The organism is Streptomyces rapamycinicus NRRL 5491 (genome assembly GCF_024298965.1).
Lineage (GTDB): Bacteria > Actinomycetota > Actinomycetes > Streptomycetales > Streptomycetaceae > Streptomyces > Streptomyces rapamycinicus.
The window spans coordinates 2,575,544-2,801,450 of the sequence record NZ_CP085193.1; the positions used below are offsets into that span (position 1 = coordinate 2,575,544).

The 225,907-nt window shown below is 71.8% G+C and carries 205 protein-coding genes, 7 tRNA genes, 5 pseudogenes and 1 riboswitch (2 of these 218 cut by a window edge); of the genes and pseudogenes, 77 read left to right on the forward strand and 140 right to left on the reverse strand.

The features are described from left to right. Both LIV37_RS10050 and LIV37_RS10055 read right to left on the reverse strand, forming a co-directional pair. On the reverse strand, window positions 1–1,716 hold the 5' end (the start) of the coding sequence (locus LIV37_RS10050) for a non-ribosomal peptide synthetase (protein WP_020867005.1). It extends 3,840 nt beyond the left edge of the window; only the first 1,716 of its 5,556 coding nucleotides appear in the window; it begins with the start codon at window positions 1,714–1,716; its stop codon lies off the left edge, out of view. 183 nt (window positions 1,717–1,899) lie between these two features. Then, window positions 1,900–3,336, reverse strand: coding sequence for a peptidase C39 family protein (locus LIV37_RS10055; protein ID WP_121825635.1), 1,437 nt, complete (start codon window positions 3,334–3,336; stop codon window positions 1,900–1,902). 172 nt (window positions 3,337–3,508) lie between these two features. On the opposite strand from LIV37_RS10055, the gene LIV37_RS10060 reads away from it, so the two are divergent. After that, complete coding sequence (locus LIV37_RS10060) at window positions 3,509–4,138, forward strand: uridine kinase family protein (RefSeq protein ID WP_020867007.1); 630 nt, start codon at window positions 3,509–3,511, stop codon at window positions 4,136–4,138. Window positions 4,139–4,537: 399 nt separating this feature from the next. Then, window positions 4,538–6,427, forward strand: a complete 1,890-nt coding sequence (locus LIV37_RS10065; RefSeq protein ID WP_020867008.1) for an AAA family ATPase — start codon at window positions 4,538–4,540, stop codon at window positions 6,425–6,427. Between the two features lie 226 nt (window positions 6,428–6,653). Here the strand turns inward: LIV37_RS10065 and LIV37_RS10070 are convergent, their stop codons facing one another. From LIV37_RS10070 to LIV37_RS10120, 11 genes are all read right to left on the reverse strand, one after another. Beyond that, complete coding sequence (locus LIV37_RS10070) at window positions 6,654–7,766, reverse strand: hemolysin family protein (protein ID WP_020867009.1); 1,113 nt, start codon at window positions 7,764–7,766, stop codon at window positions 6,654–6,656. Continuing rightward, complete coding sequence (locus tag LIV37_RS10075) at window positions 7,763–9,139, reverse strand: hemolysin family protein (protein WP_121826132.1); 1,377 nt, start codon at window positions 9,137–9,139, stop codon at window positions 7,763–7,765. The genes LIV37_RS10070 and LIV37_RS10075 overlap by 4 nt, the downstream gene beginning before the upstream one ends. A 320-nt stretch (window positions 9,140–9,459) precedes the next feature. Continuing rightward, window positions 9,460–9,915 carry a PH domain-containing protein gene (locus LIV37_RS10080; protein WP_020867011.1) on the reverse strand — a complete coding sequence of 152 codons (456 nt, stop codon included), beginning with the start codon at window positions 9,913–9,915 and terminating at the stop codon, window positions 9,460–9,462. Window positions 9,916–9,987: 72 nt separating this feature from the next. Further along, window positions 9,988–10,836, reverse strand: a complete 849-nt coding sequence (gene hisG, locus LIV37_RS10085) for an ATP phosphoribosyltransferase (RefSeq protein WP_020867012.1) — start codon at window positions 10,834–10,836, stop codon at window positions 9,988–9,990. A gap of 82 nt (window positions 10,837–10,918) precedes the next feature. Continuing rightward, the gene (locus LIV37_RS10090) at window positions 10,919–11,191 is read right to left on the reverse strand and encodes a phosphoribosyl-ATP diphosphatase (RefSeq protein WP_044568481.1); all 273 of its coding nucleotides are present in this window, start codon (window positions 11,189–11,191) and stop codon (window positions 10,919–10,921) included. 36 nt (window positions 11,192–11,227) lie between these two features. Then, complete coding sequence (gene ribH, locus LIV37_RS10095; protein WP_020867014.1) at window positions 11,228–11,713, reverse strand: 6,7-dimethyl-8-ribityllumazine synthase; 486 nt, start codon at window positions 11,711–11,713, stop codon at window positions 11,228–11,230. A 56-nt stretch (window positions 11,714–11,769) separates the two neighbouring features. Next, entirely contained in the window at window positions 11,770–13,104 is a 1,335-nt protein-coding gene (locus tag LIV37_RS10100; protein ID WP_020867015.1) for a bifunctional 3,4-dihydroxy-2-butanone-4-phosphate synthase/GTP cyclohydrolase II, read from the reverse strand. Further along, entirely contained in the window at window positions 13,101–13,733 is a 633-nt protein-coding gene (locus LIV37_RS10105; RefSeq protein WP_020867016.1) for a riboflavin synthase, read from the reverse strand. Before LIV37_RS10105 ends, LIV37_RS10100 begins: the two co-directional genes overlap by 4 nt. A 1-nt stretch (window position 13,734) precedes the next feature. Next, the gene (ribD, locus tag LIV37_RS10110; protein WP_121825634.1) at window positions 13,735–14,868 is read right to left on the reverse strand and encodes a bifunctional diaminohydroxyphosphoribosylaminopyrimidine deaminase/5-amino-6-(5-phosphoribosylamino)uracil reductase RibD; all 1,134 of its coding nucleotides are present in this window, start codon (window positions 14,866–14,868) and stop codon (window positions 13,735–13,737) included. Between the two features lie 155 nt (window positions 14,869–15,023). Beyond that, window positions 15,024–15,154, reverse strand: a riboswitch (FMN riboswitch). A gap of 369 nt (window positions 15,155–15,523) precedes the next feature. Beyond that, window positions 15,524–16,828 carry an alginate lyase family protein gene (locus LIV37_RS10115; protein WP_020867018.1) on the reverse strand — a complete coding sequence of 435 codons (1,305 nt, stop codon included), beginning with the start codon at window positions 16,826–16,828 and terminating at the stop codon, window positions 15,524–15,526. Window positions 16,829–16,957: 129 nt separating this feature from the next. Then, complete coding sequence (locus LIV37_RS10120) at window positions 16,958–18,184, reverse strand: ROK family transcriptional regulator (protein WP_020867019.1); 1,227 nt, start codon at window positions 18,182–18,184, stop codon at window positions 16,958–16,960. Window positions 18,185–18,408: 224 nt separating this feature from the next. On the opposite strand from LIV37_RS10120, the gene LIV37_RS10125 reads away from it, so the two are divergent. The 3 genes from LIV37_RS10125 (at window position 18,409) to LIV37_RS10135 (ending at window position 22,135) form a co-directional block, all read left to right on the forward strand. After that, window positions 18,409–19,641: an MFS transporter gene (locus LIV37_RS10125; RefSeq protein ID WP_020867020.1), complete on the forward strand. Its 1,233-nt coding sequence runs from the start codon at window positions 18,409–18,411 to the stop codon at window positions 19,639–19,641. 178 nt (window positions 19,642–19,819) lie between these two features. After that, window positions 19,820–20,683, forward strand: a complete 864-nt coding sequence (locus LIV37_RS10130; RefSeq protein ID WP_020867021.1) for an isocitrate lyase/PEP mutase family protein — start codon at window positions 19,820–19,822, stop codon at window positions 20,681–20,683. A gap of 69 nt (window positions 20,684–20,752) precedes the next feature. Beyond that, a complete protein-coding gene (locus LIV37_RS10135) occupies window positions 20,753–22,135 on the forward strand; it encodes a uracil-xanthine permease family protein (protein ID WP_020867022.1) in 1,383 nt (460 codons plus the stop codon). Window positions 22,136–22,289: 154 nt separating this feature from the next. Here LIV37_RS10135 and LIV37_RS10140 read toward each other — a convergent pair whose 3' ends face one another. After that, the gene (locus LIV37_RS10140) at window positions 22,290–23,144 is read right to left on the reverse strand and encodes a helix-turn-helix transcriptional regulator (protein ID WP_020867023.1); all 855 of its coding nucleotides are present in this window, start codon (window positions 23,142–23,144) and stop codon (window positions 22,290–22,292) included. Window positions 23,145–23,272: 128 nt separating this feature from the next. Here LIV37_RS10140 and LIV37_RS10145 point away from each other — a divergent pair, with 128 nt between their 5' ends. Next, entirely contained in the window at window positions 23,273–24,157 is an 885-nt protein-coding gene (locus LIV37_RS10145) for an NAD-dependent epimerase/dehydratase family protein (RefSeq protein ID WP_121826130.1), read from the forward strand. A gap of 94 nt (window positions 24,158–24,251) precedes the next feature. Beyond that, the gene (locus LIV37_RS10150) at window positions 24,252–24,953 is read left to right on the forward strand and encodes a DUF5995 family protein (RefSeq protein ID WP_121826129.1); all 702 of its coding nucleotides are present in this window, start codon (window positions 24,252–24,254) and stop codon (window positions 24,951–24,953) included. A 64-nt stretch (window positions 24,954–25,017) separates the two neighbouring features. Here the strand turns inward: LIV37_RS10150 and LIV37_RS10155 are convergent, their stop codons facing one another. The 4 genes from LIV37_RS10155 to LIV37_RS10170 form a co-directional block, all read right to left on the reverse strand. After that, on the reverse strand, window positions 25,018–26,727 hold the full coding sequence (locus tag LIV37_RS10155) for a flavin monoamine oxidase family protein (protein WP_020867026.1): 1,710 nt from the start codon (window positions 26,725–26,727) through the stop codon (window positions 25,018–25,020). Between the two features lie 66 nt (window positions 26,728–26,793). Beyond that, window positions 26,794–27,591 carry a carbon-nitrogen hydrolase family protein gene (locus LIV37_RS10160; protein WP_020867027.1) on the reverse strand — a complete coding sequence of 266 codons (798 nt, stop codon included), beginning with the start codon at window positions 27,589–27,591 and terminating at the stop codon, window positions 26,794–26,796. Window positions 27,592–27,858: 267 nt separating this feature from the next. Then, window positions 27,859–28,314 (reverse strand): Lrp/AsnC family transcriptional regulator, encoded by a 456-nt coding sequence (locus LIV37_RS10165; protein ID WP_020867028.1) that lies wholly within the window; start codon window positions 28,312–28,314, stop codon window positions 27,859–27,861. A gap of 10 nt (window positions 28,315–28,324) precedes the next feature. Then, window positions 28,325–29,797: an amino acid permease gene (locus tag LIV37_RS10170; protein WP_020867029.1), complete on the reverse strand. Its 1,473-nt coding sequence runs from the start codon at window positions 29,795–29,797 to the stop codon at window positions 28,325–28,327. A gap of 300 nt (window positions 29,798–30,097) precedes the next feature. Between LIV37_RS10170 and LIV37_RS10175 the strand changes: the two genes are divergently transcribed. Both LIV37_RS10175 and LIV37_RS10180 read left to right on the forward strand, forming a co-directional pair. After that, window positions 30,098–30,304 carry a hypothetical protein gene (locus LIV37_RS10175; protein WP_121825633.1) on the forward strand — a complete coding sequence of 69 codons (207 nt, stop codon included), beginning with the start codon at window positions 30,098–30,100 and terminating at the stop codon, window positions 30,302–30,304. Between the two features lie 107 nt (window positions 30,305–30,411). Beyond that, window positions 30,412–31,068 carry a DUF2637 domain-containing protein gene (locus LIV37_RS10180; protein ID WP_020867031.1) on the forward strand — a complete coding sequence of 219 codons (657 nt, stop codon included), beginning with the start codon at window positions 30,412–30,414 and terminating at the stop codon, window positions 31,066–31,068. A 340-nt stretch (window positions 31,069–31,408) separates the two neighbouring features. Here LIV37_RS10180 and LIV37_RS10185 read toward each other — a convergent pair whose 3' ends face one another. Further along, window positions 31,409–32,872 carry a GuaB1 family IMP dehydrogenase-related protein gene (locus tag LIV37_RS10185; protein ID WP_020867032.1) on the reverse strand — a complete coding sequence of 488 codons (1,464 nt, stop codon included), beginning with the start codon at window positions 32,870–32,872 and terminating at the stop codon, window positions 31,409–31,411. 454 nt (window positions 32,873–33,326) lie between these two features. On the opposite strand from LIV37_RS10185, the gene LIV37_RS10190 reads away from it, so the two are divergent. The 4 genes and pseudogenes from LIV37_RS10190 to LIV37_RS10205 all read left to right on the forward strand — a co-directional run bounded on the left by LIV37_RS10190 (window position 33,327) and on the right by LIV37_RS10205 (window position 38,029). After that, window positions 33,327–33,482 (forward strand): FDLD family class I lanthipeptide, encoded by a 156-nt coding sequence (locus tag LIV37_RS10190; protein WP_020867033.1) that lies wholly within the window; start codon window positions 33,327–33,329, stop codon window positions 33,480–33,482. A gap of 145 nt (window positions 33,483–33,627) precedes the next feature. Then, a pseudogene (locus LIV37_RS10195) lies at window positions 33,628–35,660 on the forward strand (lantibiotic dehydratase family protein); the annotation flags it as partial. 51 nt (window positions 35,661–35,711) lie between these two features. Then, window positions 35,712–36,725 (forward strand): thiopeptide-type bacteriocin biosynthesis protein, encoded by a 1,014-nt coding sequence (locus LIV37_RS10200; RefSeq protein WP_251983369.1) that lies wholly within the window; start codon window positions 35,712–35,714, stop codon window positions 36,723–36,725. Beyond that, complete coding sequence (locus tag LIV37_RS10205; RefSeq protein WP_254807101.1) at window positions 36,722–38,029, forward strand: lanthionine synthetase C family protein; 1,308 nt, start codon at window positions 36,722–36,724, stop codon at window positions 38,027–38,029. Before LIV37_RS10200 ends, LIV37_RS10205 begins: the two co-directional genes overlap by 4 nt. Before the next feature lie 169 nt (window positions 38,030–38,198). Here LIV37_RS10205 and LIV37_RS52500 read toward each other — a convergent pair. From LIV37_RS52500 to rpe, 3 genes and pseudogenes are all read right to left on the reverse strand, one after another. Then, a pseudogene (locus LIV37_RS52500) lies at window positions 38,199–38,990 on the reverse strand (L-lactate permease); the annotation flags it as partial. 119 nt (window positions 38,991–39,109) lie between these two features. Further along, a complete protein-coding gene (locus LIV37_RS10210; RefSeq protein ID WP_020867038.1) occupies window positions 39,110–40,099 on the reverse strand; it encodes a sugar-binding transcriptional regulator in 990 nt (329 codons plus the stop codon). A 135-nt stretch (window positions 40,100–40,234) separates the two neighbouring features. Further along, complete coding sequence (gene rpe / locus LIV37_RS10215; protein ID WP_020867039.1) at window positions 40,235–40,909, reverse strand: ribulose-phosphate 3-epimerase; 675 nt, start codon at window positions 40,907–40,909, stop codon at window positions 40,235–40,237. A 191-nt stretch (window positions 40,910–41,100) separates the two neighbouring features. Between rpe and LIV37_RS10220 the strand changes: the two genes are divergently transcribed. After that, the gene (locus LIV37_RS10220) at window positions 41,101–42,033 is read left to right on the forward strand and encodes a serine hydrolase (protein WP_121825630.1); all 933 of its coding nucleotides are present in this window, start codon (window positions 41,101–41,103) and stop codon (window positions 42,031–42,033) included. A gap of 24 nt (window positions 42,034–42,057) precedes the next feature. On the opposite strand, the gene LIV37_RS10225 is transcribed toward LIV37_RS10220, so the two are convergent. The 3 genes from LIV37_RS10225 to fmt form a co-directional block, all read right to left on the reverse strand. After that, a complete protein-coding gene (locus LIV37_RS10225) occupies window positions 42,058–43,530 on the reverse strand; it encodes an RsmB/NOP family class I SAM-dependent RNA methyltransferase (RefSeq protein WP_121825629.1) in 1,473 nt (490 codons plus the stop codon). Window positions 43,531–43,573: 43 nt separating this feature from the next. Continuing rightward, window positions 43,574–45,589, reverse strand: coding sequence for an ABC transporter ATP-binding protein (locus LIV37_RS10230; protein WP_020867042.1), 2,016 nt, complete (start codon window positions 45,587–45,589; stop codon window positions 43,574–43,576). Window positions 45,590–45,700: 111 nt separating this feature from the next. After that, on the reverse strand, window positions 45,701–46,633 hold the full coding sequence (fmt, locus tag LIV37_RS10235; protein WP_020867043.1) for a methionyl-tRNA formyltransferase: 933 nt from the start codon (window positions 46,631–46,633) through the stop codon (window positions 45,701–45,703). A gap of 301 nt (window positions 46,634–46,934) precedes the next feature. Here fmt and LIV37_RS10240 point away from each other — a divergent pair, with 301 nt between their 5' ends. After that, entirely contained in the window at window positions 46,935–47,450 is a 516-nt protein-coding gene (locus tag LIV37_RS10240; RefSeq protein WP_020867044.1) for a hypothetical protein, read from the forward strand. Between the two features lie 47 nt (window positions 47,451–47,497). Here the strand turns inward: LIV37_RS10240 and LIV37_RS10245 are convergent, their stop codons facing one another. From LIV37_RS10245 to pyrR, 14 genes are all read right to left on the reverse strand, one after another. Then, window positions 47,498–49,663: a primosomal protein N' gene (locus LIV37_RS10245; RefSeq protein WP_121825628.1), complete on the reverse strand. Its 2,166-nt coding sequence runs from the start codon at window positions 49,661–49,663 to the stop codon at window positions 47,498–47,500. A 103-nt stretch (window positions 49,664–49,766) separates the two neighbouring features. Continuing rightward, window positions 49,767–50,975, reverse strand: coding sequence for a methionine adenosyltransferase (metK, locus tag LIV37_RS10250; protein ID WP_020867046.1), 1,209 nt, complete (start codon window positions 50,973–50,975; stop codon window positions 49,767–49,769). Window positions 50,976–51,251: 276 nt separating this feature from the next. Continuing rightward, on the reverse strand, window positions 51,252–52,460 hold the full coding sequence (gene coaBC, locus LIV37_RS10255; protein WP_020867047.1) for a bifunctional phosphopantothenoylcysteine decarboxylase/phosphopantothenate--cysteine ligase CoaBC: 1,209 nt from the start codon (window positions 52,458–52,460) through the stop codon (window positions 51,252–51,254). A gap of 141 nt (window positions 52,461–52,601) precedes the next feature. Further along, the gene (gene rpoZ, locus LIV37_RS10260) at window positions 52,602–52,862 is read right to left on the reverse strand and encodes a DNA-directed RNA polymerase subunit omega (protein WP_020867048.1); all 261 of its coding nucleotides are present in this window, start codon (window positions 52,860–52,862) and stop codon (window positions 52,602–52,604) included. A gap of 58 nt (window positions 52,863–52,920) precedes the next feature. Continuing rightward, window positions 52,921–53,487 (reverse strand): guanylate kinase, encoded by a 567-nt coding sequence (gmk, locus tag LIV37_RS10265; RefSeq protein ID WP_078639846.1) that lies wholly within the window; start codon window positions 53,485–53,487, stop codon window positions 52,921–52,923. Between the two features lie 48 nt (window positions 53,488–53,535). Next, a complete protein-coding gene (locus LIV37_RS10270) occupies window positions 53,536–53,859 on the reverse strand; it encodes an integration host factor (protein WP_009713618.1) in 324 nt (107 codons plus the stop codon). A gap of 203 nt (window positions 53,860–54,062) precedes the next feature. Beyond that, a complete protein-coding gene (gene pyrF, locus LIV37_RS10275; protein ID WP_020867050.1) occupies window positions 54,063–54,923 on the reverse strand; it encodes an orotidine-5'-phosphate decarboxylase in 861 nt (286 codons plus the stop codon). 183 nt (window positions 54,924–55,106) lie between these two features. Next, entirely contained in the window at window positions 55,107–56,216 is a 1,110-nt protein-coding gene (locus tag LIV37_RS10280; protein ID WP_020867051.1) for a quinone-dependent dihydroorotate dehydrogenase, read from the reverse strand. An 80-nt stretch (window positions 56,217–56,296) separates the two neighbouring features. Continuing rightward, window positions 56,297–59,608 (reverse strand): carbamoyl-phosphate synthase large subunit, encoded by a 3,312-nt coding sequence (gene carB, locus LIV37_RS10285; RefSeq protein WP_020867052.1) that lies wholly within the window; start codon window positions 59,606–59,608, stop codon window positions 56,297–56,299. After that, window positions 59,601–60,740, reverse strand: coding sequence for a glutamine-hydrolyzing carbamoyl-phosphate synthase small subunit (carA, locus tag LIV37_RS10290; protein WP_020867053.1), 1,140 nt, complete (start codon window positions 60,738–60,740; stop codon window positions 59,601–59,603). The genes carB and carA overlap by 8 nt, the downstream gene beginning before the upstream one ends. Further along, window positions 60,737–61,357, reverse strand: coding sequence for a PH-like domain-containing protein (locus tag LIV37_RS10295; RefSeq protein WP_185057957.1), 621 nt, complete (start codon window positions 61,355–61,357; stop codon window positions 60,737–60,739). The genes carA and LIV37_RS10295 overlap by 4 nt, the downstream gene beginning before the upstream one ends. Continuing rightward, a complete protein-coding gene (locus tag LIV37_RS10300) occupies window positions 61,354–62,649 on the reverse strand; it encodes a dihydroorotase (RefSeq protein ID WP_121825627.1) in 1,296 nt (431 codons plus the stop codon). Before LIV37_RS10300 ends, LIV37_RS10295 begins: the two co-directional genes overlap by 4 nt. A gap of 2 nt (window positions 62,650–62,651) precedes the next feature. Further along, on the reverse strand, window positions 62,652–63,632 hold the full coding sequence (locus tag LIV37_RS10305) for an aspartate carbamoyltransferase catalytic subunit (RefSeq protein WP_020867056.1): 981 nt from the start codon (window positions 63,630–63,632) through the stop codon (window positions 62,652–62,654). 139 nt (window positions 63,633–63,771) lie between these two features. Then, window positions 63,772–64,353, reverse strand: a complete 582-nt coding sequence (pyrR, locus tag LIV37_RS10310; RefSeq protein WP_020867057.1) for a bifunctional pyr operon transcriptional regulator/uracil phosphoribosyltransferase PyrR — start codon at window positions 64,351–64,353, stop codon at window positions 63,772–63,774. 222 nt (window positions 64,354–64,575) lie between these two features. On the opposite strand from pyrR, the gene bldD reads away from it, so the two are divergent. Then, window positions 64,576–65,076 carry a transcriptional regulator BldD gene (gene bldD / locus LIV37_RS10315; RefSeq protein ID WP_014174965.1) on the forward strand — a complete coding sequence of 167 codons (501 nt, stop codon included), beginning with the start codon at window positions 64,576–64,578 and terminating at the stop codon, window positions 65,074–65,076. 103 nt (window positions 65,077–65,179) lie between these two features. Here the strand turns inward: bldD and nusB are convergent, their stop codons facing one another. From nusB to rpsD, 14 genes are all read right to left on the reverse strand, one after another. After that, on the reverse strand, window positions 65,180–65,632 hold the full coding sequence (gene nusB / locus LIV37_RS10320; protein ID WP_020867058.1) for a transcription antitermination factor NusB: 453 nt from the start codon (window positions 65,630–65,632) through the stop codon (window positions 65,180–65,182). Between the two features lie 2 nt (window positions 65,633–65,634). Next, entirely contained in the window at window positions 65,635–66,201 is a 567-nt protein-coding gene (efp, locus tag LIV37_RS10325; protein ID WP_020867059.1) for an elongation factor P, read from the reverse strand. 64 nt (window positions 66,202–66,265) lie between these two features. Continuing rightward, window positions 66,266–67,378: an aminopeptidase P family protein gene (locus tag LIV37_RS10330; protein WP_020867060.1), complete on the reverse strand. Its 1,113-nt coding sequence runs from the start codon at window positions 67,376–67,378 to the stop codon at window positions 66,266–66,268. Between the two features lie 116 nt (window positions 67,379–67,494). Then, entirely contained in the window at window positions 67,495–68,373 is an 879-nt protein-coding gene (locus tag LIV37_RS10335) for a Pro-rich N-terminal domain-containing protein (RefSeq protein ID WP_121826127.1), read from the reverse strand. Between the two features lie 331 nt (window positions 68,374–68,704). Next, window positions 68,705–69,808: a 3-dehydroquinate synthase gene (aroB, locus tag LIV37_RS10340; RefSeq protein WP_214662989.1), complete on the reverse strand. Its 1,104-nt coding sequence runs from the start codon at window positions 69,806–69,808 to the stop codon at window positions 68,705–68,707. Next, window positions 69,805–70,287 carry a shikimate kinase gene (locus LIV37_RS10345; RefSeq protein ID WP_121826126.1) on the reverse strand — a complete coding sequence of 161 codons (483 nt, stop codon included), beginning with the start codon at window positions 70,285–70,287 and terminating at the stop codon, window positions 69,805–69,807. The genes aroB and LIV37_RS10345 overlap by 4 nt, the downstream gene beginning before the upstream one ends. Before the next feature lie 44 nt (window positions 70,288–70,331). After that, complete coding sequence (gene aroC, locus LIV37_RS10350) at window positions 70,332–71,516, reverse strand: chorismate synthase (RefSeq protein WP_121825626.1); 1,185 nt, start codon at window positions 71,514–71,516, stop codon at window positions 70,332–70,334. A 225-nt stretch (window positions 71,517–71,741) separates the two neighbouring features. After that, the gene (locus tag LIV37_RS10355; RefSeq protein WP_020867065.1) at window positions 71,742–72,569 is read right to left on the reverse strand and encodes a shikimate dehydrogenase; all 828 of its coding nucleotides are present in this window, start codon (window positions 72,567–72,569) and stop codon (window positions 71,742–71,744) included. Window positions 72,570–72,575: 6 nt separating this feature from the next. Next, window positions 72,576–74,366 carry an endolytic transglycosylase MltG gene (gene mltG / locus LIV37_RS10360; protein WP_020867066.1) on the reverse strand — a complete coding sequence of 597 codons (1,791 nt, stop codon included), beginning with the start codon at window positions 74,364–74,366 and terminating at the stop codon, window positions 72,576–72,578. Between the two features lie 91 nt (window positions 74,367–74,457). Next, a complete protein-coding gene (gene ruvX / locus LIV37_RS10365; protein ID WP_020867067.1) occupies window positions 74,458–74,922 on the reverse strand; it encodes a Holliday junction resolvase RuvX in 465 nt (154 codons plus the stop codon). Between the two features lie 2 nt (window positions 74,923–74,924). Continuing rightward, complete coding sequence (gene alaS, locus LIV37_RS10370; RefSeq protein WP_020867068.1) at window positions 74,925–77,597, reverse strand: alanine--tRNA ligase; 2,673 nt, start codon at window positions 77,595–77,597, stop codon at window positions 74,925–74,927. Next, on the reverse strand, window positions 77,597–77,926 hold the full coding sequence (locus LIV37_RS10375; RefSeq protein WP_020867069.1) for a DUF6167 family protein: 330 nt from the start codon (window positions 77,924–77,926) through the stop codon (window positions 77,597–77,599). The genes alaS and LIV37_RS10375 overlap by 1 nt, the downstream gene beginning before the upstream one ends. Window positions 77,927–77,934: 8 nt before the next feature. Further along, window positions 77,935–78,381 (reverse strand): DUF948 domain-containing protein, encoded by a 447-nt coding sequence (locus tag LIV37_RS10380; protein WP_020867070.1) that lies wholly within the window; start codon window positions 78,379–78,381, stop codon window positions 77,935–77,937. Window positions 78,382–78,677: 296 nt separating this feature from the next. Further along, the gene (rpsD, locus tag LIV37_RS10385; protein WP_020867071.1) at window positions 78,678–79,289 is read right to left on the reverse strand and encodes a 30S ribosomal protein S4; all 612 of its coding nucleotides are present in this window, start codon (window positions 79,287–79,289) and stop codon (window positions 78,678–78,680) included. A gap of 193 nt (window positions 79,290–79,482) precedes the next feature. Between rpsD and LIV37_RS10390 the strand changes: the two genes are divergently transcribed. Further along, window positions 79,483–80,247 carry a DUF2470 domain-containing protein gene (locus LIV37_RS10390; protein WP_020867072.1) on the forward strand — a complete coding sequence of 255 codons (765 nt, stop codon included), beginning with the start codon at window positions 79,483–79,485 and terminating at the stop codon, window positions 80,245–80,247. 59 nt (window positions 80,248–80,306) lie between these two features. On the opposite strand, the gene LIV37_RS10395 is transcribed toward LIV37_RS10390, so the two are convergent. Beyond that, window positions 80,307–81,689, reverse strand: coding sequence for a replication-associated recombination protein A (locus tag LIV37_RS10395; protein WP_020867073.1), 1,383 nt, complete (start codon window positions 81,687–81,689; stop codon window positions 80,307–80,309). Between the two features lie 62 nt (window positions 81,690–81,751). Next, window positions 81,752–82,393: a vitamin K epoxide reductase family protein gene (locus tag LIV37_RS10400; RefSeq protein WP_020867074.1), complete on the reverse strand. Its 642-nt coding sequence runs from the start codon at window positions 82,391–82,393 to the stop codon at window positions 81,752–81,754. A 192-nt stretch (window positions 82,394–82,585) separates the two neighbouring features. Between LIV37_RS10400 and LIV37_RS10405 the strand changes: the two genes are divergently transcribed. The 4 genes from LIV37_RS10405 to LIV37_RS10420 are packed head-to-tail and all read left to right on the forward strand — an operon-like array spanning window position 82,586 to window position 86,191. Next, window positions 82,586–83,464 carry an ABC transporter ATP-binding protein gene (locus tag LIV37_RS10405; protein WP_373920604.1) on the forward strand — a complete coding sequence of 293 codons (879 nt, stop codon included), beginning with the start codon at window positions 82,586–82,588 and terminating at the stop codon, window positions 83,462–83,464. Further along, the gene (locus LIV37_RS10410) at window positions 83,461–84,321 is read left to right on the forward strand and encodes an ABC transporter permease (protein ID WP_020867076.1); all 861 of its coding nucleotides are present in this window, start codon (window positions 83,461–83,463) and stop codon (window positions 84,319–84,321) included. The genes LIV37_RS10405 and LIV37_RS10410 overlap by 4 nt, the downstream gene beginning before the upstream one ends. Continuing rightward, window positions 84,279–85,574, forward strand: coding sequence for a sensor histidine kinase (locus tag LIV37_RS10415; protein ID WP_121825622.1), 1,296 nt, complete (start codon window positions 84,279–84,281; stop codon window positions 85,572–85,574). The genes LIV37_RS10410 and LIV37_RS10415 overlap by 43 nt, the downstream gene beginning before the upstream one ends. Then, entirely contained in the window at window positions 85,571–86,191 is a 621-nt protein-coding gene (locus LIV37_RS10420; protein WP_121825621.1) for a response regulator, read from the forward strand. The genes LIV37_RS10415 and LIV37_RS10420 overlap by 4 nt, the downstream gene beginning before the upstream one ends. Window positions 86,192–86,246: 55 nt before the next feature. Here LIV37_RS10420 and hisS read toward each other — a convergent pair whose 3' ends face one another. Beyond that, window positions 86,247–87,509, reverse strand: coding sequence for a histidine--tRNA ligase (gene hisS, locus LIV37_RS10425; RefSeq protein WP_020867077.1), 1,263 nt, complete (start codon window positions 87,507–87,509; stop codon window positions 86,247–86,249). A gap of 13 nt (window positions 87,510–87,522) precedes the next feature. Then, on the reverse strand, window positions 87,523–88,239 hold the full coding sequence (locus tag LIV37_RS10430; protein WP_020867078.1) for an MBL fold metallo-hydrolase: 717 nt from the start codon (window positions 88,237–88,239) through the stop codon (window positions 87,523–87,525). A gap of 151 nt (window positions 88,240–88,390) precedes the next feature. Here LIV37_RS10430 and LIV37_RS10435 point away from each other — a divergent pair, with 151 nt between their 5' ends. After that, window positions 88,391–89,257, forward strand: a complete 867-nt coding sequence (locus LIV37_RS10435) for a peptidylprolyl isomerase (protein WP_020867079.1) — start codon at window positions 88,391–88,393, stop codon at window positions 89,255–89,257. A 209-nt stretch (window positions 89,258–89,466) separates the two neighbouring features. Next, window positions 89,467–90,696 (forward strand): DUF349 domain-containing protein, encoded by a 1,230-nt coding sequence (locus LIV37_RS10440; protein ID WP_020867080.1) that lies wholly within the window; start codon window positions 89,467–89,469, stop codon window positions 90,694–90,696. Window positions 90,697–90,807: 111 nt separating this feature from the next. On the opposite strand, the gene LIV37_RS10445 is transcribed toward LIV37_RS10440, so the two are convergent. The 15 genes from LIV37_RS10445 to pgsA form a co-directional block, all read right to left on the reverse strand. Continuing rightward, on the reverse strand, window positions 90,808–93,339 hold the full coding sequence (locus tag LIV37_RS10445; protein WP_020867081.1) for a RelA/SpoT family protein: 2,532 nt from the start codon (window positions 93,337–93,339) through the stop codon (window positions 90,808–90,810). A 207-nt stretch (window positions 93,340–93,546) separates the two neighbouring features. After that, the gene (locus LIV37_RS10450) at window positions 93,547–94,143 is read right to left on the reverse strand and encodes an adenine phosphoribosyltransferase (RefSeq protein ID WP_020867082.1); all 597 of its coding nucleotides are present in this window, start codon (window positions 94,141–94,143) and stop codon (window positions 93,547–93,549) included. Window positions 94,144–94,159: 16 nt separating this feature from the next. Further along, a complete protein-coding gene (secF, locus tag LIV37_RS10455; RefSeq protein ID WP_020867083.1) occupies window positions 94,160–95,281 on the reverse strand; it encodes a protein translocase subunit SecF in 1,122 nt (373 codons plus the stop codon). 1 nt (window position 95,282) lies between these two features. Next, on the reverse strand, window positions 95,283–97,079 hold the full coding sequence (gene secD, locus LIV37_RS10460; RefSeq protein ID WP_121825620.1) for a protein translocase subunit SecD: 1,797 nt from the start codon (window positions 97,077–97,079) through the stop codon (window positions 95,283–95,285). A 151-nt stretch (window positions 97,080–97,230) separates the two neighbouring features. After that, window positions 97,231–97,791 (reverse strand): preprotein translocase subunit YajC, encoded by a 561-nt coding sequence (yajC, locus tag LIV37_RS10465; RefSeq protein WP_020867085.1) that lies wholly within the window; start codon window positions 97,789–97,791, stop codon window positions 97,231–97,233. A 288-nt stretch (window positions 97,792–98,079) separates the two neighbouring features. Next, entirely contained in the window at window positions 98,080–99,168 is a 1,089-nt protein-coding gene (gene ruvB / locus LIV37_RS10470; protein ID WP_020867086.1) for a Holliday junction branch migration DNA helicase RuvB, read from the reverse strand. Window positions 99,169–99,235: 67 nt separating this feature from the next. Beyond that, window positions 99,236–99,856, reverse strand: a complete 621-nt coding sequence (gene ruvA, locus LIV37_RS10475) for a Holliday junction branch migration protein RuvA (protein WP_020867087.1) — start codon at window positions 99,854–99,856, stop codon at window positions 99,236–99,238. Next, window positions 99,853–100,512, reverse strand: a complete 660-nt coding sequence (gene ruvC / locus LIV37_RS10480) for a crossover junction endodeoxyribonuclease RuvC (protein ID WP_020867088.1) — start codon at window positions 100,510–100,512, stop codon at window positions 99,853–99,855. The genes ruvA and ruvC overlap by 4 nt, the downstream gene beginning before the upstream one ends. A 151-nt stretch (window positions 100,513–100,663) precedes the next feature. After that, window positions 100,664–101,416, reverse strand: coding sequence for a YebC/PmpR family DNA-binding transcriptional regulator (locus tag LIV37_RS10485; RefSeq protein ID WP_020867089.1), 753 nt, complete (start codon window positions 101,414–101,416; stop codon window positions 100,664–100,666). Between the two features lie 105 nt (window positions 101,417–101,521). Beyond that, window positions 101,522–102,142, reverse strand: a complete 621-nt coding sequence (gene pdxT, locus LIV37_RS10490) for a pyridoxal 5'-phosphate synthase glutaminase subunit PdxT (protein WP_121825619.1) — start codon at window positions 102,140–102,142, stop codon at window positions 101,522–101,524. A 91-nt stretch (window positions 102,143–102,233) separates the two neighbouring features. Continuing rightward, window positions 102,234–103,154 (reverse strand): pyridoxal 5'-phosphate synthase lyase subunit PdxS, encoded by a 921-nt coding sequence (gene pdxS, locus LIV37_RS10495; protein ID WP_020867091.1) that lies wholly within the window; start codon window positions 103,152–103,154, stop codon window positions 102,234–102,236. Window positions 103,155–103,381: 227 nt separating this feature from the next. Then, window positions 103,382–103,939 carry a hypothetical protein gene (locus LIV37_RS10500; protein WP_020867092.1) on the reverse strand — a complete coding sequence of 186 codons (558 nt, stop codon included), beginning with the start codon at window positions 103,937–103,939 and terminating at the stop codon, window positions 103,382–103,384. Window positions 103,940–104,170: 231 nt separating this feature from the next. After that, window positions 104,171–105,331, reverse strand: a complete 1,161-nt coding sequence (locus LIV37_RS10505) for a glycosyltransferase family 4 protein (RefSeq protein ID WP_020867093.1) — start codon at window positions 105,329–105,331, stop codon at window positions 104,171–104,173. Further along, a complete protein-coding gene (locus tag LIV37_RS10510; RefSeq protein ID WP_020867094.1) occupies window positions 105,328–106,281 on the reverse strand; it encodes a phosphatidylinositol mannoside acyltransferase in 954 nt (317 codons plus the stop codon). Before LIV37_RS10510 ends, LIV37_RS10505 begins: the two co-directional genes overlap by 4 nt. Next, a complete protein-coding gene (gene pgsA, locus LIV37_RS10515) occupies window positions 106,278–106,946 on the reverse strand; it encodes a phosphatidylinositol phosphate synthase (protein ID WP_020867095.1) in 669 nt (222 codons plus the stop codon). The genes LIV37_RS10510 and pgsA overlap by 4 nt, the downstream gene beginning before the upstream one ends. Window positions 106,947–107,152: 206 nt before the next feature. On the opposite strand from pgsA, the gene LIV37_RS10520 reads away from it, so the two are divergent. Further along, a complete protein-coding gene (locus tag LIV37_RS10520; RefSeq protein ID WP_121825618.1) occupies window positions 107,153–109,360 on the forward strand; it encodes an elongation factor G-like protein EF-G2 in 2,208 nt (735 codons plus the stop codon). Window positions 109,361–109,617: 257 nt separating this feature from the next. Continuing rightward, a complete protein-coding gene (locus tag LIV37_RS10525; protein ID WP_185057958.1) occupies window positions 109,618–111,270 on the forward strand; it encodes a hypothetical protein in 1,653 nt (550 codons plus the stop codon). Between the two features lie 90 nt (window positions 111,271–111,360). Here LIV37_RS10525 and LIV37_RS10530 read toward each other — a convergent pair whose 3' ends face one another. The 4 genes from LIV37_RS10530 to LIV37_RS10545 form a co-directional block, all read right to left on the reverse strand. Beyond that, window positions 111,361–111,927 carry an HIT family protein gene (locus LIV37_RS10530; RefSeq protein WP_121825617.1) on the reverse strand — a complete coding sequence of 189 codons (567 nt, stop codon included), beginning with the start codon at window positions 111,925–111,927 and terminating at the stop codon, window positions 111,361–111,363. A gap of 91 nt (window positions 111,928–112,018) precedes the next feature. Continuing rightward, window positions 112,019–113,998, reverse strand: a complete 1,980-nt coding sequence (gene thrS / locus LIV37_RS10535) for a threonine--tRNA ligase (RefSeq protein ID WP_020867099.1) — start codon at window positions 113,996–113,998, stop codon at window positions 112,019–112,021. A 151-nt stretch (window positions 113,999–114,149) separates the two neighbouring features. Beyond that, a complete protein-coding gene (locus LIV37_RS10540; RefSeq protein WP_020867100.1) occupies window positions 114,150–115,352 on the reverse strand; it encodes a hypothetical protein in 1,203 nt (400 codons plus the stop codon). Continuing rightward, window positions 115,352–115,930, reverse strand: a complete 579-nt coding sequence (locus tag LIV37_RS10545) for a DUF4365 domain-containing protein (protein ID WP_373920605.1) — start codon at window positions 115,928–115,930, stop codon at window positions 115,352–115,354. Before LIV37_RS10545 ends, LIV37_RS10540 begins: the two co-directional genes overlap by 1 nt. A 160-nt stretch (window positions 115,931–116,090) precedes the next feature. On the opposite strand from LIV37_RS10545, the gene LIV37_RS10550 reads away from it, so the two are divergent. After that, on the forward strand, window positions 116,091–116,816 hold the full coding sequence (locus LIV37_RS10550) for a 3'-5' exonuclease (protein ID WP_020867102.1): 726 nt from the start codon (window positions 116,091–116,093) through the stop codon (window positions 116,814–116,816). A gap of 92 nt (window positions 116,817–116,908) precedes the next feature. Here LIV37_RS10550 and LIV37_RS10555 read toward each other — a convergent pair whose 3' ends face one another. The 10 genes from LIV37_RS10555 to LIV37_RS10600 all read right to left on the reverse strand — a co-directional run bounded on the left by LIV37_RS10555 (window position 116,909) and on the right by LIV37_RS10600 (window position 125,522). Beyond that, the gene (locus LIV37_RS10555; RefSeq protein WP_020867103.1) at window positions 116,909–117,280 is read right to left on the reverse strand and encodes a VOC family protein; all 372 of its coding nucleotides are present in this window, start codon (window positions 117,278–117,280) and stop codon (window positions 116,909–116,911) included. Between the two features lie 114 nt (window positions 117,281–117,394). Next, a tRNA-Val gene (locus LIV37_RS10560) sits at window positions 117,395–117,469 on the reverse strand. Between the two features lie 66 nt (window positions 117,470–117,535). Next, on the reverse strand, window positions 117,536–118,045 hold the full coding sequence (locus LIV37_RS10565; protein ID WP_020867104.1) for an SRPBCC family protein: 510 nt from the start codon (window positions 118,043–118,045) through the stop codon (window positions 117,536–117,538). Window positions 118,046–118,077: 32 nt separating this feature from the next. Further along, window positions 118,078–120,825 carry an exo-rhamnogalacturonan lyase family protein gene (locus LIV37_RS10570; RefSeq protein ID WP_020867105.1) on the reverse strand — a complete coding sequence of 916 codons (2,748 nt, stop codon included), beginning with the start codon at window positions 120,823–120,825 and terminating at the stop codon, window positions 118,078–118,080. Between the two features lie 78 nt (window positions 120,826–120,903). Then, window positions 120,904–121,515: a YesL family protein gene (locus LIV37_RS10575; RefSeq protein WP_020867106.1), complete on the reverse strand. Its 612-nt coding sequence runs from the start codon at window positions 121,513–121,515 to the stop codon at window positions 120,904–120,906. Window positions 121,516–121,522: 7 nt separating this feature from the next. Then, window positions 121,523–122,383 carry a carbohydrate ABC transporter permease gene (locus LIV37_RS10580; RefSeq protein WP_121825616.1) on the reverse strand — a complete coding sequence of 287 codons (861 nt, stop codon included), beginning with the start codon at window positions 122,381–122,383 and terminating at the stop codon, window positions 121,523–121,525. Beyond that, the gene (locus tag LIV37_RS10585) at window positions 122,380–123,381 is read right to left on the reverse strand and encodes a carbohydrate ABC transporter permease (protein WP_020867108.1); all 1,002 of its coding nucleotides are present in this window, start codon (window positions 123,379–123,381) and stop codon (window positions 122,380–122,382) included. The genes LIV37_RS10580 and LIV37_RS10585 overlap by 4 nt, the downstream gene beginning before the upstream one ends. A gap of 11 nt (window positions 123,382–123,392) precedes the next feature. Further along, window positions 123,393–124,673 carry an ABC transporter substrate-binding protein gene (locus LIV37_RS10590; RefSeq protein WP_121825615.1) on the reverse strand — a complete coding sequence of 427 codons (1,281 nt, stop codon included), beginning with the start codon at window positions 124,671–124,673 and terminating at the stop codon, window positions 123,393–123,395. A gap of 255 nt (window positions 124,674–124,928) precedes the next feature. Then, window positions 124,929–125,000: transfer RNA gene (locus LIV37_RS10595), tRNA-Val, on the reverse strand. A gap of 66 nt (window positions 125,001–125,066) precedes the next feature. Beyond that, window positions 125,067–125,522 (reverse strand): TIGR02611 family protein, encoded by a 456-nt coding sequence (locus tag LIV37_RS10600; protein WP_020867110.1) that lies wholly within the window; start codon window positions 125,520–125,522, stop codon window positions 125,067–125,069. Window positions 125,523–125,712: 190 nt separating this feature from the next. Here LIV37_RS10600 and LIV37_RS10605 point away from each other — a divergent pair, with 190 nt between their 5' ends. Together LIV37_RS10605 and LIV37_RS10610 are read left to right on the forward strand one after the other, a co-directional pair. Next, complete coding sequence (locus tag LIV37_RS10605; protein WP_003959770.1) at window positions 125,713–126,126, forward strand: SsgA family sporulation/cell division regulator; 414 nt, start codon at window positions 125,713–125,715, stop codon at window positions 126,124–126,126. Window positions 126,127–126,424: 298 nt separating this feature from the next. Then, window positions 126,425–126,994, forward strand: coding sequence for a CGNR zinc finger domain-containing protein (locus tag LIV37_RS10610; RefSeq protein ID WP_020867111.1), 570 nt, complete (start codon window positions 126,425–126,427; stop codon window positions 126,992–126,994). 145 nt (window positions 126,995–127,139) lie between these two features. Here the strand turns inward: LIV37_RS10610 and LIV37_RS10615 are convergent, their stop codons facing one another. Both LIV37_RS10615 and LIV37_RS10620 read right to left on the reverse strand, forming a co-directional pair. Then, a complete protein-coding gene (locus LIV37_RS10615) occupies window positions 127,140–127,313 on the reverse strand; it encodes a hypothetical protein (RefSeq protein WP_167525891.1) in 174 nt (57 codons plus the stop codon). A gap of 68 nt (window positions 127,314–127,381) precedes the next feature. Beyond that, complete coding sequence (locus LIV37_RS10620; protein ID WP_020867113.1) at window positions 127,382–127,843, reverse strand: hypothetical protein; 462 nt, start codon at window positions 127,841–127,843, stop codon at window positions 127,382–127,384. Between the two features lie 133 nt (window positions 127,844–127,976). On the opposite strand from LIV37_RS10620, the gene LIV37_RS10625 reads away from it, so the two are divergent. Then, window positions 127,977–128,492: a DsbA family protein gene (locus LIV37_RS10625; RefSeq protein ID WP_020867114.1), complete on the forward strand. Its 516-nt coding sequence runs from the start codon at window positions 127,977–127,979 to the stop codon at window positions 128,490–128,492. Between the two features lie 75 nt (window positions 128,493–128,567). Here LIV37_RS10625 and LIV37_RS10630 read toward each other — a convergent pair whose 3' ends face one another. The 3 genes from LIV37_RS10630 to LIV37_RS10640 form a co-directional block, all read right to left on the reverse strand. Then, complete coding sequence (locus LIV37_RS10630) at window positions 128,568–129,413, reverse strand: GNAT family N-acetyltransferase (protein ID WP_020867115.1); 846 nt, start codon at window positions 129,411–129,413, stop codon at window positions 128,568–128,570. 176 nt (window positions 129,414–129,589) lie between these two features. Further along, on the reverse strand, window positions 129,590–130,417 hold the full coding sequence (locus LIV37_RS10635) for an aminotransferase class IV (protein ID WP_020867116.1): 828 nt from the start codon (window positions 130,415–130,417) through the stop codon (window positions 129,590–129,592). Beyond that, window positions 130,414–131,487 (reverse strand): chorismate-binding protein, encoded by a 1,074-nt coding sequence (locus tag LIV37_RS10640; protein ID WP_020867117.1) that lies wholly within the window; start codon window positions 131,485–131,487, stop codon window positions 130,414–130,416. Before LIV37_RS10640 ends, LIV37_RS10635 begins: the two co-directional genes overlap by 4 nt. A 160-nt stretch (window positions 131,488–131,647) precedes the next feature. On the opposite strand from LIV37_RS10640, the gene LIV37_RS10645 reads away from it, so the two are divergent. From LIV37_RS10645 to LIV37_RS10665, 5 genes are all read left to right on the forward strand, one after another. Continuing rightward, a tRNA-Gly gene (locus tag LIV37_RS10645) sits at window positions 131,648–131,720 on the forward strand. 28 nt (window positions 131,721–131,748) lie between these two features. Next, window positions 131,749–131,819, forward strand: a tRNA-Cys gene (locus LIV37_RS10650). A 1-nt stretch (window position 131,820) separates the two neighbouring features. Then, a tRNA-Val gene (locus LIV37_RS10655) sits at window positions 131,821–131,892 on the forward strand. A gap of 24 nt (window positions 131,893–131,916) precedes the next feature. Beyond that, a tRNA-Val gene (locus tag LIV37_RS10660) sits at window positions 131,917–131,988 on the forward strand. Window positions 131,989–131,999: 11 nt separating this feature from the next. Next, window positions 132,000–132,071: transfer RNA gene (locus LIV37_RS10665), tRNA-Val, on the forward strand. 66 nt (window positions 132,072–132,137) lie between these two features. Here LIV37_RS10665 and LIV37_RS10670 read toward each other — a convergent pair. Together LIV37_RS10670 and LIV37_RS10675 are read right to left on the reverse strand one after the other, a co-directional pair. Continuing rightward, entirely contained in the window at window positions 132,138–132,419 is a 282-nt protein-coding gene (locus LIV37_RS10670) for a TFIIB-type zinc ribbon-containing protein (protein WP_020867118.1), read from the reverse strand. 77 nt (window positions 132,420–132,496) lie between these two features. Beyond that, window positions 132,497–133,456 carry a phosphotransferase gene (locus LIV37_RS10675; RefSeq protein ID WP_243146368.1) on the reverse strand — a complete coding sequence of 320 codons (960 nt, stop codon included), beginning with the start codon at window positions 133,454–133,456 and terminating at the stop codon, window positions 132,497–132,499. Between the two features lie 174 nt (window positions 133,457–133,630). Here LIV37_RS10675 and LIV37_RS10680 point away from each other — a divergent pair, with 174 nt between their 5' ends. The 3 genes and pseudogenes from LIV37_RS10680 to LIV37_RS10690 all read left to right on the forward strand — a co-directional run. Next, window positions 133,631–134,530, forward strand: a complete 900-nt coding sequence (locus tag LIV37_RS10680) for a cyclase family protein (protein WP_121826121.1) — start codon at window positions 133,631–133,633, stop codon at window positions 134,528–134,530. Between the two features lie 97 nt (window positions 134,531–134,627). Next, window positions 134,628–135,215, forward strand: coding sequence for a TetR/AcrR family transcriptional regulator (locus LIV37_RS10685; RefSeq protein WP_020867120.1), 588 nt, complete (start codon window positions 134,628–134,630; stop codon window positions 135,213–135,215). 160 nt (window positions 135,216–135,375) lie between these two features. Continuing rightward, a pseudogene (locus LIV37_RS10690) lies at window positions 135,376–136,586 on the forward strand (MFS transporter); the annotation flags it as partial. Between the two features lie 173 nt (window positions 136,587–136,759). Here LIV37_RS10690 and LIV37_RS10695 read toward each other — a convergent pair. Both LIV37_RS10695 and LIV37_RS10700 read right to left on the reverse strand, forming a co-directional pair. Beyond that, a complete protein-coding gene (locus tag LIV37_RS10695) occupies window positions 136,760–136,978 on the reverse strand; it encodes a hypothetical protein (protein WP_121825613.1) in 219 nt (72 codons plus the stop codon). A 286-nt stretch (window positions 136,979–137,264) separates the two neighbouring features. Further along, window positions 137,265–137,501: a hypothetical protein gene (locus LIV37_RS10700; RefSeq protein WP_121826120.1), complete on the reverse strand. Its 237-nt coding sequence runs from the start codon at window positions 137,499–137,501 to the stop codon at window positions 137,265–137,267. A gap of 469 nt (window positions 137,502–137,970) precedes the next feature. Here LIV37_RS10700 and LIV37_RS10705 point away from each other — a divergent pair, with 469 nt between their 5' ends. Next, window positions 137,971–139,335 carry a serine/threonine-protein kinase gene (locus tag LIV37_RS10705; RefSeq protein ID WP_020867123.1) on the forward strand — a complete coding sequence of 455 codons (1,365 nt, stop codon included), beginning with the start codon at window positions 137,971–137,973 and terminating at the stop codon, window positions 139,333–139,335. 273 nt (window positions 139,336–139,608) lie between these two features. On the opposite strand, the gene LIV37_RS10710 is transcribed toward LIV37_RS10705, so the two are convergent. From LIV37_RS10710 to LIV37_RS10750, 9 genes are all read right to left on the reverse strand, one after another. Then, window positions 139,609–140,427, reverse strand: coding sequence for a TrmH family RNA methyltransferase (locus tag LIV37_RS10710; protein ID WP_020867124.1), 819 nt, complete (start codon window positions 140,425–140,427; stop codon window positions 139,609–139,611). 81 nt (window positions 140,428–140,508) lie between these two features. After that, a complete protein-coding gene (cobA, locus tag LIV37_RS10715) occupies window positions 140,509–141,729 on the reverse strand; it encodes a uroporphyrinogen-III C-methyltransferase (protein ID WP_020867125.1) in 1,221 nt (406 codons plus the stop codon). Between the two features lie 106 nt (window positions 141,730–141,835). After that, the gene (gene cobT, locus LIV37_RS10720; protein ID WP_121825611.1) at window positions 141,836–146,113 is read right to left on the reverse strand and encodes a nicotinate-nucleotide--dimethylbenzimidazole phosphoribosyltransferase; all 4,278 of its coding nucleotides are present in this window, start codon (window positions 146,111–146,113) and stop codon (window positions 141,836–141,838) included. 280 nt (window positions 146,114–146,393) lie between these two features. Continuing rightward, window positions 146,394–147,647 (reverse strand): precorrin-6y C5,15-methyltransferase (decarboxylating) subunit CbiE, encoded by a 1,254-nt coding sequence (gene cbiE / locus LIV37_RS10725; protein WP_020867126.1) that lies wholly within the window; start codon window positions 147,645–147,647, stop codon window positions 146,394–146,396. A gap of 295 nt (window positions 147,648–147,942) precedes the next feature. After that, complete coding sequence (locus LIV37_RS10730) at window positions 147,943–148,590, reverse strand: GNAT family N-acetyltransferase (protein WP_020867127.1); 648 nt, start codon at window positions 148,588–148,590, stop codon at window positions 147,943–147,945. Between the two features lie 197 nt (window positions 148,591–148,787). After that, a complete protein-coding gene (locus LIV37_RS10735) occupies window positions 148,788–149,612 on the reverse strand; it encodes a MetQ/NlpA family ABC transporter substrate-binding protein (protein ID WP_020867128.1) in 825 nt (274 codons plus the stop codon). Window positions 149,613–149,702: 90 nt separating this feature from the next. Beyond that, on the reverse strand, window positions 149,703–150,485 hold the full coding sequence (locus LIV37_RS10740) for a methionine ABC transporter permease (RefSeq protein ID WP_020867129.1): 783 nt from the start codon (window positions 150,483–150,485) through the stop codon (window positions 149,703–149,705). Beyond that, on the reverse strand, window positions 150,482–151,537 hold the full coding sequence (locus tag LIV37_RS10745) for a methionine ABC transporter ATP-binding protein (protein ID WP_121826119.1): 1,056 nt from the start codon (window positions 151,535–151,537) through the stop codon (window positions 150,482–150,484). The genes LIV37_RS10740 and LIV37_RS10745 overlap by 4 nt, the downstream gene beginning before the upstream one ends. A 401-nt stretch (window positions 151,538–151,938) precedes the next feature. Then, the gene (locus LIV37_RS10750; RefSeq protein WP_020867131.1) at window positions 151,939–152,586 is read right to left on the reverse strand and encodes an HAD-IA family hydrolase; all 648 of its coding nucleotides are present in this window, start codon (window positions 152,584–152,586) and stop codon (window positions 151,939–151,941) included. 148 nt (window positions 152,587–152,734) lie between these two features. Between LIV37_RS10750 and LIV37_RS10755 the strand changes: the two genes are divergently transcribed. Together LIV37_RS10755 and LIV37_RS10760 are read left to right on the forward strand one after the other, a co-directional pair. Further along, window positions 152,735–153,103, forward strand: a complete 369-nt coding sequence (locus LIV37_RS10755; protein WP_020867132.1) for a hypothetical protein — start codon at window positions 152,735–152,737, stop codon at window positions 153,101–153,103. A 16-nt stretch (window positions 153,104–153,119) separates the two neighbouring features. Beyond that, window positions 153,120–153,596, forward strand: coding sequence for a hypothetical protein (locus LIV37_RS10760; RefSeq protein ID WP_020867133.1), 477 nt, complete (start codon window positions 153,120–153,122; stop codon window positions 153,594–153,596). 349 nt (window positions 153,597–153,945) lie between these two features. Here the strand turns inward: LIV37_RS10760 and LIV37_RS10765 are convergent, their stop codons facing one another. From LIV37_RS10765 to LIV37_RS10775, 3 genes are all read right to left on the reverse strand, one after another. Continuing rightward, entirely contained in the window at window positions 153,946–154,449 is a 504-nt protein-coding gene (locus LIV37_RS10765) for a GNAT family N-acetyltransferase (protein ID WP_020867135.1), read from the reverse strand. A 124-nt stretch (window positions 154,450–154,573) separates the two neighbouring features. Continuing rightward, entirely contained in the window at window positions 154,574–155,095 is a 522-nt protein-coding gene (locus LIV37_RS10770) for a sigma-70 RNA polymerase sigma factor region 4 domain-containing protein (protein WP_121825610.1), read from the reverse strand. A gap of 133 nt (window positions 155,096–155,228) precedes the next feature. Next, on the reverse strand, window positions 155,229–156,392 hold the full coding sequence (locus LIV37_RS10775) for a glycerophosphodiester phosphodiesterase (RefSeq protein ID WP_020867137.1): 1,164 nt from the start codon (window positions 156,390–156,392) through the stop codon (window positions 155,229–155,231). Window positions 156,393–156,655: 263 nt separating this feature from the next. On the opposite strand from LIV37_RS10775, the gene LIV37_RS10780 reads away from it, so the two are divergent. Both LIV37_RS10780 and LIV37_RS10785 read left to right on the forward strand, forming a co-directional pair. After that, window positions 156,656–157,330, forward strand: a complete 675-nt coding sequence (locus tag LIV37_RS10780; protein WP_020867138.1) for a lysophospholipid acyltransferase family protein — start codon at window positions 156,656–156,658, stop codon at window positions 157,328–157,330. Between the two features lie 343 nt (window positions 157,331–157,673). After that, window positions 157,674–158,480: an alpha/beta fold hydrolase gene (locus tag LIV37_RS10785; RefSeq protein WP_167525914.1), complete on the forward strand. Its 807-nt coding sequence runs from the start codon at window positions 157,674–157,676 to the stop codon at window positions 158,478–158,480. A 279-nt stretch (window positions 158,481–158,759) separates the two neighbouring features. Here the strand turns inward: LIV37_RS10785 and LIV37_RS10790 are convergent, their stop codons facing one another. From LIV37_RS10790 to LIV37_RS10800, 3 genes are all read right to left on the reverse strand, one after another. Beyond that, entirely contained in the window at window positions 158,760–159,749 is a 990-nt protein-coding gene (locus LIV37_RS10790; protein ID WP_020867140.1) for an aldo/keto reductase, read from the reverse strand. 38 nt (window positions 159,750–159,787) lie between these two features. Continuing rightward, a complete protein-coding gene (gene argH, locus LIV37_RS10795) occupies window positions 159,788–161,218 on the reverse strand; it encodes an argininosuccinate lyase (RefSeq protein ID WP_020867141.1) in 1,431 nt (476 codons plus the stop codon). A 116-nt stretch (window positions 161,219–161,334) separates the two neighbouring features. Beyond that, window positions 161,335–162,531: an argininosuccinate synthase gene (locus tag LIV37_RS10800; RefSeq protein ID WP_020867142.1), complete on the reverse strand. Its 1,197-nt coding sequence runs from the start codon at window positions 162,529–162,531 to the stop codon at window positions 161,335–161,337. 33 nt (window positions 162,532–162,564) lie between these two features. Between LIV37_RS10800 and LIV37_RS51725 the strand changes: the two genes are divergently transcribed. Then, window positions 162,565–162,696: a hypothetical protein gene (locus LIV37_RS51725; RefSeq protein ID WP_274596686.1), complete on the forward strand. Its 132-nt coding sequence runs from the start codon at window positions 162,565–162,567 to the stop codon at window positions 162,694–162,696. Between the two features lie 55 nt (window positions 162,697–162,751). Here the strand turns inward: LIV37_RS51725 and LIV37_RS10805 are convergent, their stop codons facing one another. Both LIV37_RS10805 and LIV37_RS10810 read right to left on the reverse strand, forming a co-directional pair. Further along, window positions 162,752–163,363, reverse strand: a complete 612-nt coding sequence (locus LIV37_RS10805) for a HutD/Ves family protein (protein WP_020867144.1) — start codon at window positions 163,361–163,363, stop codon at window positions 162,752–162,754. A gap of 121 nt (window positions 163,364–163,484) precedes the next feature. Then, the gene (locus LIV37_RS10810; protein WP_020867145.1) at window positions 163,485–164,048 is read right to left on the reverse strand and encodes a MarR family winged helix-turn-helix transcriptional regulator; all 564 of its coding nucleotides are present in this window, start codon (window positions 164,046–164,048) and stop codon (window positions 163,485–163,487) included. 65 nt (window positions 164,049–164,113) lie between these two features. On the opposite strand from LIV37_RS10810, the gene LIV37_RS10815 reads away from it, so the two are divergent. The 6 genes from LIV37_RS10815 to LIV37_RS10840 all read left to right on the forward strand — a co-directional run bounded on the left by LIV37_RS10815 (window position 164,114) and on the right by LIV37_RS10840 (window position 168,893). Further along, window positions 164,114–164,830, forward strand: coding sequence for an SDR family NAD(P)-dependent oxidoreductase (locus LIV37_RS10815; protein ID WP_020867146.1), 717 nt, complete (start codon window positions 164,114–164,116; stop codon window positions 164,828–164,830). A gap of 79 nt (window positions 164,831–164,909) precedes the next feature. Further along, complete coding sequence (locus LIV37_RS10820; RefSeq protein WP_020867147.1) at window positions 164,910–165,143, forward strand: hypothetical protein; 234 nt, start codon at window positions 164,910–164,912, stop codon at window positions 165,141–165,143. A gap of 113 nt (window positions 165,144–165,256) precedes the next feature. Beyond that, window positions 165,257–166,111 carry an endonuclease/exonuclease/phosphatase family protein gene (locus tag LIV37_RS10825; RefSeq protein ID WP_020867148.1) on the forward strand — a complete coding sequence of 285 codons (855 nt, stop codon included), beginning with the start codon at window positions 165,257–165,259 and terminating at the stop codon, window positions 166,109–166,111. A gap of 175 nt (window positions 166,112–166,286) precedes the next feature. Continuing rightward, window positions 166,287–167,615, forward strand: coding sequence for a ferredoxin reductase family protein (locus LIV37_RS10830; protein ID WP_167525913.1), 1,329 nt, complete (start codon window positions 166,287–166,289; stop codon window positions 167,613–167,615). Window positions 167,616–167,628: 13 nt separating this feature from the next. Further along, window positions 167,629–168,105, forward strand: a complete 477-nt coding sequence (locus tag LIV37_RS10835) for an FMN-binding protein (RefSeq protein ID WP_254807102.1) — start codon at window positions 167,629–167,631, stop codon at window positions 168,103–168,105. A 47-nt stretch (window positions 168,106–168,152) separates the two neighbouring features. Beyond that, on the forward strand, window positions 168,153–168,893 hold the full coding sequence (locus tag LIV37_RS10840) for an FAD:protein FMN transferase (protein WP_121826117.1): 741 nt from the start codon (window positions 168,153–168,155) through the stop codon (window positions 168,891–168,893). A gap of 14 nt (window positions 168,894–168,907) precedes the next feature. On the opposite strand, the pseudogene LIV37_RS10845 reads toward LIV37_RS10840, so the two are convergent. Beyond that, window positions 168,908–169,057: pseudogene (locus tag LIV37_RS10845) on the reverse strand (DUF488 family protein, N3 subclade); the annotation flags it as partial. 51 nt (window positions 169,058–169,108) lie between these two features. On the opposite strand from LIV37_RS10845, the gene LIV37_RS10850 reads away from it, so the two are divergent. After that, window positions 169,109–169,699, forward strand: a complete 591-nt coding sequence (locus tag LIV37_RS10850; protein WP_020867153.1) for a pyridoxamine 5'-phosphate oxidase family protein — start codon at window positions 169,109–169,111, stop codon at window positions 169,697–169,699. A gap of 66 nt (window positions 169,700–169,765) precedes the next feature. Next, window positions 169,766–170,782: a bile acid:sodium symporter family protein gene (locus tag LIV37_RS10855; protein ID WP_167525890.1), complete on the forward strand. Its 1,017-nt coding sequence runs from the start codon at window positions 169,766–169,768 to the stop codon at window positions 170,780–170,782. A 168-nt stretch (window positions 170,783–170,950) separates the two neighbouring features. Here LIV37_RS10855 and LIV37_RS10860 read toward each other — a convergent pair whose 3' ends face one another. From LIV37_RS10860 to LIV37_RS10885, 6 genes are all read right to left on the reverse strand, one after another. Further along, entirely contained in the window at window positions 170,951–171,502 is a 552-nt protein-coding gene (locus LIV37_RS10860) for an arginine repressor (protein WP_020867155.1), read from the reverse strand. Between the two features lie 8 nt (window positions 171,503–171,510). Further along, window positions 171,511–172,713, reverse strand: coding sequence for an acetylornithine transaminase (locus LIV37_RS10865; RefSeq protein ID WP_020867156.1), 1,203 nt, complete (start codon window positions 172,711–172,713; stop codon window positions 171,511–171,513). Then, the gene (argB, locus tag LIV37_RS10870; protein ID WP_020867157.1) at window positions 172,710–173,660 is read right to left on the reverse strand and encodes an acetylglutamate kinase; all 951 of its coding nucleotides are present in this window, start codon (window positions 173,658–173,660) and stop codon (window positions 172,710–172,712) included. The genes LIV37_RS10865 and argB overlap by 4 nt, the downstream gene beginning before the upstream one ends. Further along, the gene (gene argJ, locus LIV37_RS10875; RefSeq protein ID WP_020867158.1) at window positions 173,657–174,811 is read right to left on the reverse strand and encodes a bifunctional glutamate N-acetyltransferase/amino-acid acetyltransferase ArgJ; all 1,155 of its coding nucleotides are present in this window, start codon (window positions 174,809–174,811) and stop codon (window positions 173,657–173,659) included. Before argJ ends, argB begins: the two co-directional genes overlap by 4 nt. Next, window positions 174,808–175,836 carry an N-acetyl-gamma-glutamyl-phosphate reductase gene (gene argC / locus LIV37_RS10880; protein WP_020867159.1) on the reverse strand — a complete coding sequence of 343 codons (1,029 nt, stop codon included), beginning with the start codon at window positions 175,834–175,836 and terminating at the stop codon, window positions 174,808–174,810. The genes argJ and argC overlap by 4 nt, the downstream gene beginning before the upstream one ends. 70 nt (window positions 175,837–175,906) lie before the next feature. Continuing rightward, window positions 175,907–176,674: an SDR family NAD(P)-dependent oxidoreductase gene (locus LIV37_RS10885; RefSeq protein ID WP_020867160.1), complete on the reverse strand. Its 768-nt coding sequence runs from the start codon at window positions 176,672–176,674 to the stop codon at window positions 175,907–175,909. A 107-nt stretch (window positions 176,675–176,781) separates the two neighbouring features. Here LIV37_RS10885 and LIV37_RS10890 point away from each other — a divergent pair, with 107 nt between their 5' ends. Beyond that, window positions 176,782–177,369 (forward strand): TetR/AcrR family transcriptional regulator, encoded by a 588-nt coding sequence (locus LIV37_RS10890; RefSeq protein ID WP_020867161.1) that lies wholly within the window; start codon window positions 176,782–176,784, stop codon window positions 177,367–177,369. Between the two features lie 17 nt (window positions 177,370–177,386). Here LIV37_RS10890 and LIV37_RS10895 read toward each other — a convergent pair whose 3' ends face one another. Beyond that, window positions 177,387–178,280, reverse strand: coding sequence for an NADP-dependent oxidoreductase (locus LIV37_RS10895; protein ID WP_121825607.1), 894 nt, complete (start codon window positions 178,278–178,280; stop codon window positions 177,387–177,389). Window positions 178,281–178,350: 70 nt separating this feature from the next. On the opposite strand from LIV37_RS10895, the gene LIV37_RS10900 reads away from it, so the two are divergent. Both LIV37_RS10900 and LIV37_RS10905 read left to right on the forward strand, forming a co-directional pair. Beyond that, window positions 178,351–178,938: a TetR/AcrR family transcriptional regulator gene (locus LIV37_RS10900; RefSeq protein WP_020867163.1), complete on the forward strand. Its 588-nt coding sequence runs from the start codon at window positions 178,351–178,353 to the stop codon at window positions 178,936–178,938. 142 nt (window positions 178,939–179,080) lie between these two features. Then, window positions 179,081–180,271, forward strand: a complete 1,191-nt coding sequence (locus LIV37_RS10905) for a PP2C family protein-serine/threonine phosphatase (protein WP_121826116.1) — start codon at window positions 179,081–179,083, stop codon at window positions 180,269–180,271. A gap of 110 nt (window positions 180,272–180,381) precedes the next feature. On the opposite strand, the gene LIV37_RS10910 is transcribed toward LIV37_RS10905, so the two are convergent. After that, window positions 180,382–182,601 carry an NADP-dependent isocitrate dehydrogenase gene (locus LIV37_RS10910; protein ID WP_020867165.1) on the reverse strand — a complete coding sequence of 740 codons (2,220 nt, stop codon included), beginning with the start codon at window positions 182,599–182,601 and terminating at the stop codon, window positions 180,382–180,384. Between the two features lie 139 nt (window positions 182,602–182,740). On the opposite strand from LIV37_RS10910, the gene LIV37_RS10915 reads away from it, so the two are divergent. Beyond that, window positions 182,741–183,250, forward strand: coding sequence for a GNAT family N-acetyltransferase (locus LIV37_RS10915; RefSeq protein ID WP_121826115.1), 510 nt, complete (start codon window positions 182,741–182,743; stop codon window positions 183,248–183,250). 41 nt (window positions 183,251–183,291) lie between these two features. Here LIV37_RS10915 and LIV37_RS10920 read toward each other — a convergent pair whose 3' ends face one another. Then, entirely contained in the window at window positions 183,292–183,864 is a 573-nt protein-coding gene (locus LIV37_RS10920; protein WP_020867167.1) for a histidine phosphatase family protein, read from the reverse strand. A gap of 430 nt (window positions 183,865–184,294) precedes the next feature. Then, window positions 184,295–185,749 carry an aminotransferase-like domain-containing protein gene (locus LIV37_RS10925; RefSeq protein WP_121825606.1) on the reverse strand — a complete coding sequence of 485 codons (1,455 nt, stop codon included), beginning with the start codon at window positions 185,747–185,749 and terminating at the stop codon, window positions 184,295–184,297. Between LIV37_RS10925 and LIV37_RS10930 the strand changes: the two genes are divergently transcribed. Beyond that, window positions 185,748–186,941 (forward strand): DMT family transporter, encoded by a 1,194-nt coding sequence (locus tag LIV37_RS10930; RefSeq protein WP_121825605.1) that lies wholly within the window; start codon window positions 185,748–185,750, stop codon window positions 186,939–186,941. The genes LIV37_RS10925 and LIV37_RS10930 overlap by 2 nt on opposite strands. Window positions 186,942–187,008: 67 nt before the next feature. Continuing rightward, entirely contained in the window at window positions 187,009–187,215 is a 207-nt protein-coding gene (locus tag LIV37_RS10935; protein WP_020867170.1) for a DUF1918 domain-containing protein, read from the forward strand. Window positions 187,216–187,260: 45 nt separating this feature from the next. Here LIV37_RS10935 and LIV37_RS10940 read toward each other — a convergent pair whose 3' ends face one another. Continuing rightward, window positions 187,261–188,493, reverse strand: a complete 1,233-nt coding sequence (locus tag LIV37_RS10940; protein ID WP_020867171.1) for a glycoside hydrolase family 10-like protein — start codon at window positions 188,491–188,493, stop codon at window positions 187,261–187,263. Between the two features lie 434 nt (window positions 188,494–188,927). Here LIV37_RS10940 and LIV37_RS10945 point away from each other — a divergent pair, with 434 nt between their 5' ends. Then, a complete protein-coding gene (locus LIV37_RS10945; RefSeq protein WP_020867172.1) occupies window positions 188,928–191,246 on the forward strand; it encodes a xyloglucanase in 2,319 nt (772 codons plus the stop codon). Between the two features lie 122 nt (window positions 191,247–191,368). Continuing rightward, a complete protein-coding gene (locus tag LIV37_RS10950; RefSeq protein WP_020867173.1) occupies window positions 191,369–192,226 on the forward strand; it encodes a 3-hydroxybutyryl-CoA dehydrogenase in 858 nt (285 codons plus the stop codon). Window positions 192,227–192,500: 274 nt separating this feature from the next. Here the strand turns inward: LIV37_RS10950 and LIV37_RS10955 are convergent, their stop codons facing one another. Continuing rightward, window positions 192,501–192,806: a hypothetical protein gene (locus LIV37_RS10955; RefSeq protein ID WP_148717859.1), complete on the reverse strand. Its 306-nt coding sequence runs from the start codon at window positions 192,804–192,806 to the stop codon at window positions 192,501–192,503. Window positions 192,807–193,571: 765 nt separating this feature from the next. On the opposite strand from LIV37_RS10955, the gene LIV37_RS10960 reads away from it, so the two are divergent. The 9 genes from LIV37_RS10960 (at window position 193,572) to LIV37_RS11005 (ending at window position 202,213) form a co-directional block, all read left to right on the forward strand. After that, window positions 193,572–194,180: a hypothetical protein gene (locus tag LIV37_RS10960; RefSeq protein WP_020867175.1), complete on the forward strand. Its 609-nt coding sequence runs from the start codon at window positions 193,572–193,574 to the stop codon at window positions 194,178–194,180. Between the two features lie 356 nt (window positions 194,181–194,536). Beyond that, entirely contained in the window at window positions 194,537–194,911 is a 375-nt protein-coding gene (locus LIV37_RS10965; RefSeq protein WP_020867177.1) for a hypothetical protein, read from the forward strand. 404 nt (window positions 194,912–195,315) lie between these two features. Beyond that, complete coding sequence (locus tag LIV37_RS10975) at window positions 195,316–196,095, forward strand: helix-turn-helix domain-containing protein (RefSeq protein WP_243146366.1); 780 nt, start codon at window positions 195,316–195,318, stop codon at window positions 196,093–196,095. Window positions 196,096–196,114: 19 nt separating this feature from the next. Next, on the forward strand, window positions 196,115–197,305 hold the full coding sequence (locus tag LIV37_RS10980) for a M20 family metallopeptidase (protein WP_020867179.1): 1,191 nt from the start codon (window positions 196,115–196,117) through the stop codon (window positions 197,303–197,305). A gap of 137 nt (window positions 197,306–197,442) precedes the next feature. Beyond that, window positions 197,443–197,616, forward strand: a complete 174-nt coding sequence (locus tag LIV37_RS10985; RefSeq protein ID WP_020867180.1) for a hypothetical protein — start codon at window positions 197,443–197,445, stop codon at window positions 197,614–197,616. An 83-nt stretch (window positions 197,617–197,699) separates the two neighbouring features. Further along, window positions 197,700–199,445, forward strand: coding sequence for an asparagine synthase-related protein (locus tag LIV37_RS10990; protein WP_020867181.1), 1,746 nt, complete (start codon window positions 197,700–197,702; stop codon window positions 199,443–199,445). Continuing rightward, window positions 199,439–199,729 (forward strand): PqqD family protein, encoded by a 291-nt coding sequence (locus LIV37_RS10995; protein WP_020867182.1) that lies wholly within the window; start codon window positions 199,439–199,441, stop codon window positions 199,727–199,729. The genes LIV37_RS10990 and LIV37_RS10995 overlap by 7 nt, the downstream gene beginning before the upstream one ends. Continuing rightward, window positions 199,726–200,142: a lasso peptide biosynthesis B2 protein gene (locus tag LIV37_RS11000; RefSeq protein WP_020867183.1), complete on the forward strand. Its 417-nt coding sequence runs from the start codon at window positions 199,726–199,728 to the stop codon at window positions 200,140–200,142. Before LIV37_RS10995 ends, LIV37_RS11000 begins: the two co-directional genes overlap by 4 nt. 235 nt (window positions 200,143–200,377) lie before the next feature. Next, on the forward strand, window positions 200,378–202,213 hold the full coding sequence (locus tag LIV37_RS11005) for an ATP-binding cassette domain-containing protein (protein ID WP_020867184.1): 1,836 nt from the start codon (window positions 200,378–200,380) through the stop codon (window positions 202,211–202,213). Window positions 202,214–202,438: 225 nt separating this feature from the next. On the opposite strand, the gene LIV37_RS11010 is transcribed toward LIV37_RS11005, so the two are convergent. Beyond that, the gene (locus LIV37_RS11010) at window positions 202,439–203,110 is read right to left on the reverse strand and encodes an HAD family hydrolase (RefSeq protein WP_020867185.1); all 672 of its coding nucleotides are present in this window, start codon (window positions 203,108–203,110) and stop codon (window positions 202,439–202,441) included. An 83-nt stretch (window positions 203,111–203,193) separates the two neighbouring features. Between LIV37_RS11010 and LIV37_RS11015 the strand changes: the two genes are divergently transcribed. From LIV37_RS11015 to LIV37_RS11030, 4 genes are all read left to right on the forward strand, one after another. Beyond that, window positions 203,194–204,393, forward strand: a complete 1,200-nt coding sequence (locus LIV37_RS11015) for a helix-turn-helix domain-containing protein (protein ID WP_020867186.1) — start codon at window positions 203,194–203,196, stop codon at window positions 204,391–204,393. A 103-nt stretch (window positions 204,394–204,496) separates the two neighbouring features. Further along, a complete protein-coding gene (locus LIV37_RS11020; protein ID WP_121825603.1) occupies window positions 204,497–205,108 on the forward strand; it encodes a hypothetical protein in 612 nt (203 codons plus the stop codon). Next, window positions 205,105–205,347: a hypothetical protein gene (locus LIV37_RS11025; RefSeq protein WP_020867188.1), complete on the forward strand. Its 243-nt coding sequence runs from the start codon at window positions 205,105–205,107 to the stop codon at window positions 205,345–205,347. Before LIV37_RS11020 ends, LIV37_RS11025 begins: the two co-directional genes overlap by 4 nt. After that, on the forward strand, window positions 205,344–205,487 hold the full coding sequence (locus LIV37_RS11030) for a hypothetical protein (RefSeq protein ID WP_167525889.1): 144 nt from the start codon (window positions 205,344–205,346) through the stop codon (window positions 205,485–205,487). The genes LIV37_RS11025 and LIV37_RS11030 overlap by 4 nt, the downstream gene beginning before the upstream one ends. Window positions 205,488–205,775: 288 nt before the next feature. Here LIV37_RS11030 and LIV37_RS11035 read toward each other — a convergent pair whose 3' ends face one another. Then, the gene (locus LIV37_RS11035; RefSeq protein ID WP_243146365.1) at window positions 205,776–206,036 is read right to left on the reverse strand and encodes a helix-turn-helix domain-containing protein; all 261 of its coding nucleotides are present in this window, start codon (window positions 206,034–206,036) and stop codon (window positions 205,776–205,778) included. A 402-nt stretch (window positions 206,037–206,438) separates the two neighbouring features. On the opposite strand from LIV37_RS11035, the pseudogene LIV37_RS11040 reads away from it, so the two are divergent. Next, window positions 206,439–206,552, forward strand: a pseudogene (locus tag LIV37_RS11040) (3-hydroxyacyl-CoA dehydrogenase family protein); the annotation flags it as partial. Between the two features lie 189 nt (window positions 206,553–206,741). On the opposite strand, the gene LIV37_RS11045 reads toward LIV37_RS11040, so the two are convergent. Then, window positions 206,742–207,530 (reverse strand): MgtC/SapB family protein, encoded by a 789-nt coding sequence (locus LIV37_RS11045; protein ID WP_020867192.1) that lies wholly within the window; start codon window positions 207,528–207,530, stop codon window positions 206,742–206,744. Window positions 207,531–207,767: 237 nt separating this feature from the next. Here LIV37_RS11045 and LIV37_RS11050 point away from each other — a divergent pair, with 237 nt between their 5' ends. Then, window positions 207,768–208,025, forward strand: a complete 258-nt coding sequence (locus tag LIV37_RS11050) for a hypothetical protein (RefSeq protein WP_020867193.1) — start codon at window positions 207,768–207,770, stop codon at window positions 208,023–208,025. 16 nt (window positions 208,026–208,041) lie between these two features. Here LIV37_RS11050 and LIV37_RS11055 read toward each other — a convergent pair whose 3' ends face one another. The 3 genes from LIV37_RS11055 to LIV37_RS11065 all read right to left on the reverse strand — a co-directional run bounded on the left by LIV37_RS11055 (window position 208,042) and on the right by LIV37_RS11065 (window position 211,549). After that, complete coding sequence (locus LIV37_RS11055; protein WP_020867194.1) at window positions 208,042–208,572, reverse strand: NUDIX hydrolase; 531 nt, start codon at window positions 208,570–208,572, stop codon at window positions 208,042–208,044. Window positions 208,573–208,652: 80 nt separating this feature from the next. Then, entirely contained in the window at window positions 208,653–209,990 is a 1,338-nt protein-coding gene (locus LIV37_RS11060; RefSeq protein WP_020867195.1) for an NsdA family TPR-like regulatory protein, read from the reverse strand. A gap of 341 nt (window positions 209,991–210,331) precedes the next feature. Beyond that, entirely contained in the window at window positions 210,332–211,549 is a 1,218-nt protein-coding gene (locus LIV37_RS11065) for a PP2C family protein-serine/threonine phosphatase (protein ID WP_020867196.1), read from the reverse strand. Window positions 211,550–211,865: 316 nt separating this feature from the next. Between LIV37_RS11065 and LIV37_RS11070 the strand changes: the two genes are divergently transcribed. Then, window positions 211,866–215,501 (forward strand): nSTAND1 domain-containing NTPase, encoded by a 3,636-nt coding sequence (locus LIV37_RS11070; RefSeq protein ID WP_158634924.1) that lies wholly within the window; start codon window positions 211,866–211,868, stop codon window positions 215,499–215,501. A 6-nt stretch (window positions 215,502–215,507) separates the two neighbouring features. After that, window positions 215,508–215,870, forward strand: a complete 363-nt coding sequence (locus tag LIV37_RS11075) for a CU044_2847 family protein (RefSeq protein WP_020867197.1) — start codon at window positions 215,508–215,510, stop codon at window positions 215,868–215,870. Window positions 215,871–215,991: 121 nt separating this feature from the next. On the opposite strand, the gene pheT is transcribed toward LIV37_RS11075, so the two are convergent. From pheT to infC, 7 genes are all read right to left on the reverse strand, one after another. Next, on the reverse strand, window positions 215,992–218,517 hold the full coding sequence (gene pheT / locus LIV37_RS11080; RefSeq protein WP_020867198.1) for a phenylalanine--tRNA ligase subunit beta: 2,526 nt from the start codon (window positions 218,515–218,517) through the stop codon (window positions 215,992–215,994). After that, on the reverse strand, window positions 218,517–219,647 hold the full coding sequence (pheS, locus tag LIV37_RS11085) for a phenylalanine--tRNA ligase subunit alpha (protein ID WP_020867199.1): 1,131 nt from the start codon (window positions 219,645–219,647) through the stop codon (window positions 218,517–218,519). The genes pheT and pheS overlap by 1 nt, the downstream gene beginning before the upstream one ends. A 222-nt stretch (window positions 219,648–219,869) precedes the next feature. Beyond that, entirely contained in the window at window positions 219,870–221,036 is a 1,167-nt protein-coding gene (locus LIV37_RS11090; protein ID WP_020867200.1) for a sensor histidine kinase, read from the reverse strand. A 44-nt stretch (window positions 221,037–221,080) separates the two neighbouring features. Beyond that, the gene (locus tag LIV37_RS11095) at window positions 221,081–221,914 is read right to left on the reverse strand and encodes a TrmH family RNA methyltransferase (protein WP_020867201.1); all 834 of its coding nucleotides are present in this window, start codon (window positions 221,912–221,914) and stop codon (window positions 221,081–221,083) included. A 587-nt stretch (window positions 221,915–222,501) separates the two neighbouring features. Next, window positions 222,502–222,885 (reverse strand): 50S ribosomal protein L20, encoded by a 384-nt coding sequence (gene rplT / locus LIV37_RS11100; RefSeq protein ID WP_020867202.1) that lies wholly within the window; start codon window positions 222,883–222,885, stop codon window positions 222,502–222,504. Between the two features lie 113 nt (window positions 222,886–222,998). Next, window positions 222,999–223,193 (reverse strand): 50S ribosomal protein L35, encoded by a 195-nt coding sequence (gene rpmI, locus LIV37_RS11105; RefSeq protein ID WP_020867203.1) that lies wholly within the window; start codon window positions 223,191–223,193, stop codon window positions 222,999–223,001. Window positions 223,194–223,336: 143 nt separating this feature from the next. Then, window positions 223,337–223,978 carry a translation initiation factor IF-3 gene (infC, locus tag LIV37_RS11110; protein WP_121826109.1) on the reverse strand — a complete coding sequence of 214 codons (642 nt, stop codon included), beginning with the start codon at window positions 223,976–223,978 and terminating at the stop codon, window positions 223,337–223,339. A gap of 492 nt (window positions 223,979–224,470) precedes the next feature. Between infC and LIV37_RS11115 the strand changes: the two genes are divergently transcribed. After that, window positions 224,471–224,836, forward strand: a complete 366-nt coding sequence (locus LIV37_RS11115; protein ID WP_014056105.1) for a DUF1844 domain-containing protein — start codon at window positions 224,471–224,473, stop codon at window positions 224,834–224,836. A gap of 40 nt (window positions 224,837–224,876) precedes the next feature. Here the strand turns inward: LIV37_RS11115 and LIV37_RS11120 are convergent, their stop codons facing one another. Next, window positions 224,877–225,677 (reverse strand): aquaporin, encoded by an 801-nt coding sequence (locus LIV37_RS11120; protein WP_020867205.1) that lies wholly within the window; start codon window positions 225,675–225,677, stop codon window positions 224,877–224,879. Between the two features lie 104 nt (window positions 225,678–225,781). Beyond that, window positions 225,782–225,907 carry the end of an SseB family protein gene (locus tag LIV37_RS11125; protein WP_020867206.1) on the reverse strand. Its footprint extends 708 nt past the window's final position, so the window shows 126 of its 834 coding nt (coding positions 709–834); its start codon lies beyond the right edge, outside the window; its stop codon occupies window positions 225,782–225,784.

Here is a 225,907-nt window from a genome sequence, read left to right on the forward strand (position 1 = left end):
CCCGGTCAGTTCGGCGTAGTCCAGGGTGCGGCCGGGCGTGATGACGGCCGTGCGGCCGGGGGTACGCCGTGCCTGGGCCATGACCTCGGCATGCAGCGGGTCGGCGGAGCGCGGTGCCTCGGTGGCGTTGACCCGGGCCAGTCGCTCGTGCTGGTGAGCGGGCAGCTCCACCGGATCGGTCCGCTGCCAGGCGCCGTCCCCGTCGGTCAGATCCGCGACCAGGGCGGCGAACGCACCGAACATGTCCTCGATCACCCGGTCGGGGAAGAGTCCGTCCCGGACGTCCCAGTGCACCAGAAGCCCGCCGGCGTCCTCCATGATCTGGCAGTCGATCCACACCTGGGGCGTCTGGGTGATGCCGTGCACCAGTTCGGCTCCGGGCAGCAAGGCCGCCGGTTCGGGAGCGTGGGAACCGGCCGCGGTACGGGATCCGCTGATCGTGCTGGTGAAGGTGACCGGCATCAGGGCCTCGTCCCGACCCCGGCGCCGCGCGACTTCGCGCAGCACCTCGACCCCGGAGCACAACCGGTGATCCAGGTCGTCCCAGAGCCGGTCCTGGGCCGTGCGCACGCGATCCAGCAGCGTGTCCCCTCCGGTGAGGTCCACGGCGAGCAGGCTGGTCGAGCTAAAGTCACCGATCACCTGATCGATCCGCGGGTGCAAGGGCAACCGGTTCTGCAGGGTGAGGCTGAGCGTGAACCGTGGTCTGCGGCTCCAGCGCCCCACGGCTTCCGCGAACGCCTGCACCAACACTCCCGAGGCGGTCACGCCTGCGTGGGCCGCCCGCCGGTTCAGCGCCCGCCATTGGTCCGTCGTCAGCCGGGTGCCGTGTCGGCGGAATCTCGGCGGAGCGCTCAGGGAGTCGGTGCGCAGGGGCAGTTCGGGCGCCGGGGGCAGGTCGTCGACGCGGTCCCACCAGTAGTCACGGTCCCGCTGGTAGCGGGTGCCCTCTTGAGCGGCGCGGGCCGCCAGTACGTAGTCCCGGAAGGTCGGCGCCGGTTCTCCGGCCTCGTCGGCGTCCGCCTTCTCAGAGCCCCTGTCGGGGCTGGTACACAGCTCGTGCAGTTCTGCGAGCAGCATCCGGATGCTGCCGTAGTCGCAGATGAGCAGGTCGACCGCGAGGTGCAGCAGCAGTCCGCGAGCGGTGCGGGTGGTGCGCAGTTCGAAGAGCGGCCACTGGTCCGTCGGCCGGACCTGATGGGACATCTGCCCCCTGATCTCCTCGACACACCGCCGCGCCCGCTCCTCGCCGGCTCCCCGCAGATCCGCGCGACGCGTCTCGTAGCGCGGCACCTCGGGCAGCACCCGCTGGTATCCGTCGGCCGAGACCACCGCCCGCAGCATGTCATGGCGCCGGACGAGGGTGTTCCAGGCGTCCTCCACGTCCTGCTCGGCCCCGTCGGCCATCGCCAGTTCCAGATAACCGTGACAGGCCACGCCTCCGTAGTCGAACGCCTCGCTGCGCCCCAGCAGGTACGCCGACTGGACGTCGGTGAGCGGGAACGGTTCGTGGCGGGCCCGCGGATCGGCCACCAGACCCGGCCCGAACTCCCGGGTGCGAAGATATTCCAGTACGGCGTGCTTCCGGTCCCGCAGCTCCCGCAGCCGTTCCTCGGTGAGGATCCCCTTCGGCGCCCGGTACCGGAGCCGGCCGTCCTCCTCGTAGAGCGTCGCTCCCAGTGCGGTGAGTTCCTCCACGTACTCGCCGACGTTCATGCCGCTGCCCCCTCGTGCACACTCGTGCCGGTATCCCGGAACCGATGTACGGCGACCGCCAGCCTCGCACCTGTCGACTGCCGATATTCTGGATGCCATCAGCCGGGGTGAGGGAGGTCGCGCCGCCGTGTGACGGGGCCCGGTGGTCGGCCGTGAGGGATGAGGGATACCCGGGGGCTCGGCTCAGCGGATGCCCAGTTCCTTCAGCACCCGCCGCTGGGCGGCGGTGGGCTTGGCCGGGAAGTAGAGGTAGCAGACGCCGCCGGTGCCCGAGACCACCTTGCCGTCGGCGTTGTACCGCTTCGTCCGCAGCCAGATGTTCTCCCACTGCCGCCGCTTGTAGATGTGGCGGACCGCCTCGTTGGTTGCCGAGGCCGGGTCGTTGGCGATGACGTCGCCTTCCGCCGTGAAGCCGATGACGGTCATCAGATGGCCCGAGGTGCCGTACCCCGCGCCGTCCAGTTCGGTCTTGAGGAAGGACTGCGAGGTGATCAGCGGAATGCCGGCCTCGATCAGCTTCTCGGCGTCGGTGAGCGAGCCGAGCCGGGTGACCACGCCCTGGAGATCGCGGTAGGTGGCGGCGTAGGCGGCGTTGAACGGCCAGTTGCCGCAGCCCTCGTACTGGTAGTCGAAGGTGGACCGGGCGGCGTGGCAGACCTGCGGATCGGCGTAGTCCGGGTTGACCCAGGCGAGGTCCTTCGCGGAGGGCTTGCGGCCCCAGTACTCGATGATCATCTGCGAGGAGGTGGGGCTGCACCATGCCTCGCCGCCGTTGTCGTACTCCGGGTACTGGCCCTTGTGGATCTCCTGTGAATAGCGCGGTACGACGAGTTCGCGCCCCTTGGCCAGGCTCGGCGTGGAGGCGGGCACCTCGAACCGGTCGGGGACGTCCGAGCCCATCGCGCCGACCCGCCACACCGTGGGCGTGAGCGTGGTGCCGGGCTTGCGGTGGAGGGTGAGCCGCACCTGGTACTTCGCGAGCCGCAGCCCGCTCGCCGGGTCGTCGATGGAGAAGGTGTCGGTCCACACCGAGCTCTTGTCGTCGCTCTGGTCGTCCACCGAGGTGCGCCGGATGGAGGAGGCGCCGTCGTCGGAGGCCCAGCGGCCCATCACGTACCAGGGGGTCGCGGAGCCGTCGGTGTAGGTGCCCTTGAGCTCGATCTGGACCCAGGTGCCCGCCGGGGTGCGGGCGTTCCAGGAGACGATGGCCTCGGTCGCGGGCACGGAGAGGGTGCGCACCGGGGAGGTCCAGGTGGCGTACTCCCAGGCGGCCTTGGTGCCGGTGTGCGGATCGGTGTAGTCCACGCTGCCCAGTGGGCGGGAGATGACGATGCCGGGGCGGGCGCCGGACTCGGCGCGGACGCCCTTGGCTGCACCGGCCAGCCAGTCGGCGTGGCTGGTCCAGCCGTGGTACTCGGCGATCCGCTCGGCCTTCGGGCCCGCCGGGGCGGCGGCGTCCCCAGAGGCTTGTTTCGCGGCGTGGGCCGGGTGGGCCGTCCCGGGGGCCGGGCGGGCCGTTCCGGCGGCCGCGGCGGCTGTCGTGGTGACGGCGGCGGCGCCCGCGACGCCGAGGGCGGCGGCGAGCACGGAGCGGCGGGGCGTGGATCCAGATCTGGTCATGCGGGGTTCCCCCAGTCGTCGTGCGGTCCAGTGGGCGGCGGGTGCGCGACAGTCGCACAACTATGGCCGCTGCGAGTGGTCTCAGGCCAGTGATTCCCCCGGCGCCCGCTCCATCAATATTGGTGTGAACCAATGGAGTGAACGAGCCCGAAGGGCCGTATGGTGGTTCCCGATGCGAACTTACCGACCGGTTGGCAGCCTGGACGCGCTGGCGCGGCGCCTGTGTGCGCTGCCGCCGTCCTGCGGGCCGGTCCGGCTGGTCGCGGTGGACGGCCACGCGGGCTCCGGGAAGACCACCTTCGCCGGGCGGCTGGCCGAGGCGCTCGGCGGCGCCCCCGTGCTGCACACGGATGACTTCGCCACCCATGAGGAGCTCTTCGGCTGGGCCGGGCGGCTGCACACCCACGTCCTCGCCCCGCTGGCCCGGGGCACGGCCGTGCGGTACGCCCCGTACGACTGGGTGGAGCGCCGCTTCGCCACCGCCCGGCGGCGGCTGGACCCCGCGCCGGTGGTGCTGCTGGAGGGGGTGGGCAGCGGCCGCCGCGCGATGCGCCCGCGGCTGGCGCAGCTGTTGTGGATGGATCTGCCCGAGCGGGACTCCTGGCGGCGCGGTCAGCTGCGGGACGGCCCGGGGATGTCCGCATTCTGGGACGGGTGGCTGCCCGCCGAGCGTGCGCATTTCGCCGCCGATCCGTCCCGTCCGTACGCAGGAGCCTTGGTACAGCAGGGGAAGGAGGGGTATGAGGTGCTACCGGGACCCGCGGCTACCGACGGAAACACCCCCTGGCCTCACACAGCGTGAGCCCATGCCCCCGACCGGGCCTGACGCCGCCGCCCGAGGCATGACGCGTACTCCAACTCGGCTTGACCTGGGGCCCATACAGGTCTTACGTTCTCAATGTGCGACTCGTACGAGTCGTCCCACAACGCGAAGCCCCCGGTTGTTCCCCCGTGATCGGGGGCTTCGTCCTGTCTGGCGCCGGTTTTCCGCTGCTTTGCGCGGCCACTTGCTCACTCTGGGTGACGACCCGCCCCAGGCCTTGTGCGCCCCCTACACGCCCCCGCGCACACCCGTCCGGCCTTGTGTGATTGCGACGAACAACAGTGCGGCACCCTCGGCCCATACGAGTTGCGCAGGTACGATGCGAAAGGGGCAGTCGCCCCTGCGGCATCCACGGGGGCAGCGGTTGTGGGGGACGTGATGAATTTCGGCACGCAGGGTTCGCACGCCCCGGCCGACCTCGCCTGGCTGCGAGCCGTCGATGCCTACACGATGGGCGCGTACGCACAGGCCGAGGAGGAGTTCCGGGCCGCCACCCGGCTCGATCCGGGAATGGCCGACGCCTGGCTCGGACTGCACGCGCTGCGGGCCGACACGGCGGCGGCGCTGCTGCGGATGTACCGGCACCGCGACCGCTTCGGCGAGCAGCGCGCCCGGCACCGCCGCACCCTCAACTCCTGGTACTGGCTGGGCTGGTGGGTCCAGCCCGTGCTGGAGACCAGCCGGGACCTGCTGCTCGCCCACGCCTCCCACTGGCTCGACGGCCGCCATGTGCCCGAGCTGGACCGGGCGCTGGCCGGCTGCCCTCCGGTGGAGGCCGATCCGCAGGCCCGCTTCCTGCACGCCTGCCGCGCCTATCTGGTCAAGGACTGGGAGCAGCTGGTCCGCCACACCGAGCCGCTGCTGGACGATCCGTTCCTGGGCATCGAGGCCGGTCTGTTCGCCGGGATGGCGCGGGTCCGGCTGGAGATGTACAGCCAGGCCGAACCGCTGCTCGCCGCCGCCTTAATGCGCTGTCGCAGCGAACAGCCCCAGCGCAAGGAGCTGCGCTACTGGCTCGCCCGCGCCCATGAGGGCACCGGGCGCAGCGCCGCCGCGCTCCCCCTCTACCGCGCGGTGCACCGCATCGACTCCACCTTCATGGACACCTCGGCACGGCTGGCGGCGATAGCCGAGTCCGACGGTCTTGACGAGCCCGCGGACCTCGCCGCCGTAACGCTGGCCGGGGCCGGTGGCCAGGACTCCACGGACGGCCGGGACGCCACCGCCGCCGACCCCGCCGACACGCTGTCCGACGGCCGCGATCCGCGCGCCGCGGCCGAGGGCCCCGAGGGCCCGCCGCTGATGGGCCCCGCCGTGATGGGCGCGGGCGGCACCCGCGACCGGGCCGGGCTGCCGGCCCAGCCCGGCCCCTCCGATCCGGTGCTGCTGGAGAGCGCGCTGCAGGAGCTGGAGCGCATGGTCGGCCTGGAGCCGGTCAAGCGGCAGGTCCGGGCGCTGTCGGCGCAGCTCCATATGGCGCGGCTGCGCGCCGGGCAGGGCCTGCCGGTCCAGCCGCCCAAGCGGCACTTCGTCTTCTCCGGGCCCTCCGGCACCGGCAAGACCACCGTGGCCCGCATCCTCGGCCGGGTCTTCTACGCCCTCGGGCTGCTCGGCGGCGACCATCTGGTGGAGGCCGGGCGGGCCGACCTGGTCGGCGAGTATCTGGGCCAGACGGCGGTGAAGGCCAATGAGCTGATCGACTCGGCGCTCGGCGGGGTGCTCTTCGTCGACGAGGCGTACAGCCTGTCCAACTCGGGCTACAGCAAGGGCGACGCGTACGGCGACGAGGCGCTTCAGGTGCTGCTCAAGCGGGCCGAGGACAACCGCGACCGGCTGGTGGTGATCCTCGCCGGCTACCCCGAGGGCATGGACCGGCTGCTGGCCGCCAACCCCGGCCTCGGCTCGCGCTTCACCACCCGCGTCGACTTCCCCAGCTACCGGCCGCTGGAGCTCACCCGGATCGGTGAGGTGCTGGCGGCGGAGAACGGGGACGTGTGGGACGAGGAGTCCGTGGAGGAGCTGCGCAGCATCAGCGGCCATGTGGTGGACCAGGGCTGGATCGACGAGCTGGGGAACGGGCGGTTCCTGCGCACGCTGTACGAGAAGAGCTGCGCGTACCGGGATTTGCGGCTGTCCGGGTGGAGTGGCACTCCGACCCGGGATGACCTCGCCACGTTGCGGCTGCCGGATCTGATGCAGGCGTACGGGGAGGTTCTGTCGGGCCGCGGTCCCATGTACCGCGACCCGCAGGACCCGCCCCTGGGATAGCGGCGCGCGCCTGCGGCGGGCTTTCCCCGACCCGCCCCTTCCCGAACCATGGGGCTCCGCCCCCTGGACCCCCGGACGCCCTTCGGGCGTGTCCTCAATCGCCGGACGGGCTGAAATTCAGCCCGTCCGGCGATTGAGGACCGGGGTCCGGGGCGGAGCCCCGGCTGTGGGAAGGGGCAGGTAGGGAAGGGCCCTCCGCAGGCGCTACCGCAGCGCGACCGCGGGGTCAGCCCACCATCGCCCGCTCCTCCCCGGAGGGCACGGCGGGCGCCGCCTCGCCCCGCGGCTCGGCCACCCGGTCCCGGGTCCCGCCCCGGTGCGCGGGGTCGTGGACCTCGCCGACCAGCTTCTCCAGGACGTCCTCCAGGGCCACCAGCCCCAGCACCGTGCCCGACGCGTCGGCGACGGCCGCCAGATGGGAGGCGGCCCGGCGCATCGCGGTGAGGGCGTCGTCCAGCGGAAGCTCCGCCCGGAGCGTCTCGATCGGATGCCAGACCCGCTGCGGCACGGCCCGCTCCGGGAACTCCAGCTCCAGGACGTCCTTCACATGCAGATAGCCCATGAAGGCGCCACCGGGGCCGCACACCGGGAAGCGCGAGTAGCCGGTGCGCACGGTCAGCTCCTCGATCTGCCGAGGAGTGACCGAGGGGTCCACGGTGACCAGGCCCGCCGGGTCCAGGAGGACGTCGGTGACCGGGCGGCTGCCCAGCTCCAGGGCGTCCGCGAGCCGCTCCTGCTCCCCGGGGTCGAGCAGCCCGGCCTGCCGGGAGTCCTCGACCAAATGGGTCAGCTGCTCGCTGGTGAAGACGGCCTCGACCTCGTCCTTGGGCTCCACCCGGAACAGCCGCAGCACCAGCCGGGCGCACGCCCCCAGCAGTGCGGTGACCGGCCGGCACAGCCGCGCGAAGGTGACCAGGCCCGGGCCGAGCCACAGCGCGGTCTTGTCCGGCGCCGCCATGGCCAGGTTCTTCGGCACCATCTCGCCGATGACCAGATGGAGGAAGACCACCAGGGCGAGCGCGATGGCGTAGCCGAGCGGATGGATCAGCTGCTCGGGGAGGTGGACGGCGTGGAAGACCGGTTCCAGCAGTTCGGCGACGGTCGGCTCGGCGACCGCGCCGAGGGTCAGCGAGCAGATGGTGATGCCGAACTGGGCGGCCGCCATCATCTGCGGCAGGTTCTCCAGGCCCGTGAGCACCGTACGGGCGCGGGCGGAGCCCTCGGCCGCGCGGGGCTCGATCTGGCTGCGGCGCACCGAGACCAGGGCGAACTCGGCGCCGACGAAGAAGCCGTTGGCCAGGACCAGCAGAACGGCGAAGAGAAGCTGTACCAGACTCATCGTCCGTCCGCCTTCCCGGCCGCGGCGGGGGCACTCATCTGCGCGGGTGGCGTACTCGTACTCGTACTCGTACGGACGATGCGCACCAGTTCCGCCCGGTGGTGGCCGACCTGCCGGACGGCCAGCTTCCAGCCGGGCAGCTCGGCGATGTCGCCGGGGGCGGGGATCCGCCCCAGCAGATCGGCCACCAGCCCGGCCACGGTCTCGTACGGCCCGTCGGGCGCGCCCAGGCCGATCCGGCGCAGGGTGTCGACGCGGCAGCCGCCGTCGGCGTCCCATACGGTGCGGCCGTCCTCGGTGAGGGTCTGCACCAGGTCGGGGGTCTCCGCGGCCTCGTCGTCGTGCTCGTCGCGCACCTCGCCGACCAGTTCCTCGACGATGTCCTCCAGCGTGACCACACCGGCCGTGCCGCCGTACTCGTCGACGACCACGGCTATCGGCTGCTCGCTGCGCAGCCGCTCCAGCAGCGGCTGGACCGGCAGCGTCTCGGGGACCAGCACCGGGGACTGGGCGATCCGGCTGACGGGTGTGCGCAGCCGGTCGTCGGACGGCACCGCGAGGGCGTCCTTGAGGTGCACCATCCCGATGACCTCGTCCAGCCGGTCGCGGTAGACGGGGAAGCGGGACAGCCCGGTGGCCCGGGTGAGATTGAGCACGTCCACGGCGGTCGCCGTGGAGTGCAGCGCGCTGACCCGCACTCGCGGGGTCATCACATGCTGGGCGGTCAGCTCGCCGAGCGAGAGGGTACGGACGAACAGATCGGCCGTGTCCTGCTCGAGCGCGCCGGCCCGCGCCGAGTGGCGGGCGAGCGAGACCAGCTCACCGGGGGTGCGGGCGGAGGCCAGCTCCTCGGTGGGCTCCACGCCCAGCGCCCGTACCAGCCGGTTGGCCACGGTGTTGAGCAGGGCGATCACGGGCCGGAAGAAGCGGGCGAAGGCGTACTGCGGGCCCGCGACGAAGCGGGCGACCTGCAGCGGCCGGGAGACCGCCCAGTTCTTGGGCACCAGTTCGCCGATGACCATCTGGACGGCGGACGCCAGCAGCATGCCGAGCACGATGGCGACACCGGACACGGCGCCGTGGGGCAGCCCGACCACCTCCAGCGGCGTGGTCAGCAGATGGCCGAGCGCGGGCTCGGCCAGCATGCCGACGATCAGCGAGGTGATGGTGATGCCGAGCTGGGTGCCGGAGAGCTGGAAGGACAGCTCGCGCAGCGCCTCGACGACGGTACGGGCGCGCTTGTCGCCCTCGTCGGCGGCTCGCTCGGCGTCCGGTCGCTCGACGGTGACCAGGCCGAATTCGGCGGCCACGAAGAAGCCGTTGGCGAGGATCAGGACGAGTGCCGCGGACAGCAGCAGGAGGGAAAGGGTGATGCTCATGCCGCCGCCTCGTGGTCGGCGGCGGCGCAGGTACTACAGGACGATCCGTCCATCTGCTGAGGGAGTCACTCCTCGGGTCGCAGGGGAGCCCGCCAGGGGCGCACGCGGGCGTGCGCGCTGGAGAGGCGGGGCGGGGCGTCGTTCGGCCCCGGCAACAGAGTAAACAAGGATGGGGCATGACGGGCAGGCCCCTCACGCCGTTGGAGTGCCGATCCGCTCGTCGGCCGGTTCGTGGGGCCCGCCCGGCAGGGGACGGAAGCGGACGTAAAGGGGCTGCTCAACCCCGCTGGGGCCGGGCGGTCCTGCCGGGTGGCTCAGTCCGCGGCACGGCCCGTCCCGTGCCGCTCGGCGAGGGCGCGCAGGGCCCGCGCGTCGCTGATGGCGTGCGCCTTGGCGATGCCGGGCTGGATGCCCATCGCGGGCAGGCTGGTGCCGTCGGCGAGGTCCAGATAGACCCAGGGGTCACCGGGGCGCAGATTGACCCGGAGCACCTCCGCCCACTCCAGCCGGCGCTTGGTGGTGAGGTTGACCACCGTCACACCGCCCTCCTCGGCCACCACCTTGGGGCGGCTGAGCAGCGTCAGCACCCCGAAGAACAGCAGTCCGGTGAGGATGAAGCTGGCCCGCTCCCCCGGCCCCAGCCGCTCCAGCAGCAGGGCGACGGCCGTGAGGACGACCAGGGCGGCGATACCGACGGTCATCAGGACGGCCCGGGTCCTGGTCGGCCGGAAGGTGACGGGCAGGGCGGGGGTGGGCGCGGCGGCGGACACCTGGTCGGCCTCTCGGATGGGAGGGATGGGAGGGATGGGGGAACTGGATGGGGCTGCGGACGGGGCGGGCCGTCAGAGGCGGCAGGCGTGGATGCCGGTGGTGAGGATGGCCCGTGCCCCCAGGTCGTAGAGCTCGTCCATGATCCGCTGAGCGTCCTTGGCGGGGACCATCGAGCGGACCGCGACCCAGCCCTCGTGGTGCAGCGGGGAGACGGTGGGCGACTCCAGGCCCGGGGTGAGCGCCACGGCGCGCTCCACCTGCTCCACCCGGATGTCGTAGTCCATCATCACGTAGCGCCGGGCCACCAGGACGCCCTGCATCCGGCGGAGGAACTGCTGGACCTTGGGGTCGTCGCTGGGGTCGCCGGTGCGGCGGATGACGACCGCCTCGGACTCCAGGATGGGCTCGCCGATGATCTCCAGCCCGGCGTTGCGCAGGGTGGTGCCGGTCTCGACCACATCCGCGATGACCTCGGCGACACCGAGCTGGATGGCGGTCTCGACGGCGCCGTCGAGGTGGACCACGGCGGCGTCCACACCGTTGTCGGCGAGGTGCTTGGTGACCAGTCCGGCGAAGGAGGTGGCCACGGTCATCCCGCCGAACTCGCTGACGTCATTCGCCGTGCCGGGACGGGTGGCGTAGCGGAAGGTGGACCCGGCGAAGCCGAGCTGCATGATCTCCTCGGCCTGGGAGCCGGAGTCCAGCAGCAGATCGCGTCCGGTGATGCCGATGTCGAGCCGGCCGGAGCCCACGTAGACGGCGATGTCGCGGGGGCGGAGGAAGAAGAACTCCACCTCGTTCTCCGCGTCGACCAGGACCAGCTCCTTGCGGTCCTTGCGCTGCCGGTAGCCCGCCTCATGGAGCATCGCCGACGCAGGCTCGGACAGTGAACCCTTGTTGGGGACGGCGATGCGCAGCATGAGTGCTCTTTCCTTCGGTTGCTCGGTGGCTCGGTGGCTCAGCTGGCTCGGTAGCCAGGGTGCGGGTGTTTGACGGGGGTGCTCAGAGGTGGGCGTAGACGTCGTCGAGGGTCAGCCCCTTGGCGACCATCATCACCTGAAGGTGGTACAGGAGCTGGGAGATCTCCTCGGCGGTCGCCTCGTCGCTCTCGTACTCGGCGGCCATCCACACCTCGGCGGCCTCCTCCACGACCTTCTTGCCGATGGCGTGCACACCGGAGTGGACCAGCTCGGCGGTGCGGGAAGTGGCGGGGTCGGCCGTGGCGGCCTTCTGCTGGAGCTCGGCGAAGAGCTCCTCGAACGTCTTCTTGGGCATCGTGTCCGTCATCCTACTTGGGTCGTGCGACGCCCCTCAGCGCCAGGGTTCGGCGACCGAGCGCAGGGTGGTGGCGGTGGCGACGGCCGCGGTGACCGCCTCGTGGCCCTTGTCCTCGCTGGAGCCCGCGAGCCCGGCCCGGTCCAGGGCCTGCTCGTCGGTGTCGCAGGTCAGCACGCCGAAGCCGATGGGCACGCCGGTGTCCACGCTGACCTGGGTCAGCCCCTGGGTGACGCCCTGGCACACATAGTCGAAATGCGGGGTGCCGCCGCGGATGACGACGCCCAGGGCGACGATCGCGTCATAGCCGCGGCCCGCGAGCACCTTGGCGACGACCGGCAGTTCGAAGCTGCCCGGCACCCGCAGCACGGTGGGCTCGTCGATGCCGAGCTCGCCCAGCGCGCGCAGGGCGCCGTCGAGCAGCCCGTCCATCACCTTCTCGTGCCACTGTGCGGCGATGACGGCGACGCGCAGGTCCCCGCAGTTCTTCACGGACAGTTCGGGGGCGCCCTTACCGCTCACGTCTCTCCTCGGTGTTTCTCGTGTTCCGGTGCTTCTGTGGTGGTGCGTCGGTGTGGCTACTGGTTGCCGCAGGCCGACATGGGCTCGGCGCGGTCGCCGTCCAGCCAGGGCAGGTCATGCCCCATCCGGTCCCGCTTGGTGCGGAGGTAGCGGAGGTTGTGCTCCCCGGCCTGGACGGGCATCGGCTCCCGGCCGGTGACCCGCAGCCCGTGCCGGACCAGCGCCGTGGTCTTCTCGGGGTTGTTGGTCATCAGCCGCAGCGAGTGCACGCCGAGGTCGGCGAGGATCTCCGCGCCCGCGGCGTAGTCCCGCGCGTCGGCGGGCAGGCCGAGTTCCAGATTGGCGTCCAGGGTGTCCCGGCCCAGCTCCTGGAGCTCGTACGCGCGCAGCTTGGACAGCAGTCCGATCCCGCGCCCCTCATGGCCGCGCAGATACAGGACGATGCCCCGGCCCTCGGCGGTGACCCGCTCCAGCGCGGCGTGCAGCTGGGGGCCGCAGTCGCAGCGCAGCGAGTGGAAGACATCGCCGGTGAGGCATTCGGAGTGGACGCGGACCAGCACGTCCTCGCCGTCCCGGATGTCGCCCTGGACCAGCGCGATGTGCTCGACGCCGTCGGCCGCGCGGTAGCCGTACGCCCGGAAGTCGCCGAAGGCGGTGGGCAGCCGGGTCTCGGCCTCGCGCCGCACAAGCGGCTCGGCGGGCTTGCGGTACGCGATCAGATCGGCGATGGAGACGATCGCCAGGTCGTGCTTGTGGGCGAAGGCCACCAGGTCGGGCAGGCGCAGCATGGCGCCGTCCTCCCCCGCGATCTCGCAGATCACGGCCGCCGGGCGCAGTCCGGCCAGCCGGGCGAGGTCGACCCCGGCCTCGGTGTGGCCGTCGCGCTCGAGCACCCCGCCGGGGCGGGCGCGCAGCGGGAAGATGTGGCCGGGGCGGACGAGGTCGCCGGGGGTGGTGTCCGGGTCGGCCAGCAGCCGCAGGGTGGTGGCCCGGTCGGCGGCGGAGATACCGGTGCTGACGCCGTGTTCGGCGGTGGCGTCGACCGAGACGGTGAAGGCGGTCCGCATGGACTCGGTGTTCTCCTCGACCATCTGCGGAAGCCGCAGCCGGTCGAGGTCGGCGGTCTCCATGGGCGCGCAGATGAGCCCACGGCACTCGTTCATCATGAAGGCGACGATCTCGGGGCTGATCGTCTCGGCGGCGGCGACGAGGTCGCCCTCGTTCTCCCGGTCCTCGTCGTCCACGACGACCACGGGGCGGCCCGCGGCGATGTCGGCGATGGCGCGCTCGATGGGGTCAAGTGCCAGTTCGCCGGGCCACTGCGCGGTTCGCAGGGAGGCGGCCGGGCCGCTGCTCGGATGCGGGTCGGTCACCGCGTATGCCTCACTCATGATGTGGCCTCCTTGTCCTGCGTGCCGTTGTCCCGTCCGAGCAGCCGCTCGACGTATTTGGCGAGTACGTCCACCTCGAGGTTGACCGGGTCACCGGCCTGCTTGACCCCGAGCGTGGTGAGCGCGAGGGTCGTCGGGATGAGGCTGACGGTGAAGTAGTCGGGGCCCGCGTCCACGACGGTGAGGCTGATGCCGTCCACCGTGATGGAGCCCTTCTCGACGACGTAGCGGCTGAGTTCGGCGGGCAGCGAGATCTTCACGATCTCCCAGTGCTCGGAGAGCTTGCGGTCCAGGATTGCGCCGGTGCCGTCCACATGGCCCTGCACGATGTGGCCGCCGAGCCGCCCGCCCAGCGCCATCGGGCGCTCCAGGTTGGCCCGGGAGCCGATGTCGAGCGCGCCGAGACTGGAGCGGTTCAGCGTCTCGGCCATCACGTCGGCGCTGAACCGGGTGCCCTCCGCGTCCTCGATGATGTCGACGACGGTGAGACAGACGCCGTTGACGGCGATGGAGTCGCCGTGCTTCGCCCCTTCGGTGACGACGGGGCCGCGTACCTGGAAGCGGGACGCGTCGCCCAGGTGCTCGATGGCGACGATCTCACCCAGTTCTTCGACAATTCCGGTGAACACTTCAGTTCTCCTCGGCGAGGGGGGCGGGGGCGGCGGGAACGGGGATGGGGGCGGCGATGGGGACGGCGGTGACGCGCAGATCGGGACCGAGCCGGGTCACATCGACCGTCTCGAGGCGCAACGCCTGCGCGATGGTGGTGATTCCGGCGTCGGCGAGGGCGGCGGGGCCGGCACCGAGCAGGACGGGGGCGAGATAGCCGACGACCTTGTCCACGGCGCCCGCGGCGAGGAACGCCCCGGCGAGGGTGGGCCCGCCCTCCAGCAGGACGGAACGCACCCCGCGGCCGTGCAGTTCGGCCAGGAGCGCGGGGATCCGGAGGCCGGTCTCCGCGCGCGGCAGCCTTACGGTCTCCACGCCCGGCCGCCGCGGCAGATGCGCGATGCCCGCGTCCTCGGCGACGGCGATCAGCGTGGGCGCGGCGTCGTCCAGAACCCGGGCACCGGGCTTGATCGTGGCGCCCGAGTCCACGACGACCCGCAGCGGCTGGGTGGTGCCCTCCGGGTTCCGTACGGCCAGGTGGGGGTCGTCGGCGTGCAGGGTGCCGGAGCCGACGACGACGGCGTCGGCCTCCGCGCGCAGCCGGTGCACATCGGCGCGGGACTCGTCGGAGGTGATCCAGCGGCTGGTGCCGTCGGCGGCGGCGCTACGGCCGTCCAGGGTCGCGGCGAACTTCCACAGCACGAAGGGGCGACCGCGGCGCATCGCGGTCAGCCAGGGCTCGTTGACCGCCTCGGCCTCCTCGGCCAGCAGCCCGGCGTCGACCTCGACCCCGGCCGCGGCCAGGGTCGCGGCGCCGCCCCTGGCCTGGGCGGTGGGGTCGGCGACGGCGTAGTGGACGCGGGCGATCCCGGCGGCGAGCAGCGCCCGCGAACAGGGGCCGGTGCGGCCGGTGTGGTCGCAGGGTTCGAGGGTGACGACGGCGGTGCCGCCACGGGCCCGCTCCCCCGCCGCGCGCAGCGCGTGGACCTCGGCATGCGGGCCGCCGGCCCGCTGGTGCCAGCCCTCGCCGACGACACGGCCACCGGCGTCGAGGATCACGCAGCCTACGACGGGGTTGGGGCTGGTGTGGCCGAGACCGCGGGCGGCGAGCGCGACGGCATGGCGCATCGCTTGGGCTTCGGCTGCGGTGGCCACCGGGTCCTCCTGCCTCTTCGGGCACGGACTCCGGGGCTGTCGAGATGACACGGGAGCGGAAACGCCGCCGCCAGCACGCCGGGATCGGTGAGGGCCCGCATTCCGCATACGCGAGAGCGAACCGCCGAGGCGGCGCACCGGTGATGTCGCTACCGCCGCGCACTGCCTCCCATCCGGACTTTCACCGTCGGTCCAGGAATTTCACCTGGTCAACCGGCCGCTGGCGGCGGACGGGTCGCGGACTGTAACCGCCGGTTCGGATTTTCACCGACCCCGGAGTGCGCTGACGTCACTGGTACGGGCCCAGTGTGCCATGGCCATCAGCCCAGCTGGGAGCCAACCCCCATGTGGCCTCCCTCACCCACCCAAGCCCTGGACGGGCCCCACCTGATCCCCCACCGCAGTTCGGAGCGGCTTCCCCACCCGGGCCCGGGTCAGATCCCCCACCCCGCCCCTTCCCGAATCGGGGGCAAGCCCCCGAGCCCCGCCCGGGAACGGCCCTCATGCCGTGGAACTCCACCAAGCCCCCGGCGCCCCGCAGGTGGCGGCCCCCTGCCGCCCCCAAGGCACCCCGACCCCGGCCGGATGCCGCGACGCGGAGATCGTTCCCGATCCGGGGGACGGGGGCCTGCCCCCGATTCGGGAGGGGTGGCCGTTAGCCCTGGGCGATGCTGTCGAGTTGTTCCACCGCCGGCCGCAGGGCCCACAGGTCGCCCCCGGGCGGGGTCTGGAGCTCGGGCAGCGCGGCGCGGGCCTTGCGGTCACCCGCGTCGGCCGCCGCGTGGACGATGTCGCTCGCCGCGTAGGCGCGGAAGTCGAGCTCCGGGTAGGGCCAGGGCGCGGCGCCGGTGGCCGCCGGGAGCAGGACGTCGACCGCCTTGAAGAGGTTCGCGCCGCCGGGCCCGGTGTAGTGCCACAGGTCCACCCCGACGTGCTTCCCGATGGCGGCCATCCGGGTGTACGCGACCAGGTTGAAGGTCGAGTAGTGGAAGCTCCGGGTGCGCTCCAGTTCCTGTGGCTGCGTGCCGTCGGCCGCGATCTGCGTGTCGATGCGCTTGGTGCGTGCGTCGCGGAGCACCTGGCGGGCGCGGTCCCGGTCGCCCACGGCGGTGGCGATGGCGGCGACCTGCATGTCGTAGAAGGTGCCGTGGTTGTTCTCGGCGGCGCCTTCCTCCTTGCCGAAGTCGCTGTTCACCAGCCAGTCCAGGAACTGCTTGTTCCAGGTGCGGAAGCCCGCGTGGTCGCTGTCGGACCAGCCGGGGGCGCCGGTGTCGAGGAGTGCGGCGGCGTCGAGGAGGCTGGTGAAGGCCTGGGAGAAGTCGATGATCCCGATCGAGCGGCCGTCGTACATGCAGGGGATGAACTGCGCGTGGTTCAGGTTCGGGTTCATCCGGGTCTCCGGGGTGATGAACCAGGTGCGCAGGATGTCCGCGGCGTGCTCGGCGTAGGCCCGCTTACCGGTGTAGTACCAGGCCAGCGAGAGCTCGTAGGCGGACTCGAAGACCTTCCCGACCTCGGGACGGTCCGTCATCTTGTCCACGTCGGGGTTCCGTTGGCCATCCTTCTGAACGTAGGGGCAGCCGTACGGATTGTCCTCGGTCTTGGGCTGGCTGGGCCACCAGTAGGGGGCCTGGCTGAAGTAGTCGTGTTTGTCGCCGCTGGGCGGCACCTGGTCCTTGTCGGTGACCGTCCAGGGGCCCTGCTTCATCCACTGGTCGGCCTGGGTGGTCAGATCGCGTACGGTCCGCCGCAGATTCCGGTCTCCGAGCTGCAGTTTCAGCTTGGTGAGGGACAGTCGGGGCCCGTCGAGCACCACCGTGCGGGGCACCGGGCCGGAATGCCGGACGCGCTCGGCGCCCTGCGCGGAGGGGGCGGCGGGGATCGCCAGGACGGCCAGGAGGGCGGCGGCGGCGATGATCGCCCGGGCGATCCGCCCGCGTCCCGCTGGAGGTGCACCCATCGAGCACTCCAATCAGATAGCTGAACGCTATTCAGAATTGAGATCGGGCTCAGAGTAAGACGGCTCCATGGGCACGACAAGAGATCGCACAGGAATGCCCTCACCCCACGGGTTCGGCGCGCCGAAGGGCTACGGAGCGCCGAACAGCTCGTTCTGCGTCGCGTCCAGCGCCGTCAGCACGGCGCCCCGCAGCACCCCGCCGCCGCCCACCACCCCCGCGCGCACCCGCGTCCGCAGCGGCGACAGCCGGGCCACATGCTCCTCCACCCGCCGGGCGAGCCCCTCGCCCCCGGCCCGGCCGACCTCGCCGCCGAGCACCGCGCACCCCGGGTCGAGCACCGCGCAGATCGCGGCGACGCCCAGCGCGATACGGGCCGCCAGCGCGTCCAGGAACGTCTCGCCCCGCTCCCCCGCCGCCAGGGCCGCGCGGATCACCGCCTCCGCCGCGCCGGAACCCTCCGCCGCGCCCCCGCGCGAGCCGCCCGCCGCGGCCTCGAGGCCGTGCTCCTGGGCGAGTTCACAGACCGCGGCGCTGCCCACCAGGGAGTGGAACCCGCCGTCGCAGCCGGTGGCGGAGGGCAGCCCCACGGTGCCCGGCACCGGCAGAAAGCCGATCTCCCCGGTGCCGCCGGACGCGCCGCGCCGCAGCACCCGGTCCAGCACCACGGCCGCGCCGATGCCGTGGCCGAGCCACAGCAGTACGAAGGTGTCGCGGTCGCGCACCGCGCCCAGCCGCTGTTCGGCGACGGCCGCGAGATTGACCTCGTTCTCCAGCAGCACCGGTGCCGCGAGGCCGCCGTGCAGCGCGGTGGCCAGCTCCCGGTGCCAGGAGGGCAGCCCGCCGGGGGAGTTGAGCTCCCCGGTGGCGGGGTCGATGAGGCCGGGCATCCCGATCCCGATGTGGTGCAGCCGCGCCGCCCCGGCCCGCTCGGCGGCCCGCTCCACGAGGGCCACCACGGCCGCGACGGTGTGCGCCGGATCCACGTCCGGGGCCACCGGAAGCGACTCCTCGGCCACCGTCCGGCCCAGCAGATCGGCCACGCAGACGGCGACGCCGTCCGTACGGACGTCCACCCCGGCCACATGCGCGCTGTCGGCGACGAGCCCGTACACCCGGGCGTTGGGCCCCCGGCGCTCCGCCCCCGACTCCCCCACGACCGCCACCAGTCCGGTCTGCCGCAGCCGCTCGACGAGGTCCGCGATGGTGGGGCGGGACAGCCCGGTCAGCGACTTGAGCTCCCCCGCGGTCAACGGCCCCTTGTCCTTGAGCAGGTGCAGGGCGAGGCGGTCGTTGATGGCCCGCGCCGTACTCGGAGAGGCGGTGCGGCCCGCCACGGACACGCTCGTCGAGGTCATGCCGGGATCCTTCCAGAAGGCCGTGGGAAAAGCTCTATCTATCAGGGAGCCTTCCTGATAGTTTCCGGTGGGCCACGGCACAGGCCGCGCACAAGCACGGATACGGGCACAAACAAGTACCGGTACGGGCACAAGCACGGGTACGGGCACAAGTGCTTGGTACGGGCACAGACAAGAACATGGGCACGGACACGGGTCGGCGCTACGGGGAGGGTGCGACAAGTATGGGCAGGCTCAAGGAGTCCGGGGCGTCCGAGATGCGCCCGGTACGGCGGGCGCGGATCGCCGTCGCGGCGGTCTTCGCCGTGCACGGCGCGGTGACCGGCAACTTCGCCACCCGTATCCCCTGGGTCCAGGAGCGGCTGGACCTGAGCGCCGGTCAACTCGGCCTCGCGCTCGCCTTCCCCGCCATCGGGGCCTCGATCGCGATGCCCCTGGCCGGGCGGATCAGCCATCGCTTCGGCGCCCGCACGGCGCTGCGCGGACTGCTCGCCCTGTGGACCGTCTGGCTGGTGATGCCCCCTCTCGCGCCCGGGCTGGTCTGGCTGTGCGGTGCGCTGCTCATCTTCGGCGCGACCGCCGGGATGGCCGACGTCGCGATGAACGCCCTCGGCGTGGAGATCGAGAACCGCCTCGGCCGCTCGATCATGTCCGGGCTGCACGGCATGTGGAGCGTCGGCGCGCTCACCGGCTCGGCTGCGGGCACGGTCGCCGCGCACGCCGAGGCCGACGCCCGGCTCCACCTCGCCATCGCCGCCGGGGTCCTCACGGTGCTCGGCGCGGTGGCCTGCCACTGGGTCCTGGACCTGCGCAGCGCCCCCGATGAGCATCCGCCGCCCCGCTTCGCCCTGCCGCCCCGCTCCGCGCTGATCATCGGCGCGGTGGGCTTCTGCGCGGTCTTCGCCGAGGGGGCGAGCCTGGACTGGTCCGCGGTCTACCTGCGCGACGTCATGGACACCTCCCCCGGTGTCGCCGCCGCCTGCACCACCGCCTTCTCCTGCACGATGGCCGGTGCCCGGCTCGTCGGGGACGCGGTGGTGGGCCGCTTCGGGCCGGTGCGGACCGTACGGACGGGCGGCGTCCTCGCCACCGCCGGGGGCGTCCTCGTGGTCAGCGCCTCCGGGCCCGCCCTCGCCATCGCCGGATTCGGCCTGATCGGCCTGGGCATCGCGGTCGTGGTGCCGCTGGCCTTCGCCGCCGCCGGGCGCAGCGGCCCGGCCCCGAGCCAGGCCATCGCGGGCGTCGCCACGATCACCTACACCTCGGGGCTGATCGCTCCGGCGGCGATGGGCTCGATCGCGGATCTGACCTCGCTGACGATCTCGTTCTGCCTGGTCACGACGTTGGCGCTGGGGCTGGTGGCGGGGGCCGGGGTGCTGCGGACCCCGGCGGGGACGGACCCCACGGGCTCCGCCCCGCACCCCGACCCGTCGACATCCCGGGCCACGCTCTCCTGACGGGGGCCGGGGCCGGGCGGTGCACCGTCGCCGACACCGCCGTCGGTAGGCTCCCGCACGCACGGCCATCGGTCGGCTCCCGCACCACCATCGGTAAGCCCCCGCACGGCCACCGTCCGTCGCCGACACCGCCATGCTTCGGTGAGCGCCGAAAGGATCCGGCCGTACGGTCGGTGACATGAGCGATACGAGCGACGGTCCGGCCCCCGGCCGCCACACCGCCTTCCGCCAACTCCACCACGGCGACCGGCCCCTGCTGCTGCCCAACGCGTGGGACCACGCCTCCGCCGCCGCCCTGGTCCGGCGCGGCTTCCCCGCCATCGGCACCACCAGTCTGGGCGTGGCCGCGGCGGCCGGGCTGCCGGACGCGACCGGCGCCGCCCGCGACGGCACCCTCGCCTTCGCCCGGGGCATCGCCCGGCTCCCGGCGCTGGTGACCGTCGACATCGAGGGCGGGTTCGGCGACCGGCCCGAGGAGGTCGCGGCGGTCGCGGCCGAGCTGGACCGGGCCGGGGTGGTCGGCGTGAACATCGAGGACGGGCGCCCCGACGGCACCCTCGCGCCGCTGGCCCGGCAGTGCGCGATGATCGAGGCCGTCAAGGAGCGGGTGCCCCGGCTGTTCGTGAACGCCCGGACCGACACCCACTGGCTCGCCGCGCTCGATGGCGGCACCCCGCCCTCGCTGGCCACCACCGCCGAGCGCATCGAGGCGTATGTGCGGGCGGGCGCGGACGGGATCTTCGTGCCCGCGCTCATCGACGAGCAGAACATCGGCGCACTGGCCGACGACCTCGGCGAGACCCCGCTGAACGTCCTCTTCACACCCGGCCGCCACACCTATGAGCGGCTGGCGGAGCTCGGGGTGCGGCGGGTCAGCTGCGGTTCGCTGCTCTTCCGGGCCGCCCTGGACCATGCCGTCGAGCTGGCGTGGTCGATCGCCCACCCGGACGCCCCGGCCGATGCCGATCAAGCCGCCGGTCTGCCCGGCTACGCCGAGGCGCAGTCGCTGGCCGGTGACTTCACCACGGCCGGTCCCGCATAGCTGCACGACGCATATTTTCGGCCAACTAACATTGCTGCGATTCCCCCGTAGCGATGAAGTGGAGCAGTCATGGGCCTCGGCGTGGGCTGGACCCTGCACGGCGATGGGCGCACCCCTGCCCCCGGTGCCGTCGTCAAGCCGGATGAGCGGCTGTCGTGGCCGAGGACGGTGGGCCTCGGCGCGCAGCACGTCGTGGCCATGTTCGGGGCCAGCTTCGTCGCCCCGGTGCTGATGGGACTCGACCCCAATCTCGCGATCATGATGTCCGGGGTCGCGACCGTGCTCTTCCTGCTCGCGACCCGCGGCCGGATCCCCAGCTATCTGGGGTGCAGCCTGTCGTTCGTCGGCGTGGCCGCCGCGATCAGGGCGCAGGGCGGCGGCAGCGCCGCCGTCACCGGGGCGATCCTGGTGGTCGGCGGTGTGCTGCTGCTGAGCGGTCTGGCGGTACGGACGTTCGGCGCCCGGATCATCCACGCGGCGATGCCGCCGGTGGTGACCGGAGCGGTGGTCATGCTGATCGGGTTCAATCTGGCACCGGTGACCGCCGGTACGTACTGGCCCGCCGACCAGTGGACGGCGCTGCTGACGATGCTGCTCACCGGGGCGGCGGTGGTGTGCCTGCGGGGCTTCTGGTCGCGTATCGCGATCTTCCTGGGGCTGGTCTTCGGCTACGCGGTCTCCTGGGTCTTCGACCGCGTCTTCGGCAAGATCCACTCCATCGACGGCAGCGGACGGGTCACCGACCACTGGCGGCTGGATCTCTCCGGTGTGGCCAAGGCGGACTGGATCGGTCTGCCGTCCCTGCACGGGCCCACCTTCCACTGGTCGGCGGTGCTGGTGGCGCTGCCGGTGGTGATCGCGCTGATCGCCGAGAACGCCGGACATGTGAAGGCGGTCGGCGAGATGATCGGCGATCCGCTCGACGACCAGTTGGGCACGGCGATCGCCGCGGACGGCGCGGCGACCATGATCTCCACCTCGGTCGGCGGCCCGGCCAATACGACGTACTCCGAGAACATCGGGGTCATGGCCGCCACCCGGGTCTACTCCACCGCCGCGTACTGGGCCGCCGCGGGCTTCGCGCTGCTCTTCGGGCTGTGCCCGAAGTTCGGCGCCGTGGTGGCGGCGGTGCCGGGCGGGGTGCTGGGCGGGATCACCGTCATCCTCTACGGCATGATCGGGCTGCTCGGTGCGCAGATCTGGGTGCACAACAAGGTGGACCTGCGCAATCCGCTCAATCTGGTGCCGGTCGCGGCGGGCGTCATCATCGGCGTCGGCGGCGTCAGCCTGAAGATCGGCCACAACTTCGAGCTGGGCGGGATCGCGCTCGGCACGATCGTGGTGCTGCTCGGCTACCACGTACTGCGCGCCCTGGCCCCGGCACATCTGAAGCAGCAGGAGCCGCTGCTGGACGCGGGCACCAGCGGATACGACAACGAGCGGCCCGCGTAGGGGGCCGATGGGTCGTGACGCCTGCGGCGGGCTGTTCCCCTCCCCGCCCCTTCCCGCAACTGGGGCTCCGCCCCAGACCCCGCTCCTCAATTGCCGGAGGGGCTGGAAGGCAGGGGCGAAGCCCCTGAAGCGCCCGGTGAACGCCCCCGGGGCCTCATCCTCGCGGGGCGAGGTCCTGGAGGCCCACCACCCGCAGCAGTTCCAGCCGCTCGGCGGACTCGCTGCCGGGGCGGGCGGTATGGACGATCAGCCGCTGGGCGTGTTCCGAGCTCAGCAGGACCTCGCAGTCCAGCTCCATCGTCCCCACCACCGGATGGGTGAACCGCTTGACCGTGGAGTGCCGTACGGCCACCTCATGGGCCTCCCACAGCGCCGCGAACTCCGCGCTCACCGCCAGCAGTTCGGCAACGAGTCCGGCCGGTCCCGGGTCGTCGGGGCGGGCGGCGAGCACGGCCCGGAGGGTGGCCACATGCAGCCGGGCGTGCTCCTCGATCTCCTCGCTCGGGAAGATCCCGGGGGTGCCGGAGGCGTCGCGCCGGGTGAAGAAGGACCGGACGATATTGCGGTCGCCGGGTGGCCGCCCCATGATGTCGCCGACCAGCGCCGCCGCCATCGCGTTCTGCGCCAGCACCTCGCCCCAGTCGGTGATCACCTGGGCCGGGGTGTCGTACAGCCGGTCCAGCACCCTGAGCAGACCGGGCCGCACGTGCTCCGAGGTGCTGCGGTCGCGCGGCGGCTCCTCCCCCACCAGATGGAAGAGGTAGTCCCGCTCGTCGTCGGTGAGCCGCAGCGCCCGGGCCAGCGCGGTCAGCATCTGGCGGGACGGGCGCGGGCCGCGGGCCTGCTCCAGCCGGGTGTAGTAGTCCGGGGACATGCCCGCGAGCTGGGCCACCTCCTCCCGGCGCAGCCCCGGCGTACGGCGTCGGGGGCCGGGCGTCAGCCCCACCTCGGCGGGGCCGAGGCGGGCGCGGCAGCGGCGCAGGAAGTCGGCGAGTTCCGTTCGATGCACCCTCCCATCGTCGCCGTGCCCGCGTCCCGTATCCAGGGTCTGCGGATCCCTGGATGAGGAGGTCTCTCCCGGCCCCGCCCCGCCCGCCGCAGGCTGAGGCCGAGCGACGAGACGAAAGGCGGATGCTCATGCCCTTGATTCTGGTGACGGGTGCGACCGGCCAGGTGGGACGGCGGTTCACCAAGCGGCTGCTGGAGCGGGCCGCGGCCGGCACCGAGGTACGGGTCCTGGTGCGCGACGAGGAGCGCGGCGCCCCCTTCGCGGCCCAGGGCGCGCGCCTCACGGTCGGCGATCTGCGCGAGGAGAAGGATCTGCGGAGGGCCATGGAGGGCGCGCATGCGGTGGTCAACATCGCGGCGGCCTTCCGCGGGGTGCCGGACGAGGAGGCGTGGGCGGTCAACCGGGACGCGGCGGTCGCGCTCGGCCGGGCCGCGGTCGACGCCGGGACGAGCCGGTTCCTCCAGGTCAGCACCAATCTGGTGTACGGCGCACCGCGCGGGCGGCCGATCACGGAGGACGACGAGAGCAGGCCCGGCGGTCTGCTGTGGGGCGCGTACCCCGCCTCCAAGGCGGAGGCGGAGCGGGAGCTGCTGGCGCTGCACCGCGAGCACGGCCTCGATCTGCGGATCGGCAGCCTGGCCTTCGTCTACGGGGACGGCGATCCGCATCTGGCGAACGTCCTGCCGCACGCGGCGGCGTGGGCCGGGAACCAGCGGCTCGCCATGGTCCACCACGCGGACGTGACGCAGGCGCTGCTGCGGCTGCTGCGCGCGCCGGGCGGCACGGCCGGCGGCTCGGTGTCGGGCCGCAAGTACAACATCGTGGACGACGCCCCGGCGACCACGGTCGAGCTCTACCAGATCAACGGGGTGCCGCTGCCCGCGGGCATGGCCGAGCGGACCGACGAGGACCCCTGGTTCGGGATCACCTCCAACCTCAGGCTGCGCGACGAGCTGGGCTGGCGGCCGCTGTATCCGTCGATGTGGACGGCGCGCGACGCGGGCGCGCTGTGATACGGCGGTTGACGGGGCGTTAGGCCGTCCAGGGGAAGTGGCGGCGTACGGCGGGACCGCGCCCGTCCGGCCTGCCACCCTGGCGTCCATGACGATGCCCACACCCACGCCCGCGCGGCTCGCACCGCGCACCGTGCGAAGCGTCGTGGCGCGCATGAGCGCGCTCGGCGCGGCGCTGCCGCCCGGGGACGGGGTGGCGGTCTTCAACGGGGTGTATCTGTCGGTCACCGAGGAGGTCGGCCGACGGCTCGCGGACGGGTACTTCCACGACCGGTCCGCCACCGAGGAGCTGGACGTGCGGTTCGCCGAGCGCTATCTGGCGGCGGTCGACGCGGTGACCACCGGCGGCCGGCCGCCCGCCTGCTGGCGGCCGCTGTTCCAGCTGCGGTGCCACCCGGGGGTCCGCCCGGTGCAGTTCGCGCTCGCCGGGATCAACGCCCATATCGGCCATGACCTGGCGCTCGCGCTGCTGGACACCTGCCGGGCCCGGGACCTCGAACCGGACGCCCTGGAGGGCGACTTCGACCGGATCGGCGCCCTGCTCACGGGGATGGAGGAGCGGATCAGGGAGGAGCTGATGCCCGGCCCCGACCTGCTGGACGTGGCCGATCCGCTCACCCATCTCGTGGGCTCCTGGAGCCTGGAGAAGGCGCGGGACGCCGCATGGGCGGCGTTCCGCGCGCTGTGGGGGCTGCGCGCGGTGCCGGAGCTGGCGGAGGAGTTCGCGGAGCGCGTCGACGCCACCGTGGGTCTGGTCGGGCGCTTTCTGCTCACCCCGCTGCCGTCCGCGTGCTGAAGCGGCCCCCGGGCCGCGTGCTGAACGGCCCCGGGCCGGGTGCTGAAGCGGCCCCCGTACCGGCTCAGTCCTCGGGGAGCTCGACGGGCGCGATCTCGTCGTACAGGTCGCCCGGCCCGGGGTTCTTCGGGTCGGTGGAGCCGCCGAACTGGTGCATGACGCCCCACACCGCGTTGAGCGCGGTCTGGATGGCGCCCTCGGCCCAGCCCGCCGTCCAGGAGATGTCGTCGCCCGCGAGGAAGACGCCGCGCTTGTCGGCGGGCAGCCGGTCCTGCATGAAGTGGGTGAACAGCCGGCGCTGGTAGCGGTAGTGGCCGGGCAGATTGGCCTTGAACGCGCCCATGAAGTACGGCTCGTTCTCCCAGGACACGGTGACCGGGCTGCCGATGATGTGCTTGCGGATGTCAACGTTCGGATAGATCTCCGAAAGCGACTTGAGCATGACCTCCATCCGCTCGTTCGCGGACAGCGGCAGCCACTTGAGGCTGTCGTCGCACCAGGTGTAGGAGAGGCAGATGACGGCGGGCCGGTCCGGGCCGTCGTCCAGCAGGTACGTGCCGCGGGTCATCCGGTCGGTGAGCGTCATGCTCATCGTGTCCCGCCCGGTGACCTCGTCCTTGTCCAGCCAGAACGGCCGGTCCACCGGCACGAAGAGCTTGCTGGACTCCATGTAGTGGGTGCGCTCGATCGCCGTCCAGTGGTCGATCGGGAAGAGCGAGTCGTCGCAGTCGATCTGGGAGAGCAGCATCCAGGACTGCGCGGTGAAGACCACCGCGCGGTACGAGCGGATGTCACCGCTCGCGTCCGTCACCACGACGCGGTCGCCCGCGGCCCGGTGCAGCCGGGTCACGGCCGGGCGGGGCGCACCCTCGTGCAGCGAGGCCAGCGAGGTGCCGTGCGGCCAGTGGACGGTCTTCTCGGGCTCGCGCTCCCACAGCCGCAGCGGAAGCTGCTGGCTGCCGCCGACGATGCCGCGGTGGTGGTCGTCGGCCTCGGTGTAGACGACGCGCAGGATCTCCAGGATGGAGTTGGGGAAGTCGGTGTCCCAGCCTCCGGTGCCGAAGCCGACCTGGCCGAAGATCTCGCGGTGGCGGAAGGAGGTGAAGGCCGAGGAGTCGCAGAGGAAGCCGTAGAAGGTCTGGTTGTCCAGCTTCTCGACCAGCCGCGCCCAGATCTCCCGGATCCGGGGCACGTCCCGCTCGCGGATGGCGCGGTTCATGTCGGAGAAGTCCGCGCCCTCCTCCAGACAGGCGTTCCAGGCGTCGGCCACCTCACGGTAGACCGGCGGCAGGTCGTCGATGGTACGGGCGTAGTGGGACTCGCCCTTGAGGTCGACGACGGTCGAGGGGGTCTCGGGGGCCAGCGGGTTGGGGAACGGCTGGGTCTTCAGGTCCACCAGGTCGATGTAGTGCTGGAGGGCGGTGGAGGACGGCGGGAAGCGCATCGCGCCCATCTCGGCGGTCAGCGCGTCGTCACAGCCGTCGAAGCCGACGGTGCGCAGCCGTCCGCCGATCCGGTCGGCCTCGTAGACCACGGGCCGCAGGCCCATCTTCATCAGCTCGTACGCGGCGACGAGACCGGAGAGTCCGCCGCCGACGACCGCGACCTCGGCGCCGTGCTCGGTCGCCGGTATCTGGCCCAGGCCCGCGGGGTGGGCGAGGTAGTCGTCGTAGGCGTAGGGGAAGTCCGGGCCGAACATGGTGATGGGCGGAAGGGCCTCGAGGGCCCGCGTCTCCTGCTCGTCATGGACGGCGGTGGGCACCGTGGACGTCATGGGGTACGGACTCCTTGCTGCTTGGTGCTCAAAGGGGTGGTTCGGGTGCGGCAGGGGCCGGACGGATCAGCTGAGGGAGGTGTAGAGACCGGGGCGGCGGTCGCGCAGATACGGGTTGATCCGGCGCGAGGTCGTCAGCAGTTTGGGGTCGACGTCGCCGAGGAGGAGCTCCTCGCCGCGGCCCGCGCGCAGACAAGTGGCGCCGTCGGGCCCGGCCAGACAGCTCAGCCCGACGAAGTCGAACTCGCCCTCGGGGCCGCTGCGGTTGACGTACGCGATGTACATCTGGCTCTCGAAGGCCCGCACCGGGATCAGGGATTCGGCGACGAACTCGAAGGGGTGCATCTGCGCGGTGGGCACCACCAGCAGATCGGTCCCGGCCAGGGCGTGGGCCCGTACGTTCTCGGGGAACTCCACGTCGTAGCAGACCAGGATGCCGACGGTCAGCTCGCCGATGGTGGCCTGGACGACGGGGGTCTCCCCGGGGGTGAACGACTCCCGCTCGAAGCAGCCGTAGAGATGGGTCTTGCGGTAGTTGGCCAGCTCGGTGCCGTCCGCGCCCACCAGTCGCGCGGAGTTGTGGACCGCTCCGGCGTGGCGCTCGGGGTAGCCGTAGAGGACCGCCAGCCCGTGCGCCGCGGCGATCTCGGCCACGGCCCGGCCGCTCGGCCCGTCGGCGGGCTCGGCCAGCTCCCGCACACCACCGCCGATGGCGTAGCCCGTGAGGAACATCTCCGCGGTGACCAGCAGCCCGGCGCCGTCGGCGGCCGCGCGGGCGGCGGCCTCGTCGAGCACCTTGAGGTTACCGGCGGGGTCGCCGGGGTGACCGGAGTTCTGGAGCAGAGCGGTGCGCAGCGGCGGCATGGCAGACCTTGGGAGGAGGAGTACGGGCATAAAAACAGTACGTTGCCTCCGGATCGCCCAACAAGACGACTTCATTGCGTCCGGCGTCGATTCATGACGTATGTGGATCGGAACACGACGATTCATTGCACACGCGGGGGCCGGGCACACGCGGGGGCCGCACGGACGGGCCCCGCAGGGGCGCGGGGCTGTATCGATGTGCGGCTCCGCCGCGTGGGCGCGACCAGCCACAACGACGCCGCAGCCGATCGACGACAGGCCAGGGCACTACGTCGGGGCGCCCGAGCTGAACCTTCGCAGCAAGGGCGACAACACCAGCACGGACTTCGTGCGCTCCACGAAGTGCTCCCCCGCGATCCGCTCCAGCACCCGCTCGAAGTGGCGCATATCCGCGGCGAAGACCTGGACGACGGCGTCCGCGTCACCGGTGACGGTGGACGCGGACACCACCTCGGGGTAGCGCGACAGGCCCCGGCGGATGTCGTCCGGCGAGGTGTTGTGGCGGCAGAAGAGCTCGATGAAGCCCTCGGTCTCCCAGCCCAGCGCCACCGGGTCGACCCGCACCGTGAAGCCGGTGATGGCTCCCTCCGCGCGCAGCCGGTCCACCCGCCGTTTGACGGCGGGCGCGGACAGCCCGACGATTTCGCCGATGTCGGCGTAGGAGCGGCGGGCGTCCTCGGCGAGGGCGTGGACGATGCGTTCGTCGAGATCGTTCAGTCGCACTGGGGGGCAATCACTTCTCTGCTGTGGCCAGTCGGGATCGGCGCATGCCGTATCCGAAGTACAGCACAAGGCCGACGGCCATCCACACGCCGAAGACCACCCAGGTCACGAACTGCAGGCTGCCCATCATCCACAGGCACAGCGCGAAGCCGATCACCGGGAAGAGCGGGGACAGCGGCACCCGGAAGGTCCGGGGCATATCGGGCCGGGTCCGGCGCAGCATGATCACGGCGATGTTGACCAGCGCGAAGGCGAAGAGCGTGCCGATGCTGGTGGCGTCGGCGAGCTGGCCGAGCGGGATCGCGGCGGCGAGGACACCGCAGAAGAGCGAGACGATGACGGTGTTGGCGCGCGGCACCCCGGTCCGGGCGTGGACCGTGGAGAAGACCTTGGGCACCAGCCCGTCCCGGGACATCGCGAAGAGGATTCGGGTCTGCCCGTAGAGCACGGTCAGCACCACGGAGGCGATCGCGATCACCGCGCCGGCCGCCAGCAGCACGGCCCAGAAGCTCTGTCCGGTGACGTTCTTCATGATCGAGGCGAGCGCGGCCTCGGAGCCGGAGAACTTCTTCCAGGGCAGGGCACCCACCGCCACGGCGGCCACCAGGCAGTACAGCGCGGTGACGATGATCAGCGAGAGCATGATCGCGCGGGGCAGGTCGCGCTGGGGGTTCTTGGCCTCCTCACCGGCCGTGGAGGCGGCGTCGAAGCCGATGTAGGAGAAGAAGAGGGTGGCGCCGGCGGCGCTGACGCCCGCCATGCCCAGCGGCATGAACGGGGTGTAGTTGCCGGCCCGGATACCGGTGAAGGCGACGGCGCAGAAGAGGATCAGCGCCGCGATCTTCACCCCGACCATGATGGCGTTGGCGCGGGCGCTCTCCTTGGCGCCGCCCAGCAGGAACGCCATGGCCAGCAGCACCACGAGCAGCGCGGGCAGATTGAAGATCCCGCCGTCTCCGGGCGGGGCGGCCAGCGCGTCGGGGATGGTGATCCCGAGGGTGCCGTCGAGCAGTTCGTTGAGGTACTCGCCCCAGCCGACGGCCACGGCCGCCACCGAGACGCCGTACTCCAGGATCAGACACCAGCCGCAGACCCAGGCGATCAGCTCGCCCATGGTGGCGTAGGCGTACGAGTAGGAGGAGCCGGAGACCGGGATGGTGCCCGCCAGTTCGGCGTACGACAGCGCGGAGAACAGCGCGGTGAGCCCGGCTATGACGAACGACACGATGACCGCGGGGCCCGCGTCCGGCACCGCCTCGCCGAGCACCACGAAGATGCCGGTGCCCAGGGTGGCACCGATGCTGATCATGGTGAGCTGCCATACGCCCATCGAGCGCCGGAGGCTTCCGCCCTCGCCCTGGCCGCCCTCGGCGACCAGCCGCTCCACGGGCTTGCGCCGCATCAGCCGGGCGCCCAGCCCGCCGACCGGAGGGTCTGGTTCCGGTTGCTGGGTGGCGGGCGGTGCTGCGCCGTGCTCCAACACTTGGGTGGCTCCTTAATCGCTGCCATCAGGTGGTGGCGACCGACTGCGGACATACGGGTACCCGGGAAGGAAACCCGCAGGTGGGAATCGCCGAGCAGCCGGTCTCCGCCACTCCACGTCAGCGCAAGACCCTATGAGCCGTCCGCCGACGGCCGTAATGGACCATGGTTGCGCATACGTGTCGCAACGTTGCGCGCGGGGGCGCTCGTCGGTGAATCGTTGCGAAACACTGAGCTTGTCAGCGCGCGTTTCACCCGAATGCCGCGATACTGCACCATTTTAGCGGTCGTTGGTGGGGACGTGACCACTGACAGTCTGCAACCACCCGATCACTCCCGCCTCGGTGCCGAACCGGTGTTCCGGCCCCGCGACCAGGGGGGTGACAGCGAGCGCTACCCGCTCGAATACTGCGCGAGAGTGTGGGAGGACTTCATCCGGACGCTGGGCCGGATCGAGGCGGACTTCCTCCACCGCTCCGATACCACAGAACCGGGCGTCAAGGCATGACCTACACCGAGCCGAGGCCGGGCGGCTACGGGCCCCCTCCCACCGGCCACCGGCCCGCCCCCGCACCCCCTCCCGGGGACCGGTTCGAGGTGGCAGCCGATTATGAGATGAATCCTTTCCCCCTGCCCGACCCGGAGACCATCGAGGGCCGCTGGGACCTGGAGGGGGACCTGGCCCGGCTGCTCCAGACGTCCTCCGCCGAGGAGGCGGTGCACACCACCGGCCCCATCGGACCACCGGTCACCCCCCTGCGAGCCCCCGCCCCCGCCCATGTGCGGGGGCGCGGCAAGCGCCGCCGGGTCCGCTTCCGGCTGCCGACGATGCCGTGGCTGCATGTGATCAGCCTGATCTTCGCGGCGGTCACCACGGTCATCGTCGCCATGCTGAGCGTCCTCGGCGGCATGATCTCCTACCGCCCGCTGCGCTATCTGGCCTCCCCGAGCACCACGGAGTCCATGGCGGCGTGGTGGCCCCTGCTGGTCTACGGACCCTGGCTGGTCGCCTCGCTGTCGGTGCTGCGGGCCGCCCTGCACCGGCGGGGCGCGGCGCACTCATGGGGCGTGGTGGTGCTCTTCTCCACCATCGCGGTGTTCCTGTGCGTGGCCCACGCCCCGAGGAACGCGCCCAGCATCGCCGTGGCCGGCCTTCCCCCGGTCGCCGCGCTGGTCTCGTTCCACCAGTTGGTGCGGCAGATCACCCTCACCAGCCCGCCACGCCACGCACTGCCCCGCACCCGGGGTGAGCAGCGTGGAATGGCGAGATGAGCCACCGTCGCACCACACCACCACAGCCCCACTCACCCGAGCCGAGTGGGGCTGTGGCGCCCCTTTTTGAGGACTCGGTTCTCCCCCGGCTACCGCTGGGAGGTACCCCCTGCCGGAAGACCCAAGCCCCCGGATCGAACCGCTGAGGGTTAGGGGGCTTCTGATGGATCTCCGCGGCGTCGCGACGCCCGGCACGCCCTCTCGCCGCACCGGACAAAACCCCTAGTAGCTCCGCTACGAGGACTTCCGCCCGGCACACCGAGAGCACGCTCCCCCAGCTACCGCTGGGAGGTGCCCCCTGACGCCGCTCCTTCCTCCACGGAGATCCATCAGAAGCCCCCTAGTCCCAGGAGGCGTGGAGGGGCTGGCCCTCGGCGTAGCCCGCGGCGCTCTGGACGCCGACGACGGCCCGCTCGTGGAACTCCTCCAGCGACCCCGCGCCCGCGTAGGTGCAGGAGCTGCGCACGCCCGCGACGATCGAGTCGATCAGGTCCTCGACGCCCGGCCGGGCCGGGTCGAGGAACATCCGCGAGGTGGAGATGCCCTCCTCGAACAGCCCCTTGCGGGCCCGCTCGTACGCCGACTCCTCGCTGGTGCGATTGCGCACCGCGCGCGCCGACGCCATGCCGAAGCTCTCCTTGTACGGGCGGCCGTCGGCGGTGTGCTGGAGGTCGCCGGGCGACTCGTACGTACCCGCGAACCAGGAGCCGATCATGACGTTGGACGCCCCGGCCGCCAGCGCCATGGCGACGTCGCGGGGGTGCCGGATACCGCCGTCCGCCCAGATGTGCTTGCCGAACTTCCGCGCCTCGGCGGCGCATTCCATCACCGCGGAGAACTGCGGCCGGCCCACGCCGGTCATCATGCGGGTGGTGCACATGGCGCCCGGCCCGACGCCGACCTTGACGATGTCGGCACCGGCCTCGATGAGATCGCGCACCCCTTCGGCGGCGACCACGTTGCCCGCCACCACCGGCACCCGCGGGCCAAGGCCTCGGACCGCCTTGAGCGCGCTGATCATCGACTCCTGGTGGCCGTGGGCGGTGTCCACGACGAGGGTGTCCACCCCGGCGTCGAGGAGCGCCTTCGTACGGCCCTCCACATCGCCGTTGACCCCGACGGCGGCCGCGATCCGCAGCCGGCCCGCCGCGTCCACCGCGGGCGTGTAGAGCGTCGCGCGCAGCGCTCCCTTGCGGCTCAGGATGCCGGCCAGCTTCCCGTCCGCGTCCACGGCGGGGGCCAGCTTGCGGTGGGCGGCGTCGAGGCGGCTGAACGCCTCCTGGGGGTCGATGCCCGCGTCGAGCACCATCAGCTCCCGCGACATCACCTCGGACAGCTGGGTGAAGCGGTCCACCCCGGTCAGGTCGGACTCGGTCACCACGCCCACCGGACGCCCGTCCTCGACCACCACGCCCGCGCCGTGTGCCCGCTTGGGCAGCAGCGACAGCGCGTCGGCGACGGTGCCGGTCGGGGCGAGGACGATCGGGGTGTCCAGCACCAGATGGCGGCTCTTGACCCAGCGGACCACGTCGGTGACGACGTCGATCGGGATGTCCTGCGGGATGACGACGAGGCCACCGCGCCGGGCGACCGTCTCGGCCATGCGGCGGCCGGCGATCGCGGTCATGTTGGCGACGACGAGCGGGATGGTGGTGCCGGTGCCGTCGGGGGCCGACAGGTCCACTCCCTGGCGGGAGCCGACCGCGGAGCGGCTCGGCACCATGAACACATCGTCGTACGTCAGGTCGTAGGGAACCGGGGAAGATCCCACGTGGTGCCCCGTACCGGGCTCGAGGAAACGCATGAGTCTCACATTTTCACGCGAAACGACGCAGGTCACTCCCACAGCGGCACAACAAAAGACCCCCGCGTTCATAGAGTCCTCCAAAGAGGCGCTGCGGGGGCTGCTCCGGTGCCGGCAGGCAACCTGCCTTACGTCGAAACGTTACCCGAGCGCCCGCCCGAGGGCGAGTGACCGATGGACCCCGGCCGCCGCCGAGTCATGATCACCACCCCTGGACGGCGTTCAGGGCCCTTTCGTGCCACTGTCCGCCGGTTTCTGTGGAAAGTGCCAGAGCAAGCCGCCCGAGCCGCCGATGCCGCAGATGGATCGCGTACACAGGTTCTGGGCGCTCGATATGGGCGCCCAGAACACAACCCCGCGAACGGAAGCCGCGCGTGCCCACCCGGTGAGGTGTGCCCGAGCGGCACTGGGTGCGAACGGCTGCCGTCGCCCCCCTCTATCGAAGGAGTTGACCATGTCTGTTGCCGTACCGGCCGAGTCGGCCATGGAGATGTCGGAGTTCGACCTGGACGTGCGTGTCGAGCTCGACGAGCCGACGGCCGCGCAGGGCGCCGCCTCCTATCCCACGGTGTCCATCCTCGCGTGCACCGTCGTCCCGCCCTGTGGCTGATCAGTAGGACCGTACGGGGTCCGGGCCGGTGCCCGGACCCCGTACGGCTCGCCGACAGCGGAAATGCCCGGCGGTGCCGGGCGTGGACGGGAGAGACGACACCATGTCCGGAGACCACGCGATGTTCCAGGCGGAGCCCACCGGGATGCTCCGTGTCCCGCTCCTCCCCCGCTCGGCCACCGGGACCCGCGCACACATCGACCCGCGCGACCGCGAACAGGTCCGCCGGTACATCGACGCGCTCCTCTCCGACGGACGGGTCGAGGAGGCCCTCGCCGTCTCCAGCCCCTCACTGCACCGGACCGTCGAGGCGCTGCGCGCCGGCGCGCCGATGAAACCCGGCGCACTGCGCAAGCTCACGCTCTCGGCGACGCGCTACGTCCTGCGGGGCGCCAGCCGCGCCACCCCCTTCGGACTCCTGGCGGGCGTCGCCCCGGTGTCCTTCGGCGAGGCGGGCTGCCGGATCCGGATGGGCACCCGGCACGGCAAGGCGGTGCGCCCGGACGGAGGCTGGCTGACCGGCGTGCTCACCGCCTGGGAGGGCGACCTCGAGGTTCTGCGGGCGCTGCGCGTCGTGGCGAACGACCTGGGCTTCGCACGCGGACAGCGCTGGGTGCTCCCCTGCGGCTACGACGCGAAGGACCCGGCCGACGCCGAGGAGCCGGCCACCGGCGAACGGCGGCGTGCGGGGCGGAGCGCCCAGGAGATCTCCGTACGCCACACCGCGGCCGTGAAGACCATCCTCGCCGCCACCCGGCACCCCCGCCCGGCCGGGGGACTGCTGAAGATCCTCGACGAGACGTACCCGAACGTCCCCGCGTCCGCCAAGGAGGGGCTTCTCGTCGAGCTCGTCCGCCAGGGCTTCCTCCTCACCGAGCTGCGCCCCCGCTCAGCGAGACCGACCCGCTGCGGTACGCGGTGGAAGTCCTCAAGGCCGTGGGCCGGACCGACAAGGCGCGCGAACTGGCCGCCGTCGGCGACCTATTGGAGGAGTACGGCGCGGAACGCCTCGGCGCCGGGCTCGGCCGCTGGCAGGCGGCCCTGGACACGATGGGCGGCCTGCGCGCCGATGACCGGCCGATCCAGGTCGACATGCGGCTGGACGCCGAAGTCACCCTGGACCGGGAGGTTTTGCGGGAGGCGGAGCGCGCGGCCACGGCGCTGTGTCTCGCCGCACCCGGCACCGTGCCGACGCCCGAACTCCGGGAGTACCGTGACGCGTTCGTCGAACGCTATGGCACCGACCGGGCCGTGCCGCTCGCCGACGTCCTCGACCCGCACACCGGCCTGGGCCCGCCCGCCGGGTACGACCACCCCAGAAGCGAGCGGAGCACGGCGGGACCCGGTGAGCCGAGCGAACGCGACCGGGCCCGGAACGATTTCCTGGCCGAGCTGGCGCTCACGGCGATCGCGTCGGGTGACCGCGAGGTGGAGCTCGACGACGCGGCGCTCGACCGGCTGCGCGGCTCCGGAGCACCGCCCCCGGCCGCGCTGGAGCTCTGCGCCCATCTGACCGCCCCCTCGCGGCGGTCCCTCGAAGAGGGCGACTTCGCGCTCGTGCTCTCCCCGTCGACGGGATCGCCGGCGCCGGGCGCGCTCTTCGGCCGGTTCGCCTACCTCCTCGACGACGTGGAGGCGGTGGGCGAGTTGGCGCGCCGCTCAGCCGCCGACTCGGCCCGGGACGGCGCGCTCCAGGCACACCTGGACTTTCTGCCCCTGAGCGGGCGCGACGCCAACGTGGCCCGCGTCCGGGCGTTCTGGAGCGAGCGCGTCGCGGTGGGCTGCTTCGCGGACCGCGCCTCGCCCGCCGTACGGGGAATGGGCGATCTCGCACTGGCCGCCGACCTCGACCGGCTGTATCTCGTGGACGCCTCGACCGGGCAGGAGATCAACCCCCGGGTTCCGACCATGCTCGACCCGCGGCGCGCCCCCGCGGCGGTCCGTCTGCTGCGCGAGCTGCCGGCGATGGGAAGCCGGCCCTCGTGCGTGTGGACATGGGGGCGCGTCTCCACACTCCCCCATCTGCCCCGCGTCCGGTTCGGCAGGACGGTCCTCGCCCCCGCCCGATGGCGGCTGACCGACCCCGGCCTGTTCGACTCCGCCCTCTCGGACGCGGAGTGGGAGCGCCACCTGGACGGCTGGCGGGCGCGCTGGAACGTGCCCGACCGGGTCGCCGTCGGCGGGGGCGACCACCGGGTGGAGATCGACCTGACCGCCCCGCTCCACCGCATGGTGCTGCGCCGCGAGCTCCGCCGGGGCAAGGACGTGACGGCGTACGAGACGCCCGAGGACGCGGGACGGGGTGACGGCTGGCTCGCCACCGACTCGGGGGCGTTCAGCAGCGAACTGGTGATTCCGCTGCTGCCCGCCCGCCCGGCGCCCGGCGAGCCCCCGGCCGTCCGGGCTCCGGCGCGGCGGATCCGCCCGGTCGGTCCGCCCGTCCCGCGGCACAGCCGCGCGTGGCTCTACGGCAAGCTCTACGCCTGCGCCAACCGCCAGGACGAGGTGCTGACCGAGCACCTGCCCCGGCTGCTGGCGGCCCTGCCGCCCGCCGTGGACCGCTGGTTCTTCATCCGCTACGCCGATCCGGCCGGCGCGCATCTGCGGCTGCGGTTCCACGGCGACCCCGCCACGCTCCACGGCGAGCTGCTGCCGGGCGTCCTGGACTGGGTCGAGCAGCTGCGCGACCTGCGGCTGGCCGGGGCGTTCGTCATCGACGGCTATGAGCCCGAAAGCCACCGCTATGGCGGCCCCGAGGCCATCGAGGCCGCCGAGACGGTCTTCCACCAGGACAGCGTGGCCGTCCTCGAACAGCTGCGCCTCCGGGCGGCGGGCGCGGTCACCGTCGAACCGCGGCTGCTCGCCGCCGCCAACTACCTCGATCTCGTCCGCCAGGTCCACGGTGACCGGTGGACCGACTGGTACCTGCGCAACCCGCGGGACGAGGAGCACCAGGCCTACTTCCGGGAAGGGCGCACGGCGGCGCTTCGTCTGCTGGACGGCGGGCTCCGGGCCGCGTTCCCCGCCGAAGGCGCTGCCGCCGTGCTCGGCGCCCTCGACGCCAGGGCGGCCGCCATGCGTGCCTATGCCTCCGTAGCCGCCGACGGATCGGTGCTGGCGAGTGTCTTACATATGCACCACAACCGGCTCATCGGCACCTCACACACCTCCGAAGCCCGTTCGCTGGCGGTGGCGCGCGGCCTGGCCCAGGCCGAACACGGACGGCGGAGGCACCTCGGATGACGGCGGCACCAGCCGGGCGGTGGGACCCCGAAGCGGTGGCGGCCGAGATCGCCGCCCGCATCCGCGACCGCGCCACCGGTGCCGACACCGGCACCGGCACCGGGGACTCCGCCGCTGCCGGGCTCGGCATGGGTGCCTCGGGAGCGGCGCTGTTGCTCAGTGAGCTGAGCAAGGGCGACCCGGGCTCGCGCACGACCGTCCACGCCCTGCTGGCGGCGGAGGCCGGGATCGCCGGTGCCAAGGGTTCCGGGCTGATCACGGGCCTGGCCGGGCTCGGCTTCGCCGCCAAGCACGCCGCCCGCACGCCCCGGGACTACGCCACCGTGCGGGACCGGGTGGACGCGGCCCTGCGGCATCGCCTCGGCAAAGCCCTCGACGCCGAGTACGGCCGGATGGAATCGGGTGTCCCCGGAGCGGACCGGGAAAAGTTCGACGTCGTCTCCGGTGTGACCGGCCTCGGCCGGTACTTCCTCGCCGAACCGTCCGACCCCGCGGCCGTCCGGGACGTACTGCGCCACCTCGTCACCCTCACCGAACCCGTCAAGGCCGGGGCCGGACCGCTGCCCGGCTGGTTCAGCCCCCCGTGGCCCGCCGCGGTGGACCCGCGGCGGCGGGAGTGGGTGCTCGACCTGGGCCTCGCCCATGGCGCCGCCGGGCCGCTGGCGCTGCTGTCACTGTGCTGGACGCGCGGACTGCGCGTCCCCGGCCATGACACGGCCATCCGCCGCATCGCCCAGTGGCTCATGAGCTGGCGCCAGGAGGACCCGGACGCGGGCCCGGGATGGCCCGGTACGGTCTCCGCCGGCCAGGAGCTGGTCCCCGCCCGGCCCGCCCTGGAACCGGGCCGCCCGAGCTGGTGCTACGGCACGCCGGGAATCGCCCGCGCGCTACACCTCGCCGGGGTCGCGCTGGGCGAGGACGCGTGGGCGCACACCGCGGCGCAGGCGATGAGGGCGGTCTTCGCCGGCCCCGACGGACCGCGGGGGCTGGACGACCCCGGGCTGTGCCACGGCCTCGCCGGGCTGGCCCGGATCACCGGTCGCATGGCCGACGAGCTGGACGATCCCTCGCTCGCCGCACGGGCGGACGAACTCGCGGAGCAGCTGTGCGCCCGCTTCGACCCCGATTCGGCCTTCGGCTTCCCCACCGCGCCGGTGCCATCGCACCGGCCGGAGCCGCTGGACGCGCCGACCTTCCTGGAGGGCGCGGCGGGCGTCGCCCTCGTCCTGCTCGGCCGGAGCACGCCGCCCGCCGGAACCGCCGACGGTGATCTGCCCTGGGACGCGGCCCTGCTTCTGGCGTGATCCGGCGGGCCGCCTCCCTCCCAGGGTCCTTCCGACGCACCTCGAACCTCTGTCGAGTCAGGAAAACGCGAAGACTTCCTTGTCCGTCCCGACTCGATCCTCGTCGATTTCGATTCCGAATCCCGGGCGGGTGGGCAGCGGGATCGCGCCGCCCGCCGTAGGCCCGCAGCGCCGAGCGGGCGCTGATCCGCAGCATCATCGCGACGACGACGCCCGCGATGAGCAGCACGGTCCCGGGGGTGGCGAGCCAGTCGAACTCGTAGGTCGCGAGCGCCACCGGCTCGCCCTGTGGTGTCCGCACCGCGAGCCCGGGCCATTCGAAGGTCAACGTGGCAGCCTTCAGCGCGTCCTTGACACTCGGGACCACGGACAGGGTGAACAGCCCGATGATCACCAGGTAGGGCGCGAAGGCACGGAAGACGTCGACGCGGGACGGAGCGGTGAGAACGCCGGTCGCGCCGGTGCCAGTTGGTGTCAGGGCTCCGCCACCGGGCGCCTCGACATCGGCGCGGGCCGAGTGTTCCGAGCGGCGCGGTTGCCAGAACCGAGTCAAGAGCAGAACGGATCCGGCCGAGGCCAATGCCGCGACTATGTCCACGAGTTGGATCGGGCCGAAGGTCGCGACCGCGTACTGCGGGACGGCGAACGACACACCGGCCACCGCCGCCGCGGGCCACACCTCGCGCACCCCCCGGGCGCCGTCGAGCACCACGAGCAGCAGCATCGGGACGAAGAGTGCGAGCACCGGAACGAGGTGGGCGGTGGCCTCACTCAGCGTGTCCGTCGGAATCCCGGTGACCTGGCCGAGCGTAATGATCGGCAGTCCGACACCGCCCCACGCCACCGGCACGGTGTTCGCGATCATCGAAACCGTCACCGCCCGCATGGCCGGCAGTCCGAGCGCCACCAGCATCACCGAACAGATCGCCACCGGCGCCCCGAAGCCGGCCAGCGCCTCCACCGGTGCTTCACGGGCTGGCCGTGCAGGCCCGCGACGGCGCCACCACCGAGGAACTACAGGCGATCATCGAATCGGCGATGCTCGGCGCCCCGCGAGCCGATCCGTGACCCCCGGGTGGCTTACGGCCCGTCCGGGTCCGCGCGGTCGAGGGCGGGGTGGGCGGCCGGGGTGGTCCCGGCGAGCAGGTAGTCCGCGGCGGCGGTGTCCGTCACCAGGCTGGTGACCAGGCCGGACCTCAGCACCGCCCCGATCGCCTCGGCCTTACGGCGGCCACCGGCGATGGCCACCACCTCGGGGATCCGGCGCAACCGGTCGGCCTCCACGGTGATGCAGCGCTCGCCCAGGTCGCGGCCGATGCGGCGGCCCTCGGCGTCGAAGAGGTGGGCCGACATCTCGGCGGCGGCGCCCAGGCTCTCGTAGTGGGCCCGCTCCTCCTCCGTCAGCATGTCGTAGACCGTGGAGATCCCGGCCTCCCAGGAGCCGATGGAAACGCAGGCCACGGTGACCTTGTCGAAGTACTCGAAGGCGCGGGCGATACCGGTCTGGCCGCGCAGGGCGTCCGCGGTGGCCGTGTCCGGCAGCAGCATCGGCGCGTAGATGGGATGCGCCTCACCGCCGGAGACGGCGGCGGCGCGGCGCACCGCCTCGACCGAGCCCCGCTCGGCCGTGCCCGCGTCGTACACGCCCGTGAGCTGGACGACGGTGCACGGGGGCAGCCGGTGCAGCGCGGCCGCCATGTGGATCGTGGACCGTCCCCAGGCCAGCCCCAGCACATCCCCCTCGGTCACCAGCTCGCCCAGCAGGTCCGCGGCGACCTCGCCGAGGTTCTCCGGGTCCGGGGTGTCCGCCTCGGCGTCGGCCGGGGACTCCACGACGACCGCGTGGCGCAGCCCGTAGCGGGCGCGCAGCGCGTCGGAGCGCTCCGCGTCGAGCTCGGCCGGAACCCGGATTTCGATGCGCACCAGATCGCGCTCGAGCGCCGTCTCCAGCACCCGCGCGACCTTGAAGCGGCTGACGCCGAACTCCTCGGCGATCTGGATCTTGGACTTGCCCTCGAGGTAGAAGCGGCGCGCCATGGCCGCCGCCTGCACCAGTTCGGCGGGTCCCATCCGCGTGGCTGAACGGCCCGTCGACACCGCGGTCTCCTCACTATTCACTGTCCGGACTCACCGTTCATCCTGTCAGAAACGGCGGAGTTGGTTTGGCCTTCACCCTTGAGTTCATCGACCGGTAGCTACGTCGCCTCATGAACCGGGGGTGCCGGTCGCCTTTTCGGCGAGGTGGCGCAGCTCCCGTACGGCCTTGGCCGGGTCGTCGGCGCCGTAGACGGCCGAGCCCGCGACGAACACATCGGCGCCCGCCTCGGCACACCGCTCGATGGTCTCGGCCGACACCCCGCCGTCCACCTGCAACCACATCTGAAGGCCGTGCCTGGCGATGAGCTGCCGGGTGCGCCGGATCTTCGGCAGCATGATGTCCAGGAACGCCTGGCCGCCGAAGCCGGGCTCCACGGTCATCACCAGCAGCATGTCCAGCTCGGGCAGCAGATCCTCGTACGGCTCGATGGGCGTGGCGGGCTTGAGCGCCATCGACGCCCGCGCGCCCTTGGCCCGGATCTCGCGCGCCAGCCGCACCGGCGCGGCCGCGGCCTCCACATGGAAGGTGACGGAGCCGGCGCCCGCCTCGATGTACTGCGGCGCCCAGCGGTCCGGGTCCTCGATCATGAGATGGCAGTCCAGCGGGGTCCGCGTGGCCCTGCCCAGCGATTCGACCACCGGCACACCGAGGGTGAGGTTGGGGACGAAGTGGTTGTCCATGACGTCGACGTGGAGCCAGTCGGCGCCTTCGACCGCCTTCGCCTCATCCGCCAGGCGGGAGAAGTCTGCGGACAGGATGCTGGGATTGATCTGCGGGGCCATGGCTCCAAGCCTCCCACGATCGGCGCCGGTCCATGGAGCCGGGATCTGATCATCGGTCCGGCTCGGATCGGCTCGGTCCCGCTCGGACCGCCTCGGTCCCGCTCGGACCGCCTCGGTCCCGCTCGGATCGACGGACGCCGGGGGAGACGAGATCATGAAGATGGTCGAGCACCCCCTACAGGCAACCCACCATGACGAGCGATCGAATACCCCGGCACCCCCGCACCGCGATGTGCGCGGCGCTCACAGCGGCCGTCGTCGCGGCGCCGGTCGCCGGGGCCGGGCCCGCCTCCGCGGCGGCCACGGCACCGCGGCCGGTCTGCGTCTCGCACCAGTCCGGGCTGGCCGGAAAGATGTCCAAGGACCTCGCCGGCGCGCTGCGCGGCCGGTCCGGAACCGTCGCGATCAGCCTCCGCGACCACACCACCCACACCCGCTGCACCCTGCGCGCGAACCAGAGGTTCGACTCCGCGAGCGTGGTGAAGGTGACGGTCCTGGGGACGCTGCTGTGGGACGCGCAGCGGCACCACCGGGGGCTGACCAAACGCGAGAAGACCCTCGCCAAGGCCATGATCACCAAGTCGGACAACGCCTCGACCAGCAAGCTGTGGAAGCAACTCGAGCCCGCCGGGGTCAAGGCGTTCCTGCGGACGGCCGGAATGGACGCCACCGTGCCCGGCAAGGACGGCTACTGGGGCCTCACCCGGATCACCGCGAACGACCAGGAGCGGCTCCTGGACCTGATCACCCACGCGAACACGGTGCTGACCGACGCCTCGCGCACCTACGTCCTCACGCTGATGGGCAAGGTCATCCCCGAACAGCGCTGGGGCACCCCGGCCGGCGCCCCGGGCGGTACGAAGATCCATGTGAAGAACGGCTGGCTGGAGCGGTCCTCGCACGGCTGGCGGGTGCACAGCGTCGGCGCCTTCACCGGCGGCGGCCACGACTACACGCTCACCGTGCTCACCCAGGACGACCGCACCATGCGGGCGGGCGTGGCCACCATCGAGGCCGTGGCGCGCGCGGTGCACAGGGACCTCAACCCCACCGCCCACGCCCGTACGCTCTACGCCCCGACCGACCGGCCCGGGGAAGCGCTTCCGGCGGTCCCGGAGGACTGAACTCCCGGCCGGCCACGGGCGCGGTCAGCCGGTGCGGCGCAGCAGGGCCAGATACATGGCGTCCGTGCCGTGCCGGTGCGGCCACAGCTGGATGTCGGGGCCGTCGCCCAGCTCGGGCACCCCGGGCAGCAGCGGCCGGGCGTCGATCCACTCCGCGGAGACGGCCGCGCCGCCCCGCCCCTTGAGGACGTCCTCGACCACGGCCCGGGTCTCGGCCGGATGCGGGGAACAGGTGGCGTAGCCGACCACCCCGCCGATCCGCGCCGCGGCCAGCGCCTCCCGCAGCAGCCCGCGCTGGAGCGGGGCGAAGCCCTCGAGATCCTCGGGGCGGCGCCGCCAGCGCGCCTCGGGGCGGCGGCGCAGGGCACCCAGACCGGTGCAGGGGACGTCCACCAGCACCCGGTCGAAGGACTCCGGACGCCACGGCGGCCGGGTGCCGTCCGCGGCGATCACCTGGTACGGCCCGGGGTTGCCCGCCAGGGCCCCGGCCACCAGCCGGGCCCGGTGCGGCTGCTTCTCGGCGGCCAGCAGCGAGGCACCGCGCTCCGCGCCGAGCGCGGCGAGCAGCGCGGCCTTGCCGCCGGGACCCGCGCAGCCGTCCAGCCAGCGCCGGTCGTCCCCGTCCAGCGGGGCGTTCGCCAGCGCGAGGGCCACCAGCTGGCTGCCCTCGTCCTGCACTCCGGCCCGCCCGTCGCGCACCGCCTCCAGCGCCCCGGGCTCGCCGCCCTCGGTGAGCCGCACCGCGTACGGGGACCAGCGGCCGGGCACCGCGCTCTGCTCGCCGACCGCGGCCAGCAGCTCCCCGGGCGTGGACCTGCCGGGCCGGGCGACGAGGGTGACCTCGGGCCGTTCGTTGTCGGCGGCCAGCAGCTCCTCCATACCGGCGCTGCCGCCGCCGAGCGCGTCCCACAGCGCGGAGACGACCCAGCGCGGATGCGAGTGGCGGACGCCCAGATGCTCCTCGGGGTCCTCGTCGTACGGCGGGGCGACCCGCTCCAGCCAGCCGTCGAGGTCATGCGTGGCGATCTTGCGCAGTACGGCGTTGACGAACTTGGCCCGGCCGTCGCCGAGCACCACCCGGGCCAGCTCGACGCTCGCCGAAACGGCGGCGTGGGTGGGGATACGGGTCCCGAGCAACTGGTGGGCGCCGAGGCTCAGTACATCGAGCACGGGCGGATCCACCTCGCGCAGCGGGCGGTCCACGCATTCGGCGATGACCGCGTCGTAGGTGCCCTGGTGGCGCAGGGTGCCGTAGACCAGCTCGGTGGCGAGCGCCGCGTCCCGGGAGTCGAACCGCGGCCCGCTGCCGGCCTCCGCGCTCTCCCGCGCCTTGCGCAGCAGGGGCGGGAGGACGAGGTTGGCGTACGCGTCCCGTTCGTCGACCGCCCGCAGCGCCTCGAAGGCGAGGATCCGCACGGGGTCCTTCTGCGGGCGGCGGTAGGGCTTGCCAGGCCGGTTCGGGGCGTGGGGACGGCGACGACGGGGCTGGTCGGTCACGGGAAATGTGCTCCGGGGGACGGATCGGGCTGAAGGGACCAGCCTACGTCGCCGGGGCGTCGGCGGTCGTGGGACCGCCGTCCAGGGCCGCTCCGTCCACGATGGCTCCTCCCACGATGGTTTCGTCCACGATGCCTCCTTCCACGATGGCTCCGTCCACGGTCGCGCCGTTGACGGCAAGTCCGTCGTCAACACTCGTCGGCTGCTCGAACTGGGTGCGGTACAGCTCCTCGTAGCGGCCCCCGGCGGCCAGCAGCGCGGTGTGCGTACCGCGCTCCACGATCCGCCCGTCCTCCACGACCAGAATGAGATCCGCCGCCCGGACCGTGGACAGCCGGTGGGCGATCACCACCGCGGTTCGCCCGTCCAGCGCCTCGCCGAGCGCCTCCTGGACATCCGCCTCCGAGGTGGAGTCCAGATGCGCGGTGGCCTCGTCGAGGATCACCACCCGGGGCCGGGCCAGCAGCAGCCGGGCGATGGTCAGCCGCTGGCGCTCACCGCCGGAGAGCCGGTAGCCGCGCTCGCCCACGACGGTGTCCAACCCGTCCGGCAGCGCCGCGATCAGACCCTCGAGACGGGCCCGGCGCAGTACCTCCCACAGCTCCTCGTCGGTGGCCTCCGGCCGGGCCAGCAGCAGATTGGCGCGGATCGAGTCGTGGAAGAGATGGCCGTCCTGCGTGACCATACCGAGGGTGGCGCGGATCGAGTCGGCCGTCAGATCGCGGACGTCCACCCCAGCGAGCCGTACGGCGCCGCCGTCGGCGTCGTAGAGCCTCGGCAGCAGCTGCGCGATGGTCGACTTCCCGGCGCCGGAGGAGCCCACCAGCGCGACCATCTGGCCCGGTTCGGCGCGGAAGGACAGCTGGTGCAGGACCGGGACGCCACCGCGGGTGTCCAGGGTGGCGACCTCCTCCAGGGAGGCGAGGGAGACCTTGTCCGCGGCCGGGTAGCCGAAGTCGACGCGGTCGAACTCGACGGACACCGGCCCCTCCGGGACCTCCCGGGCGTCCGGCTTCTCCTTGATCAGCGGCTCGAGGTCGAGCACCTCGAAGACCCGCTCGAAGCTGACGAGCGCGCTCATCACCTCGACCCGCGCCCCGGCCAGCGCGGTCAGCGGCGCGTACAGCCGGGTGAGGAGCAGCGCGAGCGCGACGACGGCGCCGGGGTCGAGCCGCCCGTGCAGCGCGAACCAGCCGCCGAGGCCGTAGACCAGGGCGAGGGCCAGGGCGGAGACGAGGGTCAGGGCGGTCACGAAGGAGACCTGCACCATCGCGGTCCGCACCCCGATGTCCCGCACCCGCCGGGTCCGCGCCGCGAACTCGGCGGACTCGTCGGCGGGCCGCCCGAACAGCTTGACCAGCGTCGCCCCGGGCGCGGAGAAGCGCTCGGTCATCTGGGTGCTCATCGCGGCGTTGTGCGCGGCCGCCTCGCGCCGCAGCTTCGCCAGCCGCCCGCCCACCCGGCGCGCGGGCAGCAGGAAGACGGGCAGGAGTACCAGCGTCAGCAGGGTGATCTGCCAGGAGATCCCGATCATGACGACGAAGGTGAGGAGCAGCGTCACCACATTGCCGACCACTCCGGAGAGGGTGTCGCTGAACGCCCGCTGCGCGCCGATGACGTCGTTGTTGAGCCTGCTGACCAGCGCCCCGGTGCGGGTCCGGGTGAAGAACGCCACCGGCATCCGCTGGACGTGGTCGAAGACGGCGGTGCGCAGATCGAGGATCAGCCCCTCGCCGATGTTCGCCGACAGCCAGCGGGTCACCAGCCCGAGCCCCGCCTCCGCCACGGCGATCGCGGCGATGAACCCGGCCAGCCAGAGCACCGTGCCCTGTCCCGAACGGTGGACGATCGCGTCCACCACCCGGCCCGCCAGCAGCGGCGTCGCCACCGCGAGCACCGCCGTGACCGTGCTCAGCACCAGGAACAGCAGCAGTTGGCGACGGTGCGGACGGGCGAAGGCGCCGATGCGGCGCAGCGTCTCGCGGGAGAAGGGCCGCCGGTCGTCCTGGGCGTTGGCCGTCTGATACAGGGAATGCCAGGCGGTCGATTGCATGTCCATCACGTACCTCCGAGGTCTCATGAGGAACGTAGGACTTCAACCTAGGTTGAAGTCAACGCCCGTCGCCCGGCGCGTCCGTAGCCCAGGTCCGGTTTCGGCGCGGCGGTCCGCTCAGACCCCGAGCCGCTCGCCCTCCGCGATCCGGACCCCGCGCGCCCAGTCCGCCGCGAGCATCGGCTTCTTGCCCTGCGGCCGCACCCAGGTCAGCTCGACGGCATGGCTGCCGGTGCCCACGTACACGGCCTTCTTGGTGGCGGCCGGCAGACCGGGCTCCAGATCCGTACGGTCCGCAACCGGCCGCGCCGAGACGACCTTCAGCCGCTCCCCCCGGAAGGTGGTCCACGCGCCCGGAGCGGGGGTGCACGCGCGCACCAGCCGGTCGACGCGCAGCGCGGGCGCCGTCCAGTCGATCTCCGCGTCCTCGACGGTGATCTTCGGGGCGAGCGAGATGCCCTCGGCCGGCTGCGGCACCGGGCGCAGGGTGCCGTTCTCGATGCCGTCCATCGTCGCCTCGAGCAGCCCCGCACCGGCGAAGGCGAGCCGCGTCAGCAGATCGCCGCTGGTGTCGGTGGCCCGCACCTGCTCCGTCACCACCCCGAACACCGGCCCGGAGTCCAGCCCTTCCTCGATCTGGAAGGTCGAGGCGCCGGTCATCTCGTCGCCCGCCAGCAGGGAGTGCTGCACGGGGGCCGCGCCCCGCCAGGCCGGGAGCAGCGAGAAGTGCAGATTGACCCAGCCGTGCGCGGGGATCTCCAGCGCGGCTTTGGGCAGCAGCGCGCCGTAGGCCACCACCGGGCAGCAGTCCGGCGCGATCTCGGTGAGCCGGGCCAGGAACTCCGGATCGCGCGGCTTGGCGGGCTTGAGCACCTCGATCCCCGCCTCCTCGGCCCGCTCGGCGACCGGGCTGGCCACCAGCCGGCGGCCGCGTCCGGCGGGCGCGTCGGGACGGGTCACCACGGCCACCACCTCGTGCTTCTCGGACGCGATCAGCGCGTCCAGAGCGGGCAGGGCGACCTCGGGGGTACCGGCGAAGACGAGCCTCATGGGTGGCGAACTACCTCTCACACAGCGGATACGGCGGGAACGTCGCGAACAGCGTCTGAAGTCTATGGTCCGCCGTCCGAGGGGGCGTACGAGCGGACTGCCGCACGCCCCGGACCGTGACCGACGGGCGGGTGCCGCGTTGGTCAAGGCAGATTGACCGCATCGGGCCGCTGTCGCGGCCCGATCCATTTCCCGCCGTCCGTCCGACTCCCGGTCCACCCCCAGCCCTCCCCCCCAACTCCCCCGACTCATCCCCATCCATCCCCCATCCCCCGTCAACGCCGGTTCGAGAGGCTTGTTCATGGCCGACCACGCAACTCATGACGCCCAGGCACGGGCCAGCCTGCACCTCCTGGTCCGGGACATCGAGCGGGTCCGCCGACAGGTGGACGCGCTGCGCACGCTCACCGCCCAGCTCGGCAATGTCTACCGCCCCCGTCGCACCGGCCCGTCCGCCGGTTTCGTGGTCTACGGACGCGCCCCGGCCCCCACCGTGCGGCTCGCCCAGGAACTGCGGGACAGCGTCGAGACGCTGGTCACGGCCGCGGTCGACTTCGACCGCTCACTCGGCTTCTCCTGGGACGCGGTGGGCTCCGCGCTCGGCGTCACCAAGCAGGCGGTGCACCGCCGTTACGGCGCCCGCCGGGCCGCCGCGCAGAACGCGACCGAGGGCGGCGAACCGTCCACGGGCCGCCCCGCCGAACCCGCCCCCCTGCCCTCGGTGCCCGCCGCCCGCACGGTCCCCCCGCAGTCGACCCCGTCCCTCCGCGAGGACCCCCGCCCGAGCGCGTTCCCGAGCCCCCGGCCGTCCCTCTGAAAGCTCGGTTCTCCCCCGGCCACCGCCGGGAGGTGCCCCCGCCGGGCTCACCCGATGTCCAGGGGATCCACCCGCACCGCGGGGTCCCTGTCCCCCCGGGCCAGGCGGCGGGCCTTCGCCTCCTTGAGGGCCGCCGCGAGGGCGCTGCCCTGGCCGGGGCGGACCCGTAGCAGGGCGCGCTCCCAGACCTCGCCCGCGGGCGGGTCCCCGGGGCGGCGCGGGCGGCCGGGAGGCGGTGGGGGCAGCGGGACCGGACCCAGGGTCTCGGCCCCCTCGGGGAGCCGGGTCGAGGCGATCAGCTCGGCCACCGCCTCCGCGGGGCCGGTCACGGCCGCCATCCGGGAGATCGGCGGGAAGCCCAGATCGGACCGCTCGGCCAGCTCGCGCGCCGCGTAACCGGCCGGGTCCCAGCGCACCAGCGCCTGGACGGGCCGCAGCGTCGGCTCGGCCATGATCACCACCGTGCCGCCCCGGCCGTCGTCGTCCTCCTCCCCATGGCCGCGGACCAGCGACGCCGCCTCCAGCCAGTGGCGCAGCGCGTCCTCGCCCGCGCGCAGATCGGGGCGGCCGAGCAGGGCCCAGCCGTCGAGCAGCAGCGCCGCGGCGTAGCCGCCCTCCGCGACCGGTTCGGCGCCCGGTGTGCTCACGACGAGCGCCGGACGGTCGGGGACGGACGTCAGCACATGGTCACGGCCCGAGGTGCGGACGGGCACGGACGGAAAGGCGCGGCCCAGCTCCTCGGCGGTGCGCCGGGCGCCGACGACGGACGCCCGCAGCCGGACGCCCCCGCATTCGCGGCAGTGCCAGGCGGGCTCGTCCCGCCCGCACCAGCCACACACCAGATGGTCCGCGTCCCGCGCCTCCAGGGGGCCCGAGCAGTGCGCACAGCGCGCGGGCTCCCGGCAGCGCTCACAGGCCAGCTTCGGCACATAGCCCCGGCGCGGCACCTGCACCAGCACCGGGCCCCGGGTCAGCGCCTCCCGTACGGTCTGCCAGGCGATCGTGGGCAGCCGGGCGGCGCGGGCCTCGGCGTCCCGGGCCACCTCGCCCTCGTCGACCGTACGGATCAGCGGGGCGGCCGCCCGGACCCGCTCGCGGTCGGCTTCGAGCGGCCGGGCCCAGCCGTTCTCCACCAGCTGGGCGGCCTCGACGGTGCGGCCGAGGTCGCCCAGCAGAAAGCCGGTCTTCTCATGGACGGCGCGCAGCAGCAGCACGTCGCGGGCATGCGGCTGCGGCAGCCGGTCGTCGCTGTGGCTGCGGTCCCCGTCGTCCCAGATCCCCACCAGCCCGAGGTCCCGGACCGGTGCGAACATCGCGGCCCGGGTGCCCACCACCGCCCGCACCGAGCCCCGGCTGACCGCCAGCCAGCGGCGGTAGCGCTCCTCGGGCCCGAGGTCGGCGGTGAGCAGCACATGCCGCCCCGGGCCGCCGAGCACCTCCGTGAGCGCGGCGTCCACCCGCTCGGCGGTCCGCCCGTCGGGCACGACGACGAGCGCCCCGCGCCCGGACGCGAGCGTGGCGGCCACGGCGGTGGCCCACTCCCGGGGCCAGTGCGGCCCGGGCAGCGCGGTCCATACGGCACGCGGCCGGTCCCCGCGCGCCAGCGCCTCCAGGAACCCGGGCCCGGCCGGATAGCGCGCCCAGCTCCCCGGCGCGGGCGGCTCCGGCGGGGGCAGCGGCGGCGGTGACGGCTCACCCTCGGCACGGGCGTTGCGCTTGGGCAGGGCCAGCTGGAGCACATCGGCGAGCGACCCGGCATACCGGTCGGCGACCGCCCGGCACAGCGCCAGCAGCCCGGGCCCCAGCACCTGCTCCGTGGAGACCACCTGCGCGAGGGCGGCCAGCGGGCCCCGGTAGTCGGACTCGGCGACGCGCTCGATGATGTACCCGTCGAGCAGCCCGCCCCCCTCGCGCCGGCCCTCGCGCACCTTCCCCGCCCCGGCCCCGAACCGCACCCGCACCCGCACCCCGGGCCGGGCCTCGGCGTCCATCTCGGCCGGCACCGCGTAGTCCCACAGCTTGTCGAGGTGGACCGGCCCCTTGTCGACCAGCACCCGCGCCACCGGCCGCTCCGCGGCCAGCGCCGCCCCCCGCCAGGTCCGCGGCTTGGCCTTGGGCACCTTGGCCTTGCGCACCGTCTCCCGAATGAGCGCGAGCTGCTCCCCCTCCGGCACCTCCGCCGAATCCCTCGGCCGCTCGTCGTCCCTGCTCACAGATCAAGTCTTAGCAGACCGCACGGACAGGAAGGCGAGCGAAGGCCCGGACGCCGCAGGGGCGTCCGGGCCTTCGTCGGGGTCCGGGGATCGGGCCGGGGGCTTACAGACCCGCCGCCGCGCGGAGGGCGTCGACGCGGTCGGTGCGCTCCCAGGTGAAGTCGGAGTGCTCACGGCCGAAGTGGCCGTACGCCGCGGTCTGGGCGTAGATCGGGCGGAGCAGGTCGAGGTCGCGGATGATCGCGGCCGGGCGGAGGTCGAAGACCTGGGAGATGGCCTTCTCGATCTTCTCGGCGTCGACCGCCGCCGTGCCGAAGGTCTCGACGAAGAGGCCGACCGGCTCGGCCTTGCCGATGGCGTACGCGACCTGCACCTCGCAGCGCTGGGCGAGGCCGGCGGCCACCACGTTCTTGGCGACCCAGCGCATGGCGTAGGCGGCGGAGCGGTCGACCTTGGAGGGGTCCTTGCCGGAGAAGGCGCCGCCGCCGTGGCGGGACATGCCGCCGTAGGTGTCGATGATGATCTTGCGGCCGGTGAGGCCGGCGTCGCCCATGGGGCCGCCGATCTCGAAGCGGCCGGTGGGGTTGACCAGCAGGCGGTAGCCCTCGGTGTCGAGCTTGATGCCGTCCTCGACCAGCTCGTTCAGCACGTGCTCGACCACGAATTCCCGGATGTCGGGCGCCAGCAGCGAGTCAAGGTCGATGTCGGAGGCGTGCTGCGAGGAGACGACGACGGTGTCCAGGCGGACCGCCTTGTGGCCGTCGTACTCGATGGTGACCTGGGTCTTGCCGTCCGGGCGCAGGTAGGGGATGGTCCCGTTCTTGCGGACGTCGGACAGCCGGCGGGAGAGCCGGTGCGCCAGGTTGATCGGCAGCGGCATCAGCTCGGGTGTCTCGTCGCAGGCGTACCCGAACATCAGGCCCTGGTCGCCCGCGCCCTGCTTGTCCAGCTCGTCCTCGTCGCCCTCGACCCGGAGCTCGTAGGCGGAGTCCACACCCTGGGCGATGTCCGGGGACTGTGAGCCGATCGACACCGAGACGCCGCAGGAGGCGCCGTCGAAGCCCTTCTTCGACGAGTCGTAGCCGATTTCGAGGATCTTGTTCCGCACGAGCGCCGCGATCGGCGCGTACGCCTTGGTCGTCACCTCGCCGGCCACGTGCACCAGGCCGGTGGTGATCAAGGTCTCGACCGCGACCCGGGAGTGCGGGTCCTCCCGCAGAAGGGCGTCGAGAATGGTGTCGCTGATCTGGTCAGCGATCTTGTCGGGGTGACCCTCGGTGACAGATTCCGAGGTGAACAGGCGGCGGGACACATCGCTCCCTGGGGTTGCAGCGGCTGCTGGCTGATCATGGTCGGGACCGCGCGGGGGCTGCGCCCGATGCGGTTCCTGGGCCAGTTTATCCGGCACGTCCACCGGTCAAGCATCCCCGTCCCACAGAACGGGCAGGCCCGTGACCGGGAACATACCTTGCCTCAGGCCGAAATACAGCCCCACCCCGCCGTGGCAGGAATGTGTCATGAGCCCGATCGGCCGTGTCCCGCCCCTGCCGAACCTGTGGAGAAGTCCCGGCAAGCCTCCGTCCCGCGCTCAGCCCAGGCGGCGGGCCACCAGGTCCCAGACGGTGTCGGCGAGCGCGCCCTTGGGGCCGTACGGCACGGGCGTCTCGGTGCCGTCGGCGCCGAGCACCACGGCCTCATTGGTCTCGGCGCCGAAGGTCTTGTGCTCCCCGACCTCGTTCACCACCAGCAGATCGCAGCCCTTGCGGGCCAGCTTCGCGCGCCCGTTCGCGAGCACGTCGTCGGTCTCGGCGGCGAAGCCGACCACGATCTGACCGGGGCGGGCGCGCTCCGCGGAGATCTCGGCGAGGATGTCCGGATTCCGTACCAGGGCGACCGGCTCGGGCTCCTGGCCATCGCGCTTCTTGATCTTCCCCTCGGCGTACCGCGCGGGGCGGAAATCGGCGACGGCGGCGGCCATGACCACGGCGTCGGCGTCCGCGGCGGCCTTGAGGACGGCCTCCCGCAGCTGTGCCGCGGTGCCCGCGCGCACCACGTCGGCGCCGGCCGGGTCGGGCAGCTCGCTGTTGGCCGAGACGAGCGTCACCCGCGCGCCCCGGGCGACGGCGGCGCGGGCCAGGGCGTACCCCTGGCGGCCGGTGGAGCGGTTGCCGAGGAAGCGCACCGGGTCCAGCGGCTCGCGGGTGCCTCCGGCGCTGACCACGACATGGCGTCCGGCCAGATCGGCGGTGAGCGCCTCGCTGCCGCGGGCCAGCACCCGGCGGCAGACCTCGAAGATCTCCCCGGGGTCCGGCAGCCGCCCCTTGCCGGTGTCCACGCCGGTCAGCCGCCCCACGGCGGGTTCGATGACGATGGCGCCGCGGCGGCGCAGCGTCGCCACGTTCTCCTGGGTGGCGGGGTGCTCCCACATCTCGGTGTGCATCGCGGGCGCGAAGACGACCGGACAGCGCGCGGTGAGCAGCGTATTGGTGAGCAGGTCGTCCGCCAGGCCGTGGGCGGCCTTGGCGAGCAGACCGGCGGTGGCGGGGGCGATCACGACCAGATCGGCGGACTGGCCGATGCGGACGTGGGGCACCTCGTGGACGGACTCCCAGACCTCGGTCGTCGCCGGATGCCCGGACAGCGCCGACCAGGTCGCCTCGCCGACGAAGTGCAGCGCCGAGGCGGTCGGCACGACGCGTACGTCATGGCCGGACTCGGTGAGACGGCGCAGCAGCTCGCACGCCTTGTAGGCGGCGATCCCGCCACTGACGCCCAGGACCACCTCGGGCTTGTCCATCGCTCGGCTCTCCCCACCGGGTACGTCGTATGCCGCATCGGGCGTTACGTCCAGTCACGGTACGCCGGGTCGGTTCACGTACCCATGACACACCACGGGCCCGGCATCGCTGCCGGGCCGATGGCGCAAGCGATCCGAAACCTACTGGGCGGGGCCCTCGATGGCCTCGGAGGTCAGCAGGCCCGCGTTGATCTCACGGAGCGCGATCGAGAGGGGCTTCTCGTGGACGTGGGTGTCCACGAGGGGGCCGACGTACTCGAGCAGGCCCTCACCGAGCTGGGAGTAGTACGCGTTGATCTGACGCGCGCGCTTGGCCGCGTAGATCACCAGGCTGTACTTGGAGTCGGTGGCCTCGAGCAGCTCATCAATCGGAGGGTTGATGATCCCCTCGGGCGCGGTCATGGGAGAGGACACTCTCTAGCCTTCCTTATTTCGCCTGATGGCAAGAGTGAATCGAAGATCAAGCCACTCGCATCAAGGCTAGCAGCTCATTCGCCACGTCCTCGACGGAGGTATTGACCAAGGTCGTATCGAATTCTGACTCGGCGGCCAGCTCGGTCCGCGCGGCCTCCAGCCGCCGCTCGATCACCTCGGGCGCCTCGGTGCCCCGGCCGGTGAGCCGACGCACCAGCTCCTCCCAGCTCGGCGGAGCGAGGAAGACCAGCTGCGCCTCCGGCATGGACTCGCGGATCTGCCGGGCGCCCTGCAGATCGATCTCCAGCAGCACCGGCTCGCCCGCTCCGAGGCGGTCCATGACCGCCTCGCGCGGGGTGCCGTAGCGGTTGCCCGCGAATTCGGCCCACTCCAGCAGCTCACCATTGGCTATGAGCTTGTCGAACTCCCCGTCGTCCACGAAGAAGTAATGGACGCCGTCCCGCTCCCCGGGGCGCGGTCGCCGGGTCGTGGCGGATACCGAGAGCCAGACCTCGGGGTGTTCCTTGCGCATATGGGCGACGACCGTGCTCTTGCCGACCCCGGAGGGGCCGGAGAGCACGGTCAGTCGCGGTCGTGCGGAGTGTGCTGCCATGGAGCGATTATCCAGGTTCCCGGGAGCGCCTGGAAACGCCGGGCCGGGTCAGCCGGCGGCGCCGCCGAACTCACGCTCGAGCGACGCGATCTGGTTGGAGCCCAGACCCCGCACACGACGGCTCTCGGAGATGCCGAGCCGCTCCATGATCTGCTTGGCGCGGACCTTGCCGACGCCGGGCAGGGACTCGAGGAGAGCGGACACCTTCATCTTGCCGATGACATCGTTCTCCTGGCCCTGCTTGATGACCTCGTGCAGGGAGGCGCCGGAGTGCTTGAGTCGATTCTTGACCTCGGCGCGCTCCCGGCGAGCCGCGGCGGCCTTTTCTAGCGCGGCTGCGCGCTGTTCAGGGGTAAGGGGCGGAAGAGCCACGCCTACGTCACCTCGGATGTCGAACTGTCGGATATGGACCGGTGAGGAACCTAGTCGCCCCTCACCTGGGGAGCAACGCGCAACGCAGCGCGCGTTCGCTCTCGTCGGAGACTAGCGGCCGATCCCGCTCCAGTCAGCGAGAACAGACGAAAAGTCCTGGTCAGACTCGCTCGACTCGGACATTTACGGACAAAGCAGCCGGGTTATTCGGCCACGGCACGCACTTCATCAGCCATTCGGGAGGCCGCCGCGACCAGCGACGCGGCGTCCGGACCGTGCCGGAGCACCCCCCGGCTGACGCTCGGAAGAACATTTCGCACCGCCGCGCCGAACACCGCCGGAAGATCGGCGGGGGTCGCGCCCTGGGCCCCGATGCCGGGGGCCAGCAGCGGCCCGTCGATCGCCAGATCGGCGCCCAGCCGGTGCGCGGTGCCGCCGAGCGTGGCCCCGACGACGGCCCCGTACGAGCCGAGGCGGCCCTCCGCGGCCTCGGCGGCGTTCTCGGCCTTGAGCGCGGTCAGCACGGAGGCCGCCACGGTCGTCCCGTCGGGCCGTACCGCGTGCTGCACCTCCGCGCCCTCCGGGTTGGACGTCAGCGCCAGCGCGAAGACGCCCGCTCCCGCCGCCCGCGCCGCCTCCAGCGCCGGGCGCAGCGAGCCGAAGCCGAGGTACGGGCTGACGGTGACCGCGTCCGAGAACAGCGGGCCGGCCGGATCCAGATAGGCGGAGGCGTACGCGGCCATGGTCGAGCCGATGTCGCCGCGCTTGGCGTCCATCAGCACCAGCGCCCCGGCGGCGCGGGCGTCGGCGACGGCCCGCTCCAGCACCGCGATGCCGCGGGAGCCGAACCGCTCGAAGAAGGCCGACTGCGGCTTGAGGACGGCGACCTTGCCGGCGAGGGCGTCGACAACCGTACGGGTGAACCGCTCCAAGCCCGCGATGTCGTCCCCGAGCCCCCAGTCGGCGAGCAGCGAGGCGTGCGGGTCGATGCCGACGCAGAGCGGGCCGCGGGCGTCCATGGCGCCGCGCAGGCGCGCACCGAAGGGTTCGGCGGTGTCGGTCACGGGGGTCTCCTTGGGGGTTCTGGGCTGCTGACCGGGTGGGTGGTGTCCCCTCCCCGCCCCTTCCCGATCCTGGGGGCACGCCCCCAGGCCACCAGGCCCCCGGGCGGCCCGGGGCCGGAGGGCCGGGGCCGCTCGCGGCGGGGTCTGGGGCGGAGCCCCAAGGGCGGGATGGGCGGGAAGCCGCTACGCCGTCGGCTCCGGCGCGTCCGCGCCGATCGCGTCGGCGAGCGTGGCGTACGGGCTTTCGGCGAGCCGGGCCGCCAGGCCGTGGTGGATCTCGCGGGTCCAGAACGGCCCGCGGTAGATGAACGCGCTGTAGCCCTGTACCAGCGTCGCCCCCGCGAGGATGCGCTCCCAGGCGTCGTCCGCGGTCTCGATCCCGCCGACCCCGACCAGGGTCAGCCGGTCCCCCACCCGGGCGTACAGGCGGCGCAGCACCTCCAGGGAGCGCGCCTTGAGGGGCGCGCCGGACAGGCCGCCGGTCTCGGCGGTGAGCCGGGCGGGGGAGGTGAGGCCGAGGCCGTCGCGCGCGATGGTGGTGTTCGTCGCGATGATGCCGTCCAGACCGAGCTCGACCGCCAGATCGGCGACCGCGTCCACGTCCTCGTCGGCGAGATCCGGCGCGATTTTGACCAGAAGTGGCACCCTGCGGCCGGTGACCGTGCGGTCCGCGGCCTCGCGGACCGCGGTCAGCAGCGGCCGCAGATGGTCCACGGCCTGGAGATTCCGCAGCCCGGGGGTATTGGGCGAGGAGACGTTGACGACGAGGTAGTCGGCGTGGGCGGCGAGCCGCTCGGTGGAGGTCACATAGTCGGCGACGGCCTCCGCCTCCGGGACGACCTTCGTCTTGCCGATGTTGACGCCGACCGTCGTGCGGAAGGCCGGGCGCCGGGCCGCGAGGCGGGCCGCGACCGCCGCCGAGCCCTCGTTGTTGAAGCCCATCCGGTTGATCAGGGCGCGGTCGGCGACCAGCCGGAAGAGCCGCCGCTTGGGGTTGCCGGGCTGCGGCTGGGCGGTGACCGTGCCGATCTCGACATGGTCGAAGCCCAGCATGGCCATGCCGTCGATCCCGGCGGCGTTCTTGTCGAATCCGGCGGCGAGCCCGAAGGGCCCGTGCATCCGCAGGCCCAGCGCCTCGGTGCGCAGCGCCTTGTCACGTGGGGCGAGGACGGCCGCGACGAAGGTGCGCAGGACGGGGACACGGGCGGCCAGCCGGATCCAGCCGAAGGCCAGGTGGTGGGCCTTCTCCGGGTCCATGCGCCGGAAGAGCAGGTTGAAGAGCAGCGAGTACATGAGGGGCTTTCTGCGCACGGCGGGAAGGGAGGCTCGCGAAGCGGGGAGGGGGACACCGACCGGTGTCCCCCTCCTTCGCCTCACTCCTCGCGGGCGGCGGTCAGATGTTCCGCGTGTTCCTGGAGCGACCGGACGCCGACCGCGCCCCGGCCCAGCGCCTCGATGCCCTGGACGGCGGCCGCGAGCGCCTGGACGGTGGTCAGGCACGGGACGCCGCGGGCGACGGACGCCGTACGGATGTCATAGCCGTCGAGCCGGCCGCCGGTGCCGTACGGGGTGTTGACGATCAGGTCGACCCCGCCCTCGTGGATGAGCTGGACGATGGTCTTCTCGCCGTTCGGGCCCTCGCCCTCGCTGTGCTTGCGCACCACGGTCGCGTTGATCCCGTTGCGCTTGAGCACCTCCGCCGTGCCCGAGGTGGCCAGCAGCTCGAAGCCGAGGCCGACCAGCTCCCGGGCCGGGAAGATCATCGAGCGCTTGTCGCGGTTGGCGACGGAGACGAACGCGCGCCCCTTGGTCGGCAGCGCGCCGTACGCCCCGGCCTGCGACTTGGCGTAGGCCGCGCCGAAGACCGAGTCGATGCCCATGACCTCGCCGGTGGAGCGCATCTCCGGGCCGAGGATGGTGTCCACCCCGCGCCCGGAGGCGTCCCGGAACCGGCTCCAGGGCATCACGGCCTCCTTGACGGAGATCGGCGCGTCCATCGGCAGCGTGCCGCCGTCGCCGCTGGAGGGCAGCAGCCCCTCGGCGCGCAGCTCGGCGATGGTGGCGCCCAGCGAGATCCGGGCCGCGGCCTTGGCCAGCGGTACGGCGGTGGCCTTGGAGGTGAAGGGCACGGTACGGGAGGCGCGCGGATTGGCCTCCAGCACATAGAGGATGTCCCCGGCCATCGCGAACTGGATGTTGATCAGCCCGCGGACGCCGACCCCGCGCGCGATGGCCTCGGTCGAGGCGCGCAGCCGCTTGATGTCGAAGCCGCCGAGGGTGATCGGGGGCAGGGCGCAGGCCGAGTCGCCGGAGTGGATCCCGGCCTCCTCGATGTGCTCCATGACGCCGCCGAGGTAGAGCTCCTCGCCGTCGTAGAGCGCGTCCACGTCGATTTCTATGGCGTCGTCGAGGAAGCGGTCGATCAGCACGGGGTGCTCGGAGATCAGCCCGGCGTGCCGCTCCAGGTACGCGGCGAGCGAGGGCTCGTCGTAGACGATCTCCATGCCGCGGCCGCCGAGCACGTAGGAGGGGCGGACCATGACCGGGTAGCCGATCTCGGCGGCGATGCCCTTGGCCTGCTCGAAGGAGAAGGCGGTGCCGTACTTGGGCGCGGGCAGCCCGGCCTCGGTGAGCACCCGGCCGAAGGCGCCGCGCTCCTCGGCGAGGTTGATCGCCTCGGGCGAGGTGCCGACGATCGGCACGCCGTTGTCCTTGAGCGCCTGGGCCAGGCCCAGCGGGGTCTGGCCGCCGAGCTGGACGATGACCCCGGCCACCGGGCCCGCCTGCGCCTCCGCGTGGACGATCTCCAGCACGTCCTCCAGGGTGAGCGGCTCGAAGTAGAGCCGGTCGGAGGTGTCGTAGTCGGTGGAGACGGTCTCCGGGTTGCAGTTGACCATGACGGTCTCATAGCCCGCGTCATGCAGCGCGAAGGAGGCGTGGACGCAGGAGTAGTCGAACTCGATACCCTGGCCGATGCGGTTGGGGCCCGAGCCGAGGATGATCACCGCGGGGGTCTCGCGCGGGGCGACCTCGGACTCCTCGTCGTAGGAGGAGTAGAAGTACGGGGTCCGGGCGGCGAACTCGGCGGCGCAGGTGTCGACCGTCTTGTAGACGGGCCGGATGCCCAGCGCGTGCCGCACCTCGCGGACCACGTCCTCGCGCAGCGAGCGGATCCCGGCGATCTGGGCGTCGGAGAAGCCGTGCCGCTTGGCCTCGGCGAGCAGCTCGGGGCCGAGCTTGTCGGCGGCGGCGATCTCGTCCGCGACCTCCTTGATCAGGAAGAGCTGGTCCACGAACCACGGGTCGATCTTCGTGGCGTCGAAGACCTCCTCGGGGGTGGCTCCGGCGCGGATGGCCCGCATCACGGTGTTGATCCGGCCGTCGGTGGGCACGACCGCCTCCCGGAGCAGCTCGGACTTCGTCCCGGGCTCCCCGGTGAAGTCGAACTGGCTGCCCTTCTTCTCCAGCGAGCGCAGCGCCTTCTGGAGCGCCTCGGTGAAGTTGCGGCCGATGGCCATGGCCTCGCCGACCGACTTCATGGTGGTGGTGAGCCGGGCGTCGGCGGCCGGGAACTTCTCGAAGGCGAAGCGCGGCACCTTGACCACGACATAGTCGAGCGTGGGCTCGAAGGACGCCGGGGTCTCCCGGGTGATGTCGTTGGGGATCTCGTCCAGGGTGTAGCCGACGGCCAGCTTCGCGGCGATCTTGGCGATGGGGAAGCCGGTGGCCTTGGAGGCGAGCGCCGAGGAGCGGGAGACGCGCGGGTTCATCTCGATGACGATGACCCGGCCGTCCTCGGGGTTGACCGCGAACTGGATGTTGCAGCCGCCGGTGTCGACGCCGACCTCGCGGATGACGGCGATGCCGATGTCCCGCAGGATCTGGTACTCGCGGTCGGTGAGCGTCATCGCCGGGGCGACGGTGATCGAGTCACCGGTGTGCACGCCCATGGGGTCGAAGTTCTCGATGGAGCAGACGACCACGACATTGTCGTTGCGGTCGCGCATCAGCTCCAGCTCGTACTCCTTCCAGCCGAGGATGGACTCCTCCAGGAGCACCTCGGTGGTCGGCGAGAGGGCCAGGCCCTGCCCGGCGATCCGGCGCAGCTCGTCCTCGTCGTGGGCGAAGCCGGAGCCCGCGCCGCCCATGGTGAAGGAGGGGCGGACCACGACGGGATAGCCACCGAGCTCCTCGACGCCCGCGAGGACGTCGTCCATGGAGTGACAGATGACCGAGCGGGCGGACTCACCGTGGCCGATCTTGGCCTGGACGGCCTCGACGACCTCCTTGAACTGGTCGCGGTCCTCGCCCTTGTGGATCGCCTGGACATTGGCGCCGATCAGCTCGACGGCGTACTCCTCGAGGGTGCCCGCCTCATGGAGGGAGATCGCGGTGTTGAGCGCGGTCTGACCGCCGAGGGTGGGCAGCAGCGCGTCGGGGCGCTCCTTGGCGATGATCTTCTCGACGTACTCCGGGGTGATCGGCTCGACATAGGTGGCGTCGGCGATCTCCGGGTCGGTCATGATCGTGGCCGGGTTGGAGTTGACCAGGATGACCCGCAGGCCCTCGGCCTTCAGCACCCGGCAGGCCTGGGTGCCGGAGTAGTCGAACTCGGCGGCCTGGCCGATGACGATCGGGCCGGAGCCGATGACCAGAACGGACTGGATGTCGGTGCGCTTAGGCACGCTGGCCCTCCATCAGGGACACGAAGCGGTCGAAAAGGTACGCGGCGTCATGCGGACCGGCGGCGGCTTCGGGGTGGTACTGGACGCTGAACGCGGGGCGGTCGAGCAGCCGCAGCCCCTCGACCACGTTGTCGTTGAGGCAGACGTGGGAGACCTCGGCGCGGCCGAAGGGGGTGTCGGACGGCGCGTCGAGCGGGGCGTCCACGGCGAAGCCGTGGTTGTGGGCGGTGACCTCCACCTTGCCGGTGGTGCGGTCCTGCACCGGCTGGTTGATCCCTCGGTGGCCGTACTTCAGCTTGAAGGTGCCGAAGCCGAGCGCGCGGCCGAGGATCTGGTTGCCGAAGCAGATGCCGAACAGCGGCGTGGAACGCTCCAGCACGGCCCGCATCAGGGAGACGGGGTGGTCGGCGGTGGCCGGGTCGCCGGGGCCGTTGGAGAAGAAGACCCCGTCCGGGTCCACCGCGTAGACGTCCTCGGCGGTGGCGGTCGCGGGCAGCACGTGCACCTCGATGCCGCGCTCGGCCATCCGCTGCGGGGTCATGCCCTTGATGCCCAGGTCGATCGCGGCGACGGTGAACTTCCTGGTCCCGATCGCCGGGACGACGTAAGCCTCCTCGGTGGCCACCTCGCCGCTGAGGTCGGCGCCCTTCATCTGGGGGGCTTCGCGCACCTTCGCCAGCAGCGTGGCCTCGTCGGCGAGTGCCCCGCCGGAGAAGATGCCGACGCGCATGGCGCCGCGCTCGCGCAGATGGCGGGTGAGGGCGCGGGTGTCGATCCCGCTGATGCCGACGACGCCCTGGGCGCCGAGCTCGTCGTCGAGCGAGCGGCGGGAGCGCCAGTTGGAGGGCGTACGGGCCGGGTCGCGCACGACGTAGCCGGAGACCCAGATCCGCTTCGACTCCGGGTCCTCGTCGTTGACACCGGTGTTCCCGATGTGCGGGGCGGTCATCACGACGACCTGGCGGTGGTAGGAGGGGTCGGTCAGGGTCTCCTGGTAGCCGGTCATCCCGGTGGAGAACACGGCCTCGCCGAAGGTCTCCCCCATGGCCCCGTAGGCCCGGCCGCGGAAGGTGCGGCCGTCCTCCAGGACGAGGACTGCGGGGCTCGTGGCCCCCCTGTTGGAGGTGGTCATTGCGCGCCTTCCGTGTCGTGCGAGGGGGCGGCCGCTTCGCTGGGGCCGCCGGAGAGTTCGGTGAGGGCGTCCACCCACGCGGTGTGCTCGGCCGCGTGGTCGGAGCGGAAGCCCGAGTCGATCAGCCGGTCACCGTGGCTCCAGGTGATCACCAGCAGCCCGCCCTCGGCGAGGACCTTGCCCGCGATGCCCTTGTCGAGCCGGGCGCCGCGCAGCTCGGCGGTCGGGATGAAGAAGTCCTGCGCGCCGGGCCGTCCGACGCTCACGCCCTGGTCGGTGAGGGTGAGCTCGGCGCGGCTGCGGTTGCCGAGGCCATGGGCGACGATCCGGTCCAGCCACTGCCCGGCGGTGGTGGAGCCGTGGTAGCGGCCGCTCATCGAGAGCCTGGGCTCGCCGGGCTCGGCCGGGGCCTGGGGCAGCTCGGGGAGGTCGCCCTGGAGGGTGCCGCGCCACTTCCAGCCCTCGCGCATCAGCCAGTAGACCAGCGCGATGACCAGCAGCAGCCCGACGACCCAGCCGAAGCGGGCGGCCCAGTCCGTCACGTCCTGCGATTTCTGCTCGGCCGCGAGGCCCGCGAATCCCGCGAGGCCCGCCACCGGATGACTCGGAGTCGTCACGCCAGCTTCCCGTCCACAACCGTCGCCCGGCCCCGCAGGAAGGTGTACGTCACGCGGCCCGGCAGTTCGCGGCCCTCGTAGGGAGTGTTGCGGCTGCGGGAGGCGAAGCCCGCGGGGTTCACCACACCACGGTAAGCCGAGTCGAGCAGGGTGAGGTTGGCGGGCTCCCCGGCGGCGACGGGACGGCCGTGGCCGGTCAGGCGGCCGATGGCCGAGGGCCGCACCGACATCCGGTCGGCGACGCCCGTCCAGTCCAGCAGCCCGGTGTCCACCATGGTGTGCTGGACCACGGACAGCGCCGTCTCCAGGCCCACCATGCCCATGGCCGCCGCGCCCCACTCGCAGTCCTTGTCCTCGTGCGGATGCGGGGCGTGGTCGGTGGCCACACAGTCGATGGTGCCGTCGGCGAGCGCCTCACGCAGCGCCATCACATCGGCCTCGGTGCGCAGCGGCGGGTTCACCTTGAAGACGGGGTCGTAGGAGCGTACGAGCTCGTCGGTCAGGAGCAGGTGGTGCGGGGTGACCTCGGCGGTGACGTTCCAGCCCTTGGACTTGGCCCACCGGACGATCTCGACCGAGCCCGCGGTGGACAGGTGGCAGATGTGCACCCGGGAGCCGACGTGCGCGGCGAGCAGCACATCGCGGGCGATGATCGACTCCTCGGCGACGGCCGGCCAGCCGCCCAGGCCCAGCTCGGCGGAGACGACGCCCTCGTTCATCTGGGCGCCCTCGGTGAGGCGGGGCTCCTGGGCGTGCTGGGCGATGACGCCGTCGAACGCCTTCACATATTCCAGCGCCCGGCGCATGATCACCGCGTCGTCCACGCACTTGCCGTCGTCGGAGAAGACCCGCACCCCGGCGGCGGAGTCGTGCATCGCGCCCAGTTCGGCGAGCTTCTTGCCCTCCAGGCCCACGGTCACCGCCCCGATGGGCTGGACGTCGCAGTAGCCGGACTCCTTGCCCAGCCGCCACACCTGCTCGACGACGCCCGCGGTGTCGGCCACGGGGAAGGTGTTGGCCATGGCGTGGACGGCGGTGAAGCCGCCGATGGCGGCGGCCCGGGTGCCGGTGAGGACCGTCTCGGAGTCCTCCCGGCCGGGCTCGCGCAGATGGGTGTGGAGGTCGACCAGGCCCGGCAGCAGGATCTGCCCGGTGGCGTCGATGACGGTGGCGCCGTCCGCGTCGAGACCGGTGCCGACCGCGGCGACGCGCTCGCCCTCGATGAGCACGTCGCGCGGCTCACCGCCGAGCGGCTTCGCCCCGCGCAGCAGCGTCTTGTGGGTGTCGCTCATGGTCACTTGCTCTCCTCGGTGCGGGCGGCGGCGACGGCGGACTCGTTCCCGCCGAGCAGCAGATACAGGACGGCCATGCGGATCGAGACGCCGTTGGCGACCTGTTCGACGGCGGTGCAGCGGTCGGAGTCCGCGACATCCGCGGTGATCTCCATGCCGCGGTTCATGGGACCGGGGTGCATCACGATGGCGTGCTCCGGCATCCGCGCCATCCGGTCGCCGTCCAGGCCGTAGCGGCGGGCGTACTCGCGCTCGGTGGGGAAGAACGCGGCGTTCATGCGCTCGCGCTGGACGCGCAGCATCATCACGGCGTCGGTCTTGCCGACCACCGCGTCCAGGTCGTAGGAGACCTCGCAGGGCCAGCTCTCCACGCCGAAGGGGACCAGCGTCGGCGGGGCGACCAGGGTGACCTCGGCGCCCAGGGTGGACAGCAGATGGACGTTGGAGCGGGCCACCCGGCTGTGCAGGACGTCGCCGACGATGGTGATCCGGCGCCCGGCCAGGTCCTGGCCGGTGCCGGGGGCGTCCGGGCTCAGATGGCGGCGGATGGTGAAGGCGTCGAGCAGCGCCTGGGTGGGGTGCTCATGGGTGCCGTCGCCCGCGTTCACCACGGCGCCGTTGATCCAGCCGGAGGTGGCCAGCCGGTGCGGGGCGCCGGAGGCGTGGTGGCGGATCACCACGGCGTCCGCGCCCATCGCCTCCAGGGTGAGGGCGGTGTCCTTCAGGGACTCGCCCTTGGAGACCGAGGACCCCTTGGCGGAGAAGTTGATCACGTCGGCGGAGAGCCGCTTGGCGGCCGCCTCGAAGGAGATGCGGGTGCGGGTGGAGTCCTCGAAGAAGAGGTTGACGACGGTACGGCCGCGCAGGGTCGGCAGTTTCTTGATCGGCCGGTCGGCGAGCCGGGCCAGTTCCTCGGCGGTGTCGAGGATCAGGACGGCGTCGTCGCGCGAGAGATCGGCGGCCGAGATGAGGTGGCGCTTCATCCGGTTGCTCCGTGGGTGAAGGAGGTGTGCGGGCGTGCGGGCGGGCAGGCGCGGGGTCCGGTGACCTGGCGGCACCGGTGGTACGTCGGGCGGGTTCCCCCGGGGTCGCCGGGGCGGCACTCGCCGTCGGTGAGGGGCGCTACTTCCCGTCCGCTGGGGTGGTCCCGCGCAGCCCGAGGAGCACGCTGTCGCGGCCGTCCTCCTCGGTGAGCTGGACCTTGACCGTCTCCCGCAGCGACGTGGGGAGGTTCTTTCCGACGTAGTCGGCGCGGATCGGCAGTTCCCGGTGGCCGCGGTCGACGAGGACCGCGAGCTGGACCGCGCGCGGCCGCCCGATGTCGCCGAGGGCGTCGAGGGCGGCGCGGATGGTGCGGCCGGAGAAGAGCACATCGTCCACGAGGACCACGAGGCGGCCGTCGATGCCGTCGTCGGGGATCTCGGTGCGGGCGAGTGCGCGGGCCGGGCGCAGCCTCAGGTCGTCGCGGTACATCGTGATGTCGAGCGAGCCGACCGGGATCCGGCCGGGCTTGCCGGTGATCTCTTCGAGCCGGACGGCCAGCCGCCGGGCGAGAAAGACACCACGGGTGGGAATGCCGAGCAGCACCACGTCATCGGCGCCTTTGGCGCGCTCGACGATCTCGTGGGCGATGCGGGTGAGAACGCGCGCGATATCCGGTGCTTCCAGCACCGAGCGCGCGGTGTCCGAGGTGTTTGCGTCCATACGAAACGGACCTCCTTCTCCGCCTCACGGGACGGACCTTAAAGGACGGTCGGATTTGCGCCATTCACACTAGCAGGGGGACCGAGTGTCCCCGTCAACACCCCTGGCCGGAGCCCCTCCGCTCCGTTCGGCTTGACGAATGGAAATTACGCTGCGTAACCTCACAGTGAGTGACCAGCCGCGCGGCACAGCCGCACGTCGATACAGCGTCCGGGGAGCTTTATGTCCAGCGAATACGCCAAACAGCTCGGGGCCAAGCTCCGCGCCATCCGCACCCAGCAGGGCCTCTCCCTCCACGGTGTCGAGGAGAAGTCCCAGGGCCGCTGGAAGGCCGTGGTGGTGGGATCGTACGAGCGCGGCGACCGCGCCGTGACCGTGCAGCGTCTCGCCGAGCTGGCCGACTTCTACGGCGTCCCGGTGCAGGAGCTGCTTCCGGGCACAAGCCCGGCCGGGGCCGCCGAGCCGCCGCCGAAGCTGGTACTGGACCTGGAGCGACTGGCCCATGTGCCGGTCGAGAAGGCGGGCCCGCTTCAGCGGTACGCCGCGACCATCCAGAGCCAGCGTGGTGACTACAACGGCAAGGTGCTCTCGATCCGTCAGGACGATCTGCGCACCCTCGCCGTCATCTATGACCAGTCGCCGTCCGTGCTGACCGAACAGCTGATCAGCTGGGGCGTGCTGGGCGCCGACGCCCGCCGCGCGGTCCAGCACGAAGACGCCTGAGTCCCTCTTTCCCCGTTCACCAGCAGAAACGTGCCGCCGGGGGCGGTGGAGCCCTTCTGGGTCCTCCACCGCCCCCGGCGGCTTTGTCGTGTGATGAGCGCGGCTAGGCCTGGTGCTCGCGGGGCTCCTGCTCGCGACGCAGACTCGGCTTCAGCTCCTTGATGCGGCCCAGCAGGCCGTTGACAAAGGCCGGCGAGTCATCGGTGGAGAACTCCTTGGCGAGCTGCACCGCCTCGTCGATCACCACCGCGTCCGGGGTCGCGTCCTCCCACACCAGCTCATACGCGCCCAGCCGCAGGATGTTCCGGTCGACGACCGGCATCCGGTCCAGCGTCCAGCCCACCGAGTAGGTGGCGATCAGCTCGTCGATCCGGTCGATGTGCTGGGCATATCCCTCGACGAGCTGCATCGTGTATTCGCTGACCGGCGGCTGCCGGTCGTCGGTCCGGGCGAGCCGGATCCAGTCCGCGAGCACGGTCTGCACGGTGCTGCCGCGCTGATCGGCCTCGAAGAGGATCTGGAAGGCGCGCTTACGGGCCTTGTTGCGGGCAGCCACGGTTAGTTGTTCACCCGACCGAGGTACTCACCGGAGCGGGTGTCGACCTTGATCTTCTCACCGGTGGTGATGAACAGCGGCACGCCGATCTCGTAGCCGGTCTCCAGCTTGGCGGGCTTGGTGCCGCCGGTGGAGCGGTCGCCCTGGACGCCCGGCTCGGTGTACTCGATCACCAGCTCGACGGCGGCGGGCAGCTCGACGTACAGCGGGTTGCCCTCGTACATCGCCACGACGGCCTCGAAGCCCTCGAGCAGGTAGCGGGCGTTGTCGCCGACGACCTCGGGGGTGATGTAGATCTGGTCGAAGGTGTCCATGTCCATGAACACAAAGCTCTCGCCGTCCTTGTACGAGAACTGCATGCCGCGCTTGTCGACATTGGCCGTCTCGACCTTCACACCGGCGTTGAAGGTCTTGTCGACCACCTTGCCGGACAGCACGTTCTTGAGCTTGGTGCGCACGAAAGCGGGGCCCTTGCCGGGCTTGACGTGCTGGAACTCGACGACGGACCAGAGCTGGCCCCCGTCGAGCTTGAGCACCAATCCATTCTTGAGGTCGTTCGTGGATGCCACGGTTGCGGGATCTCCTGGACTACAGCTGGCGGAGACCAGAGAGCCGTCGGCGCGCCCGGTTCCGCTAGAGCGCGAGCAGCTCTTTGGTCGTGATGGTGAGTAGCTCGGGTCCGCCGTCCGCCTCGGGGCGGACGACGAGCGTGTCATCGATCCGGACGCCGCCCCGGCCCGGGAGGTGGACCCCCGGCTCGACGGTGACCGGCACACAAGCGTCCAGTTTACCCATGGCGGACGGTGTGAGCCGAGGGTCCTCGTCGATTTCCAGGCCCACACCGTGTCCGGTGCACGGTTCCAGCCCGTCTCCGAAGCCCGCGGCGGTCAGCACCTGACGGGTCACCCGGTCCACGTCCCGGTATGCCCGGCCCGGCAACAGCGCCTCCCGACCGGCCCGCTGAGCGGCGAAGACGGCGTCGTACAGCTCGACCTGCCAGTCCGCGGGCGAGGGGCCGATGACGAAGGTACGGCCCACCTGGCAGCGGTAGCCGCGGTAGTCGGCGCCGAGGGAGATGGTGAGGAAATCGCCCTCCTCCACCCTCCGGTCGGTGGGCAGATGGCCGGGACGCCCGGCGTTGGGCCCCGCCGCGACCACGGTGGGGAAGGCCGGGCCGTCCGCGCCGTGGTCCACCAGCCGGCGCTCCAGCTCCAGCGCCAGATGCCGCTCGGTGCGGCCCACCAGGATCGACTCCAGCAGCTCGCCGAGCGCCTGGTCGGCGAGCTCCCCGGCGATCCGCATACAGGAGATCTCCTCGTCGTCCTTGATGAGCCGCAACTGCTCGACGGCACGGCCCAGATCGGCGAGGCGGACGCGGGAGGCGGCGGCGCCGAGCGCCCGATGGCGGGCGACGGTCAGATCGTGCTCCTCGACGGCCAGCGACTCGGCGCCGTCCGCCGCGGCCAGATCGGCGGCGGCCACGGCCGGATCACCGTCCGCGCCGGGCGTCACCAGCAGCCGCGGCTCGTCGGAACGGGGCGGGCCCGAGGAGAGCGGGGGCGCGGCCGGGGCCTCGGTGGCCACCAGCACGTCCTGGACGGGTCCCAGCAGCAGCACGGCCCCGGGCGGCACGGCGCCGCACAGATAGCGCACATTGGCGGGCCGGGACACCAGCGCCGCCGCGCTCCCGGCCGCGGTGCACTGATCGTGCAGACGGGCACGTCGGGCCGCGTACACCTCGGACATGTCCCCGAGCGTACGCAGACCTGCCGGGCTCGGCTTCTCCAGTGGCTCCGGTCGGGGGTACCTCCCAGCGGTAGCTGGGGGAGAACCGAGCCCTGAAAAAGGGGGGAACGGGGGTCCTACCAGCTTGGAGGGCTCGCGATGGAGCGGGTGACGACCTCGTCGAGCATGCGGGCCGTGGTCTCCACGTCGTACGTGGAGTTGTCGATGATGGGCAGCCCGGAGCCGTACCACCCCGCCATCCGGCCGTGGATCCGTGCCACCTCCTCGTCGCTGAGGCGGCGGTTCCCGCTGCGGGCCGCGTTCCGCTCCAGGACGATCTCCAGGCCCGGAAGGACCACCACCGGCAGCAGCCCTGGGCCCACATGGCGCTTCCAGCCGCCGAGGCCGACGACCGGGCGGTCGGGGAAGACGGCGTCGTCGAGGATGCAGGAGATCCCGTTGGCCAGGAAGTTACGGGCGGCGAAGCCGCAGGTGCGGCGGGCGAGACGATACTGCGCCTCGGAGTGCTCGTTCCACCCCGACTGGGGGTTGGCGAAGCCGGACCGGACCCACTCCCGCACATCGTCCAGGCTGATGTGCGCGGTCGGCACCCGGCGGCGGTCGGCCCAGTAGCGCGCGACCGTCGTCTTGCCCGCCCCGGCCGGTCCGATCAGCAGCACCGCCACCGTCGCCTGCGAGACATCGGCGAGCGACGGGTCCGACGGGGGGTGCGGCAGCGGCACCGGGCCGCCGGGCGGCAGCTGGACATGGCCGGTGGTGTTCACCGTCTCCAGCGGCGCCCCGGGGGGCGCGGGCGGGGCCGGCGGAGGGGACACCGGATGCTGCGCGGGCGGTACCGGGTGCCCGGCCACGGGAGGCGTGGGCGGGGCGGGGGGATTGGGATGAGGTCCCGGGTGATGGCTCGCACTCGCGCCCTGGGCCCAGCCCGCGCCCTGCGTCCCGGGAACCGGTCCCGGCTGATGGGGCGGTGGCAGCGGAGCTCCCGCATGCTGCATCCGGTGGCACTCCGTCTCGTACAGGCAGTTCTCGTCCGACAACTGTCAGGTGCTGATACGGCGGTGAGGCCGATCCTACCGAACGGTACCCGCCCAAAGCTCCGCTGTGTGCACGGACCGCAAACCCGCTGTGTCCCCGCCGCCCCTCGCCAGCCAGGCATTTCGTCCCTCAAGGGCCGCAACCGCGAGGGCTCGGGGGTGTTCGAAAGCCCGCGGCGGAGCCGCGGGCTTTCGAAGGCGATGACAGAGCTGTGACGCGGGAAGACGGTCAGGGTCCTTCTGACGCCGCTCCTTCCTCCAGGAGATCCGTCAGAAGGACCCTGGGCCCGGGTCAGCCGGAGACCTCGGCGTACGCCGCGAGCAGCACCGCCGGGTCCGGGCCCTCCAGCACGGTGGGCTTGGCGATACCGTCCAGGACGATGAAGCGCAGCAGGTCACCGCGGGACTTCTTGTCGACCTTCATGGTCTCCAGCAGCTTGGGCCACTGGTCGCCGCGGTAGGTGAGCGGCAGGCCCACGGCCTCCAGGACGGTGCGGTGCCGGTCGGCCGTGGCGTCGTCCAGACGGCCCGCCAGCCGGCCCAGCTCGGCGGCGAAGACCATGCCCACGGAGACGGCCGCGCCATGGCGCCAGTTGTAGCGCTCGTTCTTCTCGATGGCGTGGGCGAGCGTATGCCCGTAGTTGAGGATCTCCCGCAGTCCGGACTCCTTGAGGTCGCTGGAGACGACCTCGGCCTTGACCCGGACGGAGCGCTCGATGAGCTCGGCGGTGTGCGGACCGGCGGGCGTACGGGCCGCGACCGGGTCCCGCTCGATCAGCTCCAGGATCTCCGGGTCGGCGATGAAGCCCGCCTTGATGACCTCGGCGAGCCCGCTGACGTAGTCGTTGACCGGCAGCGAGTCCAGCGCGGCCAGATCGCACAGCACCCCGGCCGGGGGGTGGAAGGCGCCGACGAGGTTCTTGCCCTCGGCCGTGTTGATCCCGGTCTTGCCGCCGACGGCGGCGTCGACCATTCCGAGCACGGTCGTGGGGACGGCGATCCAGCGCACTCCGCGCAGCCAGGTGGCGGCGACGAATCCGGCGAGGTCGGTGGTGGCGCCGCCGCCCACGCCGACGATCACGTCGGTGCGGGTGAAGCCGGTCTGGCCGAGCGCCTTCCAGCAGTACGCGGCGACCTCGGCGGTCTTGGCCTCCTCCGCGTTGGGCAGCTGGATCGCGATGGCGTCGTACCCCTGCTCGGCGAGATCCTGGCGGATCGCCTCACCTGTCTCGGCCAGCGCCTCGGGGTGCAGTACGGCGACGCGCTTGGTTCCGTTGCCGATCAGTCCGGCGAGCTCGCCGAGCAGCTGCCGGCCGATCAGCACCTCGTACGGCGCGGTGCCCGCGGTGCCTCCGACCTGGATGCGGGTAGGGGTATCGGCCACAGGGGGTGTCATGCGTTCTTCAGCTCCAGTACGTCAAGGACGGCCTCGGCGACGGCCTCGGGGGTGCGGTCCTCGGTCGACACCACGGCGCGGGCGACCTCGGTGTACAGCGGGCGGCGCTGCTCCATCAGCTCGCGCCAGCGCTGGCGCGGATTGACCGCGAGCAGCGGGCGCGGGGCGTCGAGGCCGGTGCGCTTGACCGCCTCGGCGACGCCCATCTCCAGGAAGACGACGGGGAGGCCGGTGAGCAGCGCCCGGGTGCCCTCGTCGAGGACGGCGCCGCCGCCCAGCGCGAGCACGCCCCGGTGCTCGGCGACGGCGGTCCGCACGGCCTGCCGCTCCAGCTCGCGGAAGTGCGGTTCGCCCTCGTCGATGAAGATCTCCGAGATCTCCTTGCCCGCCGTGCCGACGATGTCGGTGTCGGTGTCGCGGAAGGTGGTGCAGAGCCGCTCCGCGAGCGCCTGTCCGACGGTGGTCTTCCCGACCCCCATGGGCCCGACCAGCACGACGGCGGGGCCCTGGCTGACCTCCCCGCTCACCGGATGGCCAGGTTCTCGAGGAAGCTCCGCACATTGCGGCGGGTCTCGGTGACCGAGTCGCCGCCGAACTTCTCCGCGACCGCGTCCGCCAGGACCAGCGCGACCATCGCCTCGGCGACGATCCCGGCCGCCGGGACGGCGCAGACGTCGGAGCGCTGATGGTGGGCCTTGGTGGCCTCGCCGGTGGTCACATCGACCGTGGCCAGCGCCCGCGGCACGGTCGCGATCGGCTTCATCGCGGCCCGGACGCGCAGCAGCTCGCCGGTGCTCAGCCCGCCCTCGGTGCCGCCGGAGCGGCCCGAGGAGCGCCGGATGCCCTCGTCCGTGGAGAGGATCTCGTCATGGGCCTTGGAGCCGGGCACCCGCGCGAGGTCGAAGCCGTCGCCGACCTCGACGCCCTTGATGGCCTGGATGCCCATCAGCGCACCGGCCAGCCGTGCGTCGAGCCGGCGGTCCCAGTGCACATGTGAGCCGAGGCCCACCGGAGCGCCGTACGCGAGCACCTCGACGACGCCGCCGAGCGTGTCGCCGTCCTTGTGGGCCTGGTCGATCTCGGCCACCATCGCCTTGCTCGCGTCGGCGTCCAGGCAGCGCACCGGGTCGGCGTCCAGCCTCTCGACGTCGGAGGGCTTGGGGTAGACGCCGTAGGGCGCCTTCGCGGCGGCCAGCTCCACGACATGCGAGACGATCTCGATGCCGGCCGTCTCCTTGAGGTAGGAGCGGGCGACGGTGCCCAGCGCCACCCGGGCGGCGGTCTCGCGGGCGCTGGCGCGCTCCAGGATCGGCCGGGCCTCGTCGAAGCCGTACTTCTGCATTCCGGCGAGGTCGGCATGGCCGGGGCGGGGGCGGGTCAGCGGGGCGTTACGGGCGACCCCGTCGAGGATCTCGGGGTCCACCGGGTCGGCGGCCATGACCTGCTCCCACTTGGGCCACTCCGTGTTGCCGACCATGATCGCGACCGGGGAGCCGAGGGTCAGCCCGTGGCGTACGCCGCCGAGGAAGGTGACCTCGTCGCGCTCGAACTTCATCCGGGCACCGCGGCCGTAGCCGAGCCGCCGTCGGGCCAGGGCGTCGGCCACCATGTCGGTGGTGATCGGCACCCCGGCGGGCAGCCCCTCCAGCGTCGCCACGAGTGCGGGGCCGTGCGACTCCCCCGCGGTCAGCCAGCGCAACCTGCTCAACGGTGCTCCCTCATGCGCGTGCCTCGACGTCCTGCGGCGCGGCCCGGTCCGCGCGACTCCGGCCCGCACCTCCGATCCTCCCACGACCGGGGCGTCCGCTCGGTTCGCGGTCCATGGTCTGGACGCTCGCGGCGCCCCGGGGAGGTGCCGGGGACGGGCCGGACGAGGCCTATGAGGGGCCGGGGACGGGCCGGGCGGGGTCGGCGAAGGGGCCCGTGGGACGGCTCAGCGGGCCGCCAGCGCCTCGCGCATCGCGGCCAGCGGCGCCGGGGCGCGGCCCGTCATCTGCTCGACCTGGAGCACCGCCTGGTGCACCAGGAGGTCCAGGCCGCCGACCACCGAGCCGCCGCGCGCCGCCCACGCGGCGGCCAGCGGCGTGGGCCAGGGCTCGTAGAGGACGTCGAACAGCGCGCCGGGGCGGTCCGGTGCGGCCGCGGCGAGCGCGTCGGTGGTGCCCGCGGGCGTGGTGGCGATCACCAGCGGCGCGCCGAGCGCCTCGGCCGCGTCGCCCCAGTCCGCGGTGCGCACCACGACGCCCAGCCGCTCGCCCCACTGCCGCATCTCGGCGGCGCGGGCCTCGCTGCGGACATAGGCGGTGACCTCGCCGTCGCAGATCCGGGAGAGCGCGGCCAGCGCCGAGGAGGCCGTGGCGCCGGCGCCCAGCACGGCGGCGCGCTCCACACGTCCGACGCCGCGCTCCCGCAGCGCCGCCAGCATGCCGGGGATGTCGGTGTTGTCCCCACGCCTGCGGCCGTCGTCGCCGAAGACCACCGTGTTGACGGCCTCCACCGAGGCCGCGGTGTCGCTGATCTCGTCCAGCAGCGGGATGACGGCGCGCTTGAGCGGCATGGTCAGGGACAGTCCGGCCCAGGCCGGTCCCGCGTCCTCGCCGAGGTGCTTGAAGAAGTCCGGCAGCCCGGTCTCGTCCACCTCGAACCGGTCGTACGTCCAGCCGGTCAGGCCCAGTTCGCGATATGCGGCGCGGTGCAGCACCGGTGACAGGGAGTGGGCGATCGGCGAACCGAGCACCGCCGCCCTGCGGTTTTCCGACATCTTTCCTCAGCCGTTGTTCGTGCGCTGCTTATTGAACTTGTTGACCCACTTCTGGTGATCCGCGTAGGTCTTGGAGAACTGGCTCGTCTTGCCGTCGAGCGAGATGAAGTAATACCAGCCGTCGCTGGTCGGATTCATCGCCGCCTTCAGCGCGTCATGGCCCGGATTTCCGATCGGACCGGGCGGAAGTCCCTTGTAGAAGTACGTGTTGTACGGGTTGTCGTACTGCTTGATCTCACTGATCGGGATATCGATCTTGCTCTGGTTCTTGATGTAGTTGTAGGTGGAGTCGAATTCCACCTTGCCGTAGGTCTCCGGATTCGCGGGCTTGAGCCGGTTGTAGACGACCTCGGCCATCTTCCGGAAGTCGTCGTGGGTGACGCCCTCCGCCTGGACCAGGCTGGCCACACTGATCAGCTGGAGCGGGGACTTCAGGCCCAATTCCTTGGCCTTGCCCTCCAGATCCTGACCGGAGTAGTTCCGATTGGCCTCGGCGACCATCTTCCGCAGCACGTCCGCGGGTTTGGCGCCCTCGCCCACGCTGTAGCGGGACGGGTACAGGAACCCTTCCAGCGGATCCTTGATCTTGCTGTTGTCGTCGGCCCAGGAGGGCAGCCCGAGGTTCTTGGCCTCCTTCTTGGCGACGCCCGCGGTGGTCCCCGCCTTGAGGCCGATCTTCTTGTCGATCGCCGCGTAGATCGTGGCGTCGCGCATGCCCTCGGTGACGATCAGGGCGTTGCTGCTGCTGGGGTCGAGCATCAGCTTGACCGCCGCCGCGCCGGACATCTCCTTGCGCAGGGTGTAGGTGCCCGGCTGGACGAATTTGCCGCTGTCCTCCACGGCATCCACGAAGGCGCCGCTGCTCTTGACCACGCCCTTGTCGGCGAGTATCGAGCCGATCTCGGCATTGCCGGAGCCGGAGGGCACCTCCACCTCGATCCGGCCGGTGCCCTGGCCGGAGTAGTCGGGTGCGGGGCCGAATCGGGTCTGCCAGAAGTCGTAGGCGTAATAGCCGCCTCCGCCGACCACGCCCACCAGGACGACGGTCACGAAGAGGCAGGCCACGCCGCTGCGGCGCTTCTTGGGCTTGCCCTTCTTGCCGGAGCGCTCATCGTCCTCGCCGTCGTCGTCCGCGTCATCCGCACCGCCCCGGCCGCCGCCGTCGGTGAAGAACGGATGGTCGTCCTCGTCGTCCGCCTGGAGGGGGGGCTCGTCGGGGGCCTCGCGCTGGCGCGGCACCTGGTGCTCCGCGGGCACCGTGGGCATCTGCTGGGTGCCCTGTTGTCCCTGGTAGGGGTCCTGACCGGGATAGGAAGCGCCCTGGCTGCCCTGTCCGCCCTGTCCGCCATAGGGATCGTGCGGGTCCATCCCGCCGTACGAGCCGCCCTGGGCCGGGTAGGGGCCGCCCTGCCCCGGGTACTCCTGCGGGTGCCGCTGATGCGGGTAGCCGACGTCCTGGCCGTCCCACTGGGGCTGCTGATGCTGCTGCTGGGGATCCTGCGGATAGCCGTGCGGGTACTGCTGGTGCCCGTAGGGGTCCTGGCCGTACGGGCCCTGGCCGTAGGCGCCCTGACCGTACGGATCCTGGCCGTAGGGGTCCTGTGCGTACGGATCCTGCGCGTAGGTGCCCTGCTGCGCGTAAGTGTCCTGCTGTGCGTAAGTGTCCTGTGCGTAGCGGTCCTGCGCATAGGGATCCTGGCCGGCCGCCGCGCCGTGGTCGCTCCACTCCCGGTCCCCGTACAGCGGATCCTCGGGGTGCCACGGTTGGGAGCCGGGTCCCCGGCCGTACTCAGTCATCGATCCCCTAGCGACGGAGGTGGTCACCGCTCGGCGTGTGCGTGGCACGGGCGGCGGCGGCCATGCCGCGCGGAACGTTACCGTATCGCGATCAGATGACCACTTCGACGGCTTCCCCCGGGGCCCTCCCCGAGGCCCGCTCGGTCTCCAGCGCGCTCTGCAGGATCACCACGGCCGCCGCCTGGTCAACGACGGAACGGCCCTTCTTGGACGTCACCCCGGAGGCGCGCAGCCCCTGGGACGCTGTGACAGTGGTCATACGCTCGTCGACGAGCCGTACCGGCACCGGGTTGACCCGCCGCGCCAACTCGCGCGCGAAGGTGCGTACTTTGGCCGCGGCCGGCCCCTCGCGCCCGTTGAGCGAGCGCGGCAGGCCGACCACCACCTCGATCGGTTCGTACTCCTCGACGATCGCCACGAGCCGCTTGTGGGCGGCCGGGATGTCGCGTCCCGGCACGGTCTCCACGGGGGTGGCGAGGATCCCGTCGGGGTCGCACGAGGCGACCCCGATCCGGGCGTCCCCGACGTCGATGGCGATCCGCCTGCCGCGTCGCACGCCTACCGGTCCGATTCCGCGACGAGCCGCTCGACGGCCTCGATGGCCTCGCCGACGGCCCCCGGGTTCTGCCCGCCGCCCTGGGCCACGTCCGGCTTGCCGCCGCCTCCGCCGCCGAGCGTCTTGGCGGCGGTGCGGACCAGGTCACCGGCCTTGAGCCCGCGCTCTCGTGCGGCCTCGTTGGTGGCGATGACGGTGAGCGGACGGCCGTTCGCCACGGTGAAGAGGGCGACGACGGCCGGGCGGTCGCCAGGGACGCGGCCACGCACGTCCAGGACCAGCTTGCGCAGATCGTCGGAGGAGGTGCCGTCCGGCACCTTGGCGGCGACCAGGGCCACGCCCCGGACGTCCTTGGCGCCCTGGACGAGACCGGCGGCGGCCTGCAGCACCTTCTCGGCGCGGAACCGCTCGATCTCCTTCTCGGCCTCCTTGAGCTTGCTCAGCATGCCGGAGATCTTCTCCGGGAGCTCCTCGGGGCGGCCCTTGACCAGGTCGGTGAGCTGGGAGACGACCGTGTGCTCCCGGGCGAGGAAGTTGTAGGCGTCCACGCCCACCAGGGCCTCGACCCGGCGCACCCCGGAGCCGATGGAGGACTCGCCGAGCAGCTTCACCAGCCCCAGCTGGGCGGTGTTGTGCACATGCGTGCCACCGCACAGCTCCTTCGAGAAGTCGCCGATCGTCACCACGCGCACCCGGTCGCCGTACTTCTCGCCGAACTCGGCGATGGCGCCCTGCTTCTTGGCGTCGTCCATGCTCATCACCTCGGCGGTGACGTCGAGCTCGCGGGAGAGCACCTCGTTGATCTTCTGCTCGACGTCGGTGAGGACCGCGCCGGGCACGGCGGTCGGCGAGCCGAAGTCGAAGCGGAAGCGGCCGGGCGAGTTCTCCGAACCGGCCTGGGCGGCGGTCGGGCCCAGGGCGTCGCGCAGCGCCTGGTGGGTGAGGTGGGTGGCGCTGTGGGCGCGGGCGATGGCACGGCGGCGCTTGATGTCGATCCGGGCGTGGGCCCCGGCGCCGACCGTCACCTCGCCGACCTGGACGACGCCCTTGTGCACGCTGACGCCGGGCACCGGCTGCTGGACGTCCCGGACCTCCACCACGGCGCCGGTGTCCAGCTTGATCCGGCCGGTGTCGGCGAGCTGGCCGCCGCCCTCGGCGTAGAACGGGGTGCGGTCCAGGACGACCTCGACCTCGTCGCCCTCGGTGGCGGCGGGCGAGGACACCCCGTCGACCAGCAGGCCGACGACGGTGGACTCGCCCTCGGTGTGGAGGTAGCCGGTGAATTCGGTCAGGCCGGAGCCGTCGGCCACCTCGCGGTAGGCGGACAGGTCGGCATGGCCGGTCTTCTTGGCCTTGGCGTCGGCCTTGGCGCGCTCCCGCTGCTCCTTCATCAGGCGGCGGAAGCCCTCCTCGTCCACCGAGAGGCCCTGTTCGGCGGCCATCTCGAGGGTGAGGTCGATCGGGAAGCCCCAGGTGTCGTGGAGCAGGAACGCCTTGTCCCCGGGGAGCACGCTGCCACCGGCGCTCTTGGTGTCGGTGACGGCGGTGTCGAGGATGTTGGTGCCGGCCTTGAGCGTCTTGAGGAAGGCCGACTCCTCGGCGAGGGCGACGGTCTCGATGCGCTTGCGGTCGGTGAGCAGCTCCGGGTACTGCTGGCCCATCGTCTTGAGGACGACGTCGACCAGTTCGCCGACGACCGGCTCGGTGGCGCCGAGGATGCGCATGTTGCGGATGGCGCGGCGCATGATGCGGCGCAGCACATAGCCGCGGCCCTCGTTGCCGGGGGTGACGCCGTCGCCGATGAGCATGACGGAGGTGCGCATGTGGTCGGCGACCACGCGCAGCGAGACGTCGGAATCATGGGCGGCGCCGTAGGCGACCCCGGTCAGCTCGGTGGCCTTGTCCATGACGACGCGCAGGGTGTCGGTCTCGTACATGTTCCGCACGCCCTGGAGAATCATCGCCAGGCGCTCGAGGCCGAGGCCGGTGTCGATGTTCTTGCTCGGGAGCTCGCCCAGGATCGGGAAGTTCTCCTTGCCCTCGCCCGGACCGCGCTCGTACTGCATGAAGACCAGGTTCCAGATCTCCACGTAGCGCTCGTCGTTGACGGCCGGGCCGCCCTCCTCGCCGAACTCCGGACCGCGGTCGTAGTTGATCTCGGAGCAGGGGCCGCAGGGGCCGGGGACGCCCATGGACCAGTAGTTCGGGCCCATGCCCAGGCGCTGGATGCGTGTCGAGGGGACGCCGATCACCTCGCGCCAGATGCGCTCGGCCTCGTCGTCCTGCTCGTAGACGGTGATCCACAGCCGCTCGGGGTCGAGGCCGTAGCCGCCCTCCTCCTGGGAGCTGGTCAGCAGCTCCCAGGCGTACTTGATGGCGCCTTCCTTGAAGTAGTCGCCGAACGAGAAGTTCCCGCACATCTGGAAGAAGGTGCCGTGGCGGGTGGTCTTGCCGACCTCTTCGATGTCCGGGGTGCGTACGCACTTCTGCACGCTGACGGCGCGGTCGAAGGGCGGCTTGACCTCACCGAGGAAGTACGGCTTGAAGGGCACCATGCCCGCGGGGACCAGCAGCAGCGTCGGGTCGTCCGCGATGAGCGACGCCGACGGCACGACGGTGTGCCCACGCTCCTCGAAGAAGCGCAGCCAGCGGCGGCGGATTTCAGCCGACTCCATCAGTGGTCCTCATTTCCGGCTTTGTGGAGCTTGTAGGGGGTGGTGCGGGTCAGCTCGGACCGGCCCCGCTGGGCCGGGAGCCGCTTGCGGTCGTCCGGCGGTGGCGCGGAGAGCCCGAGCGCGTCCTTGAGCGCGGCCTCGCGGTCGGCCATGCCGTCCCGTACGTCGAGGGCGAAGACCTTGATCCGCCGGCCCGCCAGCACCGCGCGGTCGGCGGCCTGCGCCGCCAGGCTCTCCGGGGTGAGCTGGTTGAGCTTGCGGTTGACCTTGGTGGTGGCCCACACCCCGGCGGCGACGCCGGTGGTGAACCAGAATGTGCGGCGGAACATCCGGTCTGTCAGCCCTTCGATCCACGGTTGCGGCGGCCGCCCCGGCGGGCGGACGGCAGGGTCTTGCCGATGACGACGTTGCGCGCGGGCGCGGGTTCGTCCTCCGCCCGCCCCTTGCGGCCGATCGCCCGCCGGACGCCGTAGCCGAACGCGGCCACCTTGACCAGCGGGCCGCCGAAGGCGGTGGAGACGGTCGAGGAGAGCGCGGAGGCGTTGGAGGTGACCTCCTGGACGTCGGAGGCGATCGAGTCCACCCGGGCGAGCTGGGTGTTGGCCTCGCGCACGGTCGCGGACGCCTCGCTCAGCAGCGGCACCGCCTGCTCGGTGACCTCCGCCACCAGCCTGGTGGCCGCCTTGAGCGTCTGGGCCAGCCTCACCAGCGCCAGCGCCAGGAAGGACACCAGGATCGCCCAGAAGACGGCCACGAGGATCCCGGCCACCTCTCCACCGGACACGTCGCACCGCTCCCTGTCGCCGCTCGTCGTCGTTGTCTCGTGTTGGTCGTACTCGGCGCGCCGACGTGTCGTGATGACGCGTCGTTCGGCGTCGTCCGTCGCCCGCCGCTCTCGGGCGGTATCCGGGTGCGGGCGGCAGGTATCGACCTTATCGCGCCGCGGACGCGCACCCGAAACGCATAACGGCCGCCGGGCCCCCGGTCCGGGCCCGCCATCGGACAAGCCCGCGGGTTCCCCGTCGACCGGTGTCGAGGGGGAACCCGCGGGCTTGAGCGCGTACGGTCCGCTCCGCCGGATCAGCGGGCGTAGTACTCGACGACGAGCTGCTCGTCGCAGATCACCGGGATCTCCTTGCGGTTGGGGTCCCGGTCCAGCCGGAAGGCGAGCGCCTTCAGGTTGACCTGGAGGTAGCGCGGGGTCTCGCCGTCGGGGGCGTAGCCACCCTCGCGCGCCACCTGGAAGGGGACCTTCTCGCGGCTGCGCTCGCGGACCATCACCACGTCGTCCGGGCGGACCCGGAAGGACGGCTTGTCGACCTTGCGGCCGTTGACCTCGATGTGGCCGTGGGTGACCATCTGGCGGGCCTGGTAGATGGTGCGGGCGATGCCCGAGCGCAGAACGAGCGCGTCCAGACGGCGCTCGAGCTCGATGACCAGCGCCTCGCCCGTCTTGCCCCCGGCCTTACGGGCGCGGTCGTAGGCGCGGACCATCTGGCGCTCGCTGATGTCGTACTGAGCGCGCAGCCGCTGCTTCTCGAGCAACCGGACCTTGTAGTCACTGGTCTGCTTGCGGCCACGGCCGTGCTCGCCCGGCGGGTAGGGGCGTGCCTCGAAGTACTTGACGGCCTTCGGGGTCAGAGCGATGCCGAGCGCCCGCGACTTCTTGACCTTGGGACGCGACTGGTTCACGGGGAACGAACCTCCATGTAAGTTAGGTGAGCCTTACCTTAGCCGAGGAGAACGCATGTTTCGACCTGGGATCCCCCTGCCCAGCACTGGTCAGAGCCCCGAGGAGGGTCAGCCGCGTCCCATGGAAAGCGCCCTGCGGCCCACACCGGCAGAGCGCGTACGTACTCTCGTTGAATCCAAGGCTACGGCTTCGTTGACGATTCCCGGAATCGAGGCCCTGGACGACCTGGGGGTGGACGGCCCCGCCGCCCGTACGGTCGCCCCGGACGGGGACCTGCTGCTGATGATGCCCAGCGCCTCCCCCGCCGCCCGCGCCGCCACCCACGCCCAGGACGACGAGCTGACCTGCGTGATGGAGATCACCGACGTCGCCCCCGTCGCGATGCCCCACCGGATCCGCGGCCGCGGATGGGTGGCCGGCTGGCTCACCCCCGTCCCCTGCGGCGAGCGCACGCGCACCGCGGCGGCGCTGCTGGCCGAGCGGCATCCGGTGGGCGAACTGCTCGGCCTCGACCAGGCGCCGCGGCCGTCGCGGCGCGGTGGTCCGGCCGCCGGGGTGGGGCCCGCCGGGAGAGCCGCCTGGACGCTGCTGCGGCTGGAGGTCGGCGAGGCGTGCGTGGACGATCTGTGGGGCGCGGACGGCGTCGAGCCGGACGACTTCACCTCGGCCGACCCCGATCCGCTGGTCCGGCACGAGGCCGATCTGCTCCAGCATCTGCACGCCGCCCACAGCGAGCAGGTGCGCGGGCTGTGCGCGCTGCTCGGCGACCGCTCCGAACTGGTCTGCACCCGGGGCCCGGCCACCCCGGTGGCGCTGGACCGCTTCGGCCTGCGGGTGCGCTTCACGGACGAGGCGGACCGGCCGTTCGACGCGCGCTTCGACTTTCCCGAGCCGGTACGGAAGGTGTCCGAACTGCGGTACGCGATGCACGCCCTGTTCGACGCGGCGACGGGCTGACGGCGTCCGGCATGACCAGGCCGGGGCCCGGCCGCTACGTGGCCGGGACCTGGCCGTCGCTACGTGGCCGGGGTCTGGCCGTCGCCGGACGGCGGGTCACCGCGCAGCCGCGCCCGCACCCGCTCCACCACATCCGCGTACCGCGCCTCGGCCCCGTACCGGGTGGGCTCGTAGTACCGCTTGCCGTGGATCTTGTCCGGTGCGTACTGCTGCGCCGCGATGCCGCCCGGCAGATCGTGCGGATAGAGATAGCCCTGCGCGTGGCCCAGCTTCTTGGCGCCCTGGTAGTGGCCGTCACGCAGATGCGGCGGCACCGGCCCGGCCAGGCCCGCCCGCACATCGGCCAGCGCGGCGCCGATCGCGGTGGTGGCGGCGTTGGACTTGGGCGCGAGCGCCAGGGCGATGGTGGCGTGGCTCAGGGTGAGCGCCGCCTCCGGGAAGCCGATCAGGGCGACCGCCTGCGCCGCGGCCACGGCGGTGGGCAGGGCGGTGGGATCGGCCAGGCCGATGTCCTCGCTCGCAGAGATCATCAGCCGGCGGGCGATGAACCGGGGGTCCTCGCCCGCCTCGATCATCCGGGCCAGATAGTGCAGCGCCGCGTCCACGTCCGAGCCGCGGATGGACTTGATGAGGGCGCTGGCCACGTCGTAGTGCTGGTCGCCCGCGCGGTCGTACTTCACCGCGGCCCGGTCGACCGCCTCCTCCAGCGAGGTGAGCGTGACCTCGGACTCGCCCTTGTCCAGCGCCGCCCCTGCGCCCGCCTCCAGCGCGGTGAGCGCCCGCCGGGCGTCGCCGCCCGCTATCCGCAGCAGATGCGCCTCGGCGTCCTCGGGAAGGGTGACCGCCCCGCCGAGCCCGCGCTCGTCGGTGAGCGCGCGCCGCAGCAGCCCGCGCAGATCGTCGTCGGTCAGCGGCTCGAGGGTGAGCAGGAGCGAGCGGGAGAGCAGCGGGGAGATCACGGAGAAGTACGGATTCTCGGTGGTGGCCGCGATCAGCGTCACCCAGCGGTTCTCCACGGCGGGCAGCAGCGAGTCCTGCTGGGCCTTGCTGAAGCGGTGGATCTCGTCCAGGAAGAGCACGGTGTCCCGCCCGTACGCCCCGGAGGAACGGCGCGCGCCGTCGATGACGGCCCGGACCTCCTTGACCCCCGCGGTGATGGCCGACAGCTCGACGAAGCGCTTCTGGGTGGCCTGGCTGACCACATACGCCAACGTCGTCTTGCCGATGCCCGGCGGGCCCCAGAGGATCACCGACGACGGCCCGGCCGGACCCCCGCCGCCCTCGCCCACGAGCCGCCGCAGCGGGGATCCGGGGCGCAGCAGATGCTGCTGGCCCACGACCTCGTCGAGGGTGCGCGGACGCATCCGCACGGCCAGCGGACTGCTGGCCGGATCCTTCTCCTGGCGGTCCTCTGCGGCGGCGGTGAACAGGTCTGGCTCCACCCGGGAAGCCTATGACACCGCACTGACAACGCCGCCGCGCGCGGCGTTCGGGGGGTGCGGGCTCAGCCCTGAGCGCCCGTCCAGAAATCCCACCAGCGGGTCAGGATCAGCATGCCGATGACGCCGATCCACACCACCGGGACCACCCAGTGGAACTCCATGAGCCCGCGCCGCAGCCCGTCCGGCGCGGGGAGGTATCCGTGCTTGAGGTTGTGGCCGGTGACGTAGCAGAACATCACGATGGTGGCGACCCAGGCGAGGCAGCACCACAGGCACAGCGAGCCGATGACGTACAGCGACTCGTACTGGAGCCAGGTCACGAAGCCGACGCCGAAGAGCGTGCCCGCGTTGAAGGTCAGCCAGTACCAGCGCGGGAAGCGCGCCCCGGTCAGCAGCGACATGCCCACGCAGATCACGATGGAGTACGCGACGAGCCCGAGCATCGGGTTCGGGAAGCCGAACGCCTGCGCCTGGTCGCTCTCCATGATGTTGCCGCAGGAGACGACGGGGTTGAGGCTGCAGCCGGGCGTGAAGACCTTGCCGTCGGCCTTGTACTCGAGGATCTTGTTCTTGTCGATCGTGATGACCCAGGCGGCCAGCAGCCCCAGCGCTCCGGTGATCACGAGCAGGAGGGCGAAGGCACGACTGCCGCCCGTCCCGGCCCGCGAGCCCTCCCGCGCCTCGCCGGACTCCACGTCGTCCATCACTGTCGTCGCCATACTCGCCGTCCGTCGTCTCCGCCGTCTCCAGCCCCGTCGGGCAAGGCCATTGTGCCGCACCCGCTGTCGCCGTAAGGCGCGCTTATCACGGTCGTGCCATGGTGCCCTGTCCCCCGTTCGGCGGACATAAGACGGGCTTCCCGGTCGTCCCCGGGCCGGCGCGGCACCGGCACGCTCATGGGCATGGCAGACGAAGCGGTACGGGTGCGCGGCCTGCGCAAACGCTATGGTGCGCTGACCGCGCTGAACGGCGTTGACCTGGGCATTCGACAGGGAGAGGTGTTCGGCGTCCTGGGCCCCAACGGGGCGGGCAAGAGCACGACGGTGGAGATCCTCCAGGGCCATCGGAGCCGGGACGCGGGCGAGGTGACGGTGCTGGGCCGGGACCCCGCCTCCGGGGGACGCGAGTGGCGGTCCCGGATCGGCATCGTTTGGCAGGATGAATCCGCCCCGGCCGAGTTGACGGTGCGCGAGACCGTGCGCCATTTCGCCCGCTACTACCCCCGGCCGCGCGACCCCGAGGAGGTCATCGGCCTGGTCGGTCTCGAGGACAAGGCAGCCAGCCGGATCAAGGCGCTGTCGGGCGGCCAGCGGCGCCGGCTGGATGTGGCCCTCGGCGTGATCGGCGGTCCGGAGCTTCTGCTGCTGGACGAGCCGACGACTGGCTTCGACCCGGCGGCGCGGCGCCGGTTCTGGGAGCTGATCCGGCGGCTGGCGGACGAGGGCTCCACGATCGTGCTCACCACGCACTACCTGGACGAGGCGGAAGCGCTGTCCGACCGGCTCGCGGTCATCGCCGCGGGCAAGGTCGTGGCCGAGGGCTCGCCCGCCGGACTGCGCGAGCGGCACGGCAGCCGGGCGACGGTCCACTGGAGCGAACCGGGCGGCGGGGCGCGCCAGGAGGAGACGGAGACCCCGACCCGTACCGTCGCGGAGCTGATGCGCCGCTTCGACGGGGAGATCCCGGGGCTGCGGATCTCCCGGCCGACCCTGGAGGACGTCTATCTGCGGCTCACCGGACAACTCGACGAGCAGCCCGGGGAGGGCGCGCGATGACCACCACGACCACCACCTCCGCCACCGCCCGCCGGGCCTCCGGGGCGGCCCCCGGGCGGCTGCCCGGCGCCTGGACCCTCGGGCTGCACCGGGGCGTCCTCGAGCTCAAGCAGTTCTTCCGCCGGCGTGAACAGGTGGTCTTCACCTTCGCCTTCCCCGTCGTCTTCCTCGCCCTGTTCGCCTCGATCTTCCGGGACGATGTGCGGGGCGCGGGCGTGACCGCCTCCCAGCTGTACGCCGCGGCGATGATCGCGTCGGGGGTGATGTCGACCAGCTTTCAGTCGCTGGGTGTCTCCATCGCGCTCGAACGGGACGAGAAGGTGCTGCGGCGGCTGCGCGGTACACCGATGCCCCCGGCCGCGTACTTCCTCGGCAAGCTGTGGCTGGTCCTGGTCTCCGGGATCGCCGAGACGGTGCTGCTGCTGGTCGTCGGCACGGCGCTCTTCGACCTCGATCTGCCCACGGGCGCGGCCACCTGGCTCACCTTCGCCTGGGTCCTCGCCCTCGGGCTGACCGGCTGTGCGCTGCTGGGCATCGCGATCAGCAGCGTCCCGCGTTCGGGCAAGAGCGCCACCTCCGTGGTCGTTCTGCCGTTCCTGGTGCTCCAGTTCATCTCCGGTGTCTTCATCTCGATCGACACGCTGCCCGACTGGATGCTGACCGTGGGCGCGCTCTTCCCGCTGAAGTGGATGTGCCAGGGGTTCCGCGGGGTGTTCCTGCCGGACTCGGCGGCCGTACTGGAGCAGGCGGGCTCCTGGGAGTACGGGCGGATCGCCCTGGTGCTGGGCGCGTGGTGCGTCGGAGGATTGGTGCTGTGTCTGCTGACCTTCCGCTGGAAGAGCCGCCGAGACGGCTGAGCGAACCGACCGGCCCTCGCGATCCCGACGTGTACCACCGCACCTACCGCCGCTGGGACGTCTACTTCGCGATCGTGTTCGCGGCCACCTTCCTGTTCGTCCTGGGCGGCTCGGGCCCCGGGCCAGGACTGCGCGCGGTCGCGGCGGCCGTCTTCGCCGCGACCGCGCCGTGGTACGTGCTGGTCGGCCGGCCGGTGCTGCTCGCGGAAGCCGAGGACCATCCCCGCTCGGTGGTCTATCTGGTCGGGCTGTTCCTGCTGTTCGTGGTGCCCTCGGCGCTGGTCGGCGAGACCCGGATCGCCATCTTCGCGCTGACGCCGCAGTGCTTCATGCTGCTGCGGATGCGCAGGGCGCTGTTCGCCGTCACTGTGATCAATATCGTCCCGGTGGTGGTGTGGGCGCTCGTGGAGCGGCCGGATTCCGGGGATCTGTTCTTCAATTCGCTCTTCGCGGCCGTCTCCTGGGCCTTCTCCCTGCTCATCGGCAGCTGGATCATCATGGTCCTGCAGCAGAGCACCGAGCGCGCCCGGCTGATCGCCGAACTGGACGCCAGCCGCGAGGAGGTGGCCCGGCTGTCGGCCGCGCACGGCGCGCTCGCGGAGCGGGAGCGGCTGACCCGGGAGATCCACGACACCCTCGCCCAGGGCTTCACCAGCCTGCTGATGCTGGTTCAGGCGGTGGAGTCGGAGCTGGACCACGATGTGCCGCTGGCCCGCCGTCACCTGGGTCTCATGGCCCGTACGGCCCGGGAGAACCTCGCGGAGGCCCGGGCGCTGGTCGCCGGGGCGGGCCCGGCGGACCTGGACGGCAGTTCGCTCCCCGACGCGCTGCGGCGGCTGGCCGCGCGCCACGGTGAGCAGACCGGCGCCCCGGCCGGCGTCGAGGTCTCGGGGGCGGTCCGGCCGCTGCCCGCCGCCGTGGAGGTGGTGGCGCTGCGCGGCTGCCAGGAGGCGCTGGCCAACGCCCGCCGGCACGCCGGGCCGGGCGCAGTGGTGACCATCGCGCTCGGCTACGGCGAGGACGCGCTGCGGCTGCGGGTCCGGGACACCGGCCGCGGCTTCGACCCGAGCGCCCCGCGCGAGGGCTACGGCCTGGCCGGGCTGCGCGCACGGGCGGGCGAGGTGGGCGGCACGGCTCAGGTGGCCGCCGCCCCGGGCGAGGGCACGACGGTCGCGCTCGAACTGCCCGTCCGGCCGCCCGCCCCGGCCGTCCATCCCTCCCGGCCGACGGTACGAACGAGGAGCGCACGGTGATCCGGATCCTGATCGCGGACGACCACCCGGTGGTGCGGGAGGGGCTGCGCGGCATGCTCGGCGCCGAACCCGATCTGGAGGTCGTCGGCGAGGCGGACAGCGGGCCGCGGGCGGAGGCGCTGTGCGCCTCGCTGCGGCCCGATGTGGTGCTGATGGACCTGCGGATGCCGGACGGCGACGGGGTGGAGTCGATCGCCCGGATGACCGCCGCCGGGCTGCCGTCCCGGGTGATCGTGCTGACCACGTACGAGACGGACGGGGACATCCTGCGCGCGGTGGAGGCGGGTGCGGCGGGCTATCTGCTCAAGGACATGCCCCGCGCCGAGCTGGCCGAGGCCGTGCGCTCCGCCGCGCGCGGCGAGACGGTGCTGGCCCCGTCCGTCGCCGCGCGGCTGATGGACCAGCTGCGCGACCGGCCCGAGCGGCCCCGCCTCTCCGAGCGGGAGACGGCCGTGCTGCGGCTGGTCGCGGAGGGGTGCACCAACGCGGAGATCGGCCGCCGTCTCTTCATCGGCGAGTCGACGGTGAAGACCCATCTGCTACGGGCCTTCGGCAAGCTGGGCGTGGACGACCGCACCGCGGCGGTCACCAGCGCGATGCGGCTGGGACTGCTGTAGGAAGCGGCGAAAGGGGGCCCGGGGAATTTCCCCCGGGCCCCCTTTCGCGCGTCGCTCAGGCGAGGCGTGCGCGGACCGCCTCGACCACGTCGGTCAGCGGGACCGGGGACTGCTCGCCGGACTCCATGTCCTTCAGCTGGACCACGTTCTCGGCGAGGTCGCGCTCGCCCGCCACGATCGTGTAGCGGGCCCCGCTGCGGTTGGCGGCCTTCATGGCGGCCTTCAGGCCCTTGCCGCCGTAGGCGAAGTCCGCGGCGACGCCCGCCGTACGGAGCTCGCCGACCAGGCCGAAGAGGACCTTGCGGGCCTCCTCCCCCAGCGGCACCGCGAAGACGCTGACCGCGGCGGGCAGGTCCAGCTCGACGCCCTCGGCCTCCAGCGCGAGCACCGTACGGTCCACACCGAGCGCCCAGCCCACCGAGGGCAGGGCCGGGCCGCCGATCATCTCGGACAGGCCGTCGTAGCGGCCGCCGCCGCCGACCGCGGACTGGGAGCCCAGGCCGTCGTGGACGAACTCGAAGGTGGTGCGGGTGTAGTAGTCCAGGCCGCGCACCAGCCTCGCGTCGTCCTCGAAGTCCACGCCCCGCGCGGTGATCAGCTCGCGGACCTCCGCGTGGTACGCCTTGCACTCCTCGCACAGGTAGTCGCGCAGCAGCGGGGCCTCGGCGAGCTGCGCGCGCACCGCCTCGCGCTTGTCGTCCAGCACCCGCAGCGGGTTGATCTCCACGCGCCGCCGGGTGTCCTCGTCCAGGTCCAGGGCGCGCAGGAAGTCCTGGAGGGCGGCCCGGTAGACGGGGCGGCAGGTGGCGTCGCCCAGTGAGTTCAGCAGGATGCGGAAGTTCCGCAGCCCGAGCGAGCGGTAGGCGTCGTGGGCCAGGACGATCAGCTCGGCGTCGAGGGCCGGGTCCTCGGCGCCGATCGCCTCGGCGCCGACCTGCGAGAAGTGGCGGTAGCGGCCCTTCTGCGGGCGCTCGTAGCGGTAGTACGAGCCCGAGTACCAGAGCTTGACCGGCAGCGATCCGGCCTTGTGGAGATTGGCCTCCAGGGCGGCGCGCAGCACCGAGGCGGTGCCCTCGGGGCGCAGCGCGAGCTCGTCGCCGCCCTTGGTGGTGAGGGTGTACATCTCCTTGGTCACGATGTCGGTGGACTCGCCGACGCCGCGCGCGAAGAGCTCCACGTTCTCGAAACCGGGGGTCTCGATGTAGCCGTAGCCGGAGCGCCTGAGCGGTGCGGCGATCGCCTCGCGCACCGCCAGGTAGGTCGCGGAGGCCGGCGGGATCAGGTCGTACGTGCCCCGGGGGGCTTTGAAGGTGCTCAACGGAAGTCTCTCGTCACATTCCTCGTCGCGGAGCCGGGCGCCGGGCGCCGCCTCCGAGGCCGGCGGCCACCTCGCGCAGATACGGGTTGGTGGCTCGCTCACGGCCGATGCTGGTCTGGGGGCCATGGCCGGACAGCACCACGGTCGAGTCGTCGAGCGGCAGGACCACACGGGCCAGCGACTCGAGGATCTCGGCGTGATCGCCGCCGGGCAGATCGGTGCGTCCGATGGAGCCGGCGAAGAGCAGATCGCCCGCGAAGAAGACGGACGGGATGTCCGCCTGCTCGGGCATCCGGAAGGTCACCGACCCCTTGGTATGGCCCGGGGTGTGCGCGACGGTGAGCTCCAGACCGGCCAGCGTCAGCTCGGCGCCGTCGGCCAGTTCCTTGAGGTCGTCCGGCTCGCCCACGGTGAGTTCACCCATCAGCGGCATGCCGATGGAGCGCCCGAACGCCTTCTCGGGGTCGCTCATCATGTAACGGTCGGCCGGGTGGATCCACGCCGGTACGTCATGCGCGCCGCAGACCGGGACGACCGAGGCGACATGGTCGATGTGGCCGTGGGTGAGGACGACGGCGACGGGCTTGAGCCGGTGCTTGGCAACCGCCTCCGCGACGCCTTGGGCCGCCTGGTGGCCCGGGTCGATGATCACGCACTCCTCACCGGCGGCGGGGGCGACCAGATAGCAATTGGTCCCCCAGGCCCCGGCGGGGAACCCGGCAATGAGCACGATCGTCCTTAGAAGTCGTCCGGTGGAAGATTGTCGGCGGCTTCAGAGCCTACCGGCGGCGCCCCGGCCACAGCGAACCCGTATACGGTACGGCCAGCCCTCGTACACAACAGCAGTACACCGACGGCACACGCCATGAGGAGACGACCCGGTGGTCAGTAACGAGCAGCGGCGGCGGCAACTCGCCCGGGAGAAGTACCTTCGGCAGCAGCAGCGGCGCGAAACCGCCCGGCACAAGTCGCGGCAGCGCAATGTGGTGATCGCCGCCGTGCTGGCCGTGGTCCTGGCCGGTGGCGGTGCCGTCGCGGCCACGGGCGCGCTGTCCGGGAACGACAAGGACAAGAAGAAGGACGACGCCGCCGCCTCCGCCACCCCCTCGGCCGCCCCCACCAGCAAGGCGCCCGACCCCTGCGCCAAGGAGGCCAAGGCGGTCGCGGGCAAGAAGCCGAAGAAGCTGTCGTGGAAGAAGGAGCCGGCGGTCACGATCGACAAGTCGGCCTCCTACACGATGAAGCTGGAGACGACCTGCGGGGACATCTCCGTGACCATGGACGCGGGCAAGGCGCCGCACACGGTCAACTCCTTCAGCTTCCTGGCGGGCAAGGGCTACTTCGACCACACCAAGTGCCACCGGCTGGTGAACCAGGGGATCTACGTGCTCCAGTGCGGTGACCCGCAGGGCACCGGCGCGGGCGGCCCGGGCTACACCCTCCCGGACGAGAACCTGAAGGACGCCTCGGTCAAGGGCGGCAAGTACCCGGCCGGGACCGTCGCCATGGCCAACCAGTACAACCCGCAGACCAAGCAGGGCCGGAACACCGGCGGCAGCCAGTTCTTCCTGGTCTACAAGAAGAGCGACCTGCCGCCGGACTACACGCCCTTCGGCACCGTGGACAAGGCCGGGATGAAGGTCCTGCAGAAGATCGCCAACGCGGGGGCGGCTCCCCCGGACCAGACGATGAACACCGCCCCGAACGCCAGCGTGGTGATCAACAAGGCGACGGTCGGCAAGTCCTGAGGTCGCCGGGCTCGCGTACTGCGAAATTTCGGTCGCGCAGGATACGGACAGCCGGGGCACCGGTCGCCTATGTTGGCGTTGTGTAGGGTGCCTGGCCCGATGGCCGCCACCCTAATATGAGACCGGCCAGGGCGTATCCCGGCCGGAAGAAACTGTGGACGATGCCCGCGGGCCGCGCGCCCGCCCCGGCATCATGTGGAGGAGGCGCTGTGAGCAGCGAGCCTTGGGGCCGCGTCGACGAGGCGGGGACCGTGTACGTGCGTACGGCCGACGGGGAGCAGGTCGTCGGATCGTGGCAGGCGGGATCGCCGGAAGAGGCCCTCGCCTACTTCGAGCGCAAGTACGACGGTCTGGTCGTCGAGATCGGCCTCCTCGAGCGCAGGGTCAAGACCACGGATCTGTCGGCCAAGGACGCGACGGCGGCCATCGAGCACATCCGCCAGCAGGTCGACGAGCATCACGTGGTCGGCGATCTGGACGCGCTGAGGAAGCGGCTCGACAAGCTCGCCGGAGAGGTCGAGGTCCGCCGCGAGCAGCGCAAGGCGGCCAAGGCGGTCCAGACCGACGAGGCCCGCAGGGCCAAGGAGGACCTGGTCGCCGAGGCCGAGCAGCTGGCCGCCAGCGAGCAGTGGCGGGCGGCCGGGGAGCGGCTGCGCGCCCTGGTGGACACCTGGAAGGGCCTGCCCCGGCTGGACCGCAAGACCGACGACGAGCTGTGGCACCGCTTCTCGCACGCCCGCTCGGCGTTCTCCAAGCGGCGCAAGGCGCACTTCGCGGCCCTGGACGCACAGCGCGAGGAGGCCCGGCAGACCAAGGAGAAGCTGGTCGCCGAGGCCGAGGCGCTCTCCGGCTCCACCGACTGGGGTCCGACCGCGGCCCGGTACCGGGAGCTGATGTCGGACTGGAAGGCCGCGGGCCGGGCCCAGCGCGAGTCCGAGGAGGACCTGTGGAACCGCTTCCGCGGTGCGCAGGACATCTTCTTCCAGGCCCGTAGCGAGGTCTTCGCGGAGCGTGACGCCGAGCAGCGGGAGAATCTCACCCGTAAGGAGGAGCTCGTCGTCGAGGCGGAGAAGCTGCTGCCGATCTCGGACCTGAAGGCGTCCCGCGCGGCCTTCCGGTCGATCAACGAGCGGTGGGAGGCCATCGGCCATGTGCCGAGGGACGCCCGCGCCCGTATCGAGGGCCGGATGCACGCCGTGGAGCGCGCCATCCAGGACGCCGAGGAAACGGAGTGGCGGCGGACCAACCCCGAGGCGCGGGCGCGCGCCGCGGGGCTCACCGGCCAGCTCCAGGACGCCGTCGACAAGCTGCGGTCCCAGATCGACGCGGCCCGCGCGGCGGGGAACAATGCGAAGGCCGACAAGCTCTCCAAGGAGCTCGAGGGCCGGCAGGCGCTGCTGGACCAGGCGCTGAAGGGCCTCCAGGAGTTCGGCGGCTGAGCGCGCGCTGATCCGCGTACGGCGGCGGCCCCGGTGCGAAGGCACCGGGGCCGCCGCCGTCATGTGCTCAGCGGGCGCGGATCTCCTCAGCGGGCCTCAGCGGACGCGTTCTCAGCGGGCGCGGGCCGAGGTGACCCGGTAGACGTCGTAGACGCCCTCCACGCCGCGTACGGCCTTCAGGACGTGCCCCAGGTGCTTGGGGTCGCCCATCTCGAAGGTGAAGCGCGAGGTGGCCACCCGGTCCCGGGAGGTCTGCACGGCCGCGGAGAGGATGTTGACGTGCTGGTCGGACAGCACGCGGGTGACGTCCGACAGCAGCCGGGACCGGTCCAGCGCCTCGACCTGGATGGCCACCAGGAAGACCGACGACTGGGTGGGCGCCCATTCGACGTCGAGGATGCGCTCGGGCTGCTGGGACAGCGAGTCCACGTTGACGCAGTCGGCGCGGTGCACCGAGACGCCGCTGCCGCGGGTGACGAAGCCGATGATCGGGTCGCCGGGCACCGGCGTACAGCAGCGGGCCAGCTTGACCCACACATCCTCGACGCCCTTGACCACCACGCCCGGATCGGCGCTGGAGCGGCGCTTGGTGCGGCGGATGGGCGGGGCGGTCTCGGCGATGTCCTCGTTGGCGGCCTCCTCGCCGCCGAGCGCCTGGACGAGCTTCTGCACCACGTTCTGCGCGGAGACATGGCCCTCACCGATCGCCGCGTAGAGCGCGGAGATGTCGGGGTAGCGCATCTCATGGGCGAGGGTGACCAGCGAGTCGCCGGTCAGGATCCGCTGGATGGGCAGGTTCTGCTTGCGCATCGCCCGGACGATCGCGTCCTTGCCCTGTTCGATGGCCTCGTCGCGGCGCTCCTTGGAGAACCAGGCGCGGATCTTGTTACGGGCGCGCGGCGACTTGACGAAGCCCAGCCAGTCGCGGGACGGCCCGGCGCCCGCCGCCTTGGAGGTGAAGACCTCCACCAGGTCGCCGTTGTCCAGGGTGGACTCCAACGGCACCAGCCGCCCGTTGACCCGGGCGCCGATCGTACGGTGGCCGACCTCGGTGTGCACGGCGTAGGCGAAGTCGACCGGGGTGGCCCCGGCCGGAAGCGCTATGACATCGCCCTTGGGCGTGAAGACGAAGACCTCGTTGCGGGACAGGTCGAAGCGCAGGGACTCCAGGAACTCGCCCGGGTCCTCGGTCTCCTTCTGCCAGTCCAGGAGCTGCCGCAGCCACGCCATGTCGTTGATGGCGTCGTCCTTGCCCGCCTTACGGGGCACATCGGTGCGCACCTTGGAGGCGCCGGCCACCGCCTCCTGCTTGTACTTCCAGTGCGCGGCGATGCCGTACTCGGCGCGGCGGTGCATGTCGAAGGTGCGGATCTGCAGCTCGACCGGCTTGCCGCTGGGCCCGATGACCGTCGTGTGCAGCGACTGGTACATGTTGAACTTGGGCATCGCGATGTAGTCCTTGAACCGCCCCGGCACCGGGTTCCACCGCGCGTGGATGGTCCCCAGCGCCGCGTAGCAGTCGCGGACGGTGTCGACGAGGACGCGGATGCCCACCAGGTCGTAGATCTCGGCGAAGTCGCGGCCGCGGACGATCATCTTCTGGTAGACGGAGTAGTAGTGCTTCGGTCGGCCGGTGACGGTCGCCTTGATCCGCGCCGCCCGCAGATCGCCCTGGACCTGGTCGGTGACGACGGCCAGGTACTCGTCGCGCTTGGGGGCCCGCTCGGCGACCAGCCGCACGATCTCGTCGTACATCTTGGGGTAGAGGATCGCGAAGGCGAGGTCCTCCAGCTCCCATTTGATGGTGTTCATGCCCAGGCGGTGGGCGAGCGGGGCGTAGATCTCGAGGGTCTCGCGGGCCTTCTTCTCCTGCTTCTCCCGCTTGAGGTAGCGCATGGTGCGCATGTTGTGCAGCCGGTCGGCCAGCTTGATCACCAGCACCCGGGGGTCCCGGGCCATGGCGACGACCATCTTGCGCACGGTCTCGGCCTGGGCCGCCTCGCCGAACTTGACCTTGTCCAGCTTGGTGACGCCGTCGACGAGCAGCGCGACCTGGTCGCCGAAGTCGCGGCGCAGGGTGTCCAGGCCGTACTCGGTGTCCTCGACGGTGTCATGCAGCAGCCCGGCCATCAAAGTGGCCGGATCCATACCCAGCTCGGCCAGGATCGTGGTCACCGCGAGGGGGTGGGTGATGTACGGATCGCCGCTCTTGCGCTTCTGGCCGCGGTGCCAGCGCTCGGCCACCTGGTACGCGCGCTCGATCTGGCGCAGCGTCGCGGCCTCCGCCTTGGGGTCGTTACCGCGCACGATGCGCAGCAGCGGCTCCAGCACCGGGTTGTACGGGCTGGAGCGCTGGACGCCGAGGCGCGCCAGACGGGCCCGGACGCGGTTGGACGAGCCCGAACGGGGCGCGGGGCTCTGTACGGGGCGCGCGGGGGGCGTAGTGGCGGGCAGGGCGTTGCCGCGGCCCGCGGTGGGCTTCGGGCTGGTCTGCTCGGGGCCGCGCCGGACCGCGCCGTCACCGCTGTTCCTGGGCACGCCTGCGGCCGCCGTCGGCTCGGCGGCGGTGGGCGCGTCCGGCTGTGCGGAGGGGGTTCCGCCCGGACGGACATCGGGCGAGAGCGGCTGGGCCTCGTCTGGCAAGAGCACTCCTAGCGGTCCGGACCCGAAAAGGTCGGGCTGCCATGGTATCGATCCCGCCACTCCGCTTGCCTCTCGACCGCCAAGCCGGGCATGCCGGGGCCTGGGGCGGCATGGCGGAGGGCGGGGACCCGCGGTTGCGCGTCCCCGCCCTCCGGCAGTTCTCCCGGCCCGGTGTACGGGCCCGTAAGCCCGGCTCAGACCGTGAGCTCAGACCGTGATCAGGGCCTCGAGCGGGGCGCTGTCGAGCGAGCCCAGCAGCCGGTCGCGGCCGGCGAGGAAGCCGAGCTCCAGCAGCACGGCGACCCCGGCGATCCGGGCGCCGGCCCGCCGGATGAGCCGCAGGGACGCCTCGGCGGTGCCGCCGGTGGCCAGCACGTCGTCGATCACCAGCACCCGGTCGCCGGGCTCCAGCGCGTCGGCGTGTATCTCGATCTCGGCGGTGCCGTACTCCAGCTCGTAACGCTGGGCGAGCGTCGCCCCGGGGAGCTTGCCGGCCTTGCGGACCGGTACGAAGCCGATTCCGGCGCGCACGGCGGCCGGGGCGGCGAGGATGAAGCCGCGCGCCTCCAGGCCCACCACCTTGTCCGCCCGGTGCCGGAGGCACAGCTCGGCGAGCGCCTCGGTGAGCGCGCCGAAGGCCGCGGCGTCGGCGAGCAGCGGGGTGATGTCCTTGAACATCACCCCGGGCTTGGGGTAGTCCGGCACGTCCTGGATGCGGCTGAGCAGCAGCGTGCGCAGCTCCTCGGCGGAGGCCCCGCCGAATCCGTCCGGGCTGCCCGCCGTGGTCTCCGTCGTCTCCGTCATCTCTCAGCTCCCCCGCTCATCGCCGCTTGCCCGACGGCCGGCCGCGCCCCCGGTTGCGGGAGGCGGGCTGGCGACGCTGACCGACGACTCCGGAGGGGGCCGCGGCGGCGTCCTCCAGGGCGGGAGCGTCGTCCTCCTCGGAGGCCGAGTCGGCCGTCTCGGCCTTGGCGGCCGCGGCACGCTTGGCCTTCACCCGCTTGGCCAGCGCCTTCATCCTCGGGTCGCGCCCCTTGAAATCGGCGACCAGCGGGGTCGCGATGAAGATCGAGGAGTACGCACCGGCGGCGAGGCCGACGAAGAGCGCCAGGGAGATGTCGTTGAGCATGCCCGCGCCGAGCAGACCGCCGCCGATGAACAGCAGGGCGCCGACCGGCAGCAGCGCCACGATCGTGGTGTTGATGGACCGCACCAGGGTCGAATTGAGGCTGCGGTTGGCGATCTCGCCGTAGGTGAAGCGGGTCTGCTTGGTGATGTCCTTGGACGCTTCCTTGAGACCGTCGAAGACCACGACGGTGTCGTAGAGCGAATAACCGAGGATCGTCAGCAGACCGATCACGGTGCCCGGGGTGACCTCGAAGCCGACCAGCGCGTAGACACCGACCGTGATGGTGAGGTCGTGGATCAGGGCGATCAGGGCGGCCAGCGCCATCCGCCACTCGAAGGCGATGGCGAGATAGATCACCACCAGCACCATGAAGATCGCCAGACCCTGCCAGGCCTTGCTGGCGATCTGCTCGCCCCAGCTCGGCCCGACCAGCTGGGTGTCGATCTTGCTGGTCTTGACGCCCAGCTCCTTGGCGAGCTCCTCCTGGACCGGCAGCGCCTCCTTGGTGCCCAGCTCGCTGATCTGGATCCGCACGCCGCCCCGGCCGAGCTCCTGGACGACGACGGTGTGGCCGCCGGACGCGTCCTCTGCCGTCTGGCGCAGGTCGGAGGCCGAGACCTTGCTGTTCGGGGTGGTGAAGACCGCGCCGCCGGAGAACTCGATGCCCATGTTCAGGCCGCGCACCGCCAGGCCCACGATGGCCGTGATGGTGATCAGTATCGAGATGCCGTACCAGAGCTTCCGCTTGCCGACGAAGTCGTAGCCGACCTCGCCTCGGTAGAGCCTGGCGCCGAGAGTGCCGAGTCGCGACATCTCACGCCTCCTTCGTGTCGGCGGGGCCGGGGGCGGCGGGACGGCGACGGCGCAGCGGCGGCGTGACCCCGAGGCGCTTGGGGTCCAGTCCGGACCACGAATGGCCGTTCCCGAAGAACGGACGGCGGGCGAGGATCGTCATCAGCGGCTTGGTGAAGAGGAACACCACGGCGACGTCGAGCAGCGTGGTGAGCCCCAGGGTGAAGGCGAAGCCCTGCACCTTGCCGACGGTGACGATGTAGAGCACCGCGGCGGCCAGGAAGGACACGAAGTCGGACACCAGGATGGTGCGCCGGGCCCGCGGCCAGCCGCGCTCGACGGCGGGACGCAGCGAGCGGCCCTCCCGGATCTCGTCGCGGATCCGTTCGAAGTAGACGATGAACGAGTCCGCGGTGATACCGATGGCCACGATCGCGCCGCAGACCGCCGGGAGGTTCAGCGCGAAGCCGATGCCCGGGCCGAGCAGCACCATGATCGTGTACGTCAGGATCGCGGAGACGCCGAGGCTGGCCATGGCCACGAGGGCGAGCCCGCGGTAGTAGACGACCAGGTAGATCACGACGAGCGCGAGGCCGATGGCACCGGCGATCAGACCGGCGTCCAGCTGCTCACCGCCGAGCGCGGCGGAGACGGTGGTCTCGTCGGCGATGTCGAAGGACAGCGGGAGCGCGCCGAAGGACAGCACGTTGGCCAGGTCCTCGGAGCTCTGCTGGGTGAAGCCGCCGGAGATGGTGGCCCGGCCGCCGGTGATGGCGCCCTGGGTGACCTCGGGGTCGGAGACGACCTCGCCGTCCAGGGCGATCGCGAAGCGGTTCTGCGGGGACTGCTGCTTGGTCAGCTCGCCGGTGGTCTTGGCGAACTTCTTGGAGCCCTTGCTGTTGAAGTCGAGCTGGACGATCCAGCCCGCCCCGTTCTGGCTCTCGAAGACCGACGAGGCGTCGTCCACGTCGGTGCCCTCGACCTCGGAGGGGCCGAGGACGAACTTGGCGTCGCCCTTCTGGCTGCAGGCCAGCACCTGGTCGGTCGGCTTGGCGTTGGCCGCCTTCTCGGCCGCCGCGGCGCGTCCGGCCTTGGTGGTGCAGTCCAGCTTCGCGAACTGCTTGGCCAGCTCTTCCTGGTCGCTGGAGCCCGACGGGCTCTTGGACGGGTCGGGCTTCGGGGTCTTCGACGGCGAGGGGCTCCCGCTGGGCTTCTCGTCGGCCTTCAGGCCCTTGGAGAGGGCCCGCCCCTGGGTGCTGGGGCTGGCGGAGGAGGATGCGGAGGCCGATGACGAGGCCGACGGCGTGCCGGACGGCTTGCCGCCCTTGTCGTCGCCCTTGTCCTGGCCCTTGCCGCTGGCGCTGGCCGACGGGCTGGGGGTGGAGTTGGGCTTCTCGGGGGTCTTCTGGCCGCTGGTGGTCGTGACCACCGGCCGGAAGTAGAGCTGGGCGGTGGTGCCGACCTGCTGCCGGGCCTGCTTCGCGTTCGTCCCCTTGGGGATGTTCACGATGATGTGCTTCTCGCCCTGCGTCTGGACCTCGGCCTCGGACACACCCAGACCGTTGACCCGCCGCTCGATGATCCCCACGGCGGTGTTCATGTTGTCCGTGTTGATCGCGTTGGGCTTGCCCGGTTGGTTCTTGGCCTCCAGCGTGAAGCTGGTGCCGCCCGCGAGATCGATGCCCAGTCGCGGCGTGGTGTGCCCGGAGACGAACATGCCTCCGGTCAGCGCCGCGATGGCGATCAGGATGACGGCCAAGGGGCGCCCTGGCCTGCCCTGTGACCCGGAGGACCTGCGGCCCTTCTTCGGTGCTGCCACCTTCTCGTATCTCCCTGTCCAACCGCCCCGCATCGGGTGTGCGCGGGGCGGCCACGAAGTCTTGTGGGGACAAGCCCCCGCCGGAGCCTAGACCGTCCAGGGAACCGCGGCGCACCGATCGAGGGCGCGCCGCGGTTCCCGGATGACGGACTTACTTCGCGTCGGTGCCGCCGTCCCGCTTGTCGTCCTCGGAGGTGCCCGCCGCGGCGGCGGCGTCGTCCTTGCCGAGGTCGATCTTCTTGACGTCCGTCTCCCCGGCCTCGTCGCCCGCCTCGTCGGCCGCGTCGGCCTTCTCGGCCGCGTCGTCGTCGACCTTGTCGGTCTTCTCGAGCCCGACCTTGTCGGCGGACGAGTCGGCGTCGGCGGCCTCGGTCAGCGAGGAGGCGTCGTCGGGAACGACAGGGGTGTCGGCGGCGTCCTCGTCGGGGTCGATGCCGTGCACCACGCGGTTGTACTCGTCGTCCGGCAGGACGGCTCCCACCGCGTTCTTCGCGTAGATCGCGTGCACGCCGGGGGCCACCTCGAGGAGGACCGTGTCGTCGTGGACCTCCTTGACCGTCGCGTACATGCCGCCGATGGTCCGCACGCCGGAGCCCGGCTGCATCTCATTGCGCATCGACTGGGCCTGGCGCTGCTTGTTCTTGGCCGAACGCGTCATCAGGAACATGGCCCCGATAAGCACGATGAACGGCAGGAGAGTCACGATATTCACGGGACGGAAATTCCTTCACACGACCGCGGGGAGCGGCCTGGTCTACGGGGGTGGGTATACCGCACAGTGAGCGGACGGCATACGGACGGCATCGGCGGAGTCTAAGCGAGCCCACGCCAATGGAACAACGCCCGGCGCGGTACCGGGGTTCCTGACCCCGCCATTATTGGTCCTCTACGCCATGATGCAGGGTAAGCGGGCGCTTATGCCTTGCCGCGGCCCATCCGGCCCGTCATGGCACGTCACGCGCCATCCTGCCGCGCCCCCGGCTCATCATGTCCCGGCTCATCATGTCTCGAAGAGGCCCGCCTGACCACCGGCGGCGGTCTGCGGCGGTGGGGTGAGCCCCATATGCGCCCAGGCCGCCGGGGTACCGATCCGCCCCCGGGGGGTACGGGCCAGCAACCCCTCCCGGACCAGGAAGGGCTCGGCGACCTCCTCCACCGTCTCACGCTCCTCCCCCACCGCGACCGCGAGGGTCGACAGGCCCACCGGCCCGCCGCCGAACAGCTTGAGCAGGGCGCTGAGCACCGCCCGGTCCAGCCGGTCCAGGCCGCGCTCGTCCACGTCGTAGACGGCCAGGGCGCTGGCGGCGATCTCGCGGGTGATCACGCCGTCCGCCTTGACCTGGGCGTAGTCACGCACCCGGCGCAGCAGCCGGTTGGAGATCCGGGGGGTGCCGCGGGAGCGGCCCGCGATCTCGGACGCGCCCTCGGGGTCGATGGTCACGTCGAGCAGCCCGGCGGAGCGGTGGATGACCCGCTCCAGCTCGGCCGGGGCGTAGAACTCCATATGGCCGGTGAAGCCGAAGCGGTCGCGCAGCGGGGGCGGCAGCAGCCCGGCCCGGGTGGTGGCGCCGACCAGCGTGAACGGCGGCAGCTCCAGCGGGATGGCGGTGGCCCCGGGCCCCTTGCCGACGATGACGTCGACGCGGAAGTCCTCCATCGCCATGTAGAGCATCTCCTCGGCGGGCCGGGACATCCGGTGGATCTCGTCGAGGAAGAGCACCTCGCCCTCGGTGAGGGAGGAGAGGATCGCGGCCAGATCGCCGGCGTGCTGGATGGCGGGGCCGGAGGTGATCCGGATCGGGGCGCCCATCTCGGCGGCGATGATCATGGAGAGTGTGGTCTTGCCCAGTCCGGGCGCGCCGGAGAGCAGCACATGGTCGGCGGTGCCGCCGCGCTGCCGGGCCGCCTTGAGCACCAGGTCCAGCTGTTCGCGGACCCGCTCCTGCCCGACGAACTCGCCGAGGTCCTGGGGGCGCAGCGCGGCCTCCACCGCCTGGTCGTCGCCGTCCGCGTCGGCGCCCACCAGCCTGCCGCCCGCGCCGGACGGGGCGTCGTCGGCGGTGGCCGGAGGGGTCTCGTCCCAGTTCACTGCGTTTCGCCTCGCGATGTCGTCTTCGGTGGTGCCGCCGGTCGCGGCCTGCCGCGGCCGCGGTGGCTCACCGTGTGCGGTTCAGGGTCTGCAGGGCGGCCCGCAGCAGCTGAGCCACCTGGGGCGTACCGCCCGCCGCCACCGTTTCCTCGGCCCGCGGGGTGACGGCGGCGACCGCCTCGTCCGCCTCGCGGGTGGCGTAGCCGAGGCCGACCAGCGCGGTGTGCAGCTGATCGCTCCAGCCGGGGGCGGCCGCCGAGCGGGCGCCGGGCACGGCGGAGCCGAGCGGCTCGCCGAGCCGGTCCTTGAGCTCCAGCAGCAGCCGCTGCGCCCCCTTCTTGCCGATGCCGGGGACGGCGGTGAGCGCCTTCTCGTCCCCGGTGGACACCGCGAGCCGCAGCGCGTCCGGGGAGTGCACGGCCAGCATGGCCTGGGCCAGCCGGGGGCCGACCCCGCTGGCGGTCTGGAGCAGTTCGAAGGCCTGGCGCTCGTCGTCGTCGGCGAAGCCGTAGAGGGTCAGCGAATCCTCACGGACGACGAGGGAGGTGGCCAGCCGGGCCTGCTGTCCGACGCGCAGTCCGGCCAGGGTGGCCGGGGTGCACTGGACCGCCATCCCGACCCCGCCGACCTCGATCACGGCGGTGTCCGGGGCGACGGCCGCCACCGGACCGGAGACGAACGCGATCATGAGGTACGGCCTTTCGTGGTACGCGCGCTGCTCGGGGTGCCGGCGGGGCTCGTCGGGCGGGCGGGACTCGGGGTGCGGGTGGGGTCCGTGGTGCGGGCGGAGTTTGTGGTGCGGGCGGAGTTTGTGGTGCGGGCGGAGTTTGTGGTGCGGTGGGCGGCGACGGCCTGCTGGAGGCGGTTGGTCGCGGGGGCCCGCCAGATATGGCAGATGGCGAGCGCCAGCGCGTCCGCGGCATCGGCCGGTTTGGGCGGTGCGTCCAGCCGCAGCAGCCGGGTCACCATCGAGCCGACCTGCGCCTTGTCGGCGCGCCCGGATCCGGTGACGGCGGCCTTGACCTCGCTGGGGGTGTGCAGCGCGACCGGCAGCCCGCGGCGGGCCGCGCACAGCATGGCGACGGCGCTGGCCTGCGCGGTGCCCATGACGGTACGGACGTTGTGCTGGCTGAACACCCGCTCCACGGCGACGCATTCGGGCCGGTGGGCGTCCAGCCACTGCTCGATGCCGCGCTCGATGAGGACGAGCCGGTCGGCGGTCGCGGTATCCGCCCCGGTCCGTATGACGCCGACGCCGAGCATCCGCAGCGGGCGGCCCGCGACCCCCTCGACCACGCCGACGCCGCACCTGGTCAGCCCCGGGTCCACGCCCAGCACACGCACCGCGCCCCTCCCCTCACCGCGCTTCGGTCATCTGTTCCTGCGCAGGCTAGCGGCTGCCGCCGACAACGCCCGCGGACAACGCCGACGGGCCGGTGGGGTGCTGCCCCGCCGGCCCGTCCCTGTCGTCGTCGACCGCCGTGCCGATCCGCCGTCAGGCGTCCACCTTGGCCATGACCTCGTCGGAGACGTCGAAGTTGGCGAAGACGTTCTGCACGTCGTCGCTGTCCTCGAGAGCGTCGATCAGCTTGAAGATCTTGCGCGCGGCGTCTTCCTCGAGCTGGACCTGCATCGTGGGCACGAAGTTGGCATCGGCCGAGTCGTAGTCGATGCCCGCCTCCTGGAGGGCGGTGCGGACCGCGACCAGGTCGGTGGCCTCGCTGATGACCTCGAAGGACTCACCGAGGTCGTTGACCTCCTCGGCGCCCGCGTCCAGGACCGCGCCCAGCACGTCGTCCTCGGTGAGCTCCCCCTTGGGGACGATGACGACGCCCTTGCGGTTGAACAGGTACGACACGGAGCCCGGGTCGGCCATCGAGCCGCCGTTGCGCGTCATCGCGACGCGGACGTCGGAGGCGGCGCGGTTGCGGTTGTCGGTCAGACACTCGATGAGGACGGCCACGCCGTTGGGGCCGTAGCCCTCGTACATGATCGTCTCGTACTCGGCGCCACCGGCCTCGAGACCGGCACCACGCTTGACCGCGCTGTCGATGTTCTTGTTCGGAACCGAACTCTTCTTCGCCTTCTGGATGGCGTCGAAGAGCGTCGGGTTGCCCTCCGGATCGGCACCGCCCATCCGGGCCGCGACCTCGACGTTCTTGATCAGCTTCGCGAAGAGCTTGCCGCGCTTGGCATCGATCACGGCCTTCTTGTGCTTCGTCGTAGCCCATTTAGAGTGGCCGGACATCCGCCTGTCTCCTTCGCGTAACCCATTGCTGTACGAACGCCTGAGATCCTACCGGGACAGGCCCGGCCTGCGGCGAGGTCTCCCGCCACCATCCTCCGCCGACGGTTACGCGCGCCGCACCATCTCGACGAAGAGCCGGTGCACCCGGTGGTCCCCGGTCAGCTCGGGGTGGAACGAGGTCGCCAGGACCTTGCCCTGCCGTACGGCGACGGTGTGCCCGTCGAACGTCGCGAGCACCTCGGCACCGCCGCCCACGGACTCGACCCACGGTGCGCGGATGAAGACCCCCTCGACCGGGCCGTCGTCGATGCCCTGGATGTCGACCTCGGCCTCGAAGGACTCGTTCTGACGGCCGAAGGCGTTACGGCGCACGATCATGTCGATGCCGCCGATGGTCTCCTGGTCGTCCCGGCCGTCGAGGATCTTGTCCGCGAGCATGATCATGCCCGCGCACGTACCGTACACCGGCATCCCGGCCCTGACCCGCTCGCGCAGCGGTTCCAGCAGCCCGAAGATGATCGCGAGCTTGGACATGGTGGTCGACTCGCCCCCGGGGATCACCAGGGCCGCGACCTCGGCGAGCTCCTCGGGCCTGCGGACCTGCCGGGGGGTGGCCCCGGCCGCGGTGAGCGCGGCGAGATGCTCGCGGACATCGCCCTGGAGGGCGAGCACACCGATCACGGGGGCGTCGGCGGTGGACGTTGCCGGTGTGGACGACGTAGTCACGGAAGCGAAGACCTCTCGAACGTCAGGGGCACCACGCGCCGGGCCGCCGGGCCGGGACACGTGGTGCCATGTGGTGCCGTACGGACGCCTGTTACCAGCCGCGGCTGGCGTAGCGCTCGGACTCGGGGAGGGTGTCGCAGTTGATGCCGACCATGGCCTCGCCGAGGTTCCGGGACGCCTCCGCGATGACCTTGGGGTCGTCGTAGAAGGTGGTGGCCTTCACGATCGCGGCGGCGCGCTTGGCCGGGTCGCCCGACTTGAAGATGCCGGAGCCCACGAAGACGCCCTCGGCGCCGAGCTGGCGCATCAGCGCGGCGTCGGCCGGGGTGGCGACGCCACCGGCGGAGAACAGCACGACCGGCAGCTTGCCGGTCTGCGCGATCTCGGCGACCAGCTCGTACGGGGCGCGGATCTCCTTGGCGGCCGCGTAGAGCTCATGGTTGTCCAGGCCGCGCAGCCGGGCGATCTCGCCCTTGATCTGACGCAGGTGGCGCACGGCCTCGACGACGTTGCCGGTACCGGCCTCGCCCTTGGAACGGATCATGGCCGCACCCTCGGCGATCCGGCGCAGCGCCTCGCCCAGGTTGGTGGCTCCGCAGACGAACGGGGTGGTGAAGGACCACTTGTCGCTGTGGTTGACCTCGTCGGCGGGGGTGAGCACCTCGGACTCGTCGATGTAGTCGACGCCGAGCGACTGCAGCACCTGCGCCTCGACGAAGTGGCCGATCCGCGACTTGGCCATCACCGGGATGGAGACGGCGCCGATGATGCCCTCGATCATGTCCGGGTCGGACATCCGGGCCACGCCGCCGTCCTTACGGATGTCGGCCGGCACCCGCTCGAGGGCCATGACCGCGACGGCTCCGGCGTCCTCGGCGACCTTGGCCTGCTCGGGGGTGACGACGTCCATGATCACGCCACCCTTGAGCTGCTCGGCCATACCGCGCTTGACGCGGGCGGTGCCGGTCGCGGGGGCGTCGGAGTTGGACGTGCTGGCGGGCGTGATGGACACGGTTTGACCTCACTCGATAATGAAAAGTGCGATGAGCCCATCGTAGGGCCGTTCGATACCGGTACATGACCCGGCCATCTGGTCCAGATCACGAGCGTGTGTGCTACACGAATGACAAAACCGCGTCGGGGCGGGGATCGGCAAGGGCCAATCAAAGGCCGGTGGCTCGAAGCGACCGGTGAATCCTCGGTACGCGAGGGGCGACCGCCCCCTCGGCACAGAGCTCCTCAGCGCTCGGCTTCCTCGGTGCCCGGTACCCGCCCCAGCGCCGCCGGGGGCTCGTCGTCCATCTCGAAGGCGAGCGGAAACGGAGCGTGGCCCGCCAGCCGGAACCAGCGCACCATCCGATGGCGGCGCAGCGCCCGCGCCGCCCGCACCGCGTCGTTGTGGAACCGCCGGGCCATCGGCACCCGCCGCACCGACTCCGTGAGCTCCCCCAGCGCGTCCTCACCGCCCGGCGCCTCCCGTACCGCCTCGGCCTGCGCGCTGGCCTCGAAGACGGCCCGCAGCGCCTGGCTCAGCTCGCTCTCGGCGACCTCGCGGTGCTCCTCCTCGGACTGCCGGGCGGCGTGCGCGGCCTGGTACAGCACGATCGAGGCGGCGGGGTCGAGCACTCCGGCGGTGGCCAGCTCCTGGGCGACGGAGGCACGCCGCAGCAGCTGCGCGTCCAGCGCGGCCCGCGCCGCGTCCAGACGGCTGTGCAGCCGGTCGAGGCGTCCCGCGGTCCAGCTCAGATAGACGGCGACGACGACCAGTACGACCGCGATCCAGATCAAGGTGCTCACGGCCCGCCACGCTACCGCCTGCCGCCCCCGGAGTCCGGGGTGGAGCCCTCAGCCGGGACCGCCGCGCGCGGCGGTGTGAGGCCCCTCCTGGCGGGTCCTGAGCAGGTCGGAGGAAGTCCGCTGCGGTTCGCGCGGGGCTGTGTCGATGTGCGGCTCCGCCGCGCGGGCGCGACCAGCCACGACGGCGCCGCGGCCGACCGACGGCCCATCGCGACACTTCCAGCGGAGCGCTCAGTCCCTGGCGAGCCCCAGCCGCGCCCACAGCCGCGTACGGTCGTCGGCGGCCACCGACGCCGCCCCGTCCGTCACCGTCTCGTAGACCGCGAGGATGTCCGCCCCCACCGTCGACCAGTCGAAGCGCCGTACGTGCCGGCTGCCCCGCTCCCGCAGTTCGGCCAGCCGCTTCTCGTCGCCCAGCAGCCGCACCGCGGCAGCGGCCAGGGCGTCCGCGTCCTCGTTGCTGAACAGCTCGCCCGCCGCTCCCCCGTCCAGCACCTGGGCGAACGCGTCCAGATCGCTGGCCAGGACCGCGGCCCCCGCCGACATGGCCTCGACGAGGATGATGCCGAAGCTCTCGCCGCCCGTATTGGGCGCGACGTAGACATCGACACTGCGCAGCAGCCGCGCCTTGTCCTCGTCGCTGACCATCCCCAGGAACTCCACGCTCTCCCGCAGCGGGGCGGGCAGATCGGCCACGGCCTCCTTCTCGTCACCGCGCCCGGCGATCAGCAGCCGCGCTCCCGGCCGGGCCTCGAAGATCTTCGGAAGGGCGCGCATCAGCACCGGCAGCCCCTTACGGGGCTCATCGATCCGGCCGATGAAGCCGATCGTCTCCCCCCGCCACTCCTCCTTCGGCTCGGCGTCGGCGAAGAAGTCCACATCGACGCCGTTGGGGATGACCACCGCGTCCCCGCCGAGGTGTTCCACCAGCGTCCGGCGCGCGTACTCGCTCACCGCGATCCGCGCGCTGATCTTCTCCAGCGCCGGCTGCAGGATCGGATACGCGGCGATCATGGCCCGGGAGCGGGGATTGGAGGTGTGGAACGTCGCGACGATCGGCCCCTGGGCCGCCCAGCAGGCCAGCAGCCCCAGCGACGGCGAGGTGGGCTCGTGGATGTGGATGACGTCGAAGGCGCCGTCGTGCAGCCAGCGGCGCACCCGCGCGGCCGACAGGAACCCGAAGTTCAGCCGGGCCACCGAGCCGTTGTACGGCACCGGCACCGCGCGCCCGGCGGAGACCACGTACGGCGGCAGCGGCGTCTCGTCGTCCGCCGGGGCCAGCACGGAGACCTCGTGGCCGCGCCGGATCAGATGGTCGGCCAGGTCGCGGATGTGGAACTGGACGCCGCCTGGGACATCCCAGGAGTACGGGCAGACGATCCCGATCCTCAAGGCTTCTCCATTTCAGGGCGTCCAGGGCCGCCGGGGCCCTCGGGACTTCCGGCGCTTCCGGGACCGCGATCCAGGTCCGCGAGCCACAGCCGCTGCAGCATGTGCCAGTCCTCCGGGTGCTCGGAGATCCCCGAGGCGAAGGCGTCGGCCACCTCCTGGGTCATGACGGCGACCCGCTCCTCGCGGTTCCCGTCCCCGGGCGCCGCGACCGGCGGATGCACCCGCCCCCGCATCACCGGCGACTCGTCGTACCAGAGGGTCACCGGCAGCAGCAGGGCGCCGGTCTGCAGGGCGAGCGCGGCCGGCCCGGCCGGCATCTTCGCCCGCTCGCCGAAGAACGACACCTCCACGCCCGAGGCCGACAGATCGCGGTCGGCCACCAGGCACACCAGACCGCCCGCGCGCAGCCGCCGCGCCAGCGTCCCGAAGGCGCTCCCGCCCTGGTGCGGCAGCACCTCCATGCCCAGCCCCTCGCGGTAGGCCACGAACCGGTCGTACAGCGACTCCGGCTTCAGCCGCTCCGCGACCGTGGTGAAGGGCACCCCCAGATGGGTGGTCACCCAGGCCCCGGCGAGGTCGTAGTTGCCCATGTGCGGCAGCGCCAGGACCACGCCCCGGCCCTCGGCGAGACCGTCCACCAGATAGTGCACGTCCTTGACGTCGAAGCCGCCCCGTATCCGCTCCGGGCTCCACGCCGGAAGCCGGAAGGACTCCATCCAGTAGCGCAGGTACGAGCGCATGCCCGCCCGCGACAGCTCGGCCAGCCGCCGGGGCGAGGCGTCCGGCACCACGCGCGCCAGATTGGCCTCCAGGCGCAGCACCCCCTTGCCGCGCCGCTTCCACGTCTGGTCGGCGATGCGCTGCCCGAGCGCCACGGCCACCGGCTCCGGGAGCTTCTTGACCACGCCCCAGCCGAGTCCGTACAGCGCGTCGGTCAGCCTCTCGTTCACCGCGCCTCGCCCCCCTGGGGCACCGTCCGCTCCCCGGCGTCCGCCTCGGCGGCCTCCCGGCGCACCGTCACCACCCGCTGGACGAGGGTCACCGCGCTGCCGACGGCCACGATCCACAGCGCGATCGGGAGCAGGATGTCGATATGCGGCACGCCGAACTTGTGCAGCCCCGAGAAGCCGCACGCCACCAGCGAGATCACCAGCCGCTCGGCACGCTCCACCAGCCCGTTGACGTTCACCGGCAGGCCGATGCTCTCGCCGCGGGCCTTGGTGTACGAGACCACCTGGCCGCTGGCGAGGCAGAAGATCGTCACCGCACACAGCACATTGTCGTCCCCGCGGCCCGCGTACCACAACGTCAGACCGCCGAAGATCGCGCCGTCGGCCACCCGGTCCAGCGTGGAGTCGAGGAACGCGCCCCAGCGGCTGGAGCGCCCCAGCTGCCGCGCCATATTGCCGTCGACCAGGTCGGAGAAGACGAACAGCGTGATGACGACGGTGCCCCAGAAGAACTCCCCCCGGGGGTAGAAGACCAGTGCGCCCGCGCACACGCCGGCGGTGCCGGTGAGGGTCACCGCGTCGGGGCTGACCCCGAGGCGGATCAGCAGGGCGGCGAACGGTGTGAGAACACGCGTGAAGAATGCACGCGCGTACTTGTTCAGCATGGCCTTCCCGGGGGGTCGAAACGGGCCGGGTGGTCAAGAGGCCACCGGCGCGCCCATCGTAGCCACGCCCCGGAGGGGCGCAGTGCACCTGTCGGACGGCTCCGCGACCCCGGGCGCGGTACGGCCGCATGTGTGACGTATGGACGCACCGTTACAGGGGTGGAAAGCTCGAAGTATCGCAAGGTGTCGACCGGGAGGCGAGACACATGGGCGACAAGACGAGTACACACCCAGGGGCCGCCGGAAGGGCAGCGGCGGCCGACCGGCCCAGCTCCCTGCGGAATGTGGTTCTGGTCGGCCACAGTGGGACCGGAAAGACGACGCTGGTGGAGGCCCTCGCACTGGCGACGGGCGCGGTCAACCGGGCGGGCAGGGTCGAGGACGGCGGCTGTCTCTCGGACTACGACGATATCGAGCACCGGCAGCAGCGTTCGATCCAGCTGTCGCTGGTCCCCGTCGAATGGGGCGGGATGAAGATCAATCTCCTGGACACCCCGGGCTATGCCGATTTCGTCGGGGAACTCAGGGCCGGTCTGCGAGCGGCGGACGCGGCCCTTTTCGTTGTCTCGGCCGCCCAGGACGCCCTGGGCATCACCGGGGCCACCCGCATGATCTGGGACGAGTGCGCCGCGGTCGGGATGCCGCGCGCCATCGTGATCACCCACCTCGAAGCCGCCCGCGCCAGCTTCGAGGAGATGACCGAGCTGTGCCGGGACAGCTTCGGCGGCGACGACCCCGACGCCGTGCTGCCGCTGTACCTGCCGCTGCGCGGCGAGCCGGGGCCGGACGGGCACGCCCCCGTGACCGGCCTCATCGGGCTGCTCACCCAGCGGGTCTTCGACTACTCCTCGGGGGTGCGCACCGAATCGCCGCCCCAGGAGGACCAGCTGCCGCTGGTCGAGGAGGCCCGCGGCCGGCTCATCGAGGGGATCATCGCCGAGAGCGAGGACGAGACCCTCATGGACCGCTATCTCGGCGGCGAGGAGATCGACGTCAAGACGCTGATCGAGGACCTGGAGAAGGCCGTCGCACGCGGCAGCTTCCACCCCGTGCTGGCGGCGGCGCCCGCCACGGCGGGGTCCAAGCAGGGCCTGGGCACCATCGAACTGCTGGACCTGGTGACCGGCGGCTTCCCGTCCCCGCTGGAGCGCGAGACGCCCGACGTCACCACCCCGCAGGGCGCCGCACGCCCGCAGCTGAGCTGCGATCCGGACGGTCCGCTGGCCGCCGAGGTGGTCAAGACCTCCTCCGATCCGTACGTCGGCCGGATCTCCCTGGTTCGGGTCTTCTCCGGCACCCTCCGCCCCGACGAGACCGTCCATGTGTCCGGACACGGTCTGGAGGACCGCGGCCATGAGGACCACGACGTGGACGAGCGGGTCGGCGCCCTGTCCGCGCCCTTCGGCAAACAGCAGCGCACCCTCCCCCAGGCCATCGCGGGCGATCTGGCGTGCGTGGCCAAGCTGACCCGCGCCGAGACCGGGGACACCCTCTCGTCCAAGGACCAGCCGCTCCTGATGGAGCCCTGGCAGATGCCCGATCCGCTGCTGCCGGTGGCCATCCAGGCACACAGCAAACCGGACGAGGACAAGCTGTCGCTGGGCCTGTCCCGGCTGGTCGCCGAGGACCCGACGATGCGCCTGGAGCAGAACCCGGACACCCATCAGGTGGTGCTGTGGTGCCTGGGCGAGGCGCATATGGACGTCGCGCTGGAGCGGCTGCGCAGCCGGTACGGCGTCCAGGTGGACGCGGTGCCGTACAAGGTCTCGCTGCGCGAGACCTTCGGGGCGAAGTCGGCCGGCCGCGGCCGCCATGTCAAGCAGTCCGGCGGACACGGGCAGTACGCGATCTGCGAGATCGAGGTGGAGCCGCTGCCGGAGGGCTCGGGCATCGAGTTCGTGGACAAGGTCGTGGGCGGCGCGGTGCCCCGGCAGTTCATCCCGTCCGTCGAGAAGGGCGTGCGCGGCCAGGCCGCGCGCGGCGTCGCCGCCGGGTATCCCCTGGTCGATGTGCGGGTCACGCTGCTGGACGGCAAGGCGCACTCGGTGGACTCCTCCGACGCCGCCTTCCAGACGGCGGGCGCGCTCGCGCTGCGCGAGGCGGCCGCCGACGCCCGGATCGACCTGCTGGAACCGGTGGTGGAAGTGGGCGTGCTGGTCTCGGACGACTATGTCGGCGCCGTCATGAGCGATCTGTCCGGCCGGCGCGGCCGGGTCGTCGGCACCGAACAGTCCGGCGGCGGACAGACCTTGATCAAGGCGGATGTGCCGGAGATCGAGATCGGTCGGTACGCGGTCGATCTGCGATCGCTTTCGCATGGCACGGGACGGTTCAGCCGCTCCTACGCCCGGCATGAGCCGATGCCCCACCAGCTGGCCGAGCGGATGCGCGAACAAGTCGCCGCGGAGGCGTAGTTCGCGGCACATCCGCGACGTAGTCCACGGCCATGTCACGGCCCGTCCGTGGCGTAAGTCACGGCCCGCCCGCCCCAACCGCGCCGGGGCGGGCGGGCCTTCGCCGTCGGCCGCCCACCGGCGGTTCCGCGGGCGGCTCCGCGGGCGGTCTTCTCCACGAGGGTTTTCCACAGGCCGCACACGCCCTGGCGACAGGCGGTGCACACCCCGGATACGCTGAGGTCGCAGCGCAAGAGCGTGCCGTATTGGGGGCGTTGGTGACGGACGGATTCGACTTCAGTCCCGGGGCGCAGGTTCCCCTGTCGGGAGCGGCGGGACAGACGGCGGCGACGCAGGCCCTGGCCTCGGCCGCCTACCGCGACGACCCCGTGGCAAAGTTGCTCGACGCCAATTCGGAGTGGACGGTCTCGGAGGTCAAGAAGCCGAGGATCTCGCTCTTCGAGCCGAACCTGGGCGAGGCGTTCGCGCGCGCCGTCCAGATGAGAATGCTCGGCGGCGGCCGGGGCCAGGTGATCCAGTCCTTCGGCATGGAGCCGCAGACGGTCGTCGAGCACTGTCTGGCCGCCAACCGCATCCGCAAGACCCGTGACGCCCGGCTCACCGCCGTCATGGTGATTTTCGGGCTGCTGTTCCTGCCCGGGACGCTGCTCTGGCTCGGCGTCTTCCAACTGCGCCGCTCGGTCGCCGGGGCCCAGGACAAGCGGATGGGCGCACTCGGCACGGCGCTGCTGGTGGCGCTCGGCGTGATGGTCGTCATCTTCCTGATCAAGCTGCCCTTCGGGGGCTTCTGGGGGATATACCTGCGCGGCGTCGTGGTCGCCCCGGTGATCGGCTGGTACATCGCCAAGCAGATCTGCGAGCGCACCGCCAAGGACCTCCGGGACTCCTGGGGCGGGCTGCTCTCCGGCGGCGGCGTCGGCGCCAAGGTGCCCGAGACGGTGCCCAACCACCCGGGCCAGACCGCCGCCGAGGAGCTGCGCAAGTCGCTCCACAAGCTCACCGCAGAGCAGTACAGCAATGTGGTGTTCTACGCCGGTCCCAAGGGCATATTGGGCATGGGCACCCGCTGGGGCAGCTGGCAGCTGGCCGAGGATTTGGTCTCGGCCGACCCCGACAAGGAGATCGACCCCTTCCGCAGCTGGGACGTCATACGGGCGATCCACGACCAGCTGCGCATGCTGGAGCGCACCCCGCTGCACACCGGCGGCTTCCCCACCCCCTCCGTGCGCCACTGGGTGGTCTCGCCGATCGGCGAGGGAGCCAAGGCGGTCGAGCGCGGCGGCACCTCCGAGGAGGAGGGCTTCCAGATAAAGGGCGTCGAGCTCCAGCGGATCTGCGACCAGCAGCAGTTCGGCGCCGGTGACCGGCACTACCTGGGCGTGCAGTTCGTGCTCTGGGACGGCCAGTTGGTGATCACCCTGATGATCACGGTGACGCTGCTGCACAAGACGCTGCGGATCGAGGTCACCGGGCATGCGCTGGGGCCGGTGCACCCGCTGTTCACCAGCAAGCCCTCGGCACCCTCCAAGACGGTCGCCAAGACCTTCCGGTTCTGGGAGACCAAGTCCATCCCGCTGCCGCTGGTGAACGCGAAGGAGGTCGTGCGACTGACCGCGCGCGCCCCCTTCACCTGGTACCCGCCGATACTGGACCACCTCGGGGGCAAGCTGGTGCTGCCCGAGCCGTTCGGTCTGCGGCACGCCTGGGCGGACAAGCCCTGGCGGCACCGCTTCATGGCGGACGACGCGCTGCGCGCCGCGACCCCCGTGCTGCGGGTGGTCCATGAGGCGGCCATCGGGGTGCTCAAGAACCACGGCGTGGACACCGAGCGCTTCGGCAACCGCTCGCTGGCCCTCAGCGGCCAGGTCCAGGACGTGGCCCCGAAGAAGGCCGATCTGTACGACGCGTAAGGACGCGACGCGTAAAGGCGCGACCCGTAAGGCGAACGCGAATGGGCCGGTCCCTGGCCACACGGCCGGGGCCCGGCCCATTCGCGGCCGCTAGGCCCCCGGCTGGGGCCAGGCGTCGGCGAGCAACCGGCGGGTGTCGGCGAGGAGTTGCGGCAGCACCTTGGTCGTGCCGATCACGGGCATGAAGTTGGTGTCCCCGCCCCAGCGCGGCACCACATGCTGATGCAGATGCGCCGCGATTCCGGCGCCCGCCACGGTCCCCTGGTTCATGCCGATGTTGAAACCGTGCGCACCCGAGGCGGTACGCAGCGCGGTCATGGCGGCCTTGGTGTATTCCGCGAGCTCCACCGTCTCCTCGGCGGTGAGGTCGGTGTAGTCGGCGATGTGCCGGAACGGGACGACCATGAGATGGCCGCCGGTGTACGGATACAGATTGAGCACGGCGTACACGGACTCGCCGCGAGCGATGATCAAGCCGTCCTCGTCGGACTTCTCCGGAATGGAGCAGAACGGACAGCCATCGCCCGCGCCCGGGCCGGTCGGCTTGTTCTCCCCTTGGATGTAGGCCATCCGATGGGGCGTCCACAGGCGCTGGAACGCGTCAGGCGTCCCCACTCCGATCTGCTGTTCCGGCTCACTCGTCATGCGGGCCAGCATATTCGCCCCGCAGAGGTGAGGAAGAGCCGAGGGGCGGCCCTGGTCAGGGCCGCCCCTCGGAATCCGGGCCTCCGTGGAGACCGCTGTTGGATCAGACCTGGATCCGGCGCTCCACGGCGTCGGCGATCTCGGCCAGCGCCTGGTCGATCGGGATGCCGTTCTTCTGCGAGCCGTCCCGGTAGCGGAAGCTCACCGCGCCGTTCGCGACGTCGTCGTCACCGGCGATCACCATGAACGGGATCTTGGACTTCTGGGCGTTCCTGATCTTCTTCTGCATCCGGTCCGAGGACGAGTCCACCTCCATCCGCAGCCCCTTCGTCTTGGCCTGCGCGGCGAACTCCTCCAGATACGGCACATGGGTGTCGCCGATCGGGATGCCGACCGCCTGGACCGGGGCGAGCCACACCGGGAAGGCGCCCGCGTAGTGCTCCAGCAGCACCGCGAAGAAGCGCTCGATCGAGCCGAAGAGCGCCCGGTGGATCATGACGGGCTGCTGGCGGGAGCCGTCCGCGGCGGTGTACTCCAGCTCGAACCGGGCCGGCTGGTTGAAGTCGACCTGGATGGTCGACATCTGCCAGGTGCGGCCGATCGCGTCCCGGGCCTGGACCGAGATCTTGGGGCCGTAGAAGGCCGCGCCGCCCGGATCCATGACCAGCTCCAGGCCCTGCTTCTCGGCGGCCTTGCGCAGCTCCTCGGTGGCCTCTTCCCACTGATCGTCGCTGCCCATGAACTTGTCGGAGTCGTCCCGGGTGGACAGCTCCAGATAGAAGTCGCTCAGACCGTAGTCGCGGAGCAGGTCCAGCACGAAGGTGAGCAGATTGTCCAGCTCATCGGCCATCTGCTCCTTGGTGCAGTAGATGTGCGAGTCGTCCTGGGTGAAGCCCCGGGCCCGGGTCAGGCCGTGGACGACGCCGGACTTCTCGTAGCGGTAGACCGTGCCGAACTCGAAGAGCCGCAGCGGCAGCTCGCGGTAGGACCGCCCGCGCGCCCGGAAGACCAGGTTGTGCATCGGGCAGTTCATGGCCTTGAGGTAGTAGTCCTGGCCCTCGAACTCCATGGGCGGGAACATGCCGTCCATGTAGTGCGGCAGATGGCCGGAGGTCTCGAAGAGCTTGGCCTTGGTGATGTGCGGGGTGTTGACGAACTCGTACCCCGCCTCCTCGTGGCGCTTGCGCGAGTACTGCTCCATCTCCTTGCGGATCACGCCGCCCTTGGGGTGGAACACCGCGAGGCCCGAGCCCAGCTCGTCGGGGAAGGAGAACAGGTCCAGCTCCGCGCCCAGCTTGCGGTGGTCGCGCTTCTCGGCCTCGGCGAGGAAGTCCAGGTACGCCTTCAGCTCGTCCTTGGTCGGCCAGGCGGTGCCGTAGATCCGCTGGAGCTGGGGGTTCTTCTCGCTGCCCCGCCAGTACGCGGCGGCGCTGCGCATCAGCTTGAAGGCCGGGATGTTCCGGGTGGTCGGCAGGTGCGGACCGCGGCACAGGTCCTTCCAGCACAGCTCGCCGGTCTTGGCGTCGAGGTTGTCGTAGATGGTCAGCTCGCCCGCGCCGACCTCGGCCGACGCCCCCTCGGCGGCGTCCGCGGCCGACCCCTTGAGCCCGATCAGCTCCAGCTTGTACGGCTCGGCGGACAGCTCCTCGCGCGCGTCCTCGTCGGTGACCGCGCGGCGGGAGAACCGCTGCCCCCGCTTCTGGATCTCCTGCATCTTCTTCTCGATGCGCTTGAGATCGTCCGGGTGGAACGGGGTCTCGACGTCGAAGTCGTAGTAGAAGCCGTCCTTGATCGGCGGGCCGATGCCCAGCTTCGCCTCCGGGAACAGCTCCTGCACCGCCTGGGCCATGACATGCGCGGTGGAGTGGCGGAGGATGTCCAGACCGTCCTGGCTGGTGATCTCCACCGGCTCGATCTCGTCACCCTCGGCCGGCTGGTACGCCAGGTCCTTGAGCTGCCCGCCCACGCGCACGGCGACGATCGAGCGGTCGCCGGTGAAGAGGTCCGCCGTCGTAGTGCCCGTGGCCACCACGCGTTCTTCCCGCTCGGAATCGCGTTGGATGATCACACGGACGTCTGACACCGGTCTCTCCTGACTGATGGATGGCTCCCCGCGGCGAATGCCGCGCAGCGTGAATCGTACCGAGCCGACGGGCGGGACCGCGAAACGGCTGTGGACGCCGTCACCGCCCGGGGCGGCTCTCGCCCGACGCCATCACGGTCCCCGGCGGCGGTCAGGGGCCGCCGCCGCACGCCTCCTCGAAGAAGTCCAGGTTCTCCTGGAGCGACTTGACCAGCCGGTCCCGCTCGGCCTCGTCCACCTGGACCGGGGTGACACCGCCGGCCCCGCTGAGCCGCCGGAAGCCGCCGCTGCTCTCCAGCCGCCCGCGCACCCGGATCGGCAGCCCCACCAGATGAGCATGGCCGGCGATGCGGTAGTCCTCCTCGTCCAGGGTGATCCGCACCCGCGCGACCTCCGCCCCGGAGAGCACCCGCAGCCGCACGGTCCCGGGACCGCCGGGGCCGGTACGGCGCAGCCGCACCACCGCGCCCGTGAGGCACACCGGTACGGACGGCTCATCCCGGACATAGCGGGCGCCCGCCTCCCTCAGCCCCGGGAGGTCACCGGGCGAGAACTCCACTGGATCGGGCCGGGCGGCGAACCCCTGCGGCGGACCGGCGGCCGGTGACCACTCCAGCGCCACCCGCGCCCCTTCCGTGCCCTGGACCAGCGCGATCACCGCCTCGGTCAGCTCCCGGCTGGCCCCCGCCGCGACCGCCGCGTCATACGCCTCCATCCCGCCGGTCGTCCGGTGGTAGTCGGCGGCGTCCCGGAGGGCGTACAGCGCGCGCAGCAGGGTGACGGCGGTGACGCGGCCGTCCTCCTCGACGGGGACGAAGACGGTCAGCTCACGGCCACCGGACTCGGCGCCCGGGGGCCCGGTCAGCACCCGCTCCAGGGACGCCTCGGCGGCGCGGCGGTGCCGGGCGCCGTAGTAGCCCGCGCGGCCGCGGGCGGCGAGCGCTCCGGCCAGCAGGGTGTCGCGGGCGGCGGCGCGCAGCCGCTCCTGCGCGGTCCAGGCGGAGGTGCCACCGGGGGATTCGGGCACCTCGCGCCGCCAGCGGATCTCGTCGCTGGGCACGGCGAGGCCGGTGAGCACCTCGCGGGCGGAGGGCGCGGCGCTGCGGCTGAGCGCCATCAGCGCCTCGCCGAGCAGATCGCCGCTGTCGGGGAAGTCCCGGCTCTCGGGCACCAGCAGGCTGGTGGCGCCCGAGAGCCGGCCCGGCGGGGTCCAGCGGGCGTAACGCCCAGGGGCGCCACCGCGGCGGCGCCAGCCGTGCCGGGCGAGCAGGGCGCCGAGGACGGCCGGATCCACCTCGTCGGGGCGCGGGACCGACGAGGGTGCCGGGTCGTCCTGGGGCCATGGTCGGTCCATCACGGTCTCCCTCCCGCCCCGACCCGGGTCATGATCTCGCAGAGCGCGCGGTCGTCGAAGATCCGCGAGGTCGGGATCCGCACGGTGGTCCGGCGGCGGCCCGTGACCGCGTGGCCGGCCAGATTGATCCAGTAGCAGCAGTGGCGCAGGGACAGGCGGTCATGCCCGGCGCGCAGCCAGTCCTCCTGGCCGCGCGGCACGATCATCACCACGAGGATCTTGTGCACGGAGACCGGGCTGCGGGCCAGCTTGACCAGGTGGTCGTTGTCGAGCGTGAAGGCGAAGGTCGGCCCCGGAGGGTCCGGTGCGATCTGGTACGTGGCCTTGAGCTGCACCTTGATGGTGACCTCGTCGTCCACGGCGTGGCCGGGGGCGCTGTGGCTGACGTGCCAGTCGATGCCGTGGTCGGGGAAGGGCTGGGCCAGTGAGCAGCCCGCTGCGGCGGCCACCGCGTGCAGATAGCCCACCTGAAGGGTCTCCATACAGGCGGTGGTGGCGATTTGGCCACGCACGGGAGGTGATCCGCTCAGGGCAAGGCCGCTCGCCGTCGGGGCCGGTTCGGGTGCTGCGAGCGTCATGTCCGTGACGCCTTCCGGTCGTCGCCGGCTTCGTACACCTGTGTTGTCTCCGCGTCAGGACCTCGGCAAACAGCGGCGGTTCGAGGTCCTCCCTCCGGGTATCACCTGGTCGGGGCGGGATCAGATGTCATCGAGGGGAAATGCACGAGGAGTTGAGGCCATGCCGTCCTGGTTCGAAGGGCCGCTCGCCGCCTTTGACACGGAGACCACGGGTGTCGATGTCGAGCATGACCGGATCGTATCGGCGGCCCTGGTGGTGCAGCGCGGGACCGGAAGTCTCCCGGAGGTCCGGCGCTGGCTGGTGAGTCCGGGGGTGCCGGTGCCGTCGGCGGCCACCGAGATACACGGTCTGACCGACGCTCATCTCCAGCGCCACGGCAGATGGCCGGCGCCGGTGGTGGACGAGGTGGCGCGGGCGATAGCGGAGCAGGTCACGCGGGGCACCCCGCTGGTGATCATGAACGCGCCGTTCGATCTGACCCTGCTGGACCGGGAGTTGAAGCGGCATCGCAACTCCAGCCTGGCGGGCTATCTTTCGCTGCGCTCGATGACCGTTCTGGATCCGCGGGTGCTGGACAAGCATCTGGACCGCTATCGCAAGGGCCGCCGCACCCTGATCGATCTGTGTGAGCACTACGGCGTGGAGCTGACCGGCGCGCATGACGCGGCGGCGGACGCGGCGGCCGCACTGCATGTCGTACGGGCGGTGGGCCGCCGGTTCGCCTCCCGCCTTGAGACCCTGACACCCGCCGAACTGCACGCGCGCCAGACGGTCTGGTACGCGGCGCAGGCCCGGGGGCTGCAGGCGTGGTTCGCGCTCAACGGCTCGGACGAGATCTGCGACCCGGCGTGGCCACTGCGTCCGGACCTTCCGGCCGCGGCCTGACGTACGAACTCGGCGCGCTTGACCGCTCAGGCCCGGCGCGCCTGACGTTCAGGCCCGGCCCGGCAGCTGGCTCCAGGCCCGGCGCCGGACGTTCAGGCCCGGCGGAGCGAGAAGGGGTGGCCGGCCGGGTCGGAGTAGATCCGTATGTCGCGCAGGCCACCGTTGTTCTTGGTGTCCAGCGGCCGGGCGCCCAGGTCGACGACCTGGCGTTCCGCGGCGTCGACGTCCTCCACCAGCAGGTCCAGATGCGCCTGCTGGGAGTCGTCCGGCCGTGGCCAGCTCGGCGGGGCGAAGCCGTGGTCCCGCAGGAAGGCCATCCGCGACCCGCCGGGTGCGACGATCTCGACTCGGTCCGGGGTGGTCAGCGGCTGGATCTCCGCGCCGAGCACCCGGGCGTAGAACTCGGCGAGCTCTTCGGGTTCGGCACAGTCCAAGGACAGTACGGCTGCGGTCGCGACGGCCATGAGTTCCCCTCCACATCGTCACCCACGGAAGCTTTATCCGGATACCCCGCTCCTGGCCGTACAAGCACACAAACATGAGGCCGGGCCGCCTGCTGGCGGCCCGGCCTCATGGGGTGGTGGGCGATACTGGGTTCGAACCAGTGACCTCTTCGGTGTGAACGAAGCGCTCTCCCACTGAGCTAATCGCCCGGGTTGTTCTCTTCGGGATCTCCCCGGTGGAACGACCTGAACAATACAGGTCGCGGCGGGTTTGGTTCAAACCGCATTTCCGCCGGAGGGTCCGGAGGCCGGACCGGGCGGCGCCCCCGCCGGACCGGCGGGCCGCGCGGCGAGGTGCGCCCGCAGCCCCCGCAGCCCGGAGCGCATCATCAGGGCGTGGTTGACCCGGAAGACGGGGCGCCCGGGGAGCGCGAGACGGCGCAGCAGCGGCTTGCGGGCCACCACCTCCTGTTCGAAGAGGGCGCGGGTGCCGGTCCCCTGGGGCAGCACCGTCCAGCGCGCCCAGCCCTCCAGATCGCCCGCGAAGCCGATCTCCAGCACGCCGTCCGCCGGGTCCTGCCGTGCCTCGCTGACGATCAGCCGCAGGTCGTACGGGACGAGGGAGCGGAAGCGGGCGGCGCCGCTGCGCTCGTCGATCCGCCGGACCTCACGGACCTGGGGCCACCACCGCGGATAGTCGTCGCCGTTCGCCAGCACCGCGAAGACGGCGGCGGGCGGAGCGTCGAGGTCCCATCGGCTGCGGAAACGGTAATGGCACCAGTCCATGCCCTCAGTCTGGTCCGGCCATCACGGCATGGCTAGCCCGGCAGCTTGTCGCCGACGAGCGCGAGGTTCTGGATCGCGGCGAGGCCGTACTGGGCGGTGGCGTTGGTGCTCACCCAGGCCGCCTCGACGCCGGGCTCCAGCACGTCGGGGCCCTCCACCCGCACCGACTTCCAGCTGATGGTGGCATCCGGGTAGCCGTCGCCCTCGTGGTATTCGGCGAACTTCTGCCAGGCGCGGGCGGCCAGCTTGTCGTCCTTCAGCTGGACGGCGGCGTAGGCGTCGAGCCGGGAGTGGCCCTGGACCAGGATCAGTGAGCCGAAGTCGGTGCCGTAGCGGGCCTTCTGCTCGGCCTTGGTGGCGTTGAAGTAGCGGCAGTAGTCCAGCCATGCCTCCTTGAACTTCGGCAGGTCGATGAGGTCGATCACCTCGGCGCAGACCTCGACCAGGCCGAAGACCGCGGACAGATGGGAGACGCTGACCTTGGGCTGGTCGGCGATGGCGTACTTGCCGGTGTCGAGGTCGTACAGCCCGCTGCCCTGGACGAAGCCGTTGGGCTGGGCCGCGATGGTCTCCATGGTGGAGCGCAGCCGCGCCTCGGCCTTCTTCGCCTTCGGCCCGCGCCGCTCCCATTCGGTGAGCCAGGCCCCGGCGAGGCCGCTCCAGTCGGTGCCGAAGCCGATGTCCAGGGCGTGCGGATCGGGCTCGTAGTCGGGGTCGTCGCGGACCTTGCGCTGTGGATCGAGGACGAGGAAGGTCTCGTCGGAGTCGACGAGGGCGTGCATGATGTCGCCGATCCGCTCGTCCGCGGTGAGGAAGTAGTAGTAGCGGCGGTACAGGGCAGTGGAGATGCGCTGCTGTTTGGCGCTGTCGGCGAAGTGCTGGACGCCGTGCCGGGTGCCGAGCCCGGCCCATTCGCCGAGGTGGTAGGCGTCGACCTCGCCGGTGTGCCGGGTCATGGATTCGGCGAAGCGGAAGATGTCGGAGCGGCCGGAGCGCAGATACGCCAGCCACAGCCACAGGTCGGGCGAGAGCTCGGAGTTGTCCCAGGCGTAGCCGCCGACGTCGTACCGCCACTGGTGCCGGTCGCCGTCGTAGGTGTGCATGATGTCGCCGTAGTCCCAGAAGCCGTACCAACGGCGCTGTTCGACCTGGCCCTTGTGGTAATCGAAGAGGAAGTCCAGCCGGTCCTCGACCTTCGCCCTGGCGGGGGTGGAGCGGTCGACGGGGGCGAAGAGGCCGCCGAAGACCTTGGCGCGGACCAGGTCGGCGGGTCCGGCGGCCAGTTGGGGCGGGGTGCGCACGGCTGCTGCCTGCCGGACGAGGGTGCCGGCGACGGGGGTGGCCGCGTTGGCCCAGAAGGTGAGTTCGCTGGTGCGGGCGATGCCGTACGGGGTGCCGAAGCCGGGCTCGTAGTCCTCGTAAGTGATCTCGAGGCCCTCGAGCTGTTCGGGGTAGGTGTCCTGGCCCATGCCGTCGTGGTAGAAGCGCAGGTCCATGGGCTGGGCCTCGGGGGACCAGAGCCACAGGGTGACCTCGGCCTCGGCCCCGGCGGCGCCGCGGATGTCCAGCTGGGCGGGGAACTTCTCCCAGAAGTCGCGCAGTCCGAAGGAGAGTCCGCCGCTGACGCCGCCGACGTAGCCGAAGCCGCCCGCGCGTCCGCCGCCGCCCGCGGCGATCCAGCCGTGGCCGGGCTCGGTGCGCTTGCGCAGGGTGAAGCCGTCGGCGGAGAGCTGGGAGAGGGTGTAGTCGCCCCAGGTGGGGATCAGGTGCAGCCGGGAGGTGACGCGCTGGTCCCAGCCGGCCGGGTCGGGCAGTTTCTCGCCCTTGACCTGGGCGGTGCGGACGCCCTCGCCGGGGTCGCGGCGCAGTCCGGTGACGCCCTTGACGGCCTCGGTGAGGAACCCCTTGCCCTCGCCCGCGATGCGGATGTGGCGGTCGTACGCCTCGTCGCGCATCGGCACGGCGAAGCGGACGCCGAGACCCCGGATGAAGTCTTTGTTCTGGTCGCCGTCGAACGTGATGGTGTGCACCATGCGGAAGGAGTCGGCGCCCGCGTAGAAGTAGAGCCGGACGCTGAAGGGGAGCCAGGCGCGGCGGCCCTTGCGGTGCTTGCCGTCGATGCGCACGACGGCACGGACGGGCCCCCTCTGCTCGACCTTCGCCCCGCTGATCTCACCGTCGAACCGCTCCCACTCGGCGCGGCCGTGGTCGCCGTCGTCCACGTCGCGCTGGCGGAGCAGGACCAGCCGGCCGTCGCGGGCGATCTCGGTGGAGCCGCGGGTGACGGAGCGTACGAGCTGCTCGCCGTCCTTACCGATGACGGCCCTGATGACCCCGGTGTCGATGGTGATCCTGCCGCCGCTCTCGGAGACGGTGACCTTCTTGGCGGGCGCGGCGGGCGTGCCGGTGGTGAGCCGGTAGGAGCTGCCGGTGAGGCCCTCCCCCGCCGCGTGCGCGGTCCACTTCAGCGAGCCGTCGGGCCAGTAGGCGGTGGCCCAGGTCTGCAGGGGCACGTGGGTGCCGTCGGCGGTGGTCAGCGCGAAGGTCCGGTTGCCGGGGTGGGTGCCCTTGGGCCAGGGGACGCCGAAGGTGGAGCCCGCGGCCGCGCCCAGGCCGCCGTCCTCCAGCCAGGTGATGTCCACGGGCTGGCCGACGGCCTTCCGGGCGGGGCTGTCGGCGGCGGCCTGCGGGGCGTTGTGGGCGAGCAGCCAGGAGAACGGCACGGCGGCGCCGGTGGCGGCCGCGGCCTTGAGAAGGTTGCGACGGGGGATCGGGGGCATGTCCGCTTCACCTTTCGTACGGGGACAGGTGCATGACATGAGTCGGCAGAGAAGGCACCGGGGAGGGGCGGCGCCGGGTCAGCCGCGGGCGCGGCGCTCCACCGCGACCGCACAGCCCGCGAGAGCACCCACGGCCGGGGCGATCAGCGGCAGCATCTGCCAGGCGGCCACGGCGAGTACTGCGAGCCCGCCGATGAGCAGCAGCGATCCGCCGGGGTCGGTGGCCACCCCCCGGCGTGCGGCGGTACGGGCGGCATCGGGCCAAGCGGTGCCGGGCCGCCGTAAGGCCGCCGTCCGCAGCCCGAGGACGACCACCGCGAGCAGACCCGCCACGCTCACGGCGATGAGCGCGGGCCCGCCGGGCAGGGCCCCGGAGCGGGCCACCCGCAGATCGAAGCCGAACAGCGCGAGCGCCGCCCACCACAGCAGGGAGAACCGCCAGCCGCTCCGGGTCGCCTCCCGCAGCCCGGCCAGGAAGTCCCGCCAGGTGGACCGTTCACCGTCCAGGTGGCGGCCCAGGTGCGCACAGCCGGCGGCGAACGCGGGCAGCAGGGTGATCACCGGCAGGGCGGCGAGCACCACCCAGACGCCGGTCAGCAGGCATTCGGCGAACAGCGCGAAGCGCAGCGGGCCGTGCGCGGTACGCCGTACGGCGGCGTCTCCTCCGGCAGCTCCGATGGCTCGTCCCATGACGGCCTCAGCCCTTCAGCCCGGAAGTCGCCGCGCCCTCGACCAGATAGCGCTGGAAGGCCAGGAAGAACAGCAGCACCGGCAGCAGGGCGACCATCGACATGGCGACCATGCCTCCGTAGTCGGCGACGGAGTCCTGGTCGATGAAGAGCTTCAGGCCCATCGAGACCGTGTACTTGTCCGGTTCGTTGAGGTAGAGCAGCGGTCCGATGAAGTCGTTCCAGGACCAGATGAAGGTGAAGATCGCGCTGGTGATCAGGGCCGGGCGGCACAGCGGCAGCACGATGTTCCAGTAGATGCGCAGATGGCCACAGCCGTCCAGCCGGGCGGCCTCGTCCAGTTCCCGGGGCAGTCCGCGCATGAACTGCACCATCAGGAAGACGAAGAAGGCGTCCGCCGCCAGGTACTTGCCGAGCAGCAGCGGCACATACGTATTGATCAGGTCCAGCTTCTGGAACAGGATGTACTGCGGAATGATCAACACCTGGAACGGCAGCAGCAGGGTGGAGATCATGAGCGTGAACAGCGCGTTGCGCCCCGCGAAGCGGATCCTGGCAAAGGCGTAGGCAGCCAGTGAGCAGGAGAACAGCACGCCGATCACCGAACCGACGGCCAGCAGCAGCGAGTTGGTGAAGAAGGTCGAGATCGGCACGTCCGCGATGCCGTCGCTGAGCCGCCGGTAGTTGTCCGTGATCGGATCGGTGGGCAGCAACTGGAGGCTGCCGACGATCTGGTCACCGGGCTTGAACGAGCCGCCGATCACCCACACCACGGGGTAGAGGATCACCGCAAGCACGGCGAGCGCCCCCACATGCCAGATGACCGAGCGCACCCGCCACCGCCCGACCGCCGCCACAAATCCACTCACCGGGCGTCCTCCTCGTAGTGCACCCAACCCCGCTGGGTCTTGAACAGCACGGCGGTCACCAGGCCGATGCCGAGCATCAGCATCCAGGCCATCGCGGCGGCGTAGCCCATGCGCAGATTGCGGAAGCCCTGCTCGTAGAGGTACCAGCCGTAAACCAGCAGGGAGTCGCCCGGTCCGCCGGTGTTGGTGCCCGACCCCGCGATCACCACCGCCGAGGTGAAGACCTGGAACGAGTGGATGAGCTCCAGCAGGAGGTTGAAGAAGAGCACCGGCGAGATCATCGGCAGGGTGATGGACCGGAACCGCCGCCAGCGGCCGGCGCCGTCCATCTCGGCGGCCTCGTACAGCTCGCTGGGCACCTGCTTCAGCCCGGCCAGGAAGATCACCATCGGCGCGCCGAACTGCCAGACGGTCAGGGTGACGAGGGTGGGCAGGGCCCAGTCCGGGTCGCCGATCCAGCCGCCGACGTCCCATCCGAAGAGACTCATCGACTTGTCGACTATCGCATTGTCGTTGAAGATCGCCCGCCAGACGACGCCGATGCTCACACTGGCGCCGATGAGCGAGGGGGCGTAGAACGCCGAGCGGTAGAAGCCCTGACCCTTACGGGGTTTGACCAGCAGCAGCGCCACGGCGAGCGCCGCCGCCAGCTTCAGCGGGGTGCCGATCAGTACGTACTTCAGCGTCACCTGGACCGAGGTCCACCAGCGGTCGTCCGCGAAGAGGTCCTGGAAGTTCTTGAACCCGATCCACCGGGGCGAGTCGAAGAGGTTGTAGTCGGTGAACGCCAGATAGAGCGAGACGAGCATCGGGCCGAGGGTGAGCAGCAGGATCCCGACGCACCAGGGCGTCAGGAAGAGATAGCCCGCGAGGGTTTCCCGGCGGCCCTGGCGCCGCCCCGCCGCCGGGGCGGGGCGGGCGCCGGGGGTGGCCTTCCCGGGGGTCGTCCCGCCGGGGGGCCGCACTCCGTCCGCCGCCCGCGTCGTGGTCGGTGTCACGGAAGCTCTCCTCACGAGCCGAGCGCGGACTCGGCCTCGCTGAAGAACTGGTCGACCGCCTTGCCCATCGAACTCTGCCCCAGCGCGACCTGGGTGTAGATCCTCAGGAAGGCGGCCTCGGCGACATCGGCGCCGGCCGGATGCGGGGTGATCGGCTCCAGCTTGGCGCTCACGCTCTTCTCATACGCGGCGATCTTGGCGTCGACGCCCTGGGGCCGGTAGGCGTCGTACTGGGCGGTGGTCGCCGGGATGCCGCGGTTGTAGCCCATGATCTTGCCCACCTCGGGGTCATGGGTCATGAAGTCGATGAACTGGGCGACTTCCTTGGGGTGCTGGGTGCGGGCGGAACCGCTGAGCATCAGCGAGGAGAGGTACTGGGCGGTGCGCTTGCCGTCCGTGGTCGGGATCGGCCCGAGGTCGAGGGTGGTCTTGGTCTCGGCGGCGAAGCGGACCAGGAAGTTGTCCCAGGTGAACTCGGAGGCCGACAGATCGGCGCTGATCGACGCCTTGGGCTTGGCCTGCTCGGACTTCTTGCCCGGCACCAGTTCATCGGCCTTGGCATGCTGCTGCCAGCGGCCCCACCACTCGGTGAGGTCGTCCTTGGTGAAGCCGAGCTTGTCGTCCTTGGTGAAGAACGCCTTGCCGTGCTGCCGCAGATACAGGTCGTAGAGGTACATCACATTGGCGTTGTCGCTGGCGCCGTAGAGGGTGCCGTCGCTCTTGCGCACCTTCTTGGCGGCCGCGAAGAAGTCGTCCCAGGTCCATCCGTCCTTGACGGTCACCCCGGCCTTCTGAAACGCGTCCGGGTTGTAGAAGAAGGCGAAGGTATTGGCGCCGACCGGCACTCCGAGGAGTTTGCCGTCGATATCCCCGGCCTTCTCCAGTCCGTCGCGGAATCCCTTCAGGCTGAGATTTCCGGCGTCGGCCTGACCGTTCAGATCCAGCAGCAGGTTCTTGTCGCCGTATTTGCGCAGGAAGGCGTAGGAGTTCTGGAAGACGTCCGGGGCGTTTCCGCCCGCGGCCTGGGTATTGAACTTGCTCCAGAAATCGGTGTATTCGGAGAAGTCCGTCTTGACCTTGATGTTCGGATGTTCCTTCTCGAAGAGCTTGACCGTCTTCTGGATCAGCTCCGCGCGGTCCTTGGCGCCCCACCACGAGTAGCGGATGGTCACCTTGCCGTCCCCGGAACCGCTTCCCCCGCCGCAGCCGGTGGCCAGCAGCCCCAGTGCGGCCACCACGGCCGCGACCGCCCGGACCCCTCTCGCCCTCGCCGTCCATCGCCCAGCACCCATGACACGCCCCTCCCGGGCAGGTCGTCCGACTGCCCCCGTTAGCTTGAAACGTTTTAGGCAAGCGCTTGCCGGGACAAGTTAGGGACCAACGAGGCGTACGTCAACGGTTCGGACAGGATCACTCAGGATCGAGGTGAAGCGCTTCGACGAAAGCGCTTGGCGGGCCGTGCCGACCACCCCGCACACAACACCTTCGGACATGCGGCAACACCGAGGGCCCGGAAGGCAGATGCCTTCCGGGCCCTCGGTCCAGGGTGGGCGATACTGGGTTCGAACCAGTGACCTCTTCGGTGTGAACGAAGCGCTCTCCCACTGAGCTAATCGCCCTGGCGCACGCCCAAGATTAGCGTATGCCGGACCGTGCTCATGACCAGTCCTACGACGCCGGGCCGCTCACTGCTCGATCTTCCACGGCATCACGACACCGAACTTCCACACATAGGCCGACACCGCCACGGCGCAGATCACCACCGCGATCGTGGTCAGTATGAGATTGCGCCTGCGCACCCTCGGGTCAAGGGCACGGTGCGCCGCCTCGGTGACCTTGCGCTTCGTCCAGGCAAGCACCAGCTGCGCCCAGACGAACTCGGTCGCCCAGATCGCCATTCCGGCGAAGATCACCAGCCATCCCGGACCGGGCAGGGGCAGCAGAATGACGCCCAGGCCCACGACCCCGAGACCGACGATGAACACGCCAACCTGCCAGCTCAGGTGGAGCGGGCGGGACCGCTTGATGAACCGCGGCGCCCGGGAGCCCCATACCGGCTCCTTCTTCGGCGCATCGCCCCCCGTCGCGACCTGGGGCCCCGTTTCGGCAGTCCCGTGCCGCCCGTCACTCTCCGCATTCATGTGACCCAACTTACCTGATCGTTTGAAGTCACCGGAACGGCGGTAGTGGCCGGTCCGGAGCTGGGCCGCATGAGCTACCAGAAGAGCCGCAAAACGGTCAGAGGGGTTTACAACGGCACCGTAGGTGGCATGTCGATTTCGCCGACGTGCGAATCCCCGAGCGCACACTGAGCGAAAGGCCCTGGCGCTTATGAACACCACGGTCAGCTGCGAGCTGCACCTGCGCCTCGTTGTGTCGAGCGAATCCTCACTGCCTGTACCCGCGGGCCTGCGGTATGACACGGCCGACCCTTACGCCGTGCACGCCACCTTCCACACCGGAGCCGAAGAGACGGTCGAATGGGTGTTTGCCCGCGATCTTCTCGCCGAGGGTCTGCACCGGCCCACCGGCACCGGCGACGTCCGGGTGTGGCCGTCCCGCAGCCACGGCCAGGGAGTCGTCTGCATCGCCCTGAGCTCCCCGGAGGGGGAGGCACTGCTCGAAGCCCCGGCGCGGGCCCTGGAGTCGTTCCTGAAGCGAACCGACGCCGCGGTGCCACCCGGTACCGAACACCGCCATTTCGACCTCGACACAGAGCTCTCCCACATCCTGGCGGAGAGCTGAGACCCGGCGAGAGCTGAGCGCTCGGCCGTCCGACTCGGGGAGACGGCGCGAGCCGGGGCGCGACCGCATCACGTACCGAAGATCCCGACCATGGCAATCCCGACAACGGCAGAGGCAGGCGACGGTGCCGTCGCCGCGGCAGCACCCGCGGTGACGGCACCGTCGTGTGACCGTCCGGCACCGTCGCATGACCGCCCGGGGCCGCTTGGTGAACGCCCGGGGCCCGGCAGGACTAGAGTCGGGCAGATCGAGGGCAGCCCAGGGGCAGCCGCCGACCCAGCCGGCCAGGGAGCCAATCGTGCTGATCAACCACGACACCCGGTGCGCGCTCGACGCCGTCGTCGATCTGGTGAACACCGCGCCCGAGGGCGCGGACCGGGACGACCTCGCCGATGTCCCCGCACTGCGCCAATTCGTCGAGCGCAATGACATCAGCGACATCGGCACGCTCGGGGAGCGCGACCTCACCGCGGTACGGGCCCTACGGGCCCGGTTCGCCGAGGTCTTCGCGGCGGCCGGGAACGAGGCCGCCGCCCGCCGCACCGCCGAACTGCTCAACGCGATGATCGCCGCGGCCGGCACCACGCCCCGGCTCACCGACCACGACGGCTACGACTGGCATGTGCACTACTTCGCGCCCGGTGCCTCGCTGGCCGACCACCTCGCCGCCGACTGCGGGATGGCGCTGGCGTTCCTCGTGGTGGGGGGCGAGCGGGAGCGGCTGCGCCGCTGTGAGGCCCCGGACTGCCGCCACGCCTTCGTGGACCTGTCCCGCAACCGCTCCCGGCGCTACTGCGACAGCCGTACCTGCGGCAATCGGCTGCATGTCGCCGCGTACCGCGCCCGGCGCCGCGAGGCCGCGAGCTGACCGTCCGCGGAGGGGGCCGGAGGCCGGGCGGGACGCCTCACCACCGGTAGCCGGGCGGGGTTCCGTCCCATCCGCCGGTAGCCGGGCGGGGTTCCGTCTCACCATCGACAAGCGGTCACCCCGGGTAACCGGACGGGCCGTCGCCTCACCACCGGTAGAGGTCGTGGACGGCGGTCACGAAGAGCAGGGTGCCGATGAACGCCAGGAACAGCATCAGCGGCGGCTGCGAGAGTGCGAAGAGACAGCCACGGGCCTCGTCGCTCGGCGGAACAGGGGGTCCTTCGATGGGGGATTGCTCCCCGGGCGGTGATTGCAACATCTCGCGGAGATCATGACCCAGCCGTGAGCCCGCCTGCGACCGGTGATCGTTTTTTGATCGGTCGCTTGTCAGATCCCGTGCTTTTTGAGTATGGCCTCGATGTCGGAGAAGTCATCTGTGCCAGAGCTCGTTCCGCCCTTGGTCTTCGGCTTCGCCGAGGCCTTGACCCCGGTGGCTCCCCGGCCGGGCCCCAGAGCGGGTTCCGACGCCCCCGCGGACACCCCGCCGGCACGTTCGGCAGCTGCCGCCGCGCGGCGCTCCTTACGGGTGCCGCCGGAGCGGTGCTCGACCGCCCGCGTGATCATGAACAGCGCCCAGGAGAGGCCCAGCAGGCCGAAGCCCAGCCAGATGCTCGGCTTGAAGACCAGGTCGGTCAGCCAGTCCAGGATCCCGGTCATGGCCAGGCCCAGCGGGATCAGGGCGTAGGCGGCGATCCGCGTCGCCGCCAGGAACCGCTTGCGGTAGGCGGTCAGCCCGGCGATGCCCAGACCGGCCGCGGACAGCGCGGCGCAGATGGTGTCGGTCAGCATCGTTCCTCCCGCGAACTGGGCTTCCGGTACGTCCATCGTGCACCCCGTAAGGCGGCCGGGGCCATGGCCCCGGCCCGGGATCAGGGACATCTCCGGGTAGGGAGCAGGGTCCGGGGGCTGGAAGACTGGCACCATGAGCCACACCGACCCCTCCCCCCGTCCCGTGCTCGACGTCTGGTGCGAGCTGCAGTGCCCCGACTGCCGTACCGCCCTGGGCGATCTGCGCGCGCTGCGCGACCGCTTCCAGGACGCGCTGGACATACGGCTGCGCCACTTCCCGCTGGAGCGCCACCGGCATGCCCACGCGGCGGCCCAGGCGGCCGAGGAGGCCATCGCCCAGGGGCGCGGCTGGCCGTTCGTCGAAGCCGTCCTGGAGCGCACCGAGGAGCTCGGGACCCACGGTGAGCCGCTGCTGGTGGAGGTGGCCCGGGAACTGGGGCTGGACGCCGAGGAGATGGACACCGCGCTGGTCGACGGCCGGCACATCCTGATCGTGGACGCGGACCAGGCCGAGGGCAAGGCGATCGGGGTCACCGGCACCCCCACGTATGTGATCGGCGGCGAGCGGCTGGACGGCGGCAAGAGCCAGGAGGGGCTGCGGGAGCGCGTCGAGGAGATCGCCGCCCGCCTCGTCGCCGAGCGGTCCTGAAGCCCGGAGAGCCCGCGGTCCTGAGGCCGTCAACGCCCTCGGACCTGAGCCCCTGAAGGCCCTCGGACCAGGCCCTTACAGCAGTGGCTTGTAGAACTGGTACTCGATCGACTCGTAGCCCAGCGACTCGTACAGCCGCAGCGCCGGGGTGTTGCCGCCGAAGACGTGCAGGCCCAGGCTGTGCGCCCCGTGCGCCAGGCTCGCGCGCTCGGCGGCCAGCATCAGGGTGCGGCCGTGTCCGTGGCCGCGGTGCTCCTCGGCGACCTCGACGGCGTAGACGTACGCCTCACCGCTCTCGGCGGCGTCGGGCTCCCCCTCGCGCAGCGCGATCCAGATGGTGCCCACGTCCGTGCCGCCGCGGGCGAGGACGCGCAGCAGGGCCGCGGGGGTGTCCGGGCCCTGCGGCAGCAGCGTCGCGTAGTCGGTGTCCGCCTTGGTGTCGGCCTGCTGCCGGGTGAGCCCGCGCGCGAGCAGATCGGCGACGTATCCGGCCCGCTCCTGGGCGTGCCACGCCGGGTAGTCGGCGTCCGTGAGGGGACGTATCGCGCTGCCCTCCGGCAGCTCGGGCGGGTCCGTGAGCCGCTTGACCATGTTGCGGCCGCGCTCGCGGTAGCCGAGTGCGGCCGTGAGCCCGAGGGCGGTCGTGGCCGACGCGGGGACGCTCACCATCAGCTGCGTGCAGCCCCAGCCGCGCAGCACCTCCTCGGCGGCGAGCGCCGCGACCGTGCCACGCCCCCGGTGCCGGTCGGCCTCGTCGATGTGGAGCTGCTCGATGCGCCCGGCCGCCGGGCCCAGGCGGGCATCGGTGGCCAGGCGTACGGAGCCGACGGGGCGGCCGTTGACGCACACCTCGTACGCGCGGGCACGCCCGCCGCCGTCGGTGTGCCGTTCGGGCGCGGTGGGCCGCAGGGTGGTGGTCACGAAGGTGTTCTACCGGCCCGCCGGGCGATCGTCACCCGTTTTCCGGCGCGGATCCGCCGCGACCGGCCGGTGAGGTCCCCCGGCTTGCCCGCTCACGGGTCACTGTCCCCGCCCACGCGCTCACGGGTCACTGCCCCCGCTCGCCGGTTCCGGGGTCGATGTCCGCGGCCACCCGTTCAGGGGTCGATGTCCGCGGCCGCCCGCTCAAGGAAGATCCGCAGGGCCTCGGCCGTGACCGGGCCGGGGGCGCCGGGCAGGGTGTGGCTGTCCACGCGGTGGACGGCCTGTACGTCGCGGGTCGTGGAGGTCACGAAGACCTCCTCGGCCCGGTACAGCGCGTCCAGCGGCAGATCGGTCTCCTTGGCGCCCACCCACTCCAGCACCAGGGCGCGGGTGATCCCGGCGAGGCAGCCGGAGGAGAGCGGCGGGGTGTGCAGTTGGCCGTCGAGGACCACGAAGACATTGGAGCCGGTGCCCTCGCAGAGCGCGCCGACCGTGTTGCCGAAGAGGGCCTCGGTGGCGTCGTGCTCGCGGGCGCGGGCGAGCGCGACCACGTTCTCGCCGTACGAGGTGGTCTTCAGTCCGGTGAGCGCCCCGCGCTCGTTGCGCGCCCAGGGGACGGTGACCACGGCCGTGGCGTCGGGCCTGCGGGACGCCTCGACCAGCGCGACGACCACGGTGGGCCCGGCCGTGCCCCGGTCGGAGCCGAGCGGTGAGATCCCTCCGGTGTAGGTGATCCTCAGCCGCCCGAACGCCACGGGGTGGGCCTTGAGCACCTCCTCGCAGCCCCGCCGCACCTCGTCCAGGTCCGGCTCGGGGAGCCCGAGGCCCGCGGCCGAGCGGGCCAGCCGCCGCAGATGGCGGGTGAGGGCGAACGCCCGCCCCTCGGTGACCTTGACGGTCTCGAAGACGCCGTCGCCGACCGTGAGCCCGTGGTCGAACACGGACACCATGGCGCTGTCCGGGTCACAGAGGGATCCATCGAGCCAGATGGCCGGTTTCATCGCGTCGCCCTTCCCGTTGTCTGCCGTACACCCGTTGTCTGCTGTACACCCGACGCTACCGCGAGCAGCCGGGCGGCCTTGAGTTCCGTTTCGTCCCATTCGCGCTCCGAGTCCGAGCCCCATGTGATGCCCGCCCCGGTGCCGAACCGCAGCACGGTCCCGGCCGGGCCGCGGTCGATCCAGAAGGTCCGTATCCCGACCGCCAGCTCACCGGTGCCGCGGTCGGCGTCGACCCAGCCGATACCGCCGCAGTACGGGCCGCGGGGCGCGGTCTCCAGCTCCTCGATGACGCGCAGCGCGCTGGACTTGGGCGCGCCGGTGACCGATCCGGGCGGGAAGGTGGCCGCGAGCAGTTCCGGCCAGCCGGTGCCGGGGGCGAGTGCGCCCCGCACCGTGGAGACGAGATGGACCAGACCGGGGTGCGGTTCGACCGCGCAGAGCGCCGGGACGGTCACCGAGCCGGTGGCGCAGACCCGGCCCAGGTCGTTGCGGACCAGGTCCACGATCATCACGTTCTCGGCGTGGTCCTTCTCCAGCAGGTCCTCGGGGCCGCGGCCGGTGCCCTTGATGGGGCCGGACTCCACGGTGCGGCCGGTGCGCCGCAGAAACAGCTCTGGTGACGCCGTGGCGACCTCCACCCCGTGGGCCGGCAGCCTTACGGTGCCCGCGTACGGGGCAGGGTTGCCCAGGGCCAGCAGCGCGGTCAGCGCGTCCACATCGGCCGCGGCGGGATCGGGCAGCGGCGCGGACAGCACCCGGCAGAGGTTGGCCTGGTAGACCTCACCGGCCGCGATCCGCCGCCGGATCTCGCGCACCCCCGCGGTGTAGGCGGTCCGGTCCAGTGACGAGGTCCACTCCCCCGCCGTGGGGCCGCGCCAGCCGCCGGGCGCGGGCGGCGGCACCGGCTCGGCCCGTACGTCCCCGAAGCGAGCGCAGACCAGACGGCCCTCGAAGTCCGCGACAACGGCCCAGAAACCCTGGGTTTCCAGGGCCGACGGGTCACTGGTGACATCCCGTAGACCGGTGGCGAGCAGGCCGCCGAAGCGGGCGAGCGGGGGTAGGTCGTGCACGGTTGCGAGTCTATGGTGCCCAGGTCAGGGCGGCCTCGGGAGGGAGTGCGGCGCGCGAGCAGGGCAGCACGCTGCGGAAACGGAATTTGAGCTGGCCCCGGAATCCGCTAGAGTTCAACACGTCGCCGGGACGCGGAAGCGCCCCGGAGAAACGACACCTGCGGACGTGGCTCAGTTGGTAGAGCATCACCTTGCCAAGGTGAGGGTCGCGAGTTCGAATCTCGTCGTCCGCTCGGTGTGGGGGTTTCGACCCCCACGGCTGGTGGAGTGGCCGAGAGGCGAGGCAACGGCCTGCAAAGCCGTCTACACGGGTTCAAATCCCGTCTCCACCTCGGACGATTAGCTCAGCGGGAGAGCGCTTCCCTGACACGGAAGAGGTCACTGGTTCAATCCCAGTATCGTCCACTCGGATCCTCGCGGATCCATCCCGCGCGATTAGCTCAGCGGGAGAGCGCTTCCCTGACACGGAAGAGGTCACTGGTTCAATCCCAGTATCGCGCACGCAGTCCCGCGGACGATTAGCTCAGCGGGAGAGCGCTTCCCTGACACGGAAGAGGTCACTGGTTCAATCCCAGTATCGTCCACATCGATCGTCAGAGGGCCGGAGCGAAAGCTCCGGCCCTCTGACGTTTCTCCGGCCAGGAAGCTTCTCAGGACGAGAAGAGCATGTGCCCGAAGCCGCGCTTGTGGTGGCCGTGGTGGCCGCCGTGGTGCCCGTGCTGCGGGGCGCCCCACGCGGGTGCGGCCGGGTACGCCTGCGGAGCACCGGGCGGAGCGGGCGGCACCGCTTGCGTCCACTGCGACTCAAGGCGGGTCAGCGCCTCCAGCTCCCCGTAGTCCAGAAAGATCCCCCGGCAGCCGCTGCACTGCTCTATCTGCACGCCATTGCGGTTGTACGTGTGCATCGGCGCATGGCACTTGGGACACTGCATGGTCCGCTCAACTCCTCATGCTTCTGACAGAGCGCGCCGGAACATGCGTCCGGGCGCGTGGACTTCACCCTACGGCCTCATCCCGCGGCCTCCATGAAGTGGGCGATGCGGACGGACGCCTCCACCATCGCCTCCTCGGCCTCGTCCAACGCCCGTCCGGCGGCAGCCGCCTTGGCGAGCGCGAGCGCGGCGGTCTGGACGGTGAGGGCGCGGGCGGGCACGTCCAGCCGCGGCCAGGGATCGCGCTCCCCCACGGCGGAGCCGCCCGCGGCCCGGTACGCCCCCAGGAAGCGCTCCCAGTCCTCGGCGGCGAGCAGCCCGGCGGCGTACCAGGCGGCGGGGCGGGCGAGGTCCCAGGCCGGGTCGCCGAGGCCGAGGTCGTCGATGTCGATCAGTCGCCAGTCGGTGGCGCGGTGGCGGATGAGCTGGCCGAGGTGGAGATCGCCGTGGCAGAGCCTGTTGTCTTCGCTGCCCGCGTTGCCTTTGTCGCTTTCGTTGCCTCTGTTCATGTGATCCGTACGGTCCACGCCCCGCGCCCAGCCGGGCAGTCCGGCCCAGGCCCGCAGCACGGCCCGGGTGGCCGCGCCCTCGGGGAGCGCCGCCGCCCGTAGCCGGGCGATGGCGCGGGCCGCCTTGGCCGGGCCGCGCATCGCCGGGAGCGGGCCGGGCAGTTCGGCGACCGGGACGGAGTGCAGCCGGGCCAGCAGCCTCCCCGCCTCGGCCCAGGGGGCGGCGTCCGGCGCGTCGGGTGCCACGGGTTCGCCGTACGGCCAGAGGGTGACCTGCCGTCCGTCGGGCAGCGCTCCCATGGCGTCGACCGGCGGCAGCAGTATCTCCGCGCACCGGGGGTGGGCCGCGACGCCGAGCCGGACGGCCAGCTCGGCCGGGTCCGTGCCGGGCGGATGCGCCTTGGCGACGATGCGGCCGCACCGGACGACGGTGCCGTCGGGCCGGTCGGCCAGGACGGTCACCTCGGCGGTGGCGTCGCGCCGGGCCCGGCGGAGGGCGGTGACGAGCTGCGCCGCGGTTTGGCTCACGGCTTCCCCCATGTCATCGGCTGCCCCGGGATCGTAGCTCTTGCCGGGCGGGCCGCCGGGGCTCCGGCCCTCCTGATGTCGGGCGACACACCCGCGCGCGGATCCGACGCTCCCCGCCTCTTAATGGGTTACAAGTTTTGAACTCTGTAACCCATGGCGGTACGTTTCGACGCCATGGACACACAACACACAGGAACCGGCGCGCCGGAGGACCTGCCGAGCAACTGGGGCCGGTGGGGCGAGGACGACGAGCGCGGCACGCTCAACCTCATCACCGGGGAAGCCCGGGCCAGGGGCGCCGCGGAGGCCCGCACCGGCCGGACGGTGTCACTCGCGCTCCCGATCCGGCCGACGCCGCTCATCAGCGGCCCCTTCGCGCCCTCCACCCAGGACGCCTCGCCGGTCCAGCAGATGATGGTGTACGTCGGCTCCCCGGCGCCCGCCACGGCGGATGTGATGCTGGTGACCAACCACCACCCGCGCTCGACGCACCTCGACGCGCTGGGGCACACGATCCGGGACGGACGGGTCTATCCGGGGCGGCCCGTGGAGGAGGCCGTGACCCCGGCCGGCGCCCGGCACGGCTCCACGGCGGCGTACGCCGCCGGGATCGCCACCCGGGGAATCCTGCTCGACCTGGCCGCCGACGGCCCACTGCCCAGCGGCCATGCGGTCACCTCACGGGACTTCGAGGCGGCCGAGGAGCGCCAGGGCGTACGGCTGGAGTCCGGTGACGCCCTGGTCGTCCGCTGCGGATGGCCCATGACACCCGACCCCGACCTGCCGATGCCGGGGATGAGCCTGGACGCGGTGCGCTGGATGCACCGGCGCGGTGTGTCGCTCTACGCGGGCGACATCGGCGACGCGCACCCCGCCCTGGACCCCGCCTGCCCCTTGCCGCTGCACCGGGTCGCCCTGCCGATGATGGGCCTGCCCCTGATCGACGCCGCCGAGGTGGACGAGCTCGCCGCCGTCTGCGCGGAGCTGGGCCGCTATGCTTTCCTGCTCACCGTGGCGCCGCCGCGTATCCACGGGCTGACCGGGGTGCCCGTCAACCCGCTCGCGCTCTTCTGACGAGCCACGAGGAGGAACTGGCAGTGAGGGAGCAGCCGGTGCCCGCCGCCGCAGCCGGGAGCCACGCGGTGCGGTTCGTACGGAACCGCGAGCACTGATGCGATCCGGCCCCCTGGACGCCGAGACCATCCTGACGGCCACCGAGGACGTGCTGCGCCGCCATGGACCGGCGAAGGCCACGGTGCTGGACGTGGCGCGGGCTCTGGGAGTCAGCCACGCCAGCGTCTACCGCCACTTCCCGTCCAAGGCGGCCCTGCGCGAAGCCGTCACCCGGCGCTGGCTGGGCCGGGCGCGCGACCCCCTCGCGGCGGTCGCGTCCGACACCCGGCAGGCCCCGCCCGAGCGGCTCCGCACCTGGTTCACCACGCTCTTCACCGCCAAGCGGACCCTGCTGTCCGAGGACCCGGAGCTGTTCGCCACCTACCGGGTCCTGACGGCCGAGCACAGCAGCGCGGCCGCCGACCATGTGACCGACCTGATCGAGCAGCTGCGCGTCATCATCGCCGACGGCGTCACCAGCGGCGACTTCACCTCCCCCGACCCCACCGCGACGGCGCGAACCGTCTTCGCCGCCACCATGGCCTACCACCACCCCGCCCACGCCCCCGAATGGCAGACCCCCGGCTCCGAGGCCGCCCTGCAGTCCATCTGCACCTTGCTCATCGACGGCCTGCGCCCGCGCTGATCAACCGTCTCCTCAGACCGGAGGGCTGGTCATAGGCGCTCGCGGGGATACGACATCACCCGTGAACGGCAAGGGTGCGGTCGCAGACCTGCCAGCCACCTCTTGATGAAACCTGCTGGGCTGATGGCGAACGCGCTGCCTCATCACAGGACGGAACGCCATGCCGATCACCACCACCGCTTCGGTCGACGGCCAACTCTCGCACCCTCGGGCCCCGCTGAAGGGGTGGCCGGCCGTGGTCTCGGTGATGCTGGGGATCTTCGCCATCGTCACCACCGAGATCCTGCCGATCGGTCTGCTGACCTCGATCTGATCCAGCTTCACCGTCTCGGACGGGATGGCCGGACTGATGATGACCATGCCCGGCTTCCTGGCGGCTATTCGCCGCTCCACTGGTCACCGCGGCCACGGCACGCCTCGACCGCCGACTGATGCTGTGCGCTTTCATGCTCCTGCTGGCATTGGCGAACTTCCTTGCCGCCGCGGCGCCCGACTACTGGCTCGTACTGACCTCTCGGATCATGGTGGGGATCACCATCGGTGGCTTCTGGTCGATCGGGGCGGGGTTGGCGGAACGACTGGTGCCGCCGGTCTCGGTCGGCAGGGCCACCGCTGTGATCTTCTCTGCCGTGCCGCTGGGATCCGTTCTCGGCGTACCAGCCGGCACCCTCATCGGAGATCTCGCCGGATGGCGAACGGCCTTCACCGTCATGGGAGCCCTGGCGGTCGGCGTACTGGTCATGCTGCTCCTGCTCGTGCCGCCGCTTCCGCCGATCCAGACCACACGGCTGGGCGTCCTCAACGGCATGCTCCACAGCGCCAGCATCCGCTTCGCGCTCATGCTGACGTTCCTTGTCGTGCTGGCTCACTTCGGCACGTACACCTACGTGACACCATTCCTGGAACAGGTCACTCATGTCGGCGATGGTCTGATCACTACGTTCTTGCTGCTCTACGGTGCGGCCGGCATCCTCGGCAACTTCCTGGGCGGCGCCTGGGTGGCCCGGTGTCCCCGGACCGTCCTCGGGCTCGCGGCCGGCCTGATCGCCGCGGCGACCCTCCTGCTTCCAGCGTTGGGCCGCTGGGACGCCGGCGCGGTGATACTGCTGATCGCGTGGGGCGTCGCGTACGGCGCCGTGCCGGTCGCGTCGCAGACCTGATTCGCCAAGGCGGCACCGCATGCCCCGGAAGCGGCATCGGTCCTGTTCACCGCCTCCTTTCAGGCCACGATCTCTATGGGGACGCTCGTAGGGGGAGTCGTCCTGGACCGCAGCTCTCCGTCCGCGGTCATGGTGCTGGGTGGATGCACCGCGGTTCTCATGATCCTTACGCTGGGCGCGCTTCGCCGAACGCCTCACTGATCCGGGCAGCCGGTACGCCCGCGGGAAGGGGCCCCGGCGGCGGCCCGAATGGGCCCAGAAAGGCGCGATGCCCGGACAGCTCCCCAGCTGTCCGGGCATTCGTGCCGTCCGCCGCACCCCCGTCCCCACGGGGTTAATGGCCGGAAGTCCCCGGCCCGGGCCGCTCTCCCGGGCCCGGGGCGCTCAGCGCCCCAGCATTCCCGCCACGGACGACGCTTGTGTGACGACGGCATCCCAGCCGCCGAAGGTGATGGTCAGGAGAATGGCCATCGGCAGCACCATCGCCGCCGCGACCAGAGGATGGCGGGTGCCGGTCTGCGGGCCGCCGAACGCGTCCACCACCGCGCTCACGGACCTGCGACGACCTGTTCCGATGACCGTGCGTCCAGCCGTGTCCGCCATCGTCCCTCCTCCGTCACATCTGGGGGCGGCGAGCGTCTGACCTCGGGGGACGAGTGCTGCGCCCGCCGCTTGACGACAACATTAGGCGTGCGGCCCGGTCCTCGGCGTCATGCCTTCGTACCGATTGCCGGGCCTCCCGGAGGATGACCCCGGGAGGCGTCGACTACTCCCCTGGGTGGAGATGCGCCCTCACGCCTTGGGGTCTTCCCGGAGGGGACCGCGGAAGAGATCCCTCGGGAGGCCCTCCGGAGTCAGTGGAGTGTGCCCCTCCGAGCCTGTGCGGGCCCTACTCACCCTCCCCCTCCTCGCTCCGCGGCACCGGCTGCTCGACCAGGGCCAGGACCCGGTTGGCCATGAAGCGGGCCGTCCGCACCACCGACCCATTACGGGTGACTTCGCTCACTTCCACCACCCCCCGCCGGACCGCCGTGTCGACCCTCCGGCCCGCCCTGGTGGCCACCACTTCATATGTCCGGGTCGTGTCCCCCGCGTCCACGACTATCTCCACACGATCACCCTTCACGGTCTCAATCCCCCTTCTGAGACGGCCTTTTGAGATCACGCAGCAGCGGGCCCGAGCGCGGATTGCCACGTTTCCGGCCCACTTCTCCAGGATCTCAGGCACCACTGACAATCCATCGGCCGACGCATGCGCGGCCTCTCGGCGCGAGGGGCCGTCAATCCGTAAGCTGTGCACGTCAGACGGACGGCAACGGAACCACAGCGGCGAACCGGTGGCAGTTCGACGGCAAACGGCAAGCAGACGGCAGCGGATGGGGCTCCCCACCAGGGGTTTAGGGCCTGTCTGGAGTTGTGATCTGGATCAGGGAGCGGGGCGTGGTGCGTGCGATCGCAAGGCGCCGGAAGGCCCTCGTAGCGGAGCTACCAGGGCATTTCGACAACGCCGCGAGCGTGCGTGCCACGCCCCGCGAGCCCGGATCACAACTCCAGACAGGCCCTAGGGGCCTCCCCACCGGAGGTAGGGGACGGACATGGCGATGATGCGGCTCCGGCGCGAGGACCCGCGTGTCGTCGGCTCCTTCCGCCTCCACCGGCGGCTCGGCGCGGGCGGCATGGGGGTGGTCTACCTCGGCTCCGACCGGCGCGGGCAGCGGGTGGCCCTGAAGGTGATCAGGCCGGACCTCGCGGAGGACCGGGAGTTCCGGTCCCGGTTCGCCCGGGAGGTCTCCGCCGCGCGGCGGATCCGGGGCGGCTGTACGGCCCGGCTGGTCGCCGCCGACCTGGAGGCCGACCGCCCCTGGTTCGCCACCCAGTACGTACCGGGCCCCTCCCTCCACGACAAGGTGAACGAGGAGGGCCCGCTGCCCGCCGCCCAGGTCGCCTCGATCGGGTCGGCGCTGGCGGAGGGGCTGTTGGCGGTCCATGAGGCGGGGGTCGTCCACCGCGACCTCAAGCCTTCCAACATCCTGCTCTCGCCCAAGGGCCCGCGCATCATCGACTTCGGCATCGCCTGGGCGACCGGGGCCAGCACCCTCACCCACGTGGGCACGGCGGTCGGCTCGCCCGGCTTCCTCGCGCCCGAGCAGGTGCGGGGCGCGGCGGTGACCCCGGCGACCGACGTCTTCGCGCTGGGCGCCACCCTCGCGTACGCCTCGACGGCGGACTCGCCGTTCGGGCACGGCAGTTCCGAGGTGATGCTGTACCGGGTGGTCCATGAGGAGCCGCAGCTGCTGGGCGTCCCCGACGCCCTGGCGCCGCTGCTCCACGCCTGTCTGGCCAAGGACCCGGAGGACCGGCCGAGCACCCTGCAACTGTCGCTGCGGCTGAAGGAGATCGCGGCGCGCGAGGCGCACGGTCACGGCTCCGGTGCCGGGGGCTACGGCGGCGGGCAGGGCCGTCCCCCGGCGCGGCGCCCCGAGGCGTACGCCGACCAGCACACGGAGCGGCGCTCCGGCGGTACGCCCGCGCCGCGGAGCGGGCCCCCGTCCCCGCGGCCGGGAGCCAGTACGGGCGGGGGCTCGGGACGGCCCTCGGGGCGGAACACGCCCGCGCGCCCGGCTCAGCGCCGGGGTGGCCCGAGGCCGCCCGCGCGCACGGGGCGCCCGGCCCAGACCGTGCGCACCTCGCCGAACGGACGCCGCCCCAGCGGGCCCAACCGGCTGCTGCGGCAGCGGCTGACCGTGTTCGTCGTGGTGACGCTGCTGGTGGCGCTGGGGATCGCGGCGGCGCAGGGCTGCCAGGGTCCGGCGAATGGGCTGGGCGGCGCGCCGCCCAGGCCGACGGAGTCGGTTTCGTCGGCGGCGCCGGGCTCGGTGGCGAACCCGGTGGAGGACCCGCCGGAGGACTCGCTGGCGGCCGAACCTGACGGTCGCCAGGGCGCGTCCGGCGGATCGTGACGCCTGCGGCGGGCCACGCGGCGGAGCCGCATATCGGTGCTTCCCCCTACCCGCCCCTTCCCACAACTGGGGCTCCGCCCCAGACCCCGCTCCTCAAACTCCCCCAGCTACCGCTGGGAGGTGCCCCCTGAGGGGCTGGAAGGCGGGGCTCCGCCCCAGCCCCCGGGGTCCAGGGGCCAGGGGTTCAGGGGCCAGGGGTTCAGACCCCCAGGGGTCAGGGGTCCAGACCCCCGGGGGGCCAGGGGCGAAGTCCCCCTGCCACGCGGCGGGCCGTCAGGGCCCCGGTCTGCCCGAGGTGACCGCGTAGAAGGCGACCGCCGCCGCCGCGCCCACGTTGAGGGAGTCCACGCCGTGGGCCATGGGGATCCGGACCCACTCGTCCGCGGCCATCAGCGCCTGGGTGGAGAGCCCGTCGCCCTCGGCGCCCAGCATCAGCGCGACCCGCTCCAGGCGGTGCGGGGCCGCGTCGTCGATGGTGGTGGCCTTCTCGTCGGGGGTCAGGGCGAGGATCTTGAAGCCCGCCTCCCGGACCGCCTCCAGGCCGCGCGGCCAGCTGTCCAGGCGGGCGTACGGCACGGAGAAGACGGCGCCCATGGAGACCTTGACCGAGCGCCGGTAGAGGGGGTCGGCGCAGTCCGGGGAGAGCAGCACGGCGTCCATGCCGAGGGCCGCCGCGCTGCGGAAGATGGCGCCGGTGTTGGTGTGGTCGTTGACGGACTCCATGATGGCGACGCGCCGCGCGTCCGCCAGGATCGTCTCCGCGTCCGGCAGCGGTTTGCGCTGCATGGAGGCGAGGGCGCCGCGGTGGACGTGGTAGCCCGTCACGCGTTCGGCCAGTTCGGGGCTGACGGCGTAGACGGGGGCGGGGACGTCCTCGATCACGTCCCGCATCACATCGACCCACTTGGACGACAGCAGCATCGAGCGCATCTCGTAACCGGCGACCCGGGCGCGCCGGATCACCTTCTCGCCCTCGGCGATGAACAGGCCCTCGGCCGGCTCCCGCTTGCGTCGTAGCTCCACATCGGTCAGACCCGTGTAGTCGCTCAGCCGCGGGTCGTCCGGATCATCGACGGTGATGAGATCAGCCACTTAAGTGATACTGCCTTGTCCTGGATGCGGTGCCAATGAGCCCGACGTGATTAAGTTACCGGCGGTTACGTCCTGATGGCGTCACCGGTGGTCACGGGACGAGAGGGCGACGACCTCACCGATCACCACGACCGCCGGGGGCCGTACGCCCTCGGCGGCGGCCTTCTCCCCGACGGTGGCCAGCGTCGCGTCCACCCGGCGCTGGGCCGGGGTGGTGCCCTCCTGGACCACGGCGACGGGGGTGTCGGCGGCGCGGCCGTGGGCGACGAGGGTCGCGGCGATGGCGCCGATCTTCTCGACGGCCATGAGCAGCACCAGCGTGCCGCGCAGCCTCGCCAGCGCCGCCCAGTCCACCAGGGAGCTGGGGTCGTCGGGGGCGACATGGCCGCTGACCACCGTGAACTCATGTGCGACGCCCCGGTGGGTCACCGGGATCCCGGCCGCGCCCGGGACGCTGATGGAACTGGAGATGCCGGGCACGACGGTGCACGGGATCCCGGCCTCGGCGAGCGCCTCCGCCTCCTCCATGCCGCGTCCGAAGACGAAGGGGTCGCCGCCCTTGAGGCGGACCACCGACTTGCCCGCCTTGGCGTGCTCGATCAGCGCGTTGTTGATCGCCTCCTGGGCCATGAAGCGGCCGTACGGGATCTTCGCCGCGTCGATCACCTCGACATGCGGGGGCAGTTCATCGAGCAGATCGCGCGGGCCGAGGCGGTCGGCCACCACCACGTCCGCCTCGGCGAGCAGGCGGCGGCCGCGCACGGTGATCAGGTCCGGATCGCCGGGCCCGCCGCCCACCAGCGCCACATGGGGGCCGCGGGTGCGGTGGCGGGGCGCGGCGAGGGTGCCGTCGCGCAGTCCCTCCACCACGGCGTCCCGTACGGCGGCGGAGCGGCGCGGGTCCTGTCCGGTGAGGACGGCGACGGTGACGCCCTCGCTGCGTCCGGTGGCCGGGGTCCACGCGGAGGCGGCCTCGGCGTCGTCGCTGCGCACGCACCAGACGCGGCGCGCCTCGGCCTCGGCGGACGCGGCGGCGTTGGCCTCCGGGTCGTCGGTGGTGATCAGGACGTACCAGGCGCCCTCGAAGTCGCCCTCCTGGTAGCGGCGGCGCTCCCAGCGCACCTCCCCCGCCTCGGCCATGGCCTCGACGGAGGCCGTGGCGGACGGCGAGATCAGCAGGATGTCCGCACCGGCCGCTATCAGCGCGGGCAGCCGGCGCTGGGCAACCTGACCAGCCCCGAGGACGACGACACGCCGCCCGGAAAGGCGCAGCCCGACCGGGTATGCGAAGTTTTCGGACATGGCGGTGCGCTCTCCTCGTGCGAAGCAACGGCCGCTGCGGCGCTGGAGCGGCTGATCGTCTGTGGGGCGGGGCCCCCGCCGACACCCTACGCGGCGGGGGCACGCGTCAGTTCTTCTCCGTGACCCCCGCGGAGTCGAACGTGGCCACCTCGTGCATCGCCCGTGCCGCGCTCTGCACCACCGGGAGGGCGAGCAGCGCCCCGGTGCCCTCGCCGAGCCGCAGATCCAGGTCGACCAGGGGGCGCAGTCCCAGCTTGTTCAGGGCCGCCACATGGCCCGGCTCGGCGCTGCGGTGGCCCGCGATGCAGGCCGCCAGCACCTCGGGGGCGATGGCGCGGGCGACCAGCGCGGCGGCGCCCGCGCTCACCCCGTCCAGGATCACGGGCGTACGCAGCGAGGCGCCGCCCAGCAGCAGCCCGGCGATCGCGGCGTGCTCCAGGCCGCCGATCGCCGACAGGACGCCGATGGGGTCGGCCGGATCGGGCTGGTGCAGTTCGAGACCGCGCCGTACGACATCGATCTTGCGCGCGTGCATCTCGTCGTTGATGCCCGTGCCGCGCCCGGTCACCTCGGCCGGGTCGGCGCCGGTGTAGATGGAGACCAGGGCGGCCGACACGGTGGTGTTGGCGATTCCCATCTCCCCGGTGAGCAGCGCCTTGTTCCCGGCGGCCACCAGGTCACGGGCGGTCTCGATGCCCACCTCGATGGCGCGCAGCACCTCCTCGCGGGTGAGCGCGGGGCCGACGGTGAAGTCTCCGGTGCCCGCCCGCACCTTGCGCGGCAGCAGCCCGGGGGTGCTGGGCAGATCGCTCGCCACGCCGACGTCCACGACGCACACCTCGGCGCCCACCTGACCGGCGAAGGCGTTGCAGACCGCGCCGCCGCCCAGGAAGTTGGCCACCATCTGGCTGGTGACCTCCTGCGGCCAGGCGGTGACGCCCTGTGCGTGCACCCCGTGGTCGCCCGCGAAGATCGCTACGGCCGCGGGCTCCGGGATCGGCGGCGGGCACTGCCGGGACAGCCCGCTCAGCTGGGCGGAGATGATCTCCAGCATGCCGAGCGCGCCGGACGGCTTGGTCATCCGCTTCTGCCGCTCCCACGCCTCGCCGAGCGCCTTGGCGTCCAGCGGGCGGATGCCCCGCAGGGTCTCCTGGAGCAGATTGTGCGGATCCCCGCCGGGCAGGGTGCGGCGGCCGTACGACTCCTCGTGGACCACCCAGGACAGCGGGCGGCGCTTGGACCACCCGGCCTTCATCAGCTCCGGCTCCTCCGGGAACTCGTCGACGTACCCGACGCACAGATACGCCACGACCTCCAGATGCTCGGGCAGCCCGAGCTCCCGCACCATCTCGCGCTCGTCGAAGAAGCTGACCCAGCCGACGCCGAGGCCCTCGGCGCGGGCGGCGAGCCACAGGTTCTCCACCGCGAGCGCGGAGGAGTACGGCGCCATCTGCGGCTGGGTGTGCCGGCCGAGGGTGTGGCGGCCGCCGCGGGTGGGGTCGGCGGTGACGACGATGTTGACCGGGGTCTCGAGGATGGCCTCGATCTTCAGTTCCTTGAACTGCTTGGCCCGGCCCTTGGGGAGGGACTTGGCGTACGCGTCCCGCTGGCGCACGGCCAGCTCGTGCATGGCCCGCCGGGTCTCCTCCGAGCGGATCACGACGAAGTCCCACGGCTGGGAGTGCCCCACGCTGGGCGCGGTGTGCGCGGCCTCGAGGACGCGCAGCAGGACTTCGTGCGGGATGGGGTCGGGCCGGAAGCCGTTACGGATGTCCCGGCGCTCGCGCATCACGCGGTGGACGGCGGCGCGCTCGGCCTCGTCGTACCCCTCGGCGCGGGGGCCGATGGGGATGGGGACCGCCTCGGGCTCGAGCTCCGGCTCCGGCTCGGTTTCCGACTCGGGGTCCGGCTCCGCCGCGGATTCGGGGGCCGTCTCGGGGGTGGTGTCCTCGGGGGCCGTCTCGGGTTCCGATTCCGGCTCGGGCTCCGGCTCGGGGGCGACGGGCTCGGCGTCGGTGGCCTCGGAGGTGCTGGCGTCGGTTGCGCTGACATCGGTTGCGCTGACGTCGGTCTCCGTGGCTTCGGGGTCGGCGGCTTCCGCGTCCGTGGCCTCCGGTTCGGCGGTCTCGGCCTCGGGCCCGGGTTCGGGTTCCATCGCGCTGGCCTCGGGCCCGGCGGCGACCGGGGCGTCGGATTCCGGAGCACCGGCCTCCGGCTCCGTGGCGTCCTGCTCCGTGGCCCGGGTCTCGGGTTCGGTGGCCTCGGGCCCGGTGGCTTCGCCTTCGGGGGCCGCGGCCTCGGATTCGGCGGGCTGGGCCTCCGCCTCCGCTTCAGCCTCCGCCGTGGGCTCGGTGGCCTCCGTACCGGCCTCCGGCTCCGCCCCGGCCGCCGCTTCCGCCTCCGGCTCGGCGGGCGTCGCCTCGGCCTCGGCGGTCTCGGGCGCCTCCGCTTCGGGCGCTTGGCTCGCGGCGGCCTCGGCGTCCGGGGTGTCCGCCGCTTCGCCCTCGGGAGCCTGCTCCTCCGGTGGCGGCTCCTCAGCCACGGCCTCGGGGGCCTCCGACTCGGCGGCGGTCGGCTCGGCCTCCGGTGCGGCCGCCGTCTGCTCAGGCGCCGTCTGCTCAGGCGCCGTCTGCTCAGGCGCCGTCTGCTCAGGCGCCTCGGCCGCCGTCCGCTCCCCGGCGGGCTCCTCCGGCGTCACGGCCTCGGCCTCGGCCTCCGGTGCGGCCTCCGCCTCAGGTGCCCCCTCCGCCTCCGCCTCCGCCTCGGCAGGTGCCTCCTGCTGGGACGACTCGGCGGCGGCCGGTTCCTCGGCGGTGGACTCCTCGGGCTGAGGCGTCTCGTCGGCCACTATCGAGTGACCCGGGTCCACGGCGGTCCGCTCCACCGCTTCGACGGGCTGCTCAGGAAGTTGCTGAGCGGCCTCCTCGGCGGGTGCCTCCGCGGCGGGAGCGGGCGGCACCTCGATCGCGATCGGCTCATGGGCCAGCTGCGCCGGAATCTCCGGCGCGGCCCCCGCGACCGGAGCCGGGGCGGGCTGGGCCCCGGGCAATTCGGTGACCGGCTCGGTCTGGGCCTGCGCCGGGATGTCGACGACCTGCTCCTCGGCCACGGCGGCCTGCGCGGCGGGCTCCACGACGGGCGCCCCGGCCTGGGCCGGGATGGTCGCACCCGTCTGGTGCGGATCCACGGCGGCCGGATCCACATACCCCTGGTCCACATACCCCTGGTCCATCGGGACCGGCTGCGCCTCCGGCGCCACCGCCTCGGGCCCGGCGAACTGCTCGGGAGCGGGCTCCGCTCCGGGCACCTCCGCGATCTGGGGCCCCTCGGCCGGAACCCCCGTCTCCACGGGAACGGCCTGCTGCACCGGCGGCGTGGAGTCCCAGGCGTCCCCCGGCGGCGGGGCGTCGACGAGCTGTGAGAGGTCCGCGAGCTGGGGTCCGGGGAGCTGCCCCGGGTCGTCGGGCTGCGGGGTGAAGTACTGCGGCCCGGCGGCGTACTGGGGCGCGGTGGAGTAGTCCGCCGCCAGCGGCTGCTCGGGCATGACCGGCTGCTGCTCGGGCATGACCGGCTGCTGCTCGGGGACGAGGAACAGCTCAGGCGCCGCGAACGGCTGCTCGGGCATGACGAACTGCTCGGGCCCGGCGAACGGCTGCTCGGCCATCCCGCCCTGCCCGATCATCCCGCCCTGCTCGGGCGCCGGGACGCCCTGCTGCGCCCCCGCCCCGTACTCCGGCTGCGGCTCGGGCAGCACCTCGGGCTGGGACGCGACCTGGTGCGGCACCTGGAGCTGCGGCTCCTGCACGGCCTGCGGGTCCGGGACCTCCGGGACGGCCTGCTGCTCGGGCGGGAACTGCTGCTCCTGCGGCTGGGGCTCCGGCTGGCGTACGGGCGCGGCGTGCCGACCCGCCGCCGGACCCCGGTCGGCGAGCGAACGCACCACGCCGTTGGAGGTGTCGGGCACCGGCGGGCCCATGTGGAGCGGCCGCCGGGCGGGGGCGGCGGGCGCCGCGTAAGCGGCCGGGGCGGGGGCCTGCTGCGGTACGGGCTGCTCCGCCACGGGCAGTGGCTCGGGCATCTGGGCCTCGGCGTACGCGGCGGGGTCGAGCACGCCCGCCTCGTACGCCCCGGTCTGGTACTGGGCCTGCTGCTCGCTCCAGGCGCCCTGGGCGCCCGGCATCAGCAGCAGGTCGTCCTCCTCGCCCGCGTGTTCGGAGCCGTCGGGGAAGGTGTAGGCGGCGCCGGGAGGGACACCGGGCTGCGGCTGTTCGATGTAACCGGCGTCGGCAGGCGGGGCGTGGACATCCGCCGGGTGCGGGTGTCCGAGTCGTCCGCCTGCGTTCTCCGGCAGTCCCTCGCCCGGGACCTGGCCGGTGTCGGTCATGCGTACCCCTCGCCCATCGCTAGTGCTCCTTCCAACCGCCTACCGCCGAGAGCAAGCCCCCTGAGCAAGAACGAGCATGCGCCGTGCGCGGCACGTAGACACGCCCGAGGCTTGCCTACCGCGGCCCCGCCAAGGGAGGGGCACATTCCGGCCTTTGGCCAATAAAGCACCGAACGCCGGGCAGCGGTATAGGCAGTACAACGATCCGCCAGCCTACCCCGGGCGGTGCCCGGAGCAGGTCACCGGGGCGAAGCTCGGGGCGAACGTCACAAGGACAAAATCACTGGTGCGGGCGGTGGCCGCACAGCATGAAGGCGACCGCGCGCTCCCGTTCGGTCCAGCCCCGCGTGTCCAGTTCGACGGATTGCGACAGCACGCATTCGACGGCGTAGCCGCCGTCCTCCAGCGCCGCGCCGATGGCCTCCGCCTCGTCCCGGGTCGCGGCCTGCGTGACGATGCGTTCGGGGCGGCGCGCGGCGCACGCGGCGACCACGGGCGCGCCCCCGCCGCCGATCCGCACCACGTCGGGCTCCGGCAGATCCTCCAGCACCTCGGGGGCGACGCCCTGGACCACCTGGAGCTGTACGGCGAAGCGGCGGGCCAGGGTGGCGGTGCGCTCGCAGGCGTCCGGATCGCGGTCGACGGCGATGACGGCGGCGCCGAACCCGGCGGTCTCGACGGCCGCCGCGCCACTGCCCGCCCCGATGTCCCAGACCAGGTCGCCCAGGCGGGGGCCGACGCGAGCGAGTTGGAGGGCGCGCAACTGCGGGGACTCGCTCTCGCTCAGCGCGGTCCCGTACGCGGGGCCGGGCAGCGCCCAGCCGCGGACGGTGCCCGGGTAGCCGGGCTCGCGTCCGGCGATCCAGCCGCCGCCCTGGAGCGCGCCGCGGCCGGCACCGGCCGACGAACCGCCGCGGACGGGCGCTATGCCGGAGCCCCCGATGACGATGACGACGTTGGGGTCGCGCCAGGCGTGGTCGGCGGCCTTGTCGGAGGTCAGCACGGTGACCTGCTCGCGCTCGGTGCCCAGGGCCTCGCAGATGACGAAGGTGCGGTGCACCGGGCCGAGCAGCAGCGCGAGTTCGGCGGGCCCCGCGCCGGGCGAGGTGAGGACGGCGACCTTGGTGTGGGCGCGGCAGACGTTGACCGCACGGCGCAGATCACGGCTGTGGGCGACGACGACCTGGGCGTCGTCCCAGGGCATCCCGGCCCGCGCGAAGGCGGTGGCGACGGAGGAGACGGCGGGGACGACCTCGACCTCGAGCCCGTGCTCGGGGGCGCGCAGGGCGCGGACGACACCGAAGAAGCCGGGGTCGCCGTCGGCCAGGACCACGGCGGAGCCGCGGTGCTGGGCGATCCTGCGGGCCGCGAGGTCCACGCTGCCGAGCCGGATCCGCTCGGCGCCGGGCGGGACTTCGGGCAGCGCCAGGTGATGGGCGGCGCCGGCCACGAGGGTGGCCGCGCCGAGGGCGGAGTGGGCCGCGTCCGTGAGCGGGGTGCCGTCCCAACCGATCACCGTGACGCGGTCGGCCATCGTCCTTGTCTCCCCTATGTGTGGCGGGTCGGGTCTGTCGGGTGCGTCGCGGTGGGGTGCGGATGCGCCGCGGTGTGGTGCCCGCGGGGCCCACGGGCGGGCCGCGGCCGGTGCGCCGCGGATGCGCGGGTCACGGCCCCGGACGCCGCCGAGGCGCGGGGGCTCGGCGCGGACAGAGAGTACCCCGGCTGGTCCGGACCGCAGGAGCGGGGGCGGGCGCTGGGGTGGTGCGCCGAGGGCGCGGACGGCGCGAATGCGCCGGATGTCCGCCCCGGCCGGGGCGCGGTCGGGGGTGTCAGCCCCAGTCGGAGTAGCTGGGGTAGACGCCGAAGCCGTCGGGCCCGGAGATCCGGTCGGGGGCGCCGTCGAGATCCTCGGCGAGCAGGCTCCAGACGATGAGGTCGGTGCGCAGATCGGTCCAGCCGCCGTCCTCCGTCTGGGTGCGGGCTATCCAGGCGTGGCGCAATACGCCCTCGCTGATGCAGCCGACCTTCTGGGCGACCTGCTGGGCGGCGGTGTTGCCGGCGGCGGTGCGCAGCTCCAGGCGCTCGAACTTCTGGTCCTGGAACAGCCAGCGGGCCACGGCCAGCACCGACTCCGAGGCATAGCCCTCACCGCGCGCCCAGTGGGCGACGATATAGCTGGCCTCGGTGGCCAGCAGCCGCCAGTCGGTATTGCGCAGATGCACGATGCCGACGAGTCGCTGGGTGAGGAATTCGGCGACCGCGAAGACGATTCCGCGGCCGGTGGTCCGTTCCGCCGGGGCGAGCCGCAGCGCCTGGTCGCGGGCGTCGGCGAGGTTGTACGGATAGGGCGCCCGGGTCCAGGCGATGACGCTTTCGTCGTTCATCATGTCCGCGAGCGCGGGTATGTCCGCTTCCTCGAACGGGCGCAGCACCAGCCGTTCCGTGCTGATGGAGATGTCCGGGAAGGTGGATGTCATGCGCCGCTCCGTAACCGGGGTGGTTGGCTGGGCCGTGGAAAGGCCCAGCATGCAGCATCACGCAGGGGAAATGCAGCACGGGGGGTGAATCGGAAGGCTCCGCATCCGGTTGTGGTCCGGATGCGGAGCCTCGGGGGATCCGCCGGCGGGCGGGAAACGTTGGCGAATTCGTTGCGGTGGTGACGGTGTGCCGCGGATCAGAAGGACGGCAGCACGGAGCCCTGGTACTGGTCCTTGATGAACTTCTTCACCTGCGGGGAGGTGAGGAGCTTGGCCAGCTTCTTCACCCGCGGGTCGTCCTCGTTGCCCTTCTTCACGGCCAGGAAGTTGGCGTAAGGGTTGTTCTTGGGCGACTCGAGGATGATGGCGTCCTTGGCGGGCTTGAGGTGCGCCTCGATGGCGTAGTTGCCGTTGACGACCGCGGCGTCCACGTCGTCGAGCGACCGCGGCAGCTGGGCGGCCTCCAGTTCCTTGAACTTCAGGCCCTTGGGGTTGGCGGTGATGTCCTTGGGGGTGGCCTCGTTGCCGACGCCGCTCTTGAGCTTGATGACGCCGCCTGCGTCCAGCAGCTTCAGCGCGCGGGCCTCGTTGACCGTGTCGCTCGGGACGGCCACGGTGGCGCCCTTCTTGAGCTCGTCGGCCTTCTTCACCTTGTGCGAGTAGAGACCGAGCGGTTCGAGGTGCACGGTGACGACGGGCACGATGTCGGTGCCCTTCTTCTTGTTGAAGTCGTCGAGGAACGGCTGGTTCTGGAAGTAGTTGGCACCGACCGAGCCGTCCTGGGTGGAGAGGTTCGGCGTGTTGTAGTCGGTGAACTCCTTCACCTCGAGCTTGAGGCCCGCCTTGTCGGCCAGGTGGTCCTTGACGTAGTTGAGGATCTCCGCGTGCGGGACGGGGCTCGCGGCGACGACCAGCGCGCCGTTCTTGTCGTCCGACGAACCCGGGGCGCCGCACGCGGCGGCACCGAGGGCGAGCGCTCCGGCGGCGAGGACGGTGGTGACGGTCTTTGTGGTGTTACGCACGAAAAGTGCCTTTCTTCGGGGGCGCACGAATCCACCGCGGGTGCGGAAGCGGAATTCGGGCGAGCGGTACGGGGGGGAAGTGGTGGGGGCTCAGGGGACCTTGGTGGGCTCCACGGTCTCGATCTCGGCGGGCGCGGTCCGCTGCTCCGGCACGGGCTTCCCGGCCCGGGACGCGCCGCCGCGCAGCAGCACCAGCCGCGGGGCGGCCGAGGAGCGGCCGCGGTGCGACAGGCCGCGGGCGGCGAGATCGCCCGCGAACTGGATGATGGCGATGACCACCGCGAGGATGGCGACGGTGATCCACATCAGCTTGGTCTCGAACCGCAGGTAGCCGTAGCGGACGGCGAGGTCACCGAGGCCTCCGGCGCCGACCGTGCCGGCCATCGCGGAGTAGCCGATGAGCGCGACGATCGTGGTGGTCGCGCTGGAGATCAGCGACGGCAGCGACTCGGGCAGCAGCACCTTGTGGACGACCGTCCAGGTGGAGCCGCCCATCGACTGGACGGCCTCCACCAGCCCGCCGTCCACCTCGCGCACCGACGTCTCCACGAGCCGGGCGTAGAAGGGGATGGCGCCGATGGCCAGGGGCACGATGGCGGCCTCGGGGCCGATGGTGGTGCCGACGATCGCCCGGGTGAAGGAGATCAGGGCGACCATCAGGATGATGAACGGCATCGAGCGGGCGATGTTGACGACCTGCCCGACGGCCTTGTTCACCACGACGTGTCGGAGCACTCCGCCGCGGTCGGTGAGGACCAGCAGCACGCCGAGCGGCAGTCCCCCGGCGACGGCGATCAGCGCCGACCAGCCGACCATGTAGAGGGTGTCCCAACACGCCTGCTCCAGCAGGGGCTCCATCTCGGACCAGGTCACTTGGCGCCCTCCTTGAGCAGCGGGGTCGGGTTCGCGCGCGGACCGTCGGCGATGGCCGCCACATCGACCTGGAGGCCCTGCTCCCGCAGGAAGCCGATCGGGACGACGTTCTCCTCGAACCGGCCGGGCAGCTCGATCCGCATCCGGCCGACCTGGTGGCCGCCGACGGTGTCCATGGCGGCGCCGAGGATCGAGATGTCGATGTTGTACGTACGGGACAGCTGGGAGATGACCGGCTTGGTGGCCGCCTCGCCCTGGAAGGTGACGTCCACGACCGTGCGGTCCTCGCCCGAGGGCACCCCGCCGACCGGGAAGAGCTCCTGGGCCAGCTCCGAGCCGGGGGTGGCCAGCAGCTCGCTGACCTTGCCGGACTCCACGATCCGCCCGTCGCGCATCAGCGCCGCCGAGTCGCAGATCCTCTTGACGACGTCCATCTCGTGGGTGATGAGCAGCACGGTCAGGCCCAGCTGCTCATTGAGGTCGCGCAGCAGTTGGAGGATCGAGCGGGTGGTCTCGGGGTCCAGCGCGGAGGTCGCCTCGTCCGAGAGCAGCACCTTTGGGTCGCCGGCGAGCGCGCGGGCGATGCCGACGCGCTGCTTCTGGCCGCCGGAGAGCTGTGCGGGGTACGCCTTCGCCTTGTCGGCGAGGCCCACCAGCTCCAGCAGCTCCAGGGCCTTGCGGGTGCGCTCCTTGCCGGAGACGCCGAGGATCTCCAGGGGCAGCTCGACGTTGTCCCGAACGGTGCGCGAGGAGAGCAGGTTGAAGTGCTGGAACACCATGCCGACACGGCTGCGGGCCTGGCGCAGCGCGGAGCCCGCACGGTGGCCGCGCCCGGCCAGTGCGGTGAGGTCCTGGCCGGCCACGGTGACCGTGCCGGAGGTGGGGCGCTCCAGGAGGTTGACACAGCGGATGAGGGTGGACTTCCCGGCGCCGCTCTGGCCGACGACGCCGTACACCTCACCCTCGCGGACATGCAGATCGACGCCGTCGAGGGCGGTTACCTCGCGGCCTCGTGAGCGGTAGACCTTGGTCAGGTCCGTGGTGGTGATCACAGGGTTTCCGTCACTGTTGAGTGCGCGGCGGTTGGTTCCGCCGGGCACGGCTCGTTCATTTCGGAACGCGGCAGGGTGGACCCGAGGGCATGCCCGGTGTGTGGGCGCGGTTCGGGTTCCGGTGACGCGGGGCGGCGCGGTCCGGCGCGATGGACGCACGGATCCGGCTCAGCGGGTCTCGCTTCGGGGCGCGAGGCTCAGCGGGGGCCCTCAGCAGTCACACATTCGACACCGACAACGAGCACCGGGCGTGGGGATCGCCTCGGTCGCAGGGATGCGGCAGCTCGTCGTGGTCATGGCTGCAAGTAAAACAGACACCGGCAGGGACCCATCAAGGGCGTCCGTATAACGGACGGCGTTGCTCGGTCCGTGGACAGTCGGCGGGGTGGCCGGGACCCGGTTCAGACCCGGCAGGTGATCTCCACTCCCCCGTCGGAGACCTGTGCGGACACGGCCGACAGGTCCTCGACCACGACATCGGCGACCAGCTCGGCCCGGTCGGTCGTTGTGGCCAATGCCACGGTCCGCATCCCGGCCGCGCGGCCCGCCGCGAGCCCGGCCGGGGCGTCCTCGAAGACCACACAGCGCGCCGGGTCGACTCCGAGCCGCTCGGCGGCCAGCAGGAACGGCTCGGGGTGGGGCTTGCCGCGGGTGATGTCATCGGCGCTGATCAACGTCCCGGGCCGGATCGCCACCTCCGTCAGACGGGCCTCGGCCAGCCCGCGGTAGGCGGAGGTGACCACGGCCCAGCGCCCGGCGGGCAGCCCCGCCAGCAGCTCGGCGGCGCCGGGGAGCAGCTTCACCCCGCCCGGTACGTCCGCCAGCTCCAGCTCGTCGATCCGCGCCCGGGCCCGCGCGGCGCGGTCGGCGGGGAGCAGGTCGGCGATGATGTCGTCGGCCGGGCGACCGTGCAGCTCGACCCGGGCGAAGTCCTCCGCCGCGATCCCCTGCTCCTCGGCCCACCGGGTCCAGCAGCGATGCACCGAGTCCAGGGAGGAGACGAGGGTTCCGTCGTTGTCGAACAACAGCGCGTCAGCGGAGATCTTCATGAGCCGCAGCGTACGTGGGGGTGGCGGAGGCCCCCGGGCGCGGGGCCGAGCGCAGTGCGGTGGGCCGGGCCGATTACCCTCGTCCCATGCTTGTCACTCCCTGTGTGCGCCGCCGTCGGGTGCGCCGCCGCACCGCGCGGAGGTCCCGTTGATCGACGCGCTGACGGTCGCGCTCGGTGTGACCGCGCTCCTCCTCGCCGCGTGGTGCGGCTTCGCCGCCTACCGGGACCAGCCGACCAAGGACTGGCACTTCATCGGCATGGCCGTGGTGGCCCTGCTGGCGATCGTGCAGCTGGTCATAGGGGTGGTGCGGCTGGCGGGCGGGGCCGACCCCCAGCAAGGTGTGGCCATCTTCGTGGCGTATCTCATCGGCTCGGCGCTCGCGGTGCCGATCGCGGCGTTCATGTCGCTGACGGAGCGGACCCGCTGGGGGTCGGCGACGGTCTCCGCGGCGGCCGTGGTGCTGGCCGTGCTCGAAGTGCGGCTCTACGACATCTGGGGAGGCGTCGGTGGCTGAATCACGGGAGGCGTCGATGACCGAGGACCAGGCGGCCGGGAAAGCAGCCGGGAAGGCGACCGGAAAGGCGGGGAAGGCGGCCGGAGAACCGGAATCCGCCGCGCGCACCGGGCTCGGTCAGGGCCCGGGGCGGCTGCTGGTGATGCTCTACGGGGTGTTCACGGTGGCCGCCGCGTCCCGCTCGGTCTACCAGCTGATCGCGCAGTACCAGGAGGCCCCGCTCGCCTACATCCTCTCGGCGGTCTCCGCCGCGGTGTACGCGTTCATCACGGTCTCGCTGGTGCGCGGCGGCGAGGGCGCCCGTAGGGCGGCGATGGTCTGCTGTGCGCTGGAGCTGCTGGGGGTGCTGACCGTGGGCACCTGGACCCTCGCGGACCCGTCGGCCTTCCCGGACCAGACGGTGTGGTCCGACTACGGGATGGGCTATCTGTTCATCCCGATCTTCCTGCCCGTCACGGGCCTGCTGTGGCTCAGGAAGGCCCGCCGGGGCTGACCCCGGCGGGCCCTGGGCCGCGTCCGCCCGCGGTCTAAGCAGGTCGGAGGAAGTCCGCTATGGTTCGGCAGCGCCCCGAAGGGGCGCGGGGCTGCATCGATATGTGGCTCCGCCACGGGGCGCGACCGGCCACGACGGCGCCGCGGATGACCGACGACGCATCGCGGCACATCCAGCGGAGCGCTTAGAGCCTGTGTCATATCCCCGGTCGGATCAGCGTGCGGCGTCTGGTGCGTGCGATCGCAAGGCGCCGGAGCGCCCTCGTGGCGGAGCCACTTGGGCGTTTCGGCAACGCGGCGAGCGTGCGTGCCAGACGCCGCACGCCCGGCCGGGGATATGACACAGGCTCTTAGGCGCTGGCGGCGTACGCGGTGGCCGTGGCGTCCTTCTCCAGGGTGACCAGGCTCAGCCGGCGGTTGACCTCCTCGGTGCCCACCTGGGCGTAGCCGTAGCGGCGGTACAGCCGCAGGTTGCCCTCGCTGCGGTGGCCGGTGAACAGGCGGTACCGCTTGGCGGCCCGCTCCTCGGAGAGCCGCTCCTCGATCGCCGCGAGCAGCCGTCCGCCCAGGCCGTGCCGCTGCATCCGGGGGTGGACGATCAGCTTGGCGATGGCGGCGGTCCCCTTGTCGTCGACGACCCCGCGGACCGAGCCGACGACCTCCGCGCCGAGCCGGGCGACGAGCACACAGCCCTCGCTCAGTTCGGCGCGCAGGTCGTCGAGCGACTGCGTCAGCGGTTCGATCGAGAAGTCGCCGTAGAGCTCCGCCTCGCCCTGATAACACAGATACTGCAGCTTCAGAATCTGCTCGGCGTCGTCCGCGGTCGCCGCGGAGATGGTCACGCTCATGCCCATGTGCGCATGCCTCCCCTATGTCGTCAGTCCACCGGTCGCGGTGAGGGTTAGGAGTGCGACCGGGGGTTCATGGCCTGGGTGGAGGCGCCGCGTGGTCGGCGTCCGCCTCCGAGGCGCCGGTTGTCTATCGCTCCTTTCCCCACGGTTCAGGAGCCGCAACCTCCGCCGTGAGCATTCTGCGCAGGCAACCCAGACATCGGGAACGTACCGGGCCCAGACTGCCCTGTGACATTCCCAACTGACCGGCCATTTCGCGATACGTGGGATCCGCGCGGGAGAGCATCGCCGCGAGCAGCGCGGGGCAGCGCCCGGGCAGCCGCCGCACCGCCGCGCGCAGCGTCCGGCGGGCCTCCGCGGCCAGCACGGCGTGTTCGGCCGGCCGGGGCTCGGGGCCGCTGGGCGGGCCGCCGGCCACCGGGTCGTACGGCACCTCGCGGCGCGCCCGGCGCCTGGCCCCGCGCACCTCGGCCCGTACGGCGCGGCGCAGCCAGCGGGCGGGGTGGGGCGGCGGTCCGGTGTCCCGGGTGCGCTCCAGCAGCCGCAGCCAGACGGCCTGTTCGAGTTCGGCGGGCTCGACGCCGACGCCGTGTGCCTCGGCCGCCGCCTCGGCGGCCAGCAACGGGCCCAGTTGCTTCACAAGGTCCATGCCGGGCGGGACGAGGTCCGGTCGTGGGGTGGTTGCCGGGTGACCGCGGTCTCACCCGACCGGGGAAGCGGCGGGGCCGCGCCTTGACGCTCGCACGCCCCCGCCGCCGCCTCTCACGGGCGGACCGGGCGGATCACTTGCGGAAGTCCGCCGCCGCGAGCAGCGCGGTGTCCGCGTTGTCGGAGAAGATGCCGTCGATTCCGGTCGCGAAGTATGCCTTGAACGCCCCGAAAGCGTCACCGTAGGCGTTGGGGTCGCTGCCGCGGCGGAAGTCGGCCGGGAGGAAGGTGTTCTCGTTGCGCATGGTGTACGGGTGCAGGATCAGCCCCGCCGCGTGCGCGTCCTTCACCACGCTGGTCGGCGTACCCAGCTTGCCGTCCGGCGTCCGGGGGATGATGACCGACAGATCGGGGCCGATGCCCTGGGCGTAGCTCGCGATCCACTTGAGCCCCTCGGGCTTGACCAGGTCCGCGACCGTCCGCGGGTCGTTCGCCTCGACGAAGTCCCAGGGCCGGCTGTCGATGGTGGACAGCAGCACTACCGACGGGGTGTCCACCAGCTTGCGCAGCCGCTGGATGCTGCTGGGCTCGAAGGACTGGAGGAACAGCGCCGAGTCCTCGCGGTGGCGGCCGTAGCGGCGGAGCAGCTTGGCCACCCGCTCCTCGAGGCCGAGGCCGAGCTTGCGGAAGTAGGTGGGGTGCTTGGTCTCCACGTACAGCCAGATCCGGCGGCCGCGCTCGCGGCCCTCGCGCTCGGCCCACTGGAGCACCTCTTCGAAGGTGGGCACCTCCCAGCGGCCGTCGTAGAGGGTGTTGCGCTGGCGGTTGCCCGGGATGCGCTCCTTGGCGCGCAGCGTCTTCAGCTCGGCGAGGGTGAAGTCCTCGGAGAACCAGCCGGTGAGCTTGGTGCCGTCGACCGTCTTGGTCGTCTTGCGGTCGGCGAACTCCGGGTGGGCGGAGACGTCCGTGGTGGCCGTGATGTCGTTCTCGTGGCGGCAGACCAGATGGCCGTCCTTGGTGGGGACCAGGTCCTGCTCGATGATGTCCGCGCCCAGGTCCAGGGCGAGCTGGTACGAGCCGAAAGTGTGCTCGGGCCGGTAGCCGCTGGCGCCGCGGTGGCCGATCACGGTGGGAACCGGCAGCTCATGGCCCCGGCCGGACGTTCCCGCGGCCGCGCCCGGCGCGGTCCGCGGCTCCGCGGCCGTCGCCGTGCCCGCACCGCTCAGCGCCATCGCTCCCGCACCGAGGGCCGCGGCCCCCAGCAGGGTGCGCCGTCCGGGCTTCTGCTCCCGCTCCATGCAGCACTCCTTGATGTGGTGTTCAACACCTGTCAAATCCCGTCAGAGAACGGCCTGATGGTAGGCGTGGGCGGCTTTCCTACGGGAGACATCGGGCGAAACGCGTGGGGAACGCGGGTCAACACCACGTACCAGGTGGGTGAACCTGGTGTGCGCCGGAGCGCGACCGGCGAGTATCGTCCTCTATCGGCGCTCGGGTGCGGTACGAGGTTGACGGACCGTACACGGTTGCGTCCCAGACCTTGACCCCGACCGGAGGGCCCGTGTCCCGATTCGCGTTTCTGAAGGCAGTACTCGGTCCGCTGATGCGCCTGATGTTCCGCCCACGGGTCGAGGGGGCCGAGGGCATTCCGGGCTCGGGCCCGGTGATCCTCGCCGGGAACCATCTCACCTTCATCGACTCGATGATCCTGCCGCTGGTCTGTGACCGTCAGGTCTTCTTCATCGGCAAGGATGAGTACGTCACGGGCAAGGGCCTCAAGGGCCGGCTGATGGCCTGGTTCTTCACCGGCGTCGGCATGATCCCGGTGGACCGGGACGGCGGCCGCGGCGGCGTGGCGGCGCTGATGACGGGGCGCCGGGTGCTGGAGGAGGGCCGGGTCTTCGGCATCTACCCCGAGGGCACCCGCTCCCCCGACGGCCGCCTCTACCGCGGCCGCACCGGAATCGCCCGCCTCGCGCTGATGACCGGCGCGCCCGTGGTGCCGTTCGCGATGATCGGGACCGATCGGATCCAGCCGGGTGGCAAGGGGCTGCCGCGACCGGGCAAGGTCGAGGTCCGCTTCGGCGAGCCGCTGGAGTTCACCCGCTACGAGGGCATGGACCGCGACCGCTATGTGCTGCGGGCCGTGACCGACGAGGTGATGAGCGAGGTCATGCGGCTGTCGGGGCAGGAGTACGTGGACATCTACGCCACGAAGGCGAAGTCGGCCGCATGACGGCTGACGCCTGATGTCTCGGGCGAACCGCGGTGGTCCGGTGTTCGGATCGCCGCGGTTCTGTGTCCGGGGCGTGGCGGGTTTTATCCGGGCCGTCGCGGCTTTGTGTCCGGGCACGGCGGGTTTTGTCCGGGGCGTGCGGTGGTTTGGTCCGGCGAACCGCTGGGGCTCGGCCGCACGGGCGCGCGGCCGGGCGCCATACGTTCGGGCGCAACCGCCGCCTCGCGGTCCGGCGAGGTGACGCTCCGGCCGGTGTCACGGGTCGCCAGTTTGCGGAAGATCCGATTCCGCTACCCGCTGGTCACCACCGGGCACGGCCACTATGGTGCCGCGGGTGACCACGATGACCGTGCCCTCCCCCGACTTCGTGATGCTGCGCGGTCGGCGGTTCGCCGTGACCGATTTCGGCGGGCCGGGCGACCCGGTCCTGGCCCTGCACGGCCACTTCGGCCGGGGCCGGATGTACGCGCCGCTGGCCGCCGCCCTCGCCCCCGAACGGCGGGTGATCGCCCTCGATCAGCGGGGGCACGGGCTGACCGGCGGCGGTGGCCCCTTCACGCTGGACGAGTACGTGGCCGACGCCGCCGCGCTGCTGCGGGAGCTGGATCTCGGCCCGGTCCCGGTCGTCGCCCACTCCACGGGCGCGGTCGGCGCGTACGCGCTGGCCGCCCGTCATCCGGATCTGGTGAGCGCGCTCGTCGTCGAGGACATCGGCGCGGTGACGGACCGTCCGGTGGTCAGCCATCCGGTGCTGGATGTCTCCGGGTGGCCGACCTGGGCCGTGGACCGGGAGAAGCTGCGCGCCGCCATCGAGTCCCGGGGCATTCCGGACGCCTCGTACTTCCTGGACAGCGCCGAGCCGGACCCGCAATCGGGCGGCTGGCGGCTGCTGTTCGAGCCCAGCCACATGATGGCGTCCCAGCAGGCCATGTGCGGTGACTTCTGGGACGACTGGCTGGGCTCCTCCTGCCCCGCGCTGCTGATGCGCGGCGAACACAGCTCGCTGCTGCCGCCGGGCCACGCCCACGAGATGGCCACCCGCCGCCCCGACACCAAGCTCCGCGAATTCGCCGGGTGCGGTCACTGGATCCATGACGACGCGCCCCGGCCGTACGCCCGCGCGGTCCGTTCGTTCCTGGGCGCGCTGTAGCGGGTGTCCGGCGGGGCTTGGCGCCCGCGGCGGGCTGTTCCCCTCCCCGCCCCTTCCCACAACTGGGGCTCCGCCCCAGACCCCGCTCCTCAATCTCCCCCAGCTACCGCTGGGAGGTGCCCCCTGAGGGGCTGGAAGGCGGGGCTCCGCCCCGTAGCCGCTCCGGGCCGGAAGCGCCCCGAAGGGGCGCGGGGCTGTGTCGATGTGCGGCTCCGCCGCGTGGGCGCGACCAGCCACGACGGCGCCGCGGACGTCGACGGCGTCTCGGGGCCGGAGCGGTCACGCCCAGGGCAGCTCGGAGCGGTGCCGCCAGTAGGTCTGCGGGGTCTCGGCCAGTTGCTCCAGCCGGGCCAGTCCGGACTCGTCCAGGCGGAGGTCGGCGGCGGCCAGGTTGGACCGCAGCTGGTCCTTCGTGGCGGCGCCGGAGAGGACCACCGTCACCCAGGGCCGGTGCAGCACCGCGGCCAGGGCGACCGCGTCCGGAGTGGCGCCCGTCTCCTCGGCCACCTGGCGCAGGGGCTCCGGAAGCCGCTCGGCCGCCTCGGTGAGCCGGCCGTTGGCCACGGCTTCCTTGACGATGACCGCCCGGCCCGCCTCATGGGCCTCGGCCAGCGCCGCCCCGGCCGACGGCTCCAGCAGGTTGTAGGTGGACTGGACGGTACGGAAGAGCGGACGGCCGTCGGCCTCCACGGCCAGCGCGGCACGGATCGCCTCGGCCTGGCGCGGACCGCTGGTGGAGATGCCGACCGTCACGCCCTCCGCGGCGAGCCCGGCCAGCCGCGCGTGCAGTTCGGGGTCGGTGAGGGCGGGGCTGTCGGGGGTCACCGAGTGGATCTGGTAGAGGTCAAGCCGGTCGCCGAGCAGCGCGTCGGTCAGCTCGCGCTGCCGGTCGAAGGTCTCGACGCCATGGTCCTTGACCTCGTGGGTCTCGGCGTCCGTACGCCACTCGGCGACATACGTATAGCCCCACTTGGAGCCGACGACCACGTCCCGGGCGGCGTCCGGGCGGTCCCGCAGCCAGTCGGCGAGGAACTCCTCGGCCCGGCCGTAGGAGCGCGCCGCGTCCAGATAGCGCACCCCGGCGGCGTACCCGGCTTCCAGCAGCTCATGGCTGCGCCGCCGCATCACCTCGACCGGGCGCTCGGCCGGGAGGTCACGGTCCCGGCCGAGGTTGATGTAGGCGGGGCGGCCGACCGCGGCCAGGCCGAGCCCGATCCGGGCCGGCCCCGCCCCGGGGGCCGCGATCTCCACGAGACGTTCGACGCTCATACTCCGTGTCCCCACCTCTCCCTTGCGGTCCGTCGCTGTCAGCGCTTGGCGCCCGCCCACGCGTACTGGGCGGCCAGATCCTCCTTGACCTCCGCGAGCTGGGCCCGCACCGCCACGGGGGCGGTGCCGCCGCGGCCGCCGCGCGCGGCCAGCGCGCCCTGCACATTGAGGACGCCGCGGACCTCCGGCGTCAGATGCGGCGAGATCTTGGCGAACTGCTCGTCGGTGAGCTGGTCGAGCTCGATGCCCGTCCGCTCGCACTCCTTGACGCATTCCCCCGCGACCTCGTGCGCCACCCGGAACGGCACGCCCTGCCGCACCAGCCATTCGGCGATGTCGGTGGCGAGCGAGAACCCGGCCGGGGCCAGTTCCTCCATGCGCTCGCGGTTGACGGTCAGCGTGGCCATCATCCCGGTGAAGGCCGGGAGCAGCACCTCCAGCTGGTCGCAGGAGTCGAAGACCGGCTCCTTGTCCTCCTGGAGGTCGCGGTTGTACGCGAGCGGCAGGGCCTTGAGGGTGGCCAGCAGCCCGGTGAGGTTGCCGATCAGCCGGCCGGACTTGCCGCGCGCGAGCTCCGCGATGTCCGGGTTCTTCTTCTGCGGCATGATCGAGGAGCCGGTGGAGAAGGCGTCGTGGAGGGTCACGAAGGAGAACTCCTTCGTGTTCCAGAGGATGATCTCCTCGGCGATCCGCGACAGATCGACGCCGATCATCGCGGTGATGAACGCGAACTCCGCGACGAAGTCACGGGAGGCCGTGCCGTCGAGCGAGTTGGCGGACGAGCCCCGCTCGAAGCCGAGGTCGGCCGCGACCGCCTGCGGGTCGAGACCCAGCGAGGACCCGGCCAGCGCGCCCGAGCCGTACGGCGAGACGGCGGTGCGCTCGTCCCACTGCCGCAGCCGCTCCGCGTCCCGCGACAGTGCCTGGACATGGGCGAGGACATGGTGGGCGAAGAGCACCGGCTGGGCGTGCTGGAGGTGCGTACGGCCGGGCATCGCGACGTCCGGGTGCGCCTCCGCGAGCCCCACCAGGGCCTGCTGGAGGTCGGCGATCAGCCCGCCGACGATCCGGGCGTGGTCGCGCAGATACATCCGGAAGAGGGTGGCGATCTGGTCGTTGCGGGACCGTCCGGCCCGCAGCTTGCCGCCGAGGTCCGGGCCCAGCCGCTCCAGCAGACCGCGCTCCAGCGCGGTGTGGACGTCCTCGTCGGCGATGGTGCCGGTGAAGTCGCCGGAGGCGACATCGGCCTCCAGCCGGTCCAGGCCCGCCAGCATCCGCTCCAGCTCATCGGCGGTGAGCAGCCCCGCCGTGTGCAGCACCCGGGCGTGGGCGCGGGATCCGGCGATGTCGTACGGCGCCAGGCGCCAGTCGAAGTGCACGGAGGCGCTGAGCTTCTCCAGTGCCTCGGACGGGCCGTCGGCGAAGCGGCCGCCCCAGAGCCGGACGTCACCGCTGTTGCCGTTGCTCACGCTGTTGCTCCTGTCGGCTGCTGTGGGTGTGCGACCGCCTCCCCGCCGCGGGGCGGGGAGGCGGCTCGTGACGCGTCGCGTACGTCGGGTACGCGGGCCTGACGCTGGTAGGCAGGCTACTGCTGGAGATCCCGCTTCGCGGCGATCTTGCTGGACATGCCGAAGATCTCGATGAAGCCCTTGGACAGCGACTGGTCGAAGGTGTCGCCGGTGTCGTAGGTCGCCAGGTTGAAGTCGTAGAGCGACGTCTGCGACTTCCGTCCGGTGACGACGGCCCGGCCGCCGTGCAGGGTCATCCGGATCTCGCCGGACACGTGCTCGTTCGCCTCGGCGATGAATCCGTCGAGGGCCCGCTTGAGCGGCGAGAACCACAGACCGTCGTAGACCAGCTCGCCCCAGCGCTGCTCGACCTGCCGCTTGTAGCGGGCCAGCTCGCGCTCGACGGTGACGGCCTCCAGCTCCTGGTGGGCGGTGATCAGCGCGATGGCGCCCGGCGCCTCGTAGACCTCCCGCGACTTGATGCCCACCAGCCGGTCCTCGACCATGTCGATCCGGCCGACGCCCTGGGCCCCCGCCCGCTCGTTCAGCCGCTGGATGGCCTGGAGCACGGTGACGCGCTCGCCGTCGATCGCGACGGGCACGCCCTTGTCGAAGGTGATGATCACCTCGTCGGCCTCGCGCGGGGTGGCCGGGTCGGAGGTGTACTCGTAGACGTCCTCGATCGGCGCGTTCCAGATGTCCTCCAGGAAGCCGGTCTCCACGGCCCGCCCGAAGACGTTCTGGTCGATCGAGTACGGGGACTTCTTGGTGGTCGCGATCGGCAGGCCCTTGGCCTCGCAGAAGGCGATCGCCTTGTCCCGGGTCATGGCGTAGTCCCGGACCGGTGCGACGCACTTCAGATCGGGGGCGAGGGACGAGATACCGGCCTCGAACCGCACCTGGTCGTTCCCCTTGCCGGTGCAGCCGTGGGCGACGGTCCCGGCGCCGTGCTTGCGGGCGGCGGCCACCAGGTGCTTCACGATGGTGGGCCGGGACAGCGCGGAGACCAGCGGGTAGCGGTCCATGTACAGCGCGTTGGCCTTGATCGCCGGAAGGCAGTACTCCGCGGCGAACTCGTCCTTGGCGTCCGCGACCTCCGCCTCGACCGCCCCGCAGGCGAGCGCGCGCTTGCGGATGACGTCCAGGTCCTCACCGCCCTGGCCGACGTCCACGGCGACGGCGATGACCTCGGCATCCGTCTCCTCGGCGATCCAGCCGATGGCGACGGAGGTGTCCAGGCCGCCCGAGTAGGCGAGTACGACGCGCTCGGTCACGGATGCCTCCTTACGATCCATACGCTTCTCTGCATGAGTATGCACTGGTCCGTATGTTTCGTCAATGCGGAAGGTGAGAGGGTCCAGAGCTGGACCATCCTCGACGTCCAGATGGCCGCCATGGCGGCTGGAATCGACAAGTCCCGGTTCAAGCGCAAGAACTGAGCTGGTCCTGCGGGTCTTCCGAGACCCGGTGGAACTCATCGGCCGGGCGGGGGCGTCAGGCCCGGCCGCAGAACGGCCCGACGCGCACGCGAGCCACGGTCGCACCCCGGAGGCCGAGGCGTGTCTCGTCGGCGCCGGGAAGGACGGTGTCGAAACGCTCCAGCCGCCGGCCGTCGAGCGCGACGATGCCATCGAGGACCACCAGAGCGGTGGCGAACCCGGCCGAGACCGGCAGCCGCGCGTCGCCCCGGAGAAGGTCGAGGCTGCCGCGGATGCCGCTGCGGACCATGAGGTTGAGCGCCTGCGCCCGGCCGTGCACAGCGGTCGTGGCCACTTCGGAGGTCCCGGCGAACGAGACGATCTGGGTGTAACACAGATCGTGGACAGCACCGTCGATGGACAGCTGAAGAGGTACGGGGGCGGCCGACAGCAGATGACGCTCCAACCCCGGAAAGGGTGAGAAGGGTCCGGTGTCCTCGATATCCGCGAGGCTCAGCCGCCACGCGGCCGTCTCCAGGGGATCTGCCACGGGCGCACGGTAGATCTCGCGGGTCCAGCCTCGTCCGTTGGCCCAACGCTGTGGTTCGAGCCTGGCCATCCGGATGACGCGTGAGGTGTCCGGCGAGCCGATTACCGGTTCTCCGGGGGGATTCTTCGGTGATCGCATGTCGAGATGATCTCCTCTCTCGGTCCGGGGCGTGTCCCACGAGCTGAACCCGCCCGGACAACGCCAGCTTGAACCGGACGGGGGTCCATGGGGCCCACCACCGGCCGAGCTTGGGCCGAGGTCATCGTTCCGTGTGCCGCCGGACGTCCGCCATCAGCTTGCCCAGGAGCCCGGTGAGCACCGTGCGCTCGTCATCCGACAGGCCGCTGACGAGCCGGGCCTCACGGCCGAGCACCGTGTCGACGGATCGCTCGATGAGGGCGTGGCCTTCGACCGTCAGGCATACCAGGACGGTCCGGCGGCCGGTGGTCCCCGGTCTACGCAAGACCAGGCCCTCCCGCTCGGCCCGGGCGACGCGCTGGGAGATCGCTCCGGCGGTCACCAGCGTCCGGCGGGCGATCTCGCGCGTGCTCAGGGCGTACGGTGGGCCGGAGCGGCGGATGACGGACAGCAGGTCGAGGGTGGCCGCGTCGATTCCCGCCGCGCGCAACGCCCGGTCGCGGTCGTCGGCGAAGAGCTTCCCCAGCCACCAGATGGGGGTGACGATCTCGATCGACTCCGTGGGGGTGCCCGGACGTTCCCGCTGCCAGGCCGTGGCGATGTCCGCGGCGGAGTGGACGGCCCCGGGCTCCTCCGATGCGTCATAGGCGCCGGGCTCCGGGACATCGGGGTCGGGGTCGGCCATGGGTGCGTTCTCCTGTCGCCATGGGTTACGTTTAGGCCTAAACGTAGCGGACCACAGGAGGACTCGTGAGCCGGACCGTGCTCATCACCGGTGGTACCAGCGGCATCGGCCGCGCCATCGCCGAAGCATTCATCGTCGACCGGGCGGAGGTATTCATCACCGGCCGCCACCCCGACGCCGTCGAACAGACCGCCAAGGAGACGGGGGCGCACGGCGTCGTCTGTGACGCCGGCTCCCCCGAGCGGGTCGCCGCCCTCGCCGACCGGTTCGGCGAGCTGGACATCCTGGTCAACGCGGCCGGCGGGCTGCCCGACGCGGCGTCCGACGGCCTCCCGCCCCTGGACGCGCTGCTCGCCCAGTGGCACAGCAGCCTGTCCCAGAACCTGCTCACCGCGGTGCTGACCACCGCCTCGGTCCAGGAGAAGCTGACCGGCGGCGGCTCCGTCATCAGCATCGGCTCGATCGGCGCCGAGCGCCGGGGCGGCTCCTACGGCGCGGCGAAGGCCGCCCTGGCCGCGTGGAACGCCTCGACGTCCGCCGAGCTCGCGCCGAAGGGCGTCACCTGCAATGTGATCTCCGCGGGCTTCATCGCCGGTACGAACTTCTTCCAGGGCCAGATGACCGACGAACGCCGCGGCGCGCTCGTGGCGGAGACCCACAACAAGCGTGCGGGCACAGTCGAAGACATCGCACAGACCGCCTTCTTCCTGGCCTCGTCCGGCGCGCGGCACATCACCGGCCAGACCATTCACGTCAACGGAGGCGCTTTCACCACGCGGTAGCACCTGCCCATTCTGCCGCCGGGCTGAGACCATGGCGGGGCGGGGAGCGCAACTGCGGACCGAGGGGGAGTCGGGACCGGTGCAGAAGAAGCAGATGATGGTGCTCGGCGTATTCGTGGTCGGGGTCCTGTGGATCAACAACCACGGTGACGGCAACACCCGCGACGGCAAATCGCCGAATCCGCATCAGACGGCCCGGTACCCCGTCCACTTCGAGAAGGACGACGGGAAGAAGGACGGCGGGAAGGGCACCAAGAAGCAGCCCAAACCGCGCTCAACGGTGTCCTACCCGATCAAGTTCCACCATCGGTGATATCCGTGCGGGCGCGGGCGGCGGACCGTTCCGGCCGAGACGACTCCCACCCGCCCGGGGCCGTTCACGGCGCCGTGGGAAGGCGTTCGGAACCGGAACGCACGCTGACCGCCATGAATCACCTGAACACCGCCCCCAGCCGCCGCCGGTTCCTCGCCGCGGCGGCCGGCCTCGGCGCCACCGCCGCCGCGACGTCCGGGGTGGCGGTCGCCGCCACCGGCCCGCCGCCGCTGCGCGTGGCCACGTTCAACATCCACCACGGCGCGAGCCCCGCCGACGTCCTGGACCTGGACCGCGTGGCCCGGGTGATCCAGGCCATGCGGGTGGACGTCGTCGGCCTGCAAGAGGTCGACCGGTTCTGGAAGCGCAGCGGCTTCGTCGACCAGCCGGCCTGGCTGGGCGAACGGCTGGGGATGCGTCACGCCTTCGGCGCCAACCTCGACCTGGACCCGGAGGAGCCCGGCCGGCCGCGCAGCCAGTACGGCACCGCGGTGCTCTCGCGTTGGCCGATCCGGTCCTGGACCAACACCCATCTGCCGCTCGTCCCCGGCCATGAGCAGCGCGGTCTGCTCCGGGCCACGCTGGATGTGCGCGGCGGCCGCGTCGAGTTCGCGGTGACACATCTCCAGCACGACGACAACCAGGAGCGCGAGCGGCAGTCCGCCCGGATCGTCGAGCTCCTCGGGTCCGCCCCCGAACGCACCGTCCTGGTCGGCGACCTGAACGCCACGTCCGGGACCCCGGAGATCCGGACCCTGACCGATGTGCTGGGCGATGTGTGGCCCCAGGCCGGCACCGGTGACGGCTTCACCTACGACTCCACCGGCCCGCACGCCCGTATCGACTTCCTCCTCCCCTCCCACGACCTGCGCCCGCTCACCGCCCAGGTGTTCACGGCGGACCCGGAGGCGTCGGACCACCTGCCGGTGGTGAGCGATCTGCTGCTGCCCGTGCGCCACCGCCGGTGACGTCCGACGCCTGTGAATCCTGAGCCGGACCTGTGAACCACGGCTGAAACCTGTGAATCCCGGCGGCCTTTGAGTCATCCCGCGCCCGGGGCCGTATTCCCTTGCGCCGGAGCCCAAGGGAAGGGGACAGGCCGTGACGACGCTACTGAACAGCCGGGCCGGGCGGCGGCAGGCCATGCGCCGCATCCAGCCTCGCCGTTCGCATGCCGTGCCGTTGATCCTGCTCAGCCTGGCAGGTGCGGCGGCGGTGCTGTCGCTGTGGTGGCAGAACACTCCGAACGTCGACGGCACCGCGCAGTGGCTGACCCACGCCGGGCGGCTCAGCGGGCTGCTCGGCGGCTATGTCCTCGCCCTCGTCGTCCTCCAGATGGCGCGCGTTCCGGCGCTGGAGCGACGGGTGGGGTCGGACCGGGTCGCGCGGTGGCACGCGTTGAGCGGGCGGTACGCGCTGTGTCTGATCGTGGCGCATGTCGGGCTGATCATCGCGGGCTACGCGGAGCAGGCGGGCACCGGCCTCGTCGACCAGTCCGTCACCGTGGTCATGGACTACCCGGACATGATCAAGGCGGCGGTCGGCACCGCGATGCTGGTGGTGATCGGGCTGATCTCGGCGGGAATGGTGCGCCGCCGGATGCCGTACGAGGTGTGGTACTACCTGCATCTGTTCACCTATCTGGCGGTCTTCCTGACGTTCTGGCACCAGCTCGCGACCGGCGCGGAGTTCGTCGGGAACAAGACCGCGGAGACCGCCTGGTACGCGCTGTACGGCACGGTCACCGCGCTGGTGATCTGGTACCGGCTGCTGGTGCCGCTGCGGCTGAACCTGCGGCACCGGATGCGGGTGGAGGCCGTCGTACCGGAGGCGCCCGGAGTGGTGTCGGTGCTGATCAAGGGGCGCAAGCTGCACCGGCTCGGGGCGCAGGCCGGGCAGTTCTTCCGTTGGCGGTTCCTGGCCCCGGGGATGCGCTGGGGCTCGCATCCGTACTCGCTCTCCGCGCCGCCCCGGCCGGAGCTGCTGCGGATCACGGTGAAGGCGGTGGGCGGCCACAGCACCGGGCTGGCCTCGCTGGAGCCGGGGACGCGGGTGTGGGCGGAGGGGCCTTACGGGGCGATGACCGCGGCGCGGCGCAGCCGCGGCAAGGTACTGATGATCGCGGGCGGGGCCGGGATCACCCCGATCCGGGCGCTGTTCGAGACGCTGCCCGGCAAGGGCAGTGACCTCACCCTGCTCTACCGGGCCCGCAGCGTCGGGGACCTGGCGCTGTGGAACGAGCTGAAGCAGATCGCGACCGAGCGCGGGGCCCGGCTGCTGTACGCGGTGAACGGCCCGGACGGCGCCCGGCCGGAGATCACCGCGGAGCGGCTGGGCCATCTGCTCCCCGACATCGAGGACCACGACGTCTATCTGTGCGGCCCGCCGGGCCTGGCCGAGCACGCGTACGGGGCGCTGCGTGAGGCGGGGGTTCCGGATCGCCGGATCCACCACGAATCCTTCGAGCTGTGACCGAGGTGAAGCCATGAAGAGGAAGCATCCGCTGCGCCGCATCGTCGTGGGAACGGCCGCCACCGTCTCCGGTGTGGTGCTGCTGCTCGCGCTGAAACAGCCCGGTTCGGGGGGCGGCCAGGCCGTCGCCGAGAACCAGCCGGGGCAGGCGCCCCCGGTCGCGGCCACGGCACCGCCCGGCGGGGCCGGAGCGGGAGCCGGGGCGGGTGCGGGCGGCGCCCGTACGGTCACCGGTGACGTCGCGCAGACGCAGTACGGCCCGGTCCAGGTGAGCCTCACCGTCAACGGCGGGAAGATCACCGGCGCGCAGGCGGTCAAGACGCCGGACTCCGGGCCGCGCAGCGATCAGATCGCCAAGGACTCCATCCCGAAACTCAACCAGCAGGCGGTGTCGGCGGCGAAGGTGGACACGGTCTCCGGTGCCACCTACACCAGCGAGGGGTACGCCAGGTCCCTGCAGAGCGCGCTCGACAAGGCGGGTACCAAGTGACGTACGGAATGGACGAACCCGAGCCGCTGCGCCATGTCGAGCACGTCATGGGCACGGTCTTCTCCTTCGACATCCGCGAGGTCGCGCCCGCCGACCGGCCCCGGGTGCAGGCCGCGCTGGACGGGGCCGTGGTGGGGCTGCACCGGGTGGACGAGCTGTTCTCCACCTACCGCCGGGACAGCCAGATCAGCCGGCTGGGGCGCGGTGAGCTGACGCTGTCGCGCTGCGATCCCGAGGTCCGGGACGTGCTGCGGATGTGCGAGGACGCCGAGCACCGCAGCGGTGGCTGGTTCACCGCCCGCTACGCCGGTGGCCGCCTCGACCCGACGGGCCTGGTCAAGGGCTGGGCGGTGGAGCGCGCCGCCCGGATGCTGGTCTCCTCGGGCGCCGGGTCGGTGTGTGTGAACGGCGGCGGCGACGTCCAGGTGCACGGCGGCCCCTGGCGGGTGGGCATCGCCGATCCGCTGCGCCGGGGCGAGCTGGCGGCGATCGTGGAGGCCCGCGGCGAGCTGGCGGTGGCCACCTCGGGCCCGGCCGAGCGGGGCTGCCACATCCTGGACCCCCACACCGGGCGTCCCCCGGCGCAGGGCCTGGCCTCGGTCACCGTGATCGCCACCAGCCTGGCCGACGCGGACGCCGTGGCCACCGCGGCCTGCGCCATGGGCGCCGAGCGCGCCCGCCCCTGGCTGGGACGGCTCCCCGACGCCGAGGCTTATCTCATCACCGCGGACGGCTCCACCTGGCACACCAGCGGCTTCGCCCGCTATTCGGCGGAGCTATGTGTGTAGCGCCCTTCCCGGCGGCGGGCGTCGGCCTTGGCGAGGCCGCGCGGCCAGACGCGGTCCACCAGGACGCGGGTGCCGTCGTCCGGGTCGGGGGCGTCGTACACCCGGCGGATCCGGATCGCGGGCTCGGTCGCGGACGCTCGCGCGGAGGCTTTCTCGGTGGCCATACCCCCATGGAAACATCGACCCGGCGAACACCCGCAGGGATAATGCGCCACATGGGAAAGGTGTACGAACGTATCGACGGCAGACTCCGCACCTTCATCGAAGAGCAGAAGATGTTCTTCACCGCCACCGCCCCGCTGGCCGGTGACGGCACGGTGAATCTCTCCCCGAAGGGGCTGGCCGGCTCCTTCGCCGTGGTCGACGAACTGACCGTGGCCTATCTGGACTTCGCGGGCAGCAACGCGGAGACCATCGCCCACCTGCGGGAGAACGGCAGGATCACCCTGATGTGGTGCGCCTTCACCGGCCCGCCGAACATCGTGCGCGTCCATGGCCGGGGCGAGCCGGTGTTCCGTGACGATCCACGCTTCTCCGCGCTGCTGAACCACTTCCCGGACATCGATGTCGAAGACCACGGGCTGCGGGCGATCATCGTGGTGACGGCCGAGCTGATCCGGGACACCTGCGGTTACGCGGTCCCCTACCTGGACTACCGCGAGGACCGCCCGCTGCACGCCTCCCGCTTCCGGCGGGAGGACGACGAATCGCTGGACCGCTACTTCCACAAGAAGGAGCACATCGCCAGCAGCATCGACGGTCTGCCGGGGCTTCCGCTGCCGCTGCCGCCACTGAGTTCCACATAGTGGGTGTAGTGACCACATAACGAGACGGTGTTGCGGAAGACGCCTGCGGAAGCGTTCCATCACGCGGTGCGATCCGAATCGAAGAGCTCCGCGGCCAACTCCCCGACGACGGCGGGGCAGGCGCCCTCGCCGTCACCGGAGCCCGCCGCCGCCGACCGCGCGGCCCGGCGGGCCGTGACCGTCTTCCCCCTCCTCGTCCTCGCCGCCGGTGCGGCGGGCCTCGCCACGCCCGGCACCTTCAGCGGCTGGGCGCCGAACGTGCCCTACCTGCTCGGCGTGGTCATGTTCTGCATGGGGCTCACCATGACCCCACGGGACTTCTCCGGTGTGGCCAAGCGGCCGTGGGCGGTGGCGCTCGGGCTGGTCGCGCACTATGTGATCATGCCGGGCCTGGGGTGGCTGATCGCCAACGCCCTCGGTCTCTCACCGCAGTTGGCGGCCGGTGTCATCCTGGTCGGCTGTGCGCCGAGCGGAACGGCCTCGAACGTGGTGACGTATCTGGCGCGCGGCGACGTGGCGCTGTCGGTGTCCGTCGCCACCGTCTCCACGGTGCTCGCGCCGCTGGTCACCCCGCCGCTGACGCTGCTGCTGGCCGGGGAGTTCCTGCCGGTGGACGCGGAGTCGATGGTCACCGACATCCTCAAGACCGTGCTGCTACCGGTGATCGGGGGACTGCTCGTACGGCTCGTCGCCGGGCGGTTCATCCAGCGGGCGCTGGGGCTGCTGCCCTGGCTGTCGGCGGTCACCATCGGCGTGATCGTGGCCATCGTGGTGGCCGCGAGCGCGGACGCCATCAAGTCGGCGGCGGCGCTGGTGCTGCTGGCCGTGGTGCTCCACAACGGACTCGGCCTGGCGCTGGGCTACGGGGCCGGCAAGCTGGCCCGGCTGGGCGCGCCCGCCAGCCGGGCCATGGCCTTCGAGGTCGGCATGCAGAACTCCGGGCTCGCCGCCTCCCTGGCCGCCGCCCACTTCAGCCCGCTGGCCGCGCTCCCGGCCGCGGTGTTCTCCGTCTGGCACAACGTTTCGGGGGCGGTGGTGGCGGCCTGGATGTCGTACCGGGCGCGGAACCGCAGTTCCGCTTAAAGGCTTCGTGTCGGCTCCTAAGCGGATCGGCGGAAGTCGGCTGCGGTTCGGTGGCGCCCCGAAGGGGCGCGGGGCTCTGTCGATGTGCGGCTCCGCCGCGTGGGCGCGACCAGCCACGACGTCGCCGCGGACGACCGACGGCACAGCGCGGCACATCCAGCGCAGCGCCTAGCGCTCCTTCTGGGCCAGCCTCAGCAGATGGTCGGCGAGCGCCTGGCCGCCCAGCGGGTCGCGGCTGATCAGCAGGAGCGTGTCGTCGCCCGCGATGGTGCCGAGGATGTCGTGCAGCTCCGCCGAGTCGATGGCCGAGGCGAGGAACTGGGCGGCGCCCGGCGGAGTGCGCAGCACCACGAGGTTGGCCGACGCCTCCGCCGAGATCAGCAGCTCACCCGCCAGCCGGGCCATCCGCGCCTCGCTCGCCGACTCGCCGAGCGGGGCGCGCGGCGTACGGTCGCCGCCCTCGCTCGGCACCGCGTAGATCAGCTCACCGCCGGTGTTGCGGATCTTCACCGCGCCCAGCTCGTCCAGGTCCCGGGAGAGCGTCGCCTGGGTGACGGAGAGCCCGTCGTCCGCGAGCAGCTTGGCGAGCTGGCTCTGGGAGCGCACGGCCTGCCGGTTCAGGATGTCCACGATCCGGCGGTGGCGTGCGGTGCGGGTCTGCGGCACGGCCGCTCCGCCGTGGTTGGCGTCCCTAGCGTCGGTGTGCTGCGCCTCGGTCATCGGTGTCGTCAGTCTCCGGCTCGTCGTTCCCCGTCTCCCTCATGTGCGGCGTCCAGGACGGCGGGCAGCTCCCGGAGGAAGGTGTCCACCTCGCCGTCGGAGATGACGAGCGGCGGGGCGAGCCGGACCACATCCGGCGCGACCGCGTTCACCAGGAGTCCCGCGTCCTGAGCCGCCTTCTGCACCTGCGGCGCGAGGGACTCTGTGAGCACGATACCGAGCAGCAGCCCGGCGCCGCGGACCCGGGCGACCGATGCGTGGTCGAGCGACTCGATTCCGTTACGCAGCCGCTCCCCCGCCCGCTTGACCCGGTCCAGGAGGCCGTCGGCGGCGATGGTGTCGAGGACGGCGAGACCGGCCGCGCAGGAGACGGGGTTGCCGCCGAAGGTGGATCCGTGCTGGCCCGGGGTCAGCAGATCGGCCGCCGACCCGAAGGCGAGGGTGGCGCCGATGGGCATCCCGGCGCCGAGCCCCTTGGCGAGGGTGACGACATCGGGCTCGACGCCCTGCGCCTGGTGCTCGAACCAGTGGCCGGTCCGCCCGATCCCGGTCTGGATCTCGTCGAGCACCAGCAGGGTGCCGGTGGCCCGGGTGATCTCCCGCGCCGCCGCCAGATAGCCGGCCGGCGGCACGATGACGCCGTTCTCGCCCTGGATGGGCTCCAGGATGACGAGGGCGGTGTCGGTGGTGACGACCGCGCGCAGCGCCTCCACGTCCCCGTACGGTACGTGCGTCACATCGCCGGGCAGCGGACGGAAGGGCTCCTGCTTGGCGGGCTGGCCGGTCAGGGCCAGCGCCCCCATGGTGCGGCCGTGGAAGCCGCCGTCGGTGGCCACCATATGGGTGCGCCCGGTACGCCGCCCGATCTTGAAGGCGGCCTCGACCGCCTCCGCGCCGGAGTTGGAGAAGTAGACGCGTCCGGAGCGGCCGAAGAGCTGGAGCAGCCGCTCGGCGAGCGCCACCGGGGGCTCGGCCACGAAGAGGTTGGAGACATGGCCGAGGGTGGCGACCTGGTCGGACACCGCCCGGACGACGGCGGGGTGGGCATGGCCGAGGGAGTTGACGGCGATACCGCCGACGAAGTCGAGGTACTCCTTGCCGTCCGCGTCCCAGACCTTGGTGCCCTCGCCGTGGGTGAGCGGGAGGCGGGGGGTGCCGTAGTTGTCCATGAGCGCCCCCTGCCAGCGCCGCTTCAGCTCCTCGTTGCTCACTGGTCCTCCCCCTTGTCGCCCTTGCTGTCCTGGTCGTCCTTGCCGATCGCGGTCCCGTCCGGCAGGACCATTGTGCCGATGCCCTCGTCGGTGAAGATCTCCAGCAGGATGGAGTGCGGTACGCGCCCGTCGAGCACGCGGGCGGTGGTCACCCCGTGGCGCACGGCGTACAGACAGCCCTCCATCTTCGGCACCATGCCGCTGGCCAGCTCCGGGAGCAGCTTCTCCAGCTGGCTCGCGGTGAGCTTGCTGATCACCTCGTCGCTGTTGGGCCAGTCGGCGTAGAGGCCCTCCACGTCGGTGAGCACCATCAGCGTCTCGGCGCCCAGCGCGACGGCGAGGGCGGCCGCGGCCGTGTCGGCGTTGACGTTGTAGACATGGCCGTCGTCGACGCTGCGGGCGATGGAGGAGACGACCGGGATCCGGCCGTCGTCCAGCAGGGCCCGGACCGCGCCGGTGTCCATCTCGGTGATCTGGCCGACCCGGCCGATGTCCACCTGTTCGCCGTCGATCTCGGCGAAGTGCTTGGTGGCGGACATCAGATGCGCGTCCTCACCGGTCATGCCGACGGCCAGCGGGCCGTGCCGGTTGAGCAGTCCGACCAGTTCGCGCTGGACCTGTCCGGCCAGCACCATCCGTACGACGTCCATGGCGTCGTCGGTGGTGACCCGCAGCCCGGCCTTGAACTCGCTCACCAGACCGTGGCGGTCCAGCTGTGCGCTGATCTGGGGGCCGCCGCCGTGGACGACGACGGGACGCAGGCCCGCGTGGCGCAGGAAGACGACGTCCTGGGCGAAGGCGGCCTTCAGCTCGTCGTCGACCATGGCGTTGCCGCCGAACTTGACCACCACGGTCTTGCCGTGGTGCCGGGTCAGCCAGGGCAGCGCCTCGATGAGGATGCGGGCCTTGGGCAGGGCGGTGTGTTTACGGGCGGTCGGCTCGCTCATGACGAATACGCGCTGTTCTCGTGGACGTAGTCGGCGGTCAGGTCGTTGGCCCAGATGACCGCCGACTCGCCGCCCGCGGCCAGGTCGGCGGTGATGCGGACCTCGCGGTAGCGCATGTCGACCAGTTCCCGGTCCTCGCCCACCGAGCCGTTCTTGCACACCCAGACGTCGTTGATCGCGACGTTGAGCTGGTCCGGGTCGAAGGCGGCCGAGGTGGTGCCGATCGCGGCGAGCACCCGGCCCCAGTTGGGGTCCTCGCCGTGGACGGCGCACTTGAGGAGGTTGTTGCGGGCGATGGAGCGGCCCACCTCCACCGCGTCGTCCTCGGTGGCCGCGCCCACGACCTCGATCCGGATGTCCTTGGAGGCGCCCTCGGCGTCCCCGATCAGCTGGCGGGCGAGATCGGCGCAGACCTCGCGGACCGCCTCGGCGAACTCCGCGGCGTCGGGAGCGACACCGGAGGCGCCGGAGGCCATCAGCAGCACCATGTCGTTGGTGGACATGCAGCCGTCGGAGTCGATCCGGTCGAAGGTGGTGCGGGTGGCCGCGCGCAGCGCGGTGTCCAGCCCGGGGGTGTCCGTGTCGGCGTCGGTGGTGAGGACGACGAGCATGGTGGCCAGGCCCGGGGCCAGCATCCCGGCGCCCTTGGCCATACCGCCCACGGTCCAGCCGGCGGGGCTCTGCACGACGGCCGTCTTGTGGACGGTGTCGGTGGTCTTGATGGCGATCGCGGCCTTCTCGCCGCCGTGCGGGGAGAGCGCCTCGGCGGCCTTGCCCACCCCGGACAGCACCGCGTCCATGGGCAGCCGGACGCCGATGAGCCCGGTGGAGGCCACGGCGACCTCGCCCGCGCTGTGGCCGAGGGCCTCCGCGGCCCTCTCGGCGGTGGCGTGGGTGTCCTGGAAGCCCAGCGGCCCGGTGCAGGCGTTGGCGCCACCGGAGTTGAGGACGACGGCCGAGACCTGACCGCCCTTGATGACCTGCTCGGACCACAGGATGGGGGCGGCCTTGACACGGTTGGAGGTGAAGACGGCCGCGGCGGAGAGGCGCGGGCCGGTGTTCACCACGAGTGCGAGGTCGGGGTTTCCGTTCTCCTTGATCCCTGCCGCGACGCCGGAGGCCGTGAAGCCCTGGGCTGCCGTAACGCTCATGGAGCGACTCCGATCGTGGAAAGTCCCAGCTCCTCGGGGAGGCCGAGGGCGATGTTCATGCTCTGCACCGCGCCGCCCGCGGTGCCCTTGGTCAGGTTGTCGATGGCGCTGATCACGAGGGCGCGGCCGGCCGCCTCGTCATGGGCGACCTGGAGCAGCGCGGCGTTGGATCCGTACACGGCGGCGGTGGAGGGCCACTGGCCCTCGGGGAGGAGGGTGGCGAACGGTTCGTCCCGCAGCGCCTTGTCGTACGCGGCGCGCAGGCTCTCCGCGGTGACCCCGGGCCTGGCCTTGGCGCTGCAGGTGGCGAGGATGCCGCGGGGCATCGGGGCGAGGGTCGGGGTGAAGGAGACCGACACCCGCTCCCCCGCCGCGGCGGACAGGTTCTGGATCATCTCGGGGGTGTGCCGGTGGCCGCCGCCGACGCCGTACGGACTCATCGAGCCCATGACCTCGCTGCCCAGCAGATGCGGCTTGGGCGCCTTGCCCGCGCCCGAGGTCCCGGAGGCGGCGACGATGACCGCCTCGGGCTCCAGCAGCCCGGCCGCGTACGCCGGGAAGAGCGCGAGGGAGACGGCGGTGGGGTAGCAGCCCGGCACCGCGATGCGCTTGGTGCCCTCCAGCGCGGCGCGGGCGCCGGGCAGCTCGGGCAGGCCGTAGGGCCAGGTGCCGGCGTGCGGCGAACCGTAGAACCGCTCCCAGTCCGCCGCGTCCTTCAGCCGGAAGTCGGCGCCGCAGTCGACGACCAGGACCTGGTCGCCGAGCTGCTCGGCCACGGCGGCGGACTGCCCGTGCGGCAGCGCCAGGAAGACCACGTCATGCCCGGCCAGCGCCTCGGCGGTGGTGGGCTCGAGCACTCGCCCGGCCAGCGGGAGCAGATGGGGCTGCAGCCCGGCGAGGGGCTGCCCGGCGTTGGAGTTGCCGGTCAGGGTGCCGATCTCCACCTCCGGGTGGGCGAGCAGCAGCCGCAGCAGTTCCCCGCCCGCGTATCCGCTCGCGCCCGCCACCGCAGCACGTATGGCCATCGCCGTCGTCCTCCCTAGATGATGGCATGACTATACGTTTCACGACAGCTTTATGCAATGAGAGTCCTCGTCACCGAAGAGCGAGACCCCCGTCCACCTGGAGGACGGCACCGGTCGTCCAGGACGACTGGTCGGAGGCAAGGTAGAGGGCCGCGTTCGCGATCTCTTCCATGCGGCCGATGCGTCCGATGGGGTAGGCGCGCCGTACGTACCGCTCGTAGTCGGTGCGTTGCTCGGGTGCCATCGGGCCGAGGTACTGGCGGTCGAAGGTGGGTGTGGCCACGGAACCGGGAGCAATGGCGTTGACCCGCACACCGCTGGGGCCCAGCTCGTTGGCGAGGGCGCGGGTGAGGGACTCGATGGCCCCCCTGGTCGCCGAGTACATGCTGGAGGGGCGGTCGGCGACCATGGTGTTGGCCCAGTAGCTGGACATGTTGATGACGGTGCCCTGCGCCGCGACAAGAGAGGTCAGCAGGAGCTGAATGAGGCGGAAGGGCGCGGTGAGATTCAAGGTCACCATGGCCTCCACGTCGTCGAGCGTGACGTCGGCCAGCGGTTTCATGCGGGCCAGGCCGACGTTGTTGACGAGGATGTCGATATCGACATCGAGCCGAGCGATCGCATCGGGCATCGCCGGCACGTCGGCCAGGTCCACGGCAAGAGTATGCACCGTGACCTGCTCGCCGCTCAGTTCGTGAGCCGCCTTCGCCAGCTTGTCCGGGTCGCGGGCAAGCAGCACCAGGTCGGCCCCCTCCGCGGCGAATGCCGTGGCGATCGCGCGCCCGAGCCCTTCGCTGCCCCCCGTGATCAGCGCCGTGCGCCCGTCAAGCTTTCCCATACCTCTACCCCTCGCGGTATCTCGGCCATAAAACGGAGAGCCCCTCTCCGTTTGCAACATAGCACAAACGGAGAGGGACTAACCGTTTCCGGGGGTAGGCTGGCGGCATGCCCGACACAGAAACCCCCGCGCGCGCCGACGCCCTGCGCAACCGCGAACTTCTGATCAAGGTCGCCCGGCACGCGGTGGCCGAGTTGGGCCTGGGGGTGTCGGTGAACGAGATCGTGCGACGTGCCGGACTGGGCCAAGCGACGTTCTACCGTCGCTTCGCCTCCCGCGAGGAACTGCTCTCGGCCGTGCTCGGTGACGTACTCGACGAAGTCCTCGACGGCCTCCGACAAGCCGCCGAAGCGGACCCCGCGAAGGGGCTGCGAGACGCGCTGCGCCTTCTCGTGGAGCACCAGGCACGCCACCGCGGCCTCTTCGAGCTCCTCAACGACCATCCAGGAGCGGCGACAGAAGTCCATGCCGACAGCCAGGCGCGAGTACGCGAGCAACTCCGCCACATCGGCGAGCGCGCCCAGGAAGCGGGAGCCATGCACCCTGACGCGCGATGGCAGGACCTACCCTTCCTCGCGGGCTCACTCGCGGCGACATCCCCTTCCTGCCTCGGCATCGACGCCGACGACAACCTGACCGACCGATTGCTCGGCACGGTGCTCGCCGGCCTTCGGGCGGGAGCCGCCCGTATCTGAGCCGCGCGGGAAGCGGCTCAGATGACGATGACCCGGCGCCCGCGCGTATGACCGGCTTGGCTGTCGATGTGCGCCGCCGCGGCCTCGGCGAGCGGATATGACTTCTCGACCGGGATGTGGAGCTTCCCCCGCGAGATGAGGTCGACGGCCTCGGCGAGCGCTTCCGGCACGCTCCCGGCCACGCCGGAGAACCGGACACCGAGCTCCGGCGCGCCGAGATCGGCGATGGAGATCACCTTCCGCGGATCCCCCGTCAGCTCGACGAGCTCGCGGATCACCCCCGAACCGGCCAGATCGAGCGCCGCGTCGACCCGGCCGAGCCGCCGCACCCGCTCGGCCCAGCCCTCGCCGTATGTCGTGGGGACGGCGCCCAGGCTCCGCAGATAGTCCTGGTTCGCGGCCCCGGCCGTGCCGATCACCGTGATGCCGCGGTCGCGGGCGATCTGCAGCACCGCCGAGCCGACTCCCCCGGACGCGCCGCTGACCAGCAGCGTCTGCCCGGACCGCACACCGACCTCGCGGATGACGCGCAGCGCGGTCTCCACCACGGAGGGGTACCCGGCGGCCTCCTCGAACGTCAGCCCCTCGGGCATCCGGGCCCAGGCCGACAGCACCGCGAACTCGGCATAGGTGCTCGACCCCTCGCCGAACACACGGTCGCCGGTCTCGACCCCTTCGACACCCTCGCCGACCTCGTCCACCACCCCGGAGGCGTCCAGCCCGACCCCGGAGGGCAGCTCGACCGGATGGGCCCCCAGTACCTGGCCTTCACGGATCCGCCAGTCGACGGGGTTCACGCCTGCCGCCCGCACGGCGACGCGTATCTGGCCGGGGCCCGCGTGGGGCTCCTCGGCGGCTATGAGTTGCAGAACATCCGGACCGCCGAACTCGGCGAAGCTCACTCTCTTCATGCGACCGACCGTAACACTAACCGTTAGGGTTTAAAAACCGTTTCGGTTTTGCATCTGGTAGCGTGAGCGCATGACCGTGCCGCCCGGGCGCCGTGAGCGCAAGAAGGCCGCGACCCGCCAGAAGATCGCCGATGCCGCCCTGCGGCTCTTCCTGGAACGCGGGTACGACGCGGTGGGCATCCGTGACGTGGCCGCCGAGGCCGACGTGGCCGTCACCACGCTCTTCTCCCACTTCGCCTCGAAAGAGGCCCTGGTGTTCGAGCAGGACCAGGACTTCGAGCAACGCCTCACGGCGGCGGTCACCGGCCGGGCGCCGCACGAACCGCTCCTCCCCGCGCTGCGCCGCGAGATCCATGCCCTGGTGCGCCATTGCACGGCGGACGGCACCGCCCCGATCTGGCACATGATCGACGCATCACCCGCCCTGCGGGAGTACGAGGAGTCGATGCGGCTGCGCCATGCGGAGTCGCTGGCGACGGCCATCGCCGCCGATCCCGGCCGGTCACAGACCACCACGGCCTGCCGGACGATCGCGAGGTTCGTGATCGACGCCTATGCGCTGGCCCGTGAGGCGGCCGATCCGGAGGCCGCGGTGGACGAGGTCTTCCGGATGATCGAGGCGGCCTGGGAGGTCGCCTCGCCTTCTCGGCGTACGTGAGGAACCGTTCCGCGCGACACTCTGAAGGGGGTGCCGGGCCGCGATCCGCGGCCTCGGACGAGAGGGAGCGGTCGTGACGGACCGGAGTCGGGAGTCGGGCAGCAGGCGGTTGCTCGGCGAACTGCTGGCCGCCAGCCATCTGATGCCGCTGGAGATGCTGCCGGTCGCCGTGGCCGAACACGCGGCGTCCGCCGGTATCGGCCAGGTGCTGATCTACCTGGTCGATGTGCGGCGGCGCGTACTGCGGCGGCTGACCGCCTCGGGCGCCGTGGGGCCGGAGGGCGGCCAACCGGAGGAGCTGAAGGTAGAGGGCACCGTGCCGGGCCGGGCCTACCAGTACGGGGAGATGCTGCCCGCGGCCCCCGCCGAGCCGGGCCGCCACCAGTGGTGGGTGCCGCTGCTGAACGGCACCGAGCGCATCGGTCTGCTGCGGGTCACCACGGTCACCGACGACGCACGGGCCCGCGAGGACATGAAACTGCTCTCCGCCCTCGTGGCGCTCATCGTGGTCAGCAAGCGCGACTTCAGCGACGCCTTCGCCCGGCTGGTGGGCAGCGAGGCGATGACCATCGCGGCCGAAATGCAGTGGCGGCTGATGCCACAGACCACCTACGCGGACGGCCGGGTGGCCATCTCCGCCGTCATGGAGCCGGCGTTCGACATCAGCGGGGACGCGTACGACTACGCCACCGACGGACCGATGGTGCGCCTGGCGGTCTTCGACGCGATGGGCCACGACACCGCGGCCGGGCTGACCGCCAACCTCGCCCTGGGAGCGTGCCGCAACGCCCGCCGCCGCCGCGCCGACCTGGTGCGGACCGGCGAGAGGGTCGACGAGGCGCTGGTCGAGCAGTTCCAGGGAAACCACTACGCCACCGGCATCCTGGCCGATCTGGACACCCGCGGCGGAGAGCTGCGCTGGGTCAGCTTCGGCCATCACCCGCCGCTGATCATCCGCGGCGGCCGCTGGACCACGCATCTGCGGTGCCCGCCGGGCCTCCCCCTGGGCATGGGGCTGGAACTGGACGCCACGCTGTGCCGCGAACAGCTCCAGCCCGGCGACCGCCTCGTGTTCTACACCGACGGCATCACCGAGGCGCGGCGCCCCGGCGGCCGCGAATTCGGCCTGACCCGGTTCGTCGACTTCCTCATCCGGCGGCACGCCGACGGGCTGCCCGTTCCGGAGACGCTGCGCCGCCTGGTCGGCGCCGTCATGGCCCACCACGACGGCCGCCTACAGGACGACGCCACCGTCCTGCTCTGCGAATGGCTGGGCCCGGTGCCCGGCCCCACCGATCAGGCCGCCGCCCTGATGGGCGTCCCCGCCACATAGCCGCCCGTACGAGACGGGAGAAGGGAACCGCCCCGGCCGGGCGAGTGCCGGCCGGGGCGGTGCGATGCGGTGTGGTGCGGTGCTGCGGTGCGTCAGTCGCGCCAGGCGGGTCAGCCGAGGGTGGCGAGGGCCTGGTTGAGGGTCGCGGACGGGCGCATGACGGCCGCGGCCTTGGCGGTGTCGGGCCGGTAGTAGCCGCCGATGTCGGCCGGGGAGCCCTGGACCGCGAGCAGCTCGTCGACGATCGTCTGCTCCTGAGTGGAGAGCGTGTCGGCGAGCTGGGCGAACGCCTTGGCCAGGTCGGCGTCGTCGGTCTGCTTGGCCAGCTCCTGGGCCCAGTACAGGGCCAGGTAGAAGTGGCTGCCGCGGTTGTCGATACCGCCTACGCGACGGCTGGGCGACTTGTTCTCGGCCAGGAAGGTGCCGGTCGCCCGGTCGAGGGTGTCGGCGAGGACCTGGGCCCGCGCGTTGCCCGTCTTCTGCGCGAGGTGCTCGAAGCTGACCGCGAGGGCCAGGAACTCGCCCAGGCTGTCCCAGCGCAGGTAGTTCTCCTTGACCAGCTGCTGGACGTGCTTGGGCGCCGAGCCGCCCGCGCCGGTCTCGAACAGACCGCCGCCGTTGATCAGCGGGACGACCGAGAGCATCTTGGCGCTGGTGCCCAGCTCCAGGATCGGGAACAGGTCGGTCAGGTAGTCACGCAGGACGTTGCCGGTGACCGAGATCGTGTCCTCGCCGCGGCGGATCCGCTCGAGGGAGAGCTTGATCGCCTCGACCGGGGCCAGGATCCTGATGTCCAGGCCCTCGGTGTCGTGCTCCGGCAGGTACGCCTTGACCTTCTCGATGAGGTTGGCGTCGTGGGCGCGGCCCTCGTCCAGCCAGAAGACGGCCGGGTCGCCGGTGGCGCGGGCGCGGGTGACGGCCAGCTTGACCCAGTCCTGGATCGGCACGTCCTTGGTCTGGCACATCCGGAAGATGTCACCGGCGCCGACGACCTGCTCGATGACCGCGTTGCCCGCCCCGTCCAGGACGCGGACGGTGCCCGTGGTGGGGATCTCGAAGGTCTTGTCGTGGCTGCCGTACTCCTCGGCCTTCTGCGCCATCAGGCCGACGTTGGGCACCGAGCCCATCGTGGCCGGGTCGAAGGCGCCGTGGGCGCGGCAGTCGTCGATGACGGCCTGGTAGATCCCGGCGTAGCTGCTGTCCGGGATCACCGCGAGGGTGTCGTGCTCCTCGCCGTCCGGGCCCCACATGTGGCCGGAGGTACGGATCATGGCTGGCATGGAGGCGTCGACGATGACGTCGGACGGCACATGCAGGTTGGTGATGCCGCGGTCGGAGTCGACCATGGCCAGCTCCGGGCCCTCGGCCAGCTCGGCGTCGAAGGACGCCTTGATCGCCGCGCCCTCGGGCAGGGCCTCCAGGCCCTTGAGGATGCCGCCCAGACCGTCGTTCGGGGTCAGACCGGCGGCGGCGAGGGTCTCACCGTGCTCGGCGAAGGTCTTGGGGAAGAAGGCACGTACGCCGTGGCCGAAGACGATCGGGTCGGAGACCTTCATCATCGTGGCCTTCAGGTGCAGGGAGAACAGCACGCCCTCCGCCTTGGCGCGGGCCACCTGCGCCGAGAGGAACTCGCGCAGCGCCGCGACGCGCATCACGGAGGCGTCCACGACCTCGCCCGCCAGCACCGGTACGGACTCGCGCAGCACGGTGGTGGAGCCGTCGTCGCCCGCCAGCTCGATGCGCAGCGAGCCGTCCTCCGGGATCACCACGGACTTCTCGGTGGAGCGGAAGTCGTCGGTGTCCATATGGGACACATTGGTCTTGGAATCGGCCGTCCAGGCGCCCATGCGGTGCGGATTGGCCCTGGCGTAGTTCTTCACCGAGGCGGGGGCGCGGCGGTCGGAGTTGCCCTCGCGCAGCACCGGGTTCACCGCGGAGCCCTTGACCTTGTCGTAACGGGCGCGGATCTTCCGCTCCTCGTCGGTCTTCGGGTCGTCCGGGTAGTCCGGCAGCGCGTAGCCCTGCTGCTGCAGCTCGGCGACCGCGGCCTTCAGCTGCGGGATCGAGGCCGAGATGTTCGGCAACTTGATGATGTTGGCCTCGGGGGTCTTGGCGAGGTCACCCAGCTCGGCGAGGGCGTCGGGGATGCGCTGGCCCTCTTCCAGGTGCTCGGGGAACTGGGCGATGATCCGGCCCGCCAGGGAGATGTCCCGGCTCTCCACGCCGACCCCGGCGGTGGAGGCATACGCCTCGATCACCGGCAGGAACGAGTACGTCGCGAGGGCAGGGGCCTCGTCCGTGTGCGTATAGATGATGGTCGAGTCAGTCACCGGGTGCTCCGCTCCACGTCTGCAACATTGCTCGACATCAAGATATCTGGTGCCGAGCGCTTTCCCGAAAGGGCCCTGGGACAGAAAGCCGCGCCCTGGTCACGGCCCGCGCTCCGGTGGGATCGTCCGGTCCATGCCGATGACTCTGCGGGGCGCGCGGGTGGTACTGCGCCCCACCGTCCCTTCCGATGTTCCCTCCCTGGCCGCGATCCGCGCCACGCCCGAGGTGTACGCGCGCTGGCGGGGCGGCGCGGACCTGGTGGCGGCGGTGCGCGAGGATCTGGCCGAGCCCGGCGCGGAACAGCTGACCATCGAGTGTGAGGGCGCGGTGATCGGCTTCATCCAGTGGTCGTCCGAGGCCGATCCGGACTACCGTCACGCGAGCATCGACATCTATCTGGACCCGGCGGTGCACGGCCGCGGGCTGGGCACCGACGCCGTACGCACCCTGGCCCGCCATCTGATCGACGACCACGGCCACCACCGCATCGTGATCGACCCGGCCGCCGACAACGCCGCCGCGATCCGGTGCTACGGCAAGGTCGGCTTCCGGCCCGTCGGTGTCATGCGGTCCTACGAGCGCGGCGCCGACGGTACGTGGCACGACGGCCTGCTGATGGATCTGCTGGCCGGGGAGCTCACGCCGTGAGCGGGAGGCCCCCGCGTTCTCCTGTCACGTACCGTCCACTCTCACGCACCGTCCACGCGCAGCCGCCACTCGCCCGCCCGGCCGGTGAGGGTGACCGTGGAGAGCGGACGGATGTCGACGTTCCAGTAGCAGTGCGGCGGCGCCTTGATCGCGTACATCAGGGCGGCGCGGACCACCCCGGGGTCGGCCACGGCCACCATCTTGGCGTGGTCCTCGGCCGGACGGGTGTCCAGCCAGCCGCCGATCCGCATGATGAACGCGTGCAGCGACTCCCCGCCGTGCGGTGCGGAACGCGGATCGCCGAGCCAGGCATCCACCTCCGTGGGCTCGCGCGCCATCACATGGGCGAGGGAGCGGCCCGCCCAGCGGCCCATGTCGCAGTCGCGCAGGGCGAGTTGGACCAGTGGCGTGAAGCCCAGCGCATCACCGGTCTCCCGGCTACGGGTCGACGGCGAGCAGTAGCGCAGCTCCGCCGCGGCCAGCGGCAGCAGCCCGGGGGCCGCGCGCTCGGCGGCGAGTCGGCCCTCCGAATCCAGCGGCCGGTCATCGCCGAAACGCTCCCCCAGCCGGGAGGAGCTACGGCCGGCGGCGACCAGCGTCAGCCGAAACGTCATCCCGGCATCGTAAGGTCACGGCCCCGGCTCCAGGGCCGGTACCCAGGAGAAGAGCGGGCCCTTTCCGGTGTGCGCCGGATCACCGGGCGGCTCGGAGCGGCCGTCTCATGAACACCGTGCGCAGCGGGGGTGGCGGGCAGGGTGCGGGGCGGACCGTCGGGGCGCCCCGACGCGGCGCGGGTTGTGTCAATGTGCGGCTCCGCCGCGTGGGCGCGACCGGCGGACCTTTCCCCTACCCGCCCCTTCCCGATACCAGGGGCTCCGCCCCTGGACCCCGGAAGCCCGGGCCGCAGCCCGCCACGCGGCGGAGCCGCTTGGCGATGCCGAGAGAGGCTCGGGGCCCCGGGCCGGGGTCTGGGGCGGAGCCCCGGTTTTGGGGAGGGGTGGGGAGGGGGCAGCTCGCCGCAGGCGGCAAGGCCCGGCGGGCCCCCTAACCCCCCGCCAGCGCCTCCTCCCACGCGGTGCGCAACCGCCGCACCCCCTCGGCCAGTTCGCCGGTGCCCGCCACCGACGCGAAGCTCAGCCGCACATGCGGCGCGGGCGGTTCGGCGCAGAAGTACGGGCGGCCGGGGGCGACGGCGACCCCGGCGCGCAGCGCGGCGGAGGCGAGGGCGGCCTCGTCGGTGCCCTGGGGCAGCCGCAGCCACAGGTGGTAGCCGCCGGGCGGGACATGGCGCAGCTCGAGCGCGGGCAGCTCCCGCCGTACGGCGGTGACGAGCGCCTCGCGGCGGGTGTGCAGCTCGGCGGCCACGGTGCGCAGATGACGGGCCCAGGAGGGCGCGCCGACCAGTTCCAGGGCGGTCTCCTGGAGCGGGCGGGGCACGAAGAAGCTGTCGACCACCTGGATCGCGCGCAGCCGCTCCAGCACGGGGCCGCGGGCCGCGAGGGCGCCCACCCGCAGGCTGGGCGAGGTGGCCTTGGTGAGCGAGCAGACGTGGACCACCGCCCCGTCGGGGTCGTCGGCGGCGAGGGTGGCGGGCAGCGGAAGAGCGTCCTCATGGACGAGCCGGCGCGCGAAGTCGTCCTCCACCACGAACGCCCCCGCCGCACGCGCGATCGCGAGCACCTCGCGGCGCCGCCCGGCGGAGAGCATCGCGCCGGTGGGGTTCTGGAACAGCGGCTGGCAGACGAAGACCCGGGCGCCGGTCGCCCGCAGCGCCTCGGCGAGCAGATCGGGGCGTACCCCGTCGGCGTCCACCGGGACCGGGACGGGGCGCAGCCCGGAGGCGCGGGCGGCGGCGAGAATCCCGGGGTAGGTCGGGGATTCGACGAGGACGGGCGCGCCGGGCGGGGCGAGGGCGCGCAGCGCGGTGGTGAGCGCGGACTGGCCGCCCGCGGTGACCAGGACGTCGGCGGCGCCGAGGGCCCCGGCCGGACCGCCGATCTCCCGGGCGAACCAGGCGCGCAGCTCGGGGAGCCCCTCCACCGGCGGGCGGCCCCACGCCCCCGGCCGCCGCCCGGCGCGGGCCAGGGCGGCGGCCAGCGCCCGTTCCGGCTGGAGGGACGAGTGCAGATAGCCGTTGTTGAACTCCAGGATCCCGGGCGGCGGGCCGACGAGCGTGGCCAGGACGCCGGAGGCGTCCACCGAGCGCGGCACCGATTCACCGGCCGTCTCCACGCTCAGCGCGACCTCCTGCCAGGAGGTGTCGCCCGGCCGTGACGCCCCGGCCCGTGGCCGGTCGGCGCGGAAGGCACCGGCGCCTGGGCGGGTGACCACCAGCCCTTCGGCGGCCAGCGCGGCGAGGGCGCGGGAGACGGTCACCGGGCTCACCCGGTGACGCTCGACCAGGGCCCGACTGGACGGCAGCTTCTCTCCAGGTGAGTAGCGGTCCAGATCTCTCCGCAGCGATTCCGCGAGTTCGGCCACACTGCTACGCTGTTGCATGACAGCACAGGATAGCGCTACTGGCGGCAGTGCGATAGCGGTGAGCGGTGCCCCCGCCCCGGGTGAGGAGCCCGCCCCGGGGAATGACCCCGCTCCGGGTGATCCCCCCGCCCCGCGCGGCGGTCCCGACCCGGGCCGGGGCGACGCGGCGCGGGCGGCCCCGGCGCTCCCGACACCGTTCGCCCTCCGCACCGGCACCCTGCTCGCCGCGCTCGGCGTGGCCGCCTTCTCCCTCACCTTCCCCGCCACCGCCTGGGCGCTCACCGGCCTCGGCCCCTGGTCGGTGACCACCTGCCGGGTGGTGCTCGCGGCGCTGATCGCGGGCGGGGCGCTGGTCGCCCTGCGGGTTCCGGTCCCCGACCGCCGTCACTGGCCGGGACTGCTGGTGGTCACGGCCGGGGTCGTCGTGGGCTTCCCGCTGCTGACCACGCTCGCCCTTCAGACCTCCACCACCGCGCACGCGGCCGTGGTGGTCGGTCTGCTGCCGCTCACCACCGCCGCCTTCTCGGCCGTACGCACCGGAGTGCGGCCCTCACGGCTGTTCTGGGCGGCGGCACTGGCCGGGGCCGCGGTCGTGATCGCCTTCGCGGTGCAGCAGAGCGGCGGGGCGCTCACCACCGGCGATCTGTATCTGTTCGGCGCGCTGCTGATGTGCGCCGCGGGCTACACCGAGGGCGGCCGGCTGGCCGGTCATATGCCGGGCTGGCAGGTGATCGGCTGGGCGCTGGTGGGCTGTCTGCCGCTGTCGGTGCCGGGCGCGGTGCTCGCGCTGTCGGCCGAGGACGTCCACCTCGGCGGCCGCGCGGTGGCCGGGCTGCTGTGGCTGGCGGTGGGTTCGCAGTTCGTGGGCATGGTGGTCTGGTACCGGGGGATGGCCGCCATCGGGGTGGCCAGGGCCAGTCAGCTCCAACTGGCCCAGCCACTGCTCACCCTGGTGTGGTCGGTGCTGCTGCTCGGCGAGACGCTGACCCCCGCCGCCCCGATCGCCGCCGTCGCGGTGCTGGTGTGCATCGGGGTGACACAGCGGGCCCGGGTCTCGGTGGGGACGGTACGGGCTTCCAACCCCGGCCGGACGGGTCGGTCCGAAACCGTCGAAGGGGCCGACCGGATGCCCGAAGCGGGGGACCCGATCCCCGAAGCGGTGGACCGGAATCACCCCCCGGCCGGAGCAAACCAGGACAACCGGCCATAGACTGGGCTCAGGGATCGCAGGTCCTCAGCAGATCGCATTGCCCTCCAGCGGACGGGAGGTCACGCACATGGAGGCGACCGTAGGCGACAAGCTGCTGGTGCACGGCAGGGTTGTCGGAATTCACGATCGTGTAGCGGAGATCATCGAAGTGCTCGGGGACAACGGGGAACCGCCCTACCGCGTGCGTTACGAGGACGACGGACACGAGTGCCTGTTCTCCCCCGGGCCCGACTCGGTCGTCCGCCACCTGGCCGCCGGACCCGGGCAGCGGTAGCCGCCCCCACGGCGCGGGGCCCGGGCCAGCGGGCCGGGGCCCGGGTCAGCGGGGCGGACGGACGCGATACGGATAGTGGTCGGCGACCACGCGCGCCATGGCGCCGTTGCGGTCGGCGGCCACTTCCTTCGCCGAGAAGTACACATTGCCGCGCACCTGGGGAAAGGCCCGGTCGAGGGTGAGGTGCCGGGACAGCTCCGCCGGGTCCTGCCAGGGGGCGGGCTGCGCCGGGTCGCCCGCCTTGTAGAGCGCCTCGCCGATGTAGAGGTTCACCCCGGTGCCCCGGACCGCCTCCGACCACCAGGGGACGAGTACGCCGTAGTCGGCGGCGGCGAAGCCGATGTTCCAGTAGACCTGCGGGACGACGTAATCCAGCCAGCCCCGCCGCACCCAGCCACGGGTGTCCGCGTAGAGGTCGTCGTAGGTCTGCACCCCCGCCGTGGTGGCGGAGCCGAGCGGGTCGGTGGCCTCGTTGCGCCAGACGCCGAAGGGGCTGATCCCGAACCGCACCCGCCGCTTGAGACGTTTTACGCGCACGGCCGTCTCGTACACCAGGCGGTCGATGTTGTTCCGCCGCCAGGCCGCGCGGTCCGGGAAGCCCGCGCCGTAGCGCTCGTACGCCGCGTCGTCGTCGAAGACCTGACCGGCCACCGGATACGGGTAGAAGTAGTCGTCCCAGTGGACGGCGTCGATGTCATAGCGCGCGACCGCGTCCAGCATGGCGTCCTGGACGAAGCGGCGGACCTCGGGCAGCCCGGGGTTGTAGTAGAGCTTCCCGCCGTACGGCACGACCCACTCGGGGTGCACCCGGGCCGGATGGGTGGGGATCAGCCGTGAGGGGTCGGTGTGGTTGGCGATCCGGTACGGGTTGAACCAGGCGTGCAGTTCCAGACCGCGCCGGTGCGCCTCGCGCACGGCGGTGCCCAGCGGATCCCAGCCCGGGTCCTCGCCCTGGACGCCGGTGAGGCATTCCGCCCACGGCTCGTACGGTGAGGGCCACAGCGCGTCCGCCGTCGGCCGCACCTGGAAGACCACCGCGTTGAGCCGGCGGCTCACGGCGGTGTCGAGGAAGCTCAGCAGTTCGGCCCGCTGCCGCTCCGCGGGGAGGCCGGGTTTGGACGGCCAGTCGCGGTTGGCCACGGTGGCCAGCCACATCCCGCGGAACTCGGGCCGGTGCCCATCGCCCCGCCCCTCCGCCAGCGCGTCGCCCGCCGTGACGGTGGCGGCCAGGGCTCCGGCGGCCGCCACCGTGAGACTTCTGCGCGTGACCCGACCCATGAAACCCAACTCCTCGCCTCGGTCGTGCCGTCAACTCGAGCCCGCCGCCACCGGCCGGGACCCGAAAGGCCAGGAGACCGTCCCCCGGCGCCCCCCGGGAGAGCATGGTGTCGGACAACGCCGACGCGCCGGGGGCGCCACCCAGTGGTGGCCGGGCGGCCCGCGCCGGGCCCGCGCCGGGCGCCATGTGGCGGCGAGCCCGATGTGGTGGCAACTCCCGCTGATGATGGGGCCCTTGTAGGGCGCCCGGCAATGCTTACCGCGAATCCGGGACAGTCATGCCCAACACCCCTTGAGTACCCCTTGACTTCACCCTTCTCGCACGGCCATCCGGCCGCTAGCATCGGATGACGCACGCATGGGAGCGCTCCCAAATACCCTCGCCCGCATGGCCCTCACGCCTCACTACCCCCACGTCCGGAGAGGAAGTTCCCGTGCGCAGCAACGGCAGAAGACCGGTCGGCGCGCTCATGGCCGCGCTGGCACTCGTCGGCGGCTTACTCACCGCGGCGGCCTCCCCCGCCGCGGCCCGCCCCGAAGCCGCCCCCGCCCGGGGCACCGCCCAGGCCGACGCCTACACCTGGAAGAACGTCCGGGTGGACGGCGGCGGCTTCGTCCCCGGCATCGTCTTCAACCGCAAGGAGAAGAACCTCGCCTACGCCCGCACCGACATCGGCGGGGCGTACCGCTGGGACCAGTCCGGCAAGCGGTGGGTGCCGCTGCTGGATTCGCTGGACTGGGACCACTGGGGCTGGACCGGGGTGGTGAGCCTGGCCAGCGACTCGGTGGATCCCAACAAGGTGTACGTGGCCGCCGGTACGTACACCAACAGCTGGGACCCGGGCAACGGCGCGATCCTGCGCTCGTCCAACCGGGGCGCCAGCTGGCAGTCCACCACCCTCCCCTTCAAGCTGGGCGGCAACATGCCCGGCCGCGGCATGGGTGAGCGGCTGGCGGTCGACCCCAACCGGAACAGCGTGCTCTACCTCGGCGCGCCGAGCGGCAACGGGCTGTGGCGCTCGACCGACTCCGGTATGACCTGGTCGAAGGTGACGTCCTTCCCCAACCCCGGCACATACGTCCAGGACGCGAGCGACACCAGCGGCTATCTGAGCGACAACCAGGGCGTGGTGTGGGTGACCTTCGACGAGCGCACCGGCTCCTCAGGAAGCGCCACGAAGACCATCTACGTGGGCGTGGCCGACAAGGACAACACGGTCTACCGCTCGACGGACGCGGGCGTCACCTGGTCGCGGGTGGCCGGGCAGCCCACCGGCTATCTCTCCCACAAGGGCGTCCTGGACGCCAAGGACGGCTATCTGTACCTGACCACCAGCGACAAGGGCGGCCCGTACGACGGGGAGAAGGGCCAGGTGTGGCGGTACACCACGGCCACCGGGGAGTGGAAGAACATCAGCCCCATGGCGGACGCCGACACCTACTTCGGCTACAGCGGGCTCACGGTGGACCGCCAGAAGCCGGGCACGCTGATGGTGACCGGCTACAGCTCCTGGTGGCCGGACACCCAGATCTTCCGCTCCACCGACTCCGGTGCCACCTGGACCCGGGCCTGGGACTTCACCAGCTATCCGAACCGGTCCCTCCGCTACACCCAGGACGTCTCGTCCGTCCCCTGGCTGACCTTCGGCACCAACCCCACCCCGCCCGAGGTCACCCCGAAGCTGGGCTGGATGACCGAGGCGCTGGAGATCGACCCGTTCGACTCCAACCGGATGATGTACGGCACGGGGGCGACGGTCTACGGCACGGAGAACCTCGGAAACTGGGACACGGGCGGCAAAATCGCCATCACGCCGATGATCAGGGGCCTGGAGGAGACGGCGGTCAACGATCTGGCCAGCCCGCCCACCGGCGCCCCGCTGCTCAGCGCGCTCGGTGACATCGGGGGCTTCCGCCACACCGATCTCGACGCGGTGCCCGCGAGGATGTACACCTCGCCCACGTTCACCACGACCACCAGTCTGGACTACGCCGAGACCAACCCGAACACCGTGGTCCGGGTGGGCAACAACGACTCCGCGCCGCGGATCGCCTTCTCGACCGACAACGGCGCCAACTGGTTCCAGGGCAGCGAGCCGTCCGGGGTCACCGGCGGCGGCACGGTGGCCGCGGCGGCCGACGGCAGCGGCTTCGTCTGGGCCCCGGAGGGCTCCTCGGCCGTCTACCACACCACCGGTTTCGGCAACTCGTGGTCGGTGTCGAGCGGCATCCCGGCCGGGGCGGTCGTGGAGTCCGACCGCAAGAACCCGAAGAAGTTCTACGGCTTCAAGGCGGGCACCTTCTACGTCTCCACCGACGGCGGCGCCACCTTCACCGCCAGGGCCTCCTCCGGACTGCCGGCCGACGGCCCGGCGCGGTTCAAGGCGCTGCCGGGCGCCGAGGGCGACATCTGGCTCGCGGGCGGCAGCACCGGCGGGGCGTACGGGCTGTGGCACTCCACGGACTCCGGCGCGACCTTCACCAAGCTGAGCGGCGTCCAGCAGGCGGACACCATCGGCTTCGGCAAGGCGGCGCCGGGCGCTTCGTACCAGACGCTCTACACCAGCGCGAAGATCGGTGGCGTACGCGGCGTCTTCCGCTCCACCGACGCCGGGGCGAGCTGGACCCGGATCAACGACGACGCCCACCAGTGGGGCTGGACGGGCGCCTCCATCACCGGCGACCCACGGGTCTACGGACGGGTGTACGTGGCCACCAACGGGCGCGGCATCCTGCGCGGCGACATCTCCTGACGGCGGGGGCGGGCCGGGCCGGATTCCCGGACCCGGCCCGCCCCCCACCGATAACCGGAAGGTAACGTCTGCGGCGACAGGGGGACGGCACAACGGACAGTTGGACCAGCGAAAGGCACGATGTGACCGACATCGAACGCGTCGGAGTGGTGGGCTGTGGCCAGATGGGTGCGGGCATCGCGGAGGTGTGCGCCCGATCCGGCCTGGACGTCATGGTCGCGGAGACCACCGGCGAGGCCTTGGAGATAGGGCGTACCCGGCTGACCAACTCCCTCGGCAAGGCCGCGGAGCGCGGCAAGATCACCGAGGAGCAGCGCGACGCGACGCTGGACCGGCTGAGCTTCACCACCGATCTGGGGGAATTCTCCGACCGCGATCTGGTGATCGAGGCGGTCGTCGAGAACGAGCAGATCAAGACGGAGATCTTCCAGGTCCTCGACCAGGTGGTGACCCGCCCGGACGCGATCCTGGCCTCCAACACCTCCTCCATCCCGCTGGTCAAGCTGGCCGTCGCCACCTCCCGGCCGGACCAGGTGATCGGCATCCACTTCTTCAACCCGGCGCCGGTGCAGTCGCTGGTGGAGCTGATCCCGGCGCTCACCACCGGTGACGAGACCATCAAGCGCTCCGAGGCGCTGGTCGGCGACATCCTGGGCAAACACGCCATCCGCGCCCAGGACCGCGCGGGGTTCGTGGTGAACGCGCTGCTCATTCCGTATCTGCTGTCCGCCATCCGGATGTTCGAGTCCGGGATCGCCAGCCGCGAGGACATCGACAACGGCATGGAGCTGGGCTGCGCCCATCCGATGGGCCCGCTGAAGCTGTCCGACCTGATCGGCCTGGACACCATCGTGGCGATCGCCGACTCGATGTACGAGGAGTACAAGGAGCCGCTGTACGCCGCTCCCCCGCTGCTGCTGCGGATGGTGGACGCGGGCCGCATGGGCCGCAAGACGGGCTCGGGCTTCTACTCGTACTGATGACCTGCACTAACACCTGCCCGAAGAGGTAGCCCGGGAGCCCCTGCGGCCAGCAGTAGGGCGGCCATCCCGGACTACGGGTAGCCGCCCCTACTGATCATTTATCGCGCCAGGGAGTTCTCAGGGGGTTTCGGCGAGAGCTCACGCAGCCCCTCGCCGCCGCGACCGTGACCCGCGCAAAGCCCTGGTACGGCCGGACGCTGGCTGCGTGCTGGCCGTTGAGATTCTCGACGCACACCACAGCCAGGCCGACGCGCTCGCAGTGTTGCCTGACTCAGGCGACCCCGGCAGCCAATGCCCGGTCCGGCTCACCGCTCGGCTCTGTACGGATCTCCCCGAGGAGCGGGACCACCGGAGGCATGAGAGCACCCACCACCCTGACCGCGGCCTTGAAGACGGAGCTGAGGTGATTCCAGATGACCTCGATGGTGGAGTCCGCGAGGCCCCGTGACTTCAGCTCCTTCTTCCAGTCGCGCAGGTGATCATCACCGATGACGTTCAGTGGCAGCCGGCCGAGGGGAGCGTCGACGATGTGGTTGAAATCTTCGACTTCATCGGCCCAGCCGTGTTGACCGGTCAAGAGCGCGGGGAAAACGCCGGTGGCGCCGGGCCCCACACGCGCCGTGGATAACCTCCCCGCGCGGGCCGAGGTACCGGTGCCGCTCCCGGGTGAGAAGGGCGATCCGGGCGCTCCGGGTAAAGCCGGAAGCGACGGGGCGCCTGGTAGGCCCGGAGCCACGGGCCAGCCTGGGAAGGACGGCCAGCCGGGGGCATCCGGCGCCTCGGGCCAGGACGGGGCGCCCGGCCGGGATGGAGCTCCGGGTGAGAAGGGTGAGCCCGGTCAGCAGGGCGAGCGGGGTGAGAAGGGCGATCGCGGCGAGCAGGGACCGCCGGGCCCGTCGTGCCCGGACGGGTACAGCTTGCAGCCGCCGCCGGACGATCCCGACGCCCTGGTCTGCCGCCGCAACGGAGCACCTGCCCCGGAGCCTGACCCGAGCCCCACAACGCCGGCCGCGCTCGCGCCTGACCGGAGGCGCTTCTGACCGTAGTTTTGGGCCTATTTTCGTCACATTGCAGGTCACAGACGTTGCCCCCGCTCCTGCATCGCGCAGGCGGCGGGGGTGACTCTGGCTGTCTGCCGGAGGCAGCGCCGGAGTGGAACAACCGAATGACTCCAGGGCGCTGGGAGATCGGCCGCCCTCATCTACGCCCCATCCTCTTTGCCCTCGCAGAGCGCTTCGGCGAGGAGGGAAAACGTTATGCGCTAGCACGGGCGTTGTGGGCAACCTTCTGCCCGGCGTGATGGTCACAGGACCGTTGTCACGCCGAGCAGGAGGACGCACCCGTGAGTCAGGCGCAGCCCACCCCCGAACCCGCACCAGATGCCGCGGCTCTGCCGCCTTTCGACCTGCCGTACCCGTGCCTCGTGGCCGGCATGGACAGTGATGAGGCGACCCTCACCTTCGGCCTTGGGCTCGTCGCGCGAAAGGCTGCGGAGCTGGAATACGTACTCCACGGACTGGTCGCGAACATGGCCGGAGTGGAGCTGGCCTATACGTGCTCACCGGCGGCCACGGGCGGGCAGCTCTGCAACCAAGGCATCGACTCGCTGAATAAGGCAGGCGACGACCACCCTGTGCCAACGTCTGCTCGCGGCCCGCTTATGAGGGACCTTGAACGCTGCCGTGAGTTGATGGACGACCGGAACAGGTACCTCCACGGCTACTGGATCTTCGATCACGCGGAGAGGCAGCAGTGGTTGACCTTGAAGGGGAAGCGCGGTTCCAATAAGCCGGAGATCGCGTTCACCTACAGCTCGGCCCCGTGGCAGCTTGCCCACCAGCTTGAAGAGTGCCAGCAGTGCATCCTCTACTGGGACATGGAGCTCTTCGGGCAGCCCGGCGACCCCGAAGAGGGCCAGCCGGAGCAGATCTCGGTGAAGCGCATCCGTTGAGCATTGCCGACAGTGCGGGCATTCGGAGCGTCCCTCTCGGCACTCCGACGGGAGGGCCGACCCCGGTTAGTCCGCCGGGGCGTCCAGTGTGGACCGTGCATCGTTGATGAACGGGACCTCTGCTGCCGCTAGTGCTTCGGTGAGTTCCTGCCACTGCTGGCCGCCGAGCGGCAGCACCTGGGCGACTGGCCGACCCATTCGCTGTTGAAGCACAGCCGTAGCCGTGACCACGGCCATCGCTGATCGCGCACTCCGGCAGCGCTTATCCCGTGCCAGACTGGAAGCGGCCCCCGCTGCATCCCCCGTCGGCGGGGGCCACTGCCGTATCCCGAGTAGCGCGGCCCCGTTGAAAGGGCATGGAGAACACCACCGCGGAGTACAGCGGCAGCAGCGTCGGGCAGGCACTCAAACGGTGCCTCGTGTCGATGTCGGCCGACTCGGCCAGCTTCCCGCAGCAGGCCAAGAAGAGCTGCTTCATCATCAACGGCTTGGTCCGCACCGAGCGCCTGGCCTGGCGCGGTCAGGGCGGCAGGGACCTCTTCCGGGTCGGGATCGGCAGCGGCGGCGACTGGGCGCCGATCGAGGAGGCGTGGGACGACGGGCATCTCCCGGACGATGAACTCGAGGAACTGTTCATCGAGCACGTCATCTTGGAGGACATGATCGCCCAGGAGGCCGAGCAGTGGGGCTTCCCCGGGAACGATTACACGATCGTCGTGGAGCCTGCCTGACGGGACCGGCACCCGCAGGCACAGCGGGAACGCCTGTCCGATCGCCGCCAGGCTGCGGTAGCTCGGTTGCGGCCCGCCCCGCCGGTGGTCGGGCGGGGCGGTGGCACATCAGGCTGCTTCAACCAGTCGTTCGCGCTGGGCTGCGGCCCATACCTCGAGGAGCCTTTCGTACTCCGCCCGTTCGTCTGCACCCAGCGGCCGCCCGGTGCGCTCGCGCATGAACGTGCGGATCGCCTCGTTCGCGGACTCGGCAGCGCACGGCCGCGCCGGGCCGGGAGAACTGGGGGACATACCGATAAGCGTACGGGCACGGTCCGACATTGGGCCGCGAGAGCGGCGCAGTGCTGAACGACCGGCGTGTGGGGAAGACTCGGGGACACATGCCGGTCGATGGGGAGGGGGCGGTGTCCGTGACCGCGGTCGGCAGTACGGACTCGGCACTCAAGCGGGCCAGGGTGGCGCGGAACATGACGCTTGAGGAGGCAGCCGACGCCCTGAACGCGATCACCGGAGGCGCTTCGGACGCGAGCCTGATGAGCGCGTGGGAGTCCGGTCGGCGCCGGACCGGTAAGCGGAACCGGGCCGCCCTCTGTCAGTTGTACCGGGAGCGCCCGGAGGTGCTGTTTGCCCATCAGGACGGGGCGGCCACCAGCGTGCTGGAGTCCTCCGGCACCGAGGTGGTGGTCAAGGTGCTCACCCGCTGGACCGATCTGGTCGAGGCGATGGTGGATGTCGCCGCCGGGGCGCGCGAGCACCTGGTTGTCACCGGTTCCCGCAGCCGGGAGAAGGCGTATCTAGCGGCGATCGAGACGGCCGTGGCCCAGCATCCGGACTTGGTGCACTACCGGGTGCTGTACGGGGAGCCGCGGCACCGGGCGCTCGCTGACCACCTGCTGCGGCTACTGGAGCTGCGCGATCCGTCCGCGCGCCGCAACGGCGTTAAGACGCTGCACATCGGGATGGTGGAGCAGTCCGAGGCGCTGGAACGGTTCTTCGTCGCCTCCGAGACCGCGGCGGTGGTGCCGCTGCCCAGTTTTCACGGGGCCGAGGGCTTTGACTGCGGCGTCTTACTCAGCCGCGAGGCGGCCGTCGGCCTGGTCCACCATGGGCGGGAGGCGTGCGCGTCCGCGCGGCCGGTGGAGACGATCGAGGCCGTCCGCGCGCTGCCGATACGGCACAACTAAGAAGAGGCGAGGGAGAGGCGTGAGCGACAACCTTCAGCAGGCGGCAGAGGCCCGCGCGGCATCCGTGATCGGGCTGGCCCAGGAGCTGATCCGCCGCCCGAGCCGGGCCGGGATCGACGACTACGGGCCGGTCCTGGACGTGCTGGAGGACTGGCTCACCGCCCGTGCCCTGCCGCACCGCCGCCTGCACGGCGCGGCGGGCGAGCTGGTCGGGCTGCTGGTGGAGATCCCCGGCGGTCGGCCGGGCGCCTGGTGGACGCTGGACGCGTGCGTGGATACCGCCCCCTACGGCGACGAGACCGCCTGGTCTTTCCCACCGGGCTCCGGTGACATCGCGGACGGCTGGCTGCGCGGCAGGGGTGCGGCCGACTCCAAGCTGGCCGCGGCGATGTTCTGCCACATCGCCGCCGACCTGATGCCCCACGCGGCTGATGTGCACGGCGGGCTCGCCGTGCTCCTGGACGTGGATGAGCACACCGGCGGCTTCGGGGGCGCCCGCGCTTATCTCGCCGACCCCGCAGCGGCTCGCCCGGCCGGGGTGATGATCGGCTACCCCGGGCTGGACGATGTCGTGGTCGGCGGTCGGGGCCTGTGGCGAGCCGGCGTCGCGGTCCACGCCCCCTCTGGGCACTCCGGATCGAGTCGCGCCGTGGTCGGCGCCATCTCCCGGGCCGCGCACCTCGTACGCCTCCTGGATGCCGCCGACCTGCCCGGCGTCGACGGCGCCTTGGCCTTCCCCTTGCCGCCGAAGCTGTCGGTCACGTCCTTCCACGGCGGCCAGGGCTTCTCGGTCACTCCCGACCGGTGCGACCTCAACGTCGACATCCGCACCACCCCGACCTTCGACGCCCATGACGCCGAGACGCTCGTCCGCAAGGCTGTCGCCGAACTCGATGCAGAGTTGCCCGCCCCGAAGCCCACCGAGGTCACCCCGGTCGCTGCTTGGCCGCCCTTCCGCCTCGCCGAGGGCGAGCAGCCCGCCGCCGCCCTGCTGAACGCCGCCGCCGAGGCAGGGCTGATGGTGCGGGCGAAGACCGCGGGGCCGTCGAACATCGGCAACCTGCTCGCCGGGGAGGGCATCCCGGCCACGGCCGGCTTCGGCGTGCCGTATGAGGGGCTCCACGGCATCGACGAGCGCGCCCACCTGGCCGAGCTGCCGCAGGTCTACACCGTCTACCAGCGGGCCGTACTCCGACTCCTTGGGGGCTGACGTCCCAGGCCCGTCCCAACTTCCTCCCAGATCCACTCCCAGGAAGCGCCCAACTCCGTCTCTGGGAACGAGCGTTGGCTCGCGGTGACATAGAGGCAGCACCACCTCCACATCCACGGAGACAAGGGAGGCCGGTCATGGCCGCACAGATCACCGTCACCACCCAGCCCGCCGCGGAGAGCACGCCCATTCCGCCGCCGCTCACCAGCCGGTTCGCACCGCAGGTCAGCACCCACCCGGTGGCCACCCTCACCCTGGGCAGGCAGAACGCCAACGACTCGGACAAGAGCAACTACTTCGAGAGCCCCTGACCGTCCAGGACACCACGGAACACCCCGGGGGCCGGCCGCTTCGACGGCCGGCCCCCGGGCCCGTCAATAGGGGAGGCGAACAGATGGAACGGGAGTGGATGACCGGCGGCACCGCCGCCGTGGACGGAGTGATGATCGACGAGCTCGGCGATGTCCGCCGGGCTCCGGGCACGCGGGTGCGCGCCGCCGTCGATGGACCGGTCGCACTCGCGGTCGTGGGCGACTGCCCGGCCACCGCGCAAGAGGTCCGCGACGCGCTTCCGGCCGTACGGGCGGGCCGCTGGGGTGAGCTGAGCCGGTGGGCGGGCTCGTACTGGGTGGTCGCGGACGATGGGCGGCATCGGTTCGTGTGCGGCGACCTGGCCGGCATCCGGGCCGTCTACTACGCACGCGGCGAGGAAAGACCACAGTGGGCGACCGAGCCCCGCCTGCTGGGGCGTCCCCTCGTGACGGATCTGCCGTATCTGGCGGCCCGGCTCGCAGCGGGTGAGCATCACTGGCCGCACCGCAGCCCGTACGAGGAGATCCGCATGGTGCCCGGCGGGTTCGGGCTGCTGCTCGTGCCTGGGGCACCTCCGCGGCTCATCGACATCTCCGGCATCGAGCCGGTAGACGACCTTCGCGAGGGTGCCGACCGGTTCGGTCGCACGCTCACTGAGGCTGTCCAGCACCGGGTCCGCGCCGCCGGCGGAGTGGTGGGGGCGGACCTGTCCGGCGGCCTGGACTCCTCGGCGGCAGTCATGCTGGCCGCCGAGGCCGGAGACATGCACGCGGTGACCTACACGGACGGGTACACCAGCGGGGAGGATATGGCGTTCGCTTCCCGCGTTGCCGAGCACACCGGGATCGCGCACACGGTCAACATGGGCGCCGACGAGCAGTTGCCATTCTCCTTCCCAGCCGGGCAGCCGACTGGGGTGGAGCCGGTGCTGGAGGCGGCGATGTTCGCTATGGACACCAGCTATTTGCAGCCCGTACGTGGGCTGCCGTTGCACCTGACCGGGCACGGCGGGGACATCGTGCTGGACGCCTCCGGCTCCTGCTGGGTTCGGCTTCTCCAGGAAGGCCGACGCCGTGACGCCCATCGCCAGGTGGTGGCGTTCGCCCGGCTCCGCAACACCGCACCGGGCCCGTACTGGAAGGCCCTGAAAGAAGGCGCCGTCCTCGGCCGGGTCGGCTCCCTGGAACGCGCCGCGGAGGCACTGGAGCGCGGGCCCAGCACCCCTGAGGCCGCTGTGGCTGGATGGTCGTGGTGCCGCCTGGGGGCTGGTGCGTCCTGGCTGACCGGCTACGGGCGCCACCAGGTCGCCGCTCTGCTGCGGCAGGCCGCTCGCGACCAGCAGCCGGAGCTGGCAGACGAGTTCGACCAGTGGGCCGCCCTGCGGGCGGTGGGCGCCTCGGCCCGCGGCTGGGCCCCCTGCGGTGGCATTCTCGGCATCCGCCCGGTGTATCCGTACCTGGACAACCGGGTCGTTCGCGCCGCCTTCGCCGTGCCAGCCCTCGCCCGGCGCGGGCTGGTGGCCTACAAGCCATTGCTACGGGCCGCGCTGCCCGAGCTCCCGGACTGGCTGACCTCCCGGCGCTCGAAGGGGTCGTTCACCGCCCAGCGCATCGCCGGACTCGCCCGGCACCGGGACCAGCTCGACGACCTGATCGCCTCCAGTCCGCTCGCGGACGGCGGACTGATCGACCCCGCGGCCGTCAGTACCTCGCTGGCTCAGGCGGCCCGAGGACAGAGCACCACGGTGATCGCCGACCTGCACCAGCTGATCGTGACGTGCTGGTGGCTCACCAGGCAAACGACCAAGAGGGAGGTGGCGGCATGCTGACCCCGGCCCCGCACGTCCATCACGCTACGGGCCCGTATGGCACGGCGGTGCTCGACGTCCGGCGCGGAGCGTGGCTGATGCTCGATCCGGACGCTTCGAAGATCTGGCACGCCCTCACCATCCGCGGCGGCACCGCCGGGCTCGCCGACGAGATCGCCGTCCCGACCGGCCAGGACCCGCGGGCCGTCGATGAGCAGATCTCCACGTTCCTCGGCGACCTGATGGCCGTCGGCGTCCTCGTCGACACAAGCCGACCGCAGCAGCGGAGGCGGTGGCACCGATGACGGTCATGGTCCCGACCGCCCGGCCTACCGCGCCGTGGCGTGACCGTCTGGTGGCTGCCGTCGCGCTCGCCCTGTCCCTGGTGATGAGCCGGTGGCCGCTGCGCTGGCAGATCGCCGCCGTCCGTCTGCTGCGCGGCCTGCCGTACGCGCGCCTTCACCGCCTCGAAGCCCTCTACACCGCGGTGCTGGCGGTGATCCCCTCCTGGTGGCCGGGCCGGATCGCCTGCATGGAGATCAGCCTCGCCACCGTAATCGCCACCGCCCTGACCGGCCATCGCTCCCGATGGGTCCTCGGCGCCCGGTTCCTGCCCGACGCCGCGCACGCCTGGGCCGAGGTGCCCGAAGGGGCGGTCGGCCGGGACATCGGCGACGCCGTCGACCGGCCGTGGATGCCCGTCCTGTCTGTGCCGTAGCAGCCCCTGCTGCCGTGGTCCGGGGCGGGCCCGAGCCTCCCCGGCCCCGGACCACGGCTCACCCGAACGGGTGAACATCGGGAAGTGCTGCTGACGGGCGGGCGGAGCAACCAGCGCCGATGCGGCGTGCGCGGGACAATTCCGTTGCCCGGCCGTCTGGTTCGGCATCTTCATGGGGCGCGTGAGTCCTTCCGTACCTTCCTCCCCTGCCGCCACGGCGGGCCAGCCGCCGGTCATGCGTCTGGCCTCCGACCGGCACTTCGAGGCGAGCGTCAACCTATCCACGTGGGTAATAGCGCGCCGACTGCCCCACGCTCTCGCCGAGGCGGCCCGGCTCGGCTGGCGCACCGACCACCGCGCCGTCTTGGCCTTGCTCGGCTGCCAGATCGGCGCCGCCGTTCTCACCGCGACCGCGCTTGCGGCCACCACCCGTGTGCTGGCCGCGGTGTTCACCGGCGGCGACATCGCCGCCGGGCTGCGCCAGAACCTGACCGCCGTGGTGGTCCTCGCCATCGCTGCCTCCGGCCGCTACTTGCTCGACGCCGGTGCCCGCGCGGCCGCGGCCCGGCTCGCGCCGAAGGCCGTGCGCGAAGCCGACCTTCAGGTCATCACCTCCGCGACCGCAGCCGAGCTGGTTGCGTACGAGGATCCGGATTTCGAGGACGCCCACGCCGCTGCCTCGGATGGTGCGGAGAAGACCGGCGACCTCATCCTCGATGCCCAGCTCCTCACCTCCGCCGCCGCCCAGATGGCGGCCGCGGCGACCGTCGTCACTGTGCTCCACTCGGTGTTGCTCCTTCTGCTGGTCCTCTCCGTCGTGCCGTGCGCGTGGGGCGCCGTGCGGGGGGCGCGGATCGACCACGCCGCGCACCACCGCAATCTCGCCGACTCCCGCCTGCGGAACGTGTTCCGCTCGTACACCACCGAGCGGAGCACCGCCGACGAGGTTCGCGCGGGCACCATGGCGGGCTTCCTGATCCGGCAGTACCGGATCGTCTCCGGCCGCTTGGAGGCACAACAGCTCAAGGCCACCCGGCAGGCCCTGATCGTGCAGGGCATTGGAGACACCCTCACCGCAGCGGGCACCGCCGCCACCTGGGCCGTGCTTGTGTTCCTGGTGGCCACCGGCCGGATGGAGCTCGCGGTCGCGGGAACCGCCACGCTGGCGGTGCGGACCTCCGGGGCGGCCCTGGCCACGACAGTGAAGGCCGGGGCGCGGCTGTTCCGCACCTCGCTGTCCCTGGACGACTGGGCCCGGTTCCTCGCCGTGGCCAAGCCGTGGACGACCCGCCGTGGCTCGACCCCGGTCGCCGAGGATGGGCCGCAGGTGATCACCGCCGCGGACGTCTCCTTCACCTACCCCGGCGCCGACACTCCCGCGCTCGAGGGCATCAACCTGGGCCTCAAGCGCGGTGAGGTCATTGCCCTGGTCGGCGAGAACGGTGCGGGCAAGAGCACCCTCGCCCGCATCCTGACTGGTCTGTTCCTCCCCACGGCAGGCTCGGTGCGGTGGGACGGGGTGGACCTGGCGGACGCCGACCCGGCCGGGGTGCTCGCCAAGGTGGCGCTGGTGCCGCAGGACTACACCCGCTGGCCACTCGCGGCTCGCGAGAACATCACCCTCGGCCAGCCCCGCTCGGAGGGCGACACCGCCGTGCATGCCGCCGCTGAGGCGGCCGGTGCCGACGGTGTCATCGCCGCGCTGCCCCACGGGCTGGATACCTCGCTGGCTCGTTCCTGGTGGGGTGGACATGACCTTTCGGGCGGGCAGTGGCAGCGCGTCGCGGTCGCTCGCGCCTTCCATCGCGACGCACCCGTCCTCGTGATGGACGAGCCGACCGCCGCGCTCGACGCCCGTGCCGAGCACAGGATTTACACGCGGCTCAGGGTACTCGCCGAGGGACGGGCGACCGTGTTCGTCACCCATCGGTTGGCCAACACTCGCCTCGCTGACCGCATCATCGTCCTTGACCGTGGGCGCATCGCTGAGACGGGCACGTTCGACGAGCTGGTCGACCGGGGGGCGACCTCGATCTTCTTCGAGATGCTCAAGCTGCAAGAGGACCGGTAGCCCCCGCCAACCGGGCCGGGCCAGGTCAGCGAGACGGGACCAGCCCGGAGGCGCTCACTCCCGATCGGCGGCGCCTCTGAACGCGTGGTGCTTCCTCTCGGCTGCGGCCGGGAGGAGGCTTTCATCGTGCTTATCCGTCATCGGCGGTCTGCTGGAGTTCGATGAGTCTGTCGGGAATGTCCACAGCCAGATCATAAGTCCGACCCATCGGGCGCCTGTGCGGACTCAGCCGGTCAGGCGCTTCAGCATTCGTTCCGTGTCGGACAGGTCATTGACCACCTCTGCGGCCCCTGCGGCTCGCAGCTCACCGGGGGGCGTACGCCCGGTCGCCACGGCCACCACGCGGACGCCTGCCGCCAACGCGCCCCGCACGTCGGAAGGCGTATCCCCAACGAGCACGGTCGACTCCGCAGGCATCTGCGCGCGCCCGAGAGCGATCCTCACCAGCCCCGGTCGCTCGTCGGCGTCCTCACCAAAAGCCCCGAGGGCGAGATCCATGTACGGGTCGAGGCCGAAAGCTGCCAGCTTGACCTCCGCGGCCGCGCGGATGTTGCCCGTCACCACCGTCTGCACGATGCCGTCACGAGCTGCCAGCCCGGAGAGCACCGACGGCGCCCCGGGGAGGGCGTGCCCGCGCTCACGCAGCTCGGCGGCGCGCCGTACGTGTGCGGCTCCGAGCGCCTGGGCGAATCGCTCGAACAGGTCTCGGCTGTCCTCCAGCCCATGCAGTTCCAGAGTCTCGCGGAGGATGACCGGCTCGGTCGATCCGTCGATCTTCGCCTGCTCCCGCATGGGCTGGCCGGTGACTTCCTCGAACGCTTCAGCCCAGAGTTCGCGGCCGACTCCTCGGGTATCTACGAGTGTGTGGTCGATGTCCCACAACACGAGCAGCGACACTGTCTCGCCTTCCGATCGTTGGATACCGGCCCCCGTTGGTGACGCGCACCATACGCTGAGTGGGGATACGCACGGAGGTAGGCATGGTCGCATCCGATCTGCCCATCGGCGACAGGATCAGACGCTACCGCGGCGAACGGCGACAGGACGTTATGGCCGGGCTCGTCGGTATCTCTCCCGACTACCTGTCCCAGATCGAACGGGGGCTCAAGATCCCGTCGCTGCCCATCCTGCACGCCATCGCCCAGGAGCTTGGAGTGCCCACAGCCGCATTACTCACTGACACACCCGGGCCCAGCCGCGTGCCTCCGGACACAACCGAGCCCGCGATCGTGCAGGCTCTGATGGGCTACGGGCCGCCCCGTAGCGCTCCCGCTGCCGAGCCGACAGCGCTACGCGAGCGTGTGGAGAGCGCCTGGCGAGCCTGGCAGAGCAGCCCAACGCGGTTCACCGACATGGCTGGTGTTCTACCCAGCCTGATCGCTGATGCCGAGCACGCTGCCCGGACCCGACGAACAGCCGACGGCACCGGCACTCGTCGGGACGTCATGCGCGTGACCGCCGATCTCTATTTCCTGCTGCGGTCGTACCTGCGGCGCACCGGCCGCGTCGACTTGTCGATGATGGCCGCCGATCGAGCCGTACGGGCAGCCGAAGAAGCGGATGACCCGCTGCGCATAGCGGCCGCGCAGTGGAACCTGGGACACATCCTGTTGGCCGCGCGGGAGCCAGACGGCGCCGAGCAGGTCACGCTCCGCGCGGTCGACGAACTGCGCCGAGCGCCGATGACGGAGCCGGAAAGGATCGCGATGTCGGGCGCGCTCCAGCTGGTGGCGGTCGTTGCGGAGGCTCGACGGCGGGACTGGTCGGCGGCACGGGACCGGCTGCGTACCCAGGCTCGGCCAGCGGCCCGAAGCGTCGGCGAGGGAAACATCATGTGGACGGTCTTCGGGCCGACCAACGTGGATCTGCACGAGGTCAGCATCGAGATGGAGGCTGGTGACGCGACCGAAGCGCTGCACGTTGCGGACGAGGTAGACACCAGCAGCCTGCCGTCGATGGAGCGGTCGTTCACCTTCAATCTGGAGGTGGCCCGCTGCCACAACCTGCGCCGCGAGGACGCCGCGGTGCTCCTGAGCCTCATGGAGTTGGAGGATCTGGCGCCGGAAGATCTGGCGCGTACGCCCTTGGCGCGGGAGCTGATGCTCACGGTGATCCGGCGAGGCCGGGCCATGCACGCCCGTCAGGCGGAGAAGTTGGCAGAGCGGGTCGGAGTCTTCTGACCGGCGAGCTTGTGGTTCACCCGAACTGACAGCTCGGGTGAACAGCCCCGGGAGTCTCTACGGTCAGTCATCACCTGATCACCGATGACGTCCGGGGGCTACCGTGCCGACGAATCCCCAAGTGCTGCTGTGGACACCTCCGAATACCGAGGATGTCGAGCTCTTACCGGTGGGCAAATGGTGGGACGCCATCTCTGCGCCCACCGCCGTCGCGGACCGCGCGCTGGAGTTGCTCGGCGACCGATCCGGCGCCGTCATCCAGGACGACACCTACGGCAAGGCGTACTGGCTCATCGGCATCGACACTTCCACCGCCAGCAGCTGGCGCATGCGCGGAGTCCGCATCCTCACCGAGCTCGCCGACGAGGGCACCCTCCTCGGCTTACCGCCCGCCGCCTGGGGGCCCGAGCACCAGACGTACTGGCGGATCCCGCTCGGCCCGAACCGGTATCTGACCGACACCCATCACCTGGTCCTCGCCCTGCGCCAGGCCCTCGACGAGGTCTTCGGCCCGGAACCGGACGGCCGACAGCTCTGCTACCACTGCCACCTCCCCACCGACGAGCCGATCCCGGTCGAGGCGGAGGACAGCCGCAACGCCGTCGGCAAGGTCACCTATGCCTGCCCCCCGCACGCGCCGCTCTACAAGGCCCGGCGCCCGCGGACCCTCGCCAGCGCGGCCGCAGCCGAGCACGAGGGGCGGCGGCACCGATGACGACCTGCCCACAGCCCTCCCTGCTCCCGGGCATCGAGCTGCCGGATCCCGAAACCCTGACCGGGCACCAACTACAGGGCTGGAACTGCGCCCTGTGCGGGCAGCGACTACTCGCGGACCAGCTGCTCGGCACGGTCGTGTGGACCTGCGGAGGCGTCACCAAAGAGAACGTCGAACTGTACGTGTGCCGACCCCTGTGCAAGACGGCCCCCCGGCAGGCGGGAAATGGTGCCGGATGAGGCACCATCGACACTCCTCCACCGTGAGGGCCGGGCTCCTCGCCTTTCGCGCCGCCCGGCTGGGCCTGCTGCTCGCCGCGGTCCCCACCCTGCTGGTGCTTGTGGTCTGGCTCTGCTTCGCCAGCACCCCGGCCCCGTAGACCGGGTGGGCCGCCAGCGGCCCGGGGATCCCCCGCCCCGGGCTGGACTTCGCGCGCTGGCGGCCCACCCCCTACTCCCCTGCGTCGGCGCCGTCAGGCACGGCCACCCACCGCAGGGCAGGGACTCTGGCCCCGACCTGGGGACCGCGGGCCGGGGTCCCCATACAAGCCCCCCGCCCCGGTCGCCCCCTTATCGGTGAGGACGGCCGGCCGGGGCGGGCCCAACTCGCCCGTCTCCTCCCCCGCCCAACATGCCCAACGGGCCAGAACCCAGCGAAGGGAGGAGCGTCACACCCCGCGAACGAGGTCAGCCAGGGGTACTGAGAGTGCCTCGCCGATACGGATGAGGGTGTCGAGCCCTGGCGCCTGGTGCCCCTGTTCGATTCGGTTCACGGACTGCCGGTCCATGTCGCACTTCTCGGCGAGCTTCTCCTGGGTGAGGTTGCGCCAGGTCCACAGCTCGCGGATGCGGTCGCCGACGGCCCTGCGGCGGGCAAGGATCCAGTCGGGCGGTGGGGCGACGGCACTCGTCAACGGTCGAGCGGTCAAGATCGTTAGTCTGTATCGTGAACCGTACATTTTTCGATCTTGAGTAACAGCTACGGACCGATAGCCGCTGAAGGTGATTGCATATACCAAACGTTGTACTCGCAGGGTCTGTCGAGGCTCTCCCTTAGTCGCCCGACCGGGAGCTGCCGCCGTGGGAAGCGCGCCTCCCGGTCGGGCTCATGGCCGCCGCTCGCTCGATCGCGAGAGGCGGCCATTTTCGTTGCCTCACCTGCACATATGTCGCCTGCCGACAGGGAGTTCTGAGGGAGTCGTGGCATCCAGGGGGCCCTCAGGGGGGAGCAATTCGAGAGACCATGAAAACCGGAGAAAGACATTGAAAGGCGTTCGCCAGCAGGTCAGCCGCTCAGCCCGCGGTCCGGCCCAGATGGCGCCTTTGGCCACTCGATGTACGAGGAGTACAAAGAGCCGCTGTACGCCGCTATCCCGCTGCTGCTGCGGATGGTGGACGCGGGCCGGATGGGCCGCAAGACGGGCCCGGGCTTCTTCACGTACTGAGCGGGCACCCGGCTGCGCTGTCAGCAGACGCTGCGGCTGGAGCGCGCGGAGCACTGATCGCCAGGGCTCGACGGTGGCGGCCGCGGCGCGGGACGTGGGGTTCGACGACGCGCGGATGCTGCGCCGCCTCCGGGCGCGGACGCCCTGACCTCGTCAACGCGAGATGGTCGGGACGAGCCGTCGAGGCCGTCAGTCGGAGCCGTCGAGGTCGTGGCCCGCGTCGGCGCCGAGGACTCCGTCCAGCTCGGAGATCTCCCCGACCAGCCGGAGGACGTCCCCGGTGCCCTCGAGGGCGAGCGCCACCTCGGCGACCCCCGTATCGGCGGGCCGGGCCTCCTCCTCGGCCCGGACGATCCGGGTGGTGCGGTCCCGGCCCTTCCACGGCGCCCGGTCCACCCGGACCCGCAGCACCTTGTACCCGGCGGCGGTGCACAGTTCCAGCACGCGCGGCAGCAGCCCGGCGCCCACCCGGTACGAGAGCTGCAGCTCCACCCGTTCGGCCGACCAGACGGTCGGCAGCCGGCGGGTGAGCACCGGATAGCCCCGGATCACCAGGAAGTGCACCGCGGTGGCGGCGGTGGCCAGCAGGGCCAGACCGCCGCCGCAGGCCATGCCCACCGCACAGGTCAGCCAGACGGTCGCGGCGGTGGTCAGGCCGCGGACGGCGTCCCGCCGGACGAAGATCAGGCCGCCGCCGATGAAGCCGATACCGGAGACGATCTGCGCCGCCACCCGCGAGGGGTCGAGGCCGACGTGGTCGCGGAACAGCACATCGCTGAAGCCGTACTGGGAGACCTGCATGAACAGCGCGCTGCCCACCCCCACCAGGGTGTGGGTGCGCAGCCCGGCGCTCTTCTGCTGCACCGCCCGCTCGAGCCCGATCAGGGTGGACAGCACCAGCGCGACGCCGAGCTCGGCGAACTGCCGCACTCCCTGGTCGGCGCCGAATTCCCACATCGGAGCGGCGATCAGTGCCACATCCGTCCCTTCTGTCCGGCCTGTGGATGGACGCGATCCATCCGGTCCGCCCGCCCCGCGCGGTCCGTTCCCCGGACCGCCGTCCCCCATGAGTACCCGCTGAGTACCGCCTTTCGCACGGGGTGTGCGCCGGTGACTCACACACCATCCCCACACACGCTCCCGCACCACCTGGGCATGCGCTTGACTCGGAGCGTCACCACTGCATGGACGTTACATCCGGAAGGGGATCAACCCGTGACCACCGAGCCCGAGCAAACCGCGTTAGCCGTGGAGCTCGCGGAACTGCGCCGGACCGTCGAAGTGGGCTTCACCCGCGTCGACGGCCGGCTCGCCCTGCTCGACCACCGCGGAGAGCAGGCTGAGGAGGACGTGAACCAACTGGGCGGGCGGATGCGGATACTGGAGCACGGACGCTGGCCGCTGCCCTCCATCGCCGCACTGACCGGGCTGTCCGCCCTGGCCATCGCGGTATGGCAGGCGGCGGGACACTAGCCCGGACGGCCGGCGGCTAGCCGAGCCTGATGTGGTGGAGCAGCAGCAGCGCGGCCGCCATGTTGGCCGCGGGCACCTCGCCCCGCGCCACCAGGTCGGGCACCAGCTTCAGCGGCACCCACTCGCGGCGGTCCGACTCGAAGTCGTCCTCCGGGTGTCCGACGTACGACGCCTCCTCGGCCCAGTAGATGTGGTGCCGTGCGTCGGTGAGCCCGTTGGACGGCTCGACGGAGAGCAGATGGCGCAGCGGGCCGGGCCGCCAGCCGGTCTCCTCCTCCATCTCCCGGGCCGCGGCGTCGGCGACGTCCTCGCCGTCCTCGACGACGCCCGCGGCCAGCTCCCAGCCCCAGGCGTCGGTGATGAACCGGTGCCGCCACAGCAGCAGCACCTCGTTGGCCGCGTTCACCGCGGTGGCCACGGCCACCGGGCGCAGCCGGATCAGATAGTGGTCGAGCTGACGTCCGTCGGGGAGCCGGACATCGGCGAGGTTGACCCTGAACCATCGGTTCTCGTACACGGTCCGCTCCCTGAGGTTCTTCCAGCGCACTGTCAGCCACCTTTCGTCGCACGGGAGGCCATCCTGGGCCACCCGCTGACGAGAGTGCGGACCCGCGAGCGGAACCGCGGTCACAGAGGAACGCGCAGTGCCCCGTCGATGAGTTCGGCGGCCTCGGCCGTCGCGGCGCTTCCGCTGGCCGCGAGGTGTTCCCGTACCGCCCGCAGCCGGTCGCGTAACCGCTGGGACTCCATGCCCCGTGCCCGCTCGGTCATCTCCACCGCGGTGGCGCCCGCCCGGTCCGCCTCGCCCTGGCGCAGCTCGATATGGGTGAGCATGGCGAGCCGGTGCACCCGGCCCCGGTCGTGGGCGGGGGTGCCGACCGCGGCGGTGGCGTGCTCGCGGGCGCCACCGAGGTCGCCGAGGCTCAGCAGCGCCTCGGCCACCTGGATGTTCACCAGACCGGGCTGGACATAGCCGGTCTCGTCGGGCTCCTGGCCCGGTCTGATCCGGTCGGCGGCGGTCTCGGCGCGCCGGATGCAGGACAGCGCCCCGACGCCGTCGCCGAGCCGGGCGTACGCCTTGGCCTGCATGGCGTAGAGGTCGGCGGCGAGCGCGGGGGTGATCTGGGAACCCGCGGCGCGCAGCGCCGACTCGGCGAAGGCGACCGCCTGCCGGTACTCCTTCATGAAGAGGGACTGGTTGACCAGCAGCGCTATCACATACGCGCCCAGGCCCCGGTCGCCGCTGGCCTTGGCGAGCCGCAGCGCCTGGTGGAAGTAGCGCTGGGCCAGGCCGTGCGCGTTGGAGTCGTACGCGCAGATCCCGGCGATGGCCACCAGGCCGCCGGTCGCCCGGTGCAGCTGGCGGCCGGTGTCGTCGGCGTACGCGCCGCGCAGCAGCGGCGCGGCCTCGGAGTTGAGGAACCCCACCACCCGGGTCCGGGTCGCGACGCCGCCGGCCTTGCGGTACATCTGCTCGTAGTGGGCGCGGGCGGCGCGCAGCGTCTCGATGTCGGTCATGCTGACGCGGGTCAGCCCGCGCCTGGAGACATCGGAGTCCTCGGGTGGGTTCTCCCACTCCCACACCGGGATGACGGCGGGGGTGCCGGTGACCGCCGGGGCCTCGACGACATGCGGGCGCTGCTGTTCGTCGGAGCGCCACAGCGCGGTGGCGCGCTCGACGAATCCGGAGAGCGGGGTGGCGGGGCCGCGGACGCTGCCGGGGGTGCCGAGGCCGATGTCGTCCAGGGTGAGGGCGCGGTGCAGCCGCTCGCCCAGCACCTCACAGATGAGGTCGGGCACCTGGCCGCGCGGCCGCTGGCCCTTCAGCCACCGGGCCACCGCGGTGTGTTCGTACCGCAGCTTCATCCCCCGGGCCCGGCCCGCCTCGTTGACATGCGCGGCCAGCCCCGCGTGGGAGACTCCGGCCTCGTCGAGGACGGAGTCGAGCAGTGTGTTGGGCTCCATCTCGCCCTCCCGAAGCGCTCGGTGGCGCCAGCGTAACGGAGGGCGATTCGCACGGGGTGTGAATCGGGAAGAGGTGGGGCTCAGCGGGTCCGTTCCCCCTCCCCGCCCCTTCCCGCAACCTCGATATGCCGCTCCGCCACCACCGCGTGGCAGGGGCTCCGCCCCTGGGCCCCCTGGTGCCTGGGGCAGAGCCCCGGTCTCGGGGGTCTGGGGCGGAACCCCGGCTCCGGGGCCTGGGGGGGCAGCCCCGGTCTCGGGGGTCTGGGGCAGAGCCCCAGTTTCGGGAAGGGGCGGGGAGGGGAAACAGCCCGCCGCAGGCGCCACGACCCGCCGGACGCCCCTCACGCCCGGTGGGCGTCGGCGGCGGGGCGGGTGAGGGCCGTGGGGGCCGAGAGCGGGCAGTGGTCATAGCGCAGGGCGAGCAGTGCGACGTCGTCGGCGAGCCGGCCGCCGGTGTGGCGCAGCAGCGCCGAGCGCACCCCCGCGACGACCGCGGCGGGGACGAGCGGTCCGACGCCCGCGGCCTCGGACAGGGCGCGGCGCAGCGGGAAGAACGTTCCGTGGGCGTCGCGGGCGTCCTCGGCGCCATCGGTGTGCAGCACCAGCGTGTCGCCGGTCTCCAGGGCGCCCCAGCGGGCGGTGGGGAGTTCGGCGGGGAGCGGGAAGAGGCCGAGCGGCGGCAGCACCTCGCCGGGCGCGGACTGCCGGGCCAGGGCCGGACCCACGGGCTGTTCGCGGAGGCGGTGCGGCCAGGGGTGGCCGCAGTTGAGCGTGGTGACCTCGCCGTCCCGGCCCACCTCCAGCAGCAGGACGGTCACGAACTCCTCGTCCACATGGCCGTCCAGCGGGCACTCCCCGTCGGCGCGGGCCAGCAGATGGCGCTCCAGCGCGCGGTCGAGCCGGCGCAGCACGCCGGTGAGCCGGGGTTCCTCATGTGCGGCCTCGCGGAAGCTGCCGAGGACGGCGGCCACGGTGCCGATCGCGGCGAGGCCGTGCCCGCGCACATCGCCGATGATGACGCGGACGCCGTACGGGGTGGCCAGCGCCTCGTACAGATCGCCGCCGACGGCGGCGCCCCGGCTGGCCGACAGATGGCCGCCCGCCAGTTCGATGCCGTTCAGCCGGGCCGGGAGCGGCCGCAGCACCACGTCCTGCGCCGCGGCGGCCACCGCCCGTAGCTCCTCCAGCTCGCGGACCAGCCGCACCTTGCGGCCCGCCGTGAGATAGCCGCCGAGGGCCACTCCGACGATGGCGCAGCAGGTGACCAGCGGGGCGTGCGGCTCCGTCACCTCGCCGTCGGGCTCCAGCGCGGTCGTGGGGGCGAGGGCGAACAGCAGACCGGCGCCGCCGAGCAGCAGAACGCATCTGCGGCGGCCGCCGCTCGCGCAGGCGATGGCGGGTGCCGCGGCGATGAGGGGGACGACCTCGGTGTGGTGCGGGGTCAGCAGCTCCCAGCAGATGACGCCGAGCACCCACAGGCAGGGGACGGCGCGGGCGGCCGCCCGCAGACTCCGTGCCCTCCGTACGAACGCGCCGCCGACTGCCGATGTCCCGATCATGTGTCGCCCCCAACGCCGGCCAATGAGGCGGTCGGCCAGGCCCCCGGACGGTCGATCCCGCTTGGGCCGTACGACCGGCACGATTCTTGCGACAGCTTCTGCCAATTGGACCAGTCGCCTCCGCATCTCACCTGATCGGGTGACCGCGCCCCGGGCACCCACCCGAACACGCCGCCGTACCGCGGACGCGGTGTCGGCTGTTGCCAATTGGATTGCCCTACGAGGTGAGGGGGGTCACACTTGTGTCATTCATCGCTTGGGGGAGGCGGTGCCTACGCGACTGCCCCTCAGCTGTTGACCGAGTGTGGGGGGCCTCGTGAAACAGGACACAGCCGCGCCGAGTGACGCCTCGGTGGTGCGGATTCTGGGCGCCGACGGCCGGCCCGAGGGGGCCGGGTTCCTCAGCGGATACCGTGAAGTGATCACCTGTGCCCATGTCGTGGCCAGAGCGCTGGGCATTCCGTCCGACACGCTCGCGGAGCCACCGGCCGGACGTTTATGGGTCGACTTCCCACTGGCCGAGGCCGGTCGGCGCATGGAGGTGGGGATCGCCTCCTGGACCCCGGTCCGGGCCGATGGGTCCGGAGACGTCGCCGTCCTGCGCCTGCTCACCGATCCGCCCGCCAGGGCGACGGTGGCCAGGCTCGTGGAAGACGTGGCCGAACCGGACCGGCGCGTACGCACCTTCGGCTTTCCCACCGCCTACGACGACGGCGCGTGGAGCGTCGGCTGGCTGCGCGGGCGGACCGGCGCCGGCTGGTTGCAGTACGACACGGATTCGTCCAGCGAGCACCGCGTGCAAACCGGCTTCTCGGGCGCTCCGGTCTGGGATGTGGCCGAGGGCGGCGTGGTCGGTATGGTCGTCGCCGCCGACGACAGGCCGGATGTGCGCACGGCCTACCTCATCCCGACGCAGACGCTGCGCGAGAGCTCGTCGGCACTGGGCGAAACGGCGCTGCCCGCTTGTCCGTTCCGGGCCCTGGAGCCCTTCGAGGAGCGCGACGCCCGGCTGTTCCACGGCCGGGAGGAGCCCGCCCGGCGCATCGTCGACCTGCTCGGCTACGCACCGGCGATCAGCCTGGTCGGCCCGTCCGGCTGCGGCAAGTCCTCCTTGCTGCACGCCGGGGCGCTGCCACGGCTGCGCGGCCGCCGGGACCTGGAAATCGTCGCCTTCCGCCCCGGACAGCTCGGCCGGAGCCCGCTCACCGCCCTGGTCCTGGCCCTGCTTCCGCGCCTCGAACCGGACCTGACCGAGACCGCGCGGCTGACCGGGCTGCCCGGACTGACGGATCTGGTGCGCACGGGCCAACTGCCCGCGGTCGTGGACCGGCTGCTCGAACGTCAGGGCAAGGACCGGCTGCTCGTGGTGGCCGACCAGTTCGAAGAAGCGCTCATCGGTACCGAGCGGGCGGAGCTGGACGCGCTGGCGGCCGCGCTCGGGCACGCCCTGCAGCCCGGGTCCCGGCTGCGGGTCGTCACGACCCTGCGCGCCGACTTCCTCACCCCCGCCCTCCACCACCCCGGACTCGCCCCGCTGTTCGCGGGCGACCGGCTGTTCACCGTGGGGGCGATGTCCGACGAGGAACTGCGCGCGGCCATCGAGCGTCCGCTGCACCACACCGGCGTCCGCTACGAACCGGGGCTGGTGGACCGGATCCTGGCCGATCTCGGCAGCGGTCCGGGGCGGCTGCCCCTGCTGGAGTTCACCCTCACCAAACTGTGGGAGCGGCAGCGGCGAGGCGTCATGGGACACGCCGCGTACGAGTCCCTGGGCCGCGTCAACGACGCGCTGGTGACCCATGCGGAACAGATCTGGACCGGCGCCCTCACCGAGGAGGAGCACCGGGCCGCCCGCACGCTCCTCGTCCAGCTCGCCCACCCCGGCGACGGCCGGGTCGAGCCCACCCGCCGCACCCTGACCCGCTCCGAACTGCCGCCCGAGCAATGGCGGATCGCCCAGCGGCTGATGACCACGCGCCTGGTCGTGCCCGGCGAGGAGTACCGCCCCGGCGGCGGGCCGCCCGAGGAGACCGTGGAGCTGGCCCACGAGACGCTGCTGACGCACTGGAGCCGGCTGCGCGCGTTCTTCGAGGCCGACCGCGACTTCCGGGTGTGGCAGGAGGACCTGCGCCGACGCATCTCCCCGTGGGCCGCCGACAGGCGCTCCCGGGGCCGGCTGCTGCGAGGGGCGGATCTGCGGGACGCCCGGGAGTGGCACGCGCGACGCCAGGACGAGCTGCTCCCCACGGAGAAGGAATACGTCGAGGCGAGCGTCCGCGGCGCCCACCGCCGCCGTACCGTGATCGTCACCCTCGTCGTCGTGCTCGGCCTCATCGGAGGGGTTTTGGGGCTGGCGGTCCGGTCCTGGCAGCAGGACGTCACCACGGATTCGGCCACCCGGGCGTCCCGGGTCCTGCTCCAGCAGTCGCGCGACGCCGAGACCGGCGCCACCGACACCGGGGCCGCGTACACGGCACTGCTGCTGGCCCTGCGCGCCTACCGCACGCAGGACACCGAGCAGACCAGGGCGCGCCTCGGTGAGATGTACACGCGGTACGGCTTCGCCGACTTGCTCGCCCCCCGGTACCCGTCGGTGAGCGCGCTCCTCACGGACATGACGGGCCCCCTGCCGAGCTCCTCCCTCATCGATTCCGAGGGACAGGTGATCGCCTCGCGGGACGCCACCGGCAAGGTGGGCGTGCTGGAACGCACCGACAGCGGGGTACGGCGGCTGCCCGCCGGCCAGGACGCGGACGTCACGGCGGTCAGCCCGGACGGCTCCCTGGTGGCCATGGCCAAGGCGTCGTTCTCCTTGGACTCCGGTGGCGGTCAGCCGACTCCCCCGGCCGACCCGCGCGGGCTTCCGGTGCACCTGTACGACGTGCGCACCGGGCGGGACCGGACGCTGGAGCGTCCCGAGAAGGGCGATCCGTTTCCGGACATGTCGGAGGAGATACCGGGCTTCCCCGACCTGGAGTTCCCCGATCTGGAACTCTCCGACATCCCCGGCCTCGCGATGCCGACGACGTACGCGCGGCTCACCTTCTCCCCCGACGGCTCGATGTTGCTGGGACAGACCGGCCTCTTGGGTGAGGACGGCCGGCTCGTGATCTGGGACACCGCCACCGGCCGGATCGAGAAGACCATGTCCGGCCTGCCGGAGCCGGTCACCGCGCTGTGGCTGGAGAACGGCGGGAAACACCTGATCACGATGGCCGACACGACGGCGAAGGGAGCGTCCTTGGACATGACCATCTCGGTGAAGCGATGGGACCTCAGCGGGTCGTCACCGCGCGGGCGCCGACTGCTCGCCTTCCCGAGGCCTTCCGAGACGAACGTGGTGACGGACGTGAGCCCGGACCTCACCCGGGTGGCCGTCACGGAGACCCGGACCAGCGGTCTGAAGGTCGACCACCGGCTGTCCGTCTACCGACTGCCGAGCGGACGGCTGCTCCGCCAGAAGCGCTCTGCCCAGCAGGACGTGGTGACCGGGGTCACCGTCTCCACCGGCGGCTCACGGATCCTGATCTACGGAGGAATCCCCAACTCCCCCGTCCCGTCCTCCTCGTCCTCCCCGTCCCCTTCGCCCTCTTCATCCTCCTCGTCCGGCGGCTCCACGGACGACGGCTTCCTCACCAGAGTGGACAGCCGATGGCAGATCGACCTGCTCGGCCCGGGGGACGCCCCGTCGGCGGTCCTGTCGGAGCGCGGCCTGCTCGCCGTCGTCGGCCCCGGCAAGGGTGATCCGCTGCACCGGTTGCCCAGGCCCACCGCCGGCACCGGGCCCACCGGCCCCACCGGCACGCCGGCCAAGAGACCGTCGGCTCCCGAGGCCAAGCGGTGGATGGCGCACCTGTGCGACATCCTCGGCGACGAGACGCTGCCGGCTGCCGTCGGCGAGAAGCTGCCCCCCGGTGCGTACCGGGGAGCGTTGTGTCCGAGGAAGGGATAGGGACGCGTGGCCGAGACACAGCTCATCCGGGTGCCGCTGAACGGCTCCGAGGACTCGGGCGGCGCGGAAGCGGTGGTGGTGGTGGAGATCGAGCAGGCCGCCTCCGGCATCGTGCGCGCCGCCCGGCCGGGCCAGGTCGCGGGAACCGCCGCACGGACGCTGAGCGAGAGCTTCGACCAGGTGCGCGCCGCGGCCGCGACGCTCCTGGACCGGCTGACCACGCTCCCCACCCCGCCGAGCACGGTCGAAGTCGAACTCGGGGTGAAGATCAACGCCGAGGCGGGAGCGGTGATCGCCAAAACGGCGGCCGAGGGGAACTTCACGGTCAGGCTGGTCTGGCAGCGGGACGGCGGCGGCGGCGGTCCATGAGAGTCACCGTGGAAGGCCGCCCCGGTCCCGTCCGGCGGCGGCACAACGGCGATGGGGCGCGCCCCGATGCGGGACGCGCCCCATCGCCGTGTGCACGGCGGGCGGCGGGAGCCGGTCGCCGTCAGGCTCCGCGCAGGGTGGCACCCGTGCGGTCGGCGGCCGCCGACACCGCGGCGTCGCGGGACGCGGCGATCTCCTCGGCGGTCAGCGTGCGGTCCGGGGCGCGGAAGCGAAGCGCGTAGGCCAGCGACTTCCTGCCCTCGCCGAGCTGCTCACCGGTGAAGACGTCGAACAGGCGGAGGGATTCGAGCAGTTCCCCCGCGCCCTCGCACAGCGCCGTCTCGACCTCGGCCGCGGGCACGGACGCGTCCACGACCAGCGCGACGTCCTGGGTGGCCACCGGGAAGGTGGAGACATGGGGCGCCTCCACACGGCCGGCGCCGGCCTGCTCGAGACGGTCGAGCTCGATCTCCATCGCGCAGGTGCGCTCGGGCAGGCCCAGGGCTTTGGTGACCCGGGGGTGGAGCTCACCCGCGTTGCCGACGAGGATCTCCTCGCCGTCGACGACGGCCAGCAGCGCGGCGCAGCGGCCCGGGTGCCACGGGTCCTGCTGGTCCTGGCGGACGATCAGCTCGGCGCCCGCCTCGCGGGCCACGACCCGGCCCGCCTCGACGGCGTCGGCCCAGCTCACCGGGGTGCCCTTGCCCCACCAGCCGGCCTGCTCGCGGTCGCCCGCGAGGACGACGGCGGCACGGCGCGGCTGGTGCGGCAGCGCCGCGTCGAGCCCGGCGATCTGCTCGTCGGTGGGACGGCGGTCGACGGGCAGGATGGCCGGGCGCGGCTCGTCACCGGTGGCGCGGAAGACCAGACCCGTCTCGAAGAGCGCGACGTCGTGCTCGCCGCGGCCGACGTTGCGGCGCAGCGCGGCGAGCAGCCCGGGCAGCAGCGTCGTACGGAGCGCGGGCTCGGTGTCCGACAGCGGGTTGACCAGCCGGACCAGATCGCGCCGCGGGTCGTCGGCGGCCAGCCCGAACTGGTCGAGGACCTCCTCGCCGAGGAACGGGTAGTTCAGCGCCTCGACGTATCCGGCCCCGGCCAGCGCCCGGCCGACCCGGCGGTGCAGCCGCTGACGCTCGGTCAGCCCGCGCCCGGCGGGGGGCTGGGGCAGCGTCGAGGGGAGGTTCTCGTACCCCTCCAGCCGGATGACCTCCTCGGCCAGGTCGTTGGGGTCGGTGAGGTCGGGCCGCCAGCTGGGAACGGTGACGGTGAGGTCGTCGGCGCCGTAGACATCGCAGCCGATCTGCTGCAGCCGGCGCACCACGGTCTCGCGGCCGTAGGAGACCCCCGCGACCTTGTCCGGGTGGTCGGCGGGCAGCGTGATGGTGTGCGGGGCGCTGGGCGCGATGATCTCGGTGACGCCCACCTCCGCGGTGCCGCCCGCGAGCAGCACCAGCAGATCGACGGTGCGCTGCGCGGCCGCCGAGGTGGCCTCGGGGTCGACTCCGCGCTCGAACCGGCGGGACGCCTCGGAGGACAGCTTGTGACGGCGGGCGGTGCGGGCAACCGGGACGGGGGCGAAGTGGGCGGCCTCGATGACGACCTCGGTGGTGCCCGCCACCTCGCCGGACTCGGGGTCGGCGGCGGTGTCCGCGATCTCGGTGTTGGCGCCGCCCATGACACCGGCGAGGCCGATGGGGCCGCTCTCGTCGGTGATGACGAGGTCCTCGGCGTCCAGGACGCGCTGGGTGCCGTCGAGGGTGGTGAGCTTCTCGCCGGGCTGCGCGCGGCGCACCCCGATCGCCCCGGTGATCCGGGAGCGGTCGTAGGCGTGCAGCGGCTGGCCCAGTTCGAGCATCACATAGTTGGTGATGTCGACGGCGAGCGAGACCGGGCGCATCCCGGCCTTCTGGAGCCGGCGCTGGAGCCAGATCGGGGAGTGCGCCTCGGGGTCGAGCCCGGTGACGGTGCGGGCGGTGAAGCGGTCGCAGCCGACCGGGTCGGCGACCTTGACCGGGTAGCCGTGGCTGTTGGGCGCGGGCACGTCGAGGAGGGCCGGGTCGCGCAGCGGCAGCTCGTAGGCGGTCGCGGTCTCCCGGGCGACTCCGCGCATCGACAGGCAGTAGCCCCGGTCCGGGGTGACCGCGATGTCGAGGACCTCGTCGACGAGCTGGAGCAGCTCGATCGCGTCGGTGCCGACCTCGTACTCCGGCGGCAGCACGATGATGCCGTCGTGGTCGTCGGACATGCCCAGCTCGCTGGCCGAGCAGATCATGCCCTCGGAGACCTTGCCGTAGGTCTTGCGCGCGGCGATCGCGAAGCCGCCGGGCAGCTCGGCGCCGGGCAGCACGACCACGACCTTGTCGCCCTCGCGGAAGTTCCGGGCGCCGCAGACGATGTTCTGCTGCTCGCCCGTGCCGTTCGCCCGGCCGACGTCCACCTGGCAGTAGCGGATGGGCTTCTTGAAGCCCTCCAGCTCCTCGATGGCCAGCACCTGCCCGACCACCAGGGGGCCCTTGAGCCCGGCACCGAGCTGCTCGACGGTCTCGACCTCGAGCCCGGCGGCGACGAGTTTGGCCTGTACGTCACGGCCGGTCTCACCGGCGGGCAGGTCGACGTACTCCCGCAGCCAAGAAAGCGGGACCCGCATCAGATCTCCATCCCGAAGGGCCGGGTGAAGCGCACATCACCCTCGACCATGTCTCGCATGTCTTCCACGTTGTGCCGGAACATCAGCATCCGCTCGATGCCGAAGCCGAAGGCGAAGCCGCTGTACCTGTCCGGGTCGACACCGCAGGCGATCAGCACCCGCGGATTGACCATCCCGCAGCCGCCCAGCTCGATCCAGCCCTCGCTGGAGCAGGTGCGGCAGGGCCGGTCCGGGTTGCCCACGGACTCGCCACGGCACACGTAGCACAGCATGTCCATCTCGGCGGACGGCTCGGTGAACGGGAAGAAGTTCGGCCGCAGCCGGGTGGTCATGCCCTCGCCGAACAGCGCCCGCACCATGTGGTCGAGCGTGCCCTTGAGGTCGGCCATGGTCAGGCCCTCGTCAATGGCCAGCAGCTCGACCTGGCTGAAGACGGGGGTGTGGGTGGCGTCCAGCTCATCGGTGCGGTAGGTGCGCCCCGGGCAGATCACATAGATGGGCGGCTCGCGGTCGATCATCGACCGGATCTGCACCGGCGAGGTGTGGGTGCGCAGCACCACACCGGAGCCCTCGCCGGCCTGGTCACCCTTCGTACCGCGCACGAAGAACGTGTCCTGCATCTCGCGGGCCGGGTGGTCCGGCGGGAAGTTGAGCGCGTCGAAGTTGAACCACTCGGCCTCCGCCTCGGGGCCCTCGGCGACCTCGTAGCCCATCGCCACGAAGACGTCCTCGATGCGCTCGGAGAACGTGGTGATCGGGTGGCGGGCGCCGGCCGGGGTGCGGTCGTACGGCAGGGTGACGTCCACCGCCTCCTCGACCAGCACCCGGGCGTCACGCTCCGCCTCCAGCTCCTCCTGCCGCGTCTTCAGCGCCTGGTTGACCTGGCCGCGGGCCTGGCCGACGCGCTTGCCCGCGTCCGCCTTGGCGTGCGGTGGCAGGGCGCCGATCTCGCGGTTGGCGAGCGCCAGCGGCGAGCGGTCGCCCGTGTGGGCGACCTTCACCTCGCGCAGCGCCTCGAGGTCCCCGGCGGCGGTGATGGCGGCGAGCGCCTCGTCCCGCCTGCGGGCGATCTCTTCCGGTTTCAGTGCCTCGACCTCGACAGGGTCGTACGACTTATTGGGTGCCGACATCTCTTCCCGTGCTTCCGTTTGTCCCCCAGCTACCGCTGGGAGGTGCCCCCCGGCTGCGCGACCCCGGCTCGACTGGCTGCGACCGCTGCGCCCCGTGCAGGGGACGCCAAAGGTGCCAAAGCCCGAGTCTAAGGGGCGCGAGAGGGGTGCTGTTCCGGGGGACGCCGCGCGACGGCCGCCGCGCTCGGGGTCCGCCCCGTGCTGGAGAAGCCCGCGGGTGGCTCAGGCCAGATAGGCCGGAGTGCCCACGGGCAGGGTAAATCGGAACTCGGCGCCGCCGCCGCGGGCCCGGTCGACGATGATCGCGCCGCCGTGGGCCTCGACGATGCCCTTGACGATGTAGAGCCCCAGGCCAGTGCCACCGCGCTTGCTGCCCCGCCAGAAGCGGGTGAAAACGCGGCTCATCGACTCCTCCGGGATACCGGGGCCCTCGTCGCTCACGGTGACGGCCGTCCTTTCGACAGTGGGGCCTTCCGCGACCGGCTTGGCCGGTGCGGGCGCTATGTCAATGGTGACCGTTCCCTCGCCGTGGCGCACCGCGTTTTCCAGCAGGTTGCCCAGCACCTGATCGATCTTGTCCGGATCTGCCCATAGCCTGGGCAGTGGCCCCCTGACCCTGATCAGGAACCGCTCGGCGGTGTGCCCGGCGGCGGTGAGCGCCTGCACATGGCGGCGGACCGCGGCGGCGAGATCCACCGGCTGGCGGCGCACCTCCAGCCGGCCGGAGTCGATCCGGGAGATGTCCAGCAGCTCGGCGATCAGCCGGGTGACCCGGTTGGCGTCGGCGTCCACGGTCTCCAGCATCAGCCGCTTCTGGTCGTCGGTGAACCGCTCCCACTTGGCCAGCAGCGTGGCCGTGAACCCCTTCACGGACGTCAGCGGCGAACGCAGCTCATGGGCGACGGTCGCGATCAGCTCGGCATGGCTGCGCTCGGTGCGGCGACGGGCCTCGGTGCCGCGCAGACAGACCACCACCCGGCGCACCGGCCCGGTCGGCCGCTCGCGCACATAGCGGGCCGAGACCAGCACCTCGCGGCCGCCCGGCAGCAGCAGGTTCCGCTCGGGCTGACCGGCCCGGATGGCCAGCCCACCATAGGGATCGGTCAGCGCCCACCAGCGCCGGCCGTCCAGGTCCTCTAACGGCAGGGCCACCTCGAGCCGACGGCCGATCGCGTCCGCGGGGTCGGTGGCGGTGATGCGGGCCGCCGCCGCGTTGAAGCACGTGACCAGGCCGGTCTCATCGGCCACCACCAGGCCGTCGGGCAGATCGTCGGGGTGCGGTCCCAGCGCGTCCGGCACGCCGCCGGGGTCCTCCCCGGCGGACGGGCGGCCATGCCCGCCGGACGCATGGGCTTCGGCCGCCCTGGCGCCGGAGGTCCTGACGTCCATCCCCACACCCCCTCTCGGGTCCCCTCCCAGAGGGGGCAACCCTACTAGGTCGATGTGACGGAGCGGCACCCTGCGGGAGCGCGCTGCGCACGAGCGGAGGCATAGAGGCACACGGCGGCGGCCGTGGCGAGGTTGAGGCTCTCGGCCCTGCCGTGAATCGGAACGCGCACCACCTCGTCCGCGAGTGCGCGGGTAGCCTCCGGCAGGCCCCACGCCTCATTGCCGAAGATCCAGGCGGTGGGGGCGCCCAGGAGCCCGTCGTCCAGCTCCGAGTCCAGGTCCCGCTCCCCCGCCCCGTCCGCGGCCAGCACCCGCGCCCCCGCCTCCCGCAACCCGCTCACCGCGCGCTCGACGGGCACGCCGACGGCGACGGGAAGATGGAAGAGGGAGCCGACGGAGGCGCGTACGGCCTTGGGGTTGTACGGGTCCACGGAGGCGTCCGTCAGCACGACCGCGTCCGCCCCGGCGGCGTCGGCGCACCGCAGCACGGTGCCGGCGTTGCCGGGGTCGCGGACGTTCGCGAGCACGGCGACGAGCTTCGGCCTGGCCGCCAGGATCTCCTCGAACGGCGAGTCCAGGAAGCGGCACAGCCCGACGATGCCCTGCGGAGTGACCGTGTCGGACATCTCCGCGACGACGTCATCGGTCGCGGAGAGCACGGGGACGTCCGCGGCGCGGGCGGCGTCGAGGATCTCCTGGTGCCGCTCGGCGGCCTCGGGGGTGGCGTACACCTCCACGAGATGCGCGACGGCCTCCCGCACGGCCTGCGGCCCCTCGACGATGAACCGCCGCTCCTTGCCGCGGAAGCTGCGCTTGGCCAGCCGGCGGGCCGCGGTGACGCGTGGCGATCGCAGGGACGTCAATTCGGGGGTCGCCATGGGGTGCGTGCGCTTTCTCGTGGTGGTGTGATGGTTGCGCGCGGGCCGGTCTTCCCTCAATCGCGGCCGGGGCATCGGCCGACCGCGGGCATCGTCCCGCGAAGCGGACTCCCCCACCCCGCCCCTCCCCGAAACCAGGGGCAAGCCCCCGGGCCCCGGGAGAGACAGCGGCGTGGCCCTCCGCAGCGCCGCGAGCCCCGCAGGGGCAGCGCCGCGTCCAGCCGCGGGCATCGCCTCGCGGGGCGGGTTCCCCCACCCCGCCCCTCCCCGAAACCAGGGGCAAGCCCCCGGGCCCCCGAGAGGGGCAGCGGGGTGTCCAGCTTCGGGCAGCCGTCCCGCGCAGCGGAACGCACCCCGTTGTGGGCAATCGTCCCGCGGAGGGGGGCACCTCCCAGCGGTAGCTGGGGGGGGAGGGACGGGTGGGCACAACCCGGCCACCGGGCCGCACCCGGAAACGAGACCCCAGGGGGCACAACCCGGCCACCGGGCCGCACCCGGGGACGGAGGCCCCAAGGGGGAGCGACGTGCGCGGACCCGCAGGTGATGCGTTCACCTGCGGGTCCACTCGGCAATGCTCAGCGCAGCGCTTACGCGGCCTTCGGCGCGTTCACATCACTCGGCAGCGCCTTCTGCGCGGCCTCGACCAGCACCGCGAACGCGTTCGCGTCGTTGACCGCGAGGTCCGCCAGAATCTTGCGGTCGACCTCGATGTTCGCGGCCTTCAGACCCTGGATGAAGCGGTTGTACGTCATGCCATTGGCGCGGGCAGCGGCGTTGATGCGCTGGATCCACAGCTGGCGGAAGTCGCCCTTGCGCTTCTTGCGGTCGTTGTAGTTGTAGACCAGAGAGTGGGTGACCTGCTCCTTGGCCTTGCGGTACAGGCGGGAGCGCTGGCCCCGGTAGCCGCTGGCCTGCTCGAGGATCGCCCGGCGCTTCTTGTGGGCGTTGACTGCCCGCTTGACGCGTGCCACTTGTTTAACTCCTTGTACGGGGCCGCGGGTGACTCACGCGGCCCGGAAACGAATAGGTCCCGGTGGGTCCCGGTCTGGCGCTCGCCTCACCCCGCCGGAGCAGGGCAGGGGCGTCACTTGCCGAGAAGCTTCTTGATCTTCTTGGCGTCGGCAGGGGCCATCTCGACCTTTCCGGCCAGGCGGCGCGTCAGCGTGGACGGCTTGTGCTCGAGAAGGTGGCGGCGACCGGCGCGCTGGCGCACCACCTTGCCGGAGCCGGTGAGCTTGAAGCGCTTGCTGGCACCGCTGTGCGTCTTGTTCTTCGGCATGTCGCCGTTCTCTCCTCGTCGGAGCGCTTCCGCCCCATCCGGCCGTGGCGCGATCGGGCCGCGGACCGGTGGGCGCAGAAGCGTCTGTTATGTCGGTCTGGGTCGGGACCAGGGTCCCGGGGTCGAGGCTGGCACCTCGAACATCAGGCCTCGGCGGGCTCCTCGGCCGGCTGCTCCGCGGACGCGTCCGGAGACTGGTCCAGGTGGGGAACGCCCTGACGCTCCGCCTTGCGGGCTGCCTGCGCCTCGCGGGCTTCGGCCATCGCCTCGGTCTTCTTCTTGTGCGGACCGAGAACCATGATCATGTTTCGGCCGTCCTGCTTGGGGTTGGACTCCACGAAGCCCAGCTCCTGGACGTCCTCAGCGAGCCGCTGCAGCAGCCGGTAGCCCAGTTCGGGCCGGGACTGCTCACGGCCACGGAACATGATCGTGATCTTGACCTTGTCGCCCTGCTTGAGGAACCGGACGACGTGACCCTTCTTGGTGTCATAGTCGTGCGGGTCGATCTTCGGCCGGAGCTTCATCTCCTTGATGACCGTGTGCGCCTGGTTCTTGCGCGCCTCACGGGCCTTCATGGCCGACTCGTATTTGAACTTTCCGTAGTCCATGAGCTTGCAGACCGGCGGACGGGCGGTCGCCGCCACCTCGACCAGGTCGAGGTCGTACTCCTGCGCAAGCTCCAGGGCCTTGGCAAGCGGCACAATGCCGACCTGCTCGCCACTGGGACCGACGAGTCGCACCTCGGGGACGCGAATCCGGTCGTTGATGCGGGGCTCGGCGCTGATGGATCCTCCTCGGTTACACCACGCGACCGCCTGGCGGACTGCCGCGTAAGTCTGTTTCGGTTGAGACCACCGCGCCGTGACGCACAAAACGCCCCGGACGGTACACAGGCGGGGCTCCTCATTGACCGGGAGCACCGCCGCGATATCACCGCGGGGCGCAGCCTGACCGATGACCTGCCGACCCCGGGGGTCGGGAGGTGGGAGCTGGGGAGCCTCCACTTGTGGGCCGGACACGCACGTGACCGGCCGGTCGTTTATCTACGATACCAGCACCCGCGCGGGATGCTCACCCGCCGCGTCCCCGGCATCCGCCGTTCCCGCCGTCCCTCCTCCTCTCACCTCACCTCTCCCGGGTCCCTGCCGGGTCCCTCCCCTTCCGCCCGTTCCTCCTGTTCCTCCTGTTCCTGTGAACTCACCCGCCCCGTGCGTACGGTGCCGGGCGGACGCCTAGGCTGGGGCACACCGTCCATCAGGAAGCGAGCCCCGACCACCATGAGCGACGCCAACGCCGGGCAGCCGCCGGCCCCCGACTTCGACCGGATGACCCGGGACATCGCGGATGTGCCCGCCGTCGAGGTGATCACCACGGTCGCGGTGCACCTGATGAGCGCCGCCGCGGTCAACCTGGGCCTGGCCGAGGAGGGTCCCCAGCACAAGGACCTGGACGAGGCGCGGAAGCTGATCAACGCCCTGGCGGGGCTGGTCACGGCCAGCGCCACGGAGATCAGCTCCTTCCACGCCGCTCCGCTGCGGGACGGTCTGAAGTCCCTGCAGCTCGCCTTCCGCGAGGCTTCGGTGGTGCCGGACGAGCCGGGGCAGGGGCCCGGCGAGAAGTTCACCGGCCCGGTTTTCGGCTGACCGGCAGCCCCCTTAGGGCCGCGCCCGCGCCCCTTGTCACTCAGGCCGCCTCCGGGCCCTTGGTCTCCGGGCCGCCCGCCTCGGGGCGGTGGCCGCCGCGCATGCGTCCCCACGGCCCGGTCGCCGGGGGCGGATGCGCCTCCTCCCGGTCGGCCTGGCCCGCCGGATGGAGATGGGTGAAGCGGTGCACCGCCGCGGCGAGCACCCCGCCGACCAGCGGCGCCACGATGAACAGCCACAGCTGGCCCAGCGCATCGCCGCCCGCGAAGATCGCCGGGCCGAAGCTGCGCGCCGGATTGACCGAGGCCCAGGTCAGCGGGATGCCGATCAGATTGACCGCGGCCAGCGCGAGGCCCACCGGGACCGGTTCGGCGCCGACCATCGGCACCGCGTGGGTCACCGTGAGGAAGACGAAGACCAGCAGGAAGGTCAGCAGCACCTCGGCGAGGAAGGCCCCGCCCGCGCCCATGCCGACCGGTGAGCGGCCGCCGTAGCCGTTGCTGCCGAAGGCACCGGCCGTCTGGAGCCGGGGCACCTGGTTGGCGAGCAGGAAGAGTATCGCCGCGCCCACGATCGCGCCGACGAACTGCGCGACCCAGTACTGGACGGCCGTACGGATGTCGATGCGCCTGGCCAGCAGCACACCGAGGGTCACCGCCGGGTTGATGTGGCAGCCCGAGATGCGCCCGAGCGCAAAGGCGATCGCGATCAGCGTGAAGCCGAAGGCGAGCGAGATCCCGAGGGCGTTGATGTAGTCGCCCGCCAGGACCAGCGAGCCGACTCCGAAGAGGACCAGCATCGCGGTCCCGATGAACTCCGCTACGACCGTTCTCGTCTCCATGGCGCTCTCCTCACGCAGATTCCGACCGCCAGTCGCCTAAGCATTGTGGGCGGAATCGGGAGGATTCGCCTGTTGGTCCGAACGGGGAGGGCCGGGCCCGGCCCTCAGCGGCTGAAGAGCGGCTCGCCGGGGACCTGCGCGTCCGGCGGCAGCAGTGCCAGGGTCAGACCACGCACCAGCCGCGCCCGCAGCACCTCGTCGGCGGCCAGGGCGCCCGCCACCCGGTGCGC

What these genes read in the sequence shown, in the direction of transcription:
- LIV37_RS10065 (WP_020867008.1), top strand. Translation starts at nt 4,538, where the DNA reads ATGAATTTCGGCACGCAGGGTTCGCACGCCCCGGCCGACCTCGCCTGG.
- mltG (WP_020867066.1), bottom strand. Translation starts at nt 74,366, where the DNA reads ATGACTGAGTACGGCCGGGGACCCGGCTCCCAACCGTGGCACCCCGAG.
- LIV37_RS10330 (WP_020867060.1), bottom strand. Translation starts at nt 67,378, where the DNA reads ATGTCCGAGGTGTACGCGGCCCGACGTGCCCGTCTGCACGATCAGTGC.
- LIV37_RS11090 (WP_020867200.1), bottom strand. Translation starts at nt 221,036, where the DNA reads ATGGACGTCAGGACCTCCGGCGCCAGGGCGGCCGAAGCCCATGCGTCC.
- carA (WP_020867053.1), bottom strand. Translation starts at nt 60,740, where the DNA reads ATGACCACCTCCAACAGGGGGGCCACGAGCCCCGCAGTCCTCGTCCTG.
- LIV37_RS10810 (WP_020867145.1), bottom strand. Translation starts at nt 164,048, where the DNA reads ATGGCCGACCCCGACCCCGATGTCCCGGAGCCCGGCGCCTATGACGCA.
- LIV37_RS10375 (WP_020867069.1), bottom strand. Translation starts at nt 77,926, where the DNA reads ATGTTCCGCCGCACATTCTGGTTCACCACCGGCGTCGCCGCCGGGGTG.
- LIV37_RS10905 (WP_121826116.1), top strand. Translation starts at nt 179,081, where the DNA reads ATGCCGCTGGAGATGCTGCCGGTCGCCGTGGCCGAACACGCGGCGTCC.
- LIV37_RS10990 (WP_020867181.1), top strand. Translation starts at nt 197,700, where the DNA reads ATGGAACGGGAGTGGATGACCGGCGGCACCGCCGCCGTGGACGGAGTG.
- LIV37_RS11000 (WP_020867183.1), top strand. Translation starts at nt 199,726, where the DNA reads ATGACGGTCATGGTCCCGACCGCCCGGCCTACCGCGCCGTGGCGTGAC.
- gmk (WP_078639846.1), bottom strand. Translation starts at nt 53,487, where the DNA reads ATGGCAGCACACTCCGCACGACCGCGACTGACCGTGCTCTCCGGCCCC.
- LIV37_RS10550 (WP_020867102.1), top strand. Translation starts at nt 116,091, where the DNA reads ATGCCGTCCTGGTTCGAAGGGCCGCTCGCCGCCTTTGACACGGAGACC.
- LIV37_RS10775 (WP_020867137.1), bottom strand. Translation starts at nt 156,392, where the DNA reads ATGGAGCGGGAGCAGAAGCCCGGACGGCGCACCCTGCTGGGGGCCGCG.
- argJ (WP_020867158.1), bottom strand. Translation starts at nt 174,811, where the DNA reads ATGAGCGTTACGGCAGCCCAGGGCTTCACGGCCTCCGGCGTCGCGGCA.
- LIV37_RS10125 (WP_020867020.1), top strand. Translation starts at nt 18,409, where the DNA reads ATGGGCAGGCTCAAGGAGTCCGGGGCGTCCGAGATGCGCCCGGTACGG.
- cobA (WP_020867125.1), bottom strand. Translation starts at nt 141,729, where the DNA reads ATGTCCGAAAACTTCGCATACCCGGTCGGGCTGCGCCTTTCCGGGCGG.
- LIV37_RS10200 (WP_251983369.1), top strand. Translation starts at nt 35,712, where the DNA reads ATGGTGCTGCGCCGCGAGCTCCGCCGGGGCAAGGACGTGACGGCGTAC.
- LIV37_RS11065 (WP_020867196.1), bottom strand. Translation starts at nt 211,549, where the DNA reads ATGATCGGGACATCGGCAGTCGGCGGCGCGTTCGTACGGAGGGCACGG.
- LIV37_RS10995 (WP_020867182.1), top strand. Translation starts at nt 199,439, where the DNA reads ATGCTGACCCCGGCCCCGCACGTCCATCACGCTACGGGCCCGTATGGC.
- LIV37_RS10965 (WP_020867177.1), top strand. Translation starts at nt 194,537, where the DNA reads ATGGAGAACACCACCGCGGAGTACAGCGGCAGCAGCGTCGGGCAGGCA.
- aroB (WP_214662989.1), bottom strand. Translation starts at nt 69,808, where the DNA reads ATGACACCCCCTGTGGCCGATACCCCTACCCGCATCCAGGTCGGAGGC.
- argB (WP_020867157.1), bottom strand. Translation starts at nt 173,660, where the DNA reads ATGAGCGAGCCGACCGCCCGTAAACACACCGCCCTGCCCAAGGCCCGC.
- LIV37_RS10930 (WP_121825605.1), top strand. Translation starts at nt 185,748, where the DNA reads ATGACAGCACAGGATAGCGCTACTGGCGGCAGTGCGATAGCGGTGAGC.
- LIV37_RS10210 (WP_020867038.1), bottom strand. Translation starts at nt 40,099, where the DNA reads ATGGGACCCGCCGAACTGGTGCAGGCGGCGGCCATGGCGCGCCGCTTC.
- LIV37_RS11030 (WP_167525889.1), top strand. Translation starts at nt 205,344, where the DNA reads ATGAGGCACCATCGACACTCCTCCACCGTGAGGGCCGGGCTCCTCGCC.
- LIV37_RS10485 (WP_020867089.1), bottom strand. Translation starts at nt 101,416, where the DNA reads ATGTCCGGCCACTCTAAATGGGCTACGACGAAGCACAAGAAGGCCGTG.
- LIV37_RS10805 (WP_020867144.1), bottom strand. Translation starts at nt 163,363, where the DNA reads ATGCGATCACCGAAGAATCCCCCCGGAGAACCGGTAATCGGCTCGCCG.
- LIV37_RS10120 (WP_020867019.1), bottom strand. Translation starts at nt 18,184, where the DNA reads ATGACCTCGACGAGCGTGTCCGTGGCGGGCCGCACCGCCTCTCCGAGT.
- LIV37_RS10545 (WP_373920605.1), bottom strand. Translation starts at nt 115,930, where the DNA reads ATGACGCTCGCAGCACCCGAACCGGCCCCGACGGCGAGCGGCCTTGCC.
- LIV37_RS10070 (WP_020867009.1), bottom strand. Translation starts at nt 7,766, where the DNA reads ATGAGTCTGGTACAGCTTCTCTTCGCCGTTCTGCTGGTCCTGGCCAAC.
- LIV37_RS10605 (WP_003959770.1), top strand. Translation starts at nt 125,713, where the DNA reads ATGAACACCACGGTCAGCTGCGAGCTGCACCTGCGCCTCGTTGTGTCG.
- LIV37_RS10130 (WP_020867021.1), top strand. Translation starts at nt 19,820, where the DNA reads ATGAGCGATACGAGCGACGGTCCGGCCCCCGGCCGCCACACCGCCTTC.
- LIV37_RS10695 (WP_121825613.1), bottom strand. Translation starts at nt 136,978, where the DNA reads ATGGCGGACACGGCTGGACGCACGGTCATCGGAACAGGTCGTCGCAGG.
- LIV37_RS10600 (WP_020867110.1), bottom strand. Translation starts at nt 125,522, where the DNA reads ATGAATGCGGAGAGTGACGGGCGGCACGGGACTGCCGAAACGGGGCCC.
- LIV37_RS10230 (WP_020867042.1), bottom strand. Translation starts at nt 45,589, where the DNA reads ATGGACATGCAATCGACCGCCTGGCATTCCCTGTATCAGACGGCCAAC.
- LIV37_RS10590 (WP_121825615.1), bottom strand. Translation starts at nt 124,673, where the DNA reads ATGGGTGCTGGGCGATGGACGGCGAGGGCGAGAGGGGTCCGGGCGGTC.
- LIV37_RS10625 (WP_020867114.1), top strand. Translation starts at nt 127,977, where the DNA reads ATGAGCCACACCGACCCCTCCCCCCGTCCCGTGCTCGACGTCTGGTGC.
- LIV37_RS10615 (WP_167525891.1), bottom strand. Translation starts at nt 127,313, where the DNA reads ATGTTGCAATCACCGCCCGGGGAGCAATCCCCCATCGAAGGACCCCCT.
- LIV37_RS10860 (WP_020867155.1), bottom strand. Translation starts at nt 171,502, where the DNA reads ATGACCGAGGCGCAGCACACCGACGCTAGGGACGCCAACCACGGCGGA.
- fmt (WP_020867043.1), bottom strand. Translation starts at nt 46,633, where the DNA reads ATGAGGCTCGTCTTCGCCGGTACCCCCGAGGTCGCCCTGCCCGCTCTG.
- LIV37_RS10620 (WP_020867113.1), bottom strand. Translation starts at nt 127,843, where the DNA reads ATGCTGACCGACACCATCTGCGCCGCGCTGTCCGCGGCCGGTCTGGGC.
- pheS (WP_020867199.1), bottom strand. Translation starts at nt 219,647, where the DNA reads ATGTCGGCACCCAATAAGTCGTACGACCCTGTCGAGGTCGAGGCACTG.
- LIV37_RS11095 (WP_020867201.1), bottom strand. Translation starts at nt 221,914, where the DNA reads ATGGCGACCCCCGAATTGACGTCCCTGCGATCGCCACGCGTCACCGCG.
- bldD (WP_014174965.1), top strand. Translation starts at nt 64,576, where the DNA reads ATGTCCAGCGAATACGCCAAACAGCTCGGGGCCAAGCTCCGCGCCATC.
- coaBC (WP_020867047.1), bottom strand. Translation starts at nt 52,460, where the DNA reads ATGGACAAGCCCGAGGTGGTCCTGGGCGTCAGTGGCGGGATCGCCGCC.
- LIV37_RS10410 (WP_020867076.1), top strand. Translation starts at nt 83,461, where the DNA reads ATGACCACCACGACCACCACCTCCGCCACCGCCCGCCGGGCCTCCGGG.
- LIV37_RS11005 (WP_020867184.1), top strand. Translation starts at nt 200,378, where the DNA reads ATGCGTCTGGCCTCCGACCGGCACTTCGAGGCGAGCGTCAACCTATCC.
- LIV37_RS11025 (WP_020867188.1), top strand. Translation starts at nt 205,105, where the DNA reads ATGACGACCTGCCCACAGCCCTCCCTGCTCCCGGGCATCGAGCTGCCG.
- LIV37_RS10730 (WP_020867127.1), bottom strand. Translation starts at nt 148,590, where the DNA reads ATGACATCCACCTTCCCGGACATCTCCATCAGCACGGAACGGCTGGTG.
- LIV37_RS10100 (WP_020867015.1), bottom strand. Translation starts at nt 13,104, where the DNA reads ATGAGTGAGGCATACGCGGTGACCGACCCGCATCCGAGCAGCGGCCCG.
- LIV37_RS10935 (WP_020867170.1), top strand. Translation starts at nt 187,009, where the DNA reads ATGGAGGCGACCGTAGGCGACAAGCTGCTGGTGCACGGCAGGGTTGTC.
- LIV37_RS10680 (WP_121826121.1), top strand. Translation starts at nt 133,631, where the DNA reads ATGGACACACAACACACAGGAACCGGCGCGCCGGAGGACCTGCCGAGC.
- LIV37_RS10145 (WP_121826130.1), top strand. Translation starts at nt 23,273, where the DNA reads ATGCCCTTGATTCTGGTGACGGGTGCGACCGGCCAGGTGGGACGGCGG.
- LIV37_RS10830 (WP_167525913.1), top strand. Translation starts at nt 166,287, where the DNA reads ATGCGCCGCATCCAGCCTCGCCGTTCGCATGCCGTGCCGTTGATCCTG.
- LIV37_RS10335 (WP_121826127.1), bottom strand. Translation starts at nt 68,373, where the DNA reads ATGCAGCATGCGGGAGCTCCGCTGCCACCGCCCCATCAGCCGGGACCG.
- LIV37_RS10850 (WP_020867153.1), top strand. Translation starts at nt 169,109, where the DNA reads ATGGGAAAGGTGTACGAACGTATCGACGGCAGACTCCGCACCTTCATC.
- LIV37_RS10345 (WP_121826126.1), bottom strand. Translation starts at nt 70,287, where the DNA reads ATGGGGGTCGGGAAGACCACCGTCGGACAGGCGCTCGCGGAGCGGCTC.
- LIV37_RS10355 (WP_020867065.1), bottom strand. Translation starts at nt 72,569, where the DNA reads ATGTCGGAAAACCGCAGGGCGGCGGTGCTCGGTTCGCCGATCGCCCAC.
- LIV37_RS10135 (WP_020867022.1), top strand. Translation starts at nt 20,753, where the DNA reads ATGGGCCTCGGCGTGGGCTGGACCCTGCACGGCGATGGGCGCACCCCT.
- LIV37_RS10635 (WP_020867116.1), bottom strand. Translation starts at nt 130,417, where the DNA reads ATGAAACCGGCCATCTGGCTCGATGGATCCCTCTGTGACCCGGACAGC.
- LIV37_RS10925 (WP_121825606.1), bottom strand. Translation starts at nt 185,749, where the DNA reads ATGCAACAGCGTAGCAGTGTGGCCGAACTCGCGGAATCGCTGCGGAGA.
- LIV37_RS10280 (WP_020867051.1), bottom strand. Translation starts at nt 56,216, where the DNA reads ATGTACTCGCTGCTCTTCAACCTGCTCTTCCGGCGCATGGACCCGGAG.
- LIV37_RS10835 (WP_254807102.1), top strand. Translation starts at nt 167,629, where the DNA reads ATGAAGAGGAAGCATCCGCTGCGCCGCATCGTCGTGGGAACGGCCGCC.
- LIV37_RS11120 (WP_020867205.1), bottom strand. Translation starts at nt 225,677, where the DNA reads ATGGAGACGAGAACGGTCGTAGCGGAGTTCATCGGGACCGCGATGCTG.
- secF (WP_020867083.1), bottom strand. Translation starts at nt 95,281, where the DNA reads ATGTCGCGACTCGGCACTCTCGGCGCCAGGCTCTACCGAGGCGAGGTC.
- argC (WP_020867159.1), bottom strand. Translation starts at nt 175,836, where the DNA reads ATGGCCATACGTGCTGCGGTGGCGGGCGCGAGCGGATACGCGGGCGGG.
- LIV37_RS10770 (WP_121825610.1), bottom strand. Translation starts at nt 155,095, where the DNA reads ATGGACCTTGTGAAGCAACTGGGCCCGTTGCTGGCCGCCGAGGCGGCG.
- LIV37_RS10190 (WP_020867033.1), top strand. Translation starts at nt 33,327, where the DNA reads ATGTCTGTTGCCGTACCGGCCGAGTCGGCCATGGAGATGTCGGAGTTC.
- LIV37_RS10895 (WP_121825607.1), bottom strand. Translation starts at nt 178,280, where the DNA reads ATGAAGAGAGTGAGCTTCGCCGAGTTCGGCGGTCCGGATGTTCTGCAA.
- LIV37_RS10575 (WP_020867106.1), bottom strand. Translation starts at nt 121,515, where the DNA reads ATGGGACGAGCCATCGGAGCTGCCGGAGGAGACGCCGCCGTACGGCGT.
- LIV37_RS10915 (WP_121826115.1), top strand. Translation starts at nt 182,741, where the DNA reads ATGACTCTGCGGGGCGCGCGGGTGGTACTGCGCCCCACCGTCCCTTCC.
- LIV37_RS10305 (WP_020867056.1), bottom strand. Translation starts at nt 63,632, where the DNA reads ATGAAGCGCCACCTCATCTCGGCCGCCGATCTCTCGCGCGACGACGCC.
- LIV37_RS10450 (WP_020867082.1), bottom strand. Translation starts at nt 94,143, where the DNA reads ATGACGGAGACGACGGAGACCACGGCGGGCAGCCCGGACGGATTCGGC.
- LIV37_RS10785 (WP_167525914.1), top strand. Translation starts at nt 157,674, where the DNA reads ATGACCGTGCCCTCCCCCGACTTCGTGATGCTGCGCGGTCGGCGGTTC.
- LIV37_RS10760 (WP_020867133.1), top strand. Translation starts at nt 153,120, where the DNA reads ATGACCGAGGACCAGGCGGCCGGGAAAGCAGCCGGGAAGGCGACCGGA.
- LIV37_RS10565 (WP_020867104.1), bottom strand. Translation starts at nt 118,045, where the DNA reads ATGGACTGGTGCCATTACCGTTTCCGCAGCCGATGGGACCTCGACGCT.
- LIV37_RS10940 (WP_020867171.1), bottom strand. Translation starts at nt 188,493, where the DNA reads ATGGGTCGGGTCACGCGCAGAAGTCTCACGGTGGCGGCCGCCGGAGCC.
- LIV37_RS10890 (WP_020867161.1), top strand. Translation starts at nt 176,782, where the DNA reads ATGCCCGACACAGAAACCCCCGCGCGCGCCGACGCCCTGCGCAACCGC.
- LIV37_RS10160 (WP_020867027.1), bottom strand. Translation starts at nt 27,591, where the DNA reads ATGCCGCCGCTGCGCACCGCTCTGCTCCAGAACTCCGGTCACCCCGGC.
- LIV37_RS10400 (WP_020867074.1), bottom strand. Translation starts at nt 82,393, where the DNA reads ATGGACGACGTGGAGTCCGGCGAGGCGCGGGAGGGCTCGCGGGCCGGG.
- LIV37_RS10520 (WP_121825618.1), top strand. Translation starts at nt 107,153, where the DNA reads ATGGGCGACAAGACGAGTACACACCCAGGGGCCGCCGGAAGGGCAGCG.
- LIV37_RS11115 (WP_014056105.1), top strand. Translation starts at nt 224,471, where the DNA reads ATGAGCGACGCCAACGCCGGGCAGCCGCCGGCCCCCGACTTCGACCGG.
- LIV37_RS10540 (WP_020867100.1), bottom strand. Translation starts at nt 115,352, where the DNA reads ATGGACCGACCATGGCCCCAGGACGACCCGGCACCCTCGTCGGTCCCG.
- cobT (WP_121825611.1), bottom strand. Translation starts at nt 146,113, where the DNA reads ATGACCGACACCGGCCAGGTCCCGGGCGAGGGACTGCCGGAGAACGCA.
- LIV37_RS51725 (WP_274596686.1), top strand. Translation starts at nt 162,565, where the DNA reads ATGAGTATGCACTGGTCCGTATGTTTCGTCAATGCGGAAGGTGAGAGG.
- LIV37_RS10150 (WP_121826129.1), top strand. Translation starts at nt 24,252, where the DNA reads ATGCCCACACCCACGCCCGCGCGGCTCGCACCGCGCACCGTGCGAAGC.
- LIV37_RS10555 (WP_020867103.1), bottom strand. Translation starts at nt 117,280, where the DNA reads ATGGCCGTCGCGACCGCAGCCGTACTGTCCTTGGACTGTGCCGAACCC.
- LIV37_RS10530 (WP_121825617.1), bottom strand. Translation starts at nt 111,927, where the DNA reads ATGCTGGCCCGCATGACGAGTGAGCCGGAACAGCAGATCGGAGTGGGG.
- rpe (WP_020867039.1), bottom strand. Translation starts at nt 40,909, where the DNA reads ATGGCCCCGCAGATCAATCCCAGCATCCTGTCCGCAGACTTCTCCCGC.
- rpoZ (WP_020867048.1), bottom strand. Translation starts at nt 52,862, where the DNA reads ATGACCGCGCCCGAGGGGATCATCAACCCTCCGATTGATGAGCTGCTC.
- LIV37_RS10405 (WP_373920604.1), top strand. Translation starts at nt 82,586, where the DNA reads ATGGGCATGGCAGACGAAGCGGTACGGGTGCGCGGCCTGCGCAAACGC.
- LIV37_RS10090 (WP_044568481.1), bottom strand. Translation starts at nt 11,191, where the DNA reads ATGCCCAAGAAGACGTTCGAGGAGCTCTTCGCCGAGCTCCAGCAGAAG.
- LIV37_RS10900 (WP_020867163.1), top strand. Translation starts at nt 178,351, where the DNA reads ATGACCGTGCCGCCCGGGCGCCGTGAGCGCAAGAAGGCCGCGACCCGC.
- LIV37_RS10570 (WP_020867105.1), bottom strand. Translation starts at nt 120,825, where the DNA reads ATGCCCCCGATCCCCCGTCGCAACCTTCTCAAGGCCGCGGCCGCCACC.
- LIV37_RS10670 (WP_020867118.1), bottom strand. Translation starts at nt 132,419, where the DNA reads ATGCAGTGTCCCAAGTGCCATGCGCCGATGCACACGTACAACCGCAAT.
- hisG (WP_020867012.1), bottom strand. Translation starts at nt 10,836, where the DNA reads ATGCTGCGCATCGCCGTCCCCAACAAGGGTTCACTGTCCGAGCCTGCG.
- LIV37_RS10790 (WP_020867140.1), bottom strand. Translation starts at nt 159,749, where the DNA reads ATGAGCGTCGAACGTCTCGTGGAGATCGCGGCCCCCGGGGCGGGGCCG.
- LIV37_RS10300 (WP_121825627.1), bottom strand. Translation starts at nt 62,649, where the DNA reads ATGAGCGACACCCACAAGACGCTGCTGCGCGGGGCGAAGCCGCTCGGC.
- alaS (WP_020867068.1), bottom strand. Translation starts at nt 77,597, where the DNA reads ATGGAGTCGGCTGAAATCCGCCGCCGCTGGCTGCGCTTCTTCGAGGAG.
- LIV37_RS11015 (WP_020867186.1), top strand. Translation starts at nt 203,194, where the DNA reads ATGGTCGCATCCGATCTGCCCATCGGCGACAGGATCAGACGCTACCGC.
- LIV37_RS10205 (WP_254807101.1), top strand. Translation starts at nt 36,722, where the DNA reads ATGACGGCGGCACCAGCCGGGCGGTGGGACCCCGAAGCGGTGGCGGCC.
- LIV37_RS10685 (WP_020867120.1), top strand. Translation starts at nt 134,628, where the DNA reads ATGCGATCCGGCCCCCTGGACGCCGAGACCATCCTGACGGCCACCGAG.
- LIV37_RS10060 (WP_020867007.1), top strand. Translation starts at nt 3,509, where the DNA reads ATGCGAACTTACCGACCGGTTGGCAGCCTGGACGCGCTGGCGCGGCGC.
- pheT (WP_020867198.1), bottom strand. Translation starts at nt 218,517, where the DNA reads ATGCGGGTCCCGCTTTCTTGGCTGCGGGAGTACGTCGACCTGCCCGCC.
- LIV37_RS10185 (WP_020867032.1), bottom strand. Translation starts at nt 32,872, where the DNA reads ATGCGTTTCCTCGAGCCCGGTACGGGGCACCACGTGGGATCTTCCCCG.
- LIV37_RS10705 (WP_020867123.1), top strand. Translation starts at nt 137,971, where the DNA reads ATGGCGATGATGCGGCTCCGGCGCGAGGACCCGCGTGTCGTCGGCTCC.
- rpmI (WP_020867203.1), bottom strand. Translation starts at nt 223,193, where the DNA reads ATGCCGAAGAACAAGACGCACAGCGGTGCCAGCAAGCGCTTCAAGCTC.
- LIV37_RS10115 (WP_020867018.1), bottom strand. Translation starts at nt 16,828, where the DNA reads ATGGGTGCACCTCCAGCGGGACGCGGGCGGATCGCCCGGGCGATCATC.
- LIV37_RS10155 (WP_020867026.1), bottom strand. Translation starts at nt 26,727, where the DNA reads ATGACGTCCACGGTGCCCACCGCCGTCCATGACGAGCAGGAGACGCGG.
- LIV37_RS11060 (WP_020867195.1), bottom strand. Translation starts at nt 209,990, where the DNA reads ATGGAGCCCAACACACTGCTCGACTCCGTCCTCGACGAGGCCGGAGTC.
- LIV37_RS10885 (WP_020867160.1), bottom strand. Translation starts at nt 176,674, where the DNA reads ATGGGAAAGCTTGACGGGCGCACGGCGCTGATCACGGGGGGCAGCGAA.
- LIV37_RS10220 (WP_121825630.1), top strand. Translation starts at nt 41,101, where the DNA reads ATGACGAGCGATCGAATACCCCGGCACCCCCGCACCGCGATGTGCGCG.
- ruvA (WP_020867087.1), bottom strand. Translation starts at nt 99,856, where the DNA reads ATGATCGCGTTCGTCTCCGGTCCGGTGGCGGCCGTCGCCCCGGACACC.
- LIV37_RS10180 (WP_020867031.1), top strand. Translation starts at nt 30,412, where the DNA reads ATGAATCCTTTCCCCCTGCCCGACCCGGAGACCATCGAGGGCCGCTGG.
- LIV37_RS10750 (WP_020867131.1), bottom strand. Translation starts at nt 152,586, where the DNA reads ATGAAGATCTCCGCTGACGCGCTGTTGTTCGACAACGACGGAACCCTC.
- LIV37_RS10765 (WP_020867135.1), bottom strand. Translation starts at nt 154,449, where the DNA reads ATGGGCATGAGCGTGACCATCTCCGCGGCGACCGCGGACGACGCCGAG.
- LIV37_RS10240 (WP_020867044.1), top strand. Translation starts at nt 46,935, where the DNA reads ATGGCCGACCACGCAACTCATGACGCCCAGGCACGGGCCAGCCTGCAC.
- LIV37_RS10985 (WP_020867180.1), top strand. Translation starts at nt 197,443, where the DNA reads ATGGCCGCACAGATCACCGTCACCACCCAGCCCGCCGCGGAGAGCACG.
- LIV37_RS10840 (WP_121826117.1), top strand. Translation starts at nt 168,153, where the DNA reads ATGGGCACGGTCTTCTCCTTCGACATCCGCGAGGTCGCGCCCGCCGAC.
- pgsA (WP_020867095.1), bottom strand. Translation starts at nt 106,946, where the DNA reads ATGCTGAACAAGTACGCGCGTGCATTCTTCACGCGTGTTCTCACACCG.
- LIV37_RS10920 (WP_020867167.1), bottom strand. Translation starts at nt 183,864, where the DNA reads ATGACGTTTCGGCTGACGCTGGTCGCCGCCGGCCGTAGCTCCTCCCGG.
- LIV37_RS10825 (WP_020867148.1), top strand. Translation starts at nt 165,257, where the DNA reads ATGAATCACCTGAACACCGCCCCCAGCCGCCGCCGGTTCCTCGCCGCG.
- cbiE (WP_020867126.1), bottom strand. Translation starts at nt 147,647, where the DNA reads ATGGCCGACCGCGTCACGGTGATCGGTTGGGACGGCACCCCGCTCACG.
- pyrR (WP_020867057.1), bottom strand. Translation starts at nt 64,353, where the DNA reads ATGGACGCAAACACCTCGGACACCGCGCGCTCGGTGCTGGAAGCACCG.
- LIV37_RS10055 (WP_121825635.1), bottom strand. Translation starts at nt 3,336, where the DNA reads ATGACCAGATCTGGATCCACGCCCCGCCGCTCCGTGCTCGCCGCCGCC.